We start from the raw sequence: 230,686 nt of genomic DNA, 5'->3' as shown, positions 1-230,686 counted from the left end.
AGACCTCGCCGGTCGCGTCGTTCAACCATCCTGACCGCGAGCGAAAGGCAGGTTCGATCGGCACGCCGATCGAGGGCGTCCGGATGAGGGCGGTCGATGGCGAGGGGAACCAGGTCGCGATCGGTGAGCCCGGCGAGATCCAGATCGCCGGCCACAACATCATGAAGGGTTACTGGAATCAGCCCGACGCCACAGCTGCGGCCATCGACGCGGACGGCTGGTTCGCCTCCGGCGACATCGGGACCGTGGACGAGGACGGCTATTTCTTCATCGTCGACCGCAAGAAGGACTTGATCATCCGTGGCGGATACAACGTGTACCCGCGAGAGATCGAGGAAGTGCTCTACGAGCATCCCGCGGTCGCCGAAGTCGCCGTCGTCGGCATCGCGCATGAATCCCTCGGTGAAGAGATCGGCGCCGCGGTCGCACTGAAGCCGGGAGCCGCCATCGAACCAGGCGAGCTCGTCGACTTCGTCAAGGAGCGCGTCGCCGCCTACAAATACCCGCGCCACGTCTGGTTCCTCCCGGAACTGCCGAAGGGCGCCACGGGCAAGATCCTGCGCCGGGAGATCAACGTGTCGGAGGTCGAGAGCAGCACGGGACGCGCGTAGTTCGGCGGACACGCTGCATGGCCACAATCCCATCGACGCGCTGACAGCGGACGAGACGACCGTGGCCCGTCAACTGATCGTGCGGCCCAACAACTCCGCCCGCCGCACACCCACCAGCGCGCGGATCGCGTCCACCACCGCGGCCACCTCCGGCCGACGGAACGCCTCGGTCCTCGCCACCAGCCAGTACGTCAACTGTGCTCCCACAGAGGGCAATACGCGCACGAGGTCATCGTGGCGGTCGGCCATGTAGCAGGGGAGGAGCCCGATACCCGCATGGGACCGGGTGGCCTCCACATGCACGAACACGTTTGTGGAGGTGACCGATTCGGCCATCTGGGGGGACCAGGGTGCGGGCGAGATCGAGGTCGTCCACCTGCAGCATGGCGTCGACGAAGTAGATCAGTGGATGCGCGGTCAGGTCGTCGGCGCTCTCGGGGACGGGGTTCTCCGACAGGTAGGTGCGAGACGCGTAGAGCCCGAGGCGGTAGTCCGCCAGGCGGATGGCTTCGGCCCGGTGCACGTGCGGCTCGCCGACCACCACCTCGATGTCGAGGCCGGTGCGATTCTGTGACGCGAGCCGGGTCGCGGTGACGATCTCGACGCTCACCCCCGGATGACGGCGCCGGACCGCGACGGCAGCGGGGGCGGCGAGGTAGGCGGAGAAGCCGTCGGTTGCCGACATCCGGACCACCCCGTTCAGCGATGGCGATCCGGCGACGTCGGTGGACAGCCGGCGTACGGCACCCTCGATCTGCTCGCCCGCGGCGAAGGCCTGCCTGCCGAGGTCGGTGAGCTCCCATCCTGCCGCGCCACGCGACAGCACTCGCGCGCCGACAGCCTTCTCCAGGGCGTCGATCCGCCGCGCGACGGTGGTGTGAACTCCTCATCCACGCTCTGGAAGGCCTGGACCTCGACTGGTCGAAAGCCGACTTCGACGTCGAGGCGGAAGAAAAAGCGCGTCGCCACCCTGGAGGACTGACTCCGTACACAACTGCAACCTGAGCGGGGTTCCGCGACAATAATTGTCGTCGCCCCTCGCTCACGCTGCAATTGTGTACGACCTGCCACGGGAAACCGCCAGGCGGTAACCGAGTTCGAGCGGACAGGGCAGTGCCTCGAGCTGCTGCAACTCAGCTTGATCCTGGTCGGGATCGCGACCTTTCTGATGGGATGCCTACCAACCTTCGGTCAGATCGGCTATCTCGCACCCGCGCTGCTGGTGGCGCTGCGCTTCCTTCAGGGTTTCGCGGTCGGCGGCGAATGGGGCGGGGCCGTCCTGCTCGTGGCCGAACACAGTCCGAACCGGTCGCGGGCGTTCTGGGCGTCGTGGCCGCAGGCGGGTGTCCCTGTCGGCAACCTGATCGCCACGATCGTGCTCGGAGTCACCAGCAACTGCGTCAACCCGGGATACGTCGCGACGGAACTCGTCGCCAAGCAGATCGCCGATCAGGCACGCATCCACGGGCTCGGTGAGGACGAGGTCGTCGAGAAGGTGATGCTCACCGAGAGTTCGATCAAGCGACTGGTCCGGCCCGAGTAGGTCGGTTCGCTGGTTGCGTGGCTGGCCTCCGACGACGCCGCGATGGTGACCGGGACGTCGTACCCGATGGACGGCGGGTGGAGCGCGCGGTGACGGTGTGAAGGTGGATTGCGACGAATGGGGTGGATCAGACCTACGGGCTCGCCATACTTTCGACCATGACCGAGTCGCGACATTCGCGCACCAACGCGGTGATCGTTCGCAGCATCTACGGGACCGCTGCGGTCGAGTGGTTCCTGATCTTCGCCATCGGAACCATCCTGGTGACGCGGCTCTATCTCCAGCTGACCGGGTATCCACAGGTCGGCGGCGGGACGCTCCACATCGCACACGCGCTGTGGGGCGGTGCGCTGATGATGCTCGCATTGGTCACCGGCTGGCTCTTCCTCGGCGCGACACCGCGCATCGTGGCGGTCGTCATGGGCGGCATCGGTTTCGGCTTGTTCCTCGACGAGGTCGGGAAGTTCGTGACCAAGGACAACGACTACTTCTATGGTCCGTCCGCCGAGATCATGTACGTCCTCGTCGTGCTGATCCTCCTGATCAGCCGGATCGTCCGGGACGTCAAGCGGCCTTCAGAAGCGGAGGCGCTGGCGAATGCGGCGGCGATCGTCGCCGACGGCGTCGCACACGGACTTCCGCATCGCAGGCGTGAGCAGGCCGAGAACTTCCTCGACCTCGCCGCCGATCGAGGTGCCGACCCGGACGTGATCGGTCACCTGCGAGCACTTCTCGACACCGGGGCCGACTCGCCCGACCGCCTGATGCGCCTGCGTCATCGGGCCACGGCGATGATCCCTGGATTCCTGCGGAGCCGGAGGTGGGTGACGTTCTTCGGGTGGATGCTCACGATCAGTTCGGTCGGCACGGTGATCGTCGGCGGTCTCAGCTTCTACTTCGACGGCACGCGGCGTGGCGATGTCGACATCTATCTCGAATTGAGCCGCAACGAGACCGCGACGTGGATCCTGCTGGTCAGCGGCGTGGTGACGCTGGTGCTGTCGCTTCCGGCGATGATCGCCCGCCGGCGGACCACACGCGTGTGGCCGCTGCGGTCGCTGCGCATCGCCGCGCTCGTCTTCACGCTCTCCAATGCGCTGGTCGACTTCGCGTTGGAGGGCTTCGGCGCATTGCTCAACCTCGCGATCGGGCTCTTCGCACTCGCGGTGATGACCTACCACCTCGGACTGGCAGTCCAGGCGGCCGATGCGGCAGGCGAGCATGATCAACTGAGAGTGTGATCACCGCAGAACGCACACTGGCCGCGACCCGCATCGCCGGGCTGGGCCGCCGCGAGGTGTCGTCGCCCGAAGCCCGTCCGGCCGCGGTCGCGATCATCATCGCGGAGCGGGCCGGCAAGCAGGGGATCTGGCTCATGAAGCGGCCCGCGACGATGCGCCGTCATGCCGCGCAGTATGCGCTGCCGGGCGGACGGCTCGACCCGGGCGAAGACCACGTGACGGCGGCACTGCGGGAGACGCAGGAGGAGATCGGGCTGGATCTCGGCGCGGACTCCGTGCTCGGCATGCTCGACGATTACCCGACCAGATCCGGCTTCGTGATCACGCCGGTCGTCTGTTGGGCCGATGGCGAGGCCGAACCGACACCGAGCCCGGACGAGGTGGCCCAATTGTTCTTCGTCACGCTCGATGAGCTGATGGTCGAGCCTCGATTCCTCACCATCCCCGAATCGGATCGCCCGGTGATCCAGCTGCCGATCGTCGGCGCCCTGGTCCATGCGCCGACGGCGGCAGTCATCTACCAGTTCGCCGAGGTCGTTCTCCGGGGGAGATCCACCCGTGTCGACGGCTTTGAGCAGCCGGTTTTCGCCTGGCGATGATTTTCTCGAACAATTTTCCACGATTCGGGAATGGAATCGGACCGCGGTCCGTTTGAAGGTGTGTTGGGTCGAGAAGGCCCACCCTGACAGACCGAACACGATCAACGTCCACCTGGAGGATTTGTCACCATGACCACAGCCGTAACCGCTCCCATCGCCGCCGGCACCTGGGCGATCGACGCTTCGCATTCCGCCGTCGCCTTCTCCGTGAAGCACCTCATGGTGAGCAAGGTCCGCGGAAACTTCGAGACCTTCTCCGGCACCATCACCATCGCCGAGGACGGCACGCCTGCCGTGCAGGCCGAGATCGACGTCACCTCGATCACCACCGGCAACGAGCAGCGCGACGGGCACATCAAGTCCGCCGACTTCTTCGACGCCGAGAAGTTCCCGAAGGCCACCTTCGTCTCCACTTCTGTTGCTCCCAAGGGTGACGACTACGTCCTCACCGGTGACTTCACCCTCCGCGGCGTCACCAAGACCGTCGAGCTCGAGCTCGAGTTCAACGGCGTGAGCCCGGGCATGGGCTACGGCCCGGTCGCTGGTTTCGAGGCCAAGACCGTCCTCAACCGCAAGGACTTCGGAATCGACATCGAGATGCCCCTCGAGGGCGGCGGCGTCGTCGTCGGTGACAAGGTCACCATCACCCTCGAGATCGAGGCAGGCCAGCCGGCCTGATCCAGGTCTCCTGACCTCGACGCCGGAGCCATCTCCGGCCGACTCCTGACGGGAGCCGATGCCGCGCCACACCTGAGCGCGGCGTCGGCTCCCGTTTCCGTGGTCGGCGCAAGTGCGGCGTTCGGTAGGCTTGCACTACGCCGCTGGGCAGGGAGGTGGCCGTATGGTGCGACCACGCGGCCCCTGGTCCGACACCGTCGGGTCGTGGGGCGGAGTCCACGCGCGCTCATTGCTGTGGGGTCGTATCAGCGCCCCGATCTCGCGGCACTGGGCCGACCTGACCGCCACCGAACGCGCGCGGATGGCGCGGTGGGCCACTGCGGCGGCGGCTCTGGCGATCAGCATCACGAACTGCGTCGTCGGCGTGGAGACCTTCCTCCTCGTGCAACTCGCGTTCAACGGCGGCCAGCTCAACTTCGACACCACGCTCGGCGCCCCCAACTTCCCCGCAGTCGTGATCGCCATCGTCATCGGGCTGATCATCAACGTGGCCCTCGGACTCTCGGTGTTCCGCCCGCAGCTGCGCTGGTTCGTCAGCGGGCGTCCCGCGGACCGGGCCAGGCGTCGTGCCGTGCAACGCATCCCCGGCTATCAGGTGATCACCACCCTGGTCGCGTGGTCCGCGGCCGTCCTGTCCTATGTGCTCACCGCCAACGAGCTCACCGAGAAGACCGTGGTGGGTGTCGCAGTGGCATTCATGCTGGCGGGCTTCTCGAGTTCCTGCATCACCTACGTGTTCGCCGAGCGGGCCGCCCGGCCGTTGTCCGTGGTCGCCTTGCAGGACGCGCCTGCACAGCACGTGATGCACGGCGTACAGACGAGGATGATCGCGGTCTGGGCGGTGAGCTCGGCGGTCCCGATGCTCGGCCTGCTCATCATCAACATCGGGCGGTGGACGGGGATGCTGCCGCCGGCCGTCGGCCCGGTCGACTGGGCCACGGTGGTACTCGCCATCGTCGGCCTGGCGTCGGGCGCCCGCGTGATGGTCCTCGTCGGCCGGGCCATCGCGGACCCGCTGGTCGATCTGCGGCGAGCTGTCGAACGCGTCGAGCGAGGCGACCTCTCGGCCCAGGTCGCGGTCTACGATTCCTCCGAACTCGGTGTCCTGCAACATGGTTTCAACGAGATGGTGGAGGGACTCGACGAGCGCGAACGCATGCGCGAACTGTTCGCCCGCCACGTCGGGGACACGGTTGCCGAACTCGCGCTCGAGCGTGGGGTCGGCATGCACGGTACCAACGCGCTCGTCGGTGTGCTGTTCGTCGACATCGTGGGGTCGACGTCGATTGCCGCCCAGCAGGACCCGCAGGCCACGGTGAAACTGCTGAACAGCTTCTTCACCATCGTCGCCGACGTGGTCGACAGTCATTCCGGGTTCGTCAACAAATTCGAGGGTGACGCCGCACTCGCGGTGTTCGGCGTGCCGGTCGTCATCGACGATCCGGCAGCCGAAGCGCTGGCGGCCGCGCGGGATCTGGCGGTGCGGCTCGAAGAGCTGCCGGTCCGGTGGGGGATCGGGGTCTCCTACGGGATGTCGTTCGCGGGCAATGTGGGTGCCGAACAGCGCTACGAGTACACCGTCATCGGAGATCCGGTCAACGAGTGCGCGCGGCTGTCGGAACTCGCGAAGACATCCGCCGTCCCGGTTCTGGCCGGTGATGCGGCCGTCGGCGCTGCGGGAGATGAGGCGCAGGAGTGGAGTTCGGTCGGCAGCCGGACATTGCGCGGTCGGCCGCGGCCGACGGAGGTGTTCGCCCCGGCGGCGCTGATCGTCGAGCCGCCGACCCCGTCCGTCGGTGGCGTGCTCTCGGGCCTGCTCCGGCCGGCACGGCGCGTGGGACTGACCGGGATGATGCGTCTGCCGTTCGGGTTTCTCGATCGTTGACGGCCATCGGCAACGTCAATAGCGTGGACCGCGTCATTCGCCGAGCAGGGGGTTGTGAGCATGAGTGGTTGGTCGACATCGGACATCCCGGATCAGTCCGGACGCACGGTGGTCATCACCGGCGCCAACAGCGGTCTTGGTGCGGAGACCGCGAAGGCGCTGGCCGCGGCGGGCGCCGAGGTGATCCTCGCGTGCCGTAACGCCCAGAAGGCCGATGTGGTGGCGCGGGAGATAGGGTCCGCGGCAACCGTGGCCCGACTCGACCTCGCCGATCTCGACTCGGTACGTGCCTTCGCCGACGGTCTCACCGGCGCAGACGTGCTGATCAACAATGCGGGAGTGATGGCGATCCCGCTCGGTCGCACGGCGCAGGGCTTCGAGATGCAGATGGGCACAAATCATCTCGGCCACTTCGCGTTGACCGCGCTGGTCCTGCCGAAGATCACCGGACGGGTCGTGACGCTGTCATCGGGGATGCATCAGATGGGGCGTATCGACCTCGGGGACCTCAACTGGGACAGGCGACGTTATCGCCGCTGGCGGGCGTACGGCGACTCCAAGATGGCCAACCTCATGTTCGGCAAGGAACTGGCCGTACGACTTGCCGCAGCAGGTTCCGCGACGACATCCCTGATCGCCCATCCCGGTTATGCCGCAACCGAACTGCAAGGCAAGTCGGGGACCGTCGAGGACGTGTTCATGAACGCGTCGAACAAGATCTTCGCGCAGTCGGCCGCTGCCGGGGCGCTGCCGTCGTTGTACGCCGCGACGTCCCCCGATGCCACGAACGGCACCTTCTACGGGCCCACCCAGATGTTCGGCAGTCGCGGAGCCCCCGGGATCTCCGGCTACAACAAGCGCGCCGACGACAAGGCCGTCCGCGGTGGTCTGTGGACGACCTCGGAGAAGCTGACAGACGTCGGTTTCCCGATCTGACGGCGGTGTGCCGGCGCCGGGCTACTGGACGTCGAACTCGATGGAGTTCGAGGCTCCGGAGATGGTGTCGGTGACGCTGATCGAGTAGGAGCCCGGAGCCCGGAGGAGGAACGTCTTCGCCGAGGTGCAGTCCTGAGTCTTGGTCAGCTGCGCGTTCTTCGGGACCTTCGGCCCCGACAGGCGCACCTCCATCCGGCACTGGTTGCCGTCGACCACCGGACCGGCGTCGATGGTCGAGTTCCACCGCACGCCGAGCTGTGCGTTCTTCGGGTACACGCCCGGTGAGATCGCCTGTGTCTTGGGTGCATACGCCCATACGTTGATGGACTTCACGCCATTGGTCGCATCGGGGCGGCCCAACTTGCCGAAGTGCTGCGGCTTCGAGCTCGACGACCCGAGAGCGGAGCTGCCGGCATCCAGGAGATCGGAACTGCCCGATCCCGAACTCCCCGCGCCCGCGCTGCCGAAGAGAGTGTCCAGTGGACCGGCCGTTGCCGGAGCGGCGGTGGCCATCGCGGCGGCGGCCAGAATGGCGACGGCGGCACATTGTCGGATCATGATTCTCTTTTCGGCTCTGGCCCCGGGGCGGTGACAACGCCCCCGATTCAACCACCCGACCAGGATGGGATGGCCATCGGGTTGGATCGATGTCTGGTCTGTCGGATCCCGCCGCTACCAGACGCCCGGCGGGCGGAACTGCACGCTGATCCGGGGACCGACGCCCGGCGATTTCGGCACCGCGTGTTCCCACGTCCGCTGACAGCTCCCACCCATCACCAGCAGATCTCCGGGCCCGACCACGAACCGCACCGACGATCCGCCGCCGCGGGGCCGCAACATCAGCGGACGCGGGGAGCCGAGGGAGACGATGGCCACCATCGTGTCCTCGGCGGACCCGCGGCCTATCCGGTCGCCGTGCCACGCGACGCTGTCGGAGCCGTCGCGATACAGACACAGTCCCGCGGTCGCGAACCCCTCGGGCAGTTCGTCGCGATAGTGCCGCGACAGCCGCTCACGTGCTTCGCGGAGCAGGGGATCGGGGAATGCCGCCGCCTCGAGGTAGGTCGCGACGAGACGCGGGACATCGACGACGCGGTCGTACATCCGTCGGCGTTCGGTGCGCCAGTCGGCCTTCTCACGTAGCGCGTCGAAGAGCAGGTCGGAGCCGGCGATCCAGCCCGGTCGGAGATCGACCCACGCGCCGTCGGTGAGCGTGCGGCGAGTGGTCGCGTCGAGATCTCCGATACTCGTCTGGTCGCACTGCTGATCGAAGAGCGAACGCTGGATGCCCGCGGTCATGCCCAATAGGCTACCGCACCATACGAACATGTGTTCGATGATGTGCATCGCAGCCGTGTGGTGGCGAGGGGTCCGACACAAATGTCCATTTCGTGGTGGCGAACCGCCGAATCTTTCGGTATCTAGTAACAAGTGGAAGTCACTAACACTTTTGGTGCCTTCCGTTTGTTCGGCTCGTGCGAAGGGAAGACCATGGCGTCGTTGTTGTTCCGAGTCGGGAGGTTCTCCTTCCGGCACAAGTGGTGGGTGATCGCGGTGTGGTTGCTCGCTGCCGTGACCGTCGCCGGTCTCGTCGGCGCGTTGAGCCCGAAGTTCGCGAAGGACTTCAGCCTGCCCGGTACCGATTCGGGAACCGCGACGTCGCAGGTGGAGAAGTACTTCCCCGATGTGATGAAACAGCAGTCGCAGGCATCGACCAGTGTGCTGGTGGCCGCCGACGACGGACTGTCGGCGCACTCGTCGCAGATCGATGCGCTGGTCGCCGATCTGCACAAGCTGCCCGAGCTGACCGACGGCAAGACCGTCGTCAACCCGACCACGGTGGCCGAGGCGCAACCGGCGCTCGCCTCATCCGTCCTCGGCGACGACGGCAAGGTCGGCCTGATCCAGGTCCGGCAGAACATCGAGATGATGGACCTCACGGTCGACCAGAAGGACCAACTCAAAGAGATCCTCGCCGATCACCGCGGTGGCGGGCTGCGCGTGGAGGCGACCGGCTCCCTGATGCAGGTGCAGGAAGCGGGCGGCACGGCAGAACTGATCGGTTTCGCGGTGGCCTTCGTGGTGATGATCGTCGCCTTCGGTGCGCTCGTCGCCGCATTCATCCCGCTCGTCACCGGAGTGGTCGGCGTGATGATCACCATCATGCTGCTCACGCTCGGGGCCAAGTTCATGAGCATCAATCAGACGGCCACCGGTATCGTCACCATGCTCGGCATCGCCGTCTCGATCGACTACGCCCTGTTCATCGTGTCGCGCTATCGCAGTGAACGAAAGCGCGGTGGAAGTGCCGCCGATGCCGCGGGCAGAGCAGTCGGCACGGCCGGGTCGGCGGTCGTGTTCGCCGGGCTCACCGTGATCATCGCGGTGGTGGCACTGATGGTCGTCGGTATCCCGCTGATCACCCAGATGGGTATGGGTGCGGCGGTCGCTGTCGCGGTGGCGGTCCTCGCCGCGCTGACCCTGATCCCGGCATTGCTCGGCGCCGTCGGACGGTTCGCATTCGCACCACGCATCCCGTGGATCAAACATGCCGAGCCGTCGGAGAACTCCGAGACCGTCGGCGTGAAGTTCGGCCGGACCGTCGTGAAGCGCCCGTTGCCGTTCATCATCGCGGGCCTGGCCGTCCTCGTGCTGGCCGCGATCCCGGCCACGAAACTCGAGTTGGGGATGTCGATGACCACCGACGACGAGGCGGCGGCACAATCGCTGCTGCAGCGCGGCTTCGGTGAGGGCATCAACGGTCCGCTGCTGGTGGTGGTGCACACCGAGAACGGTGACGTCACCGCGGCCGCCGCGCAGACCGTCGAGCACATCAAGACGCTCCCCGACGTCGCCAACACCAACACCCTGACCTGGATGGGCAACGGCGCGACGCAACCTCAGGTGGGCGCGAACACCGCACTCATCTCGGTGACGCCGACGAGTGCACCGTCGGATGCGGCCACCCACGACCTGATGGAACACATCCGCGACTACACGCCGGTCGTGGAGACCGCGGGTGCCCAACTCCACGTCGGTGGGCAGACGGCCATCATGTCCGATCTGTCGGCCAAGCTCGACAAGGCCCTGATCCCGTACCTCGTGGTGGTGGTCGGCCTGGCGTTCCTGATCATGATCGCGGTCTTCCGATCGATCTGGGTCCCGTTGATCGGCACCGTCGGCTTCATCTTCTCGGTGCTGGCGACGTTCGGCGTGACGGTGGCGATCTTCCAGGAAGGCAACTTCGGGCTCATCAGCCACACCCAGCCCATCCTGTCGTTCCTGCCGATCTTCCTGATCGGGGTGGTCTTCGGCCTTGCCATGGACTATCAGGTGTTCCTCGTGACGCGTATGCGTGAGGAGTACATCCACGGGATGTCGGCGAAGGACGCCATCATCGCGGGCTATCGGCATGGTGCGCGGGTGGTGACCTCCGCGGCCATCATCATGATCAGTGTGTTCGCCGCGTTCATGCTGTCCCCGGACACGACATCCAAAATGATCGGGTTCGCACTCGCGGTCGCGGTTGCCTTCGACGCCTTCATCATTCGGATGATGGTCGTGCCGGCGATCATCGCATTGCTCGGAGATCGCGCCTGGGGCCTCCCGAGATGGTTGGATCGACTCGTGGTGAACTTCGACATCGAGGGCGGTGCCGTCCGCGACCGTGGACTGACGGACTCCGACGCCGAGGCCACACCACGTGAGCCAGTGGGTTCGGCGAGCTGATTCGAGGAGGTCGGGAGCATGGCCACACCGACGACGGCCCCGGGCATCAGTCCGGGGCGTCGCATCGGGCTGCGGGAGAAGAACAAGATCCGCACCCGCAAGGCGATCCGCGAGGCGGCGATGGGGCTCTTTGCCGAGCACGGTTACACCCAGACCACCGTCGAACAGATCGCCCGTGAGGCCGAGGTCTCCCACACCACCTTCTTCCGGTATTTCGCATCGAAAGAACAAGTGGTCATCTCCGACGACCTCGAGGAGGCCAGGGCGGCGGCGACCGCGGCGATTCCCCCGGGTCTCGGGCATTTCGACCTCCTGCGCCGGCTGGTGACCGATCTGTTCCAGATCGGTTCCACCGACGATTGGGCCAGCAACACCGAACGGATGCGTCTGATCCAGGCCGAACCGGTCCTGCGCACCGCCTATCAGATCGAATCCGACCGGGCGATCTCCGAGGCGACGGACTTCTTCGCGGAGTACACCGGCAGGACCGTCGACGACTTCCGGCTGCGGGTGTTCATCGCCGCGGCCGGCGGGGTGATGTTCCACTTCGCCCAGTCCGACGACCTGGCCGACGATGAGCTCCTGCGAGGACTGCTGGAGGCCATCGACCTGCTGGAACAGGGCCTGCCTCTCTAGGGCGCGCACTCATCACATCTGCTTCGACAGCGGTGGCATGGGGTCGCCGCGTCACGAAAGGAGTTCTGCCATGGGACGTCTCGACAACAAGGTCGCTTTCATCACGGGGGTCGCCCGGGGCCAGGGGCGCGCCCATGCGGTTCGGCTGGCGGGCGAGGGCGCGCAGATCGTCGGTGTCGACATCGCGGGACCGCTGCCCGGCGTGCCGTACGACCCGGCGACCCAGGCGGACCTCGACGAGACCGGCCGGCTCGTCGAGGAACAGGGATCGAAAGCGCATCTCGTCCGCTGTGACGTGCGGGACCTCGACGAGTTGAAGGCCGCTGTCGACGACGGTGTCGCCGCGTTCGGTGGCCTCGACATCGCGGTGGCGAACGCGGGTATCTGCATCCCGGAGACATGGGACGAGGTGACCCCCACCAGCTTCCGCGACACCATGGACATCAACGTGATCGGCGCGTGGAACACGGTGACCGCAACCGCACCTCACCTGATCGAGCGAGGTGGCGGCTCGATCATCCTGACCAGCTCGTTTGCCGGAAAGAAGATGCAGCCCTTCATGGTCCACTACACCACGAGCAAACACGCGCTGGTGGGGATGACGAGGGCTTTCGCCGCCGAATTGGGGAACCACAACGTCCGGGTGAACAGCATCCATCCCGGAGCGGTCGCCACGCCGATGGGGTCGGGTCAGATGGTCGCCCGGATCGAGGAGACCAACGCGGCCAACCCGCGACTGGCCGGGATGGGTATGACCTTCCTGAACCAGTTCGTCGCCGAGGCCGACGAGATCGCCAATGTGGTCGCGTTCCTCGCCTCGGACGAGTCGAAGTTCATCACGGCCGAACACATCTCGATCGACGGTGGCGCGCAGTACTTCTGACGACGGGCCAAGCCTCAGCAGCGACGCCCGCGGCCGGTCGACATCCGGCCGCGGGTGATCGTGATGCCCTGATGCGTACCCGCTTTCAGCCAGGTGGGGAGCGTCGGTCCGGTGAGGACGACGTCGACGCGCGCGGGTCGGAAGGTCCCGGCGAGTGACGCCGTGGCGCGGAGGAAGTCGACCGGTCCGCCCGCCCGGCTGATCGGCTGCGCGAAGCCCAGCGCACCGGCGATGGGCAGTGTCACCGGTAGCGAGCGCGCGATGACGTGCACCGACCAGTCAGCTCCGTTGGCGACCATCTCCGATGTCACCGATCCGGTGAACGCGGCCATCACCTTGGGCAGCATCCAGTGGGAACGGCCGCCGTGGACAGAGGTCTCCGAATCCACCGCTATGAACGGGACATGCAGCCGCGGAAGAGGTCCGAGCCGCCGGCTCGGCGCCAGCAGCACCGGGCTGGCGAGGACTTCGCGATACGGTCCGACCGGCGAATCGAGATAGTCGATCATCATCCCCATCGTGACCGGGATGGTCGTTGCGTCGGAGATCGCCAGCGACCGGGCGTCGTCGGTGGCCCGGTGCCACCAGAGGGTGGCACGGACCGACGCAGGCCACGGCGCCGGTGGGCTCACCGGCCAGAGATCACGATCGGTGCGGGACTCGACGACACTCCACATTCTGATGCTCCTGGGATTCGCGTGCTCAGGCGTGATGACGGACGGGACTGATGGGTAGGCGTCTCGGGAGGCGCAGAGCGCCCGGTGCGCCGGACGGGACGGCCGGGTGGCTCGGCTCCACCGGTTCCACCGGCTGGTAGCCGCATCCCGGTTCGGGGCGGTGGTCCTGTTCACCGCGATTGGGCCACATGGCCAATGCCCGTTCGGCTGCGGCGGTGATGGTGAGCGACGGGTTGACGCCGAGGTTGGCCGAGACCGTCGAACCGTCCACGATGTGCAGCCCCGGGTGGCCGAACACCCGGTGATAGGCGTCGACGACACCGGTCTGCGAGTCCGCCCCGATGGCACAGCCACCGAGGAAGTGCGCTGTCATCGGGATGTTCAGGAGATCGACGACGGAGCCGCCGGCATCGCCGTCGATACGCCTGGCGACCGATCGGACGGCCCGATGTCCCTCGGGGATCCACCGCGGCGGCGGGTCCCCGGCGCCGGGCCGGCTGCGCAGACGCGGACCGAGTCGCCCCCGCCTGGCGAACAGTTCGATCGAGTTGTCGGCGGTCTGCATCACCAATGCGATGATCGTGCGCTCCGACCAATGCCGCACCGACAACGACCGGAGGGCGGCGGCCGGGTCGGCGAGCATCGCCCCGATCGCCTTGACCACGCGCGGGACACGTCCGCCACCATCCACGAGTACGGCCTGTAGGAGGCCGATCAGGTTGCTGCCCTTGCCGTATCGCACCGGCTCGATATGGGTGTGCGCATTCGGGTGGAACGAGGAGGTGATCGCCACGCCCTGGGTGTAGTCGATGGTGCGGTCGCGTGCCGTCGCGGCCAGCACGGCCTCCGAGTTGGTGCGGACGACCTGGCCGAGACGATCCGACAGGCAGGCGAGTTCTGCGGACTGTTTCATCGACAGGAGAAGTTTGTTCGTTCCGTAGGTACCGGCCGCGAAGACCACCTGGTCCGCGCTGTAGGTGCGTACCCGGCGACGGCGTCCGGTGCGATGGGCACTGACGGTGTAGCCGCCCTCGGCGCTGGGCCTGACGGCATGCACCGAGGTCATCGGGATGATCTGTGCGCCCGCTTGTTCGGCGAGATACAGATAGTTCTTCACCAGGGTGTTCTTCGCCCCGACGCGGCAGCCGGTCATACATGCTCCGCACTCGGTGCAGCCGGTGCGTGCCGGACCCGCACCACCGAAGAACGGGTCCTCGGTGGTGATCCCGGATTCCCCGAAGAACACGCCGACCGGCGTCGGGACGAAGGTCTCCTCGACGCCGAATTCCGCTGCGACCTCACGCATCACGTTGTCGGAGGGTGTGACGTGCGGGTATGTGGTGGCGCCGAGCATCCGTTCGGCCTGGTCGTAGAACGGTCCCAGTTCGTCCGCCCAGTCGGTGATGTCACCCCAATGCGGATCGTCGAAGAACGCCGCGGGTGGCCGGTAGAGCGTGTTCGCGTAGTTGAGCGAGCCGCCCCCGACACCCGCGCCGGCCATGACCAGGACGTCGCGGAGAAGGTGCATGCGTTGCACGCCATAACATCCGAGGAGCGGTGCCCAGAGGTAGTCGTGGAGCCGCCAACTCGTCGCGGGGAGTTCGTCGTCGGCAAACCGTCTGCCTGCCTCGAGGACGCCGACGCGGTAGCCCTTCTCGGACAGCCGGAGCGCGGCGACCGAGCCGCCGAAGCCGGAGCCGATCACGATGACGTCGAAATCGGTGGTGGATGCGTCTTCGGCGCGACGGCCGATCATCGAACGACGCCCACGGTGTCCGGGAAGCTCGGCGTGATGTCGGCGGCTGTTGCGCCGGTGCCGGTGCCGGTGATCAGGTGATCGGTCGGGTCGAACTGCGACATCATCTTTCGGTAGTCCTTGGTGAACGTCGGCCACATCACCGAGTTGCGTCCCGAGGAATCCATGTACCAGCTCGAACAGCCGCCGGAGTTCCACACAGTGCCTGCGAGTTCGCCGTCCATTCGGGCGGCGTAGCGTCGCTGGGCGTCTCCGGTCACCTCGACGACCGAACGGCCCTGCGTACGAAGGTGTTCGAGCACGGCGGAGATGTAGTAGGCCTGTGGTTCGAGCATGAGCACGATGGAACTGTGTCCCAGGTTCGTGTTCGGTCCGTACATCAGGTGGAGATTCGGGAAGCCGTGCACCGAGACGCCGCGATAGGCGCTCGGTGAACCAGCCCAGTCCTCGGCGAGTGTCCGGCCGTCGCGGCCCCGGAGGATCCTGGCGATCGGCGGCGTGGTGGGTGTGAAGCCGGTGGCGAAGATGACGGTGTCGACCGGGTGTTCGGTCCCGTCGGCATCGATCGCCGCCCCGTCGGCGAGTCGGGAGATCGCTCCGGTCAGTGTCACGTTGTCACGTTGCAACGCCGGAAACCACTTGTTGGTCAGCAGCATCCGTTTGCACCCGATGGTGTAGTCGGGGGTCAGTCGTCGTCGCAGGCCACGGTCGCGGACCTGGCGGCGCAGGTGCGCCTTCGCGAGTGCGGTGGCCACCGGGAGCAGCCGTGGCCGGCGGGCCATCATCACCACGTAGGCCTCCCGATAGAGATAGGTGAGCCGACGCACCAGGGTATGGCTGATCGGCAGAGTGCGGTAGGCGCCCCGTTCGACGGGGCCGATGGTCCGGTCCATCCGCGGGACGACCCACGCGGGCGTGCGCTGGAAGACGGTGAGGTGCGCGACCCGGTCGACGATCTCGGGAACCACCTGGACCGCGGAGGCTCCGGTGCCGACGATGGCGACGTGGCGGCCGGTGAGGTCGTGATCGTGACGCCACCGTGCTGTGTGGAACATCGTCCCGCCGAACCGATCCGACCCGGGCAGATCGGGGACACCCGGCTCGGAGAGCGCGCCGGAGGCGGCCACGAGGTGCCGCGCGCGGATCGTGCCGAGTCCGGTCTCCGCGATCCAGTGCGCGGTGTCGTCGTCCCAGGCCGCCGCCGTGAGCGGGCAGTTGTACCGGATGACGTCGGCATGGTCGCGGGCGACGGCCTCGAGGTAGCGGCGGATCTCGTGCTGCCGGCCGTAGGTGTGCGACCACTCCGGGTTGTCGGCGAAGGACAGCGAGTACAGGGAGGTCGGCACGTCGCAGGCCGCACCCGGATAGTCGTTGTCGCGCCAGACCCCGCCGGGACCGGCGGCGCGCTCGATGACCCTGATGGTGAGCCGCGGATGGTCTGTGCGGAGGCGATGGACGGCGGCGAGGCCGCCGAATCCGGTTCCGACGACCAGGACGTCGACGTCTTCGGTCGGTTCGGGGCGTTCGGGGCGTTCGGGGCGTTCAGTCATGGCGGTCGAGGAGTTCCTTCCACACTGGGAGCAGCCGGGTGACGAGGGCACGGTCGGCGTCGGCGGTTCGGAGAATTCGGGAAACTGCAAGTCCACGTGCGAGTTCCACGGTGAGCTCGAGTTCGGCGGGGGTGTATCGGTCGCCGAACAGGTCGGCGCACCCGGCCGCCAGTGCGTCGGTGACCCGCTGCTCGAGGGGGATCATCGCCTCGCGGAGCCCGTGGTCGGTGCGCGCGGCCACCCAGAGCTCCAGTGCCGCGTCGAACAGCGGACCACTGAACGCCTCGACGATGATCTCGATGTCCTCGTGACCGGTGCGGGGACGAGTCAGGAGCTCGACGAGCCGACGATCCACGAGGTGTGAGACCGCGGCGACGACGAGCGCCTCGCGGGTGGGGAAGTGGTGCAGCAGGGCGCCGCGGGACACCCCGGCGCGGCGGTTGACCTCCTGGGTCGTCGTCCCGGCGTATCCGAGCTCGACGAGAGCATCGACGGTTGCGTCGAGCACTTTCGCCTGGGTGGCGGCAGTGCGCTGGGCCTGGGTGCGCGTCGCCGGTGGGGGCTGCTCGGTCATGGTGGTGGAGCGTAGCGGGATTTCAAGAAACAGTCCAGACTGCTTTTTTGTCTTTCCGGGGCGTGCATCCTCGTGTGCCTGTCCGGTGGACCCCGAGTCGGATAGCCTCTGACCTGCGCAGGGTTGGCGCGGCGCCGGCTGCCGCGGGGACGAGGGGAGATCCGATGATCACAGCGGGCCGGATTCGTGTCGTCGCTGTGGTGGTGGCGGTGGTCGCCGGAATCGTGCCCTTGTCGGTGGGGGCACAGGCCACCGCGGCTCCCCGTTGTCCCGCGGTGTCGGTCACCACCGCGGCCGAGTCGCCGAGTCTCACGGGCTGGGCCGAGAACCTGACCTTCGACGACCGTGGCAACCTCTGGGTGTCGAGGGTGCTCGACAACACGGTCGAACGCTTCGATCCTGCCGGACATCGCACCGCGGCAGTGCATGTCGTCGCTCCCGGTGCCATTCGGACCGGACCCGACGGCCTGCTCTACATCGCCTCCGGTGACACCACACTCAACATGATTCCGGGATCACCGCGCCTGGGCACGATCGTCCGGCTGGATCCATCGCGGCCTCGTCCCGCCGCAGAGGTTTTTGCGACAGGCCTGGGTATGCCGAACGGAATGGACTTCGACGACGCCGGTTTTCTCTATGTCGCCGACGGCAACCTCGGTGTCCTGCGCATCGACCGTCGCGGAGTCATCGACACGTCATGGTCCCGTCGGGCGCCGAAGAATCTCGCGCTGTCGCCTACCGTGAACGGCACGAGCACCAACGGGATCGTCGTCCTCGGCGCCAACCTGTACGTGACATTGACGATGAGTCTCACGGGACGGATCCTGCGAGTGCCGATCGGCGATCCGGGCGCGGTGTCGGTCGCCGCCGACGTGACCCGGCCCGTCCCGGGGGTGCTCGACGATCTGGTCGCGCTCGACGATCGCACGTTGGCGGTCACGATGACCACGGGCCAGATCGCCACCGTCGATCTGCCGAACCGCAGCGTCTGCGTTGCCGGCGTCGGCCGGCCGGTCACCGCCATCGCGCAGCGGCCGGGACGCCCGGACCTGCTGGTCGTCGGTACCGAGTCCGGTGCGCTGCTGGCCGTCTCCGCACGACGCTGAGGCGACGTCGTCGCCGTTCGGCGAGAAAACTCGCCCGGCATGTTGAGTCAGGTGACTGAATGATGGTTGAATGGGTCGGACCCCGGGGGCCGGGGGGCTCCGGGGTCGCAGTCGGGGGACCGTGTCAGGGGGTGTCGGGCTTCCGGGGATGTGGGGGTCCTCGTCGGTTCGGCGCCCCCTGCGCGGTCGCCTGTCATTCGGGCGTGTGGGTCACCGGCGCCAGCCAGATGCCGACGAGCGCATCGATGAGCTGGTGGCCGACGTCCGACCACGACCCGGTCGCCTCGCCGGCGGCACGAGACCGCTCATGGTCGGCCAGGGTCAGCAGGATCATGTTGCGCGCCATGGTGTCTCGTGATTCGAGAACGGCGTCGGGAATCGCCGGCAGCGACGAGTACAGGCCGGTGAGAACGGCCATCAGTCCACTGGATGCGACCGCCTGATCGTAGAGCAGTGTCCCGAACTTCGGGTCGATGGTGATCTGCGCACAGAAGCGGGCGAAATAGGTGGGCGTCCCGAGTGAACCCAGGTAGTCGGTCTGCGGCGCGACGAGACAGCCGATCCAGTCGCGAATCTCGACGTCCGGTCCGAGTGCATCGACCATGATGTGCCGCAGCGGTTCGATCGCGGCGTTGTGATGTTCGAGGATGGCCCGGACCAGTTCGAGCCGACCGCCGAAGTGGTATCCGACGGCGTAGTTGTTGCCCTGGCCTGCGGCCTCGCTGATCTGGCGATTGGAGACCGTCGAAACACCCTGCTCGGCGAAGAGTCGCTCGGCAGTCGACATGATTCGGGTGCGCGTTGTGGTGACCCGCTCGCTGCGGACCCTGCCCATCGTCGTCGATCTCCTAGCTGTCGCCGACTCCGTTCGGGTCGGGCATACATCGAGTCTAGTGCCCGCCGACGGCACCGACGCCCGGCCGTCCCGGGTAGCGTGGGGCCATGCGATTCGGACTGTTCATTCCACAGGGTTGGCGTCTCGATCTCACCGGCATCGCGCCGGCCGACCACTGGTCGGTGATGTCGTCGCTGGCCGCGACCGCCGAAGGGACGGAATGGGATTCGATCTGGGTGTACGACCACTTCCACACGGTCCCGATGCCGACCGACGAGGCCACCCACGAGGCGTGGAGCCTGGTGTCGGCTTTCGCAGCCACCACCTCCCGCGTCGATATCGGGCAGATGTGCACGGCGATGAGCTATCGGAATCCCATGTACCTGGCGAAGGTGGCGGCCACCGCGGACCTCATCTCGGGCGGGCGGGTGCAGATGGGAATCGGCGCCGGGTGGTACGAGCAGGAGTGGCGTGCGTACGGCTATGGCTTCCCGTCCGCTGGTGAGCGACTCGCTCGGCTCGACGAGGGAGTGGCGATCATGAAGCAGGCCTGGGAGACCGGGCGTGCGAGTCTCGACGGCGTGCATTACCAGGTCGACGACGCGATCTGCGCACCCCGGCCGACGGCGGGCCGCCTCCCGTTGTGGATCGCGGGCGGTGGCGAGCGGAAGACCCTGAGGATCGCCGCCCAGTACGCCGACTACACGAACTTCGACGGGACAGTCGACGGATTCGCGCACAAATCGTCTGTGCTACAACAACACTGCGCCGACCTGGGGCGCGACTACGAATCCATCGTGCGTTCGGCGAATTACAACGTCGTGATCGCCGAGACGGATGCCGAGGTGGAGCGTCGGCTCGACGCCCTCGAGCAGCGGCTGGCGCGGTTCGTCCATCCCGAGGCTGCCGCGGCGACCATGGCTGCCTACCGCGGCATGCCGGCCGTCGGGACGCCGGAGCAGGTGGTCGAGAACTTGTCGGCGCTGGCCGACCTGGGGATGTCGTATGGGATCTTCTATTTTCCCGACATCGCGCACGATCGCAGCAGCTTCGACCTGTTCGTCGACGAGGTGATGCCTGCGCTGCGCTGACGGCACCCGCTAGAGCTGCCGAAGTCGTTGCGCGGCTTCGGCGATGACGTCCTCACGCTTGCAGAACGCGAATCGGACGAGGTGTCGCCAGGGGCCGACGTCGTCGACGAATGCGCTGACCGGTACGGCCGCGACCCCGATCCGCTCGGGCAACATGCGGCAGAACGAGACGCCGTCGTCGAAGCCGAGCGGTCGTGGATCGGCACATACGAAGTAGCCTGCCTCGCTTCGGTGGACGCCGAATCCGGTGTCGCGGAGTGCATTCGACAACAGATCTCGTGCCGAGGCCAGTCGTTGTGCTGAGTCGTGCACCCAGTCCATCTCGTCGTCGAGGGCGGAGGCCACGGCGGGCTGGAACGGTCCGGAACCCACATAGGACATGAACTGCTTGGCCGAGCGGGCCGCTGCGACGAGCTGGGCAGGACCGCTGACCCACCCGACTTTCCAGCCAGTGCAGTTGAAGGTCTTCGCGGCGCTCGAGATCCGCAGGGTTCGCTCACGCATGCCGGGGAAGGTGGCGAGTGGTCGATGGACGCGGTCGTCGAAGAGCAGGTGCTCGTAGACCTCGTCGGTCACCGCGACCACGTCGTGTTCGACGCACAGCCGTGCGATCTCGGCGAGATCGTCGTCGGAGAGGACCGTTCCGGTGGGGTTGTGTGGTGAGTTCACCAGGATGATCGCCGTGGCGGGGCCGAACGCGTCGGACAGCCTGGCCCGGTCCAGGCGGAAGCCGTCGCCGTCGGCGATCAGGGGAACGGTGCGGCGGATGCCGCCGGCCATCGCGACGGTGGCGGCATACGAGTCGTAGTACGGCTCCACCATCACCACCTCGCGGCCGGGCTCGACGAGTCCGACCACCGCTCCGGCGATCGCCTCGGTTGCGCCGACCGTGATCAGCACCTCTGAGTCGGGGTCGTAGTCCAGTCCGTAATGTCGCCGCTGGTGGCGGGCCACCGCATATCGGAGTTCGGGCACGCCGATCCCGGGCGGGTACTGGTTGTGGCCCTCGGCGATGGCGCGTTGCGCGCCCGCGAGCATCGACTGGGGCCCGTCGGTGTCGGGAAAGCCCTGACCGAGGTTGACCGCATCGTGTTCGACCGCGAGCGCGGACATCTCGGCGAAGATCGTCGTGCCGAAGGGGCGGAGGCGGGAAACGGTGCGCACGGATCAAGGCTGACACACCGAGGGTCGTGCGTGCAGACGGCATCGCCACGGCCGTCGCGGGCGGCGGTACGATCTGCGACTATGACCACCCCGCCCGTACCGCCGAACCCGGATTCACCACAGGGGCCGCAGGACGCGGATCCCCGGCAACCCCAGGGCAGTGGCGATGGCTCGGCTGGAGCGCAACAGCCACCGGGCGGCGAACAGTACCCAGGTGCGCAGCCGTATCCGGGGGAGCAGCCGTACTTCGGCGGGCAGCCGTACCCGGGTGTTCAGCCGTATCCCGGTGCGCAGCCGTACCCGGGTGCGCAGCCGTACCCGGGTGCGCAGGCTTATCCGGGTGGGCAGCCGTACCCGGGTGCGCAGGCTTATCCGGGTGGGCAGCCGTACCCGGGTGCGCAGGCGTACCCCGGGCAGCAGCCCTATCCCGGTGCGCAGCCGTATCCAGGGGCGCTTCCCGGCGGCCAGCCCTATCCCGGCCCGTATCCGTATGCGGCACCGCCGCCCAAGCGGTCGAGCAAGCGGTTGTGGTGGGTCGTCGGGATCGTGGCCGTGCTCCTGATGGCGATCATCGGGGTGGTCGGCTTCATCTCCCGCGATTCGGTGTCCGGCACCGACGACGTCGCGGTGGGTGACTGTGTCTCGGTCACCGGCAGTGGCCAGGGAACTGACGTGCATGCGCGCAAGATGGACTGCTCCTCGACGAGCAAGTTCACCTTCTACGTGGCGCAGAAGGTCACCGGCGCGACGTGCCCCAGCGAGGACTATTCCCGCCTCTACTGGATGCGCGACGGTGAGGAAACCGGCGAGCAGTTGTGCCTGGCGCCGAACCTGGTGCAGGGCAAGTGCTACCAGATCCCGCTCGGCGGGATGCCGAGTGCGTCGCTGTCGGACTACAAGGAACTCGCATGCGGGGCCACCAAGGCGGCAGGCACCGAGATCGTTCGTGTGGATCAGCGGAGCAACGGACAGCCGTCATGCTCCAGTGATCAACTGTCCGTCTACTTCGCGCTGCCCAAGCCGCTCGGCTACTGCCTCGCCGAACCGACCTGAGTCACCGGCCGGTCAGCCCGTCGATTCCTCGCCGATGGCGGGACCCAGCAGATCATCAGCGTCGGTGATCCGGTAGGCGTAACCCTGCTCGGCGAGAAACCGCTGCCGATGCGCCGCATAGTCGGCGTCGAGGGTGTCGCGGGAGACCACCGAGTAGAAGTGTGCCTGTCCGCCATCACGTTTCGGCCGCAAGAGGCGGCCGAGCCGCTGCGCCTCCTCCTGGCGGGAACCGAACGTGCCGGAGACCTGGACCGCGACGGACGCCTCCGGGAGATCGATCGAGAAGTTGGCGACCTTGGAGACCACCAAGGTCCGGATCTCACCCTTGCGGAACTGGTCGAACAGGACCTCACGTTCCTTGTTCTTGGTGGAACCCTGGACCACCGGCGCGTCGAGCTCGCGGCCCAGCTCCTCCAGCTGATCGATGTAGGCGCCGATGACCAGCGTCGGAGAATCCTTGTGCCGGGCCAGGATCGACTTCACCACATTAACCTTGGTGTGCGCGGTGGAGCAGAGTTTGTACTTCTCCTCGGCCTCGGCGACCGCGTACTGCATGCGCTCCTCGTCGGTGAGGGTCACCCGCACCTCGACACAGTCGGCGGGCGCGATCCAGCCCTGGGCTTCGATGTCCTTCCACGGTGCGTCATAGCGTTTCGGGCCGATGAGACTGAAGACGTCACCCTCGCGCCCGTCCTCACGGACGAGGGTCGCGGTCAGGCCGAGTCGGCGCCGTGACTGCAGGTCGGCCGTCATCCGGAACACCGGCGCGGGCAGCAGGTGCACCTCGTCGTAGATGATCAGGCCCCAGTCGCGAGAGTCGAAGAGGTCGAGATTCTTGTACTCTCCCTTCGACTTCCGGGTCATCACCTGATAGGTGGCAATGGTGACCGGCCGGACTTCCTTGCGTTCTCCGGAGTATTCGCCGATCTCTTCCTCGGTGAGTGAGGTGCGGGCCACGAGTTCTCGTTTCCACTGACGCCCGGCGACCGTGTTGGTCACCAGGATCAGCGTGGTGGCACCGGCTTTGGCCATGGCGGCCGCGCCGACCATCGTCTTGCCCGCGCCGCAGGGCAGCACCACGACACCCGATCCGCCCGCCCAGAACGAGTCGGCGGCCAGTTCCTGGTAGTCGCGCAGATGCCAGTCGTCCTGATCGAGTTCGATGTGGTGCGCCTCGCCGTCGACGTATCCGGCGAGATCCTCGGCCGGCCAGCCCACCTTCAGCAGGACCTGCTTGAGTCGGCCCCGCTCGGACGGGTGCACGACCACCGTGTCGTCGTCGAGGCGGGTGCCGAGCATCGGCGCGATCTTCTTGTTGCGCATGATCTCTTCGAGCACGGCGCGATCGAGGCTGACCAGGGTCAGACCGTGGGCCGGGTGTTTGACCAGCTGCAGGCGGCCGAACCGACCCATCGTGTCGACCACGTCCATCAGCAGCGGCTGGGGGACCGCGTAGCGGGAGTGGCTGACGAGTGCGTCGACCACCTGCTCGGCATCGTGGCCTGCGGCACGCGCGTTCCACAGGGCGAGCGGAGTCACCCGATAGGTGTGCACATGTTCGGGGGCACGTTCGAGCTCGGCGAACGGCGCGATCGCCGCACGGGCCGCCGCCGCGTCGGGGTGGTCGACCTCGAGCAGCAGGGTTTTGTCGGATTGCACGATCAGGGGTCCATCGGTCACCCCGTCCATTGTCCAGATCGGCGCAACTCTTGTCAGAATGCGGTCGTTCCGACGGCCCTCAGTTCTCGATGAGCTCGACGCTGGTGATCCGGTGCAGGGAAAAATGCTGCTCGTCGTCGGTGCCCGAGTCGACGGCGACGAGCTGTCCGGCCCCGAGGGTTCGTGGCGTCACCACATGCCTGCTCGCCGATCCGTGCGCGTCGACGTAGTCCACTCGCAGCCGCCGGTTCACCCGCAGCGCGAGCTGGATCAGAGCGGTCGCCGATTCACCGCCACCGCTCGCCCGGACCGGTGTCGCCGACGTCGCACGGTTTGCGGGACGGGCCGTCGCGGCCCGGTCCTGGGAACGCATCCGGGCGACGACGGTCCGCAACTGATCCGGCGACGGCACGGGCCGGCGCGGCTGGGGCTGCCGGCGTTGACGGGCGACGGTGACCCGGCTGCCGCGTTCACGCAGGTCGACGACGGTGCCGGTGGAATCCTCGCCGGCCGGGGCGAAACCGGCGGCGCGGAGACGGTCGATCACCTCTCGGACATCGGCCTGTGACACGGCGACAGTCGGGGCCAGCGCACGTAACGCCAGGTGATCGGCGGCGTCGCTGCGCAGCACCGCGGCCAGGGTGGTGGGGTCCTCGCAGCGCACGAAGGCCGATGCGACGCCCACCCGCAGCTGCCCGTGCTTGCGTGCGACGTCCTCGATCAGATAGGTCAACGACTGGGGTACCGGGGTGCGCGAATGCCCGGTGAACAGGGTCAACAGTTCACTGCTGCTGCGGCCCGCGTCGAGAGCGCGCCGCACGCTGGCCTCGGAGACGCGATAGACCGACGCCGCACCACCGGACTCGAGGTCGGCCACGAGTTCCACCTGTTCGGCCAGATCGGCGGTCATGGGTCCGGGGACCGTCAGCGTGAGGTCGGCCTGGGCGAGGAAGTGGTCGACGGGCTCCGGCAACGCCGCCCGCATCGCGGTGAGCACCGACGACTCGACGTCGTCGTGGTTACCGGTGATGGCCGCCCGACCCACCGCGGTCAGCGATCCATGGGCGACCACCCCCAGTTCGCGCGCCTCGCGCAGAGTCTCTCCGACAACGTGCCGTGAGTACCTGCGGATCTGGCGTGGATGCTGCCAGTGCACGGCCGCGGCGAGTGCGTCGGTGGTCACCGGCATGGCGCGTCCGGCCTTGCTCAACGTCGAGAGCATCTCGTGTCGCGCGATCGGCGCGTAGGCGTCGTGGAGCTCCCCCGACAACGCCGGGAGGGCGTTGCCATCGCGATCGGGTTCGCCGATCTGCCACGCACGCCGGGGCATCTCGAGCCAGGCGCCCAGCAACGCCCACCACTGCCGGTCGGGTGCCTGGTGCAGCCAGGTGTCGGCGGCCGTGGTGGGGGCGAAGGCGTGCTCGCCGGAATCGGATGCCGGCGGGGGCTCGGGGAACCCGGCATCGATCAGGCGTAGGTAGGCGAGCAGTTCGACGATGAATGCGAGCCGCTGCTGTTCGAGGCCGGTCACCTTGGCCAGGCGCCGCAGTTCACGAACTCCCAGCGCGCCCGATCGCAGTACCGCCGCAGGCGTCGCGCCGAGTGCCCGGATGACCGCGGTGGCGTGGCGGATGAGCTCCAGCGCCTCGCCGCCCGCGGCCGCCTCGACGGCGCTGGGGGAGAACCGGCGCTTGGCCGACTCGTCGTGCAGGGCGGGGGCCGCGAGATCGTCGGTGCGCAGTGGGGGCTCACCGCGCAGCAGCTGACCGATCATCGGGGGCAACTCGACCGTCTGGTCGTCGATGCGCGCGAGGAGACCGGCCGTGAGGAGCCGGGCGACCGGCGAGTCCGGATCGGCGTCCGGTGCGGCGTCGCGGCTACGGCCCAGTGCGGGCCCGCGGGACAGGGTTTCGAGTAGGTTGCGCTCGCGCTCATCGAGAGCGTCGACGGTGGCGCGCAGATCCTCGGGCTTCTGGCGTGCGAGTGGTCCGGTCAGATGGTGGCCTCGCCACGGCAGGGCGGCCGGGGCATGCGCTCCGGTCAGCAGGGCGTCGTCGGGCCCCCAGAGCAGGGCGCGCAGGCGCAACCGATCGATCCGATCGAGGATCTCGTGGTTGTCGGCCTGGCCGGCGAGTGCGGCGACGATCGATGCGACGGTGGTCGGTGCGGGAATCGTGCCGGTGGTCTCGAGCCCCAGCGCGATCGCCTGCTCGAGCACGGCCACCGCGAGCAGGTCGAGATCCTCGCCTGCCAACGCCGATGAGGCCGCCGACAATGCCCGTGAGGCCAGCACACCTGTGCCCGCAGGAGGTGGGGACGCGAGATCCGGGCGGGCGGTGAGCAGATCGATGATCTCGTCGTCGCTGCGCAACGCCAGGTCATCGGCCAGGCTGACGCCCTGGTCATCCGCACTCATTCGGTCGATTCTACTGAGCGGGCTCCCGACCGCGGTTTCGGCGGGACGGCCGTCGAGGCCACATGGCACAATGACCCCGTGGCTGAGAAGAAGAAGTACGTCGACAACGGCTGGCCGAAAGACGGAGAGGGCGACAGCGCGCACGCTGTGTCCGAGTTCGCGGCCGGCCTGTCCGGGGCCCTGTCACCCTTCGGTGACGTCGAGTTCCCACTGGCCCCCGACGACCTGCCCTACCTCCAGCCGAAGACCGTCGTCAACCGCTGACGAGGGTGGCCGCCGGGAGCGAAGCGAGCGGGGCGGGCCTGAGTCACATCGACTCGACCGGCGCGGCCCGGATGGTCGACGTCGGCGGCAAATCGCGCACCGACCGCCGTGCGGTGGCCGGTGGCACGTTTCGTACCACGACCGAGGTGATCGGCTTGCTCAGCGATGGCAAGCTCCCGAAGGGTGACGTCCTCGCGACCGCCCGGATCGCCGGGATCATGGCAGCCAAACGTACCGACGAACTGATCCCGCTGTGTCATCAGCTGGCCCTGTCGTCGGTCGAGGTCGAATTCGCGATCGCCGACGATCACATCGACGTCACGGCAACCGTCGGGACCAGCGGGCAGACCGGTGTCGAGATGGAAGCCCTGACCGCGGTCGCCGTCGCCGGCCTCACCTTGCACGACATGGTGAAGGCGGTCGACCGTCGCGCCAGCATGGACGGGGTGCGCCTGCTCGAGAAGACCGGAGGCAAATCGGGGTCGTGGCGACGTGAGTGAGTCACCGGGCGACGGCGGACGGCTCCGGGTGGCCAGAGTCGTGGTCGCCTCGACTCGCGCCAGCCGGGGCGACTACACCGACCGCACCGGGCCCATCATCACCGACTGGCTCACCGCCCGGGGGTTCGTCGTCGACGACCACTGCGTGGTGGCCGACGGCCTGCCGGTCGGGGACGCGATCCGCGCCGGCGTCGATACCGGCGCCGATCTGGTCATCACCACCGGCGGGACGGGCCTCTCACCGACCGATCGCACTCCCGAACAGACCCGCCCGCTGCTCGACGTCGAGATCCCCGGTCTCGCGGACGCGATCCGCTCAGCCGGCCTGCCGACGGTGCCGACCGCGGTACTGTCGCGCGGCACCGCGGGGGTGGCCGCCACGACACTGGTGATCAACCTGCCGGGCTCGACCGGTGGGGTGAGGGACGGGCTGTCCGTCCTCGCGGGGGTCCTCGACCACGCGCTCGATCAGATTCGCGGCGGCGACCACTGATGACGGAACGGGCCGTCGGCGTACAGGTGGTGCGGGCCTCTTTGTCCGACAACGAGATCGACCTGGCATCACACGAAGCGCTCGTCGTGGAGGCCGCGGGCGGTGGCGCCGGCGCGGTCGTGGGGTTCGTGGGTGCGGTGCGCAACCACGATGGCGGGCACGAGGTCACCCGCCTGGTCTATTCCGCCCATCCGACGGCGCCTGCGGTGCTGTCCGACGTCGTCGGCGATGTCGCCGGGGCAGCGGACGGGGTCCGTGCGGTGGCCGTGTCGCATCGGGTCGGAGAACTCGCGATCGGCGATGTCGCCTTCGTGGTGGCGGTCGCGGCCGATCATCGTCGAGCGGCGTTCGAGCTCTGTGCGCGCCTGGTCGACGAGGTGAAGGCGCGACTGCCGGTGTGGAAGCATCAGTTCTTCGGTGACGGTACTGACGAGTGGGTCGGCTCGGCATGACCTCGCAACGGGATGAGGACGACGCGTCGCAACCGCGTCGCCATGAGACGCCGACCGAGCGACTCGACCGCAACTGGGCGAGCCTGTTGCAGGAGCTGCGAGTGGTGCAGACCGGCGGTCAGATCCTCACCGGTCTGATGCTGACCGTCCCGTTTCAAGAGGGTTTCGAGGAGCTGAGCTCTCGTGAGCAGTACATCTTCGTCGTCAGCCTGGTTTTCGCGGTGCTGTCGACGGTCACCTTGATCTCGCCGGTGGCATTGCACCGACTGTTGTTCCGGCGTCACGCGATCGATCAGCTGGTGGACCGCGCACATCTGTTGACGCTGATCGGCATCGGATTGCTCGGAATCGCACTCATCGGCGTTCTCACGGTCATCTTCGACATCGTGTTCGGCGGCTGGGCCGCGATCACGGCCGGGTGTCTGGCCCTGGTGGTCTTTCTGTTCATGTGGGTGGCGATGCCGCTGCGTGAACGGCGACGACTGTCGCGACCCGACTGACCGGCCGGCCCATGAGAGTGGAAAAGGGCCCCGCACGGGTCTGAAACCGTCGTGCGGGGCCCTTCGACTGTGGGCCCGTGGTTGTCGGGCCGAGTCAGCTGCTCCTATCAGGGAGTGGGCAGCTGGTCCTTGTGCTCGTTGAACAGCTTGATCTGGTCAGGGGTGAGCTCGTAGCCGCTCTTCTTGGCCATATCCCACATGTTCTTGACCTCGGGCGAGATCTTGCCCTTCTCCTGCGCCTGGCTCAGCGCGGAGTCGAGCTGCTTCTGCACGTCACCGGTGCTCTTGGCCTCGGGTGCGGCCGACCAGTTGAACGGTGCCGGCAGCTTCGGGAGCTGCAGGCGCGGTGCCTCGCTCGGCGCGCTGCGCTGCGTGGCGCCCGAGAGTCCGGTGCCGCACACGGGCCATGCGCCCTTGCCCTGGCTGCCCAGCACGCGCTCGGCAACCACGATCTGCTGCTCCTTGGTGGCCTGATCGGCGCTCGGCGCGAACTGCGTGCCGCCGTGGCCTGCCCAGGTGCTCTGGTTGAACTGGAGTCCGCCCTGGTAACCGTTGCCGGTGTTGATGGCCCAGTTGCCGCCAGACTCGCACTGGGCGACCTGGTTCCATTCGGCGTCGGTTGCGGCGTTGGCCGAGCCGGTGCCACCCAGAAGGGCTGCACCGCCGCCGAGGACGGCCCCGGTGAGGGCGACCTTGGCGAAGGTCTTGGTGGGAGTGCCTGTCGTCGGTTTGCGATGGCGTCCGGACATGGTGGTGTTCCTCTCTCCACGCGCCTACGAAGTCAGCTGTCGGGTTCGGGCGAGAGGTGCCCGGTCTCGGCCTGACGTGAGTCACGCCGGGACTTAACCCCAAGGACGTCGTGATGACCGTCCGGTTCTCTGTCGGAGGGTGGGTCCCCCGTCCTCGCTCCTAGATGTCGTTCTGGTGCGTCCCGTGACGGAGCGAGGTTCGGCGCGGCCGACGGGACGTTATGCATTTGGTTACTTGCTCGTGACCCCCCGGGGGGCGTCGTTCAGTCACAGTACGACGTCTGCGAGCTCGAATCACGTTGTTGGCAAGCCTGTTTTCGGCGCCTGATTGGGTCTCCCGACCCAATTCGAGGGTCGTCCCTGCTCACGGGGCGATAGTCGACTTGTGTCCTTCTCGTTATCGACCCGTTATGTGAGGAAGCTCACAGGCGACTGTGGCGTCAGCCACCGGCAAATGGCGGCAGAACATCGACGATCGCACACGTCCCAAGGGTCACACTGCGATCGCAGAGCGCGACGGAGTCGCGAAGGTATGAACACCGCGCCAACACCCGCCGCAGATCCGGATTGTCGGCGGACAGGATCGACTCGAGGTCGGCGAGCGTCGTATCCGCGTCGACGTCGATGACGACCGTGTCACTGCCGGCCGCAGCACGCGCGGCAGCGAAGTACCGGACGGTCAACTCCATCGCCGATCAGCCCCCGATGGCCGACATCGGCCGCGTGGGCTGGTGGAACTCGGGGCCGTTCACGCCGTGCCCGGCCGCCTTGACCCAGGTGTTGCCGCGCCAGCGGTCGGCGATCGCCGCGTCGAGGCGATCGCCCTGTAGACCGCTGCGCAGAACGGCGCGGAGATCGGTCTCCGACTCCGCGAACAGGCAGTTGCGCAAAGCTCCGTCTGCGGTGAGCCGGGTGCGATCACAGTCTCCGCAGAACGGACGGGTGACCGATGCGATCACCCCGACGCGCGCGGGCGCACCGTCCACGTAGTGACCGTCGACCAGCCAGGTCGCGGCGGGAGCGCTGCCGCGTGGCCGGGGATCGGGCAGCAGGGTGTAGCCGGCGCGCAGCGCGGCGAGGATCTCGTCGGCGGTGACCATCGACGACCGGTCCCAGCGGTGCTCGGCGTCCAGCGGCATCTGCTCGATGATGCGCAGCTGGTAGCCGTGGTCGAGGCAGAACCCGAGGAGGTCGGGGAGGCGGTCGAGATCGTCGTGGCCGGCGAGGACCGCGTTCACCTTGATCGAGCGAACTCCGGCGGCCCGGGCGGCGGCGAGCCCGTCGACGACGTCGTCGAGGCGGTCGCGCCGGGTGATCGCGGCGAATCGCTCTCGGTCGACGGTGTCGAGTGAGACGTTGATCCGGTCGAGTCCGGCCGCCACCAGCGGCTCGATCCGGTGCCGGAGGCCGAGGCCGTTGGTGGTCATCGCGATCTCGGGTGGGTCGGGCAGGTCCGATACGGCGGCGATCAGGTCCTCGAGGTCGCGCCGGAGCAGCGGCTCCCCGCCGGTGAAACGGATGGTGCGGATGCCGAGGTCGCGCACCGCCACGGTCATCACCCGGATCAGCTCCGCGGTCGTGAGCACGTCGTCGGTGGGGAGCCAGTCGAGACCCTCGGCGGGCATGCAGTAGGTGCAGCGCAGATTGCAGCGATCGGTCACCGACACGCGCAGATCAGTGGCGATCCGGCCGAACCGATCCCGTAGCGGACCCGTTGTGGGGGTGTCCGCAGGCGGCACATCTTTCGGCGCGGTGGTGGGGAGGCCGAGCCCGACGACGGTCATGGGCCGGTACTCCGCACTTCCAATGAGCGAAATGTGCTGGCGTGGAACACGAGTGGTTCCACCCCGGCGTCGTACCGCAGTGCCTCGATGCGGAGGAGGACCAAGGTGTGGTCGCCGGCCGGGATCTCGTTGTGGAGCGAACAGGACAGACACGCGGCCGCGTCCGGGATGAACACAGCGCCGTCGTCGGTGCCGGAAGGGGTGATCCCGGAGAAGCGGGCATCGCTCGGGCCGGCGAGCTGTCGACACAGGTCGGACTGATCGCGCGCGAATACGCTGACGCCGATGGCCGGGGCCGCACGGAGTCGTGGCCACGTGGTCGACGTGTTCTGGACGCACAGCGAGACGAGTGGCGGATCGAGCGAGACCGTGGTGAACGCGCTCGCCGCCATCCCGACGAGTTCCGGCGCGCCGTCGGCGCCGTCGGCGCCGGCGACGCGGCACGCGACCGCGACGACGCCGGACGGGAAGCAACTGTAGGCGCGTTTGAGCACATCGACGTCGGCCGCGGGCGACAGTTCGGCGGTCGTGGTCGGGAACGCGGAGTCGAGGGTCACCGTGCGCGCCGCCCCGATCGGAGTGCGAAGACCAGCCCGATCACGAAACCCACCGGCGCGCACATGGTCAGCAGGTAGACGAACGTGGGTGCCGTGCCACCGTCGGTGACCAGCGGGGTCACGAACAGTGCGACGATCGCCGCGAGTCCGATCGCGAACACGACCACGGCCAGCTGCAGCAGTCGCGGGGACGATTGGCTCTTCATGTCTTCCACGGTAGAACACGTGACGGCTCGGTGACGCCGGTGATCGGCGCCGGAGGTGAGGTAATCCACGTGACCGGTCCGATTCGCGTTGGCTAGACTGAGTGCTCATTGGCGCCTCTGCTCATCTGATGTGGAGCCGGGTCCCGTTCACGGGATCAGCTGTGACTCAGGTCAGGGGCGCTTTTGTCATGGACTCCGACGTACAGGTGAGGGTGAGCACGGTGCCGACCGGCAAGGTGAAGTGGTACGACGCGGAAAAGGGTTTCGGCTTCCTCGCGCAGGACAGCGGTGAGGACGTCTACGTCCGATCGTCCGCATTGCCCGACGGCGTGGAGGGTCTGAAGCCCGGCCAGCGCGTCGAGTTCGGCATGGCCGCGGGACGTCGAGGACCGCAGGCGCTGACCGTCACCGTTCTCGAACCGGCGCCCAGCGTCGCGAAGAACACGCGCGAGGCGGCGCGCAAGGAGACCAAACGCCACACCCCCGACGAACTGCACGGCATGGTCGCCGACCTGATCACCCTGCTCGAGGGTGCCGTGCAGCCGGAGCTCCGAAAGGGTCGCTACCCGGATCGCAAGACGTCACAGCGTATCTCCGAGGTGGTCCGCGCGGTCACCCGCGAACTGGAGCGTTGACCTGACCGGGTGAACGTCAGCGCGGATCAGCGGCGGGCAGTCGTAGGTCCTGCGGGCTCGTGTCGGCCGCGAGGTAGCCGCGCGCGATCACGTTGTTGTTCTCGGCGTCGGCGATCGCCGACGGCACCTGCACCTCGACGTTGACCAGGATTCGGTCCGGCGTCGAGTGCAGCACCGTGGTGTAGGTGGAGTTCGACCGCATCGGGACCGACGTCCCGTCGAGTCCCTCGGGTGTGAGGTACTGGATCACCAGATTCCACGGCCATTCGGCGATGTCCTTGGACACCGACAGCATCACCGATTCCCCGACCGGTACCGGCACGCGCTGGGCCTGGGCATCGGCGATCCTCTTGGGCTCGCAGTTCTTGAGGAAGACGTCGCACATCCGGGTCGGCTCCACGCGTACGAGCCGATCGCCCACTGCGAGTTGCAGATACGGATGTTCCTCGGTCGAATCGCCGGACCACTGATCCTTCGTCAGGACGGCCACCGTCCCACCGACGATCACGACGAACGCGACCACCACGGCCGCGATGATCGCGAGCGCCTTTTTTTCTCCACTGTTCAGGTGCACGGTCTACGACTGTCCTCGATCGGGTTCGGCCGGCATCTTCCGGGTCGGGTCCGCGGCGTGGCCGCGACGGTGATCAGGGTGCCGACCACCTGGATGATGCGTGATGCGGGTCGGGGCGTCGGACGGGGGGTGGTGTCCGTGCGACGACGGGCGCGGGGGTGGCCCGGGGTTGCCGACTGCGCGCAACGCCACCGTCGGTGCGGCGTAATCGGGTCGTTGTCCGCCGATACCCGGCACCAGCGACGATCCGCGCGTGGTCATCACGGTCTGCAGCAGGCCGATACCCAGTAGCACCGCGACGACGGTGAAGCCGATCCACAGAGTCGGGGGCAGCAGGACACCGAGTGTGGCCCCGAAGACCCATCCGAGCTGGAGAACGGTCTCCGACCGCCCGAAGGCCGAGGCCCGCGACTCCTCGGGCAGGTCGTCCTGGATCGACGAGTCGAGACAGACCTTGCCGATCGCACTGGTGCCGGAGGCGACGAAAGCGGCCAGCGTGGCGATCACGATGTTGCCGAAGATCGCGGCCAGCGCGGCGACGACGAAACAGGCGGCGGTGGACCAGACCACGATCCGCGGTGGGTTCTTCAGCTCCAGTCGGGTGCCGAGCCCGTTGCCGATCATGTTTCCGACACCCGCGGCGGCGCCGACCGCACCGAGCAGGACGAGTTGCGTCCAGTCGGAATGCACATCCTGCTGTGCCTTGGCGTAGAAGGCGATGTAGAGGGTGAGGAACCCGGTCAGGATGCGGATGGTCGCGTTGCCCCACAGCCCCGCGACGACCTTGCGGCCCAGTGGCTGTCGCATCTTCGCTGCCAGCGCGGTGGCCGTCTCGCGGGCGCCACGGCGCCCGCCCGCGGCATCACCCGTGGGAGCGTGCGACATCGCCGGTTCCCCGTGGTAGGTCAGCGTGGTCGGGATCTCGCCCTCGGTCACCTCGACCCACGACGGGATGCGCATGCACAGCCAGGCGCCGACAGCGGCGATCACCGCGAGCCAGGCCATCGCGCCGGGGATGTGGATGGGCAGCACCTTGGCCAGCAGCATCTCGAACATCGCCGCGACGGCGCCGCCGATGATGGTGCCGCCGATCAGGCCGAAGGTGGTGAGACGGGAGTTGACCCTGGGCAGGTCGATCGTCGGCGGCACCACGCGTGGCGTCACCGCGGACTTGAGGACCCCGAACGATTTGGACAGCACCAGCAGACCCAGCGCGCAGGGATAGAGCACCCAGGGGTCGTACTGCAGTTGTTGCGTCGTCGTGTCCCAGGACGAGTTCGCCAGGATGAGCAACGCCAGGATCACCCTGAGCCCGAACGTGGTCGCCATCGCGATGCGGCGGCCGTGCTGGAGGCGATCGAGCATGGGGCCGATCAACGGTGCGATCAGTGCGAACGGGGCGATCGTCAGCGCCAGGTAGAGGCCGACATTCGTCTTCGACTCGCCAGTGGCGGCCGCGAAGAACAGCGTGTTGGCCAGTGCGACGGCCATCGCGGCGTCCACCGCGAAGTTGACGATCACCGGCAGCGTCAGGGCGGTCAGGCCGGAGCGATCGGCGCCGTCGGCGGTCGCGGCCTGGTAGATCTTGCCGATCCCACGCCCGGTCAACTCGCGGCTGCGCATCGCGGCGACGCGTGCGACGGTGATCTTCTTGGGTACTCCCGGACCAGACGTGCCGCCTGCCATCGCCCTGGTCCCGCCGATCCGGTCGGTCGGGGCGCCTGACGGGGTCTCATCGCGCCCGTCGAGGGGCGGCAGATGTGGATTGTGGGTGGGCGGTGGCAGATACGCGGTGTCGGCCGGGCCGCGGGACGAGGGGCGTCCGGCCGCCGGACGCCGGGCGGTGATCGGCTCGTCGGCGGGGTAGTTGGCGGTGCCGGGGTGCTGCCGACGACTACGACCATCGTGGCCTGCACCCGGTCCGACATCGTGACCCGCGCCGCGCGGGTCGGGGCCCGTCGGTTCGCTTCGCTCCCCCCGGGGGAAGCGGGGGCTGGGTCGGTTCACACCGACAATTGTTCCTCATCCCACCGACTCGGTGTCGGCACGGCCATCGCCCGCGCGTTTGACGGTCCACACAACGCCGACCGCGCGCAGTTGCTGTCGCCCGGGCAAGCGCATTCGCGGGCAGGCTCGACGCGGTGCGGCACAGGACCGGGCTCAGGACCGGGCTCAGGACCGGGGTGAAGGACTCCGGTGCGAGACGGCGGTGCGAGACGGCGGTGCGAAGCAAAGTGCGGGTCGGTGCCGCCGCGATCGCGCGATGTTGCACACTGGACACGTGACTCTTGCATTCGACGGTGACCGGCTGCTCGCCGCTGTCGACGTGGCGCGCGCAGCGTTGGTCGAAGACGGTCAGCACCCCGGGGCTCACCTGGAGAGCACCCCGGAGGGGGATTGGGCGGTCGCCCACTACTTCGAGGCCGACCTCGCCGGCTACCGAGGCTGGCAGTGGTGCGTCGTGCTGGCCGGGGCGCCGGGCACCGACGAGATCACTGTCAGTGAGCTCGTGTTGCTGCCGGGCCAGGGATCGCTGCTGGCCCCGAACTGGGTGCCGTGGAACGAGCGGGTCGTCGCCGGCGACCTGTCACCGGGCGACGTCCTGGCCGCCGATCCCGGCGATCCGCGGCTGGTACCCAATCAGATCGACAACGGCGACGAGTTCGCGCTGTCGTCCGACGACGACGATCCCGACGACATCGGACAGATCGCCGGTGAACTCGGCCTCGGTCGTCGGCGACTGCTGAGTCCCGACGGTCGTGACGATGCCGCGCAGCGCTGGCACGACGGGGAGTTCGGTCCGCGCAGCGAGATGGCGGCCGCCGCGGCCTACTCGTGTGCCAGTTGTGGCTTCTACCTCCCGCTCGCCGGTGCACTGCGGCCTGCGTTCGGCGTGTGCGCCAACGAGTACTCGGCCGACGGCCATGTGGTCGCCGCCGACTACGGGTGCGGTGCCCACTCCGACGTCCCCGCACCGTCCGGTGGTGGATCGCCGGCCTACGATGCCTACGACGACGGCGTCCTCGAGATCGTCAGCGCCGGCGCTGACGCGACGTCCTGACCGACGCCGTGCCCTCGGGCGTCGATGCCTCCGACCTCGACGACCCCTTCGGTCTCGACGAGCTCCGTACGGCCACGCTCGACGCGTGGCGTACCTCACCCACGAGATTCGCCGAAGACGCTGCGGCCGAACGGGATCTGGTCACCGTCGGCTATCGGGACCGTCTGTTCGTCGAATTGGCGGCCAACGCCGCGGACGCCGCATCCGTCTCCGGTTCCCCTGGGCGGCTCAGCGTCTGGCTCGACGGACGTGCGCTGCACGTGGCCAACACCGGTGCCCCGCTGACCGTCGACGGCGTGCGGTCGCTGTTGTCGCTGAGGGTGTCGGCCAAGCGAGCTGATCTGGGACCACCGAGCGTCGGCCGGTTCGGGGTCGGCTTCACCGCGACCGGCACCGTCGCTGATCGCATCGAGGTCCGGTCCACGTCCGGGTCGTTCGTCGTCGATCGCGACCGGACCGCACAGGCTGCCCGCGACGCCGGGGTGGCCGCTTCGGGGTCTGGTCACGCGCCCCTGCTCCGGCTGGCGTGGGCTCTCGACGCGACTCCGGCGCCCGACCACGACACCGAGATCGTCCTGCACCTGCGCGACGACGTCTCGGCCGACGCGCTGTTGGCGGCAGCCCGAGCGCAGGCCCCCGATCTGCTCCTGGAATTGGCAGGCCTGGACGAGATCGCGGTGTCCGGCTCGACGACGACGATCAACCGGGGGAAGCCCGCCGCGCACGAGCGGACCCGCAGATCGACGATCACCGGGACAGCGGCGACCGATCCTGTGGTGCGGACCTGGATCGAGGCCGAGCGCGGCGGCACCCGATGGTTGATCGAGGCGGGGGAGTCGGGACCGCGACTGCGCGACAAAGAGGTCCTCAGAGCGCCGACCCCGACCGACATCGAGTTGTCGTTGCCTGCGCGGTGCATCACCGACCTCCCGCTCACCCCCGATCGTCGACACCTGCATCCGAACGCCGACATAGGCACGGCGGCAACGGGTCACGCGGACCTGATGGCGGGTGTGCCCGCGGCGTGGCGGCCGCTGTTGATCCCCTTGCCTGCGCGGGCCCGCAACCGCGACGACGCGGCGCTGATCGAGGCCGTGCTCGGTGAACTCCGCGACAGCGCGTGGCTGCCGGCCGCGGAAGGGGCCGACCTGGTCCCATCCCGGGCAGTCGTCCTGCCAGACCTGAGTGCGGATCTCGCCGCCGTGCTCGCCCCGGTCCTCGGGGATCTGGCCCACCCCGATGTCTCCGAACGTCGCCATCTCGGCCGTCTGCGCACGGTCGGCGTCGGCGAGATCGGGCTCGCCGACATCGCGGAGAGGCTGGTCGGCGTCGAACGCGAACCGGCGTGGTGGCGTGACCTGTATGCGGCGCTGTCGCCGTTCGTGACCACCGGCATCGACGCTGACGAACTCGGTGCGCTGCCGATCCCGCGCGCCGACGGCCGGATGAACATCGGTGCGCGCGGGGTGTTCGTCGCCGACGGCATCGACATCCCGATGCGCTGGATCCCGACCGTCGCGGCGGCCGCGCGACATCCGCTGGTGGAACGGCTCGGCGCCGAGCCGATCTCGATTGATCACGTGCTCGCAGATCCGGCGTTGGCACAACTCGTCGACGAGGCCGACGACGACGAACTCGTCGAGGTGGCCGACGAGGTCTTCGCGCTGCTCGCCGCGGACCCCGCTGCGGCAGTGCCGGATCGGCTGTCGGGGCTGCCGGTGCCCGACCGGGACGGGGAGCTGCGTGCCGCCGACGAGCTCCTGCTGCCGGACAGTCCGCTGGCATCGGTGCTCGTCGACGATGCGCCGTTCGGTGTCGTGTCCGACGAACTGGTCCGTCGCGTCGGGCCCGACGTGTTGCGGCGGCTCGGCGTGGGCTGGGGCTTTCACGTCCTCGTCGACGATCTCCCGGTGGCGCCCGATCACGACCTGCCCGACGAGGAACACTGGTGGGACACCAACGACGATCCCCCGCAAAGTCTCTCGGCCGTACGCGATCTCGACCTCGTCGACGAGAACCGCTGGCACGACGCACTCACGCTTCTGGCCACCGACGACGCCGTCGCGCCACTGCTCGCCGATCGCGCCGGGTACACCGCCTGGTGGCTGCGCCACCACGCGCTGATCGACGGACATCCGCTGGGGTGGTACCGGGCACCGTCGGATCTCACGGTCGAGGGGGTGCGCGATCCGCTGGATCATCCGCACGCCGACATGTTCGCCGCGGCACTGGGCACCGGCGACGTCGAATCGGCCACCGACGCCGGCACCGTGCTCGCCAGTCTCGGTGATCCGAGGCGTCAGATCGCCGCGGGTGTGGCGGGCACGGTGTATGCATCGGTCGTGCGGGCATGCCGATCCGGTCTGTTCGAGGCGACAGAACTCCCAGTGCCGCAACGGGTTCGGACAGTCTCGGGGGAGACCGCAGAACAGGCCGCGGTGCTCGACCACCCGTGGCTGATCCAGACGATGGATCCCGACACGACGGTCGTGCTGGGCAGCCGCGTCACCGCCGACGACGCCGAGATCCTCGCCGACATCCTCGATCTGCCGACCGCGGGTGAGCTGGCGCGCGCCGTGGTGCGCGACGAAGGGGTGGCCGCCACCTGGACGTCCACCGACGCGGTGCTGTTCGCCGCGGAGTGGGGTCGCGACCTCGGCCACGGCGAGGTGCGACTCCACGAGGAACTCTGGATACGGCTACAGCGCAACGGCTCCGACTCGGATGTCGAGGTGACCTGGTGGGTGGACGATCGCGGGGTCACTCACCTCGCGCGTCGATTCCCCCGGTGAGGATGGAGGCCAGCTGCCGGTAGGCCTCCGCGTCGTCGAGGCCCGTGGTGACCGCCACGTCACGGCGCTGAATCCGGGTCATCATGGATGCCGCGAGATCGGCGGCGAAGGCGGCGTTCACGTCGCGGAATGCCCCGGTCGCCACCCCTGCGGTGATCAGCTCACCGACCCGGACGGTGGCGGCCTCGGTGTTGCGTTCGTAGAGTTCCCGGGTCGGTTCGTAGGCGTGCAGGTCGGTCATGAACGCACCCGAGGCGGGTGCGAGTGCGTCCCCGACCGCGATGAGGTACGTGATCACCTTCGCGCGCGCATCCGTCTGCTGGGCCACCCGTGCCTCGACCTGATCTGTCGCCGTCCGGAAGAAGTGCGTCACCGTCTTGACCACCAGTTGCTCTTTGCTGGCGGCGAGCGTGTACAGCGTCGACTTCGAGCATCGCAGTGCCGAGGCCAACTCGGCCACGCCGAGGTGGGCGAATCCCTCGGAGAGCAGGAGTCGGACCAGCGCGTCGAACAGGTCGCCGCGACGTCGGGTGGCGAAGCCGGTGTTGTCACTCACGCCCCCATAGTACTGTGGAAAGTACTTCAGTACTGTTTTCTTTCCCTCGGAGGTCCGACATGCCGGTTGATCGACTGCTGCCCACGGATGAGGCGCATGACCTCATCGCCCTGACCAGGGATTTTGCCGACAAAAGGTTCGTTCCGATTGTCGACGAGTACGAGAAGGCGGAGAAGTATCCCGACGGCTTGTTCGCCGAGATGGGCGAGGCGGGTCTGCTCGGTCTGCCGTATCCGGTCGAGTGGGAGGGCGGTGGTCAGCCCTACGAGGTGTACCTGCAGGTCCTCGAGGAGCTCGGGGCGCGGTGGGCGGCGGTGGCGGTCGCGGTCAGCGTGCACGGACTGGCGTGCCATCCGCTGTTCACCTTCGGTACCGAGGAGCAGAAACAGCGGTGGCTACCGGATCTGTTGAACGGGCGACTGATCGGTGCCTACAGCCTGTCCGAGCCTCAGGCCGGATCCGATGCGGCGGCACTGACCTGCAGGGCAGCTGCCGTCGACGGCGGATACCGGGTGAACGGAGCCAAGGCGTGGATCACCCACGGCGGTATCGCCGATGCCTACAACCTGTTCGTCCGCACGGGTGAGGGATCGAAGGGCATCAGCTGCCTCCTCGTTCCCCGTGACACCGACGGACTCACCTTCGGCAGGCCGGAGGAGAAGATGGGTCTGCATGCGGTGCCCACCACGTCGGCCACCTACGACGATGCCCTCGTCGCCGACGACCGTCTGCTCGGTGGTGAAGGGGCGGGGCTGACCATCGCTTTCTCGGCCCTCGACTCCGGGCGGCTGGGTATCGCCGCGGTGGCCACCGGACTCGCCCAGGCCGCCCTCGACGCCGCCGTCGACTATGCCCAGGAGCGAACGACCTTCGGCCGCAAGATCATCGATCATCAGGGCCTGGCATTCCTGCTCGCCGACATGGCCGCCGCAGTGGATTCGGCGAGGGCGACCTACCTCGACGCAGCGCGTCGGCGTGACGCCGGACGTCCGTACTCCCGGGCCGCCGCGACGGCGAAACTGGTTGCCACCGACGCCGCCATGAAGGTCACCACCGACGCGGTCCAGGTGCTCGGTGGCTACGGCTACACCCGCGACTTCCGCGTCGAGCGCTACATGCGCGAGGCCAAGATCACGCAGATCTTCGAGGGCACCAACCAGATCCAGCGACTCGTGATCGGACGGGCACTGGCCTCGCGATGATCCGCCAACTCAGATGGCGACATCGGGATCGTAGCGGAAGGCGCGCCGTTCACCGCGCCTGAAGGACCTCGAACCCAGCCGCGCGATGACCCACATCGGCCCCGGGATGCGCGGGCGCAGCTGACGATACGCGTCCTCGTCGAGCCCTTTGACGGCCCACGGTGCGACACGGAACAGGTCGCGAAGCCTGTTGTCCTCGCCGAACCTCTTCTCCAGCGTGGCCCAGTCGTCCTCCGAGAGATACTGCTGGATCAGGGCGAGTGCGTCGTTCTCCTCGTGCGCGAGATGGGTCGCGAGATGCTCCTGTGTGCGGCCGAGGACGTCGGTCAGGTTGTCGCGTGATCGTTCGTCGGCGCCCGCGGCCATCGCCGCGAAGCCGTCGTCGCATGCCGCGAGAAGCGGATCGATCTGGCCGTGCTCGGCCTCCATCGCATCGAGGACGGCCTTCTCGGCGCTCGTGCACCGGGACTCGAGCAGCGGCCAGAGCCAGGCGTCCTCGCCGGCGTGATGGTGATGCAGCGTCTCACGGAACAGCGACCACCGCTCCTGCAATGCGTGCCAGGTGGCGCGGTCGGGAACCGGCGTGTGCGGTGCGCAGCGGACGAACCCCGCCAGGTCCCGGCGGAACGCGTGGTGCATCACGTACATCATGAACGGATCGATCGGGCCGTCGGGAGCGGCTGCCTGGCCGGGCAGCCGGACCTGGGTGACGGTCGTCCCTGCGGTCCCTGCGGTGGTGTTCTGGGTGGTGGTCATCGGAGTCTCCTTGTCGGTGGGCTGTCTCGACAAGCATCCGACGGACCGCTTGGGCCCCACTTGGAGTGCACTTGTGCCCTCATCGACAAAGCTGTATCCGTTCTTCCCGGCGACCGGAGAACGGATACAGCTCTGGTATGACGGCCCGATCACACGGGCGTCATGTGTGCATCCCGCCGGGCGCGCGTCGGTTCCTCCGTCGAACCGGCCTCGAGATCCGGCTCGAGTCCGACCTGCGGCAGTATCCGGTCGAGCCACGCGGGCAGCCACCAGTTGACGCGCCCCAGCAGCGACATGGTCGCCGGAACCAGGACCATCCGAACCAGCGTGGCGTCGAGGAAGACGGCCACCGCCATTCCGAGACCCAGCATCTTCATCACGATGTCGGTCTCCGTCGCGAAGCTGAGGAACACCGCGACCATGATCGCCGCCGCGGTGGTGATGACCCGTCCCGTCTTGGCCAGCCCGCTGATCACGCTCGCCCGCGCGTCACCGGTGGCGAGCCAGTCCTCGCGGATGCGGGAGAGCAGGAACACCTCGTAGTCCATCGAGAGGCCGAACAGGATCGCGAAGACGAGGATGGGCACCCAACTCGACACCGCGACCGGGTTGTCGACACCGAGCAACGACAGGCCCCAACCCCACTGGAACACGGCAGTGATCACCCCATAGGCGGCGGCCACCGACAGCAGGTTCATCGCCGCAGCCTTCACCGGTACCACCACCGACCGGAACAACACGGTCAGCAGGATCACCGATGCGACCACGACGAAACCGATCACCAACCACAGCCTGCGCTGCAACATGTGCGAGATGTCGTCGTAATAGGGGGTCTCGCCGGTCAGGATCGCGCCGTCGGGCAGGCGGTCCCGGATACCCGAGAGCACGTCGCCGGTGGCCGCGGCCGCCGGATCGGCACCGATGGTGATCGGAGCGATCTCGATTGCGCCGTCAGGGGATTCGGTCACCGGGGCCACCGCGGTCACGCCCGGAACCCGGGCGATGTCACGCAGCGCTGACCTCAGCTGGTCGCGATCGGTCTCGGCCGACGGTGCGACGACCACGACCTCGGCATTTGTCCCGGGACCGAACTCGGCGGCCAGCAGGTCATGTGCGCGCCGCGTGGTCAGTTCCGTCGACTGGGCGCCGGAATCCGATGGCCAGGTGCGCATCGCGGCGGCCGGCGCCGCCAAGGTGACGAGCACGATCAGCGCCAGCAGGATCGCGACGACGGGCCGTTGTCCCACCCGACCGGCCCAGCGGGCGGTCAGTGGCATGCGGCGCGCCACGCCGTCGGCTGTTGCCGGGAGCGTGCGCCTGGCCTTGCGCGGCACGATCCGGCGACCCGCCAGCCGGCACAGGGCGGGCACCACCACGAGGGTCGCGGCCAGCATCGCCACCACGGCGATCGCGGTGGCGAAACCGAACGACGAATACGTGGGCAGCCCGGCGAGCCGGAGGCCCATCAACGAGACGAGCACCGTGGTCGCGGCGAACGTCGCGGACCGGCCCGCGGTGGCGACCGACCGCGCGGCGGCCTCGACCGGATCGTGGCCGCGCCGGAGGAACTCGACGTGCCTGCTCACCACCAGCAGGGCGTAGTCGATCCCGACGCCCAACCCGACCATGCTCGCGACCATGGGTGCGGTCGGGCTCACGTTCATCACCCCGGCGAGCAGCATGACCCCGGCCGACCCCGCGACCAGCCCGGCGATCGCGGTGACGATCGGCAGACCGGCGGCGACCACCGATCCGAAGGCGAACACCATGATGAGCAGAGCGAGGGTGATCCCGATGATCTCCGCATGGCCCTTGATCGGGGCGGCCGCGGTCTCGGGTACCGACCCGTTCATCTCGACCTGTAGGCCATCGCCGATGGTGGGGGCGACGGCCTTTTCGAGGCCGTCGGCGTTGCCCATGATCGACCGGTCGGTGACCGGGACGTCGTATCCGACGGTGACGACAGCGGTGTCCCGATCGGCGCTGTACCTTGCGTCGCTGACGGTGGCCACGTGGTCCGTCTCGCCGAGCCGGTCGCGCAGTCGGTCGATCTCCGACGCCGGAACGGTGCCGTCGCCGGAGTGGACGACGATGCGCGCGAACGCATTTCCGGCACCGGGCACGTGTTCGCGAAGTAGGTCGATCCCGACCTGGGATGGGGTGCCGGTGACGTCCCAGTCCTCCTGGGTGTCACCGCCCAACGTGGCCGACGCGGCCAGCAGGATGCCGAGCGCGGCGACAAAGCCGATCAGTGCTCGGATCGGATGGGCCGCATTGGCGTGTCCGATCCGGTACAGCAGGGTGGTCTTCATCGGAGTCCTTTCGATATGGGTCTGATCGTTAGGGTGGATTCCGTGACTTGTGGATCGCTTGGATGTGACTTGAGGCCGCGGCGAACGGAGGACGCGACAGGTTCCGACCGGTGTTCTTGAGCCCGAACGGGGTGGATCGCACGATCACCGACGCGGTGGTCGACCTACGCACCGAGGTCCTCACCGACATCGCGCTCGTCGCCACGGCGACGGGCAACACCCTGGTGCTCACGACGGTCGTGGTGGTCGTCGTCCTCGGCCTCGTCGGCATCCGTGCGTTTCCCGAGGCGATCCTGGTGGGGGCGGGTTCGTTTGCCGGCTACCTGCTGATGGTGGGTCTGAAGCATCTGTTCGCCCGACCCCGCCCACCGATCGCCGACCGACTGCTCGACATCGACACCTACTCGTTCCCGTCCGGCCACGCGATGATGAGCACGGTCGTGTTCGGGCTGCTGGCCGTCGCGGCATATCGCCTCAGTGCCTGGGTACGTGCACATCCGGCGGTGCTGCTGATCGCGCCGATCTGGGCGATCGCGATCGGATGCTCGCGTGTGTACCTCGGTGTGCACTGGACCACCGATGTGCTGGCGGGTTGGCTGATCGGTGCGGCGTGGGTCGCCGGTTGCGCCTGGCTGTGTGCCCGGTGGGCGGCGACGCCGCAGCGACAACGCACGGCCGGCCGCCCGGAACCCTGAGACAGGGATTCCTCCGCATTCACCGTTTCCGACCGACTACCGTCGCGGGTATGGATTTCGCCCTCTCTGCACGGTCGGCCGATCTGAGCGATCGGGTGCGCACGTTCATGGCCGACGAGATCGTCCCCTTCGAGGGGGAGGTGCACCGCGACATCGCGCGGCGGCGCGAATCCGGTGAGGACCGGTGGGCGCCGCCCCCGATCCTCGCCGAACTCAAGAGCAAGGCCCGCGCTGCCGGCCTGTGGAATCTGTTCCTGCCCAAGGAACATGCCGGTCGGTACGCCGCCGATTTCGGCACCGACGGCGGCGAAGGGCTGTCCAACGTCGACTACGCGCCGATCGCCGAGGCGATGGGTTCCTCGATGCTCGCCCCGCTGGTGTTCAACTGCAATGCCCCCGATACCGGCAACATGGAGGTGTTGCTGCGTTACGGCACCGAGCCGCAACGCGAACGGTGGCTGGAGCCCCTGCTCGCGGGTGAGATCCGCAGCGCCTTCTGCATGACCGAACCCGACGTCGCATCGTCGGATGCGACCAACATGGCCGCCACCGCGATCCCGGACGGCGACGACGTGATCATCAACGGCACCAAGTGGTTCTCCACCGGCGTCGGCAACCCCGACTGCAAGATCCTGATCTTCATGGGTGTCACCGACGCGACCGCCGATCGGCATGCGCGGCACACGATGGTGCTCGTGCCGATCGACGCCCCCGGCGTCACCGTCGACCGCATGCTCACCACCATGGGCTACTTCGACGAACCTCTCGGACACGGCGAGGTGTCGTTCGACGACGTGCGGGTGCCTGCGTCGAACATCCTGCTGGGACCGGGGCGGGCGTTCGAAATCGCCCAGGGCCGTCTGGGTCCCGGCCGCGTCCATCACTGCATGCGTGCCATCGGCCTCGCCGAACGCGCTCTCGAACTCGGCGTCCGTCGCTCGTTGGAGCGCACCGCATTCGGCCGGCCACTGGCCAAGCTGGGCGGCAACAGCGAACGTATCGCCGACGCGCGGATCGCCATCAACCGATCACGACTCCTGGTCTTGCACGCCGCCTGGCTGCTGGATCAGGGCTTGTCGCGTGAGGCGGTGTCCGCGGTGAGTGAGATCAAGGTCGAGGTCCCGAACATGGCGCTCGACGTGATCGACCTCGCGATCCAGCTGCACGGCGGCGCCGGCCTCACCGACGATTTCCCGCTTGCGGCATCCTGGGTGGGCGCCCGCGCCCTACGCCTGGCAGACGGACCGGACGAAGTCCATCGCGGTGTCGTCGCGCGGATCGAGCTGGGGAAGTATCGCGGATGAGTCGCGATAGATCGTGTCGGAGTCGGAGGGAGACATCATGAGCAGTCAGGTCGCGGGGGCCAAGGAGGTGCGCGACGAGGATGCGTTCGACGTCGAACGGGTGGCCGAGTGGTTGCGCGTGAATGCCGACGACGCAACAGGTCTCGACGGCACGCCGGAGGTCCGTCAGTTCTCGGGTGGCGCTTCCAACCTCACGTTCCAGCTGACCTATCCGGACCGGGAGGTCATTCTGCGCCGGGCGCCCAAGGGCACCAAGGCGCGGGGTGCACACGACATGGGCCGTGAGTTCCGGATCCAGTCCGAGCTCTCTGGCGTGTTGCCCTACGTCGCGCCGATGGTTGCGTTCTGCGACGACGACGCGGTGCTGGGCGCCGACTTCTACGTGATGGGCAAGATCGACGGTGTCATCCCCGGTAAGGAGTGGCCGTCCGACGTCCCGCTGTCGGAGGATCAAGCGCGTCGGCTGTGCTTCAACTTCATCGACGTCCTCGTCGAACTCCATTCGGTGGATGTCGAGGCCGCCGGGCTCACCGATCTCGGCAAGGGTCTCGGTTACGTCCGGCGCCAGGTCGACGGATGGTCGACCCGGTTCCGCAACGCGCGCACCGATGATGCGCCCGACTATGAATCGGTGATGGCGTGGCTCGACGAGAACCAGCCCGAGGACGTCGCGAACTGTGTCATCCACAACGACTACAAGCTCGACAACGTCGTGCTGGCGTCCGACGACGTCACGCGGGTGATCGGCATCCTCGACTGGGAGATGGCCACCCTCGGTGACCCGCTCATGGACGTCGCCGGGTCGCTGGCGTATTGGGTGCAGTCCGACGACGACGACCGGCGGCAGATGATGCGGCGGGTGCCGACCAACCTGCCGGGCATGATCACTCGCGCGGAGTTCGTCGAATACTATTGCCGACGTATGGGTTTCGCGATGACCCCGGAGCGGTGGCGGTGGTACGAGGTGTTCGGCTTCTTCCGGTCCGCAGTGATCGCCCAACAGATCTACTACCGCTACTACCACGGCCAGACCACCAACGAGGCGTTCGCGATGCTCGGCGCAGCCGTTCACCTCATCGACGAGGAGATCGCGCGGCTGATGGCGCGTTGATCACTGGCCGGTGGCCGGGACCCGCGCCAGGAACGTGCCGATCTCCCGGGCGACCGCCGCAGGCTGGTCCAGCATCGACAACACGTACGCATCGTGGATCTCGGCGTACCGGGCGTTGGGGATCAGATCCGCGAGTCGTCGCCCGTGTTCGGGCGGCATCACCCGATTCTCCGGCGACCACAACACCAGTGCGTCGCCGCCGAATTCGGCGAGCGCTTCGGTGTCGCGGATCAGTTCCGCGTCGTCGAACGCGGTCGCCGCGTATTTCTCCAGGTCTCGCCGGACGCCCGCGTTCGTCAGGCATGGATCGGTCCACCGGCGGACGACGTCGTCGGGGATCGGGCGCCGCACCATCCATCCGAACAGGAGTGGGGTGTTCCGCAACCACCGGATCCGGAGCTGCCGAGCGGCGAGGGTGATCCCACCGGGGAGTTTTGTCGCAAGTGTGGCCATCCGGCCGGGGAGCCCGGGCGGGAAGTTCTCGAATGCCTCGCACGGCAGCACGACCATCGCGTTCACCCGGTCGTCACGGCCGATCGCGGTGAGGAAGAGCCCGCCTCCCCAGTCGGCGTGAACAAGCGTCACGTCTTGGAGGTCGAGTGCGTCGAGGAAGTCGGCGACCAGGCCGACCATCCCGGGCAGTGCGAGGTCGGCATCCGGGTTCATCGCGACCCGGTGCCCGCCGAGCGGCAGGACCGGGCGGATGTACCGGAATCCCTTGGGGAGCAGCGGCAGCGTGGTGTCCCAGACGGACTCGTCCATGAGGAGACCGTGCAGCAGCACCACGGGCGGACCGTCCCCATCGTCGGTGTATTCGATCGTGCCTGCGGGTAACCGAACCTGCATCATGAAGAACTCCTTCTCGTTGCGTCCGACTGGAGTACTCTCTCTAGAGAGATCACTCTAGAGCAAATGATCTAGGATGTGAACCGTGCAGACCGATCAGCGCATCACCGTGGCGATGGCGGAACTCCTACGTCGGCAGGGCTACGCCGGGACCGGGATCAAACAGGTCATCGAGGCGGCCGGTGTGCCGAACGGCTCGCTGTACCACCACTTCCCGGGCGGTAAGAGCGAGATCGCCGGTGTGGCACTACGGACCATGGGCGATGCCTATGCCGAGTTGGTCGGCGGGCTCCTCGCCGACGGCGACGATCTGCCTGCCGCCATCGAGCGTGCCTTCGACGCCGCCGCGGACGACATCGAGAACACGGGCTGGGTCAACATGTGCCCGGTCGGGACGATCGCCGGCGAGGTCGCCGACGTCGAGCCTGCCCTGCGTGAGGTGGCAGCCGAGATCTTCGCCTCGTGGATCGACGGCGGTACGGAACTCGTCGTGGGCCGTGGGTACGCCACCGATGACGCCCGCAGGTTGGTCACGTCGCTCGTGGCCGCGCTCGAAGGGGCCTTCGTGATGGCTCGGACACTCCGGTCCACCGAACCGCTGCGTGGTGCCGGTCGCGCCATGGCTGCATTCGCCTCGTCGCTGCCGGTCGGTGCGCGGTCGTGAGAGAGCAGGCCGGCCGCGCCTTGACCTTCACGTTGGTGCAGACCCCAGCATTGTCGTCATGACCGACGACGCACTCCTCACCATCAGTGTCTTCGCGCGGGCCTGCGGCCTGACCGCGAGCGCGTTGCGCTTCTACGCCGACTCCGGGTTGCTCGAGCCCGCATTCGTCGACGACGCCACCGGTTACCGGTACTACACGCAGGATCAGCTGGACGGCGCGGTGCTGGTCCGGCGCCTGCGCGAGATGGGCATGCCGTTGTCGCGCCTGCGCCATGTCGTCGACAGTGGCGACGCACGATCGGCCGCCGAACTGATCGACGATCACCTGGCGGAACTCACGGCCAGAGTGCGCACTGCGACGGAGATCGCCGAAGTCGCCAAGGCGTCACTGTCGGCACCGGCTCGAGTCTCGACGGTGCATGTGGACCTCAGCGGTATCCGGCTCGCCGCGGCGCTCGAACAGGTACTGACGGCAACGATCGTCGATGCGGAGTTCCCGCTGCTCAACGGCGTGCACGTGGTGGTGGGGGCAGGCTCGATCACCCTGGTGGCGACCGATCGACTCCGGTTGACGACGCGGACGCTCGCGACCAGCGGCGGAACCGGCGACACCTGGTCGGCCACCATCGACGCCGACGAACTGCGGTCGACGTTGTCGTGGATTCGACGACAGCATCAGGTGTCGCTCAGCGATGGTGACGGGACTGTGGCGATCACCTCGGAGGCCGGAGCCCGACGGTGCCGGACGTTGGTCGTCGACTTCCCCGATCACGAGGAGATGCTGAGGTCGCTGCCGCAGGTTTCGACTCGCGCCGTGGTCTCCCGAGGCCGGTTGCTCGATGCCGTCGAGCAGTTCCGCTCGAGGTATCTAAGACTCGAGATCGGCTCGTCCGGAAACGATTTCGTGGTCTCCGGAGGCATGGACGAGCCGGCCGTGGCGGTCGCAGCGTCGGTCAGCGGCCCGGCCGTCGGTCTCGACTTCGATGTGGTCACCCTGCATCCCGCCCTCGGGGGTGCGATCGGTCCCGAGGTGATGCTCGAGTTCTCCGGGCCGGAGTACCCGATGATCGTGCGGTCCGCCGACAGCGGCGATCTGACCACCGTCGCGATGCCGGTACGGGTGAGCTGAACAGCGGTGCCCGTCGTCAGATCCGCGCGAGGTAGTCGTCGAGTCGATCCGCGACGACCAACGCGGGCAACGTGAATCGCAGTTGCGCGGCGATGTAGCTGTCCAGGGCGAACGCGGTTGATGATCGGCCGGTTCGCTTCGCTCCCGGGGCCGGTGCGAAATGCCAGTGCTTCAGGGCCCAGCCGTGTGCGAGCATCATCAGGTCGAACACCACCAGGTCGGCGTCGACCTCGTTCATCAGGCCGGCGTCCACGCCTGCGGCGATCGCATCGCGCATCGGCGCCGACGTCTCCACCTCGAGTTCCTTGATGCGCTCCCGGCCCGCGGCATCGAGGGTGCGGCTCTCCCGATACGTCAGGACGACCGCGTCGCGGTTCTCGTCGACGATGGTCGTGTACTGCCGGAAGCCGGCGACCAACCGGATCACCGGGTCGTCGCCTGCCGCATCCATCGCCGGCTGCAGCTGGTCGCGAAAGGTCTCGAGAATGTCGACGATGGACGCCAGAAGGATGTCTTCTTTGCTGCCGAAATACTTGTAGAAGAGGCCGACGCTGACCTGCGCCTCATCGGCGAGCGCCTGCATCGACATCTGGTGGAAGCCGGTGCGACCCATCACCGTGACGGCGGCGTCGAGGAGTTGTCGACGCCGCGACGACGCGCGAACCGCGCGCACCGCCTCGGCCACATCCACCGACGTCGTCGCTCCTGAACCCGTCACGGCTGCCATCCTCTCAGATGCCCAGATCCTTGGCGACGATCGTCTTCATGATCTCGGTGGTGCCCCCGTAGATCGTCTGGATGCGCGCGTCGACAAAGGCGCGCGACACCGGGTACTCGCGCATGTACCCGTAACCGCCGTGCAACTGCAGGCAGCGATCGGCGGTCCGGACCTGCAACTCGGTGGTCCACCACTTCAGTTTCGCGGCGCGGGGTGCGGACAGCGTGCCCTCGACGTGCTCGGCGATGCAGTCGTCGAGGAAGGTACGGGCGATGTCGAGTTCGGTCGCCAGCTCGGCCAGCACGAACTGGGTGTTCTGGAATGACGCGACCGGCGAGCCGAAGGCCGTGCGCTCCTTCACGTAGTCGAGCGTGCGGGCGAAGGTTCCCTCGGCGGCGGCGACCGCCCCGATCGCGAGCGAGAGTCGTTCTTGCGGAAGGTTGTGGACAAGCTGGTAGAAGCCACGTCCCTCCTCGCCGAGACGGTTCGCGACCGGTACGCGCATGTCGGAGAAGGAGAGTTCGCTGGTGTCCTGGGCGTGCAGGCCGAGCTTGTCGAGTTTGCGTCCGCGTTCGAAGCCCGGGGTGTCGGCTTCCACGACGAACAACGTCAGCCCCTTGTGCTTCTCCGGGCCCGTCCGGGCCGCGACGACGAACAGATCGCCGTTGCGTCCGTTGGAGATGAAGGTCTTGGACCCGTTGACCACATAGTGGTCGCCGTCGCGAACGGCGGTCGTCCGTATCCCGGTCAGGTCGCTGCCTGCCCCCGGCTCGGTCATCGCGATGCCGAGGACGGTCTCGCCGGACACCACGCCGGGCAGCCAGCGTGCCTTCTGGTCGTCGTCGGTCATCTCGATGAGGTAGGGCAGTACCACGTCGTTCTGTAGCGAGAACGCGATCGTCTCGGCCGCAGCGCCGGTGGAGGCGGTCTCCTCGATGACGATGGCGTGGTATCGGAAGTCGTCGACGCCGGGACCGCCGAACTCCTCGGGCACCGGGAACCCGAGCAAGCCGTTCTTACCTGCCTCGGTGAAAAGGCTTCGGTCCCACTGGCCCGTCTGCTCCCAGTTCTCGTGGACCGGGGTGATCTGTTCGGCGACGAACTTGGCGACGGTCTCGCGGAAATGCTTGTGCTCGATGTCGTGTGTCAGGGCGCTCATGGTGTTCCTCGTCGATGTGCTGGTAGGCGTGACCTGCGATGAGATCCGTTGGTCGCGTGTGGTTTCGATACCCATGGGTCCTCAACCGGCGGGCGAATCGGGGCGCCGTCCTGCTGGTCGAGTAGGCACCGAGCGCCGCCCTGCTGGTCGAGTAGGCACCGAGCGAATCGAGGCGCCGCCCCGCTGGTCGAGTAGGCACCGAGCGCCATCCCGCTGGTCGAGTAGGCACCGAGCGCCGCCCCGCTGGTCGAGTAGGCACCGAGCGCCGCCCCGCTGGTCGAGTAGGCACCGAGCGAAGCGAGGCGCCGTATCGAGACCACACCCACACCTCACCGCGACGGTGCCGTCTCGGGCACCGCGAACGCCCCGGCGGCCATCTCGATCGCGGCATTCTCGGTTGCCTTGTAGTGCAGCTTCTTCCCGGTCGCCGAGACCGGCAGTGCGTCGATGAACCGATATGCCCGCGGGCGCTTGAACTGCGACAGCATCGGGTGAGCTCGGCAGTACGCGTCCAGCGCTGCCACGCTCGGCGACGCACCGTCGGCCGGCAGGACGTATGCGACCACCAGCTGCCCCCAGCGGTCGTCCGGGACCCCGACGACCAGCGAGTCGGCGACGTCGGGGTGCCCGTTGAGGGCTTCCTCCACCTGGACCGGATGAACGTTCTCGCCGCCGGAGATCAGCATGTCGTCCTTGCGTCCGACGATGGTGACGAACTCACCGGCGTCCCAGGTGGCCAGATCGCCGATGTGCAGCCAGCTTCCGCGATACTTGGCTTTCTCCTGCTGCGGTGAATCATAGTAGGCGGCAGCACATTTCGGCGAACGGACAATGACCTCGCCCACCTCCTCGCCATCACGTGCAACCACCTCGTCGGGATCGGCGAGGTGACCGTCGTCGTGCACCTTGACCACGCGCACGTCGTCGTCGATGCAGGCGCGACCGGCGCTGCCGGCGCGCTCCGGCAGATCGGTCGGTCGCAGGAAGGTGTTCCAGAATCCCTCGGTGCTGCCGTAGCCGTTGAAGATCCGCGGCGTCAGGACTTCCTGGTAGTGCAGTGTCGCGTCGCGTTCCAGCGGCGCGCCCATGGTGACGATGCCGTTGAGGCTCGAGAGGTCTCGCGGGTTCGCCTGTTGGGCGTTGGCGAGCATGGCGAGGTTGGTCGGCGCGCCGATGAGGAAGGTGAGCCGATACTTCTCGACCCAGTCGAGGGTCCGATCGGCGTCGAACGTCCGCATCGGAATGAGTGAAGAGCCCAGGTAGAAGGTGGGATTGGGCCCCGCACAGTACAGTCCGCCACGATGAAACCACGGTGTCATGTTGAGTGTGCGATCTTCCGGCGACAGCGGGAAGGCCATGATGACGTCGTGCGCCGAGAAGATCTCGATCGCACTGTTCATCGGGACCGCCTTGGGCATTCCCGTGGTGCCCGAGGTGTAGAGGCGGGTGGTCTCGTCGAAGACGGTTCGGGTGATCGACGGCGGATTCGGCTCCACCTCGGTGAGCGTTGTGAATCGCAACGATGTCGGGGCGTCGATGAGGGCGCCGTCGCCGACACCGATCACGATGTCGGGAGTGTGGTCGGCGCGCTCGATCGCGGCGGCCACAGTCTCCGCGAGATCCGTCTCGTACACATAGACCTTCGGACGGCTGATGTCCAGGATCACCGCCGTCTCGCCGGCGGCGAGACGGAAGTTGACCGGTGAGCCCACCGCGCCCGTGGCCTGAGTCGCCAGATACAACTGCGCGAACTCGGGGCCGTTCAGCAATTGGTACGCCACCACGTCGTCGGCGTGCACGCCCGAGGCGGTCAACGCGGTGGCGACGCGATCCACCGCGTCCCCCAACTGAGCGTATGTCCACTCGGTGTCGGTGGCCGGGTCGATCATCGCGGTGACGTCGGCGTAGCGGTGGACGTTGCGGCGGAATCCGTTCAGATAGGTGAACTCATTCTCGAAGAAGTTCCGGTAGGCGTGCGCGTCGTAGACGTCGTCGGACTCGGTGGTGCTCATCTGCGGTCTCCAGTGATCTACGGGGACGGCCGGTCAGCCGGCCATGGTGAGTCCGCCGCTGACGCTGATCACCTGTCCGGTGATGAACGATGCTGCGGGAGAGGCGAAGAACAGGACAGGTGCGGCGACCTCGTCGGGCCGGGCCAGGCGACGGAACGGGATGGCCTTGGTCAAGGCCTCCTGCAACTTCTCCGACTGCGAGCGGAAGAGCGGGGTGTCGGTCGGGCCGGGGCAGACGGCGTTGACGGTGATCTGGTGGCGGGCCATCTCGCGCGCCAGTGATTTCGACAACGCGATCACACCACCCTTGGCGCCTGCGTAGATGCTCTCACCCGAGCTGCCGACCCGGCCGGCATCGGAGGCGAGATTGATCACGCGGCCGCCCTGCCAGCCGTCGGCCTTCGACGCCTCGACCATGCCGGGCAAGAAGGCGCTGGCCATGTGCACCGGGCCGAGATAATTGATCGCGACCACCTTCTCGGCGAACTCGGTTGTCGCATTGAGGAACTGATCGGTGCGATCCCACCCGGCGGCGTTGACCAGGATGTCGGGGACGCCGACCTCGGCGTCGACCGCGTCACGCAGTGCGTCGACCGTGGCACGGTCGGCCACGTCGACGCTCATCGGGACGATCTTCGGATTGCTGTCGGCGGTCTGCTTGGCCGCGTCGAGGTTGAGGTCGGCGGCCACCACGGTGGTGCCCTGCTCGGCGAAAGCGAGCGCGATGGCCCGGCCGATGCCGGAGCCGGCGCCCGTGATGACGGCGATGTTGTTGCTGCTCATGGGTTTCCCTTGTCGGTGAGGAACATCGGGGGTGATCGGTTTGCGGGTTTCAGATCGCGGCGAACTTGTTGAACTCCGGCATGCGCTTCTCGGCGAACGCCTGTGCGCCCTCGGCGCCCTCGTCGGTGTGGTGCGTGAACAGATCCAGTCCACTCATTGCCAGATTCGACAGACCGGCCTGATGATCGGTATCCGCATTGAAGCTCTGCTTGAGGAACCGGATCGCCGTTGGCGACTTCTCGGCGATCTCCGCCGCGATCTTCTTGGCCTCGTCGAGCAGGTCGGCGGCCGGGACGACCCAGTTGACCAGGCCCCAGCGCTCGGCGGTCTCCGCGTCGTATTGGCGGCACAGGTACCAGATCTCGCGTGCCCGCTTCTCGCCGACGACGCGGGCGAGGAACGCCGAGCCGAAGCCGGCATCGAAGGAGCCGACCTTGGGCCCCGACTGTCCGAAGCGGGCGGTGTCGGCGGCGATGGTGAGGTCGCAGAGCACGTGGAGGACATGGCCACCGCCGATGGCCAGACCGTTGACCGCGGCGATCACCGGCTTGGGGATGTCGCGAATCGTCTTGTGCAGGTTGCCGATCTCGAACATGCCGCTCTCGGACGGGCCGTAGTCGCCCGTCTCCGCGCGTTGCTTGACGTCGCCACCGGTGCAGAACGCCTTCTCGCCTGCGCCGGTGAGGATCACGGCCTGGACGTCCTTGTCGGCCCACGCGCGACGGAAGCCGTTCATCAACTCCTCGACGGTCTTCGCCCGGAAGGCGTTGTATCGCTGCGGACGGTTCATCGTGATGATCGCGGTGGGGCCCTCGACGGCGTACTCGATGTCTTCGTAATCCATGTCATCAGCTCCTTCTGCTCGGGCACGGTATGTGACCGCGCTTTCATAGTGAATGAACGTACATTCACTCGAAGGCGCGTGTCAAGGGTCACAGGGGTTGACGTGGGGCGACGTCTGAAGTGGGGCGACTCAGAACGGGGGTGAGCTGGTGATGAGGAATCGCGCGGGTCGGTCGGCGCGGTTGTGCCAGCGGTGGCGGACGGTCGCGGCGTAATACAGAACGTCGCCGGGGGAGAGCCGATAGGTGACTGCGCCGAGTTCGATCTCGAGCACGCCGTCGAGGACGTAGACGAACTCCTCGCCGGCATGTTCGGTCGCAGACGACGCCGAAGTGCCTGGGCCGGCGGTGATCTCGTTGGCCGCCATCACCGCGCTGCGACGTGCGCACCGGCGCATGGTGGCCCCGGGAGACGCCTCGAGCAGTGGTCCGTCGGAGGCGCGTACCAGGGAGACGTCGTCATCGGGAGGGCTCAGCAGTTCGTGGGCGGTTGTTCCGAGCGACCGGGCGATGGTGTGCAGATTGAGGATGCTGGGAACGGTGTGCCCGTTCTCGGCCTGCGACAGAAAGGACTGGGACAACCCGGTGCGCTGGGCGAGCGTCTGGAGCGTGAGCCCGGCGTTCTTGCGGGCGAATCGGATGGCGGCGCCGAGTGTGATGGCGAGCGCAGATGCGTCCTCGCTCTGATCCCCGACATCGGGCGCCGCCTCGTGCACGCGTCTCACGGTAATCCAGGAGAGCGGTGTCTGCGCAGGTTGCGGCGACCGAAGGGGCGTTTACACGGCGGTCACAATATGGGTATCACTGAAGAAATATTCGATCTGTTCAATATCGACTGCCCGCTCCTCAACGCCCAACGGAGAACACATGTCGGAACACACGGTCGATGTCAGACCCCCATGGGGACGCCTGGTCGCGTTCGCCATGCAGCACGTCCTCATCATGTACACGGGATGCATCACGGTGCCCTTGGTCTTCGGTGCCGCGGTCGGGCTCGACAGCTCGGACATCGCGTTCTTGATCAGCGCCGACCTGCTCGTGGCCGGCATCGTGACAGCGCTGCAGAGCTTCGGGTTGGGCCGCATCGTCGGCGTCAGACTCCCGATCGTGTGTGGCGCGACCTTCAGCGGGCTCACGCCGATGATCCTGATCGCCCAGAAGTACGGGCTGCAGGCCGTCTACGGCTCGATGCTCATCGGCGGCGTCGTGGGGCTGGCGCTCGCGATCCCGTTCTCGCGGGTGATCCGCTTCTTTCCCGCTCTGGTCACCGGCAGCGTGCTCACGGTCATCGGGCTGTCCCTGATCGGCGTGGCGGGTGGTCTCATCGTCGGGTCCGATTCTGCGGCACCGGATTACGCTTCCCCACGGAATCTGCTGGTGGCCGCGGTCGTCGTGGTGGTCGCGCTGGGGCTGTTGTGCCTCGGGAGAGGATTGTGGTCGCAGTTGGCCGTGCTCATCGCCCTCGTCGCGGGCACCGCTCTCGCCGCGAGTCTGGGGATGTTCGATCTCGGTGCGCTCGGTTCCGCCTCCTGGGTGGGATTCCCCACGCCCTTCCACTTCGGCGTCCCACACTTCCCGATCGCCGCGGTGGTGTCGATGAGCATCGTGATGACCGTGGTGTTCGCCGAATCCACGGCCAGCATGCTCGCCGTCTCGGAGATCACCGGCAAGAAGCTCAGCACCGGGGACCTCGCTCGGGGACTCGTCGGAGACGGGATCTCGGGTGTGCTCGGCGGCATCTTCGCCGGCTTCATCGACACCGTCTTCGGGCAGAACGTCGGCGCGGTGGCCAGCAGTCGCATGCACAGCCGGTTCGTCACCGGTGGCAGCGGGTTGATCCTCATCGTGCTGGCCTTGATCCCCAAGATGGGTGCCGCGGTCGCGGCGCTCCCCGGTCCGGTGGTCGGCGGGGTCGGGCTCGTGTTGTTCGGCACGGTCACGATGATCGGCATCCGGACGCTCACCCAGATCGACCTCAACGACCATGTCAACGTCGCCATCGCCGCCACGTCGATCGGGATCGGGTTGCTGCCCGAATATGTGCCGGACATGCTCCAACGGCTTCCGGATGCCATGCAGATCATCTTCGGCAGCGGTATCACCCTCACGGCGATCGTGGCTTTCACGCTCAACCTCGTGTTCCGCCACTCACCCTTGCGGCGACGTGTCGCCGCGGAGCCGGTGACAAACGAGACCACCGACATCGTGGTCGTCCCGGCAGAACAGCCGGCCACTGTGAAAGGCAGCGCATAGATGGACAAGCCCGAACCCGGCGATGCCTTCGTCGTCCCGACCGTCGACATCTCGGCCTATGTCGGTGCGGGATCGGCGACCGCCCGCCGCGACGTGGCGCGTGCGATCGACGATGCTTGCGCCACGGTCGGTTTCATCCAGATCGTCGGCCACGGCATCCCGGATACCGTGATCGAGGGCCTCACGTCGGCCGTCGACGACTTCTTCGGTCTGCGCCCCGACGACAAGAAGCGGTATCGCGTGCCCGGCGCCAACCGCGGCTACACGGCACCCAAGACGGAGTCGCTGAGTCTCAGTGCCGGCGTCGAATCCGCCTCGCGGATGAACGACTTCTTCGAAGCGTTCAACGTCGGTGTGGAGGCCAGATCGTTCGCCGGACTCGATCTCGACGAAGCGGACTACGGCATCAACCTGTGGCCTGACATCGACGGGTACCGGGCGCGGATCGAGGCGTACTTCCAGGCGGCGCAACGTGTGGCCCGCACGCTCACGAGGATCTTCGCCGACGCGCTCGGTGAAGAACCCGACTTCTTCGAGCGGCTCACCGATCACTCGATCGATGTGCTGCGGATGAACAACTACGCGCTGCCGCCGGGCACCGACGTCACGCTCGACGGCGACCTCACCGGCATGGGTGAACACACCGATTTCGGCATCGTCACCGTGCTGTGGGCCGATCGGGTCCGGGGGCTGCAGGTACTCGCACGCGACGGATCGTGGCATGACGTAGAACCCGCCGACGGCGCGTTACTGGTCAATCTGGGCGACCTGACGGCCCGCCTCACCAACGACCGCTGGATGTCCACACTGCACCGCGTGAAGCCACCGGTGGTCGACGGCACCATCGAGCGTCGTCGGTCCGTGGCGTTCTTCCACGACGGCAACGCCGACGCGGTCATCTCGACCTTGGCCAGTCACCTCGAGTACGACAACGGGCTCGCCTACGAGCCGATCACGGTGACCGATCACATCGCCGCGAAACTGGCCGGATCGCGCGGCGGGAAGCTCAATTCCGCCGCGGTCCGGGAGGCCACCCGAGTGTTACAGGCCGCCGAGAAATGATGACGCGCAACCCGACCGCGGTGCTCATCCACGGCGCCTGGGCCGGTCCGTGGGTCTGGGACCTGGTGACGCCGTATCTGGCCGATGCCGGCATCGACACCCGATGTCCGGAGCTTCCTGGGTCGGGCACCTGGGAGCCGACCGAGACCATCGCCCTACCGGATCTGGTGGAGCATGTCGTCGGGGACCTCGACGGTATCGAGGGACCTATGGTCGTGATCGGCCACAGCGGCGGTGGCGTGGTGGCGACCGCCGTCGCCGAACGGCTCTGCCGGACCGGCGATACCCGGCCGGCCGGTTTCGGTGTCGTCGCGGTAATGCTGCTGCCCGCCGGGATGGGTTTCGGCGAATTGTGTGACACCGCGGGACTGACTGCACCGGTGGGCATCTCGGCGTTCACCGAGCCGACCGCGGACGGTCGGGGAACCGTCGTCGATCCGGCAGCCGCGGCAGCGGTCTTCTTCCATGACGCTCCGCCCGCATTGTCGGTGCCTGCGGCCCGCCGTCTGGTGCCGCAGCTGGAGAGCGCACGGCTGATCGCGCCGGACTGGACGCCCGATGGTGCGGGCGCGCTGCCGAGGCTCTATGTCGAGGCCACCCGCGACCGTTCGGTGCCACTGGCCGCGCAGCGCGCGATGCAGCGACTGAGTCCGGGAGCGCGGATCGTGACACTGGAATCCGACCACGCCCCGCAGTTGTCACGGCCCGCCGAGTTGAGCCAGATCCTGGCGGAGTTCGTCCTCGACGTCCGGGATCGGGCCGAACCGTCGCGATCTCGGGTGCCTGCGGGCGCCGATCGGTGATGAGCCGCACGGACTCCCGAGGCGACTCAGTCCAGGCCCTGCTGGGCGGTGCGGTCGCCGCGGCGTACGGCGGCGCGCTGGACCAGGAAGATCGTCGTACCCAGGACGCCGACCGCCAGTCCGACGAGGCACACCGCCAGCGTGCGGTCGCCGCCCCAACCCGTCAGTCCCACCGCGATCGCCGCGACGAGCCAGGCGAGCATGCCGGCGATGATGACCGGCTCCGGGGCGCGCAAGACAGAAGGTAGTTCGGGGATGTCGGATGCGTCGGCCATGCCATCAGAGTAACTTTCGACTGTGCCCACCGATCCGTCGAGCGAGCCCAGCACGTCGTCGACCGAGTCCACGGAGACATCGTCGGCGCCCTCCACCCCTCCGGTCGAGTCCACCGATTCACCGGGCGAGGCCGGTTCACCCGGCAAGCGCGTGACGCCGCAACCGAAGGGCCCGTTGGACCGATACTTCAAGATCGGTCAGCGGGGGTCGACCGTCAGTCGTGAGATCCGCGGCGGCCTCGTCACCTTCTTCACGATGGCCTACATCGTGGTACTGAACCCGATCGTCATCGGCGGCATCCCGGGCGAGCCGAAGAATGCGGACGTTCTCGGCAACGTTCTGCCGCTGGCGCAGGTCGCGGCGGTCACCGCGCTCGTCGCGGGTGTCATGTCCATCATCTTCGGTCTGGTCGCCAACTACCCGTTCGCCATCGCCACCGGTCTCGGGATCAACAGCCTCCTGGCTGTGACGATCGCGCCGCAGGTGACGTGGCCGGAGGCGATGGGGCTCGTCGTGATCGACGGCATCATCATCGTCCTGCTGGCGGTGACCGGTTTCCGGACCGCAGTCTTCAACGCGGTCCCGGCCGAGCTGAAGGCGGCCATCGCGGCGGGCATCGGTGCGTTCATCGCGTTCATCGGCTTCGTCGATGCGGGCTTCGTCCGTCGCGTCCCCGATGCGGCGAACACGACCGTTCCGGTCCAACTCGGCAACGACGGTTCGATCAACACGATCCCCACCCTCGTCTTCTGCATCGGGGTGCTGCTGATGGGCGTGCTGGTGGTACGCAAGGTGCCCGGTGGACTGCTCATCGGCATCGTCATCACGACCGTCGTATCAATCATTCTCGAGTCGACTCTCGACCTCGGGTCGAGTGCTGACGACTCCAGGGGGTGGAGTCTGTCGATTCCTCAGATTCCCGACGGATTCGGCGGGATGCCCAATCTGAGTCTGGTCGGCGACGTCGATCTGTTCGGGGCTTTCACCCGGATCGGGGTGCTGGCGGCGTCGGTTCTCGTCTTCACCCTGGTGCTGTCGAACTTCTTTGATGCCATGGGCACGATGACCGGTCTCGGTAAGGAGGCCGGACTCAGCGATGCCAAGGGCAACCTGCCCGGGATCGGCCGCGCGCTGGTCGTGGAAGGTACCGGCGCGGTGGCCGGTGGCGTCGCGTCGTCGTCGTCGAACACCGTCTTCGTCGAGTCCGCATCGGGCATCGCCGAAGGTGCGCGGACGGGTCTCGCCAACGTCGTGACCGGCGTGTTGTTCCTGCTCGCGATGTTTTTGACGCCGCTGTATGAGGTGGTTCCGCTCGAGGCGGTCGCACCTGCGCTGGTGGTCGTCGGCGCGATGATGATCGGTCAGGTGAAGCTGATCGACTTCACCAAGTTCTCCCACGCCCTGCCTGCGTTCCTGACGATCGTGATCATGCCGTTCACCTATTCGATCGCCAACGGCATCGGGGTCGGGTTCATCAGCTGGGTGGTGATGGCGGCAGCAGCAGGCAAGGGTCGGTCGGTCCACCCGTTGCTCTGGATCATCGCCGCCGTGTTCGTAGCATATTTCGCCCGCGGACCGATCTACGACTTGGTGGGCTGACCACAGCGGGCCGGAACGATCGGCCTGTGTCCTCCAAAAGGACGAATCCTGCGATTGCAAATCACGCTATCGCATTGCGTGATCGTAGAAGTGAATTACGCTTAGCGGCGTGGACTCAGTGGTCTCAGATGTGGCTCGCTCGAACAGGGAATTCGCGAACATGACTATCTCGCACCTCGCAATGACGGATATGACCCTGCCGGACAGGGCGCTGTCCGGAGAGTTGTCGCTGGCGATCGTCCGACTCGCCAGACGGCTTCGAGGTCGCCGGGTCAGCAAGGTCGTGTCGTTGACGCAGTTGTCTGCGCTGTCGACGCTCCACCACGAAGGTCCCATGTCGCCGGGGGCGCTGGCCCTCGCCGAGCGGGTGCAGCCGCCGTCGATGACACGGGTGATCGCGTCGCTCTCTGACCTCGGGATGGTGCGACGCGAACCACATCCGACCGACGGCCGGCAGGCGATCGTCACCCTCGCCGAACGCGGCAACGAGGTGATCACCGCCGAACTCGACGCCCGCGAGGAGTGGTTGAGTGCGCGGCTGGCAGAGCTGACGCCCCACGAGCGAGGTCAGCTCGTGGCCATCGTCCCGATCATCGACAAGCTCATCAACGGTGACGACGACGCTCGCTGAACGATCGTCCCGTGACGTGAACGGCCGCTAGAAGAACGTCCCGGCGAAGGGTGCCCGATCGGTGCCGAAGGCGCGGTCGAGGGCCGCGAGGGTGTCCACGCTGTCGGTCCACACGCGCTCCGCCGCCGCGAATCTGCGTACGGGTGTACCGCCGAGGAAGATCGATCCGAGTACGGAGATGTCCATACGGACTGTCGGCGTCGCCGAACTCGGTGCGACGACCGCGTTGCCGTCACGGATGGACACATCGAAAATGCCTCCGCGGCCACGGAACTCGTCTGTCACCTCGAGCACGGCGTCAAGATCCGCCGCGTAGTGGCGGGAGCCGAGTGCCCGCGGGACATCGAGGATGCGGAGCCACATCGTGTCGCGGACGCCCGTCACCGACACCGCTCGATGGTTCGTGAGGGAGACGGCCAGCGGGTCGTCGACCGGGATCGAGGCGGTGACCGTCGGCATGAGATCGAGACCGACGAGTACCCGCCACAGATCGGTGTGTGCCTCATCCGTGACGGCGACCACCTCGGCGACGTCCCCACGGGTCGGTTGCGTCGACTGATTGATCCGGTACGCCGCGTAGCCGTCGGGGTGGAGCAGATAGTGCATGCCGCTGCTGTGGGCAGGGCGCTGCGATGGACGATCGGCCAGGATCGGGTCCCACCACGACTGCGGGCGGGCCAGGGCACCCGGGCGGGTCGCCGTCCAGCGCGCGTGGAGTTCAGGGATGTGGCGGGCCACCTCGTCACCGGTGGCGTAGTTGACCGGTGAATGAGCGCGGTCGGCCCGGTGGCGCATCTTGGCGGCACCGAGGTCAACGGTGACGTCCTGCGCGAAACAGGTCGGGCCGAATCCGAACCGCTCGTAGATGGTGGCCTCGCTCGCGGTGAGGATCGCGAACACCTGATCCTCGGCCTCCCACTGATCGAACAGTTCCGTGATCATCGTCCGCAGGATGCCGCGTCGGCGGTGGGTCGCCGCCACCGACACCCAGGAGAGCCCGGCTGCGGGGTGCGCTGCTCCGCCCGGCAACGTCATGGCCATGCGATAGAACATCGAGACGCCGACGAGCGGTCGGCCTGCGAGTCCGTCGGGATCGCGTACCAGGACCACGTCTGCGTCGTCGACCTTGCCCCGCATGTCCGCCTGCTCGGCCGACGACAGCGGGTTGGTCATCAGGAAGGCGCGCGCGTCGGTCGCGAAGATCTCGTCCCAGTCCGCATCGGTGGCACGGGCCACGGTGAGCGCGGATGAGGCGGCCTGCAGATTACTCACCTGTCAACCGTTTCACAGGCGGTCCGGACCGATGCGAGCAGCCCCGGCATCCCGCCGACAGCACCTCGATCGCGCCGACGGCAACCTGTCCGGACCGGTCCGGACAGGCGAGTGCCGCCTTGGCAGACTGTCGGGGTGGCCACCATCCGAGTCGACGTCATCGACATCGACGACCCCGCCGATCCGCGCGTCGACGACTTTCGCGATCTGAATTCCGTCGACCGACGACCCGACCTGCCCGCGTTGCCGGGTGGTCGCGTGGGCAAGGGCCTGGTGATCGCCGAGGGGGTGCTGGTCGCGCAGCGAATGATCGCCTCGCGGTTTTCGCCGCACGCGTTTCTCGGCGTGGACAAGCGGCTCGCCGAACTGGCCGACGACCTCACTGCGCGGTCGCTCGACGGTGTGCCCTTCTACCGCGCATCTGCGGAGGTGATGGCCGAGGTCGTCGGGTTTCACCTGAACCGAGGGGTTCTCGGGGCGGCCCGCAGGCCGCCGTCCCTGTCGGTCGCGGAGGCGATCGCGGGTTCGCGGACCATCGCGGTCCTCGAGGGTGTCAACGATCACGAGAACATCGGCAGCATCTTCCGCAACGCCGCGGGACTCGAGGTGGACGCCGTGCTGTTCGGCGCCGGATGCGCGGATCCGCTGTACCGTCGCTGCGTCCGGGTGTCGATGGGTCATGCGCTGCTCGTCCCGTTCGCACGTTTCGAGGATTGGCCGCGAGGACTGACCGCGCTGGGCGACAACGGGTTCCGGATGATCTCACTGACTCCCGGCGACGGTGCCATCCCGCTGTCGGATGCGGTCGACGCGGAGAAGGTCGCGTTTCTGGTCGGTGCGGAGGGCCCTGGATTGTCCGAGACGGCGATGCGCACCAGCGATGTCCGCGCCCGGATCCCGATGAGCCGCGGCACTGACTCGCTCAATGTCGCGACGGCCGCGGCGATCGCATTCTACGAACGTGCCCGATCAGGCACCATGGACGGATGATCTCGACAGATCGCGACAGCCGACGTCGGATCCGTCTGTCGGTGCCGGATGCCGACCGGGTCGTCGACGAGCCGACGCCGTGGGTTCTCGGTCTGCTGGTCTCGGCGATCTGCGCCCTTTTCGCCACATGCCTGCTCGTCGGTGTCTACGAACTCATCGGTGGCGTGCTCAGCTGGCTCGGGCTGGCGGCCGTCGTGGTGGTCACGGGCGGCCTCGGGTGGACCCTCTGGGATCTGCGTGAGCGACCTGTCTGGCGATGGATCGTGTGGGGCAGCATCATCGGCCTGCTGGCCGGATTCGGCTCGACGGTGGCACTCCTCGCGATGGGCCGATGACAGGTGGCACCCCGTCAGTTGCCGAAACCGAAGTAGCGGGCGATCCGTCCTCGTTGTCGGGTGGGACGGACCGGCTCATGTTCCGGTGCGGGATTCGGGGTGTCGTCCGAGGGGCGATGCTCGACCGGCACCTGGCTGCGGCTTCGGTAGTCCTGCCAATCCGATTCTCCCGGTACGTAATCGGCAGGGTGGATCGCGAAGGCGGTGACCGGGATTCGCGCCGGATCGTGATCACCTTCGATACGCGGGCGGGTGAACCGGAAACCCAGCCATTGCCGGTTCGCCTGCTCCGCGAGGTGCTGCGGGTGAAACGGCAATGCCAGCGGTTCCGGAGCCACGCCGGGCGCATAACGAAGGGGATGCTCGCCGGCCCAGAACTCCCGCTCGAACGGGTACGGGAGTCCACAATCCTCGAAGATGGTGACCGGATCCGCCCCGAATGATCTGCGGAGCTCGCCGTGCTCCCATCGTGCGAAGGTGCCGGTCGCCGTCTCGGGATCGGTGTAGAGCACCGTCGCTGCCGAGCTCGGCCGGATGGACGCGATCGTCCGGGTCAGCGTCGATGGCTGGGTGGTCGCGAACAGCGAACAGGTGATGACGGCCAGTCGCCCGTACCAGCCGGCGTACACGTGGGCGTCCTGCGCAGCGGCGGCGGTCGCGAGATCGGTGTCCGCGAACGGGACCAGTACCCGGTCGCCGTAGATCGCCTCGGCCAATTTCTGTGCTGCGACAACGTCATTGGTGGGGGAGGCGAGCTCTGCAACTGGGTTGTCGCTGTCGATGAACCAGAGGGTGACTGCGCGTGCCGACACGTCGAGAGACTAGCTGTTGCCGTTGCTGCGGACGCCGAGCAGAACGTCTTCCCATGCGGGGACCGCAGGCTTGCGCGACTTGCGTCGAGGCTTCGTCGACGGGGCAGAGGCCTGGTTGTCGGTGTGCTCGCCGGAGGCGGTGGTGGCCGCAGGCGCCACGTCGTCGTCGCGTTCGGAGGCGTCCGCGGGCCGAGAATCGGGCTCTGTCCAGGTCGCGTCGTCGCGACCGCCGAAATCGATGGCGACCGTGCCGTGTTCGTCGTGGCCCGGCTGCTGAGATCCACCGCGGGTGCGCTGTGCATCGATCAGACGGTCGGCATCGACGGTCACCTCGTCATGACCGTCGGCGTAGGTGCCCGCGACCGGGTCGACCTCGGCATGTGGCGTCAGATCCGGGGTGGCCACCGGCGTCAGTCGCCTGCGCGGCGGAATGGCCTCGGGATGGGTCAGCTCGTCGGCGAGGTCGTCGAGCGGATCGGCCGTGCCACCGTGGGCGCCGGGCTGAAAGCGCCAGTGGGCGTGATTGTCGGTACAGCCGACGTGCCAGCCGACCTGTACCACCCAGTGGCCGTCGTCGCCCTTCCAGGCGTCCCATTCCACGTCCTGTTGGTTGTGGCCCATCGCGGTCAGGGCCTCGGCGACGACCTCACCGAGGGTCGAGACGGACGGGCCGTCTTCGCGGATCGGGTGCGACATCGAGGCCAGCTCGGTGGCCCGGGCGCGCTCGAGGAGGACGGGATGGGCGAAACGCTCGATCTTGTCGACCGGAACCCCGGCCAGTGCCGCGACCTCCGGCACACTTGCACCGGCCCGGATGCGGGCCTGTATCTCTCGCGGCCTCAGTGAGCTTTCCATTTCGATCTCGATCTGCCCCAATCGTGAGATGTCACCGCGTGCGGCGGCGCGGAGGCGCTCGTCGGCCGCGATCCGGTACTTCTCACCCGACTCCGGGTCCTGGCAGATCACATGGGTGCCGTCGGCCTCGACGCCGATGACGCGTAGCTCACGCATCTGCTCCTCCTCCAGTGACCACGAGTGCGGGCATTGGGGTCAGGTTAGACCACCGGTGGGTCGCCGAGCCGTGGGACACGCGGCAAAACCGCAGATCAGCAAGGCTGTGGCGCATGCTGCCACAGGGGCAGGTGTGTCACAAGTGACCCATGCGCCACCCTACGCTCATGCCTTCCACAGAATCCCGCCAACGCCAGACCCCGCAGCCGCGACGGTTTCTGTCATCCGCGATGCCCAAACGGGGGCGCGGATGACGGGAACCGTCGCGGCTGCGGGGTGGGGTGTGGGTTGGGTGGGGTGGGGTGGGGTGTGGGGGTGGGTTAGAGGGCGCCGACTACGTGGTCGATGCACTGGGTGAGTCGGGTGATGTCGTCCGGGTCGATCGCCGGGAACATGCCGACGCGCAGCTGATTGCGGCCGAGCTTGCGGTACGGCTCGGTGTCGACGACACCGTTGGCCCGCAGCGTCTTGGCGACCGCGGCGGCATCGACGTCGTCGTTGAAGTCGATCGTGCCGACAACCTGGCTGCGCTGCGCCGGGTCGGCGACGAACGGCGTCGCAAACTCGCTGGCCTCGGCCCACTGGTACAGCCGCGAGCTGCTGTCGGCGGTGCGTGAGACACACCAGTCGAGGCCACCCTGGCCGAGCATCCACTGGATCTGGTTGTCGAGCAGCAGCAGTGACGCGACTGCCGGGGTGTTGTAGGTCTGGTCCTTGCTGCTGTTGTCGACGGCGGTCGGCAACGAGAGGAACTCCGGGCACCACCGGTCGGTCTCGGCGATCTGCTCGACCCGTTCGAGGGCCTTCGGGCTCATCAGGGCGATCCACAGACCACCGTCGGATGCGAAGCATTTCTGCGGCGCGAAGTAATAGACGTCGGCGTCGGCGACGTTCACCGACAGACCGCCTGCACCCGAGGTTGCGTCGATCGCCACCAGTGCGTCGTCCGAGCCGGCAGGCCGGGTGACCGGCACCGCGACACCCGTCGAGGTCTCGTTGTGCGCCCACCCGATGAGGTCGATGCCACCGAAGTCGTCGGAGGTCAGCGCGGCCGGGTCGGGAGCGGTTCCGGGGTCGGTGGAGATCACCGATGGCGAATCCAGGAACGGTGCCTTCTTCGCCACGGTGGCGAACTTCGACGAGAACTCGCCGTAGGTCAGGTGCAGCGAACGCTGCTTGATGAGACCGAACGCCGCGGCATCCCAGAAGGCGGTGGTGCCGCCGTTGGAGATGACCACCTGGTACCCCTCTGGCAGGGCGAACAGCTCGGCGAGACCGGCGCGGATGGAACCCACGACGTTCTTCACCGGCGCCTGGCGATGGCTGGTGCCGAACACCGACGCGCCGGTGTCCACGAGGGACTGCAGTTGTTCGGGGCGCACCTTGGACGGACCGCAACCGAAGCGGCCGTCCGACGGCAGGAGGTCGGCGGGGATCGTGATCGGTGCGGTGGCGGTGTCACTCATGTAGGCGATTCTAGGGTTGTGGCGCCGACCACCCCCGTCGCGGTCCCTCGTGGAGGCGTCGCACCCGCGACGGTTGTCTGCCGCGCGGACCGTTGACCGCGGCTGAACATGCGTTTAATGTACTGAACATGCGTTCAACGGACGCCGGCGACCGGACCACCCGGGCCCGTCTGCGCGACACCGCCATCGAGGTGTTCGCCCGTGACGGGTTCTCCGCGACGGTGCGGGCGATCGCCGAGTCTGCGCACGTGAGCCCCGCTCTGGTGATCCATCACTTCGGCAGCAAGGAGAAGCTCCGGGCGGAGTGTGATGAACACGTGTTGCGGCGGACCCGTGAGGTCAACGAGTCCAGCATCGAAAGACGTCCGGGTGCACCGGCTTTCGACGGGATTCTGGCCAAGATGGACTCGATGGACGAGGACGGTCCCCGCATCGTCTACCTCATCCGCAGTCTGCAGGCGGGTGGCGACATGGCGCGACAACTCCTCGACCATCTCGCCGACGACGCCGAGGAGACGTTCCGTGGCGGGGTGGCGGCCGGCACGATTCGTCCCTCACGCGACGAGAAGGCAAGGGCCCGATACATGGTCGCCCAGTCCATGGGCGCGTTACTGGTGGATGTGGTGATGCATCCGCCGGACGACTGGTCGGACGCAGGCGCAATCCTGCGGTCCTACGTCGATCGCGTGGTGGTCCCCGCCACCGAGATGGCCGTTCACGGCGTCATGGCGGACGACTCCCTGCTCGACGCAGTCCTGGCATACCGAGAGGAACATGATGACCCGACAACATGATCCGGTGATCGACGTGACCGGACTGCGCAAGCGATTCGGTTCCTTCCAGGCCCTCGACGGTCTCGACCTACAGGTGCGTGCCGGCGAGGTGGCCGGTTTCCTCGGTCCCAACGGCGCGGGTAAGTCGACGACGATCCGGGTCGTGCTGGGGATGTACCGGCACGACGGTGGCCGGGTGCGGGTGTTCGGTGCCGATCCACTCGCCGACGCGGTGTCGATCCATCGGCGCCTGGCCTACGTCCCGGGTGACGTGAGCCTGTGGCCGCAACTCTCGGGCGGTGAATGTATCGACCTGCTGCTGTCGCTCCGCGACCTGCGGAGCGAATCTGCCACGCGCAAGGCCGAACTCATCGATCGATTCGAGCTCGACCCCACCAAGAAGGCGTCGACCTATTCGAAGGGCAACCGGCAGAAGGTCGCGCTGATCGCGGCGTTGTGCGCCGACACCGAGTTGTTGATCCTCGACGAACCGACCTCCGGACTCGACCCACTGATGACGCGCGAGTTCGCGGACTGTGTCGCCGCACGAGCCCGGAACGGGTCGGCGGTACTCATGTCGAGTCACATTCTCGCCGAGGTCGAGGAGTTGTGCGAGACCGTCACGATCATCCGTGGGGGGAAGACTGTCCAGTCGGGCACCCTCGCCGAGCTGCGGCACCTTCGTCGATCGCGCGTGACGGCGACGGTCGCGGGTGACGTGTCGGGCCTGGCGACCCTAGCGGACGTGCACGATTTCGAGTCCGACGGCGACGGTGTGACGTTCACGGTCGCCGACGGTGGTCTGGCCGCGGTCACGACCGCCCTGGCCGGACTCGACGTCCGAACCCTGGCCGTCGAACCGCCGAGCCTCGAGGAGCTGTTCCTGCACGCGTACGGGGACAAGGAGCCGGCGTGATGGCGACGATCGCCCCGGCATCGACATCGATCGGTGGCGGGCGCGCCCTGCTCGCGAAATCCGGCCGGCTCATCCGGCTGATGTCGCGCCGCGAGCGGTGGATCATCGTGATCACTCTGGTCGTCTTCCTGCTGATCAACCTGTCCACCGCCGCCACCATCGCCGGCTCGTATCCGACACCGGACAAGCGAGCCGCCCTGCAGGTCGGTGCCGGGTCGAACTCGGCCTTCCGATTCCTGCTCGGCCCACTGGACCACATCGACTCCGCTGCCGCGGTGACCGTGTGGCGGGCGGGGCTGTTCATGATCGCCGCTCTCGCGGTGTGCGCCGTGATGATGGTGGTCCGACAGACGCGGAAGGAGGAGGAACTCGGGCGCGCGGAACTGCTGCGCGCGGGCGCGACCGGACCATTGGCCTCCGTGTGGGCGGCGACCGTGGTGGCGACGGTCTTCTGTGTGGTGGTCGCGCTGGGGATGTCGATCATGCTGTTCCCGCTCGGGGCGAGCGTCGGCGACGTGATCGCGGTGTTCGGGCAGTACGCGACGACCGCGATGGCGGCCGTCGGAGTGGCCCTGGTGTCCGCCCAGATCGCGAAGACGTCGCACATCGCCAACCTGACCGCGAGTTCGATCGTGCTTGCCGGCTACGTGCTGCGCGGCGTCGCCGACGTCGACCACACATGGTCGTGGTTGCGCTGGATTACGCCGGTCGGGTGGGCCGAACTCATCGATCCGTTCGGCGCGAACAACCCGTGGCCTGCCGTCGCATCGCTTGCCGTCGCGGCGCTCGGTGTGGGTCTCGCGGCCCGGTTCGCCCTCGGCCGCGACATGGACGCGGGTGTGATCCAGCCACGTCCCGGGCCGGCGTCATCGGCGAGGTTGTCGTCGGTCGGGGCCGTCGCGATGCGGCTGTCGGGCTCGTTGCTCGTGTCGTGGATATCGGCAATCACCTTGTACGCGTTGGTCATCGGATTTCTCCAGCCGTCGGTGGACGAGTTGGCGGGCGACAACGAACAGATGCGTCGGGTGCTGGAGCAGTCCGGTCTGCAGGGCAGTCTGAGCACGTTGTTCGGCTCGACGATGATGACGTTTCTCGCCGTGGCGGCGAGTGCATGGTCGGTCAACCTGGTGACCCGGATGCGATCAGAGGAGGTGTCGTCGCGCACCGAGGTCCTGCTCGTCACACCGACGGCGCGTTCGCGATACCTGGCCGTGTACGCGGCGACCGCAGCCGTCGGGGTGGTGGTGATCCTCATCGCTGCCGCACTCGGGATGACGGTGGGTGACGGCGTGGCCGGTGGGGGTTGGAGCGCGGTGGGCGACAACCTCGCGGCCGCCGGAGTCCAGATCCCGGCTGCGCTGCTCGTCACCGGTGTCGCCGTCGCCCTCTACGCGATTCGCCCGATGCTGGTCCCGATCGGCTGGCTGGTGGTGATCGCCGCCCTGTTCCTCGGCCCGCTGTCGGGGATGTTCAGCCTGCCGCAGTGGGCGCGCGACCTCTCTCCCTTCTCCCACGCGCCCGCGGTGCCGCTGGAGCCGATGCACTGGCTCCCGATCGTGGTGCTGCTCGTCATCGCAGCGCTGTTCGCCGTCGCCGCGCAACTGGCCTTCCACCGTCGCGACATCGGCTGACGCCGAAGGTGCGGCCAGAACGGCGCAGCAGAACGGCGCAGCAGAACGGCGCAGCAGGAGGGGCAGGGCAGGAGGGGCAGGGCAGGAGGAGAGGGCGTCAGAGGCCGGGCTTGACCAGTTCGCCCCATCCGGCGACGTCTTCGGGGCGGCGTGGCGCCGGTCCGGTGTAGATCGCGGCCGGTCGGACGAGTTTGCCCAGGCGCTTCTGCTCGAGGATGTGTGCACACCAGCCCGCGGTGCGGCCGCAGGTGAACATCGCAGGCATCATGTGGGTCGGCACCTCGGCGAAGTCGAGGATCACCGCGGCCCAGAACTCCACGTTGGTCTCGATGGCACGATCGGGGCGGCGTTCGCGCAATTCGGTCAGGGCGGCCTGTTCGAGGGCCGCCGCGATCTCGTAGCGGGGCACATCGAGCTCCTGTGCGGTGCGGCGCAGTACCCGCGCCCGGGGGTCCTCGGCCCGATAGACCCGGTGACCGAAGCCCATCAGCTTCTCCTTGCGGTCGAGTACGCCCCGCACCAGGCCGCGGGCGTCGCCGGTCCGCTCGACCTCTTCGATCATCGGCAGGACACGGGCCGGTGCCCCGCCGTGGAGCGGGCCCGACATCGCGCCGATCGCTCCCGACAGCGAGGCCGCGACGTCGGCGCCGGTGGACGCGATCACCCGGGCGGTGAACGTCGAGGCGTTGAGACCGTGTTCGGCGGCACTGACCCAGTAGGCATCGATGGCCCGGATGTGGCGGGGATCCGGATCGCCCTTCCAGCGGGTCATGAAGCGGGCGGTGACCGTGTCGCAGTCGTCGATGACGTGCTGGGGGACGGCCGGTTGATGGATGCCGCGAGCCGACTGGGCGACATAGGAGAGCGCCATGACCGACGCCCGCGCCAGATTGGCGCGCGCGGTGGCGTCGTCGATGTCGAGCAGTGGCTGGTATCCCCAGATCGGCGCGAGCATTGCCAGCGCGGCCTGGACGTCGACGCGGACATCGCCGGTGTGGATCGGCAGCGGGAACGGCTCGGCCGGGGGGAGGCCGTCGCCGAAGCGGCCGTCCACCAGGAGCGCCCATACATCGGCGAAGGTGACGTGGTTCTCGACCAGGTCTTCGATGTCGACCCCGCGATAGCGGAGATTGCCGCCGTCCTTGTCGGGTTCGGCGATGTCGGTGGTGAACGCGACCACGCCCTCCAGTCCGGGGACGAAATCGTCGGGAACACTGTTCGCCATGGTGACCACCTATCTGGAAAACACGTCATCGTGGGCGGCGCTGTCGGTGATGTCCGGCGTACCGGACCGAGCACCCACTTGGACTGTAGGGCAGCCGCGCGCCCTGGGGTGTACTGGGGAGTAACAGGCGTGTCCAGGGAGTAGCCTCACGCAGGTGCCGGATGAACCGATAGACCTGCCGAACATGCGTGTCGGCTACGGCGGTGGCATTCCGCCCAACATCGGCGAGGGTGACCGGGCGGCAGGTGCCGACGGGATCCGCGAGAACCTGGATCCGAGTTGGTTGCGAGGCGATCCACCGTGGGTGGACCTGTTCACCGTCTGGCTGCGTGAGGCGATCGAGGCCCGGATCCCCGAACCCAACGCCATGGTGCTCGGCACGGTCGACGCCGACGGTCATCCCGCGACCCGTACGGTGCTCTGCAAAGGTGCCGATGCGGCAGGCATCGTGTTCTTCACCGGCTACGACTCGGACAAGGGGCGTCACCTGGCCGCCAATCCGTATGCCTCGGTGACCTTCCCGTGGATCGCACTCGAGCGCCAGGTCAATGTCCGTGGCCGCATCGATCACGTCGGCATGGAGGAGACCCACGCCCACTGGTTCAACCGCCCGCGTGGCTCGCAACTCTCGGCGTACGCCTCCGAACAGTCCCGGCCGATCGGCAGCCGGACCGACCTCGAGGCCAAGGCCGCGGCGGTCGCCGAGGAGTTCGGTGGCTTCGACGACGGGGCCGAGATCCCCGTGCCGTCGGACTGGGGTGGCTTCCGCCTGGTCCCGACGGTCGTCGAGTTCTGGCAGGGACGTGCCAATCGGCTGCACAACCGCGTGCGACTGACGTTGCTCGACGACGGCTGGCGGGCGGAAAGACTCCAGCCCTGATGGCCAGACTCCTGGCCGACACCGCGCCGCTGCGCAACACCTACTTCCGACGTCTGTGGCTCGCGAACATCGTCACCGTCATCGGTGCACAGCTGACCGTGGTCGCGGTGCCCGCGCAGATCTATCAGATCACCGGTAGCTCTGCATATGTCGGGCTGACCGGCATCTTCGGACTCGTCCCGCTCGTCGTGTTCGGCCTGTGGGGCGGCGCGCTTGCGGACGTGTTCGATCGCCGCACCCTGCTGATCATCTCGACACTGGGGCTCATCGGGTGCAGCGCACTGTTCTGGGCGCAGGCCGCGGCAGGTGTCCGTAATGTCTGGATCATCTTGGCGCTCTTCGCCGTTCAGCAGGCATTCTTCGCCGTCAACCAGCCAACCCGCAGTGCGGTGCTTCCGCGGCTGCTGCCGGATCGCGAACTGCCCGCGGCGTTGTCGCTGAACATGACCGTCATGCAGGCGGGCGCCATCGCGGGTCCGCTCATCGGTGGTGCCTTGATCCCGTGGCTCGGGTATTCACTGCTCTACCTCGTCGACACCGTCTTCCTGGTGCCGACGCTCCTCGCGGTGATCCTGCTGCCATCGTTGCGGCCAGAGGGCGACGACCGACCCAAGACGCCGGGTCTGCGGTCGGTCATCGACGGTCTCAAATACCTGGCAGGCCACAAGATCCTGATGGCGTCGTTCCTGGTCGACCTCATCGCGATGATATTCGGGATGCCCCGTGCGCTCTTCCCTCAGATGGCGCACGAGAACTTCGGCGGGCCGTCCGGCGGCGGCATCGCCTTCGCACTCCTGTTCACCGCCATCTCGGCCGGTGCCGTCGTCGGCGGCATCTTCTCCGGGTGGGTCAGTCGCGTCGAACGGCAGGGCCTGGCGGTCATCGTGTGCGTCATCGTGTGGGGACTGGCGATGGCGGGTGTCGGCGTCGCGGTGGGGTTCGCCGGCGGCACGTCGTTGCCGATGCTGCCCGTGGCGCTGGTCTTCCTCATGATCGGTGGCGCAGCCGACATGGCATCGGCGGCCTTCCGCCAGTCGATCCTGCTGGCCGCGGCGACCGACGATGTCCGTGGTCGACTGCAGGGAGTGTTCACCGTGGTGGTCGCCGGTGGCCCGCGGATCGCCGACGTCGTGCACGGTGCCGCAGCTGCGTCAATCGGGGTCGCGGTGACCACCACAGCGGGCGGTCTGCTGGTCGTCGCGCTGACCATCGTTGCCGCTCTGGCGATTCCGGCGTTCGTGGCGTATCGGGTCGGCCAGCACGCCTGAGCCCGAAAAGCGCCCCAGAGTTGCACCATGTGCAGGTGCACCATCGACGACACGCCGGTGAACCCCTTGCTGGGCGGGCGCATTTATGGGGCGGATTCCGGGAATGCTCAGTTGGCATGCCCGACACGCACGGCGTCGGCGCATATGCGCTGATCGGCGAGGTCGGCGATTCGATGCCACTATGGGTGCCATGAGCGCGGTAGTCGACAACCCCGCGGGCACCTTTGCGGTCCCCATCATCGACATCACCCCGTACACCGGCAACGGAAGTGCGGCCGATCGTGCCGTCGTCGCCGACCAGATCGACCACGCCGCCAGTGCGGTGGGGTTCATCCAGATCGTCGGGCACCAGATCCCGTCTGTGGTGATCGACGAGTTCACGGCCGTGATGGACGACTTCTTCGCGTTGCCGCTGGAGCGGAAGAAGGCCTACCGCACCCCGCCGGAGATCAATCGTGGCTATGCGCCACCGAAGTCGGAGTCGCTGTCGCTGAGCCTGGGGGTCGAGCCGGCTGATCGGATGAACGACTTCTTCGAGGCGTTCAACGTCGGGGTGGAGGCGGCGACCTACCCGGATCTGGAACTGCCGGAGGATCAGTACGCCGGCAACACCTGGCCTGCCGTCGATCATTTCGAGGCTGCGGTGTCGGCGTACTTCGCCGAGGCCGCACGGGTGGCGCACACGCTGACCAGGATCTTCGCCGACGCGCTCGACCTGCCGCCGGACTTCTTCGACAGCTACACCGACCACTCACTCGACGTCCTGCGGATGAACAACTATGCCCTGCCGCCCGGCGAAGTGGAGCTCGACGGCGAGCTGACCGGGATGGGGGAGCACACGGACTACGGCATCGTCACGGTGCTGTGGGCCGATCAGGTCAAGGGCCTGCAGGTGCTCGATCGCGCCGGGGTCTGGCACGATGTCGAACCCGCCGACGGGGCACTGCTGATCAACCTCGGTGACCTGATGGCGCGCTGGACGAACGAGCGATGGATGTCCACCCTGCACCGCGTCAAGCCGCCCGTGGTGGACGGGACCGTCGAGCGCAGACGATCAGCCGCGTTCTTCCACGACGGCAACATCGATGCCACCATCTCCACGCTGCCGTCCTGCGTCGGCGCCGGGAGTCGCTACTCGCCGATCACGGTGGGTGAACACATCGGCGCCAAACTGGCCGGCTCACGTGCCGGACAATCGAATCCGTATGCCCGTCGGGAAGCGCAGCGGGTGCGGCAGGCGATGCGCCGGGGGTTGGGGCAGCAATAGGGCATCGGGTCGGGAGAGGGTGTCAGACCTCGCTGACGCGGCCCGGATAGGTGGCCCGCCGTGCGGCATGCACCGGGCAGTAGTGCATCGGATTGTCGCGTTCGGCTTCCGGTGGGAGATTCCGAGAAGGCGTTTCCACGAGGGGTGCGTCGGGGGCCACCCGCCCATCGACCCGATCCCATGCGTCGCGCGGACGTGGATGGCGCAGAAAGCGTTTCGGGAGCATGCGGTGCATCACGAGGTTGATCGTCCGACCGAGCAGCCGGAAGCGCCGCTCGTCACGCTCGGTCCACGGCAGCCCCATCATCTCGCGGATCGGCTCGTCGTAGAAACCGGTGGTGAGCCAGGTGAAGAAGCGCTGATTGGTCTCGGCCATGTAGCGGAACCACACCGACTCCGGGATGAACCGCAGGAAGGGTGGCGGCGGCAGTTGTCCGATGTCGAGAACCGTCCGTACAGCTGGATGATCGCGAAGAACATTGCGGCACATGTGGTCCCAGTATTCGAGGAAGTCCTCGTAGGTAGCGGGAACCGGTCGCATCGAGACGCCGTACATCGCATACCAGGCCTTGGACTCCTCGAAGAGCTGACGCTTCTGATCCTCGGTCAGCCACGGGCCGAAGCGTTCGCAGAGTCGCACATTGCCGTACCAGAACGTGGCGTGCGCCCAGTAGAAGACATCGGGGTCCAGCGCGTGGTAGCGCGTGCCGTCATCCATCTGGCCCTTGATGTCCCGGTGATAGTCGCGCACTTCGCGGCCGGTCGCGGTGCCGCCGTCGAAGACCACGCCGCTGATGGGGTAGAGCGAGCGCATCAGTCGCTGCCATCGTTCGCCGAAGAAATCGGAATGCTCCCAGACCGCCGCGCCCAGCTTCGGATGCATGTTCTGCATCGAGCCTGCCCACAGGCCCTGGAACATGCCGGTCCAGGTGCCCCAGATCTGCCACGTGAGCGAATCCGGTCCGAGGGGTGCGTAATCCTCGGGCCGCGGTGTCGGGTCACCGTGGGTTCCGTCGGTCGTGGCGTCCGCAGATTTCGTCAGCACCTCGGTCATGAGACGAAAGTCTAGGATCGTCTCAGCCGGGGTGTCAACGACGATGGAACCGGATCCGTTGTCCGGCGACCAGTTGGGCGGCCTGGTCGACTGCGCTCGGGGTGAGCACCGCGATGACCGGATAGCCACCCGTCACCGGGTGATCGGCGAGAAAGATCACCGGTCGTCCGCTCGGTGGGACCTGGACGCCACCGTGCGGCACGCCTTCGGAGGCGAGTTCGGGTGCATCGGCGCGATGGACGACGAGCGGGTCGTCGGAATCGGCCGGTCGGTCCAGTCGCACTCCGACGCGGTTGCTGTCCGGGCTGACCGCCCAGATCCCGTGCGCGAGGTTCCCGGCGTTCTCGACATGTTCGCGACGCGGACCGTCGGAGGTCTCGAGCGAGACCACTCCGGGCTCGCCGTTGTCGACCGGCGCGGCGGAGATCGCGGGCCACGGAGCGGTGGCGCGTCCCACCGGCAGTTCGACGTCGGCAGCGAGCGGTTCGGGCCCGAGCCCGGAGAGGGTGTCGGTGGAACGGGAACCCAGTACCGCAGGCACGTCGAAACCGCCGCGGACGGCGACATAGTTACGGCAGCCCCACGCGGGTGTGTCGATGGTGAGCTCGGCCCCGTCGGGTAGGGGTACCGCCGCGGCATTGCCGACCGGAGATCCGTCGACGCGGACCTCCGCACGCGCACCGGTCACGGCGATCACCAGGGTCCCGTGCGCGCGAATCCGCAACCCGCCCAAGGTGGTCTCGATGACCGCCGTGGATTCGGGATTGCCGACGAGTCGGTTCGCCAGCGTCAGCGATGATCGATCCGCGCCGCCCGAGCCCGGCACGCCGAGATGCGCATACCCGGATCGCCCCAGATCCTGCAGGGTCGACAACGGGCCCGGGTCCACCACGGTGACTGTTCTCACGGCCGGGGTCCTCGCGATCCATCGCCTGCGTCGACGAAGTGGACGAGTGATCCGGGTTCGAGAACTGCCGGCGGAGTGTTGTCTTCGTCCCACATCGACCGATCGGTGTGTCCGATCAGGTGCCACCCGCCGGGGCTGGCCCGCGGGTAGACGGCACTGTAGCCGGCCGCGATGGCGACGGCACCCGCCGGAACCCTGGTCCGAGACTCGCTGCGGCGGCCGATGTCGCGAAAGGGGTGAGGCGAGTTCTGTTGTGGGACAAGATAACCGAATCCGGGGGCAAATCCCATGAACTGGACCTGCCAGGTGGTGTCCCGATGGATCGCGGCGACCTCGTCGGTCCCGAGATCGAGCAGCCCGGCGACGTCGGCGAGATCCGGTCCGTCGTAGGTGACCGGGATACGGATCTCGGACGTGGTCGCGTCGTCGGTGTCGTCGCCGGTCGCGGCGGCACGCAGTGCGCGATGGATACCCAGCACGTCGACCCCGCGGCCGCGATCGGCCTGCACCAGCAACGTCTGCGCGGTGGGGATCAGCTCGGTGGCGTTGAGGTTTCCGGCCTGTACCGCACGCCGCAGTGCCGCCGACGCAGAGGCGACAGAGCGCAGCGGCGCTCTGTCGGTGGCGAAGTCGAGCAGCACCGCGTCGGGCCCGGCGGGTAACTCTCGCATGTGCACAACCTACCGTTGCGTCGACGGAAAGTGCCGGTGCAGTCGGCCGTCGATGGCAGGATTGTCGGCAACTCCGGAGGTGTCCTGATGCGTGAGATCGTGATCTGCGGCGAAGCCCTCGTCGACGTCGTCGCGGCCCGCGCGCCGGTCAGTGCCGGCCGACTGGCCGCGTTGCAGCCGGCGCTCGGTGGCGGACCGTTCAACGTGGCCGTGACGCTCGGCCGGCTGGGCAGTGCCGTCTCGTTGTGCACGGCGGTCTCCACCGACACCTACGGCGACGCGATCGTCGCGGCCCTGCAGGCCAGCGGTGTCGGAACCGGCCACCTGCAACGGCGTGACGAGCCGACCTCGCTGGCGCTCGCGACGATCGGTACCGACGGCGCTGCGCACTATTCGTTCTACGTCGAGGGCACGGCCGACCGTCTGGTCCGGGATCCCGGAGCCTTCCCGCAGACCGTCTCCGCGGTGTGCTTCGGAACACTGTCCCTGGTTCTGGAACCCGGTGCGTCGGTGTACGAGTCGCTCCTCCGTCGCTGCCACGACGAGGGACGGCTGGTGGTGATCGACCCCAACATCCGGCCGGCGGTGATCGCCGACCACGACGCCTACCGCCGTCGGTTCGCGTCCTGGATGGACGCGGTGGACATCGTCAAGCTCTCCGACGAGGATGCCGACTGGCTCTCTGCAGGCCCCTCGGGTACCGGGCCGTCCGACTGGCTCGCCGCCGGCGTCACTGCAGTCATCACGACCGCCGGACCGGCCGGGATCACCGTGACCACCGCTGCGGCGGCGGTCACATCGCCCGCCCCGAAGGTGCAGGTCAGCGACACGATCGGAGCGGGGGACAGTGTCGTCGGCGGGGTGCTGCGCCACCTGGAGAACCTCGGTGCGCTCTCCCCGCGCGCCGTGGCGGAACTGAGCGCCGAACAGTGGCTGGCGACCGCGGAGTACGCAGGTCAGGTGGCTGCCATCACCGTTTCGCGGCCGGGCGCGGACCCTCCGTGGGCGGGCGAGCTGCGAAGCGACTACGTTGATAACCAGCAGCATCCTTACCCGGATGTGCGTAGTACAAGACTCTCACCTGAGTAAAGGGGTTCGTGTGTCCGCTGAAACAGTCCCAGCTGACAAGGCGTCGGATGCGGCCCGCGCCGGAGGCGCAGCTGAAGAAACAGCGACGTTCACCTACCCCGGTGGTCAGCTGGAGCTTCCGATCCTGAAGGCCACCGAGGGTTCTGACTCGGTCGGGCTGGGCAAATTCCTCGCCGAGACCGGCCTGACCACCTTCGACGGCGGCTTCGTCAACACCGCATCCACCAAGTCGGCGATCACCTACATCGACGGCGAAGCGGGCATCCTGCGGTATCGCGGCATCCCGATCGACCAGCTGGCCGAGAAGTCGACCTTCATCGAGGTCAGCTACCTCCTCATCTACGGTGAACTCCCGACGCCCGCGCAGCTCGAGGACTTCACCGACAAGATCCGCAGGCACACCCTGCTGCACGAGGATCTGAAGCGCTTCTTCGACGGCTTCCCGCGCAACGCGCATCCGATGCCGGTGCTGTCGAGTGCGGTGAACGCACTCTCCGCCTACTACCAGGACTCGCTCGATCCCAAGGATCCCGAGCAGGTCGAGCTGTCCACGATCCGGCTCTTGGCGAAGCTGCCGACGATCGCCGCCTACGCGTACAAGAAGTCGGCCGGTCAGCCGTTCCTCTATCCGGACAACTCGCTGAGTCTCGTCGAGAACTTCCTGCGCATGACGTTCGGCTTCCCGGCCGAGCCCTACGAAGTCGACCCGAAGGTCGCCAAGGCCCTCGACATGCTGTTCATCCTGCATGCTGATCACGAGCAGAACTGTTCGACCTCGACGGTGCGTCTCGTGGGATCGTCGCAGGCCAACCTGTTCACGTCGATCTCCGGTGGCATCAACGCGCTGTGGGGCCCGCTGCACGGCGGTGCCAACCAGGCGGTGCTCGAGATGCTCGAGGACATCAAGCAGTCCGGCGGGGACACCCAGGCCTTCATGAACAAGGTGAAGAACAAAGAAGACGGTGTGAAGCTCATGGGCTTCGGGCACCGCGTCTACAAGAATTACGACCCGCGCGCCGCGATCGTCAAGCAGACCGCCGACGAGATCCTGGAATCGCTTGGCGTGCAAGACGATCTGCTCGACATCGCGAAGGGTCTCGAGGATGTCGCGTTGAACGACGACTACTTCATCGAGCGCAAGCTGTACCCGAATGTCGACTTCTACACGGGCGTCATCTACCGTGCAATGGGCTTTCCGACCCGGATGTTCACCGTGCTGTTCGCACTCGGCCGCCTGCCCGGATGGATCGCGCACTGGCGTGAGATGCATGCGGATCCGTCGGGCAAGATCGGCCGCCCGCGTCAGCTGTACACGGGCTACACCGAACGCGACTATGTGAACATGGGTCAGCGCTGACGCGCCGGAAGGCCTGAGATCGGCGCCACGTGCGCCGATCTGACCAGAAACCTGATCCGACGACTCAAAGGAGAGTCCCGTTGACCAGCACAGAGAAGCCCGTAGTCGAATTCCCGGAAGGCCCAGCTCCCGCCGAACTGCAGGTCAAGGACCTCATCGTCGGTGAAGGCGCCGAGGCGCAGAGTGGTGGCGTGGTCGATGTGCACTACGTCGGCGTCGAATACGACACCGGCGAAGAGTTCGACTCCTCCTGGGACCGCGGCCAATCGGCGAACTTTCCGCTCGACCGGCTCATCCCGGGATGGCAGGAGGGTATCCCCGGCATGAAGGTCGGGGGCCGTCGACAACTGACCGTGCCGCCGCAGCTCGCATACGGTCCCGCCGGGGCCGGCCATCGACTCTCGGGCAAGACGCTGGTGTTCGTCATCGATCTGCTGGGCGTGGGATAGCCGCTCCGGCAGACGAGCGAGCGGGCGGGTTGGTGCCGTCGGCACCGTCGGTGCTATGGCTCAGACGCGATCTGCGTCTGAGTGACCTTCCGCCGCTCATCGCCGCCCATGACGGCGGCGACCAGATCCTGACCTGTTTCGTCGTGGACCCGAGGCTTGAGAAGTCCTCGGGGCCACGACGTCTCAGTTTCCTGTACGACTCACTCCGCGAACTCGACGACAAGCTCTCCGGCCGCCTGCTGGTGGTGCGTGGCAGACCGGAGGAGGAGATCCCGCGGCTGGTGGCCGCGGTCGACGCCGCGTCCGTCCATGTGAGCGACGACTTCTCGCCGTTCGGGCGACGCCGCGATGCAGCCGTCGCGGAGGCGCTCGGGGAGGTTCCCCTCGAGGCCACCGGTTCGCCATATCTCGTGTCACCCGGTCGGGTCACCAAACCGGACGGTGATCCGTACAAGGTGTTCACCCCATTCTTCCGGCAATGGCGCCACCACGGTTGGCGGCATCCCGCATCGTCCACCGTGGGCGCTTCGGACCTGTTGGACCCCAGCGACATTCGTCGTTCCGGACGTATCCGGGTGCCGGCCGCCCCGACGAGACTCGAACTCCCCGCCGGCGAGGACGCTGCGCTGGCGCGCTGGTCGGAGTTCGTCGACGCCGACCTCGATGAGTACGAATCAGGCCGCGACCGACCCGATCTCGATGTCAGCAGCCGGATGTCTGTCTATCTGAAGTTCGGCAACATCCATCCGCGGACGATGGCCGCCGACCTGGGCCGGTCGAAGGGCGCTCAGGCCTACCTCCGGGAACTCGGTTTCCGGGACTTCTACGCCTCGGTGCTCTACCACTGGCCGGACAGCTTGTGGCACAACTGGAATCGTCAGTTCGACGACATCCGACTCGACACCGACCAGGACGCGTATCGGCGCTTCGACGCGTGGAAGCAGGGCCGGACCGGATTCCCGATTGTCGACGCCGGCATGCGTCAGCTCGCCCAGACCGGTTTCATGCACAACCGCGTCCGGATGATCGCGGCATCGTTCCTGGTCAAGGATCTACACCTGCCGTGGTGGTGGGGTGCGCAATGGTTCCTCGACCAGCTCGTCGACGGAGACATGGCCTCCAACCAGCATGGCTGGCAGTGGGCGGCGGGCACCGGAACCGATGCGGCGCCGTACTTTCGGGTGTTCAACCCGGAGACCCAGCAACATCGGTTCGATCCCGATGGCGAGTACGTCCGGCGGTGGGTACCGGAGGTCGACGACGACTACCCGGCACCCATCGTCGACCACAAGGCGGAGCGAGAAGAGGCCCTTCGGCGGTTTCGGCAGATCTGATGTCGATCGAGCGCCGGTCCGGCGCCGCACTAGGCTGACAACGTGATCTCGACCCCCGACCCGTTTGTCGCCGACATCTCCGACGATGCGGCCTGGGCCGGTCTTGCCTGGTCGTCGGACCGCCACGTCGAGCCCGTCCGGATCGGATTCACGACCGGGCCGCTCCCGACGGTGGACTGGGCGGTGCTCGGCGAGCGATGCGATGTGGTCTATGCCGATCCCGACGCCGAGGGCGTGCACCGAGCGGTGATTGGGGCCGGCGAACCCGAGGTCGCCGCCCGCCGACTCGCCGACCACGTCGCCGACAATCCGCAGGCCGCGACGACCTTGGCTGCGGTGCTACGGACCGGTACCCAGGTATCGGTCAGGCAGGCGCTCGACATCGAGTCGTGGGCGTACTCGACCTTGCTCGGCGGAGACGAGTTCGCGGCGTGGCTGACCCGGCGCGGTCCGCGTCCGCTGCCTCCGGCGCCCCGGGTTGCTCCGGTGACCGTCGACCGTGATGCCGGACGGCTGACGATCGGCCTGAACCGGCCGGAGCGTCGCAACGCCTTCGGTGCGGCCCTGCGGGATGCGCTCGTCGAGGCGCTCGACGTCGCGGTGCTCGACGACACGGTCACGGAGGTCCACTTGCGTGGCGCTGGTCCGGTCTTCTGCGCCGGCGGCGATCTCGACGAGTTCGGGACCACGCCGGATCCGGTGCTCGCCCACTTCGTTCGCACAGCCGGCGGGGCAGGCGTGCGCATTGCGGAGATCGCCGATCGGACGACGGCATTTCTGCACGGCGCATGTGTCGGTGCGGGAATCGAGCTGCCCGGCCTGGCCGGGCGGGTGGTGGTCGATCCAGGAGTTGCGATCCGCCTGCCCGAGGTGAGCATGGGTCTGATCCCGGGCGCCGGAGGTACCGTCGGCATCCCCCGACGGATCGGCCGCTGGCGGGCCTTTCACCTCGCGGTGACCGGCGTCGCCGTCGGCGCGGAGACCGCTCTGCGGTGGGGGCTCGCCGATGAGATCGCCGACGTCGTGCCCGTCGACGTCAGCGCGCGAGGGACAGGGCCTCGGACCACCTGACGCGGGTGCCGGTCCGCAGGATCGACCGCTGGTAGATCCGGGATGCGAACCAGGTGGCCGTGGCACAGGCGAGCACCATGAGTGCAAAAGTGACGACGATCTGGACCGTCGAGGTGTCGCCGGTGGCGATCCGGACCGGCATCAACGCGGCGCTGAACGGTGGTATCCAGGTGAGCACCTGGATCACGGTGGAGTCGAGGGCCTGAATGCCGAAGATCCCGGAGTACATCACCGCCATCGCCAGGATGGTCAGCGGCGCAGAGCTGGCGTTGAGTTCCTCCTGACGGGACACGAGCGCACCCGTCGCCGCGTAGAGCGTGGCGAAGAACAGGAATCCCAGGACGAACCAGGCGATCACGGCCGCGAACATCCCGATCGCTGCCCCCGGGATCGTCAGCAGTCCGGTCACCCGACCCGCGATCACTGCAGTGGCGCCGAGCAGCAGGACCTGTGCCATCGCGATGGCCCCGATGCCGATGATCTTGCCCCACAGCAGATGCAACGGCTTGATCGTCGCGAGCAGCAACTCGACGACTCGCGACGTCTTCTCCTCGACGACACCGACGGCGACCATCGAGCCACCCATCATGATGGCGGTGATCAGCAGGATGGTGCCGACGAGTGCGATCACGATGCGTTGCCCCTCGTCGGGCTTGTCGGGAGTGGTCTGTTCGACGGTGATCGTCGCGCGGGGGAGGGAAGCGGCGTCGACGCCCCGTGCGGCGAGCGAACTGGTCAGGCCGACCTGCTCCACCGACGACCGCAGGACACCGTCGAGGGTCGGACTGAGACCGCTCTCGGAGACCGCGACATACGAGTTCGGTGCGATACCGGGTACGAGAGCGGCGGTGAGGTCGCCGTCGGCGACCCGCGAGCGGGCCTCCGCCGCCGAGGCGACCGAGACCACGTCGACCGAAGTGCCGGTCGCCGAGCCGAACTCCTCGATGGTCTGGGTGAGTGCGGCGTTCTGGCCGACCACGCCGACGCGATCTGCGTCGTCACCGCCGCTGAGCGCCGACCAGACGACGGCGCCGACGATGATCACGACCATCAAGAGCCCGGTGCTGATCAGGAACGACCGGGTTTTCGCACGGGTGGCGATCTCCCGTTCGGCGACCAGCCAGATCGACTGCACGGCACCGGCTCCACCTGGTGACATGGGGGAGTTCATGCGGCGACCACCTCTCGGAACAGTTCGGTCAGTGACGGGGTCGTGGTCGCGAAACGGTGGACCGGGCCCACGCGCAGGGCCGCTGTGAGGATCGCCTGGTCGTCTGCGACAGCCGGGTCGAGTCGTAACGTCGTCAGATCGGCCTCGGTGTCGTAGTCGGCCTGCACGACGCCAGCGATGCCGTCGGCCCACCGGGTCCGGGTCGAGGGGCCGGCGATCTCCAGCATCACCCCGTCGCGTGCGCGGAGATCGTCGACCCGTCCCAGCGCACGCATCTGGCCGCGCGCCACGATGCCGACCCGATCGCACAGGCGCTGGACGAGATCGAGCTGATGGGAGGAGAAGATCACCGGGATACCCTCGGCCGCTTTCTCTTTGAGTACATCACTCATGACGTCGACCGCCACCGGGTCGAGTCCGGAGAACGGTTCGTCGAGCACCAGGACGCGGGGATCGTGGATGAGGGCCGCCGCGAGCTGCACGCGCTGCTGATTGCCCAGACTCAGATCGCCGACATCGTCGTTCACCCGTTGCTCGACCCCGAGCCGGTTGGTCCACCGTGAAACGCTCTCACGGGCTGCGGCGGACGACATCCCGTGAAGTCGGGCGAGGAACACGAGCTGTTCGCCGACCTTCATCTTGGGATAGAGTCCGCGCTCCTCGGGCATGTACCCGATGCGTCGACGCGTCTGCAGGTCGATCGGATGATCACCGAGGCGGACGCTGCCGGCATCCGCGGCGAGGACGCCGAGGATGATCCGCATCGTGGTGGACTTGCCCGCGCCGTTGCTCCCGACGAAGCCGAATATCTCCCCGGGTGAGACCTGAAAGGTCATGTCCTGCAGAGCGATCAATTCGCCATATCGCTTGTGCAGTCCGTCGATGATCAACGCCCCGTTCATCTGTGGCTCCGTTCTGTCTCACTGGTCACGAGGTCTTCGGGGTCGGGATCGTTCATCCACCACGCCGTGAGCATCGTCGGGAGCGCCACTGCGATCGCCACGAGGGTGATGAGCAGAATGCCGGTCCCGTACACCGATTGGCCGTTCACGCTGTCGTGTGTGCCAAGGACGATGAGGATCGCGTACGGGATGAACATGAGCGTGTAGAGGACGAAGAACCCGACGGACCTCGCCGAATTCCGTTGGGCGAGCTGGATCTCGTCGAGCGCGGGTACCGGGGTGCCGGCGATCGACCCGGTGACGATGCGCAGGGCATATTGCACGAGGAGCGAGCCGATCACCCCGACCACGAACGGGATCACGAACCACATCGCCGCGAACGACGTGACGGCGCCGACGAGGGCTACCACGAGGGCGGACACCTGGAGCAGGACCAGTTGCCGGGCGCCGCGACGAGTGCGCCACGAGTTCAGCGCGCCCGCATGTTTCTCGTTGAAACGGAGATGGCGCCCGGCCCGCCACTCGTCGTAGCGCCGCCACAGGGCGGGGGTCGCGTCCTCCGGGATGGCCGAATTGGGGTCCCTCATCGTGCTCCTCCGCGATCGGGTTGTGTGTGGTCGGCGACCCGTGGGTACAACTCGGCCGACATGGCCCCGAACTCGCGGCGGCTGAAGACGGCCTCGACCGGCAGGTCGAAGACCGCGCAGATGCGGAACGCGAGGTCGAGGCTGGGGTAGTTGTCGCCACGTTCGAGGGCGCCAACGGACTGGACGTTGACGCCCACCAGTTCGGCAAGGTGTGCTCGCGACATCTTTCGCTCGGCGCGTAGGACGCCGATGCGGTTGAAGATCGGGAGCTTCTCACCCCGTCGGACAGGACTCACCTATCCGATTGTTTGGAAAACACAACAAAATGTCAAGCGGTGCCACGAACGCCGAGCAACTCCGCGACGTTGCGCGCTGCCGCGCGGCCCGCCCGGTTGGCTCCGATCGTGGACGCCGACGGCCCATAGCCGAGGAGTTGGATCCGTGGTTCCGCTGCGACGGTGGTGGCCAACCGGCCGGTCATCGTGATCCCGCCGCCCGGCCCGCGCAGGTGTAGCGGGGCCAGATGGTCGAGCGCGCTGCGGAATCCGGTGTTCCAGAAGATGACGTCGACGTCCAGCGTGTCCTCGCCGCTCGTGGCGTCCACCTCGCAGTCCCAGCACACGCCGGTCTCCGTTATCCGGGTGAACATCGGGCGCCAGGTGAGGATGCCGTCATCCTGCGCGGCCCGGATCGCCGGTGTGAGGGCCAGCCCGGTCACCGAGACGACCGACGTCGGCGGCAGCCCGGCCCGGACACGTTCTTCGACGCGGGCGACCGCCCGTCGGCCCTTGTCCGGATCGAACGGCGTCGGGTCGAACGTCGGCTCGGTCCGGGAGCACCAGAACGTCTGCACCCCGGGCGCCCTGCGGGAGATCTCGATGAGCAACTGGATCGCCGAGATACCGGCCCCGACCACGAGTACCCGTTTGCCCGCGAACTCCTCGGGTCCGACGTAGTCATGCGTGTGCAGTTGGCGGCCGCGGAAGTCGCCGATCCCGGGGACGTGCGGGATGAACGGGCGTTCCCAGGTGCCCGTCGCGTTGATGATCGTCCGGGTCGTGATGGTCCTGCGGTCGCCCAGGGACACGACAAAGCCGCCGTCCCCTGACTCGGTGTAGAGGTGCTCGACCGCGCGGACATCGACGGGCCGATACACCCGAAGGCCGAACCTCTGCTCGTACTTGCCGAAATACTCCGGGACGGCGGTCGCGGCGGGAAACGTCTCGCAGTCACGTCCGAGTGCCTCGACGAGTCCGTATCCGGGCAGGTCGTGGACGCGATTGGCAGCCGCGAGTGTCAGCGTCGGCCAGCGGAACTGCCATGCACCGCCGGGACCCCGGGCGTGGTCGAGGAGCTGATAGCGATCGCCGAGGGAGAACCGCTGCAGGAAGTAGGCCGCCGACAACCCGGCCTGCCCGCCGCCGATCACCACTACGTCACAGTCGTCTCGGATGTCGCGGTCGTTGTCGGGAGTGCCCACACTGCGCAGTCTGTCACCTCGGTAGGCTTCGGCACATGATTCACTCGTCTGCAGAAGGTGCAGTGGTCAGCATCGAGCTCGACCGCCCCGACAAGCGCAACGCCCTCGACGAGGCCATGGTCTCTGAGCTCGCTCGGGCATTCGTCGATGCGGTGGACGGAGGTGCGCGGGCGATCGTGCTCACCGGGAGGGGGCCGGTCTTCTGCGCAGGCGCCGATCTCTCCGGTCCGGTGTACGACCCGGCGTTCCTGGACAAGCTCGTGACGACCCTGCAACAGATCGAGGCGACGCCCGTCCCGGTGATCGCCGCGCTGAACGGCTCGGCGCTCGGCGCGGGTCTGCAGCTCGCGATGGCTGCGGACCTACGCGTGATGGCTCCTGATGCGATGGCGGGCATTCCGGCCGCGAAGATCGGTGTGGCGGTGGATGAATGGACGATCAAGCGGTTGTCGTCGATCGTCGGGACCGGTCAGGCGGCCGGCATGCTCATCGGATGCGATCCGCTGTCCGCGGATCGTGCCCATGTACTGGGTTTCGCCAACCGCATCGGCGATCTGACCGACGCCCGACGCTGGGCCTCCGACATCGCCGACCTCGCGCCGCTCACCCTCCAGCACTACAAGCTCGTCCTCAACGGTGACGGTGCGCGCGACGAACCGCCGTTCGAGCGGGCGGCGGCGATGATGCGCGCCTGGGGCAGCGACGATCTCGCGGAAGGTCGTGCCGCGCGGGCGGAAAAGCGTACCCCGAACTTCAGCGGACGCTGAGGAAAATCCGGCAAAACGGGCTCCTTGCCAGGCCGGTGTGGGAGTTTTCGTACCCGAAACATTCCGGTCAAGTGATCGAAATCGCCCGTTTCTACCTTCACCGAAGATGTCCTCCGGTCCGGAGTGCGCACGAAACCTGGTGAGGGAGCGGTATGTCGAATGAGTCGGTCCACGACGGGGTCGGGGAGTTCGCCGACCACGTCGGTGATGTGGAGAAGGCCGAGGGGGGAATCATCGCCACCGGCCCGCAGGCTGCGGCCATGCGCGAGACGCTCGAGGATTACACCCTCCGATTCGCGCCACGCAGTTATCGCAAGTGGGGTCCGGGTGTGGTGGCCATCTCGGCACTGGGTGGCATCGCCTACCTGGCCGACTTCGCCATCGGCGCGAACGTCGGCATCGCCAACGGCACCGGAAACGCGTTGCTGGGCATCGGATTCTTTGCAATCGTGATCGTCCTGACCGGGTGTCCGCTGGCCTACTATGCGGCTCGCTACAACATCGACCTCGATCTGATCACGCGCGGAAGCGGATTCGGATACTACGGGTCGGTCCTGACGAACGTGATCTTCGCGTCGTTCACGTTCATCTTCTTCGCCCTTGAAGGGTCGATCATGGCGCAGGGCCTCGAACTGGGTCTGCACATACCGCTGTGGATCGGCTACCTCCTGTCGTCGGTGTTGATCATCCCGCTCGTGATCTACGGGATGAACACGCTTGCGAAGCTGCAGGTGTGGACGACCCCGCTGTGGCTGATCATGATGGTGTTGCCGTTCCTGTACCTCGTGATCAAGCATCCGGATGCCATCGGTGACTTCTTCGCCTTCAGCGGCGTCGACTCCGACGGCCAGCCCCTCGGCAAGGGGGTGAGCTTCGCCGGGACGATGCTCGCCGCCGGTGTCTGTCTCTCGCTGATCGCCCAGATCGCCGAGCAGATCGACTATCTCCGGTTCATGCCGCCCCGCACCCCGGAGAACTCGCGCAAGTGGTGGATCGCCACCATCACAGCCGGGCCGGGCTGGGTCTTCTTCGGCGCCATCAAGCAGATCGTCGGCCTGTTCCTCGCGGTCTACCTGATCGGCATCTCGGTCGACAACGCCGGCATCGCGAACCAGCCCGTGCATCAGTTCGTCGAGATCTACCAGGACTTCCTGCCGCACTGGCTCGCCCTGACGCTGGCGGTGATCCTGGTGGTCATCAGCCAGGTCAAGATCAACGTGACCAACGCGTACTCCGGGTCGCTGGCATGGACGAACAGCTTCACCCGCGTCACGAAGACCTATCCGGGACGACTCGTGTTCCTGTTCTTCAACGTCGCGATCGCCATCGTGCTGATGGAGGCAGACATGTTCAGCTTCCTCAACAACCTGCTGAACTTCTACGCCAACTGCGGTATCGCCTGGGTCGTCGCGGTGGCATCGGACATCGCGATCAACAAGTACCTGCTGAAGATCTCGCCGAAGCAGCCGGAGTTCCGGCGCGGCATGATCTACAACGTCAACCCGGTCGGCTTCGTGTCGCTGATCGTCTCGGCGGGTGCATCGATCCTGGTGTACTTCCACGTCTTCGGCGACGCCATCCAGCCGTACTCGCCGCTCGTCGCGTTGGTACTGGCCCTGATACTGCCGCCGATCATCGCGCTGTCCACCAAGGGCAAGTACTACCTGCGTCGTACCGATGACGGCATCGACATCCCGATGTACGACGAGCACGGCAACCCGACCGACGAGAAGCTGATGTGTTGCGTCACCGGGATCGAGTTCGAGCGCCCGGACATGATCGCTTCCGCGGTCCCGGGACCGAACGGGGAGAAGCAGTACATCAGTTCGCTGGCGTTGTCGTGCGACAAGACCGGTGAGCACGTGCTGCCGGCGCAGGCGTAACGCGTTCGCGGTCGACCGGGCCCGGGTGTTCGACCCGAGGCCCGGTCGACATCGGTCTGGGAGAATGACGAGATGCGAAGTCTCATACCCGTGCTGCTGGACCGTCTCGCCTGCGGTCCGGTGGCGCTGGCGCGGGTCGTCGCGACGAGTGGCCCGACGCCTCGCCGACTCGGTGCGGCGATGGCGGTGACCGCGGCCGGAGAGGTGATCGGTTCGCTGTCGGGGGGATGTGTCGACTCGGCCGTCGTGCAGTCGGCGCGTGACGTACTGGACACGGGTTATGCGGTCGGCGAGCACTTCGGTCCGGTGGACCTCGACGATGTCGCCATCGGCCTCACCTGCGGGGGCGAGATCGAGATCTTCGTCGAACGGATCGATGCGGGTCACGCGGCCGCCCTCACCGAACTCCTCGCCGCGATCACCACCGGGCGACCGGTCGCGCTGGCGACGACGCTGACCACACGGCCGGTGTGGCGGGTGAACCACGGTGACGCGATCGAACGCCGGAGCGAACTCGACGAGGACATCGCCGACCTGATCGACGCCGGACGCAGTGGGATCGTGGGCGTCGATGACACCGAGACGCCACTCGGTTGCGCTGCCGACCGACCGCGGACCTTCGTGCAGCCATTCGCACCGCCGCGTCGCCTGATCGCGGTCGGTGCCAACGAATTCGTCCGGGCTCTCACCTCGGCGGCGAAGAACGTCGGTTATCACGTCACGGTCGTCGACCCGCGGCCGGTGTTCACGACCGCGGCCCGCTTCCCCGATGCCGACGAAGTGATCGTGGCCTGGCCGGATCGATATCTGGACGGCGAGATCGTCTCGGGCCGAACAGATTCCGCCACTGTGGTCTGCGTGATGACGCACGATGCCAAGGTCGACGTACCGATCCTGACGACGGCGCTGCGGTCCGACCGCGTCGGTTTCGTGGGTGCCCTCGGCTCCCGGCGCACGCACACCGATCGCATCAGCCGCCTGGCCGAGGCCGGGCTCCCGCGAGACCAGATCGATCGGCTGCGGTCTCCGCTCGGACTCGACATCGGCGGCCACACTCCGTCAGAGGTGGCGATATCGATTCTGGCGCAACTGATCTCCGAGCGGAATGGTGGCAGCGGGCGTCCGCTGCGCGATGTCGACGGACCGATCCACCGCGGGTCGGAGAAATCCATCCGCTGATCGAGCGGCGGGAAACGCCATCCCCCCTGAGTAGGGGTCTGCACTCACTCCCGCGGGGGAGGCCTCGAAGTGCCTTGCACACCTACCTTTCCGAGACATGGAACTGTTTCGTACCCAGCGAATCCTGATGTGGACGGCAACCCTGATGGCAGCGCTCGTGGTGGTCGGGCTGTGCGCCATGGCCGTCGATGACCGGATGCTGCTGGGGGTCTCGGTCTGGGCCAAGCCGGTCAAATTCGGTGTGGCCTTTGCGCTCTACACCGCGACCCTCGCCTGGCTCCTCGACCATCCGCACCGCGGTCGCCGATGGACGCGGGTGCTCGCGCCCGTCTTCGCCGCGACCGCGGTGATCGACGTGGGATTCATCGTCGTGCAGGCGGCCCGGGGCACGTTCAGCCACTTCAACTCCCAAGCCGATCCGGTCAACTCGATCGGGCAGGTCGTGTTCACCACCGGCGTGCCGGGCCTGTTCTTCGCCAACCTGCTCATCGCGTGCATCCTGCTGTGGCAACGCATCGGCGACCCGGCCACCACCGTGGCCATCCGTGCCGGGCTCGTGATCTCGGTGGTCGGCATGGCTCTCGGTTATCTCGTCGGGTTCGCCGGCCCGCAGGTGGCACGCACTGCGTCCGGTGAGCTGGTGACGCTCTCGGCCAAGCACACCTTCGGCGCGCCGGACGGCACGCCGGGCATGCCGATCACCGGCTGGAGTCTGCAGGCCGGAGACCTGCGTATCCCGCATTTCCTCGGACTGCACGGGATGCAGATCCTCCTGTTGCTGACCTTCGTGCTGATGGTCTCCGCGCGGCGGGTGCCACGCATACGTGACCAACGCACGCGGACTCGCATCGTCGGCATCGCGGCAGGCGGCTACGCGAGTGCGGTGGCAATCACGTTGTGGCAGGCGTTGCACGGTCAGTCCCTCGTGCACCCGGACGCCGGGGTGCTGTGCGCCTGGGCGGTCGTGGCGGCCATCTGTGTGGCCGCGGCGGTGTTCTCGGTATGGGCGGGTCCGGCGGGCTCCGCCGAATCCAGCGGGGGTGGAGAAGAGTTCGTCGACGAGCCGACACTCCGGGCAGAGGGGGCTCGGTCCGCTCAGTCCTCGACGACGTAGGACATCAGCGCGGTCACCACCAGTTCGATGATCTTCGCGATCGCCACATCGTCAGAGGTGCTCAGATAGGTGAGGGTGATGGTGTTGGTGGCGGCGATGATCACCGGGCTGAGATCGGAGACCGGTTCCTTCCACCGCACCCCCGCGCGCTCGGCGGAGATCTCCAGGCCGACACCCGCCACCTCGTAGAGGCGGCCGTACATCTCCTTGCCGACCTCTTGCAGCTCCGCGTGATTGTGCGCGTAGATGCCGAGTGAGATGGTGGCCTGCATCCGGCCGGGATCGGCCTTGAGCAGGGTGTAGAAGCCCTCGAGGTGTGCCTGCGCGTTCTTGCGCATCGCCTCACGCCCGCGGCCTTCCGGGTCGGCGGCCATCGGCAGGATCGCTTCCAGCATCCGGCTGATGTCGGACGGCACAGCGGTCTCCATCACCGCGCAGAGCAATGCCGTGCGACTGTCGAACGCGTAGTGGAAACTGGCCAGCGGCATGTTCGCGTGCGCGCAGATGCGACGCGTGGTCGCACCTTCGACACCGTGATCGGCGATCACGCGATATGCGGCTTCGATGAGCGCCGTCCGACGCTCCCCGACAGACATTCGTGCCAACGAGGACTACCCCCAAGACCGCATGTGACCTGCACATGTATGGTGACGTGTTCGCCGAAGCCTATCAGTGCGAATCGGGCAACGAACGTGAGATGGGCGGGTCCGCCGAGCGAGACGGTTCGTCGAGACGGTCAACACGTCGGCATCCCGGCCCGTCCGGGAGTCGGACGGCACTATCCTGGGTCCCGTGACCTCGACTATCAGCCGGACCGGCGCAAATCTGGCACAGCGTGCGGCCTCAACCCTCTCGACGGTGGGGCTCACGACGGCCAACGCGGTCACGGGCGGACTCGCCAGGCGCGGACTACCCGCGGCGCGTGCCCTGGGCGCCGACGCGGAGGAGATCAGCCGGTACACCGCGGCGTCGCCACGGCAACGCGGTGGCGTGTTCAGCAATCTCGAACAGGCCGAGCTCTCGGTCGACGCCGACTTCCGGGTGATTCTCGACATGGCGCGCCGTCCCGGGCGGCCGCGACGGCCGATCCCCGTCCTGAGCCCCGATTTCGCTGATGAGGTGCGCGCCCTGGGGGCCACCTGGCTCGGGCACGCCTCGGTACTCGTCGAACTCGACGGACTACGCGTGCTGACCGATCCGGTGTTCAGTCGGCGTTGTTCACCCGCCAGTGCCATCGGCCCGGCCCGCATGCATCCCGCGCCGGCCCATGTCGCAGACCTGCCGCCGATCGACGTGGTCCTGATCAGCCATGACCACTACGACCACCTCGACATGCCCACCGTGGTGGACCTCGCCGCGCGGCAGCCGGACGTCCGCTTCGTCGCCCCGATCGGGGTCGGTGCCCACCTGATGTCCTGGGGGATCGCGGCTGACCGGATCGATCAGATCGACTGGTGGGACGAACACACCCTGTCCTTCGGTCGCGGCGACCTGACGTTCACCTGCACGCCCGCCCGACACTTCTCCGGGCGATCACTGACCCGCAACCTCACGCAGTGGGCGAGCTGGGTGGTCGCCGGCCCCACCCACAGTTTCTTCTTCTCTGGTGACACCGGGTTCTCCGAGCAGTTCGAGGAGGTCGGGATGCGGCTCGGCGGCGTCGACCTGACTCTGGTGGCCGTGGGTGCCTACGACCCCGTGTGGCCGGATGTCCATGTGAACCCCGAAGAGGCGGTCCGGGTGCATCGGATGGTGACCGGAGATCGTGTACGCGACGCGGTGATGATCCCGATCCACTGGGGGACGTTCAATCTCGCCCGCCATCCGTGGGGTGAACCCATCGCCCGGCTGCTACCGGCCGCGGCAGCCAACGCGACGACGGTGGTGGTTCCGCCGCCAGGCGGCGCGATCGACCTCCTGACACGATCGGGCACCGCACTCGACGACCCGGCGTGGTGGGAGGCGTCCGCGTGACGCAGGTGACCGCCGGTCATCCTGGTCTCACCGCAGCGGAGGTCGCGCAGCGGGTGGCCGACGGCCAGGTCAACGATCTGCCGGATCGGTCGGGTCGCTCCGTCGCCGACATCATCCGAGCCAACGTGTTCACCCGGATCAACGCGATCCTCGGGGTCCTGTTCGCGATCGTCGCCTCCACCGGCTCGCTGATCAACGGCCTGTTCGGGCTGCTCATCATCGCGAACAGCGGCATCGGCATCATCCAGGAGGTCCGTGCGAAACGGACGCTGGACAAGTTGGCGATCGTCGGTCAGACGACACCGATGGTGCGTCGGGACGGGCAGGTGGGCGCGCTGCCGCCGAACGAGATCGTCCTCGACGACATCATCGAGATCGGTGCAGGCGACCAGGTCGTCGTCGACGGGGAGCTGGTCGAGGCGATGGCCCTCGACGTGGATGAATCGCTGCTCACCGGCGAGGCGGACCCGGTCGACAAGGTGCCGGGGGACCAGATCCTGTCCGGGAGCTTCGTTGTCGCGGGCTCCGGCGCTTACCGCGCCACCAAGGTCGGTGCCGAGGCCTACGCCGCGCAGCTCGCGTCGGAGGCGTCCAAGTTCACCCTGGTCTCCTCGGAACTGCGGTCGGGGATCGACCAGATCCTCAAGGTGATCACCTGGCTGCTGATCCCGGCGGGCATCCTCACCATCGTCAACCAGGTGTTCATCAGCGACAACGGAATACGCGCCGCACTGCTGGGCATGGTCGCCGCCCTCGTGCCGATGGTGCCGGAAGGTCTCGTCCTGATGACCTCGATCGCGTTCGCGGTCGGCGTGGTGCGCCTCGGTCAGCGTCGATGTCTGGTCAACGAGCTGCCCGCGATCGAAGGTCTGGCCCGCGTGAACGTGGTGTGTGCCGACAAGACGGGGACTCTCACCGAGAACGGGATGCGGCTGTCGGAAGTGCGGCCGGTCGCCGGGCAGACGCCTGCCGATCTCGGACCCGTCCTGGCCTCGTTGGCCGCACACGACCCGCGCCCGAACGCCAGCATGCAGGCCTTGTCCGAGGCCTTCCCCGAGCCACCGTCGTGGTCGTTGGTCTCGGTTGAGCCGTTCACCTCGGCCAAGAAGTGGAGCGGGATGTCCTTCCGCGACGCAGGCGGTGAGGACATGGGCAACTGGCTGGTGGGTGCGCCCGATGTGCTCCTCGACCAGGAGAGTCCCACCGCCCATCTGGCGAACGAACTCGGTTCGACCGGACTGCGGATTCTGCTGCTCGCCCAGACCGATGTGCCGGTCGACACCCCTCCTGCGCCGGGTACCGACACACCGGGATCGGTCACCCCTGTCGCGCTCGTCGTGCTCGAGCAGCGGGTGCGGTCCGATGCACGGGAGACCCTCGACTACTTCGCCGGTCAGCACGTCGATGTCAAGGTGATCTCCGGCGACAATGCGCGTTCGGTCGGCGCCGTCGCGGCCTCACTCGGTCTGGGCTCGCCGGATACGTCGGTGGACGCACGCAGCCTGCCGACCGATCAGGACGAACTCGCCGAGATCGTCGAACGCGGCGTCACCTTCGGCCGGGTGCGGCCGGATCAGAAGCGGTCGATGGTCAAGGCGTTGCAGTCCTCGGGCGACACCGTCGCGATGACCGGCGACGGCGTCAACGACGTGCTGGCACTCAAGGACGCCGACATCGGGGTGGCAATGGGGTCGGGGAGTTCGGCGGCGCGTTCGGTCGCGCAGATCGTGTTGCTCGACAACAGGTTTGCCACTCTTCCCTATGTCGTCGGCGAGGGTCGCCGCGTGATCGGCAACATCGAACGGGTCTCCAACCTGTTCCTCACCAAGACCGTGTACGCGGTGCTGCTGGCGTTGTTCGTCGGCATCGGCGGACTGGTGGATCACCTGTTCGGTGCGGGTTCCCTCAGCTACCCGTTCCAGCCGATCCACGTGACCATCTCGGCGTGGTTCACGATCGGTATCCCGGCGTTCGTGCTGTCGCTGGCACCGAACAACGAACGGGCCCGGCCGGGTTTCGTCCGACGGGTGCTGTCCCAGGCGGTGCCGAACGGGATCATCGTCGGACTGGCCGCCTTCGTCACCTACGTCATCGTGAACCCGGGTGGGGCGGGTGTCGAGATCGGGAGCAAGGACTCGGTCGACCTCAGCCCTCTGCAGACGCAGGCGGCGACCGCGACGCTGATGACCCTGATCGCCGTCGCCCTGTATGTCCTCGCGGTGGTCGCGCGGCCGTACAACTGGTGGAAGGCGATCCTGATCGGGGTGTCGGTCGGCGCATACGTGGTGATCTTCTGGTGGCCGTGGACCCAGGACCTGTTCAAGCTGGACACGTCGAACACGCAGATGATGTCGGTCGCGGCGGTGTCGGCGGCGGTGGGTATAGCCGCCGTCGAGCTGGTGTCGCGGATGGTTCCGCGCATCGTGGCGGCGCGAGATTGACGCCGGGCCGATGCCGCGGATCCCGTCGCCGATGGGACTGCACCGGGACGTCCCGACTGACTAGACTCGGAGCATGGATCTCAAAGGACTGGTGGACAAGGCCAAGGCCGCGCTCAAGGGCAATCCGAGCCTGATCGAGAAGGGCGGCGACACGGTCAACAAGGTCACCGGTGGCAAATACTCCGGTCATGTCGACAAGGCGCAGGACGCGGTCAAGAAGGCGGTCGGGTCGGACACCCCGAAGCCGGAGAACCCGGCTCCCGCCCCGACCCCGGAACCGCCGAAACCCGAAGAGCCGAAGCAGAATCCGTCCCAGGCCTAGGGTTCGCCCCGGGTTTCGGCCCGAGCATGCCGCCGATACGACGACACGGTCGGATCGGCTGCGAACCAGAATCGCCACGGGACGTCGGCGGCACGTCGGACGCCGACCCGAGGTCCCACGCTGATCGCTGCCGAGACCACCGGTACCGATCGGTCGATGCTGACGGGCTTGCCGTCGTCGAGGTTGCTGTTGAGGTCATCCATCGTGATGCCGAGAGCGCGGGTGAGATTCCCCGGCCCACGCGCCAACGACACATCATTCTTGGCCGTCGGCCGCCGTCTGCGGGCCAGATCGAGCCCGTCGACGATCTCCCCGGCGCGGACCAGGACAGCCGATCCCTGTTCGGTTGGTCCGGTCACCACATTCGCACAGAAGTGCCCGTGGATCCGGTAGACGTAGAGCCGCCCAGGCGGGCCGTACATGATCTCCGACCTTGGTGTGCGGGTGTATGCGTGCGATGCCGGATCGTCGCGACCGCCGTATGCCTCCACCTCTGTGATGCGGGCGGCGACGCCGTGCCCCACCAGAACGGTGCCCAGCAGCGCTCGCGCGTTGTCGCTGACGCTAGGCTCACTGACCATGGCCAAGACTAGTGACTCCATCGATGTGGATCTGTCTGTCGAAGATACCTGGGCCGCGGCATCGGATCTGACGCGTTACCCGGAGTGGCTCGTGTTGCATGACGGCTGGCGGTCCGCGGTTCCGGCCGCCGACGAGCTCGGCGAAGGTGTGTCGCTGGCATCGGTGGTCAAGGTCAAGGGGACCCGCATCCGGTTCGACTGGACGATCGAGAAGTACCGTCCATTGGAGCAGGTGCGGTTGAAAGGCAACGGCAAGGGCGGCGTGAAGGCCAAGCTCGACCTGGGCATAGCGCCCACCGATTCGGGGTCGACAGTAACCTTCACTGTTGATCTCGGCGGTTTGCCACTGATCGGGCCGGCCGGCAAGGCAGCGGCCATGGCGGTATCCGGGGATCTGCGGAAGTCATTGACGACGTTCCGTGAGGTCTTCGGCTAGACGACAAACAGGGGGGACGGCGATGGGGCGTCACAGTTCGGGCGGTGGTCGCCCGGAGTCGGGAGACGGTCGGGATCGGCCGGAACCGGGAGCGGGGCACGATCGACAGGGGTCGGGCGCGGAGCGTGTGTCGCGCACGGGTCCGATCGACATGCCGGCGAGCGGTCCGATCGAGCGGCAATCGGCTCGGCGGGCCTCCGACGACGATTTCGGGTTCGATCACCGGCGTACGTCGACGGGCAGACGGGCAGGCTGGCTCTGGGGTGGTGCCGCCCTGATCGTCGTCGCCGCACTGGTCACCGGCTTCGTGCTGTGGCGGACAGGTGCCGTGGGCTGTGCTGATCGGGAAACCATCTCGGTCGCATCGGATCCCTCCATGACCAGTGCGTTGCGCACCGTCACCCAGGACGCATCCGAGGACTCCTGCTACGACTTCGACATCAACGGCGTGGCAGGCGCTCAGGTGCCCGGTCAGTTGACCAGCGGTGACAAGGCGCCCGACCTGTGGGTCGCCGACTCGCAGATCCAGGCCCGCCGGGTCACCACTCAGGTGCGCCGTGACCTGAACATGGTGTCACCGTCGATCGCGTCCTCGCCGACGGTGGTGGTGGGGAAGTCCGTCCCGCAGTTGAACAGCTGGGTCGACGTGATGAAGCTGCAGGATCTGCGGACCGGCAGCCCGATCGACACCAGCACCGGTGACGCGCCGATCGTGGGTGCCCTGGCGGAGGAAAATGCCGGGAACCTGTCGGAGAAGCAGCTGACGGCGGCGATGACGGTGCTCGCCGTGCAGCAGAACAATGCGCGCCTGGCCAACGACAACGAGGGCACCCGCCTGAACCTCGCGAACACGACCGAGGTCCCGGTGGTCACCACCGAGCAGCAGTACCTGTTGTTCACGCGAACCCATCCGGGTTCCGAGCTGAAGGCATCGGTGCCCGCCGACGGCACCGTGATGCTCGACTACCCGATGGTCAACACCGCGAGCGCGGCTCGCAAGGACACCGCCGCCAAGGCGGGCAAGGAGCTGGCCGACAGGCTCGCGTCGTCCGATGGCCAGAAGACGCTCAACGAGTCCGGGTATCGCAATCCCGATGGTGCGGCGTTGCCCGACGGCGCCGGAATCGGTCAGGTCAAGAACCTCGAGCTCAAGGATCCGTCGCAGGTCGACCGGGCGATCCGGCAGTGGCAGGTGCTCGGCGTGCCGATTCGTACGCTCGTCGTCGAGGACACCTCGGGTTCGATGGCTGCACCGGCAGGAGACCAGACCCGTGCCGATCTGCTCATCGATGCGTCGATGACCGGCCTCACCCTGTTCCCCAACAACGCCATGGTCGGTGGATGGGCGTTCGGCATCGACAAGGGTGGCCCTGATCAGGACTGGAAATGGATGTCGCCGATCCGGCGTCTCGACGCACCGGCCGTCGGTGGCGGAACGCACCGCCAGGAGCTGGGCCGGGCGGTCCGTCGTGGTCTCGCACCCTCTCAGCTCGGTGGCGGGACGGGCCTCTACGACACGACTCTCGCCGCATTCAAAGAGGTGCAGAACAGCTACGACCCGAACTACTCGAACTCGGTCATCATCATGACCGACGGGCAGAACGAGGATCCGAACAGCATCAGCCTCGACGAGTTGCTCTCTCAGCTGAAAGAACTCGAGGATCCGGCACGTCCGGTCCTGGTCCTCACGATCGGGATCTCCGAGGATGCCGATACCGAGGCGTTGAAGGAGATCGCCGACGCCACCCCGGGAGGCACCACATATGTGGCGCAGACACCCGAGGACATCAAGTCGGTGTTCGTCGATGCGATCCAGGCGCGCGTCGCCGCGGCCGGACGCTGATCGAATACGCCTGAAGCTGTCGTTTACCTGAGGATTACCTTGCGATCAGCTCCTCCGGCTGGTCGTTAGGTAGGCCTTATTGCAGAATCGACGTATGACCCGTACAGACACCCTGCCCCGTGCGGCCGGAGTTGCCGCAGCGTTGGCGACCGTCGGCCTCGTCACCGGTGCGTGCGGTTCCGACGACCCGTCGGACACCGCGGCGACGAGTTCGATGGCCTCAGGCGGGGCAGCCGGCACCGCGTCGGCGGCGAGTGGGACCTACCGGGACGGCGAGTATTCGGCCACCGGGCACTACGTGTCACCGGGCGGGCCGCAGCAGGTCGGTGTCACCGTCACCTTGTCGAATTCGGTGATCACGGCGTTGAGCCTGGACACGAGCCAGACCAAGGGCACCTCCAAGGAGTTCCAGGGGAAATTCGCGAGCGGCGTCGATGCACTGGTGGTCGGCAAGAACATCGACGACCTCGACGTCCACAAGGTCTCGGGATCTTCGTTGACGTCAACAGGATTCAACGATGCGATCGACCAGATCAAGACCGAAGCGCAGGCCTGACACGTCGGTGTCCGCTACTGTGCGACCACTCGCCCATGCATGGTGTTTCGACGCCCTCGGCACACGCTGGGAGATCTCCACACCCGTTCCACTCGCCGACGTCGTCGCGCGTCGGGTGACCGACGAACTCGATCGGATCGATCGGGCGTGGTCGCGGTTTCGTGACGATTCCACGGTCGCCGAGATCGGTCGGCGTGCCGGCCGCTATCCGATCGCCCCGGCCGATCAGCCACTGGTCGACTGGTATCGGCGGCTCTACGACCTGACCGGTGGAGCGGTGTCGCCGATGGTCGGCCAGGTTCTCGTCGATGCAGGCTACGACGCCGGCTACAGCCTCGCGCCGAAACCCGAGGTCGCACCCGCGCCCTGGTGGGAGGGCGTGCTCGCCGGTCACTCCGGCTCACTCGATGTCCGTCACCCGGTGCTCCTCGACGTCGGGGCGGCCGGGAAGGGGTTTGCCGTCGATCGAGTCGCCGGGATCGTCGGCGAGGCGGTCGACAGCTACGTGGTGGACGGCAGCGGCGACATGCGAATCCGATCATCCGACGGCCCGCTGAGGGTTGCACTCGAGCACCCGCTCGACGCCGAGAAGGCGATCGGGGTCGTCGAACTCGACGACGGAGCGATCTGTGCGTCGGCGGCCAACCGTCGGGCGTGGGCGGACTGGCATCACATCATCGATCCGCGCTCGGCGTCACCGGCCCGGGAGGTGCTGGCCAGCTGGGTGATCGCACCCGACACGATGACCGCCGATGGGCTGGCCACCGCACTGTTCTTCACGCCGGCGTCGATTCTGCGGTCCGCCTTCGACTTTCACGCCGCCGGTTTCCATCACGTGACCATTCGACGCAACGGGACCGTCGAGCACACCGACATCCCGGGGTTGGAGTTGTTCCTGTGACGCGCGTGATCCCGGCCTGGCTCACGGCTCATCGCGCCGTGCTCCTCGCCCTGGTGGCACTCGCCGTGGCGGCCTTCGTGGTGGCCGCGACCGATGGCGACTTCGCCTACCGCCCAGATGAACTGGCGTTGTCGCTGATCATCGCCGTGGTGGTCACCGGTCTCGCGACCTATGCGGGGGCCGCGGTGGTGCGGGTGCCGCCGGGGTCGGATTCCTGGTTGATCACGGCGGTGATCCTGTTCTTCATCCTGCCGGGCGTCACCGATTCGGGTTCCGCGATCACTGTCGCCGTCGGCGCCGCCGCTGCCGGACTGTCGAAGTACGTGCTCGCGTGGCGCAGACGGGTGGTGATCAACCCGGCGGTCGCGGGTGCCGTGGTCGTGTACGCGCTCGCCTACGCGGAGGTCGGCACCATCGGCTACCCGCTCTGGTGGATCGCCGCGAAACCGCTGGTGATCCCGATGGTCGTCATCGGCGCACTCCTGGTCACCGTTCTCCGCGAGTGGCGTCTGGTCCTGGTCTTCCTCGCGGTGACCCTGCTGACCGTCGGTGTTCTCGAGCTGACCGAGGGAGGTCAGTCGCTGGAGTTCTGGTATGCGTCCAGCCCGACGTTCTTTGTCGCGGCCGTGATGTTGCCGGAGCCGCTCACCTCACCGAGCACGCGCGGACATCGCATGACCTACGGGGCGTTGGTCGGCGTTCTGATGTATTGGCAGGTGTCGATCGCGGTCACCGACTCGCTGAGCCTCGAGTTCGTCCCGGAGATCGCGCTCCTCGTCGGGTCGTTTTACGCCTTCGGCGTCCGACTCGCGACCCGAAACCCCTCGGCGCGGCGACTTCCCCTCGCTTTCGCCGACCGGGCAGGGTTTCCCGCCGATCGTGCGCGTCCCATCGCGGCCGACACCTACGAACTCGACCTCGTGGCGCCGGCGCCGACGACGTTCCGTCCCGGACAATGGGCATTGCTCAGTGCGCCGGAGTGGTCGAGGCCGGTGTGGCGTGGGACGCGACGAGTGTTCTCCTACGCCGATGCATCGGGCGGTGACGAAGTCCGCTTCGCGTTCACCGCATCGGGGGCCCCGTCGCATTTCAAGTGCGGCCTCATCGGCGGCGATACCCGACGCCTCTATCTCGACTTGTCCGGCGGTGACTTCGTGCTGCCCCGGGCGGGGCGAGGTCGGCCGGTGGTCCTGCTCGCCTCGGGGATCGGCATCACGCCGTTCCGATCGATGTTGTGCTCGGCGATCATCGATGGTGCCGACTTGCGCCCCTTCACCGTGATCCACGTCGTCCGGGCGGCCGACCGGGAAGTCTTCGGCGATGTCCTGGACGCTGCCAGGGATGCCGGGGCATCTGTTCGGGTCGTCGAATCAACCGATCTCGCCGGCGGTTTCGACGACGACTCGCTCCGCCGACTGATCGATGACGTCGACGGTTCACCGCACTACTACGCATCCGGAAATCCGCGGTTCGTCCGTTCGACCGCTCAGTCGATCCGACGCATCGACTCCTCCGCGCGGTGGCAGTTCTGGCGTGTCCACACCGACGCGTTCCTCGGTTATTGACCCGGCCCCCATGACGCGGCGGAACCTCGCGCGCGATGGGCGACATTCTGCGCACGGTCGGCGGGTTGCGCGCACAGTCGAGGGGAACCGGGCCCGATCGGAGGGCTCTGCGTCACTCGTCGCGCGCCACCCGCCGCAGGACCGCCAGTACCTGCCCGATCATCGGTGACGGATCGCCGGCGAGCCGGGCGACGGCCAGGTCGACAGGCGCGACGTCGGGGACCAGCGGCAGATACCGCACCCCGGCGACACCGAGGGCGGCAGTGGGTTCGGGGACGATTGCCACGCCCAGTCCGGCGGCGACCAGAGTGACGAGTGTCGACGTCTCGGTGACCTCGTGCCGGATCGCAGGTACGAATCCGGCCGACGCACAGATCGTCGCGACTATCCCGTTCATGACCGATCGGCCGTGCCCGGCGTGCACGATGAACTCCGCGTCGCGCAGTGTGTCGACGTGGACCGTCGTATCCCGCCATCGGAGGTCGCCCTCGGGTACCGCGACGAAGAGACGGTCTCGCCGGACGGTCTCGACGACGATCTCCGTACCGCCCGCCGGTGGCCGCAGCAACGCCAGGTCGATCTCGCCGGACATCAGCGCCGACAGCTGTGCCGGCGCCAGCATCTCGCCACGCACGCTGACGTCCAGATCGGGGAGGTCCTCACGCAGGGCACGGACCAGCCGGGGGAGCAGCGAATAGGTGGCCGACCCGACGCAGCCGATCGCCAGGGTGCCCTGCCGGCCCTCGGCGACGCGTTGTGCCTGCAGCCCCGCGACATCGACGGCATCGAGGATGGCCTCGACCCGTTCCAGGTAGGCGGTGCCCGCCGGCGTGAGTTCCACGCGCCGTGTGGAGCGGACGAAGAGGGTCACACCGAGTTCGGCCTCGAGTTGGCGGATCTGCTGAGACAGCGGCGGCTGTGCGATGTGCAATCGCTCGGCGGCGCGGCCGAAGTGGAGTTCCTCGGCGACGGCCCGGAAGTACCGGAGATGTCGGAGTTCCATGATTGAAACCTTACGCATATCAAAGGGCCGAAAATGAATACTTCTCAATATCGAATGACGTTCCTATCGTGGACGTATGAGTACCGGATCCGATGTGGTCATCTGTTCCCCGCTGCGCACACCGGTCGGGCGAATGGGTGGCGCACTCGCCACCTTGACCGTGACCGACCTCGCCACCGGATTGCTACGGGAGCTGGTCTCTCGAACCGGACTCGGCGAAGGCGACATCGACGACGTGATCCTCGGTCAGGGCTATGCCAACGGCGAGGCACCCGCGATCGGCCGGATCGCCGCGCTCGACGCCGGGTTGGGCACGGGCGTCCCCGGGATGCAGGTCGACCGACGATGCGGCTCGGGGCTGCAGGCGATCCTCAACGGTGCCGCACAGGTTGCCACGGGTGGTGCGCGCCTGGTGGTGGCAGGCGGTGCCGAATCGATGTCGAATGTCGAGCACTACGCTCTGGGGCTGCGGACCGGAATCCGGCAGGGCGGCGTCGAACTGATGGACCGACTCGACCGCGGTCGCCTCACGGCAGGCGGTGACAGCCATCCCGTACCGGGCGGCATGATCGAGACCGCCGAGAACCTTCGTGCCCGGTACGGCATCAGCCGTGCGGAGCAGGACGAACTCGCCGTGCGCTCTCACCAGCGTGCGGTCGCGGCGCACGAGGCCGGCCGCTTCGCCGACGAACTCGTGTCGGTGACAGTGCCCGGCCGACGCGGGAAGCCGGACGTGGTGGTCGGGCGTGACGAGCATCCCCGCGCCGATGCCTCGGTGGAGTCGATGGCCGCGCTGCGGCCGATCCGGTTGAAGGTCGACCCGGAATCCACCGTGACCGCAGGCAACGCGTCCGGCCAGAACGATGGCGCCGCCATGTGCGTCGTCACGACTCGGGACGAGGCGGCTCGTCGAGGTCTCGACCCGATGCTCGCGCTGACGTCGTGGGCGGTCACCGGATGCGAACCCGAGGTCATGGGTATCGGGCCCGTGAACGCAACGGCCGCTGCGCTCGAGCGGGCAGGTCTCACTCTCGACGAGATCGACCTCATCGAACTCAACGAGGCATTCGCCGCCCAGGCTCTCGCGGTACTCGCCGAGTGGAAGATCGATGCGACCGATGACCGGTTGAACCCCAACGGTTCCGGGATCTCGCTCGGCCACCCGATCGGCGCCACCGGCGCCCGTATCCTGGCGACCGCCGCCCACGAGGCGCGCCGCCGCGATGCCCGTCACGTGTTGGAGACGATGTGCATCGGTGGCGGACAGGGCCTCGCAGCGATCTTCGAGGTCATCCGATGAGCGCCGTCGACGTCGAGGCAGTGGTGTCCGGTCGTGCCGACGGACCCGTTGTGGTGCTGTCGAATTCGCTCGGGTCAACCTATCGGATGTGGGACGCACAACTCGGGGCCCTGGAGGAACGATTCCGTGTTGTCCGCTACCACACGCGCGGGCATGGTGCATCGCCGATACCGCAGGGTCCGTACACGATCGACGATCTCGCCGACGATCTGATCGCGCTGCTCGACCGGCTCGACGTCGAGCGCGCCCATGTCGTCGGGCTCTCGCTCGGGGGTATGACGGCGATGCGTGTGGCGGTTCGCAACCCGGAGCGGGTGAACGCGCTCGGACTGCTGTGCACCGGCGCCCAGCTCACCCCGTCGTCGGCGTGGACCGACCGGGCGAGGACAGTCCGGGCACAGGGGAGTGCGGCGGTCGCGGAAGCCGTTGTGCAACGGTGGTTCACCCCCGAGTATCTGGCCGACAACCCGGACTCTCGCCGCTACCACGAGACAATGGTCGCCGAAACGTCTGCCGAGGGATATGCGGGGTGCTGCGAGGCGATCGCGGTGATGGACCAGCGCGCGGATCTCGCGTCGATCACCGCCCCGACCCTGGCGATCGCCGGCGCCGACGACCCCGCAACACCGCCGGCGAAGCTCGCCGAGATCGCCGACTCGGTCACGAGCGGCCGGCTCCTCGTCGTCCCGCATTCGGCGCACTTGGCCAACGCCGAGCAACCCGAGATCATCACGCCCGCATTGATCGAACACCTGGAGCAATCATGAGTATCGACAAACTGGCCGAAACGGCCGCCGACGCCGTCGCCGACATACCGGACGGGGCCAGTCTCGCCGTCGGCGGTTTCGGCCTCGCGGGTATCCCGTGGTTCCTCATCGACGCGCTGCTGGATCAGGGTGCCGCGCAGCTGACCATCGTCTCGAACAACTGCGGAGTCGACGGTGCCGGTCTCGGACTGTTGTTGGAGGCCCGGAAGATCGACAAGGTGATCGCCTCCTACATCGGTGAGAACAAGGAGTTCGGCAGGCAGTTCCTGGCCGGCGAGGTGACCGTCGAACTCACCCCGCAAGGAACGCTTGCCGAGCGGATGCGAGCCGGCGGCAGCGGGATCGGCGCGTTCTACACCCCGACCGGGGTGGGCACGCTGGTCGCCGACGGTGGACTGCCGTGGCGATACAACCCCGACGGCAGTGTCGCGCTCGCGTCGCAGCCGAAAGAGGTGCGATCGTTCAACGGACAGGACATGGTCCTCGAGGAAGCGATCGTCACCGACTACGCACTCATCCGCGCTGCCGTGGTGGACAAGGCAGGCAACTGCAAGTTCCACGCGGCGGCACGTAATTTCAACCCGCCGGCCGCGATGTCCGGACGGATCACCATCGTCGAGGCGGAGCGAGTCGTCGAGGTGGGCGAGCTGGGACCCGACGAGATCCACCTGCCGGGCATCTTCGTCAAACGGATCGTCGAACTGACACCGGAACAGGCTGCGCGCAAGGAGATCGAACAGCGCACCACCAGGCCGCGCCCCACCCAGATCGACGCCACCCCCGAACAGCCCGTTCATTCCTAGGAGGACACCATGACCTGGACCCGCACCGACATGGCGGCACGCGCGGCGCGCGAACTCCGGCAGGGCGACTACGTGAACCTCGGTATCGGCCTGCCGACGATGATCCCCGACCATCTCCCCGACGACTCGGGCATCACGCTGCATGCGGAGAACGGCATCCTGGGCGTCGGACCGTACCCGTACGACGACGAGGTCGATCCCGACCTCGTCAATGCCGGCAAGCAGACCGTGTCGGTCCTGCCGGGGGCGTCGTTCTTCGACTCGGCAACGAGTTTCGCGATGATCCGCGGTGGGCATGTCGATGTCGCGGTGCTGGGCGGTATGCAGGTGTCGAGCAACGGTGACCTCGCCAACTGGATGGTCCCCGGTGCGATGGTCAAGGGCATCGGCGGTGCCATGGACCTCGTGAACGGCGCCGGCCAGGTCATCGTGCTCATGGAGCACACCACCAAAAAGGGCGATCCCAAGCTGGTCGCCGACTGCTCGCTTCCGCTGACCGGACGATCCGTGGTCAGCCGCGTGATCACCGATCTCGGTGTGTTCGACGTCAACGGTGCGGGATTCGACGTCGTCGAACTCGCGCCGGACGTCGACTTTGCCACCGTCGAAGCGAAAACCGGTGCGCAGGTGGTGGACCGGACGTCGACGAACGAGCCCGCCCGGGTCTAGGCGGGGCGGTCTCGATACGGCGCCTCGCTGCGCTCGGTGCCTACTCGACCAGCGAACACCACCGCTGGTCGAGTAGCCGCGGTGACATCTCGCCGGTCGAGTGGCCGAGGGTGATACCTCGCTGGTCGAGTAGCGGCGGTGATACTTCGCCGGTCGAGTAACCGCGAACGAAGTGAGTGGCGTATCGAGACCACCGGTTCTGCACAGTGAGCCGTCCGCCTGCGGATGGATTTCGGCGGGCGTGCCGGTCATGCCGCATGGTCAGATCATGGCGGCCTACCTCTACATCCTCGAGTGCTCCGACGGCAGCTTCTACGTCGGGAGCACGAGAAACCTTGATCTGCGGATGGAGCAGCACCGCTCCGGACAAGGGGCGCGGTACACCAGCCGTCGCCTACCCGTGAAGCTGGTCTACCGCCAGGAGTGTGAATCCATCGGCGAGGCATATGCACTCGAGAAGCGGGTGCAGGGTTGGTCGAGGGCGAAGCGGCTCGCATTGATCACCGGGAATCTGCGCGATCTGCCGGAGCTCGCACGTAAGAAGCGGCGTTCGTGACGGCGTGGTCTCGATACGGCTCCTCGCTGCGCTCGGTGGCTACTCGACCAGCGAACACCACACCGCCGGTCGAGTAGCCACGGTGATATTTTTCGCCGGTCGAGTAGCCACGAACGAAGTGAGTGGCGTATCGAGACCACGTGGACCGGCCGGTTGAGCATCACCGCCGCATCGCCGCGAGCTCCGATCGTGACCGGATTCCGAGCTTGGCATAGATGCGTGTCAGGTGATACTGAACGGTCTTGGGGGAGATGAACAGTTCGGCCGCCACCTCGCGGTTCGACATGCCGCGGGAGACGAGCTCGGTGACGGCCTCCTCCTGCGGCGTCAGGTCGACGGCATCACGATCGGATCGGATGGCGTTGAGCCCGCCGGCCTTGAGTTCACGTTCGCACCGCTCGACATACGTGATCGCACCGAGTGACAGATACATCTCCCGCGCCGTCCCCATGACGACATCGGCAGCCCGGCGTTTCCCCGCGCGTCGCAGCGTCTGACCGTACGCGAAGTTGACCCGCGCGAGGTCGTAGCGTAGGGGCAGTCCGTCCAGGAGCTCCAGAGCCTCTTCGAAAGTTCTTCTGGCCTGGTGTATCTCACCTGTCGCCCCGAGTAGTCTGCCACGCGCGTACTTGAGTCTCGCCGAGGCCGAGCGGTGCCCGCGCTGTTCGACGAGTTGCTCGTACGGCCGTAACAGGTCATCGGCGGCGCCGAGTTGGCCGTCGATGACGAGCGCGTTGGCCAGCACGTCGACCCACGGCCACCATCCTGGTTCGCGGAGTCCTGGGACGTCGTCGGCCATCCGCATCAGCGGCTCCAGCGTCCGGCGCACCTTGCCGTAGTCGGCGGCGGCCTCTGCGATCTGACCGCGCGCCAACAGGTCCGGAATCCGCATGATCTCGTAGTCACCCACGGAGGTCGACGCCTCCTGGACGCTGCGTTCGGCCTCCTCCCATTCGCCGCGTAGCGAATGAATCTGCGCTGCGGTCCAATTCAGCAATGGCGTGGCCAGCGCGATGCCGCTGGTCCGGGCGAGCGCACGCCCCTGCTCCACGGTGTGCAGCGCCGGCTCCCAATCCCCGGTGAGACACTGTGTCCGAGCGAGCCAGCCCAGCGCCCACAACGAAATCCGCGCCGAACCGCCGAGGTTGGCCATCGACACCGCGGTCTCCAGATTGCTACGCGCCGCGCCGACGTCGTCGAGCCCCAGTTGCAACCACCCCCGGCCCATCGTCGCGCGCTGCGCCTGTGCCCCGAACCGAATCCGTTCGGTGAGGGCGGCATATTCGGCGGTCGCCTCGGTGGGTCGTCCGGACCAGGCGAGGCCGAGTCCGCGGATCACGGCCGCTTCCACGCCTGCCGGCGACTGGCTGCCCGCCATCGTGATGGCGCGATCGGCCCATTCCACCAGCTCCGTGCCCTGACATCGGACCAGGTTGTGCAGGACGTAGCGCTGTGCGATGAGGGCGGCGGTATCGGGGTCGCGGTCGAAATTGACGATGTCCCAGGCTCTGTCGAGACGTACCTGCGCTTCGGCAGAGCGGCCGCGCAAGATGGCGAGATACGCGAGCGCGGCATTTCGCAGCGGGGTCTCCCGGAGGCTCTCCACCTGGGGCACCAGCGCTCCGGCGCCCACGCAGTCACCGGCAGCGAGCAATGCGTCCAACGCCAGTGTCGAACGTGTCTCGCGGTCCAGCGGATCCGCTGTGAGGCGACCCGCCTGCGCAAAGAGCCCGGCCGCCTCCGCCCATGCGCCATCGGAGCCGCGGTCACGGGCGAGTGCGTCCAGGTCGTCGGCCAGAGCGGGGTCCGGGATCGCCGTCGCGGCGACGCGATGATGGAGTCTCCGGACCGGGTCGGCCACGACCGTCGCCGCCCGACGGTGGAGATCCCCGACGGCGCGGATACCCATGACCTCCAGAATCGCGGCCTGGATCAGCGGACCCGCGGTATGCGGCTGTGTCTGTGCGGGTGTCAGTGCCGTCGGCGCCACCACCAACCCGGTTCGTAGCGCCTCGTCGACCGCGGTGAGCGGGTCATCGATCTCGCTGAGAGTGACAGCGGTACCCAGCGAGTCCACGTCGCGGAGCACGGTGATCGCCTCGATGAGCGCACGGGTGGGTGGGGTGGTGTCCGCGAGCCGTCGACGAACCTCGGCCACGACGTGCGACGGAGCCGGCAGCTCGACATCGACCCGGGACCAGGTGGCCGTGGGCAGTTCGTCGAGGAGGGCGATGGCATCGCGGGGGTTGCCCTCGGTGTGCCTGGTCAGCCGGTCGACGACGATCGGGTGCAGCACTCGGCCGCGCGCCGTGGCCAGGGCCGCGACGCTGTCTCGATCGATGCCCCCGAGGCGGAGGGTGTCGGCCAGCAGCGCGTTGATCGCAGGCGTCGGATCGGCGGCGGCGAGAATGACGAGCACCGGTGCTTCGCGGCTCGGTTGCACCAGCGCTGCGATGTGACGGACGAGCTCATCATTCTGGTCGGCGTCGTCGACGAGGAGAATGGCAGGTCCGGTGGCCGACCGGATGACGCCCTCGACGTCCGAGCGTGCCAGCCGTCCGCCCGACATCACCAGCGTGTCGACGTCGATCTCCGCGGCGGCCTGGGCGAGTCGTCGCAGCACCGTGCTCTTGCCGATGCCGGCGTCGCCGATGAGCGCGATGAACTCCGGCCCGGTGGCCGCCCGGGCGCGGCCGAGGAGTTCGTCGATCTCGGAACCCCTTCCGAGACACTCCGCAGCGATGATCACCGTCCCATCGTATGTCCGGCGCGGAAGGTTCAGCCCAGATCTCCGCCCGCCACCGGGAGCACGGTCCCGGTGATGTAGGCGGCCTCGTCCGAGGCGAGGAAGCAGATCGCGGCTGCCTGTTCGTCGAGGGTTCCATAGCGTTTCACCAGCGACGACGAGATCGTCTGATCGATGTGCGCCTGGAACCACTCCTCCTCGGTGTGGTTCGCCGGTGCGGGGGTCCCGCGTGAGATGCGGCGTGGCGGCGCCTCGGTGCCGCCCGGGGCGGTGGCCACCACTCGGATACCGCTCTCGGCGTATTCCATTGCGAGCGAGGCGGTGATGGCATTGATGCCGCCCTTGGCCGCCGAATACGGGATGCGGTGGATGCCTCGCGTGGCCGCCGACGACACGTTCACGATGACCCCGTTTCCGGCGGTGACCATCGACGGCAGCACCGCGCGGCATGCATACAGCGTCGTCATCAGCGAACGGTCGATCTCCGCGCGGATCTGCTGGTCGGTGAACTCGGTGAACGGCTTGAAGTTGATGGCGCCGCCCACATTGTTGATCAGCACGTCGACGCGACCGTAGGTGGCCACAGCCGTCCGCATCACCGACTCTGCGCCGTCATACGTCTCGAGGTCCGCGATTGCGGCGATCGCACCGGCTCCCGCGGCATCGAGTTGTCCGGCCAACTCGGTGACGATGTCCGAGCGGTCCGCGAGCACCACCGTGCCCCCCTCGGCGCTGATCCGACGCGCGGCCTGAGCGCCGATGCCCTGCGCGGCACCGGTGACCACCACGACCTTTCCGGTGAACCGCCCCGGGGAGACGAAACGCGGCCGGTTCGAGGCCATCTCGTCGGCCATCGCGCGACGCATGGTCTCCTTGGAACGGTCGGCGTGGTCGGCGATCAGCGTGCGCGCCGACTCTCGGTCCCCCGACTCGAAGGCCGCCACGATGTCGACGTGGTCCTGGGCGCAGAGCGGGTGGCACCACGTGGCGTTGCGCAGCACCTCGCCCATCCGGCCCTTCACACCGAGTGCCTTGTAGGCCTCGAGGAGATGGGTGTTGCCGGTCAGGGTGAAGAGGTAGTCGTGAAAGTTCGCGTTGGTCTCGGTGTACTCTGCGGCATCCACGAATCGCTCACCCTCGACGAACGGCAACGTGGTCTCCGCGAGCAACCGGTAGCCGGCGAGTTGCCCACTCGTGAGGCGACCGAACGTCAGCTCGAGGGCGCCGAGTTCCAGGGCGGCGCGTGCCTCGAACAACGCGTCGGACTCGTGGATGGCCGGGTGTTCCTCGCCGATCTGGTAGCCCTCGGGGGTCACCATGGTCGCCTCCGGGTCGGGCTGGGTGGCCGGAGCCTCGGGGGCCCCCGTTGGTGGGATCTCGGCGGTGGGGACTGCGGGACCGTGCAGGGGAGCGATCACGTTGGGCGCGAACAGTTCCTGACCGGCGATGGCGCGAGCGGACACCGGCGCGACCGCGCCGTCGTCGGCGTCGAGGTCGGCGCTCGTTCCGCTGACCGTCCACAGTTGCTGTCCGGCGATCCGCAATCTGGTGTCGTCGTCGCCGCGGGTGCCGACAGGTTCTGACCACGGTTCGATGTTGCTCGGCGGCAGGGTGATCTGGCCTGCGATCGCGCGGGCATCGGCCGTCGGAACCACCGGTTCGTCGGTGGCCGTTGCCGATTCCGGTCCGGAGATCGTGGCGACGGATGCCTGGTCGGTCGGGTTAGACGTGGCGGACGGAACGGCCAGAGCGAACTTCTCGTAGTAGAACCCGGTCGGCTCGATGCCCGCCGCGCCGACGTGTTCCCGGACCGATTCCACCATCGGCGGCGGCCCGCACAGATACACGGCAACGTCGCCACCGTAGAGATGTCGCGGCTCGATCAGGCTCATCACGTAGCCCTTGTTGGCTGCAGCGCTGCCTGGATCGGAGACGCAGTGGTCCCAGGTGAATCCGGGTAGCTCACTTGCGAAGTACTCGATCTCGTCGAGCGCGACCAGATCGATGTCGGTCGACACGCCGTAGACCAGGTGGACTCGGCGGTCGCTGTCGTCGTCATGCAATTTGCGCAGCATCGAGAGGATGGGCGCGAGCCCGGTTCCGCCCGCCAGCAGCAGGACGGGCCGGATCGCCTCGCGGAGGAAGAACGATCCGTGTGGCCCGCGCAGAGTGATCGAGTCCCCACGCTGCGCACGGTCGGTGAGGTAGGTGGACATCGCGCCACCTGGCGTCAGTTTCACCAGGAAGACGAGTCGTTCCTCGTGGGGGCCGTTGGCGAACGAGTACGAGCGTGACAGCAATCCGCCGTCACCGTCATCGGTTCCGGGTACCGAGATGTTGACGTACTGGCCTGGCAGAAACGCCAGGTCGCCACGGTTCGGTATCTCGATGCCGACACGCATCGTGGATTCCGAGAGCCGGTCGAGTTCGACGACCGAGCCGGTGAACGTCGAGGCCTGTGTCTTGGCGATGTCGGAGGTGGCCGAGATGTCGAGCACCAGATCGGATCTCGGCTTCATCGAGCAGGGCAGAGCAAAACCTGCGGCGGATTCGTCGTCGGAGAGCGCATCCTCGATGTAGGTGCCACCGTCGTACTCGCCGGATTCGCAGAACGCCTTACAGGTGCCACACGCACCGTCGCGGCAGTCGAGGGGGATGTTGATCCGCTGGCGGTAGGACGCGTCGGCGACGGTCTGGTCCTCGCGGCACGTGATGAACCGCGTGACACCGTCTTCGAAGGCCAACGCGACCTGATGGGTCTTGGGTTCGGCTCCGGTGGCGGACGCCGTGTTCCGGTCTGTCGTGACAGTCATGTGCTGATGTCCCTAGAAGTGGTAGATGTCCACCACGTGGTGGATGTAGTCGTTCTTGAGCACGATGGTCTTGCGCCGGATCAGCGGGTGCTCGCCGGAGAAGTCGATCGTGTAGAAAGACGTACCGTAATAGGGGTCGACGGTGTTGTACCGGAAATACATGGTGTGCCAGTTGAACCGGACGTCGACGATGTCGCCGCGACGTTCGATGACCTCCACGTTGGTGATGTTGTGACTGGTCCGCGGTTCCGGTAGAGACGTCGCCGACGACCGTTCGGTGCGGATCCGGAAGACCCGATCCTCCAGACCACCCTTGTTGCCGTAGTAGATCAGGGAGATCTCGCGTTGCGGGTTCTCGGTCAATCGGTCACGATCGTCCCACGAGGGCATCCAGTAGACGACGTCGTCGGCATAGCAGTCGAGCCATTTCTCGAACTCACGGTCGTCGAGATACCGCGCCTCGCGGTACAGGAACTGCTCGATCATGTTCTGGGTGATCAGTTGCGCCGATGCGCTTGTGCCGGCGGTCACGGTGGACTCTGTGGTGGTCATGGGATCGTCCTGTCTGAGAAGGTTTTCGGGGACGGGGTCTCGATACGCCGCTCCTTCGTCGCGGCTACTCGACCGGCGGGATATGTTGCGGCTACTCGACCGGCGGAATATGTTGCGGCTACTCGACCGGCGGGATGCGTCGCGGGCGGGATGCGTGGCGGCTACTCGACCGGCGGGATATGTTGCGGCTACTCGACCGGCGGGATGCGTGGCGGGTGGAATCGTCGCGGCTAGTCGACCGGCGGTTGAGAGCCTGTTGCCTTGCGCATCGTCTCCAGCCAGTAGCCGTGTTGAACGGGGTACAGTCCTTCGTCCTCGTTCTTCACGCCTGCCGAGATGACCCCGGTCATCCCGAGAGATTCGGCCACCGGGTCGGGGCCGGTCAGCCAGTGCTCGGCACCGCGGCTCATGTCGTTCCACGGAGCGGCCTGCGCGCGAAAGGTGAGCTGGCAGGAGCGGAACTCCTCCAGGTCGTCGGGGGTCGCCATGCCGGAGGCGTTGAAGAAGTCCTCGTACTGACGGATGCGGTGGGCGCGGGCCGCGTCGCTCTCACCCTTGGGCGCGATGCAATAGATGGTCACCTCGGTCTTGTCCGGGGCGATCGGTCGGAAGTGCCGGATCTGCGTCGAGAACTGGTCCATCAGATAGACATTCGGGTAGAGGCACAGATTGCGTGAACCCTTGACCATGAACTCGCCCTTGGCGTCGCCGAACTTTTCCTTGAGTGTGTCCATCTGGTCCCAGAGCGGACGGTCTGCAGGGTTGGCCGCCCAGGTCCACAGGCAGAGGTGGCCGTTCGGGTACGACCAGTATCCGCCACCCGATTTGCCCCACCCGCCCGCATCGAGGGCCTTCGTGTCGTTCTTCGATTCGCCGGTGCCTCGTCGCGATGTGGTGGCGGCATAGTTCCAGTGGGTCGCGGTCACGTGGTAGCCGTCGGCGCCGTTCTCCGCCTGGACCTTCCAGTTGCCGTCGTAGGTGTAGGTCGACGCCCCGCGCACCACCTCGAGGCCGTCTGGCGACTGATCGACGAGCATGTCGATGATCGTCCGGGTGTCGCCGAGGTGCTCGTCGAGGGTCAGCACGTCGGGATTGAGGCTGCCGAAAAGGAAACCGCGGTAGCTGTCGAATCTCGCAACCTTGGTGAGGTTGTGGGAGCCGTTGACGTTGAAGGTGTCCGGATATCCGGCGTCGTCGGGATCCTTGACCTTGAGCAATGTTCCGTCGTTACGGAAGGTCCATCCGTGGAACGGGCAGGTGAGGGTCATCCGGTTGTCGGTCTTGCGTCGACAGATCATGGCGCCGCGGTGGGCGCACGCATTGATGAGGCAATGCAGCTCGCCATCCTTGTCCCGGGTGATCATGACCGGTTGCCGGCCGATGTAGGTCGTGAAATAGTCGCCCGGCTCCGGTACCTGGCTCTCGTGCGCCAGGTAGATCCAGTTGCCCTCGAAGATGTGTTTCATCTCCAGTTCGAAGATGTCCTCGTCGGTGAAGATGCGACGGTTCGCCCGGTAGATGCCGGCCTCGCGGTCGTCGATGACGGCATCTGCCAGGACCGAGTTCACATGGTGCAGGTTGTCGGTGGTCGACGCGGTCATGCTCTACCTCCAGGGACGGTGAATGTGGGCGGTCCCTGCACTGTGACACTGCGTGGCGTCGATCACACCAGGCCAATGGCTAGTCCTGACCAAGCATCATATTGATCGATGACATTTATCAATCAGGGGAAACTGTGTCCTTGTCTGGTATGTATCCCTGTCCTACCGTGGAATCCATACGTGGTGTCGATCACAGCAGGTCATCACGGTGAGACAGGACAGGACATCGTACGGACATGGAGTTACGGCACCTTCGCTACTTCGCGGCCGTCGCCGAGACCTGCCACTTCGGGCAGGCCGCGGCGCAGTTGCACGTCGCGCAGCCCGCGCTGTCGTATGCGATCCGACAACTGGAGAACGAGCTCGACGTCACGTTGTTCACTCGGACCACACGTCAGGTCGCGCTGACTCCCGCCGGCGAGTACCTCAAAGGGGAGTCCGAACGCATCCTGGCCGGTGTCGACGACGCCGTCGACGGCGTGCGACGGATCGCGGCGGGCCGCAGCGGACTGGTCCGGCTGGGTCTGACCGGCATCGCGGCCTTCTCACATCTGCCGAGGATCGCGCGGATGGTCAAGCGTGAGCTCCCCGACGTCGACCTCCAGATCCAGTCGGACATGCTCACCCCCGTCCAATGCGAGGGTCTGCGCACGATGGCGATCGATCTCGGTGTGCTCCGGCCGCCGGTGGTCGGGGAGGAGATCGACATGCGCACGATCGACATCGAGCCCATGGTGCTCGCTGTGTCCGTGGACCACCGCTTGGCGGTGGAGCCCGTGGTGTCGATGGACGACCTGCGCAACGAGATGTTCGTGATGTACGACAGTCGCGATTCGGCGGTCAACGACGCCGCGATCCGTAGCTGTCATCGAGCAGGTTTCGTTCCACGACGCGCACACGAGGCGCCGGGTACGGCGGTGCTGCTCGCACTGGTCGCCGCCGGGCTCGGAGTTGCGGTGCTGCCGGCATCGGTCCGGTCCCTGCCGCTCGACGGTCTGGTGATCCGCGATCTGGTCGACGGCGGCACCGTGGAGCTCGCACTCGCCTGGCGTGCCGGGCAGGACAACCCGGTCGTGCAGTCCGTCGCCGATGCCATCGCTGCCGCATTCGCCGGCGCATACCTGGGAGACCATCCATGAAAATCACTGCCATCGAAGCGATTCCGTTTGCGATTCCTTATTCCAAACCGCTGAGGTTCGCCTCCGGTGAGGTGCACACCGCAGAGCACGTCCTGGTCCGGGTGCACACCGATGACGGGATCGTGGGTGTGGCGGAGGCACCGCCGCGGCCGTTCACCTATGGGGAGACCCAGGACGGCATCATCGCGGTCATCGAGAAGGTCTTCGCGCCCCAAGTGATCGGTCTGACGCTCCTCGAGCGTGAGGTCGTGGTCTCTCGGCTGGCCCGCACGATCGGCAACCCGACCGCGAAATCGGCGTTGGACATGGCCATCTGGGACGCGCTCGGAAAGACGCTGGCACTCCCGGTGTCCGATCTGCTCGGCGGTTACACCGATCGCATGCGGGTCAGTCACATGTTGGGCTTCGCCGATCCGGCGACGATGGTCGCCGAGGCCGAGAAGATGCGTGACACCTACGGCATCAACACGTTCAAGGTGAAGGTCGGACGCCGGCCGATCACCCTGGACACCGCGGTCGTGCGCGCCCTGCGTGACCGGTTCGGCGACGAGATCGACCTCTACGTCGACGGCAACCGGGGATGGACCGCGTCGGAGTCCGCCCGCGCGATGAAGGAGATGTCCGACCTCGGACTTCTGTTCGCCGAGGAACTCTGCCCCGCAGACGACGTGATGAGCAGGCGATGGCTCGTCGGCCAGGTCGATGTGCCCTTCATCGCCGACGAGTCGGTGCCGACCGCCGCCGACGTCACCCGTGAGATCCTCGGTGGCTCGGCGACGGCGATCAGCATCAAGACCGCGCGCACCGGATTCACCGCATCGCGGCGCGTCCACCATCTCGCCGAGGGGCTGGGCCTGGAAGTGGTGATGGGCAATCAGATCGACGGCCAGGTCGGCACGTCGTGCACTCTGGCCTTCGGCGCCGCATTCGAATCGACATCGCGAAACGCCGGGGAGTTGTCGAACTTCCTGGACATGAGCGACGACCTCCTGGCCGAGCCGCTGCAGATCCGGGACGGATACCTACACCGATCGTCGGCCCCCGGAATCGGTGTCGAGATCGATCCCGACAAGCTGGCCCACTACCGACTCGATCGGAGCTGACGAGATGCTCTTCCACGTACGGATGGACGTCAACATCCCGCACGACCTGGACCCGGACACCAGAGCCGAGACCGTGGCGCGGGAGAAGGCGTATTCGCAGGATCTTCAGCGGTCCGGCAAGTGGCCGCACATCTGGCGGATCGTCGGGGAGTACTCCAATTTCTCCGTCTTCGATGTGGCCGACAACGACGAACTGCACAGCATCTTGTCGGGGCTTCCGTTGTTCGCCTACATGGACATCTCGGTGACCCCCTTGGCAACCCATCCCTCGGATATCGCTGCGGGCTGACCGGCCCTCACCCGAAGCGTCAGCCCACAGGCCAGCACAGAAGGAGTTCCACCCATGACCGACATCAGCTTTGAGGCCGAAACGTCCGCGAAGGCCGCCGACTCCGGAGCCAATGCCTCCGCCCGGTTCCGGGAGCGCATGGCGAGCGCCGGCACCCGCTCCGGTGTCGTCGACACCGAGCGCGTCAACTACCTCGCCACCAAGGTGGTCAAGGGGCTCAACGACATCATCATCTCCGATCGGGTCAGCTACGAGGAGTACAACGCCCTCAAGGCATGGCTGATCCGGGTCGGCGAGGACGGCGAATGGCCACTGTTCCTCGACGTGTGGCTCGAACACTCGGTGGAAGAGGTCGCCAACGAGCATCGTGAGGGCAGCAAGGGCACGATCGAGGGTCCGTACTACATCGACGGCTCACCCGAGCTGCCGTGGAACGGCACCATTCCGATGCGTGACGACGAACCTGGCACCCCGCTCGAGTTCGCCGGGCAGGTTCGCGCGGTGGACGGCACCCCGCTGTCGGGCGCCAAGGTCGAGCTCTGGCACGCCGACGATCTCGGCTTCTACTCGCAGTTCGCACCCGGATTGCCGGAATGGAATCTGCGCGGATCGTGGACTGCCAACGAGGACGGGCGTTTCGAGATCCACACGTTGCGACCGGCTCCGTACCAGATCCCGACCGACGGTGCGTGTGGCCAGCTCATCGAGGCGGCCGGTTGGCACGCCTGGCGTCCGGCCCACCTGCATTTCAAGGTGAGCGCTCCCGGTTACGAGCTGATCACCACACAGCTGTACTTCCCGGGTGACCCGCACAACGACGACGACATCGCCACGGCGGTCAAGCCGGAACTCATGCTCGACCCGCACTCCGCCCCGGACGGTGAAGGCGTTGTGGTCAACTACGATTTCGTGCTCGATCCAGAGGGCTGATCGAGGTCGCCCGCTGCTTACCCGCCGATCGCGTAGCCGCCGTGCCGGGTGTGGGCCCTTACCCGCCGTCCGAGTAGCCGCCGTGCCGAGTGTGGGCCTTTGCCCGCCGATCGAGTAGCCGCCGTGTCGGGTGTGGGCCTTTGCCCGCCGATCGAGTAGCCGAGGTGTCGGGTGTGGGCCTTTGCCCGCCGATCGAGTAGCCGCCGTGCCGAGTGTGGGCCCTTACCCGCCGTCCGAGTAGCCGCCGTGTCGGGTGTGGGCCTTTGCCCGCCGATCGAGTAGCCGAGGTGTCGGGTGTGGGCCTTTGCCCGCCGATCGAGTAGCCGCCGTGCCGAGTGTGGGCCTTTGCCCGCCGATCGAGTAGCCGCGAACGAAGTGAGCGGCGTATCGAGATCACCACCGCAACCATCGTGGACCTCGGTACGCCGCACTCACTCCGTCACCCGTCGCCGTCGCCAGTCGCTGAATCACCTCCCACAGCCAGCGGGATCACCTCCTGGGCAAGGAGTTCGAGCTGGAGCTCGTGATCGGCGAGCGGCCAGACGAGGATCTGGTCGACTCCGGCGTCGCGGTACTCCCGCAGCAGACCGGCGCATTGTTCGGACGAGCCGATGAGCACCCGGCCGGCGAGGTCGTCCTCGTCGCGGCCGAGGAGCCCGGCGAGTCGAGTCAGCCACTCGGACCGTTCGCGCTCGGAGTGGGTCACCTGGGTCCACATCGTTGCGACCACGCAGGTCGGGTCCCAGTCGGAGCTGTCGGAGCGGCTCGCGTGCAGTACTTCTCGGCCGTGAGCGAGCTGGTCCGGCGTCGTGTTGTAGGCGGACGCAAGCCAGCCGTCGCCGAGGCGGGCGACCCGGCGCAGGCCCGCGGGCGATCCCCAACTCGCGACCCACACCGGTGGTCTGCCTGAGCGTTTCGGCCTCGGAGCCAATGGCGTCGGGTCCGGGTAGAAGCGGCCATGAGGCGACGGGCCGTCGTCGCGTCCGAGTTGAGACCTCAGTACCCGGACCGCCTCCTCGAACCGCGGCCACCGCTCATCGAAGTCGACGCCGGCGAGTGCGTAGTCGGTCTCCGAGGAGCCCGCACCCACACCGAGGACGAATCGGCCGCCGGATAGGATATCCAGTGCCGCAGCTGCTTTGGCGAGCGCTGCGGGACCGCGAACCACCGGCAGCGCAACCGTTGTGGCGAGGTCGAGATCTCCGCTGGCGTCGATGACCGAAGTCAGCGAAACGATCCCGTCCAGCCATGGACGCCGGAAGGACAGATGATCGTTGGCGGCCAGGGTGGCGAAGCCCAGGCGCTGCGCGGTCCGTGCGTACGACGACAATCGGCCCGCATCCCAACCGCGACCGTCGAGGTCGATCAGCGGCAGGTGTGCGCCGTACTCCATCCTTGGAAAGTACTCTCGTCGAACCCCGTTGGTCGAGTGGGCAGGGTGGGGTGATCTCGATACGCCACTCACTTCGTTCGTGGCTACTCGATCAGCGGGTTGGCATTGTTCGCGGTTACTCGATCAGCGGGTTGGCGGGGTGGGGTGATCTCGATACGCCACTCACTTCGTTCGTGGCTACTCGATCAGCGGGTGGTCGGGGTGGGGTGATCTCGATCAGCGGGTTGGCTTTGTTCTGCTGATCGAGTAGCCGACGAGCGTAGCGAGGAGGCGTATCGAGATCACCGATCCGACGGCAGAATGTAGTGCAGTCCACGGAATGTCGCGCTACTGGCGAATACCGAGGCGTCGAGTTCCACCCCGCGGTGCGCTGCCATCCGCAACGCGAGTCGCAGGAGCATCTTGATGTCGCGCGGCGTGATGTCGGGGAAGCCGCCGACGAGATCGTCGAGAAGGTCCTCGGCCAGAATCACGTCGTTCCCGGCCGCGAGGATCTGCCAGACCTGTCGTGCATCCTTCGGTCCGGGCGGCCGATATTCGATGACGGCCGCGCAGCGCGCATGGATGGCCTCGTCGACTCCGTCGATCCGGTTGGTCGTCAGGAACAGGAGTCCGTCGAAATACTCGAGGGTGCGCAGGAACTCGGCGACGATGGCATTCTGGGCGAGGTCCAGTCCGCGCTCCATCACGAAGACGTCGGCCTCGTCGAGGAGCAGTACGGCATCCCACCGTTTCGCACGGTCGAAGATCACCTCGAGATTCTTGCGCACGAGTTCGGCCGTCACGCCCAGAGATCCGGAGTGGATCGAATACAGTGGGCGACCGGTGACCTCCGCGTACACCTCCGCGGTGAGGGTCTTGCCCACCCCGGGCCGCCCCATCGCCAAGATCACGTTGCCTGCGGACTTTCCATCGATGATGTCGCCGGTGAACACGGAGATGTCTGTGGTGAGGATGTTCAGCAACTCGCGCTGATCATCGGGGAGGACCAGCTTGTCCTGGAGATCGGCGTCGTAGATGTACTCGGACAGATCGCCGGTGTTCACATCGAGAAAGTCTTGCGCGCCCAGATCGAAGACGCGGACCGCGGTGATCACCGGTACCGAACCATAGTCGCCGCCGTCGAAAAGGACCGAGGCCGCGACCATCCGCAGCGCAGCGATCTCGCTGGGCGCCACATCGTGGACGACCTTGCGGTTGTCCCGCTTGTTGGGCGAACGGTAGTCGTCGGTTCGGATCGCGCGGCCGGTGAAGGTGAACTGCTGCCCGAATCCGTCATCGATGACCTGCTGATATCGGTCTCGGCGTGTCTGGTAGTCGGCCTTCAGCTCCGGCGTCTCCTTGTACGCACCCCCGGCGGCGAGAACGTCGCCGGGCGGTTTGCCGACGACCTCGGTCTCCTCGAAGTACAACACCCGCGGTTTGCGCGACGGCCGCTTCACGGTGGCGTTGTCGGCCTCCATGGTGAACTTGATCCGGGGTCCGTGCGTGCGGTCGCCGTGTTCCAGCGTGATGTCCATGACCAGGTACGGATGCAGATAGCCGTCGGATTCACGGACGTAGAGCCATCCGTCGATGAGGTCGTCACGCAGAAAGCTCCGGAAGATCTCGGCGGCAGCGTCGACGTGCGGAATGGCCGGGAACTCGCCGGCACGTGCCGATCGGATCGCGGACACCGCCCGTGCGAAGGAGCTGTCGGCGGTGGACTCGGCGGTGGCGACCAGATCCGTGAGCGCGGTATCGGTGAGGTCGCGATCAGCGATCCCGATCTCCGGCGATCGCCACGACTGTGCCTGTTTGCGTGCGGCCGCGAGGTCCTCCGATGAGGTGGCCGCGACCAGAGCGGTGGGTGCGACGAGCATGGTGGTCCTTTGTCGAGCGGCGCTGCCGATGGCGTTCTCACCAGGCTATCGACCGTATTTGACATGCGCCAATACCCAATATGGACCCACTGAGACATGGTGTTTATGAATGCGGCCACCGGTTCGCTGCGAATACGGTAGCGGTATGGAGTACCGGTTCGAGGTCGTCTCGTTGTTGGTGTCGCCGCGGCACGCCTACTTCGGCAGGCCCAAGGACGGCCCAGCCGACGATGTGGAGACCATTGCCCCGGATCGGGTGGACATCGTGGCGGACAAGGGGATACGCGGCGACCGCTTCTTCGGGATCCGGGCGCACACCGAGGCCTCGGTCACCTTCTTGGCGCTCGAAGCGTGGCAGGCGGCCGCGGGCGACGTCGATCCGGTCGTCGCGCGACGCAATATCGTGGTCGGCGGCCTCGAACTCGACCCGCTGCGCGGTCGTGAATTCGAGATCGACAGTGGCGACGGCGGGATCGTCTTCCGCGGCGGACGTCCCGCCCATCCGTGTTCGTGGATGGACTCGATGGCGGGTGAGGGTGTCCGCAAGGCGCTCATCGGTCGCGGCGGGCTGCGTGCCCAGCCGCTGTCGTCGGGCGTTCTCCGCGTCGGCAAGGCGGTGATCAGATGCGACGTCGAACTCGATGCGGCGCGGGCTGCCGATCAGGTCAAGCGGGCACAACCGTTGTGACCGGACGGCCTCGATCCGCGAGTGCCCGGAGAAAGAAGGCGACGTTGGCGGGCCGCTCGGCGAGGCGTCGGACGAAGTAGCCGTACCACTCCCGACCGTAGGGGATGTACACGCGCACGCGATGCCCGTCTCCGGCGAGCCGCAACTGTTCGTCGGTGCGGATGCCGTACAGCATCTGGTGCTCCCAGGAGTCCGGGGTCCGACCGAACTCCGCCACGAGTTCGTGCGCGGCACCGATCATCATCGGATCGTGGCTGGCCACCATCGGGTATCCGTTGCCTTTCATCAGGATCCGCAGGCAACGCAGGTACGCCTCGTCGACCTGGGCGCGATCGGTGAACGCCACGGTGGGCGGCTCCGCATATGCGCCCTTGCACAGTCGGATTCGTACGTCGGATTCGGCGAACTCACGACAATCGTCTTCGGTGCGGCGCAGGTATGCCTGCAGGACGGTACCGAGGGAGGGGAAATCGCGACGCACGGTCCGCAGAATGTCGAGCCGCTCGTCGACGGTGGCGTGGTCCTCGGCATCGATCGTCACGAGGACGCCGGCTGTCTCGGCCGCTGTGCAGATGATGTGGACATTCTCTTCGGCGATCTTGCGCCCGTGTCGCGGTAGCATCTGCCCGAGGGCAGAGAGCTTCACCGATACCTCCAGGGCCTTCGGGTCCGGCGATGGCATCCTCGACATCTCCTCGAGGAGCGAGAGATACGCGTCGACGGTCTGTGTGGCCTGCGCCTCGTCGGTGGTGTCCTCGCCGAGATGGTCGATGGTGACCGACAATCCGTTGCCCAGTGACCTGCGTATCGCCGCCGACACGTCGTCCTGTGTCTCTCCGGGGACGAAGCGCTCGACGACCCGCCTGGTCACCGTCAGCCGCTGCGACGTCGCCTTGATGCGATCGCTGGCAGCGGCCGCGGTGATGATCGGGCGTAGCGCGGTGTCGAAGAATCTGCTCATCGTGTGTTCCTCTGTGGTCTCGAGCAGATCAGGCCATGTGCGGATAGCCGGATGCAGTGGGCGGCACGAAGGTCTCCTTGATGGTTCTCGTGGAGGTCCAGCGCATCAGATTGGCCTTCGAACCCGCCTTGTCGTTGGTGCCCGATGCGCGCGCGCCACCGAAGGGTTGCTGGCCGACGACGGCGCCGGTGGGCTTGTCGTTGACGTAGAAATTGCCTGCTGCCTGTCGCAGCAGGTCGGACGCGGTGGCGACGGCGCCGAGGTCGGTGGCGATCACCGAGCCCGTCAGGGCATATCTCGCGGTCGAATCCACCAGCCCCAGAGTGTGTTCGAAATCGTCGTCCTCGTACACATGGACCGACAGCACAGGTCCGAAGTACTCGGTGGAGAACGCCTCGTCGTAGGGGTCGTCGGACAGCAGTACCGTCGGGCGCACGAAATAGCCCTCGCTGTCGTCGCACTCGCCTCCGACGGCGACCGTCATGTGGGGCACGGTCTTGGCGCGGTCGATCGCCGCGACATTCTTGTCGTAGGCGCGACGGTCGATCAGTGCGCCACCGAAATTTCCCAGATCGCGGACGTCTCCATAGGTCAGCTGATCTGCTTCGGCGAGGAAGTCGTCGCCCATGCGCGCCCACACCGACCGCGCGATGTATACGCGGGATGCGGCAGAACACTTCTGACCCTGATACTCGAATGCGCCGCGGATCAACGCAGTGCGCGTGACATCGGGATCGGCAGAAGCATGCGCGACGATGAAGTCCTTGCCGCCGGTCTCGCCGACGATTCGCGGATAGTTCCGGTACCGGTCGATGTTCGTGCCGACCTCTCGCCAGAGGTGCTGGAACGTCTTCGTCGAGCCGGTGAAATGGATACCCGCGAGATGTTCATCGGCGAGGACCACCTCCGACAGGGCGGCACCATCACCATGCACCAGGTTGATCACGCCGTCGGGAAGTCCTGCATCCCTGAGCAATTGCATCGTGAGGTGCGCTGCGTACGCCTGTGTCGGCGACGGCTTCCAGACGACCGTGTCGCCCATCAGCATCGGCGCGGTCGGCAGGTTGCCTGCGATCGCGGTGAAGTTGAACGGGGTGATCGCGTAGACGAATCCGTCCAACGGCCGATGATCGAGCCGATTCCAGACCCCCGGCGACGACACCGGTTGTTCGGCGAGGATCTCGCGGGCGAAGGTGACGTTGAATCGCCAGAAGTCGATGAGTTCGCACGGTGCGTCGATCTCGGCCTGCTGCACCGACTTCGACTGACCGAGCATGGTCGCGGCGGCAATCCGCTCCCGCCATGGGCCACTCAGCAGGTCGGCGGCACGCAGGAGGACGGCGGCACGGTCGTCGAAGGAGGTCGCCGCCCACGCCGGCGCAGCTGTCCGTGCCGCCGTGACGGCGGCCTCGGCGTCGTCGTGGGTCGCATTGCAGATGGTTCCCAACACCTCGCGGTGCGCGTGAGGCTGGACGACATCGATGCGCTGGCCGCTACCGTGCAGTTCGTACCCGCCGATGACGTGGGGGAGTTCCATCGGGCCCGCCGAGGACTGCCTGCGGAGTTCGTCGGTGATCCGGGTTCGCTCGGGAGTACCGGGTGCATAGGTGTGGACCGGCTCGTTCGACGGGCGCGGCGGCGTGGTGATGGCATCCATACCAGGAGTTCAGCACCTCGGACCACGAGACGATATGTCCGATCAGCAAACCAATCCTCGCCGTTTTTGTCGAAACGGACAAGGTCGTCATCGCATCTCGGCGCGCGACCGAATCCGGCCGAGGAGCGCCAAGGCGATCAGCGTCGCTGCCAGGAGTACCGACGTGCATGCCGCCGCGGAGAACACCTGACCGCGGTCGGACAGACCGAAGATCGTCACCGGGAGGGTCTTCCAGGTCGCGGGGTAGACCATCACGGTGGCGCCCAGTTCACCCATCGACAGGGCCACGGCCAGGCCTGCCGCTGCGCCCAGGGCCGGCAGCAGGAGCGGCAGGGTCACGCGGGTCAGGACCCGAAACGGTCCCGCCCCGAGCGATTCCGCGGCCTGTCGGTAGGCGGGATCGAGTCGCTCCAGGGCGGCCGAGACGGCGCTGAAGGCGAACGCCAGCACCAAGACCGTGTGCGCGACGATGACGATCCACTTCGTCCCGCCGAGCAGGAGGGGTTTCTCGTTGAAACTGATCAACAGGCCCAGGCCGATCGCGACCGACGGTACCGCGATCGGCAGGTGGAACACCGCGTCAACGATCCTGCCGACCGGCCCGCTCGCCTCGCGGGCGGCGATTGCCGCCCAGGTACCCAGGAGCAGTGCCAGCGTGCCGGCGATGAACGCCGTCTGGAGGCTCACCGACAGGCTGGCGACGTTGTCGCCGGAGAGGGCGTCGCCGAAGTGTGCGAGGCCGAGATCCGACGGCAACGGTCCCGTCCAGGAACCCGCGAACCCGGCCACCACGACGGTGGCGATGGGCGCGACGAACACCACCAGGGCCACCACGGCGAACAACGTCCAGGCAACCGCGCGGCCTCGTCGAGTCCAGAACAACATCAGCGGCCTCCTGGCCGGCTCGTCGTCATCCGTGCGAACACGAGCCGGTATCCGCCGTAGAGGGTCAGTGACAGGAGCACCTGCACGGTCGCGATGACTGCCGCTCCTGGGAGGTCGAAGGAGACGATTCCGCGCGTGTACACGAGCATCGGCAGCGTCACCACGTCTTTCGCGCCGGTGAACAGCACGATGCCGAACTCGTTGAGCGTCAACAGCAGTACCAGGCTGCCGCCTGCCATCAGCGAGGGCACCGCCTCGGGCAAGACCACGGTGCGCAGTACACGCCACGGCGACGCGCCCAGGCTGGCGGCCACGTCGAGCTGATCTCGTGACATCACCGTGAACGACGCGAGCAACGGGCGGACGACGAAGGGGGTGAAGAAGGTGATCTCCGCGGCGATGACCCCGGCAGGCGTCGCGAGGAAGTTCAGTGGCCGATGACCGGTGACCTCGAAGATGGCCGCATTCACCGCGCCCGCACTCCCGTACAGGAACGTGAACGCGAGTGTGATGAGAAATGACGGCAGGGCGAGCACGGTGTCGATCAGGCGTGCCACGAGGCCCGAGCCCGGGAAAGGGACGAAGGCCAGCACGATCGCGAGGAACGTGCCGAGGACGAGGCAACCGACGGTGGAGCACACGGCGATCTCTGCCGTCGTCGCGAGCGCGCGCAGGAAGATCTCACTGCCCAGCACGGCTCGCCAGGTGCTCTGACCGGTGCCGGCTGCGGATTCGGTCAGGACACGGATCAGAGGGTATACCGCGATCACGAGGACGATCAGCAGCGGCGCCGCGACCCAGGCCACCGGACGCCATCGGTCCGGAGTCGAATTCTGTTGCAGTTCAGCCTGTTCGATCGGTGGCGGCGTTCGCGCCAGCACATCACTCGTGCTCATCGTGTCGGCCCCGCAGCCTCCACCAGCACGCCGGTGGGGTTCGGAAACCGCACCCCGACACGCGATTCGATCGGATGCTCCACGCGTCCGGTCACATCGGCCTCGAGGAGCTGGTCGGGCAGTCCGTCGACGGCGAGCGTGAAACGGGTTGTCGCGCCACGCCACACCGACCCGGTCACCCGGGCGGCCAGTGACCCGGCCGCCCACAGGGTGGTCACCTCCATCTCGTGGGGACGGATACAGAGCCAAGCCCTGGTCCCGGGAGCCCATCGTCGCGTTGGCGCGGGCGCGCTCCCGGTGAACATCTTGTCGCCAACCGAGACCAGCGCCGTGGTACCCGACACCCGGCCGACAGTGCATCCGATCAGGTTCGCGCCGCCGAGGAAACCCGCGGTGAAGCTGCTGGGCGGGCGCGACCACAACTCATCGGCGGTACCGATGTCGACGAGTTGCGCGTCCCGCATCACCGCGACCCGGGACGCGAGCGCGAGCGCCTCGGACTGATCGTGCGTCACGTACAGCATCGTCGTGTCGGGCAACGCATCCCGCAGCCGTTGCAACTCGATCACCATGGACTGGCGCAGCGCCGCGTCGAGTGCGGCGAGCGGTTCGTCGAGGAGCAGCACATCGGGTCGGATCGCCAGCGCCCTGGCGATCGCCACGCGCTGCTGTTGTCCGCCGGAGAGCTCACGGGGCAGTCGTGACGCGTAGTCGGACATACTGACCATCGCGAGGGCATCCGAGACCCGTTCGGTGATCTGCGCTTTGGGGATACGGCGCGCCTTGAGGCCGAACGCGACATTGTCACGGACCCGCATGTGCGGGAACAGTGCGTACGACTGCACCACCACACCGATGCCGCGCTTGGCGGGCGGCAGGTCGGTCACGTCCCGGCCCGACAGACGGACCCGTCCGGCGCTCGGCCGCACGAATCCGGCCAGAGCCTTGAGCGCCGTCGACTTACCCGATCCGCTCGGCCCGAGCAGGGCGATGGTCTCTCCGCGCTCGACTCGGAGGGTGAAGTCGAGCAGGGCGTCGGTGGACTTCTTGCCGCGCCCGTAGGAGACGGTCACGCGGTCGAAGGCGATGCTCGGTTGCGCCGGAGCGGCAGTGCCGGAGACGCGCGCGGTCGGGGTCGTCAACGGGTTGGACATCTCAGCTCCCGGTGGATTTCTGGTATGCAGCGACGTCGGTATCGAGCGACGTGAGCACCGAGTTCCAGTCGGGGTGCCACACGGTGACACCCGTCATCACCTCGGACGGGGTCGGGGTGGTGCCGTCGGGAGCAGGCGGCGCGACGTCGGTGCGGACCGAGACACCGAGCGCTTGGGTGCCCACGGTCTGTTGGACGTCCTTCGAGAGCAGGAACTCGAGCAGTTGACGGGCGTTGTCGGCGTGCGGCGCGCCCTTGGTGACGCCCGCGAAATAGGGCAGGGACACGGTGGTCCGCGACCCGTCGGGCATCGCGGGGAAGAACAGGTTGAACTTCGACCCGTCGTCGCGGATCGATGCCAGGTTCATCTGCACATCGCCGTTGGCCACCATCAGTTCGCCATTGCTGACCTTGGGCTGGAGCTTGCCGGTCGAGCTCGACGGACCGACATTGTTGACCTGCAGTTTCGACAGGTAGTCGAGGGCGGCCTGATCGCCCATGAGGTGTTGCAGCAGAAGCAGAACCGCAGTGCCGTCACCGGCCTGGCCGGGTGTGGAGTACTGGATCTTGCCCTTGAATCGCGGTGCGAGGAGGTCGTCCCAGGTCTTCGGGGCCGGCGTGGCCGACGGATTCGCGATGAACGACAAGTAGTTGTCGACGATGGCGACAAACTTGCCGTCTGCATCCTTGTCGGCCTTGTCCACCGCCGTCGTGTCCACGCCGCTGTCGGCGAGCAGGCCCTGACCCGCCGCCTTCTGGATGAACGGCGGCAAGGTGACCAGTAGGTCTGCCTGCGGATTGGACTGCTCCTTCTGGACGCGCGACACCACCTCTCCCGAACCGGCTTCCACGATGTTGACCGAGATCCCGGTCTGCTGCCGGAAGGTGTCGAACTCGGTCTTGTACCAGCTTCCGAGCCCGTCGGCGGTGTACACGGTGATGCTCTTGTCGCCCGACTCGGAGGTTCCGGTACCGCCGCAGGCGGCGGTGACGGCCACAGTGGCCGTGGTCAGGGCGAGAACGGCGGTACGCAGGGTGCCGCGTCGAAAGGCGGAGAGGCGCATGCTGTTTCCTTCATTCGGGTGATGAGGTGGAGGTGATCGGGTGGCCGACGCGCCGTTGCGTACGGTCCCGGGTCTTGATCAATGGGTGAGCAGCTCGCCGAACTGGCGCACGGAGTCGACGATGTGGGTGGCGCCTGCGGCGTTCAGGCGCGTTTCGTCATGCGCGCCGGTGAGGGCGCCTGCCACGATCTCTGCGCCTGCTCGGATCCCGCTCGTGATGTCGTTGGCGGTGTCGCCGAGGACGGCGACCTGGCGGACGTCGTCGATCCGCAGATCGATCACCGCGGACAGGATCATGTCCGGGAAGGGGCGGCCCCGTAGGGTGGCCGACGGCGCAACTGTCAGGTCCGCGAGCCCTTCCCAGCCGAGCGCGGTCAGCAGCCGACGCTGTGTCTCGGCACTGAAACCGGTCGTCAGCGCGACCTTGATCCCGGCGGTCCGCAACGCGTCGATGGTGTCGGCGGCCCCGCCGATCTCGCGCACGCCGCCATCGGAAAGTGATGAGGCGTAGGCATTCTCGAATGCGGTGTTGGCGAGTTGGGCGCGCGCTTCGTCACCGTCGACCAGATGACGGAAGACGACGATCTTGGACTGGCCCATGGTGTCGACCACGTACTGGCGTGCCTGTGCGTGGTCTGGGCCGTCCGCGGGGAGCCCCGCGGCCTCGGCGGCGGCATCGAACGCGGCCAGCACGAGGCCGTCGTCGGCGACAGTGGTGCCTGCCATGTCGAGCGCGGCCAGACGGATCTTCAGATCGGACAAGGGGATACCTTTCGAGTGGGCTCAGAGATTCATCAGGTCGGCGGTCTGTTCGCCGATGGCGGGGCCGAGCGTCATCCCACGGCCGCCGGGACCGGTGACCACCCAGACGCCGGGAGACACCTGCTCCCGGAACGCGATCGCAGCCGGGTCCAGGCATTGCGAGTAGACGCCCGACCACCGGCGGACGATGCCGGGCAGAGACCGGCCGAGCAGGGATTCGACGACCTGTCGGAGATGTTCGTAAGGCTCCTCGGTGACATCGAATCCGAACACCGCATCGTCGTCGTACTCATGGGTGTCGCCGATCGTCAGCCCGCCGTCGAGTCGCTGCACGCAGAGCAACTGCATGCGGTGCTCGGCCGCGACCGTGGACTGGGACTGGCTCGCCGTCAGCCCCTCGAGCGCATCGCCGGCGAAACCCGGGTAGTACCGGAAGCTGTCGGAGTCGGCGATCGCGGTGGTCAGCTGCTCGCCGAGCGGAGCGGTCTGCATCATCTGCAGGCGGACGCGTCGGACCGGCGGTGCCGCGCCGAGCAACTCGCGGGTGAGACCACCGTGTATCGCGCCGGGACAGTGGATGACCGCGTCGCCATGGTGCGTCGTCCCATGGTCGTCGCGCACCGACACGCCGGACTCCGCCGATTCGACCGACCGGACCTCGCGTCCGGGCACGAAATCGTACCGACCGGTACCGGCGAGGTGGGTTCGGAGAGCGGGCAGTGCGATGCGGGACTCGACCGCGCCGTCACGAGAACAGTGCAGTCCGGCGCGGAAGTCACCACGCAGCGCGGGATTGATCTGTCGCACGGCCTCCGGATCGAGCAGCGTGAAACCGCGATCGGCGGCATCGGGCCGGGTGGACACGTCTTCGGCCACCGCGAGCTCGGCGGCGGTCCGGACCATCGTGAGTGACCCGCACGGTCGGAACCCGATGCCGGGTACCTCGGTCCCGATCTTCTCCCAGAGGTCGCGCGACCGTTGCGCCGCACCGAGTTCACCCGGTGCGCGACCGGAGATCCAGACGAGACCGAAGTTGCGGACCGTGGCGCCACGCGCCTCTCGTTCGCGCTCGATCTGCACCACCCGGTGCCCGCGAACGACGGCCGACCACGCGTGGGCGGTGCCCAGGATTCCCCCGCCGATGACGATGATCTTCATGCGGATCAGTCTGCAATCTTTGGTCTAGACCAAACAGGATCCGCTACGGAAACACTCGGTGAACTTTTGGTCTAGACCAAAGGCGCTATGCTCGACACATGTCGTCTTCGTCCGAGATCGCTGCCGAGGTGACCGCTGTGCTCCGATCCCTGCGTGGCATCTGGGATGAGCCGGCCGTCGACGAGCTCGACCACGCGATGCAGGCCGGATGGCATGCCCAGGCAGACGGCGCGCCCGATGGCCTCGTCCTCGCCGCGGTTCTCCACGATGTCGGCCGGAGCCCACTCGTGCCCGGGTCCGAGCCGCACGATCGGATCGCCCGTGAATGGCTGACCCCTCGGTTCGGGGCGCGGGTGGGCTGGCTGGCCGGGGCGCATGTCGCGGCGAAACGATTCCTCGCGGCCACCGAATCCGGCTATGCCGCCGGACTTTCCGAAACATCGGTGGATTCGCTGGCGCATCAGGGCGGAGCAGGCGGTGTCGATGGTTCGTGGACGGCGCACCCGTGGTGGCCCGATGCGATCCGGTTGCGTCGATACGACGACGCCGCAAAGGTTGTCGGGGCGCCGGGAATGGACATCGCCGAGGCCGCCATCCTGGCCGCGAGGATCGCGGGTCGGTCGGAGATCGAGCCGCGGCCGGGGGGAATGTCATGGTGACCGTCGAGCCCCGCAAGTACTACCGGGTGCGGACCGAACTCGATCGAATGGTCTCCGCTCTCGACGAGGGCGATGCCGTTCCGCCCGAACGTGCCCTCGCCGAGCAGTTCTCGGTCGCGCGAGAGACGGTGCGGCAGGCCCTGCAAGATCTGCTCGTGGAGGGGCGAATCGAGAGGCGAGGCCGTCGGACCGTCGTTTCGGCACCGAAATTGGTGCAGCCGTTGTCCTTACGCTCCTACACCGAGGGTGCCAAGGAGCACGGGCGCGTGCCCGGGCGCATCCTGGTGACCTTCGAGGAGATCGTGGGCGATCAGCCGATGTGCGATGCGTTGGGTATCGCACCGGGTTCACCGGTGATGCATCTGGAACGGGTATTGCTGGCGGACGGGGTCAAGCTGGGTCTGGAGAGCACGTATCTCGCCCAGGCCAGATTCGGCGATTTCGCGCAGACCTTCGACCCGCAGACGTCGCTGTACGCCGCAATACGAGCGAAGGGCGTCGAGTTCGCCAGCGCCGAGGAACGCATCGAGACCGCGCTGGCCTCGCCCCGGGAGGCCGATCTCCTGGAGACGACCACCCTCATGCCGATGATGCTGCTCCGCCGTCGTTCGCTCGACACCGACGGAATGCCCATCGAGGTGGTGCGGTCGCTCTATCGTGGCGACCGGGTCGCGTTCGCGGCTGTGCTGCACAGCTGACCGGATCCGTACGGAGTCGTCGGGAAGCTGTCCGATCACACAATGAACGGCGCAATAATTGGTCGTATGACCACCCCTACGGGCGTATCCCTCGGTCAATTGCTCCTCGCCCTCGACAACACCGTCGCGACGCTGGTGGGTGCCCCGAATGGCCTGGACCAGCGGCTGTCGTCGGCGGCGCTCCTCGACGTCGACGACATCCACCTCGGCCTCGGTCGCGCGGCCCGTGGTGCCGAACTGTTCCTGTTCGTCGGCGTCCCCGATGACGACGTGCTGACGTGGTTGTCGGGTCTCGGCGCACATCGGCCGGTGGCCATTCTCTGCAAGGCGCCGTCGGGACGAGTCGTCGAGCGTGCCGAGACGAACGGCGTCGCCGTCGTCGCGATCGATCCACACGCGCGCTGGGAGCGGATTTACCACCTGGTCATGCGCGTCCTGGAGGGAGCTCCCGGGCTCGGCTCGGGCATGGCGGGTGAATCGATGCGGTCCGGGGCGATCGGCGACCTCTTCGAACTTGCGTCCGAGGTCGCCCGGCGAACCGGCGGACTCGTCAGTATCGAGGACGAGCGGTCCCACGTCCTCGCCTACAGCAGTGCCGGGGACGAGGCAGACGAATTGCGCCGGCTCTCGATCCTCGGTCGGGAAGGGCCACCGGAGATGCTCGCCTGGCTGCGGCAGTGGGGCGTGATGGACGCGGTACGTATCGCGACCGACGTGGTCGTCGTCGACGAACGGGCCGATCTGGCACTGCGTCCGCGGCGCGCCATCGGTATTCGCCGGCCCGCGGCGGACGGGTCGGGGGAGTTCCTCGGTGTCCTGTGGCTCCAGCAAGGACGCACAGCGCTGTCCACGGACACCGACGAGGTGCTTGCGGGGGCGGCCGCCGTTGCCGCACGGATGATCTCGCGCCGCAAAGCCGCGGGAACCGCTCACGACGACGTGGTCCGCCGTCTGCTGGGTGCGCGGGGGGAGGTCGTCGACGCCGATTACCTCGGCACTCAGCTCGGCATCGCTGTCGACCTGCCGATGACGGTTGTCGGCTTCGGCGCGGCAAACGACGACGGCCCGGCTGCGGTGCTCGAGGCGTCCGGCGAGGTGTCGGCACTCACCTTGCACGCGAGTGCGTTCAGTCAACTGTCGGTGATGTCCACGATCGGATCTCGCGCGTACGTCATACTCCCGCAGGTGGATCCCGACGCGACCGTGGCCTGGGGGAAGTCGGTCATCATGGCCGCGGAACGCCAGTTCGGCGTCGCGTTGCGGGCGGTGATCGCCGGGCCGGATGAGGGGCTCGCGACGGTGCCCGGGTTGCGCGCACAGGTCGATCGCGTTCTCGACGCCGCCGAACGCGAAGGAGAATTGATCGCCGACGTGACGACGGTCGGCGAATCGCAGACCGGCGTACTCCTCGGCGAGATCGTCGCCCATCTCACCGCGAACCCGGAACTGATGGACACCCGGGTCGTCGAGCTCGCCGAGACGGACCGGCGCACCGGCAGCGAGTTCGTCACGTCGCTGCGCGTGTACCTCGACCGATTCGGCGATGTACGCTCGGCCGCATCGACTTTGCACATACATCCGAACACCCTCCGGTATCGGATTCGTCGGCTGCAGGAGATCACCGGAATGGACCTCGACGACCCGGCGACCCGACTCGTCGTCGCGCTGTCGCTCCGTGCCGGTGTGGCGTCGAAAGCAATGATGTGAGTCCCCGCGATCACGACGGCGTCCGCTCGACTCTGGGCGCGGAACGCGACTCGACCGTTTCGCTCATCGAGGCGCTGTCGTCACGGTTGCGGTCGGTCGTCGAGGCGACGGCCGACTCCAGCTCCGACGACGAACACGATCCCGAAGGCACGACACTCGCCGTCGAGCGCGGACAGATCGTCGCGCAACTCGACAGGTCGCGGGTGCGTCTCGATGAGATCGATGCGGCGTTCGGCCGCCTCGATCACGGTACATACGGCCGCTGCGAGAGTTGTGGTGAGTCGATCGGCCCGGAGCGTCTCGATGCGCTGCCTGCTGCGCGGCACTGTATCGCCTGTGCGACGCGCAATTCCGCTCGACGCTGGTGACCCCGGCGCGAAACGCATTGCTGTCGGCGGAAATCGGTTGCTCGACGACAGTGCCCGCCGGTGACGTCCGGCGGGCACTGCCACGACTCGACGAGCTCAGAGGATGGTGAGCATCTCGTGGTAGGTCGGTAGGGGCCAGAGATCGTCGGCGACGATGCTCTCCAGCTTGTCCGCGACGGTCCGGACATCGACCATCGCGGGGATCAGCGACTTCAGCGCGTACTCTGCCTCGCCCTCGACGGTGTCTGCGTGGAAGCCGCCGATGGCCTCCTCGAGCGTCAGCATCGCGGCGTAGAGATCCTTGGTGCTCTTGGTCACCGACATCAGGACCGGGTGGTCGGTCTCGATGCCGGCGGCCTTCAGACTGGCCGCGGTGCCTGCGAGTTCGCCCTGATACCGGTTGGCGGCGGGGAGGATCATCGTCTTCGCGATCTCCAGGGTCTCCTTTGCTTCCACCAGCAGAGCGAGTGAGTACTGCTCCAGCACCACCTCCTTGCGTGCCTTCAGCTCACGGTTGCTCAGGATTCCGTAGGCGCTCATGACCTCCTGGATGGCGGGCTCGTCGTACTGCGCCATCGCGTCGACGGTGGTCCGCAGGTTGAGCAGTCCCCGTGACGCCGCTTCCTCCTGCCACTCGTCGGAGTAGCCGTTGCCGTTGAACACCACTTTGCCGTGCTCGACGATGATGCCCTCGAGTACCTTCTGCACCGCCGCATCGAACTCCACGCCGTCGGCGAGTTCCTTCTCGAGGAAGTTCGCGACGTAGTCCAGGGACTCGGCGAGCATGGCGTTGATCGCGATCATCGGATCGGCGATCGATTGGTTGGAACCCGGAGCGCGGAACTCGAAACGGTTGCCGGTGAAGGCGAACGGGCTCGTCCGATTACGGTCGCCGGCGTCGGCCTTGAGCGGTGGCAGGGTGTCGACGCCGAGCTCCAGCACGCCGGACTCCTTGCTGGCCTTGGCGCCGCCCTTGGCGATCTGGTCGAAGACGTCCATCAGCTGCTCGCCGAGGAAGATCGAGATGATGGCAGGCGGCGCCTCGTTGGCACCGAGTCGGTGATCGTTGGATGCCGACGCGATGGACGCGCGGAGCAGTCCGCCGAACTTGTGCACGCCACGGATGATGGCCGCGCAGAACACCAGGAACTGCTCGTTCTCGTGGGGGGTGTCGCCCGGGTTGAGCAGGTTGCCCTGATTGTTGTTGCCGAGCGAGAAGTTGACGTGTTTTCCGGAGCCGTTGACCCCGGCGAAGGGCTTCTCGTGGAGCAGGCAGACCATGCCGTACCGCTCCGCGACGTTCTTCATCGTTGTCATCATGAGCTGCTGGTGGTCGTGGGCGAGGTTGGACTTCTCGAAGACCGGTGCGAGCTCGAACTGTCCGGGGGCGACCTCGTTGTGGCGCGTCTTCGCGGGGATGCCCTGTTTGAACAGCTCCCGGTCGAGCTCGATCATGAAGGCCAGCACGCGGTCGGGGATGGCCCCGAAGTAGTGATCGTCGAACTCTTGACCCTTGGATGGCTTGTCGCCGAACAGGGTTCGGCTCGCCGTCATGAGGTCGGGCCGGGCGAAGTAGAAGTGTCGGTCGATGAGGAAGTACTCCTGCTCGGCGCCCGCGTAGGACACGACGGTGTCGACGTCGGTGTGGCCGAACAACCTCAGCACTCGCATGGCCTGCTTGCTCATCGCCTGCTGGCTGCGCAGCAGCGGCGTCTTCTTGTCCAGTGCCTCGCCGGTCCACGAGATGAAGATCGTGGGGATGCAGAGTGTGTTGCCGTTGGGGTTCTCCATGATGTAGGCCGGGCTGGTCACATCCCAGCCGGTGTACCCGCGGGCCTCGAAGGTGCCGCGCAGACCCCCGTTGGGGAAGCTCGAGGCATCCGGTTCGCCCTGCAGCAGCGTCTTGCCCTGGAACTCTGCCAGCGACGCTCCCGACGAATCCGGTTCGAGGAACGAGTCGTGCTTCTCCGCGGTGAAGCCCGTGAGCGGATAGAAGACATGGGCGTAGTGCGACGCGCCCTTCTCGATCGCCCAGTCCTTCATGGCCGACGCGACGTAGTCGGCCAGGGTGGGATCGAGCGGCGCACCCTTGTCGATGGTCGCCGAGACGGCTTTGAAGACGTGCTTGGGCAGGCGGGCCTTCATCACAGACAGTGTGAAGACGTTGCGCCCGAAGGTGTCTGCCAAGGGTTCCGGGAAGCCATCGGTCTCCACCGAGTAGTTCGTCACTGCCTCGATGGCTTGACGGCGGGACATGCTGCCACTCATTGTCACTCCTGGGATCGTCACCTCGTCCTCGGCGACGGGAGTGCATCGAGGGCGTTTCGTGGTGTGCAAGCGATACGACGCTATGAGCAGGACGTACCCGGGTCGTTTCCCTTGTGTGACGTGCGTGAAAACAGGTTCGGGGCAGATGTGGCATCCGAGTCCTGGGGGGCGACGAGCGAAGGCCTACCCGGCGGCGGCCCGGGAGATGATGCGGCCCGAGCCGGTGACGGTCAGCGCCGCGACGACGATGCCCACGACCACACCGATCAGGGTGTCGATCACCCGGTCCACTGCGGCCGCCGGGGCCAGCCCCGCGCTCAACGCCGTCAGGAGCAGCGCCATCGGGGTCACCGCGACTGAGGCGATCGCGTAGTTCACCGGTGCCGAGACCTCCGCGACGATCTGGCAGACGACGATGGCCACCACGGCACCCCAGTAGCCGAGACCGAGGCCGAGCAGAGTGGCTGCGATGACCGCACCGACGACGTTGCCGAGCAGCCGTTGCCATCCGCGTTGGACGGTGACGTGATAGGCGACGCCCTGCATGGCCGACATCGAGCCCATGGCCGCCCACATCGGATGGGAGAGCCCCGCAGCCGAGGCGGCCACCGCGCTGACGACGATGGCGACGGCGATGCGGCAACTGTTGACCAGCAGTTCGTCGCGGGGGCGCCGACGAAGTGTCGTCCGGATCGACTCGTGACGGACCGTCGGGTGCTCGGTGTCGAGAGCAGTGGTGGCGGCCGGTCGGATCATCTGCCACGAGTTGCGCAGGAGCCACGGCGCGAGTGAGGCCACAGCGCCGCAGATTGCCCCAAGGGTGGTCGCGACCAGTGCGCGTGCGACGTCGTTCGCGTCCTGTGCGAATCCCATCGCGCCGGTGGCGGCGAACACGAAGATGACCGCTCCGGGCCCCGCGATGTGCAGCATGCCGACCAGCAGGGCGGCCAGACCCCCGAGGACGGCGACGGCCGCGATCTCGGCGACGAGTGGCGCACCGGACAGTCCGAGGGCGACACCGAGGCCGACCGACGCGACGATGCCGATGCCCAGCACGACGAGACGTCCCACTCGTACGCGATACGGGTCAGGTCGGCAGAATGCCGAGGTCAGAGCGCCGAGGGCGGCAAATCCCGCCACGTCGCGCTGGCCGGCGAGACCTCCGACGATCAGCACCGAGCCGACGGCGAACCCGACCCGGATCGGGACCGCGACACTCGCCCGGCTCAGGTCGAGGCGCAGCGATGACCGCCACATCTGGGGGTGAACGGCGTAGAGGAGAGCGCCGCGGCGGTCACGGACCTGGTCGATGCGGGTGGCGGTGCTCATGGCCTGATACTTTATCACTGTTTTAGTAGTGAAATAAAAATCCTTCACCGACGAAGTAACTGGTCCTACGATGAGGGGATGAACAGTCCGGGTGGGGGGCATGCACCGGATGCGCCCGATCTCGTCGACCGCATCCAGCGGGAGTGGGCACAGGCGTACCCGGCTCTCGACGTTCGTCCGGTCGGGGTGCTGGGCCGGATTCATCACATCGCCGCGGTCAGCAGCCACCGCCTCGATCGCCATCTCGAACCCCATGGGGTCACGCGGTCGGAATATGACGTGCTCGGAGCGCTCGCGCGTTCGGATCGGCCGCTGCGCGCCAGTGAGGTGGTGTCGACGACCATGCTGAGCGGTGCGTCGATCACCAAGATCACCGAGAGTCTCTCTCGCCGCGGACTGCTCGAACGCCGGAAATCGGAGCGCGACGGACGGGTCGTCTTGCTCGAGCTCACCGCACAGGGCCGTGCCCTCGTGGATGACGAGCTGCCGCGGCGGCTCGCCGACGACGAGCGGGCGCTCGCCGGCCTGACGCCTGCCGAACGGGAGTCCCTCGCGGCGCTGCTGCGCAAGATCTCGGCCGCGGTCGGCAGCTGACGTCGAGAGCGGGATCGCGTCCGCCGTGGTCGCGACGACGGGCATAGTGGGACCCATGGAGTTGCACGACGTCATGCGGACCACGTTCGCCGCACGCGAGTTCACCGACGATCCATTGCCCGACGATGTGTTGTGGCGCATCCTCGACGACGCGCGGTTCGCTCCCAGTGGCGGGAACCGGCAGGGCGCACACATCGTGGTGGTACGAGACGCCGAGACGAAGCGTCGGCTCAGCCGACTCGGGGAGGCGACCGTCCGCCGCTACATCGCCCAGATCGCCGCCGGCGAGAAGCCGTGGAACCCGTTGTATCCCACCAGCGTTCCGCAGAACGTGATCGACGGTACCGAGGTGCCGGACAGTTTTGTGGTGCCGATCCGGACGGCGCCGGTGGTCTTGGTGGTGACCGTCGACCTCGCTGTGGTGGCCGCGACCGACCAGGATCTCGATCGGGTCGGTCTGGTCAGCGGGGCATCGGTCTACCCGCTGGTGTGGAACATCCTGCTCGGCGCCCGGCAAGAGGGATTCGGCGGCACCATCACATCGATGGCCGTCCCGCAGGAGGCGGAGGCCCGGGAACTGTTGGGGCTGCCCGAGACCCACGCTCTCGCCGCCGTCGTCCCGATCGGCAGGCCGGTGCGTCAGTTGACCAAACTGCGGCGTCAGCCACTCGCCGAGTTCGTGACGCGGGAGCGTTTCGACGGGCCACCCCTGACACCGTGATCGGCGCACCGGCCGGTGCGCGGCCGTACCCGACCTGACATGTGGTCGGTCTGCTCGTCACGTCGGCATCAGCGGGGTCCGACATGCCCTGCCCCGCTCGAAGCCGTCGGTCCGGGCACGTCTGTCGGTCGCGGCGGGCGGATGGACGCGACCGCGGCCGCGATGCCGGCGAGCGCGAGTGCCGCGAAACCGAACGTCAGGAATCGTGCCGACGTGACGGTCTGATCGCCTGTGGCGCCGACCGTTGCGCCGACGCTGACCAGCAGGCCCGCTGTCGCGGAGCCGAAGGTGTTGGCCACCATCTGCACGGTGTTGACACCCGCTGATGCCCGGGCCGCCTCGGCGTCGTCGGGGGTGATCGTCATGGCGGCAGTGGCGATGTGTGGAAACGCCATCCCGATCCCGGTGCCCGCGACGAACAGTGCCACGAACCAGCCGACGATTGCCGCGGTGCCCGAAGCGGACTGCAGCACACCGTATGTCGCCAGCCCGACGGCCAGGAACGCCGGCCCGGCGACCCGGACCACCCGGGCGCGCCGCCCGTCTGCCCACGTGGTGCTTGCGATCTGGGCCGACGACCAGCCCCAGGACAGCGCAGCGCCCAGCATGCCTGCGAGGAGGGGTCCCATCCCGGCGATCTCCTGCCCGAACAGGGGGATGAACGCTTCCGAGGTCGAGCCGACGGACAACACTGCAATCGACACGTAGATCCACTTCAGCGGGTTGTGAGTGGTGTAGGTGAGGCGGGGGAGGAGGCCTGCGCGTCGTCGCCGGTCGACCACCACGAACCCGAGCGTGGCGGTCACGGCCACGCCGACGAGAACGATCACGGCCGACCTGCCGTCGACCACACTCGCCACCGAGACGGCGACCGTCGCGAGGACGACCAGCGCGAGGGATGAGATCGGCAGTGGTGTGGATGCAGTGTCGTCGCGGCGGCGGGCGGGCAAGGCGCGGAGTGCGAGCGCAGTGATGATCGCGGTCGCGACGACCAGAAGCCAGAACGACCCCCGCCAGAACCCGATCTGGGCGAAGAGGCCGCCGAGGACCGGTCCGATCAGGTTGCCGACGCCCCACATCGCTGACGTCAGGCCGACCGCGCGCACCCAGAGCCGCTCGGGAAGGGCCAGGCGGATGACGGCAAACGACAACCCGGTCAGCAGGCCACCGCCGATGCCCTGGATTGCTCTGCCGCCCAGCATGATCGGCATGGTGGGGGTGAGCGCACACACGAGTGACCCGACACCGAACAGGCCGAAGGCGATCAGGTAGGCACGGCGGGCTCCCCAGCGGGTGAGGGTGCGGGTGACCAGCATCGAGGAGAACACCGACGTGATCAGGAAGACCGTCATCACCCACGCGTACAGGCGCTCACCGCCGATGTCGGCCACGGCACTCGGCAGGGATGCCGCCGTGAGGTACGTGTTGATGGCGAACACCGCGATGCCGCCGGCGAAGACGGCGATCGCAGCACGGTACTCACGAGCGAAGAGCTCGCGCCAGCTGCCTACCTGCGTCGGCGTCGGGTCGCCAGCACCGCGACGTTGAGAAGGCCGCTCCGACATGGTCCGAGGATTGCCGGAACGGCGGACGTCGGTCAAGTCGGCGTCCGCAGGCGCCGATCAGATCAGGGTCGACCAGTAATCCCAGAACTCCACACCGATCGCCACGATCACGATGGCGTACCAGACGATGAGCAGCGGCCAGAGCCACGACCGGATGAACCTGGCCCACGGTGCATCGCCGAGGGACCGCCCGATGGCGAGGATCAGGATGATCGGCGTGATCACCCACACGACCATGCAGTAGGGGCACAGGGCGTGAATCCGGTAGAGGCTCTGGAAGATCAGGTAGTGGATGAACACGACGCCTGCCGCCGAGCCCAGCGCGAGCCCCGCCCAGAACCATCGCGGCAGGTCGATGCGGGCGACGGACTGCACCCCGATGACCACGACCACCGCGAATGCAGCGATGCCGATGTACGGATTGGGGAAGCCGAAGAAAGCCGCCTGATCGGTCACCATCACAGAACCGCAGGACAGCACCGGGTTCAGGCTGCAACTGGGGCGGTAGGACGGGTCCAGAAAGAGCTTGTACCGCTCGACCGACAACGTGAACGCAGCGAGCAGACCCAGAGCGCCGGCGACCAGCAGCACGATCGCCGCGATCGGGGAGAGACCCGTGCGGGTGCCCCGGACTGCCGGTTCGGCGGTTTCCTCGGTCTCGGCCGGTTGCGCCCCGTCGGTCATCGGGTCACCCCGCCAGTGCCTGCTCGACGCGTGCCTTCAGGTCCTCCGGGGTGGTGAGCTGGAGGTCCTGGCCGTTCAACCGCACCGTCGGGGTCGAGTTCACGCCGGTCTGGGTGACGTCCTGGGTCTGCTGGGTGACCCAGTCCTTGAACTGGCCGTCGCTGATGCAGGAGTTGACGTTGGACGCGCCGGCCTCCTTGGCGATGCTGTTGAGCTCGCTGTCGGGCAGTCCTGCGCCGCCCTCCTCGGGCTGACGCTGATAGAGCAGGTCATGGAACTTCTGCCACACCCCGAAGTCGCCGCCGCCCGCGGTGGACTCCGCGACACAGGCCGAGGCGTTCGCCGATCGCGTCGAATACTGGGTGCTCGAGGAGCGGTCGAGGATCGCGATCGGGTGGTAGTCCACGGCAACCTGCGGGTTCTCGCGGAGTTCGGCGACCGTTGCGCCGAACGATTCCTCGAATTGTCGACAGGCCGGACATTGGAAGTCCTCGATGACGGTGAGGACGGCCTTGGGCTGGGTGCCGGCAGGCGCCTTGGTGACCCGGAATGCGCCCGTGTCGGTGGCGACACTCACCTGTGAGCCGCTACCGGTGTCCGACTCGTTGGACAACACCGCCCACAAACCCACGGCCACGGCCACGGCGATCAGCACGACGACGGCGCCGACCCGGATGAGGATCGAGCGTCGTCGCTCCGCCTGACGCGGGTCGACGATCGGTTTGCGGGACGATTGACTCACAATTCCTCCGGGGGTCGGTACGCAACGCCGTTTTCGAAATCAGCCGCTATGACGCACATCGGAATCGTCGACGGCCATGAGGCGCGCCTCCCGTGATCCACTCGCACCCCGCGGCCAGGCGCGCGGGTGGCGAGATGTCGGAATCCGGGGTCGCTGCCACGCCGCCACTCTAACGGAGGTGGTCTGTGAAGACGGTAAGGAGTTGCCGGGCGGGCCGGGCGGCCCGTCGTCGGACCGAGACCCGGACAAACCGTGCCGATCCGCCGGGGACGTCGTGTCGTAGACTCCAAGGGTCCGATCGGCCCCGAGCGGCCGGCCAGACCGCGACCGGCACGAACGTCGAGGACGAACCCCCTAGCGGACGGCCGCCTCGACGCCGTCGGTCCCGCCTCAGTAGCTCAGGGGATAGAGCATTCCTCTCCTAAAGGAAGGGTCGCAGGTTCGAATCCTGCCTGGGGCACCGTCACATCCCTGCCGGCCTCCGGCCGGTGTGCGCCCACTGCAACGTTTGACGGGATTCACGCGGGCGCACTGTGACATCCCTGCCGGCCTCCGGCCGGTGTGCGCCTCCTGTGGTGTGGAGAGGGCTGCACGACCGCACCCGCATCCACACGAGACGCCGGCCGAAATCCCTGATCGCACATCGCCGAGTCACCGAGACCGACCGGCGAGCGGGATTCCTCGAGGCCGCCGCCGCACATTCTTGATCCCCCGGCGAAATCGATTGTTTTGCGGCGTCCAACGGGCGGCGGTGCCCTCTACCTGCGCAGTCTCTTTTCTGAGGTTCCATGATCGCAATCCGGGAACTTTCGGCAATCACTTTCTCGGATTGCCATGTGCTATGCGCGACATTGAGGCAAATTGTTGTTTTGGGCGAATTTTTCGCCGTTTCGATGACAACCAGGTCGATGACAAACGAGTTCGAGCGAGGCGAGGTCGAGGAAGGCAATGGCCACATCACACACACGTGCGAGGGTCGGTGCTCTCGCACTGGGTTTCATCGCTGCGTCCGCGACAGCACTGCTGCTGGCGCCGCATGCGGGTGCCGATCCCCAGAGTGACGCGCAGGCCGCAATCGCCGAACTCGAACAGCAGATCAGTGCGGGCGACGCGGATCGCGGCCAGGCGGACACCGGACTGGGCGCCGAGGACGGTGACCTGACGGCGGTCGGAGACGGCTTCGAACAGAAGTTCGCCAACGGCACGGTGTTCTGGTCGCCCGAACACGGTGCCCGAGTCCTCTACGGCGGCATCCTGGCCAAGTACACCGACGAGGGCGGCCCCACCGGCAGCCTGGGCTTCCCCAGTTCGAGCGAGGGCCCGGCGGATTACCGCCCGACGGGTCGCGGTGCGTCGTTCGCGGCCGCCGATCAACCGAAGATCTACTGGACACCGAGCGGTGGCGCCTGGGTGGTACGGGGACCGTTCACGGTGGCCACCGACAAGCTCGGCGCCACGTTGGGAGCGCCGACCGCCGACATGACGACGTCCGGTGACATCGTCTCCCAGGAGTTCGCCAACGGGACCCTGACGTACAGCAGGTCGACCGGGGCGTGGACGAGTGCACCCGACCCGAACTGGGCGCAACAGCTGTCCGGGTCGAGCATCCCCGGTATGGCCGATTCCCGTGGTGACGCGGCGGCCGACGACACGAACACGTCGGACTCCGACACCGACGGAACGTCGTGGTGGTGGCTGCTGATCCCGTTCCTGCTGATCCTGGTCGGGCTCTTCTTGATCTGGCTGTTCCGCAAGGCACGGGGACCGAAGACACCCGACGTTCGCGCGGATGAAGGGAGGGCGGCGACCGCTCCGCAGGCGACCGTCGACGAGTCGGATGCCGCCGAGGGGGCCGCCGGAGCTCCGACGACACATCGCGGTGCGGCGGCCGGTGTCGCCGCTGCGGCGGGTGGGGCCGTGGCAGCAGGTGCGGCAACCGGGGCGCGAGAAGCGGAGACGTCAGACGTCGGCGAGACCGATGTGCCGACTCCGGATTCGGGAGAGAGCACTGTCGTCGACGACGCAGCTGACGACGCCGATGTCGCCGAGTCGCCAGAGGCCGGTGAAGGCGACCGGGGGACCGCGGCCGCGGTGTCCGGCGATTCAGTGTCCGGCGATTCGGTGATCGATGGGTCGGTGCACGGGCACGGTGACGGCGTCGGCTACTACGTCGCCAACGGCCGGCGCGAACCTGTACCGGTGGGTGCACATCTCCCACTCGACGATCCGAAGCAGGCCCCCGACGGGTACCCGATCAAGGTGAGCGCGACCGACGGCGTCTATTACACGCCGACTCAGCCGTCCTATGCCGAGATCGAGCCCGAGGTCTGGTTCGCGTCGGAGTCCGCTGCCGAGTCCGCGAGCTTCTCGAAGTCGCTGCCGGACTGAGCACTGCGCCGTCAGGTCGGCACGCTACGGTGTGTCCGTGGCTGCTGCATCAGGTTCCAAGGTCGTTCTCGTCACCGGCGCCTCGAGTGGGATCGGGGCCGAGGTGGCCCGCATCTTCGTCGAGCGCGGACACACGGTGTACGGCACCAGCCGCCGACCGGAGGCCGTGGCAGACCCGGTTGCCGGAGTTCGGTACGTACGCCTCGACAACGCCGACTATCAGAGCGCGATCGACTGTGCCCACGAGATCGGCGCGATCGACGTGCTGATCAACAACGCGGGCGAGAGTCAGGCGGGTGCGCTCGAGGACACGTCCATGGCAGCGATCGAGGATCTGTTCGCCGCCAACGTGTTCGGGCCGGTGGCACTCACCAAGGCGGTGCTGCCGGGGATGCGGGAACGCGGCACCGGGACGGTGGTGATGGTCGGTTCCATGCTCTCCAGCTTCCCGGTTGCCTTCCGATCGAATTACGCCGCAACGAAATCCGCGCTCAAGGCCTTCGCATTGGCCACCCGACGGGAGGTCGCGCCCTACGGCATCCGGATGATCTCGGTGGAGCCCGGGACCATCGCCACCGGAATCGGGGATCGGCGCAGCATCCACATCGGCGACGACTCGCCCTACCGGGGTGAATACGAGACCCTCGCGGCCGCCACCCGCACGAACGAGGACGCCGGAATCAGTGCCACGGCGATGGCCACGGTCATCGTCGGGGCCGCCCTGGCTGAGCATCCCAAGCCGTTCTACGCCAAGGGAAACCACGCCGGGATCGTCTTCGCGCTCCGGCGGTTGTTGCCCCGCCAGGCGGTCCTGGACCTGTCTGCGCGCATACACGGCCTGCGCAAGGTCCGGATCTGACCGCCCCGTGCAGATCACATTGCGGGTCATCGGGATCGGTCCGGGCAATCCGCGCCAGATCACCCTCGAGGCGATCGATGCGCTCGGCGACGTCGACGCATTTCTCGTGCTGGACAAGGGGGGCGACAAGAAATCGCTGAGTGCGGTGCGCCGCGACATCCTCACGCGGTACGGCCGCCCCGGTCATCGGGTCATCGAGGTCGTCGACCCGCCCCGCAACCGCGATCCGGCGGACTACGACGCCGAGGTGCGTCGGTGGCATGCCGCCCGCGCCTCGATCTTCACCGACGTGCTCACCACCGAGGTGCCCGATGGTGGCGTGGCGGCCCTTCTGGTGTGGGGCGACCCCGCGCTGTATGACAGCACCCTTCGTATCGTCGACGACCTCGCCGAACATTCCGGATTGTCGATCGACGTCGAGGTCGTCCCCGGCGTGACCAGCGCCAGTGCTCTCACCGCAGCGCATCGCATCGCGGCGAACCGGATCGGTGAACCCGTCCACATCACGACGGGGCGCCGCCTCGGTGACACCCCGCATGGCGCCGACACCAACCAGATCGTGATGCTCGACGGCACCCTGGCGTTCCGGCAGATCGCGGACCCCGACGACCACATCTGGTGGGGTGCCTACGTGGGTACCGACGACCAGATCCTGATCAGCGGCCGGGTGGCCGACGTCGCCGAGCAGATCGTCGCCGCCCGGGCCGAGGCGCGTGAACGCATCGGCTGGATCATGGACATCTACCTGCTCCGCAAAGGCTGACTGACATCTGCCCGGCCGGTCACCAGATCTCGTCCAGCGCGGCGAGCAGATCGTCGCGGATCTCCTTGCGGCAGATGACGAAGTCGGGCATGTACGGGCGGGGCTGGTTGTAGACGATGGTCGACCCGTCGAGCCTGCTGCAGTGGAGATCGGCTGCCAGGGCGACACCGACCGGAGCGCAGTTGTCCCACTCGTACTGACCGCCGGCATGCACATAGGCGTCGACGTCGCCGCGCACCACCGCCATCGCCTTCGCGCCTGCCGATCCGATCCCGATCATGTTCAGCGACAGTCGCCGGGACACCCACGCGCTCTCGTAGGAGCCGCCGTACCGCGATGCCGCCATCCGCCCGGTGAGAGTGCCGCTCGGCGGTTTCACCGCATCGGATCGGAAGACCTCGCCGACGGCGGGTAGTGACACGGCCGCGGTCGTCACCGCGCCGGACTCGGTGAGCGCGACATGCACGGCCCAGTCGGCGGTGCCGGACGAGAACTCGCTGGTGCCGTCGAGCGGATCGATGATCCACACGCGATCGGCTGTGGCCCGGTCGCCGACGTCGGCACCCTCCTCGGACAGGATCGCATCATGTGGTCGGTGCCTGCCGAGGACGTTCGCGATCCATGCCTGCGCCATGGCGTCGCCGACGTCACCGAGATGGCGACCGCCGAGTAGTCCGCCGTGGCGGACACCCATGAGGATCTCGCCTGCACCTTCGGCGACGCGCGCCGCCAGTTCGGCATCGGAAAGGCGGGAGATCATCCCCCTACTAGAGCACACTGGACCCATGCCTGAGCTCCCTGAGGTGGCGGCGGTGGCTGCCTACGTGGACGGCCGAGCGGCCGGTTTCCCGATCCGCCGGGTCGACGTTGCGTCGCTGGCTGTTCTCAAGACCGCGGATCCGCCCTACACGGCGCTGGCCGGGCGCGTGGTCGAGTCGGTGGGTCGGATCGGAAAGTACCTGGTCATCCGAACCGTCCCGGGTCCGGACAGCACGAATGTCGCCGCGGAGCCGGAACCGGTGATCAATCTGGTGATCCACCTGTCGCGTGCCGGGTGGCTGCGCTGGAGCGAGCAACTCTCGCAGACCCCGCCACGCCCGGGCGGCAAGGGGCCGATCGCCGTGCGCGTGCACTGCGGCCTGCCGGGCGAGGGGTTCGACGTCACCGAAGCAGGCACGCAGAAGCGGTTGGCCGTATGGGTGGTGCGCGACGTCGGTGAGGTCGACCGGATCGCATCGCTCGGGCCGGACGTCCTCGCGATGTCCCGTGACGAGTTCGGCACCATCCTGGCGGGGACGTCTGGCCGGATCAAGAACGTCCTCACCGATCAGCGCACGATGGCCGGGATCGGCAACGCCTACTCCGACGAGATCCTGCACGACGCCCGGCTGTCGCCGTTCGCGTCGGCCAAGTCGCTGACCGACGCCCAGGTGGACTCTCTGTACACGACGATGCGGTCCGTACTCGCCGACGCCATCGGTCGCCTCGAGGGGCAAGAGGTCGCCCGGTTGAAGTCGGAGAAGCGAACCGGGCTGAAGGTGCATGCGCGGACGGGCCTGCCGTGCCCGGTGTGCGGCGACACGATCCGCGAGGTGTCGTTCTCGGACCGCTCGTTTCAGTACTGCCCGACGTGCCAGACCGGAGGCAAGGTGCTCGCCGACCGCCGGATGTCACGGTTGTTGAAATGACGGCGGCCCGATCATCGCCGCCGAGCAGGCCGCATCGGTGCGAACAGGGGTAGGGTCAGATCTGGGTCGGGACGGGACAGATCACGGATGCTCGTCGTGGCCTTTGTCGGCTTCGTGCCGGGGCTCGAGATGGGAGCCGTCGGTGAGTGAGGTTGATCGGTGCGAGTGTTGGTTGTCGACGACGATGTGCGCGCGGCGGAAACGGTGCGTCGGGTTCTGGCGAGCGAAGGTTGGAGCGTCGTGGTCGCCACCGACGGTGCGGAGGGTCTGTGGCGGGCCGCCGAGGAGCAGTTCGACGTCGTCGTGCTCGACATCATGTTGCCGAAGCTCAACGGATTTCGTGTCGTGCAGGAGATGCGCGAGCGGAAGATCTGGACGCCGGTGCTGATGCTCAGCGCCAAGGACGGGGAGTACGACCAGGCCGAAGCCTTGGATTACGGGGCCGACGACTACCTCGTCAAACCGTTCTCGGTGGTGGTCCTCAAAGCCCACCTCCGGGCCGTGATGCGCAGGGGCGGCCGGGAGCGGCCGGCGATCCTCACGGCCGGCAGTCTCACCATGGATCCGGCGGAACGCAAAGTGGCGCGAGGCGACACCACGGTCACGCTGACACCGCGCGAATACGCCCTGCTGGAATTCCTGATCCGGAACAAGGAGACGGTGGTCTCCAAAAGGCTCATCCTGGAATCGATCTGGGATGAGAACTACGAGGGCGACGAGAACATCGTCGAGGTCTACATCCGGTATCTGCGCAAGCGGATCGATGATCCGTTCGGGGTGCGATCGATAGAGACGGTTCGCGGTGCCGGCTACCGGCTCTGCGAGGTCTGAGGGTCGGGGGAGATCTCCTCGTCGGTCGGTTCCCCGGTGGTGAGCACAGGCGGCGTCGAATCGTGGCCGACCGGCACGGACACCGACAAGGGCAGCGTGATCGTCACAGCTGCTCCGCCCGTGTCGCTTTCGCCGACGCTCGCGGAGCCTCCGTGTGCGCGGGCGATCTCGCGGACGATGGCCAGACCCAGCCCGGCGCCGAACTGATTGCGGCGATCGACGTCGAGGCGTGCGAATCGCTGGAAGACGACGTCGCGATCGCGGACCGGTATGCCGGAACCGTCATCGGCGACCGTCACCACAGCGTCGTCGCCGTCGATCCGCATCGACACCGACACCGTGGACCGAGCGTGCCGGACCGCGTTGTCGATGACGTTCCGCAGTGCCCGCGTGATCTTGTCGCTGTCGCCGATCATCCTGATCGGCTTGACGTGCAGCCGGATTCGAGCTGAACCGAGCGACCGGACACGTCCGACCTCTGCGGCCACCACGTCGTCGAGGTCGATCTCGTCGAGGTTCAGGGTGAGCCCGTTCTCGTCGGCGCGGGCCAGCATGAGCAGATCGTCGACCATCACCTGCATCCGTTTCGCCTCCGGCAGCAGGATGGTGCGGACGGTCGGCAGGTCGACGGCGGAATCGGTGTCGTCGGCGAGGTCGAGAATCCCGACGATGGTCGTCAGCGGACTGCGTAACTCGTGGGAGGCGTCGGCCACGAAGCGGAGTTGAGCATCCCGCGCGTTCTCCAGCCGCGACAGCATGTCGTTCATCGTCGTCGCGAGGGTGCTGATCTCGTCATCGGCGGATGGTACCGGCACGCGTTGTCCGAGAGCAGTTGCGGTGATCTCGTTGACCCGCTTGGTTATCCGGGACACGGGTCGTAGTGAACGCCCGACCAGGAGGTACACCGCACCTGCGGCGACGACGACGAGAAGCGGGATCTCGGCCGCCAGGATGATGCCGGTCACCCACTCGCTGTGGCGCACACCCGTTGCGCGGTCGAGCGCCAGCACGGTGTAGTACGCGTTGTCGTGTTCGGCGCCGACTGCGGTGGCGCAGAATTCCCCGGCGAATCCGGAGATTCCGATGTTGTCGAAGTATCGGTAGGTGTGCGGCGCCTGGTCGACATCGATGATCGGACCGCTCGGCGCGCCGGGCGATGAGCGGACCACGCGCCCACTCGCGTCGATCACCTGAATGACGTCGACGCCGGCGCCCGGCGCGAGGTCGTCGGCGTCGACGCCCGGGATGCCGTTGCGCTCGATCGCCGCCGCGATCTGGTACGCCTGCCGACCGGTGGATCGGTACATGGCTTCGTTGTTGGCCCGGTGCAGCATGAACAACATGGCCATGCCGCCGACCGACAGGGCCAGGGTGACCACCACGGCGGCGATGATCGTCGACTGCACACGCACGCCACCGCGCCGTCGAATGACGTGCGGCAAGCCTTTTCGCGTGTTCGCCACGATCTGGTGCCCTTCGGTGTGCATCGGTGCCCTACGAGCGTATTCCCGCGCGGACCTCACGGCCAGCGTGCACTTTCAGCAAACCTTCAGGGCGGCCGACGCATGGTTGTCACATGGCGCGAGACCGGTCGACGGCGAGGCATCTCATGCAGGTGCTTCATGATCACGGCGTGCGTGTCGCGTACGGAGTCCACGGCGCCAACATCGAGGACATGTACGCGGCGGCGCAGGACGTCGGGATCTGCCCTGTGGTGGCCAAGCACGAATTCGCCGCAGGCGCGATGGCGGACGGGACGACGCGGATCACCGGCCGGCCCGGTGTGGTGATGACGACCTCGGGCGGCGGAGCGATGAACGTCGTGCCGGCATTGGCCGAGGCGTACGACAGCCGAGTGCCCGTGTTGGCCCTGATCGGCAGCGCGCCAACAGGTCTGGTCGGTCAAGGTGCATTCCAGGACATGTTGAACCCGCCGGACACCATCGATCTGGTCGCGTTGATGGCCGCGGTGAGCGGGTCGTGTGCCGAGGTCTCGTCACCGGAGACGATGGCTGCCGCGCTCGCGACCGCGTCTCACACCCTCGAGCGCGGACTGCCTGCTGTACTGATCATCCCGAAGGACGTACAGGCTGCGCCGATGCCTGGATCGGCGCCGACCCATCCGGACGTGCATCCGGAACCGGGCGTGTCCATCGACGACGGTCCTCTCGAGGCCCTGGCCGAGCGCATGGCAGCAACCGCGACGGCACCCGGACGCGTCTGTCTGTGGGCCGGTGAACAGGCGTCCTGGGAGCGCCTCGGCACACAGATAGGTGAACTGGCCGAGTGCATCGGAGCCGTCACGGTCGCATCACCGGGTGGGCGCGACGTGTTCGCCGCCGGCGGTGGTTTCGCGGGGGTGACCGGCGTGATGGGGCACCCGAGCGCGCACGTCGCCGTCCGTACAGCCGAGATGGTGGTCGCGATCGGGTGCCGGATGTCGGTCACCGATCGTGCCGGACTCGATGATGTACTCCGTTCGACCGACCTGACCTCCATCGGACGTCACGATGCGCGATTCGGGGACTGTACCCAGATCGCGACAGACGATCTCGAACACTCGATACGGATGCTGGGAAAGCTGGTCGGCGCGAAGATGTCGCGATCACCGGCGCCTCCGGACATCACCATCGACCATCTACCGGTGCCGCGCGTCCCATCGACCCGGCCGGGTGTGCGGGCGGTCATCGAGGCGATCGGTGAGCAGCTGCCGCCGGTATGCGCGGTGTTCGCCGACGCGGGCAACGCAGGCGCTGCAGCTCTGCATCACCTGCCGTTCTCGCCTGCGCAGCGGTTCACGGTCGCGCTGGGGATGGGCGGGATGGGGCATGCGATCGCGGCGGGTGTGGGTAATGCGGTGCGGTGCGCAGTGGTCGACGATCGGTCACGGTCGATCGTGATCGCCGGTGACGGTGCGTTTTTCATGCACGGTATGGAGATCCACACGGCCATCGAGCACGACGCCCCGCTCAGCTTGATCATCCTGAACAACGACGCACACGGGATGTGCGTCACCCGCGATCGTCTCTACTTCCCCGACACGACCACCGTCAATCGCTTCCGGCCGACCGCCATCGCAGCGGGTCTCGACACGATGTTCGCCGATCTCGTGGTGCGGCACGTGACGGACATCGACGACGTCGCGGAGTGCTGCGCCGAGCTCTTCGCCGCAGACGGCCCGAACTGCGTGGTGATCGACGTCGATCCCGAAGAGGTACCCCCGTTCGCCCCGTTTCTCTGAAAGGACCGCGCATGACCGTGACAACCCCCCTCGCCGACCTCGGCGACGACGCGACGACACTGCCCGGGATCACGCGCATCGAGAGTCATCCTCGGCAGGTGGCCACACCGGTGCTCGTGGACCGGCTCCGGTCGGTCTATCCCCATCAGCAGATCTACGGCGACTACTGCCCGGTGCAGGGGTACGTGGACGCACCACCGCGCGAGTTGTACAGCTGGCTGTCGGACACGCGGTCGCTGGAGGAGTGGACCTACAGTCTGCGCGGATTCGTCCTCACCGATGAACCGGGACTGTGGCTCGGGCACGACCGCCTCGGCGATCACACCGAGATCTACACCCGCACGATCGCCAATCCCCATGCGATGACGGTCGATTATCACTGTGCGTGGGACCAGGGCAAGCATCTCTGGATGATCTACCTGATGCGGGTGGTGGACGCGCAGGTGGTGCTGGACAAACCGGGTTCGGTGGTCCTGTGGCACAACTGCCATCACCCGTTCTACGACGAGAATCCCTATCCCGAGACGGCGCCACCGGAACGTCCGGTGTGGGTGGGGGACTTCTGGGACATGTTCTCCGCCGGTCACCAGCTCGAACTCGAGAACCTCACGGCCATCGCCGAGTACCGGCACCACAACGGCCTGCCCATCACTCCGGATTGGATGCGATCATGACACATGCTGCACCACAGGCGATGCTGGTCGACCTGGCCACCTATCTGCCGGAGAATCGAGTGCCCGCAGCCTATTTCGCGCAGTTCGCGGAGGATGACGAGCTCGTCGACAGTGTGATGTTCCGGGCGCCCGCATTCCGGCATCATGCGTCGGACGGGGAGACCTCGGCCGACATGATGTTGTCCGCGGCTCGGGTGCTCACCGAACGGCACGGCGACGACTTCTTCGACGACGTGGACGTGGTGCTCACCCACAGCCAGCTGCCCGAGGTACCGGTCCGCGGTTGCGGTGGAGAGGTGGCGCATCGGCTCGGATTGCGGCCGTCGACCGTTCTCGACGTACACAACGGCGGGTGCGCGGCGTTCATCCACATGATCGACCTCGCATCAGCTCTGCTGCGCGCCAACGGCGGTCGACGCGCGCTGCTCGGCCTCGCACAGAACAGCGCGGCGCAGGTGTTCACCCAGGAACAGGTACGCGGTAAGGCGCAGGCAGCCATCCCCGGGGACGGTTCGGCGGTTGCCGTTCTCACCCTCGACGGCGATCGCGGCAGCCCGGTCCTCGGCCTGACCTGCCGGTCGTACGGCCAGTACTCGGGCGACATGACCGGGGTGTCCGAGCCGCAGCGAAAGTACTGGGAGGCTGGTCCGGGACAGATTCACATCGGATTCACCGAGGCGAAGATCGCGAAGGTCCTCGCCCGCGGCAATCGGATGGTGCCCGAGGTCGCGATCGAGGTGGCCGACACCATCGGCATCGCTCCCGCCGATCTCGACTGGTTCGTCACCAATCAGCCGAACCGGATCTTCTTGCGCAATTGGCGTGAGGCCCTGGAGCTCCCGGAGGATCGGCACCCCGACACCTTCGACGAGTGCGGCAATCTGTTCGCGGTCGGGATCCCGGTCACGCTCGACACGGCGGTCACCGACGGTCGGATCCGGGAGGGTGAGGTGGTGATGACGGCGGCGTTCGCGCATGCAGGCGACTTCGCCGCCGCCGCCGCTCTCCGCTGGGGTGGCCGTCCATGAGCCCGCCGCTCGACCCGGCAGGCGAGCCCTGGCCGCTGGCCCGCCTCGACCTCAACGAATCCGCCTATGCGCCACTGCCCGCCGTGGCCGCGGTGCTGCGCGAGGTGATGGCCGAGGCCAACCGGTATCCGGATTTCCTGCCCGACCGGACTCGCGGCCAGATCGCCGACCACCTCGGTGTACCGCACCGGCAGGTGACCGTGGGCGCGGGCGCCACCGGAGTCGCGTTGTCCGCGTTTGCGGTCTGCATGCGCCGGGCCGCGGAAGCCGGTATCTGCGCGCCGTCGCTGGTGACGGCTGTCCCGACCTTCGACGGATACCCGATCCTCGCGGAGATGGTCGGCCTACGTGTCGACGGCGTCGCCCTGGCCGACGACGGCAGCGTCGATCTCGATGCGCTGCGGGCCGCGGTGACCGACGACACGATGGCAGTGGTGGTGTGCTCCCCACACAACCCCACGGGCTCGACCGTCGCGCCCCAGGCGCTCTACGAGTTCATCGATGCGATGCCGCCGCAGGTGCTCACCCTGGTCGATCAGGCCTATGTCGAGTTCTGCGACAACCCGCCCGACCTGCATCTGCTCGTCGACATCCGCGACGACGTGCTGGCGCTGCGGACCTTCTCCAAGGCCTACGGACTCGCCGCGCTGCGGGTCGGATTCGGCATCGGGGACATCGGCGTGGTGTCGGAGGTGCGCAGCCACGAGGTGCCGTTCGCGGTGGGGCCGGCCGCGGTGGCCGCGGTCCCGGTCGCACTCGCGGCGGAAGCCGAACTCGCGCAGCGTGTTCGATCGATGAAGAGGGAGCGCGAGCGATTGGCGGACATGCTGGCGGCCATCGGCTGCCCGACCCTGCCGAGTCAGGCGAATTTCCTGTTCCTGCCGGGCGCCGAGGGTGTTGCCATCGGCCGGCTCCTGCGGAGTTGCGGCGTGGCGACGAAGGAGTGCGGAAACCATGGGATGCGTATCACGGTCGGCGACCGCGCCGGCACCGACTACGTGGTCCAGGCGTTGCGGTTGACGGCGCTGACCGCCTGAGGCGATCACACCGTCGTCATGCGGTCGGGGCGGCGATCGGGACGCCTTCCCAGCGGGTAGGTTGGTGAGCCGTGAGCGCGACGACACGGCAGAAGATCTTGATCACGGGCGCGAGTTCCGGTCTGGGCGAAGGCATGGCACGACAATTCGCGGGCAAAGGCCGCGACCTGGCACTCTGTGCGCGCCGTCTCGACCGGCTCGATGCGCTGGCCGACGAGCTGCGACCGACCGCAGGCCGGGTTGCCACGGCTCGACTCGACGTCACCGACACAGATTCGGTCCCGGGGGTCTTCACCGCGCTCGCCGACGAGATCGGCGGACTCGACAGGGTCATCGTCAACGCGGGGTCGGGCAAGGGCGCGCCGATCGGAACGGGGATGGCGTCGGCGAACATCGAGACCGTGCAGACGAATCTGGTCGGCGCTCTGGCACAGGTCGAGGCCGCGATGGAGATCTTCCGGGCGCAGGATCACGGACATCTGGTGCTGGTCAGCTCGATGAGCGCGGTCCGCGGACTGCCCAGGGCGCAGGCGGCGTACTCGGCATCCAAAGCGGGCCTCGCCACGCTGGGGCAGGGGTTGCAGGCGGAGTTCGCGGGCTCCGCGATCACCATCTCGGTTCTCCTGCCGGGATATATCGAGACCGACATCAACCGCGGAGTCGAGACCGCCATGATGACGGGCACGGAGCAGGGGGTCAGGGCGATGGTGTCTGCCATCGAGAACGAATCCTCGTGGGCGCCGGTGCCGCGTTGGCCGTGGATACCGATCGCCGCGGCGCTGCGTCATCTCCCGTCGGCCATCACCCGCCGTATGGTCTAGACAGCGGGTCTGCGCCGCACGGGTCAGCCCGGTGCCGGTGTCGGTGAGCCTGCCGACGGGGGTGGCGCGCCGGCAGGCGACCAGACGACCGGCGACGACTTGTAGTCCAGCGCGGGATCTCCCGTCGTATCGGCCCAATAGATGACCTGACGGAGTCGCTGACCCGGGTCGGCCACCGCGACCAGACAGGTCGCATACGATTCGCCGCGCCGCATCTGGGGCGGCGGCGTGGTGACCGGGCATTTTGCCAGACCCGGGTCGGGGGACATCGTCAACGCGGGAGTCCTCCCGTCCGCGCTCGCACTCAGCCCCATCACACCCGGCGCCGCTCCCGCCCTGGTCGCGAGCGATGTCACCGTCACATAGACGTAGTAGGGGGCGCCGCCCCTGGTGGTGTTCTCGGGTACGCCCTCGGCCGGGGTGATCCCGGTGACCGTGTACATCGCCAGTGACCCCGTCTCCGCGAACGCATCGGCGGGCAGTACGGCATTCTCCCCGAAGGTGAGTCCGGTGCCCGGTGCGGAACGGGCGCTCTGTCCGGCCGGCACGATGACCGCAGCGCTGGTCGGAACCGAGGTCGGCGGCTCGACGTCGGCCGTCGTCGACGTCGCGCACGCCGCGGTCGTCAGCGCAGCCACCAGGCACACCGCAGGCAACACGCGGCGGGTCGCATACATCACCGTGGGTGAGAGTCTCACGTTGCGTAAGGTAACCGATGTGTCGGCAAAGCAGGGGCAGGTTGTGGCCAATGGCGCGTTTCAGTTGTTCGGTGAACGCCGTCGTGACGAGATCGGTGACCTTCTGACGGACATCTTCGGGCGCGACGATGTGACCGCGCTCGGCGCGGACTGGCGTGGCATCGTCTATTTCACGCTCGACGACGACTCGGAACTGGCATCGGACACCGTGGTCGGCTTCGACGCGTCCAGTGGCAGCAGCGGTCCGCTGACCTCGGTCGACGAGGTTCTCGATGCCGTGCGCACCGGCGACATCGCCGACGCGGTCGACGTCGCCAGTTTCGACGCCTGGCGTACGGCCACCGGGCGGCGGTCGATCGACATGGGCGACTGTGTGCCGCCTTCGGTATTCGAGTTCATGGGTGGCGATCCGGCGGAACGTTCCACGGAGCCACAGGATCTCATCACCTTCGTCGCGGTGGCCGCGGCGCTGGTGGGCCGCATGGAAGCTCTCGGTATGGAGCCCGGTGACGAGATCCCCGACGAAGTGTTCGACGAAACTCGCTGGCAGTAATCGTCACCGCGCGCGGCCGCGATGCTCGCGATACCATCGTACGAGCTCGTCGGTCGACGAATCCTCTTGTGGCGCAGGCGATTGTGCCTCCACAATGATCCCGAGCAGTTCTTTGGCCTGCGTCTTGCCGAGTTCGACGCCCCATTGATCGAACGGGTTGATACCCCAGATCATCCCCTCCACGAACACCTGGTGCTCGTACAGGGCGATCAGCTGCCCGATGACCGACGGGGTCAACCGGGGCGCGAGGATCGACGTGGATGGTCGGTTTCCGGGCATCACCTTGTGTGCCAACACATTCGGCGGGACACCCTCGTCGGCGATCTCGTCGGCGGTCTTGCCGAAGGCCAGCACCTTGGTCTGCGCGAAGTAGTTGCTCATCAGCAGATCGTGCATGGAGCCGGTTCCGTCGGCGGTCGGCAGATCGTCGGTGGGTTCGGCGAAACCGATGAAATCGGCGGGGATCATGCGGGTGCCCTGATGGAGCAGCTGATAGAAGGCGTGCTGCCCGTTGGTGCCCGGTTCACCCCAGAACACCTCGCCGGTGTCGGTGGTGACGTGATGGCCGTGTGCGGTGACGGATTTGCCGTTGGACTCCATGGTCAGCTGCTGCAAATACGCTGCGAAACGGGCCATGTCGTCGGAATAGGGGAGCACCACACGCGACTGGGCATCCCAGAAGTTGTTGTACCAGAGCCCGATCAGGCCCAGGATGACCGGCGCGTTCTGTTCGAGGGGCGCGGTGCGGAAGTGGTGGTCGACGACGTGGAACCCGGAGAGGAAGTCGGCGAATCGCTCTTTGCCGATCGCGGCCATCACCGACAGGCCGATCGCCGAGTCCACGGAGTAGCGGCCGCCCACCCAGTCCCAGAACCCGAACATGTTGACGGTGTCGATGCCGAACTTCGCGACCTCGTCGGCATTGGTGCTCACGGCGACGAAGTGTTTGGCGACCGCGTCGTCGCCTGCGCCGAGTTCCTTCAGGAGCCAGGTGCGCGCCGCCGCCGCGTTGGTCAGAGTCTCGAGTGTCGTGAACGTCTTGGAGGCGATGACGAACAGCGTGGTCTCCGCGTCGAGTTCGGCAAGGGTGCCGACCATGTCGGCCGGGTCGACATTGGACACGAAATGGCAGTGGATGCCTGCGTCGACATAGTGACGCAGCGCCCGATAGACCATCACCGGGCCGAGATCGGAGCCGCCGATACCGATGTTGACGACGTCGGTGATGGGTTTGCCGGTGTGCCCCTTCCACTCTCCGCTGCGCAGCTTGTCGGTGAACGCGCCCATGGCGGTGAGGACTTCGTGGACGTCGGCGACCACGTCTTGTCCGTCGACATGCAGCGAGGCGTCGGCCGGTAGACGCAGTGCCGTGTGCAGGACCGCGCGATCTTCCGAGGTGTTGATGTGTTCGCCTGCGAACATGTCGTCGCGACGATCCTCGAGCCCGACCTCGCGCGCGAGGCTCGCCAACAGTTCCAGGGTCTCGCGCAGCACGCGATGCTTCGAGTAGTCGATGTGCAGATCCCCGACGTCGACGGTCAATTCCCGCCCGCGATCGGGGTCGACCGCGAAGACCTCGCGCAGATGCATCGCGTACACGTGTGGCTGATGCGCGGCGAGTGCCTGCCAGGATTGGGTCGCGGTGATGTCGTCGTGGTCGCTCGTGTCGAAGTCACTGCCGGAGACGTCACTCATGACGTTCACCCTATGTCGTCGGCGCGGCCCGCGGGGCCTGACATCAGCGGTCGGCGTCCGGCGGCGGGACGGTTCCGCAGGCGAACCAGGCGCGAGCGCTCAGCGTGAACGGTCCGTCCGGTAGCTGCGGGCGGCAGAGGTCGCGTACCCGCTCCTGCTGGTCGGTTGGCAACGCTGCCAGGTGTGCACCGGCCGGTCCGACGCCGAAGGTGAACGGCTGCCAGAAGTCATCGAAGTCCGTGTAGTCGGCGTGAGCGATCAGTGCGCCGTCGACGACGTCGTGCAGACCGATCCGGCGTAGACGGGTGGCGATGTCGCCGCGGCCGACACCCACCCGCATACGCTCGCCGACGACGGCTGGGTCGAGCTCCCGGGCGCCTGCCCAGAAGGTCTCGAGCATCGTCATGCCGCCCTCGTCGAGGTCCCACATACACGCGGCGACCACCCCGCCCGGGCGCGTGACGCGTGACATCTCGCGCAGGCCCTGATCGGCGTCGGTCATGAAGCCGACGACCAGGCACGAGAACGCCGCGTCGAAGTCGTCGTCGGGCCATGGCAGTGCCTCGGCGGTGCCCTGACGGACGTCGGCATCGGGATATCGCTCGTGACAGGCGGTGACGAACTGGGCAGCCGGGTCGATCGCCGCGACGTTCTGCTCCCCCAGCAGCCGGGCGAGGACACCCGTCAGACCGCCCGGCCCGCAGCCGACGTCGAGGACCCGCTCAGCCTGGTCAACCCGCGCAGCGTCGACCAGGGCGGGCGCAAGTGTCCGCGTGTAGCGGCCCATGAAGCGGTCGTATCCGTCGGCGGGCGACGTGAACATGACGTCCACTCAACTCCGACGTGAGCGCACGGTCAATGGCGCCGGTCGTCGTGGTCTGAGGGGAATGCGGCAGTTGCGAGAAGAGCGCTGTGCGGCAGCAGTTTCGTGTGAGTCGCCCTCAGCGCCCGAGGGGGCCGCGCCCGAGACGCAGCAGCAGCATCGCCAGCGTGTGGCCTTCCTGCCCGAGTTCGGCGAAGCGGTCGAGGACCTTCACCTCACGACTGTGGACCAGGCGTGGCCCACCCGAGGCCATCCGGGCGGCCCCGATCTTCTTGGACACGGCCGACCGGCGTTTGACCGCGGCCAGGATCATCGCGTCCATGCGATCGATCTCGCCTCGCAGCACATCGATGTCGTCGGGCAACGTCGTGACGTCGGCGGACAGGTCGTAGGCAGCCACGTCGAAGCCGGTCGTGGTGCCCGCATCGTCGCCGACCTCGTCGTCGGGGGTGTTGGCGTCAGTCACCCGATCGATTTTGCCACGGGGTCCGATGGCCGTGAGACTGGAGCCCATGCTGAGCAGGGGGACAGTGTCGTCGGTTGCCATCGCGTTGATTCTCATACAGCTCGTCGTCCGCGGATGGCTGGCCGCAACCGGCAACTTCTACTGGGACGACCTGGTGCTGATCGGTCGCGCATCCACGCTCCCGATCCTCAGCTGGGACTATCTCGGACACAGCCACGACGGGCATTTCATGCCTGCCGCGTTCCTGCTGGCGGGCCTGTCCACGGTGATCGCTCCGGTGAACTGGCTGGTGCCGGCGATCAGCATGATCGTGTTGCAGGCCATCGCCTCGCTCTCGGTGTGGCGGATGATCCGGGTGATCGCCGGACCGCGAGCTGGGGTGGCGGCGCTCGCCGCGCTGACGTTCTACCTGTTCAGCCCGATGACCGTGCCGGCGTTCGCGTGGTGGGCGGCCGCACTCAACACCTTGCCGATGCAGGCCGCGATGGCCTGGATCGTCGCCGACGCGGTACTGCTGACCAGGTCGCGGGGCCGTCGACCTGACGCCCGGATGATCGTGATCCGGTCGTCGGTGGTGTTCGTCATCGCTCTGACGTTCTTCGAGAAGTCGCTTTTCATCCTTCCGGTGGCATTCGTCGCGGCCGTGCTCGCCGCCCGTTTCACCGGGCGTCCGGACGACGACGCCCCGCCGGAGATCGACAGCGAGGGCGATGCCGGTGCCGCTCGACCGGATAGTGCCCTGATCAGGGCATTCACCGGTGCGCGCGCACTGTGGGCGTCGCTGGGGGTCGTCTTCGTGGCGTGGGCGGTGGTGTTCTTCTCCGTCTCCGACGCCACCGCGGGGCAGCACTCGGCGACGCAGACAATGCGGCTGGTGTGGCGGTCGATCAATGACGCGGTCATCCCGTCACTGGTCGGCGGACCGTGGGAATGGGAGCGCTGGGTGCCGAGCCCGCCGATGGGATTCCCGCCGGTCTGGATGATCGTCCTGGGCTGGGTGGTCCTCGCGGCGCTGGTGTGGTGGGCCATCACACGACGTCGGGGCGCGGGTGCGGTCCTGCTCTGCACGGCCGTCTACGTCGTCGGCGCCCAGATCCCGGTGTTGTGGAACCGATCGAGCGCCAACACCGCACTCGAACTCGCCCAGACCATGCGGTATCTCCCCGACGCCGCGCTCGTGATCACCATCGCGATCGCTCTGATCGTCGCGTCGCCGGCAACCGCACCCGGCGAGGCCGCGCGCCACGGCGGCGCCACGGAGGCACGGCGACTGGCCCCGGTCATCGTGCCGCTGGCCGGTGCGCTCGCCGTGGTGTCGGCGGTGATCTCGTTGGTGTCCTTCTCGACGTCGTGGCGCGACGATCCGACCGGGGACTATCTCGCGAACGCGAAGCGCTCGCTCGCCGCGAACCGGGATCATCCGATGTTCGATCAGTCGCTTCCGCTGGAAGTGCTCCTGCCCGTTGCGTATCCGAACAATCAGATCAGTCACACCTTCGGGCGTGTGCGGGATCGTCCGGATTTCGCTGCGACCACCGACCGGCTGAACGTTCTCGACAACGCAGGCAACATGGTGCCCGGCGCCGTCACGCCCGCTCGCACCGTCCGGCCCGGCCGGGGGTCGTGCAGCCGACCCGAGGTGACCGGGCCGCGGCGGCTCGTCCTCGACGGTCCACTGCTGCAATGGCGTTGGACGGTCGCGGTCAGCTACTGCGCCGACATGGACGGCGACGTCGACATGGCGCTCGACGGCGGCCGCACCGTTCGGGTGCCGGTGCGCGCCGGATTGCACGTCGCCTATGTCCAGCTCGAGGGCAGGGGGCGGCATGTCGACGTGCGGCCGGTGACGCCAGGGCTCACGCTGCACACCGGGGAGGGGCGAGTCGGTGAGGTCGCCGAGGCCAGGCTCGTCGGCTGAGCCTGCTCTCAGACGCCGTTCTGCGGTCGGGGACGACCCCCAGGGGACACATGATCGCGTGGAGCGGGCGAGCCGGTCCGGTCGTGTCGCAGCCCCGGAGTAACCTGAATCCCGATGACAAGCTCCACCCGCGAAACGGCCCAGACCTCCCAGGACTCCGGCACCGGAACCGCGTCCGACGATCGCACCGCCCGTCTTCTCGACGGTCTCAACCCGCAGCAACGGGCGGCGGTCCTGCATGCCGGTGGGCCGTTGCTGATCGTGGCCGGCGCAGGTTCGGGCAAGACGGCGGTGCTGACGCGCAGGATCGCCTACCTGCTGGCCGAACGCGACACGACGCCCGGCCAGATCCTGGCGATCACCTTCACCAACAAGGCCGCCGCCGAGATGCGCGAGCGCGTGATAGATCTGGTGGGCCCGCGCGCCGCGTACATGTGGGTGTCGACGTTCCACGCCACCTGCGTACGGATCCTGCGCGCGCAGTCGGCACTGCTCGGCGCGCGTAACTCGAACTTCTCGATCTACGACGCGGATGATTCGAAACGGTTGCTGGGCATGATCATCCGTGACATGCAGCTCGATCCGAAGAAGTTCAGTCCGCGTGGCGTCTCGGTCAACATCTCGAATCTCAAGAACGAGCTCATCGATCCCGATGCGGCGTTGGCCGCGGCGTCCGACGCCGAGCCCTCGGTGCTGGTGGTGGCGCAGATCTATGCGGAGTATCAACGCCGCCTGCAGACCGCGAATGCCTTCGACTTCGACGATCTGATCGGCGAGACCGTGGCGCTCCTCCAGCGTCATCCGGAGGTCGCGGAGCACTACCGGCGCCGGTTCCGCCACGTGATGGTCGACGAGTACCAGGACACCAACCACGCTCAATACGTCTTCATCCGCGAGTTGGTCGGCGACGAGGACTCCGACTCGCCGGTGCCGCCGTCGGAATTGTGCGTGGTCGGCGACGCCGATCAGTCGATCTACGCGTTTCGCGGCGCGACGATCCGCAACATCGAGGAATTCGAACGCGACTTCCCGAACGCCGAGAGCATCCTGCTCGAGCAGAACTATCGCTCCACCCAGACGATCCTGTCGGCGGCGAACGCCGTGATCGCGCAGAACGCGAACCGCCGCGAGAAGCGATTGTGGACCGATTCGGGGGACGGTGAGCTGATCGTCGGTTACGTCGCCGACTCCGATCGCGACGAATCGTTGTTCATCGCAAAGGAGATCGAGGATCTCACCGACTATTCGATCGGCGGCTCGTCAAGCCATTCGTACTCCGATATCGCCGTGTTCTATCGCACCAACACGGGGTCCCGATCGCTCGAGGAGGTCTTCGTACGGCACGGTATCCCGTACAAAGTGGTCGGCGGGACCAAGTTCTACGAGCGCAAAGAGGTGCGCGACATCGTCGCCTACCTCCGGGTGGTCGCCAACCCCGACGACTCGGTCAGTCTGCGACGCATTCTCAACACCCCGCGCCGCGGTATCGGAGACCGGGCCGAGGCCTGCGTGGCGGTACATGCGGAGAATCGGGGAATCGGTTTCTACGAGGCGCTCGTCGAAGGTGCGGCAGGAGACGTGCCACTGCTGAACACCCGTGCGGTGAAGCAGATCGGTGGATTCGTGGATCTCATCGAAGGTCTGCGCAACGACTTTCTCGCGACCTTCGGCGCGGCGGGTGAGGCGAGCGAGGATGTCGCCGTCGTCGACGCCACGGAGGAAGGCGCCGACATCGGTGAGCTCGTCGACGCCATCGTCGAGCGGACCGGCTACCGGACCGAGCTCGAGGCCTCCCGCGACCCACAGGATGGCGCCCGCCTCGACAACATCAACGAATTAGTGGCAGTGGCAAGGGAATTCAGTGCCGATGCCGCCGGGCTGTCTGCCGACGACACGACCGATATCGACGACGATGGGATCGACGGACCTCCGGACAACGACGGCGAACCGGAGCCCGGATCGCTCGCGGCCTTCTTGGAGAAGGTCTCACTCGTCGCCGACGCCGACCAGGTGCCCGACGAGGGTGAGGGAGTGGTCACCATGATGACGCTCCACACCGCCAAGGGCCTCGAGTTCCCGGTCGTGTTCGTGACGGGTTGGGAAGACGGCCACTTCCCGCATCTGCGCGCGCTGGGGGACCCCGCCGAGCTCAGCGAGGAACGACGGCTCGCCTATGTCGGGATCACGCGTGCCAAGGAGCGTCTCTACCTCACCCGATCGGTGATGCGGTCGTCCTGGGGTCAGCCGGTGTCGAATCCGGAATCCCGCTTCCTGCAGGAGATCCCGCAGCATCTGCTGGATTGGCGACGGACCGAACCGCGCCGCGCGGCGAGCAGGCACCTGTCCTCGAGCGGCGGAGTGTTCGGTCGTGGTGACTCGGGCTTCGGGGGCGGCGGCTTCGGTGGCGATCGCGGAAGGTCGTCGTACTCATCGGACCCGACGCGGGGTCGGAACAAGCAGGTGCACTACGACGTCGGGGACCGCATCAGTCACCCGAAGTACGGCATGGGCAAGGCGGTGGCCAAAGAGGGCAGTGGTGCGACGGAACGCATCACCTTCGACTTCGGCGGGAAGGTCGGACGGGTCACGCTGCTGACCGCAGGAGGGCTTCCGGGCGACAAGCTCTAGGCCCGGCACCCGACGGCCGGTCCGTCGACTTCTCGCGGAGAACGACCGACCAGGTCGTCAGGGTGGATCAGCCGCTGAAGTTGGCGAGCTTCACGCCGTGCTCGGCGAGCCAGGGTGCGGGATCGATCTTGGTGTTCCCGTTCTTCCAGACCTCGAAGTGGCAGTGCGGGCCGGTCGAGAAACCCTCGCTGCCGACGAGTGCGATGACATCGCCCGCGGTGACGTGCTGGCCCTTCTGGACCAGTACACCCGACGATGCCATGTGGCCGTACATGGTGATCGTCCCGTCGGCGGCCTGGACCTGGACCCAGTTGCCGTAGCCCGATGCGGGACCGGCCTCGACGACGACACCGTCGGTGGCGGCGTGGATCGGGGTGCCGAGGGGTGCGGCGAGGTCGATCCCGCCGTGGAAGCTACCCCAGCGGTTCGCGTACGTGGATGTGAAGTCGTAGTTGCCGAGCGGGATGGGCGACTCGAACAGCGGACGACGGAGAAGGTTCTCGCGCTGCTCTTCGGCGGCGGCGCGCTGCTTGCCCACGGCCAATTGGTCGGTGAAGGTGTTCATGTCCTTCGCCGGGGTGGCGGTCGCGACGCCGGGCCCGAGGTCTGGTGCCTCGCCGGTCGTGTCGACGTTGGCGGCATTCGTCGGTGTGGTGGGCGTGCTGTCGGTGGAACCGACCTGTGCGACCGCGGCGACGGCGGCGCCGGCCGCCATGGCGATGAGCGCAGCGCGGCCGCCCTTGAGGGCGGCCGGGGGAGCGCTGATGCGGTGCTTGCCACCGCGGCGGACGAAGCCGCCCTGGGTGGTGCGTGTGCGGAAGGGCTTGTCATCGGAGATGTACAGCGGGCGCTCGTCGCTGCCGGCAACGCTCTCGAGCGAGAAGCTGTCCGGGCGGGCGCCGTCGACGTCGAACGGCTCGTCGTGCTGATAGGCGTCGAACTCGCTCTCCGGGATCAGGATGTCCTGGGTGATCTCGGAGCGGGTCGGATGGTAGGAGCGGTCCCACGTACCCGAGTCCCACGTCGTGTCGCCGTCGGTGAAGTCGTCGATCGGGATGATCGTGGTGACGTCCGTGGCGGAACGGTCTTCGGTGAAGCGGGCTGAGGACTGCCCGGTGGTCGTGACCGGTCGGTCCGGATTACCGCGTCCCGTCAAGTCGTCCACCTCATCTCTTTGCTAACGAGGACTATCGGATTGGCGACCGTAATCCTTTTGTGACCAACTGACAGCCGACGGTAACGAATTGATTGCGCCAAGTCCAACGGTGCGAGCCCAAAACCTGTGGATATGTGAGCCGCATCACTGTGCACTCGCCGTGATGTCGACCACTGTGAATTCGGAATCCACATGGGTGCACCCGTGTTCGGTCTCGCCCCCTCGCCAACCGGTTCATGAGATCACGTCCCGATCGGGCCGCGATCGGCAGGGTGGTGAGGTGGGCAAGGGTCGACCGAGCGAGTGATCTGTCGCACATGCGGCGGGTGCGCCGACAGGGGCCATACGCGGCAGGTTTAAAGTCCGATATGGCCCGCAATACACCCCTGCGGTGTTACATCCTTCTGCGGACAAACCTACGAGATGGTGAGCTGAATGGATCTCTTCGAATACCAGGCGAAGGAACTTTTCGCCAAGCACGAGGTGCCCACCTCGGCCGGCCGCGTTACCGACACGGTTGCCGGGGCACGGGAGATTGCTGAGGAAATCGGCAAACCGGTGATGGTCAAGGCCCAGGTGAAGGTCGGGGGCCGCGGCAAGGCGGGCGGTGTGAAGTACTCCGCCGACGTCGACGCCGCGGTGGCGAACGCCGAGTCGATCCTCGGCCTCGACATCAAGGGACATGTCGTCAAGAAACTGCTGGTCGCAGAGGCGAGCGACATCGCCGAGGAGTACTACATCTCCTTCCTGCTCGACCGCACCAACCGCACCTACCTGGCCATGTGCTCCGTGGAGGGTGGCGTCGAGATCGAGGTCACCGCCGAGGAGAATCCTGACGCTCTCGCCAAGATCCCCGTCGACGCCGTCAAGGGCGTCGACCTCGCATTCGCTCGCAGCATCGCCGAGGCAGGCAAGCTGCCCGCCGAGGTGCTCGACGCCGCGGCCGTGACCATCCAGAAGCTGTGGGAGGTCTTCATCAACGAAGATGCTCTCCTGGTGGAGGTCAATCCGCTGGTTCGCACCCCCGACGACCAGATCCTCGCGCTCGACGGCAAGGTCACCCTCGACGCCAACGCCGACTTCCGTCAGCCCGGGCACGAGGCGTTCGAGGACAAGGACGCCACCGATCCTCTGGAACTCAAGGCCAAGGAGAACGACCTCAACTACGTCAAGCTCGACGGTCAGGTCGGGATCATCGGCAACGGCGCGGGTCTGGTCATGTCGACCCTGGACGTCGTCGCGTACGCCGGTGAGGCGCACAAGGGTGTCAAGCCCGCCAACTTCCTCGACATCGGTGGCGGCGCATCGGCCGAGGTGATGGCCGCCGGCCTCGATGTGATCCTGGGTGACGAGCAGGTCAAGAGCGTTTTCGTCAACGTGTTCGGTGGCATCACCGCCTGCGACGCGGTGGCCAACGGCATCGTCGGTGCGCTGGACAAGCTGGGCTCCGACGCGAACAAGCCACTCGTCGTTCGCCTGGACGGCAACAAGGTCGAAGAAGGCCGCAAGATCCTGGCTGATGCGAATCACCCGCTGGTGACGCTCGCCGAAACGATGGACTCCGGCGCCGACAAGGCCGCCGAACTGGCGAGCAAGTGAGGAATTGAGCCATGTCGATCTTTCTGAACAAAGCGAACAAGGTCATCGTCCAGGGCATCACCGGCGGTGAAGGCACCAAGCACACCGCCCTGATGCTCAAGGCCGGCACCAACATCGTCGGCGGCGTCAACGCGCGCAAGGCCGGCACCACGGTGAGCCACGACGGCGGCGTCGAGCTGCCCGTGTTCGGCACGGTGGCCGAGGCGATGAAGGAGACCGGCGCCGACGTCTCGATCGCGTTCGTGCCGCCGAAGTTCGCCAAGGACGCCATCATCGAGGCCATCGACGCGGAGATCCCGCTGCTGGTGGTCATCACCGAGGGAATTCCGGTGCAGGACAGCGCCTATGCGTGGGCCTACAACGTGTCCAAGGGCAACAAGACCCGCATCATCGGGCCGAACTGTCCCGGCATCATCACCCCGGGCGAGTCGCTGGTCGGCATCACGCCTGCCAACATCGCGGGCACCGGACCGATCGGCCTCGTGTCGAAGTCGGGCACCCTGACCTACCAGATGATGTACGAGCTGCGTGACATCGGCTTCTCCACCGCGATCGGTATCGGTGGCGACCCCGTCATCGGCACCACGCACATCGACGCCATCGAGGCCTTCGAGAAGGACCCCGACACCAAGGTCATCGTGATGATCGGTGAGATCGGTGGCGATGCCGAGGAGCGCGCGGCCGATTACATCAAGGCGAACGTCTCCAAGCCGGTTGTCGGTTACGTCGCGGGATTCACTGCGCCGGAAGGCAAGACGATGGGCCATGCCGGTGCCATCGTGTCCGGCAGTTCGGGTACCGCGCAGGCCAAGAAGGAGGCGCTCGAGGCCGCAGGCGTGAAGGTCGGCAAGACGCCGAGCGAGACCGCCAAGCTGGCCCGGGAGCTCTACCAGAGCCTCTGAGAACCAGCACGACGTATCTGCAGCCGTTGTTCCCTTTTGTCGGGAACAACGGCTGCAGTTCGTTCGGGGGCTACGATTCGTTTGTGGGCCAGGACAATGAGGTACCGCGGGAGGTACTCGTCGCGGCGGCGATCGGTGCGGCGGCGCTTGCGGGTCGGGCGACGGTCGCGTCGGCCGCCGTCGTGGCATCGGGAATCCGTCTGGGCCTACGCCTGCCGGTGATCGGAGCACTCGGAAGGCGGGGAGTCGACCGGCTGGCGGCAGGCGGTGAGCAGGTACTCGAGGCGCTCCCGGATGTCATCGGCCGTGTGCGAACCCTTGTCGCGGTGATCGTCTCGAGCATCGTGGCCGAACTCGACCTGACCACGCTGGTGCGTGAGAACGTCGATCTGAACGAGGTCGCCGCCGGCCTCGACATCGAGGCGATTCTCGACCGCGTCGATCTCGACGCGGTGATCCGTGACCGGGTGAACCTCGACGCGGCGGTGGCGAATGTCGATCTGGATGCAGTGGCCGGTGGCATCGACATCGACGCGATCGCAGCGCGAATCGACGTCGACGCGATCCTGAACCGGGTCGACCTCATCGGCCTGGCCAACGAGATCATCGAGGGCGTTGACCTGCCCGACATCATCCGTGACGCGAGTACCTCCGTGACCTCCGACGTGATGACGGACGTGCGAAGCACAAGTGAGCGCGCCGACGACGCCGTGGCCGGGATCGTCGGCCGGATTCTGCGGCGCGCGCCGGAGGTCCCACCCGATGAGTGACACCTTGCATCCCCGGGCGCATCCCCCGGCCATCCACGACAGCAGCAAGAACGCCGGAATCGTCAGCCGCGGTGTCGCGGCATTTCTGGACCTTCTGGTGGTGCTCGCGATCCTGAGTGGTGCCTACCTCGGCTTCGCCATGGTGCGACTCCTGTTCAGCATCCGCGACTTCTCCTTCCCGCAGCCCAATGCGGTGTTCACGGCAACGGGTTTCATCGGGGTGTCGATCGCCTATCTCGCGTTGTGCTGGGCGGTCTCGGGACGCACGCTCGGATCGGTCGTGATGGGTCTGCGTGTGGTGAACCACAAGGGTGACCGCATGCGTCCGGTGGGTGCACTGCTGCGCGCGCTGATCTGCGTGTTCTTCGCCATCGGGCTGGCGTGGGTGGCGGTGGACCGGCGGCGCCGTTCGGTCGCCGATGTCGTGCTGCGGACGCGAGTGGTCTACTCGCGCTGAGCTGGTCCGATCTCCGATTCGGATTTCAATGCGGCCAAACCCTTTTCGAAGTCCTTCCCGATCAGCTTGTCGAACAGTCCCAAGGGGCCGGCGATCCGCGAGAACAATGAGTGCGGTCCGGTCATCGTCCAGGTGATCTCGGTCTGCGCGCCGCGGGGCGCCAGGGTGAAGACACTGTTGCTGGTCGACTTCATCGGCTTCTCGAAAGCGACGGCGACAGCGACACGGGTGGGCTCGGTGACGTCGGTGATCTCCATGGTGCCCTTGCCGGCCTTGCGGTTTCCCGCCCAGGAGTATCTCGCACCCACACCGCTGTCGGCCCCCGCATGCTCGCGAGTGAGGTCGGGGTCGAGGCCTTCCCACGGGGACCACCGCTTCCACTCGTGGAAGTCGACGATGAGCGGGTAGATCTTCTCCGGTTCGGCAGCGATCGTGGCGGTCCGCGTCACGGTGTAGTCGGACATGGTGAGCTCCTGTCGGTGAGTGTGTCTGCGATTATGACCGCCGCAGGCCCCACGGATCATCGGTCCGAGCCGTTTGTTCCCGAATGGTCGTCTGGCGGGCAGCCCACACTACGATGTGAGGGTGACCGATCGCGCGCACCCCGACGCCATCAGTCTGGTCGAATCGCTGTTCGATCAAGGCACATTCGAGGCATGGGACGATCCCGTCGGCTGGGAGCCGGCCGACCCGGGATATCGCTCCTCGCTCGCCCGGGCGCATGAGCGCACCGGGCTGGATGAATCGGTGGTCACCGGGTCCGGTCGCGTCAGCGATGTCCGAGTGGCCGTGGTGGTCAGTGAATTCGGCTTCCTCGGAGGGTCGATCGGTCGCAGCGCCGGAAGGCGGGTGGTCGCCGCGATCGAGCGGGCGACGCGGGAGCGGATTGCGGTGCTGGCCCTCCCGGCGTCGGGCGGAACCCGGATGCAGGAGGGAACCGCGGCATTCCTGCAGATGGTCGCGATCACCGGCGCGGTCAACGCGCACAAGGCGGCGGGGCTGCCCTACCTGGTGTATCTCCGACATCCGACGACCGGCGGGGTGTTCGCGTCGTGGGGATCGCTGGGACACGTGACATGGGCGGAGCCGTCGGCACTCGTCGGTTTCCTCGGTCCCCGTGTCTACCAAGGGCTGTACGGGGAACCGTTCCCCGAGAACGTACAGACGTCGGAGAATCTGCACCGACGAGGTCTGGTCGACGCCGTCGTGCCGGCCGAGCGTCTCGGCGGGCTCGTCGGGGAGACGCTCGCGATGCTGTCGTCGAGAGTGCGCGGGCCGGGCGGGACGGGGAAGGCTGCAGCCGGGCCGATCTCGGAGCGTTCGTGGGCGGGGACCGCGTGGGAGGCGGTGCTCGCGACCAGGGCGCGGGATCGGCCCGGGTTGAGTGAGTTCTTGGCGACGGACGGCACCGTGGTACTCCGCGGTGATGCACCGTTGTGGTTGGCACTCCACGGTTTCGGCGGCAATCCGGCCGTGGTGATCGGGCATGACCGGCGGAAACAGGCGGGCGGGGAGCTGATCGGGCCGGTCGACCTCCGAGTCGCGCGCCGCGGGATGGCCATGGCTTCCGACCTGGGATTGCCGGTGGTCACCGTCATCGACACCCCGGGCGCCGAGTTGTCGGTTGCTGCCGAAGAAGCCGGGCTGGCCGCCGAGATCGCCCGCTGCACAGCCGAACTCGTGTCGGTCCCGGTGCCGACCATCTCAGTTCTGCTCGGGCAGGGGGCCGGCGGGGCGGCACTGGCGCTGTTTCCGACGGACCGCCGGATCGCGGCGACGGACGCGTGGCTGTCGCCCCTGCCACCCGAGGGAGCCAGCCTCATCGTGCACCGTGACACCGACCACGCGGCGGAGTTGGCCGCCGACCAGGGCATCGCCGCAGGCGCCCTCTACGCCGACGACACCGTCGACCTCCTCGTCGATGTGACCGCACCCGACGGGATGACCCGGCTCCGATCGGTGATCGCCGCGGAACTGACCTCGGGGCCGACGCCGTCGGACGCTTGTCGGACCCGCGTCCCCGGAGGTGGCGGGTGACCCGGCGTGTCGTGGGGGTCGGAGCGGTCGTCTGGGATTCCGCCGACCGGCTGCTACTCGTGCAGCGCCGGTATCCGCCACAGGTCGGCCGCTGGAGCGTGCCCGGCGGGAAGGTCGAAGCGGGGGAGACGCTCCCCGCCGCGGCCGCGCGCGAGGTCGCGGAGGAGACGGGTCTCGTCGTCGATGTCGGAGCGGAGGCCTGGGTGGTCGACATCCCGGGCGACGACGACGTGGTGTACGAGGTCCACGACTTCGTGGCCGAATACCGTTCGGGCACGATCCGTGCGGGCGACGATGCGGCGGATGCCCGGTGGGTGGAGGCGCACGAATTGGCCGAATTGCCCCTGACCGACGGATTGGTCGATCACCTACGTCGGTATGGTCTGCTGCGCTGAGATTCCCGAGCGGTGCCATCACCGCCGGTCGGGGACCGGCATCGACATCGTCGCCGCACGCGGCCAAGCTGGAGAGTGGTCCCACGATGGCCGATCGTCATCATCCGACAACGAAGGAGATCGCATGACCGACCTGTTACCCCTGGACCCCGATGAGCTGCTCACCACCACACGTTCGGTGCGCAAGCGGCTCGACCTGGAGCGTCCGGTGCCGCTCGAGATCGTCAAGGAGGCGTTGGAGGTGGCGCTGCAGGCGCCCACGGGAAGCAACAGTCAGGGCTGGCACTGGATCGTGCTGACCGATCCGGTGATCAAACAGAAGGTGGCCGACCTCTATGCGAAGTCGTTCGCCGCGTACTCGGCGAACCAGCCGAGGGCCGACGACACCGCCCGCCGCGTCGCGTCGAGCGCGCAGTACCTGGCCGACACGATGGGTCAGGTGCCGGTGCTGGTGATCGGTGCGATCTACAGCGGAGGCGAACTCGCGTCGGGCAACCAGGCCGGCCTGTGGGGTTCGTTGCTGCCGGGCGCGTGGAGTCTGCAGCTCGCGCTGCGTGCTCGCGGATTGGGATCTGCCTGGACGACTCTGCACCTGACCTATGAACGTGAGGTCGCCGAGCTCCTGGGCATCCCGGACACCGTTCACCAGGGGGTGCTGCTGCCGGTCGCGTACTACACGGGTACGAGCTTCCAGCCGGCCGGCCGCAAACCCCTCGACGACATCCTGCACATCAACGGCTGGTGACGGCACTGGTGTGACCGACCCGGCGGTAGAGTGCGAACTCATCATGACCACGCCGCCCCCCTCGTCGTCCGAGCAGCCTGCGCGCACCCGTCGCGGGCAGGCGAAGGCGGCGCGGCGGGCCGAATTGCTCGAGGCCGCTGCGCGCCTGATGGCGGCGGGTGGCTTTGCCGGGGTGACCCTCGAGGACATCGGCGGAGCGGTGGGGGTCAGTGGCCCGGCGATGTACCGTCATTTCTCGTCGAAGACCGACCTGCTCGACCAGATGCTCGTCGACATCAGCCAGCGTCTGCACGACGGCGGCGCGGAGGTCGTCGCCCGTGGTGGCGATCCGGATCAGACGCTGCTCGAGCTCATCCGGTTCCACATCGATGTGCTCGTCACGAAGCCGGACCTGATCGCCGTTCAAGACCGCGACTTGTCGTCACTGACGCCTGCCGCGAACCACCAGGTGCGGTCGCTGCAGCGGCGGTACGTCGAGCAGTGGGTGGACGTGCTGCTCGCGCTTGATGAGGTAAGCGGTGACCGGTTGCTGTCACGCGAGGAGGCACGCGTCCGGGTGCATGCGACGTTCGGTTTGCTGAACTCGTCGCCGAGACTGCCGGCCTACCCGGAGCCGGGCCTGCGCGCCGTGCTCGGCGCGATGGCGTGGGCAGCGTTGCGGGCGGAGTGATCTCGTGGTCTCGATACGCCGGCTCGCTTCGCTCGCAGGCTACTCGACCAGCGGGTTGGGTTTGTCGGTTACTTGACCAGCGGGTTGGGTTTGTCGGTTGCTCGACCAGCGGTTGGGGCTCGCCGGTTACCCGACCGGCGGTTGGGGCTCGCCGGTTACCCGACCAGCGGTTGGGGTCCGCCGGTTACCCGACCGGCGGTTGGGGCTCGCCGGTTACCCGACCAGCGGTTGGGGTCCGCCGGTCGAGTAGTGGAGGAGCGTAGCGACGGAACGTATCGAGACCAGTCGCGCACGGTCAGATACCCAGCGCAGCGCGTTGCCTGGCGGCCTCCTCGCGGTAGCGCTCGACATTGGCCATCTTGATGCTCTCGTAGCCGCGGACCATGTCCGGCAGATCGGCGAGGGCGACCGCCGACGACAGCTGTTCGGTGCCGATGCGGCCGCTCGACAACCCGGCCACGAGGGCCTCGACCAGCTCGCGGTACTCGACGATCAGTGCGCGCTCGGTTCGGCGGATCTCGTTGCGTCCGAACGGGTCCAGTTTGGTGCCACGCAGACGTTTCATCTGTGCGAGGCGCGCGAGCGGCCGATCCGCCCAAGCTCCGAGTGACATCTTCTCGCGCATCCCGAGATGACGCAGGGTCGGCGGATGCAGCCGCACGGCCACCTTTGCATCGTCCCCGAATTGCTCGGCGATACGCGACGCGAATGCCGCGTCCTGCGTCAGCCTGGCCACCTCGTACTCGTCCTTGTAGGCCATGAGCTTGTAGAGGTTGCGGGCAACCGCGCCGGTCAGTTCGTCGCCGTGGCCTGCCCGGTGCACCCGGTCCACCAACTCGAGATACCCACGCGCATAACGCTCGTCGGCGTAAGCGATCAACTCGTCGTACCGGATCGCGATGGTGTGGGAGAGGTCGTCGTCGACGATGCCGAGCGCGGCGACCGCCGACTCGGCGTCAGCGCTGGGGATGATGTCCGGCGACGACGAACCGTGCAGTTCCGCGAGCGTATCCGTCACGGCGTCCGGGTCGTCGACTATTTGCCTACCGCGACGGAAGGCCTGTGTGTTGGCCTCGACGGCGACACCATTGAGTTCGATGGCCCGCTCGACGGACTCTGCCGAGATCGCAAGCGCCCCTGCCTGATATGCCGCACCGACCATGAGCATGTTGGCGTACTGCTCGTCGCCGAACAGCCCGGTCGAGAGCGCGCCCGGGTCGAGATAGACCGCACGTGCCACCTTGGCGTCGATCGCGGAGTGGACCTGGTGTGCGGCCGGGAAACCGACCGAGGTGTCGATGACCATCGCGCCCGTGGGGATCTCGGTCGTCGAGACCACCGCGACGGTCTTGTCCGGCGCCGCGACCTTCAGGTTTGCAGGGTCGGTACCGACCAGCGGATCGCACACCAGATAGAGGTCGCAGTCGTCGGAGGCGACCTTGGCGGCCTGCTCGACGGCTCCCGGCGACACCTTCACATCACTCACCACCGCACCGCCCTTCTGGGCGAGACCGGTCATGTCGACAGTGCGGGCGGCGTGCCCGTCCAACACTGCTGCGGTGGCCAGGACCTGCGACACGGTCACCACGCCCGTGCCGCCGATTCCGGTGACCCGGAGGGTGAATGTGTCACGGAGTTCCGGGACAGTCGGTGTCGGCAGCGCGGTGTCGGCGATGTCGTCGGCCCGCACACCGGCGCGTCGTGTTCCGGGCGTGACGGTCACGAAGGACGGGCAATCGCCCTTGAGGCAGGAGAAGTCGAGGTTGCACGAACTCTGGTCGATCCGGGTCTTGCGGCCGAACTCGGTCTGGACGGGATGAACGGACAGGCAGTTCGACTTCTCGCCACAGTCGCCGCAGCCCTCGCAGATACGCTCGTTGATCATCACGCGCTGATCGGGGGTCTCGGCGGTGCCGCGCTTGCGCTTGCGGCGATTCTCCGCTGCGCAATGCTGATCGTGGATCAGCACCGTCACGCCCCCGACCGCGGCCAGTTCGGTCTGAACGTCGAGCATCTCGTCTCGGTGCCGGATCTCGACACTCCCGGGGAGTGCGAGGGCTTTGGTGCGTTTGGGATCGTCGGAGGTCACGACGATTCGCGCGACGCCCTCGTCGATCAGCAACGACGTCAGACGGGGCAAGCCCATGGCACCCACGGGATCCTGGCCGCCGGTCATCGCGACCGTGCCGTTGTAGAGCAACTTGTAGGTGATGTTCTCACCCGCCGCGACCGCGGCGCGCAGAGCCAGCGATGCCGAGTGCATGAAGGTTCCGTCGCCGACGTTCTGGACGAAGTGGTCAGCGGTCACGAATGGTGCCATGCCGATCCACTGCGCGCCCTCGCCGCCCATCTGGGTCACGCCGGCGATGTCGCCGACCTGACGGGGATCCATCAGCAGAACCATGGCGTGACAACCGATCCCGGCTCCGACGAGGGTATCGTCGGACACCTTCGTCGAGCTGTTGTGCGGGCAGCCGGAGCAGAAGTAGGGGGTGCGAACGGCGAGTGGCAGTTCGATCCGCCCGCGTCGCTGCGACTTGCGGTCGAGCCAGTCCTGCGCCGCGTCGATGTGATGGTGGTGTGCGAGCCGGTTGGCGAGGCCACGGGAGACGGCGTCGACGTCGAGTTCCCCGAATCGCGAGAAGAGCGTCGAGCCGTCCTCGTTCGTCTTGCCGACGATCCGAGGAGCGTGAGGGTGGCGGAAGAGGATGTCACGCATCATGGTCTCGATGAAGTCGCGCTTCTCCTCGATCACGATGACCTCGTCGAGTTCGCCGGTGGCGGTGTCGAACATGAAGCGGTTCAGGATGTCCCGCTCGATCGGGTACACCATCCCGAGCTTCAGGATCCGGATACCGAGAGCACGCAGGTCGTCGTCGGTGATACCGATCAGACGCAGCGCTTCTCGGAGGTCGAGATAGGTCTTGCCTGCAGCGACGATGCCGATGCGGTCGTCGGAACTCGACACGGTGATCCGGTTGAGCCCGTTGAGGCGCGCGTATTCGAGGGCACGAGGGATGCGTGTGGTGAGCTGATTCTGTTCCAGCTCCATCAGATTCGCGCCGAGCAGACGCCCGCTCGGAACGTGTGGGCTCGCGCCGAGGTCTCCGTAGACCGGCGTGATCCGCGCGGGGTCGACCATGGCGGTGGAGGCGCCGTCGGCGACGTGCGCCGAGATCTTCATCGAGGTCCACAGGCCGCTGGCCCTGCTCATCACGGCGGCGTGTACGCCGAGATCGAGGATGTCCTGGGAATCGGCAGGGTAGAGGATCGGCATGTACAGATCCGCCAGCGCCATCTCCGACGCGCACGGAACCGTCGAACTCTTCGCGCCCGGGTCGTCGCCGACGAGGGCGACCGCGCCTCCGGCCGGGTGGGTGCCGATCAGGTTCGCGTGCCGCAACGCGTCGGTCGCACGGTCCAGGCCGGGGGCCTTGCCGTACCAGTAGCCGACCACGCCGTCGCGGGTGTGTCCCGCGGCGTCGGGGGCGAGATGGCCCACCTGCCCGGCCACCTGTGAACCCATCACCGACGTCGCCGCGATCTCCTCGTTCAGCCCGGGGCGGTGGACGATGTCGTAGGGCTCGAGGTAGTTGCGTCGGCGGGAAATCTCCAGGTCGTAGCCGGCCAGTGGCGAACCCTCGTAGCCGGAGATGAAGGAGGCCGTGCGCAGATTCTGCAACCGATCGATGCGCGCGCGGTCGCGGACCATTCGGACCAGCGCTTGGATACCGGTGAGGTAGATGGTGCCCGACTCGCGCGTGTAGCGGTCGTCGAGGGAGAACGTCGCGCCCCCCGGAATCGGGGTGTTGCGGGAACCGGCTTCGGTGTGCGCGCCTGCTCGGCGCGCGCGGTCGTCTGCGAGGGTCATGGGGTTACCTGGCCTTCTTCATATGTCGGTCCGCGAAGCCGGTGGGTGGTGGCGTCGCGGGCGTCGGTTATCCGGCCCATGGGTGGTGGGCCTGACACCACAGTACGAAATTTCGTGAGCCGCGTCACGTCGGCTGCGAGAATGTGATGAGTGCCGGAAAGGGCACGTGACAAGTCGCACCGGGCTGACGTACGATGCGGTTCAGTTAATCATCACTAACTGAAAGGTCGATGGTGACCAGCACGTTCAGCACGGAAGCCGCCAGCGGGTCCGGGGAAGAGCCGGTCGCGTCCCGGGTCGCCCACCTCCGCAACATCGGCCGACTCGGGGAGCTTCTCGCCGCTGCGCGGCGGGGAGGTGGCGAGAAGGCGCGCGACCGCCACATCTCTCGGGGCAAACTCCTGCCCCGCGATCGGGTGGACGGACTCCTCGACGTCGGTTCGCCGTTCCTCGAGGTCGCTCCCCTCGCGGCGACGGGTATGTACGACGACCGCGTGCCGTCTGCCGGTGTGGTCGCGGGTGTGGGCCGCGTCGCCGGACGCGAATGCATGATCGTCGCCAACGACGCGACCGTCTCCGGTGGCACCTACTACCCGATGACCGTGAAGAAGCATCTGCGCGCACAAGAGATCGCCGCGGCCAACCGGTTGCCCTGCATCTACCTCGTCGACTCGGGCGGTGCGATGCTCCTCCAGCAGGACGAGGTGTTCCCGGACCGTGACCATTTCGGCCGGATCTTCTACAACCAGGCGACGATGAGCGCTGCGGGCATCCCGCAGATCGCTGCGGTCCTCGGTTCGTCGACGGCCGGCGGCGCCTATGTGCCTGCGATGAGCGACGAGACGGTGATCGTTCGCAATCAGGGCACGATCTTCTTGGCCGGGCCGCCACTGGTGAAGGCGGCCACCGGCGAGGACGTGACCGCCGAGGAACTCGGCGGCGGCGCGATGCACTCATCGATTTCCGGGGTCACCGACCATCTCGTCGACAACGACGAGCAGGCCCTCGCGAAGGTGCGCGACATCGTCGCCACCCTGGGCCCGCGTGAGACGGCGCAGTGGGAGACGATCGCCCCGCGCGAACCGAAACGGCCGCAGACCGACATCTACGACGTGGTCCCGACCGATTCGCGGACCCCCTACGACGTCCGCGAGGTCATCGAGATCCTCAGTGATGCCGGGGAATACACCGAGTTCAAGGCGAACTACGGGACCACGCTGGTCACCGCGTTCGCCCACGTGCACGGTCACCCGGTCGGCTTCGTCGCCAACAACGGCGTGTTGTTCAGCGAATCCGCCCTCAAGGGAGCGCATTTCATCGAGCTCTGTGATCAGCGGCGGATACCGCTGATCTTCCTGCAGAACATCACCGGCTTCATGGTCGGACGCGCATACGAGGAAGGCGGCATCGCCAAGAACGGGGCGAAAATGGTCAACGCCGTCGCGTGCGCGCGCGTGCCCAAGCTGACCGTCATGGTCGGCGGCTCGTTCGGCGCAGGCAACTATTCGATGTGCGGCCGTGCGTATTCGCCGCGCTTCCTGTGGATGTGGCCCAACGCTCGCATCTCGGTGATGGGCGGACCACAGGCGGCCGACACGCTGGCCACGGTCCGTCGCAACCAGGTCGAACGATCCAGGGGTGACTGGGCCGCCGACGACGAGGAGGCGTTCAAGGCGCCGATCCGCGAGCAGTTCGAGCGGCAGGCCGACGCGTACTACTCGACTGCCCGGCTGTGGGACGACGGGATCATCGATCCTGCGCAGACCCGGACCACCCTCGGATTGGCGCTGGAAGCCTGCCGATATGCCCCACTCGACGACCCGCGCTACGGCGTCTTTCGGATGTGATCACGTGACCGACAACAACACTCCAGCAATCCGGCCGATCCGCAGCGTGCTGGTCGCCAATCGTGGCGAGATCGCCTGCCGCGTGATCGGCACCCTGCGCCGGATGGGTATCCGCAGTGTCGCCGTCTATTCGGATGCCGACGCCGACGCACGTCACGTCCGGGAGGCCGACGTCGCGGTTCGGATCGGGCCTGCCCCCGCGACCGAGAGTTACCTGAACATCGACGCGGTGGTGCGCGCGGCGCAGGATTCCGGCGCCGACGCCGTACACCCCGGTTACGGGTTCCTCTCGGAGAACCAGAAGTTCGCCGCGGCGCTGGCAGGCGCGGGCCTGGTCTTCGTCGGTCCGCCGGCGGACGCCATCGCGACGATGGGCGACAAGATCACCGCTCGCGCCGCGGTCACCGAGCGCGATGTCCCGGTGGTTCCGGGCTTGTCGCGGCCGGGTCTGTCCGACGACGACCTGATCGCCGCCGCTCCCGACGTCGGCTTCCCGGTGCTGATCAAGCCGAGCGCCGGTGGTGGCGGCAAGGGCATGCACCGTGTCGAGAACGCCGCGGACCTGCCCGCTGCGCTCGAACGTGCGCGCCGAGAGGCCGGCTCCGCCTTCGGTGACGACACCCTGTTCCTCGAGCACTTCGTGGACACGCCACGGCATATCGAGGTCCAGGTACTCGCCGACGAGCACGGCAACGTGATCCATCTCGGAGAACGTGAGTGCTCGCTGCAGCGCCGCCACCAGAAGGTGATCGAGGAGGCGCCGTCGGCCCTGCTCGACGAACAGACACGTGCCCGGATCGGCGCCGCGGCCTGCGACGCCGCACGCAGCGTCGGCTACACCGGCGCGGGCACTGTCGAGTTCATCGTCTCCGCCCATCGGCCAGACGCGTTCTTCTTCATGGAGATGAACACGCGGTTGCAGGTCGAGCATCCGGTCACCGAGCTCGTCACCGGCGTCGACCTGGTGGAACAGCAGATCCGGGTGGCCAGGGGTGAGGAGCTCACGCTCACCCAGGACGACATCGTGATGAGCGGGCACGCGATCGAGGCGCGAGTGTACGCAGAGGATCCGGCACACGGATTCCTGCCGACCGGCGGCACCATCGCAGGCCTCGTCCACCCGGACTCGTATCCGGGCAACGGGATTCGCGTGGACTCGGCGATGACCGACGGGCTGGTGGTCGGCAGCGACTACGATCCGATGCTGGCGAAGATCATCGCGCACGGCAGAGATCGGGAGGAGGCGCTCGAGCGGCTCGACCAAGCGCTCGCCCACACCCACGTACTCGGCGTGGTGACCAACATCGACTTCTGTCGCCATGTGCTCGCCCAGCAATCGGTCCGCGACGCGGAGCTCGACACCGAACTGCTCGACCGACTCGTCCGTGACTACTCCTCGCCGGAGCCCGTCCCGGAAGCTCTCGTCCTGGCCGGGGTCGCGCGAATCGGACCCCGCGACCGTGCGGACATCTGGCAGTCCGCCGTCGGCTGGCGGATCGGCGAACCCGCACCCGTCGTGACCCGTTTCGTGAGTGGCACTGAGCATTTCACCGTCGCCATCGAGGTGGAGTCGGCGTCAGCGGATTCGATCGTCGGTCAGGCGACCGTGACCCGCGACGACGATGACCGGCAGCCGTGGCGTGCGGCCATCGAATATCGGCGGATCGCGAACGGCGACAACGAGAGCCGGCGGCTGATCGTCGACGGGGTCAGTCAGTCGTGGTCGAATGCCGAGGTGGACGGGACGTGGTGGGTGGCGGGTCCACACGGCACCTGGCTGCTCGACCTCGCCCGAACGCTGCTCGACGAAGCTGCCGACGAGCATGCCGGCGAGATCCTCAGCCCGATGCCGGGAACGGTGGTCGCGGTCCGGGCCGAGGCGGGGGAGACCGTCGCGGCGGGCAACCCGATCGTCGTCGTCGAAGCGATGAAGATGGAACATACGCTCACCGCTCCGATCGACGGAGTGGTGGCGATCTCGGCGAAGGTCGGTGACAAGGTCGCGGCCGGCCAGACACTCGCACATGTGGAATCCGCCGTGGGCGATTCGATCGACAAGGAGAACTGATGGAACTCACTCAGGAGTACACCGACCTCATCCACAGCGTCCGCGACTTCGCCCGGTCCGTCGTGGCACCCGTCTCGGCGAAACACGATGAGGAGCACAGCTTTCCCTACGAGGTCGTCGCGCAGATGGGGCAGATGGGCCTGTTCGGGCTGCCGTTCGACGAGGAGTACGGCGGCATGGGCGGCGACTACTTCGCGCTCGCACTGGCCCTCGAGGAACTCGGGAAGGTCGATCAGTCCGTCGCCATCACACTCGAGGCGGGGGTGGGGCTCGGCGCGATGCCGATCTACCGGTTCGGTACGCAGGCGCAGAAGCAACAGTGGCTGCCCGACCTCACCTCTGGCCGCGCCCTCGCGGGATTCGGTCTCACCGAGCCGGGGGCCGGCTCCGACGCAGGCGCCACCGCGACCACCGCGAAGGACGACGGCGACTCGTGGATCATCAACGGCGGCAAGCAGTTCATCACCAATTCCGGAACCGACATCACGTCGTTGGTCACGGTGACCACCGTCACCGGGACGAAAGAGAACGGGCGCAAGGAGATCTCGACGATCATCGTCCCGTCCGACACCCCGGGCTTCACCGCCGAACCGGCGTACAACAAGGTCGGCTGGAATGCCTCGGACACGCATCCGCTGACCTTCATCGATGCGCGGGTCCCCACCGAGAACCTGCTGGGCGAACGTGGTCGCGGGTACGCGAACTTCCTCTCGATCCTCGATGAGGGCCGGATCGCCATCGCCGCACTGTCCACCGGCGTTGCGCAGGGCTGCGTGGACGAGAGCGTGAAGTACGCGAAGGAACGTCAGTCCTTCGGGAAACCGATCGGCGAGTACCAGTCGGTGTCGTTCGCGATCGCGCGGATGGAGGCCCGCGCGCACGTTGCCCGTACCACCTACTACGACGCGGCGGCGAAGATGCTGGCCGGTAAGCCGTTCAAGAAGGAGGCGTCGATCGCCAAGATGGTCGCGAGCGAGGCGGCGATGGACAATGCGCGGATGGCCACGCAGATCCACGGCGGCTACGGGTTCATGAACGAATACCCCGTGGCGCGGCATTACCGCGACTCCAAGATCCTGGAGATCGGCGAGGGCACCACCGAGGTACAGCTGATGCTGATCGCACGGGAACTGGGGTTCGCATGAGCCAGGACGGTGTCGACGGACCGGCACGCATCGTGCAACGCGGCCTGTGGTTCGACGAGTTCGCGGAGAGGACCGTGTACGAGCATCGGCCCGGCCGCACGGTGACAGAGGCCGACAACGTCCTGTTCACCACGCTCACGATGAACACCCAGGCCCTCCACCTCGACGCGGCCTGGTCGGCACAGCAGCCCGGGTTCGGTGGTCAGCGGCTGATCAATTCGATGTTCACGCTGTCGACCATCGTGGGCCTGTCGGTGTCGCAGCTGACGCAGGGGACGCTCGTTGCCAATCTCGGTTTCAGCGAGGTCGCCTTCCCGGCGCCGCTGTTCGCGGGTGACACCCTATATGCCGAGACCGAGTGCACTGGTAAGCGGGAATCGAAATCGCGCCCCGGTGAGGGCGTGGTGAACTTGACCCACATCGGACGCAATCAGCACGGCGAGGTCGTTGCGCGTGCCGCACGGGCCACGCTGGTGCGAAAGAAGCCAGTGGAGTAGTGATGAATTTCGACAGCCCGCAGTTGATCAACGCCTGGACACCCCCGGGACCGGCCATGCTCTTCTGCCCGGCGGATCGTCCCGAGCGATATCAGAAGGCGCTCGATCGGGCGGACGTGGTGATCCTCGACCTCGAGGACGCCGTCTCGCCGGAGAACCGCGTGGCTGCGCGAGAGGCGCTCGTCGCCAACCCGCTCGACCCCGGTCGCACGATCGTCCGGATCAACCCGGCTGGGACGGGTGACTACCGGCGCGACCTCGCCGCCATCGGCGACACCAATTATCGGGTCGTCATGCAGGCCAAGGCCGAGGATGTCGACTCCATCATCGACACCGCCCTGCAGACCGTCGCGCTCATCGAGACCCCGCTGGGTGCGACCCGTGCCCACGAGATCGCCGCAGCGGTGAACTGCATCGGACTGATGTGGGGCGCCGAGGATCTCGTCGCCGGCCTCGGCGGAAAGTCGAGCCGATTCGGACCGGATGAGGAGCGGCCGGGCTCGTACCGGGACGTGGCCCGGTGGGTTCGTTCGTCGACGAGGATCGCGGCTGCGGCGCATGGCAAGTTCGCGGTGGACTCGGTCCACCTCGACATCCCCGATGTGGCCGGACTGATCGCCGAGGTGCGCGACGCGGTCGCACTGGGTTACACCGCAACCGCGTGTATCCACCCATCGCAGGTGCCCTACATCCGCGACGGCTATCGGCCGTCGGAGGAGGAGGTCCGATGGGCGCAGCGCGTGGTGGAGGGATCCGCCGAATATCAGGGCGGGGTGTTCAGCATCGACGGGCAGATGATCGACGGTCCGGTGCTGCGGCAGGCGGAGGTGGTGCTGGCGAGAGTCGTCGCCACCCAGGCCGACGCCGAGCCCGAGGACACACCGACCACCGAGCACCAGTGAGAATCCGCCGCTGACGCGGCCCAGAAGAAATCGGAGTCCGATCATGACCGAACCGGCATATTCGCGGGGTGAGGACAGCCCGGATCTGCTGACCGAGACGATCGGCGCGACGCTGGCACGAACGGCGTCGACGTTCGGCGACAACGTCGCGCTCATCGATGCCGCCGCCGGGCGACAATGGACCTACACCGAGTTCCTCCACGACGTGCGTGCCCTGGCCGCGGGATTCGTCAGACTCGGCGTGAATCCCGGTGACCGGGTGGGCCTCTGGTCGCCCAACCGGTTCGAGTGGGTGCTGACCCAATACGCGACAGCCGAGATCGGCGCGGTCCTGGTCAACCTCAACCCTTCCTATCGGCAGAACGAGATCGAGTACGCGCTCGCCCAGTCGGGAGCGGGCGTCGTCATCGCCGCCGAGCGGTTCAAGGACTCCGGTTACGCGACGATGCTCGCGGCCGCCCGACCCAACTGTCCAGAACTCCGCGAGGTGATCCTGTTCGAGTCCGCGGAATGGGCGGCGCTGCTTGCCGAGCCCACTCCGGACGACGCGGCCCGGGTCGCGGAGATCGCCGGATCGCTGGCCCCGGACGACCCCATCAACATCCAGTACACCTCGGGCACCACCGGATTTCCCAAGGGCGCCACGCTGTCTCATCGCAACATCGGTAACAACGGCTACCTCGTGGGCGAGCTGCTCGACTACACCGAGGCCGATCGGATCTGCCTGCCGGTGCCGTTCTACCACTGCTTCGGCATGGTGATGGGCAATCTCGCGGCAACCAGTCACGGCGCCGCCATGGTCATCCCGGCACCCGCCTTCGACCCGGCGGCCACCCTGGCCGCGGTGTCGGAACATCGCTGTACGAGCCTTTACGGCGTGCCGACGATGTTCATCGCGGAGCTCGCTCTCCTCGACGATGCCGGCGTGACAGCGGGTTTCGACCTGTCGAGTCTGCGGACGGGGGTCATGGCAGGCTCGCCGTGCCCCGAACACGTGATGCGTCAGGTCGTCGAGCGGATGCACATGCGCGAGGTGTCCATCTGCTACGGCATGACCGAGACCTCGCCGGTGTCCACCCAGACCCGTGTCGACGATCCGCTCGAACTGCGGGTCGGCACGGTCGGTCGGGTCGGGCCGCACCTCGAGGTCAAGGTCATCGACCCGGGCTCGGGCGACACCTTGCTGCGTGGCGAGACCGGTGAACTCTGCACCAAGGGATACTCGGTGATGAAGGGCTACTGGAACGAACCGGAGAAGACCGCCGAAGCGCTCGACACCGAGGGATGGATGCACACCGGTGACCTCGCAGTGATGGACGAGAGCGGCTACGTGCGGATCACCGGTCGGATCAAGGACATGGTGATCCGCGGCGGCGAGAACATCTACCCCCGGGAGATCGAGGAATTCCTCTACACCCATCCGGACATCCTCGATGCGCAGGTCATCGGGGTCCCCGACGACAGGTACGGCGAGGAACTCATGGCCTGGGTGCGGTTGCGTGACGGCGTGGCCGATTTCACGAAGGATGACCTGCACGCCTTCGCGTCGGGCAAGATCGCTCGGCACAAGATCCCCCGATACGTGCACGTGGTCAAGGAATTCCCGATGACGGTGACGGGCAAGGTGCGTAAGGTGCAGATGCGCGCCGAGGCAGTCGACCTACTCGGACTGTGAGACGAGGCGAGCGAGGACACGTGAGCGATTCCCAGCAGAGCACTTCCCGGACGACATACATCGATTCGTTTGCCGAGACGGCAGCAGAGCGGTCCGGTCGTGACCTCCACGACTATGCAGCGCTGTGGCAATGGTCCGTGGACGAGCCCGCCCGGTTCTGGCGCGCATTATGGGACTTCTACGATCTCGATGACATCGCCGTCACGGCGGACGGGCAACCGCTCGCCGATGACGCCGACGTGTTGGTGAGTCGCGAGATGCCGGGCGCGCAATGGTTTCCGAGGGTTCGACTCAACTACGTGTCTGCGATCCTGCGGCACGCCGATCGGCCGGGCGCGGCGATCGTCGGCATCGACGAGGACGGCGGGCGGACCGAGGTCGCGTGGTCGGAACTGTCCGAACAGGTCGCCGGGTTCGCCCGGACCCTGACCGACCTCGGCGTCGGCGTCGGTGATGTGGTGGCCGCTTATCTACCCGACATTCCCGAGGCGGTGATCGCATTCCTCGGCACCGCCGCCGTCGGCGCGATCTGGTCGGGCTGCGGGCAGGACTACGCACCGGAGGGGGCCGCGGGCCGCCTCGCGCAGCTGCGCCCGAAGGTTCTCGTCACCGCTGTGGGTTACCACTACAACGGCAAGGCCGTCGACAAGACGGCCGACAGTGCCGCACTGGCCGATCTCCTGCCCGAGTTGGTCGCGCAGGTCGTCGTCGCACCGCCGGGTGGTGGTGGCCCACCCAGTGGTACTGCCGCACAGCCGGGTTCGGCGCAATGCCGCCGGATCGACTACGCAGAGGCGGTAGATCACCCGGGTGAACCATTCGAGCCGACATCGGTGCCGTTCGACCACCCACTATGGGTGCTGTTCAGTTCCGGCACGACCGGCAAGCCGAAGGGCATCGTCCACGGCCACGGCGGGGTGGTGGTCGAACATCTCAAAGCGGCGGGACTCCACGGGGATCTGGGGCCCGACGATGTCTTCTTCTGGCAGACCGCGCTCAGTTGGATGATGTGGAACTTTCAGGTCGCCGGATTGCTCTGCGGCAGCAGGATCGTCTGCTACAGCGGATCACCGCTGTACCCCGATGCGGACCGGCTCTGGCAGATCGTCGAATCCGAAGGGGTCACCTACTTCGGTACCAGTCCCGGGCAGCTGCAGGCCTCTCGCAAGGCGACGCTGCGTCCCGGCCGGGATCATGATCTCTCCGCCCTGCGAACCCTGGGCAGCACCGGATCCACTCTCGCCGCCGATCTGTTCACCTGGGTCGACGACAATGTGAAGCCGGGGTTGCCGATCTCGTCGATCAGTGGGGGGACCGACGTGGTCACCGCGTTCGCGGGTGGTTCGGTCGGTGTCCCGGTCGTCGCGGGTGAGCTCTCGGTTCGATATCTCGGAGTGGCGCTGGAGAGTTGGGCACCCGACCGCACATCGCTGATCGACGAGGTAGGGGAGATGGTCATCACCGCGCCCATGCCATCGATGCCCGTGTCCTTCTGGAACGACCCCGACGACGAGCGTTACCGCAGTGCGTATTTCACACATGAGTGGGCATCTCCGCCACCCCAGTCGGTCTGGCGGCACGGCGACTGGGTGACTGTGACCGATCGCGGATCGATGGTCATCCACGGCCGAAGTGATGCCACACTGAACCGGCATGGCATCCGGATGGGATCGGCCGACATCTACGAGGTGGTCGAGGGAATCGACGAGATCGCCGAGGCCTTCGTCCTCGGGGTCGACGGTCCGCGCGGCGCGTACTGGATGCCGTTGTTCATCACGCTCGTACCAGGCGCGAGCCTGGACGATCGGTTGCGATCGCGCATCGCGTCGGAGGTCCGCACCAGATTGTCGCCGCGCCACGTGCCGGACGAGGTGATCGAGGCGCCGGGAATCCCCCATACCCGGACAGGTAAGAAACTCGAGGTGCCGGTGACCGGAATCCTGGCGGGGCGAGCCGACGTCAACATCGACCCGAAATCCGTGGACGACTACGGCCTGATCGAGTGGTACGAGAACCAGGGGACTGCCCATCGCTGGTAGAAGGCGCAGGTCATCGGCACATCGCGCAGTGCGGCGAATCCCATGTCATACGGGCATCGAAAAACATGTACTAGCGTGGGGCCCGGCACATGCGCTCACCGCGGGGGCACAGACGACTGAGCAGGAGATGCGATGACCTACCAACCGGGATCCGGCCAGCAGGGTTACGGGCAGTACGGCGGCTACTCACAGTCCGGCCACCAGGAAGGTGCGGGCTACGGGCAGCCGGGGTACGACCAGCAGGGCCAAGGCCAGCAGGGACAGGCCCAGCAGGGTTACGGCCAGCAGCCGACCTATGGACAGCAATACCCGCAGAATTACGGCCAGCAGCAGTACCCGCAGAACTATGGCCAGCAGCAGTACCCACAGAATTACGGCCAGCAGCAGTACCCACAGAACTACGGCCAGCAGCAGTACCCACAGAACCCGCAGGGCTACGGCCAATACGGTTCCCCGGCGGCACCGAAACCGCAGGGCCAGGGACTGCCGGGCAACATCGGCCAGCTTCTCGCCATCGCAGTCGCGGCGGTTGCGGGCGTCGACGCCATCGTCAGCTTCTGGAACCTCGGCGCGTATCTGCCGTACATGGCATTCATCGCCCTGCTCGCGGTACTGACCTTGCATCCGAAGATCGACACGAAGATCTTCGTGCCCGTGATCGCCGCGGCTGCGGTCGGGACGGCGATCACGGACATCTTCGCGGTGATCCACACGGCATCGCGTGGGTCTGAGTTCATCGCCAATTCGGGCATCGACTACACCCAGCTGGTGCTGTCGCTGATCGTGGCCGCACTTGCCGTCTTCTGGCTGTCGGTCGTGTTGGACCTGGTCAAGGTGGCACCGGCACTCGGCGGGACCGCCGCGTCTGCCGACGCCGCTGCGCCGACCACTCAGGTCCCGGCCCAGGCCCAGTCGTCCGCCTATGGCGATGCCCAGACCAGTGCCTACGGTGCGGCGACCACGCAGCAGCCCACCTATGATCCGTCCGCGTACACCCATGTGCCGTCGTCGCAGACGTCCTCGCCGGGGTACAGCCCGACGGTCGGCGCGTCCGATGCCGGATCGTCGGCCGGCTACTCGCCGGAGCGGTCCGCCCAGGCAGGCGACAGCGGTTCGGACGCCACCACCAAGCTCAACAAGCCGGAGCAGTCGAGCGGCCACTGATAGTCCGGTAGTGCACCATGAGGGCGCCCCGTCGACGATGTCGGCGGGGCGCCGTCATGTGGTCGGTGACCTCGGGGTGCGACGCCTGCGACGCGTGTCGCTTTCTGGGGTTGTCGCGGCGCGTCTGCCGGATGTGACGGTTGGGTCGTGCCAGGCTCTTGGTGATGCCCTCGCCTACAGCTGACAACCTCGCGTCGCGTCTGCGTCAGATGCGGCAGCTGAGCCGTGCCCAACGGGCGATGCCCGACGGGTCTGCACGCGAGCTCGTCGTCGTCGCGTTCGCCGTCCCGGTCGTCACGATGCTGGTGTCGGCTGTGGTGGTCCTGACGGTGTTGCTGTCGGCCGGGAGCGGGCTCGACGGGCTGGCGACCGCGGTCGGTGCGATCTGGCTCGCCATCCACCAGGTCCCGCTGACGATGAGTGGCGTGACGATCGGAGTGCTCCCGCTGCTGCCGACGATCGCGGTGGCCGCCGGATCCGCGCGGATGGCGGCATCGGCGAGCGGCCCCGAGCGGCCCGCATCCGAGCTGGTGGCGGTCGTGTTCTCGGCGATGGGCGGTCCACTGCTGATGACCGCCCTGTCGCTCGCGGTCGTGATGGACGGATCGTCGGTCTTTCCGTTGCAGAGTCCCGCCGCGTTGACCGCGTTCGGCTACACCGCCGGCATCCATGCCGCAGCTGCCGCGCTCGGGATCGTCTGGCGGCGTCGGCGCGAGTGCTACGAGCGCTTCGGGATCACGCCCGCCGTGCGGCGCGGCGTGCGGCTGGGAGGGTTCACCGTGGCCGCGCTGCTCACCTGTGCGGCCGCACTCGTCGTGATCCGCTTGGTCATGCGGTGGGGGGTCGTCGGCGATCTGATCGGTGGAGGCAGTGATTTCGACGGCTACCTCGGACTCACCGCGCTGTCGGTGCTGTACCTGCCCAACGCGGTCATCGGGTCCGCGGCGGTGCTCGTTGGGTCAGACGTCCATGTCGGTGGCGCCACCGTCGATCTGCTCGACGTCCACGGCGGCCCGGTGCCGCCGCTACCGGTACTCGGCGTGCTGCCCGAGAGCGGCGCAGGCATGCTCGGGATCCTCGGTTTTGTGATCCCGGCATCGATCGCGCTGCTGGTGGCGTGGCGATGCCGCGACATCGATCCACTGGCGAATGTGCGGTCCGTGGCGGTGGCCGGTGCGGTCGCCGCATCGACGATGGTGGTTCTGTGCGCGATGGCCGGTGGCGTGCTCGGTGAGTTCGGTGATGCCGGTGTCACCCTGCCCACCGCAGGCGTTTTCACACTCGGCTGGATAGTCGTCGCCGGCATGGTGGTCGCGCTGGTCTACGGAACGCTTCCGTCGACTCGCGCGGCGCGCGAGGTGCTCGACGTCGAGGACGACTTCTTCGACGTGGACGATCCCGGTTACGAGGACGACTACCTCACCGCAGACGACGAGGGCGACTGGGAGTACGAGGACTGGGAGTACGAGGAGGAAGGTGCCGACGGCGCCTGGTCTGACGACCCGGACGACGAGCACCGGGATGACGGCGGCCGGGACGACGAGTGGGACGTCACCGGAGCAGCCGACGAGTTCGACGCGGCCGACGAACACGAGAGCGTGCCCACGTCGGACGAGGACGTCGAGTACTCGGGTGACCCGCGCTGACGGAGCAGGACCGCACCGCCCCGACGATCAGGGCATTCAGGCCGCCCACTAGGCTCCCAGATGTGAACGCAGTCCCCGCAGAGCCCTCCGTGCCTGCGGTTCGCGTACCCGTCGTGGTGATGGCATCGGGCACCGGTTCGCTGCTGGAATCATTGCTGGCGCGGGTGGATCAGGGCGCACCGTTCCGAATCGTGGCCCTCGTGGTGGACCGGAAATGCCGCGCTGCGGACATCGCCGTCGCCCACGACATCCCCCTGGTGGATCTCCGAGTTGCCGATCATCCCGACCGTGCCGCATGGGATGCCCGATTGACCGAGCGCGTCGCCGAACACGCTCCGGCGTGGGTGGTGACCGCGGGATTCATGAAAATCCTCGGGCCGACGTTCCTGTCCCGATTCGGCGGTCGCATCGTGAACTCCCATCCGGCGTTGCTGCCGTCTTTCCCTGGGGCACACGGGGTCGCCGACGCCCTCGCCCATGGCGTGAAAGTGACCGGTGCCACGGTGCATCTGGTGGATGCCGGGGTGGACACCGGGCCCATCCTCGCGCAGGAGCCCGTGCCGGTGCGAGCGGACGACACCGCGGAGACCCTGCATGAACGAATCAAATCGGTCGAGCGTGTGTTGCTCGCCGACGTGGTGACCGCACTCGTCACCAGAGGTGTAGTGATCGACGGACGAAAGGCCGACATCCCGTGAACGCACAGAGCCCCACCGGCAGCTCCCGACGCCCGATCCGCCGCGCGCTGGTCAGTGTCTACGACAAGACCGGACTCGCCGACCTCGCGTCGACACTGCACGGTGCAGGCGTCGAGATCGTGTCCACCGGTTCCACGGCGAAAACGATTGCCGACGCCGGGGTGCCGGTGGTCGAGGTGTCGACGCTGACCGGGTTCCCCGAATGTCTGGACGGACGGGTCAAGACCCTGCATCCGATGGTGCACGCCGGCATCCTCGCGGACAGCCGCAAGCAGAGTCACGTCGACCAGCTCGCCGATCTCGGTATCGCGGCATTCGACCTGGTCATCGTCAACCTGTATCCGTTCACCGAGACAGTCGCGTCGGGGGCGGGTCCCGACGAGTGCGTCGAGCAGATCGACATCGGCGGACCCTCGATGGTCCGAGGTGCTGCCAAGAATCACCCGACGGTCGCCGTCGTGGTGAACCCCGGCGATTATGGCGTGGTGCAGGACGCGGTGGCGGCAGGCGGTTTCAGTCTCGACGAGCGTAAGGCGCTGGCGGCCAAGGCATTCCGTCATACCGCCGATTACGACGTCGCAGTCGCATCGTGGATGTCCAGTGTGGTTGCCCCGTCGTCGGATTCCGAGATCTTCCCCGATTGGGTCGGCGCGACCTGGAACCGGTCGTCGTTGTTGCGCTACGGCGAGAACCCGCATCAGGCGGCAGCCCTCTACCTCAGCGAGGAAGGCGGTGGACTCGCGTCCGCGGAGCAGCTGCACGGCAAGGAGATGAGCTACAACAACTACACCGATGCCGATGCGGCGTGGCGAAGCGCGCATGACTTCGACGCCCCGGCGGTCGCGATCATCAAGCACGCCAATCCGTGTGGGATCGCCGTCGGTGACGACATCGCCGAAGCTCATCGCAAGGCACACGCGTGCGATCCCGTGAGCGCCTATGGCGGTGTGATCGCTGCCAATCGTGAGATCACCGTGGAGATGGCCGAACAGGTCGCCGAGATCTTCACTGAGGTCGTCATCGCGCCCGGTTTCGCCGACGGCGCGCTGTCGGTGCTGACCCGCAAGAAGAACATCCGGGTCCTGACCGCACCGGCGCCCCAGCGCGCGGGGGTGGAGACCAAGCCCATTTCGGGCGGCCTGCTCATGCAGCAACGCGACGTCCTCGACGCCGACGGTGACGACCCGATGAACTGGACCCTCGCCGCCGGTGCCCCGGCCGAGCCGGCGACGCTCGCCGATCTCGAATTCGCCTGGCGGGCCTGCCGGTCGGTGAAGTCGAATGCGATCCTGCTGGCCGATGGCGGCGCTTCGGTCGGCGTCGGCATGGGTCAAGTCAATCGGGTCGACTCCGCCCACCTCGCCATCAAGCGCGCCGGCGACCGGGCAACCGGAAGTGTGGCTGCCTCTGACGCCTTCTTCCCGTTCCCGGACGGACTGCAGGTCCTGATCGCCGGTGGGGTCCGCGCGGTGGTCCAGCCCGGCGGATCCATCCGCGACAACGAGGTGATCGAGGCGGCATCGGAGGCCGGTGTCACGTTGTACCTCACGGGCGCACGACATTTCGCACACTGATCCCGCGAATCCGTGAGCCCGGCCGAATTCGCGTTCCTGGTCCTCGCCGGATTCGGGGCCGGACTGATCGGTTACATCACCGGGCTGGCATCGGTGGTCAGCTACCCGGCCCTGCTCGCAGTGGGACTCAGCCCGATAGCGGCGAACGTCACGAACACGGTGTCATTGGTGGCCGTCGGCATCGGGAGCACATCCCAATCCGGCCGGGCCCTCCTCGACGGTGACCGACGTCGTCTGATCGGTGGCGCCGTCGCATCGCTCGTCGGCGGCACGATCGGCGCGGTGATCCTCTTGCTCACCCCGCCGGGAGCTTTCGAGGCCGTCGTGCCGTTTCTGGTGGCTCTCGCGGCGGTCGCGCTGTTGTGTCAGCCTGTTCTCCGGCGTTGGGCGACCAGCCACCAGGACCGACCATGGGTGTGGTTGGCAGCGCTGGTGATCATCTCCGTGTACGGAGGCTATTTCGGTGCCGGGGCCGGCATCATGGTGCTCGCCCTGATGCTGGTGTTGACCAGCGAGCCATTGTGGCGTGCGGCGCTGTCGAAGTCGTTGTTCCTGGGTATCGCGAACACCGTCGCGGCCGTCGGATTCATGATCTTCGGGCCGGTCGACTGGTGGGCGGCACTGGCGATGGCCATCGGCTGCCTGATCGGCGGCTGGTGCGGTCCGCCGGTGGTGAAGCGATTGCCGGCCGGGCCGTTGCGGATCGCGGTCGCCATCGGCGGCTTGGCCCTCGCCGTCTGGCTGGCCGTCCGCTGATCCTGCTGTTCAAGCTCTGTTCACGCGGGCCGACCCGGTTTGCGCGGATCGGGCCGGTTCACGCGAACTGTCGACGGCCCGCGTGACCAGTGCCGCCCCGCGTGACCAACACCGCCCCGCGTGACCAACACCAACCCGCGGTTGCGGTTACCTCAGGATCTGGCACAGCCGCCGCGGGTGAGTTTCCTCTCGCACCGGTGAAGATGGTGGGCCGGGCGGCCGGCACGATCACCTTCTGGAACAGCCTTGGCCCGCGTTTTTCTCATCGTGGGGGTAACCCTGTCCGCCGGGTCGCCCGCCGGTTAGAAAGTACGGGTGACCTCTTCCGCATCGCATGCTCAGCGCCTCGGGCACGAGGCGTCGGCGTGTGCCGAGCGCTGTGACGGGGGAGCAGGCACGGTCGGGCACATCCCGACCCGACAGATGACGGCCCACTCGATGAACTGGTCGGACGGATCGCACCACGGCTCACCGCCCGCGGCACCCGGACCCCGCCATGTTCGCATCGATCCACGAAGGAACCGTCATGACCATCTCCTCTCACCCCGTCTCCGCTCCTGAGTTCACCGCCGGTGGCGGCATCGTCTCTTCCGGTGTCGAACTCGACGTCGATGAGTTCGGCCCGAACTTCGGTGCCGAGATCCGTGGCATCGACGTCGCTGCGGCGTCGGATGATGAGGTGCGTGCCGTCCGACAGGCACTGATCGACTACAAGGTGATCGTCCTGCGCGACCAGCTGATCGACGATGCCGAGCACATCGAGTTCGGCCGTCGGCTGGGAGACCTCACGTTCGGGCATCCGGTGTGGAACAGCGGCGACGTTCCCGGTGAGGTCTACTCGCTCGACAGCGCCGACGACGGGTTCGCCGATGTCTGGCACACCGACGTCACGTTCATGCCGCGTCCGCCGATGGGTTCGATTCTTCGGCCGGTTGTGTTGCCGCGCAACGGCGGCGACACGAATTGGGCCGACACGGAGCTGGCGTACGAGTCGCTGTCGGAGCCGGTGCGCCGACTGGCCGATTCACTGACCGCGGTGCACGACGGTAACCGTGCGTTCGGCTATTACCTCAAGCAGCGTCGTGGCGGTCGCGGAAACACCTGGGACGGAGAAGAAGTCACCGAACTCGTGCCCGTCAGTCATCCCGTGGTACGGGTCCATCCGGAGACCGGTCGCAAGTCGTTGTTCGTCAATCCGGGCTTCACGTCGCATATCGACGGGGTCTCCGACGCGGAGAGTCGCGGCATACTGGACCTTCTCTACGCGCATATCACGAAGCCCGAGCACATCGTTCGGCATCGGTGGCGTCTGGGCGACGTCGTCCTCTGGGACAACCGCAACACCGTGCACTACGCGAACCGCGACTATGGCGACACCCGTCGCGTGATGCATCGGATCACGTTGCGGGGCGACGAGCCCTTCGGTCCCGCCTGACCCTTCGAGACGCTTCGCTCCCTCGGGGGGATGGAGACGCTCGGGATTCTGCTGATCGAGTAGCGGCCGAGGCCGTATCGAGTCACGGGCGCGTGGCCTCGATACGGGCTCCGCTGGCGCTCCGCCCTACTCGGCCGGCGGGTGGGGGTTCGGCTGGCGCTCCGCCCTACTCGGCCGGCGGGTGGGGTTCGGCTGGGGCTGCGCCCTGCTTGGTCGGCGGGTGGGGGTTCGGCTGGCGCTGCGCCTTACTCGGCTGGCGGGTGGGGGGGTCGGCCGGCGGTGGACGGCCGGCGCCGGTTTCTTATTCAACCAAAGGGTTGACAAGGGTGGCGGCCCGGCGCACACTCGTATTCAACCAAATGGTTGAGGAGGAGTCAGGTGGCCGACGAGCTGTCAAAGATGTTCGCCGCTCTCGCGGATCCGACCCGGCGCGACATGGTCGCGCGGCTGGCGATATCCGACGCGACGGTCAGTCAGCTCGCCGACCCGTACGACGTCAGCATCCAGGCGGTCTCCAAGCACCTGAAGGTGCTCGAGGAGGCCGGACTGGTGACCCGTACCCGGGAGGCGCAGACCCGCCCGGTCCATCTGGAGGCGGAGGTGTTCGACCTCATGACCAGATGGATCGAGCGTTATCGCAGGCAGGCCGAAGAGCGCTATCAGCGACTCGATGCCTTGCTCGCGGACATGAACGACGGCCCTGCGGCACAACGTCGCGAGGACGACAGACCACGACGGAGAGGAAAGGCATCATGAGCGCAGTGCAGACCCGTTATCCGGAGGCCGCGATCGAAGCGGACAAGGAGGTTCCGATCATCCGGATCACCCGCGATTTCCGCGGTACGCCAGCCCAGTTGATGAAGGCGCACACCGATCCCGAGCTGTTCATCCGCTGGGTCGGGCCGAACTCGATCAGCAGCCGGATCATCGACTGGGACGTCCGGGATGGGGGCAGCTGGCGATATGTATCCGAGCGCGACGGCGAGCAGTTCGGCTTCCGTGGATGTTTCCACTCGGTCTCCGACGACAAGGTCGTGCAGACGTTCACCTTCGAGGGGATGCCGGACCAGGTGGCCCTCGAGACGCTGTGGTTCGAAGATCTCGGCGACGGCACCACACGCCTGCATGCCCAGTCTCTGTGCGACAGCTTCGAGGCGCGCGACGGGTGGCTCGCATCGGGTATGGAGGTCGGCGTCAACGAGGGATACGACGCACTCGAGAACCTGCTCACGTCGGGCGAGGTGTGAGTCCGATGGCCGACTCCATCGTCGGGCTCTCGCCTGCCGAGCGCCATCGCGTCGTCGCCGACGACTTCGCCGCGCAGATCGCCGCCGTGTCGGACTGGGATGCGGCGAGCCCGGTCGACGGATGGGTCGCACGTGACGTCGTCGCGCACCTCGTCGAGTGGTTTCCCGGATTCCTCGCCGGTGGAGGAGTGGAGTTGCCCGCCGGCCCGCCCGTCGCCGACGATCCGTCCGCCGCGTGGAAGGCACATGCCGCGGCCGTTCAGGCGCTGCTCGACGGTCCGTCCGCCGACGACACCTTCACCCATCCGATGGCAGGTGAGCATCGGTTGGCCGACGCGATCGACCAGTTCTACACCGCCGACGTCTACATGCACACGTGGGATCTCGCGACCTCGGCGGGCCACGCGCCTGCGCTGGACCCCGCGTTCGCCGAGTACCTGCGCTCGGGGATGGTCGGGATCGAGGAGATGTTGCGGTCATCCGGGCAGTACGGGCCGGCGGTCCCGGTCGCCGACGACGCCGATCCGGTGGCGCGGCTCGTCGGATTCATCGGCCGCGATCCGCAGTGGTCCCCACCTTCGCCGAGCTGACCGCGTCCACCGCGGAGTACCGTGGACCAGGTGCCAGAGGAGAACTTCACCACACATACCTCCCAGACCACCGAAACCCGTCACCCGTCGCCCCGAACTCTCGGTGAGCTGCGTGCGAGTGGCCACATCCAGCGCAGTGTGCGCGACGAGATCCGCAACAACCTGCTGAGCGCGTTGCGCGAGGGTCGCGATCCCTGGCCCGGCATCGTCGGGTTCGAGGCGACCGTGATCCCACAACTCGAGCGGGCGCTGATCGCCGGACACGATGTGGTGATGCTGGGCGAACGCGGTCAGGGCAAGACCCGCATCCTGCGAACACTGGTCGGCCTGCTCGACGAATGGACCCCGGTGATCACCGGTTCCGAACTCGGCGAGCACCCCTTTGAGCCGATCACCCCGGGATCCATCCGCAAGGCGGCCAATCTGCTCGACGATCTGCCGATCGAATGGCGTCATCGCAGCCAGCGTTATGCCGAGAAGCTCGCCACCCCCGACACATCGGTCGCCGACCTGGTCGGCGACATCGATCCGATGAAGGTGGCCGAAGGACGCAGCCTTGGTGATCCGGAGACCATCCACTTCGGTCTGATCCCACGGTCCCACCGCGGCATCGTCGCCATCAACGAGCTCCCCGACCTGGCCGAGCGTATCCAGGTGTCGATGCTGAATGTCATGGAGGAGCGTGACATCCAGGTCCGTGGCTACACGCTGCGCCTGCCGCTCGACGTCCTTGTGATGGCCAGTGCGAACCCGGAGGACTACACCAACCGCGGCCGCATCATCACGCCGCTCAAGGACCGCTTCGGCGCCGAGATCCGGACGCACTATCCGCTGGAACTCGACGACGAGATCGCCGTGATCGAGCAGGAGGCCGACCTCACTGCGACCGTGCCGACCTTCATCACCGAGATCCTCGCGCGGTTCACCCGCTACGCCCGTGACCATCCGTCGATCGATCAACGCTCCGGTGTCTCCGCACGCTTCTCGATCGCGGGGGCGGAGACGGTGGCCGCTGCTGCACTCCACCGGGCGACGGTCACGGGGGAGGACGTGGCGGTGGCGCGGGTCGTCGATCTCGAATCGGTGATCGAGGTGCTGCGGGGCAAGATCGAGTTCGAATCCGGTGAGGAGGGGCGCGAACTCGAGATCCTCGAACATCTGATGCGTAAATCGGTTGCCGACACCGTGCGCGCGCACCTCGGCGGGATCGACATGGCCCCGCTGGTGGACGCATTGGAAAACGGTGAACCCGTCGTGACCGGTGATCGCGTCACCGCGACCGATCTGCTCGGATCGATCCCCGACCCGGAGACCACCTCCGCGGTCCTCGACGACATCGCCACCCGCCTCGACGCCGAGGCGGACGGCGAACGCGCCAGCGCGATCGAGCTGGCGCTGGAGGGCCTCTTCCTCGCCAGGCGTATCGGCAAAGAAGCCGACGAGACCGGGCAGACGATCTACGGCTGAGTTCGACCGCTGGAGAAACGGGAGCCGAACACCATGGTGCACAAGAGTTTCCACCGATCGCGGTATCAGCGTTATGTCGGTGGCCCGGATCCGCTGGCTCCGCCGGTCGACCTCCGGGAAGCGTTGCGGGACATCGGCGACGACGTCATGGCCGGCACCTCGCCGCAGCGTGCCCTGCGAGAGTTCCTCCGTCGCGGTACGCCGGACATGCGAGGGCTGGACAAGCTCCGCGAGCAAGCCGAACGCCGTCGTCAGGAGTTGCTGAAGCAGCGGAATCTCGACGGTACCTTCGCCGAGATCCGCGAGCTTCTCGACCGTGCGGTCCTCGAGGAGCGCAAGCAACTCGCGCGCGACCTCGACGACGACGCGCGGTTCAAGGAGATGCAGATCGGCAGTCTTCCCCCGTCGACCGCGCAGGCCGTTGAGGAACTGTCGGAATACGATTGGCGCAGCCCGCAGGCGCGGGAGGACTACGAGAAGATCAAGGATCTGCTCGGGCGCGAACTCCTCGACCAGCGTTTCGCGGGGATGAAGGAAGCCCTGGAAGGCGCGAATGAGCAGGACCGGCAACGTATCTCGGAGATGCTCTCCGATCTCAACGAGTTGCTCGATGCGCACAACCGCGGTGAGGACACCACCGAGCAGTTCGACGAGTTCATGGGCAAGCACGGGGACTTCTTTCCGGAGAATCCCCGTAACACATCCGAACTCATCGATTCGCTGGCGCAGCGTGCTGCCGCGGCTCAGCAGTTCTACAACTCGCTGACACCCGAACAACGCGCGGAACTGGATCAGCTGGCCCAGCAGGCTTTCGGATCGCCGGAGCTGATGAGCCAGCTGTCGCAGATGGATTCGGCACTGCGTGAGGCGAGGCCGGGTCTCGACTGGGACAACGCGCAGTCATTCTCGGGCGAGCAGCAGATGGGCCTGGGGCAGGGGGCCGCCGCCTTGCGTGACATTTCCGAGCTGGAGGCTCTCAGCGAGCAGCTGTCCCAGCAATACGCCGGTGCTCAGATGGACGACCTCGACCTCGATGCCCTGGCCCGCCAGCTCGGCGACGAGGCCGCGGTCGACGCGCAACGCCTCGCCGAACTGGAGAAGGCCTTGTCCGAGGAGGGATTCTTCGATCGCACCTCGGACGGACAATTGCGGCTGAGTCCGAAGGCCATGCGGCAGCTCGGAGAGTCGATCTTCCGCGACATCGCCGAGCAACTGTCGGGACGCGGAGACCGGCAGACCCGCCGAACCGGTGCCCTCGGGGAGCCGACGGGGGCCTCGCGCGAATGGGAGTTCGGCGACACCGACCCCTGGGACGTGACCCGTACGGTGTCGAACGCGGTGTTGCGCACCGTTTCAGAGAGTGACGAGCCGTCGCTGATGTCGGCGGAGATGGCCCGGGGCGGCGTGCGTATCGACGTCCGCGACGTGGAGGTCGCCGAGACCGAGGCCCGCACGCAGGCCGCCGTCGTGCTGCTGGTGGACACCTCGTTCTCGATGGAGATGGAGGGCCGGTGGACGCCCATGAAGCGCACCGCCATCGCGCTCAATCACCTGATCTCCACGCGCTTCCGCAGCGACGAACTGCATCTCATCGCATTCGGCAGGTATGCCAGGTCCATCGACATCGCCGAGCTGACCGGGCTGCAGCCGCGGATGGAGCAGGGGACCAACCTGCATCACGCCCTGCTGCTCGCCCAGCGTCACCTCCGCCGGTTCCCGAATGCGCAACCGGTGGTCCTCGTCGTCACCGACGGCGAACCGACGGCGCATCTCGATCCCAGCGGCGAACCGTTCTTCTTCTATCCGCCACACCCGCAGACGATTGCGGTCACCGTCCGCGAACTCGACCATGTGTCGCGGCTCGGGGCGCAGGTGACGTTCTTCCGGCTCGGCGAGGATCCCGGGTTGGCGCATTTCATGGATCAGATCGCCCGCCGGATCGGTGGCCGTGTGGTCGCGCCGGACGTCGACGGACTCGGAGCCGCTGTCGTCGGGGACTACCTGCGATCGCGGCGCGGCCATCGACGATGAATCGAGCTTCTCAGGGTGGCGGATCAGGGTTTCCTGGGTGCCTGGCCAGTAGGGTGATCCCGGTCTGGCAAACGGCGAAAATCAGGGTGGTCGCGCCCGTGGACGCCCACTAGGCTCGAACCCTGTGACAACCCCCGAGGATCTACCGGCCCCCGACGACCGCCGAGCTCGTCTGCGGGCCGCCGACACCGATCGTGAACTCGTGCACCAGATCCTGTCCGCCGCGATGGCCAGTGGCAGCCTCTCGCCTGCCGAGTACGAGGAACGCGCGGGGAAGGCCGTCTCGGCAAAGACGTTCGGTGAGCTCGACGAGCTCACCGACGATCTCCCGGTTGGGCAACTCGGGGTGCCGATGCCGTTCGTCGGTGAACCCTCCGTCAGTCGGGTCGTCCCGGGCTCGGGGCGCTCACCGGTGGCACATCGATTCGCGCTGATGTCGGCCGCGGAGATCAAGGGCACCGTCGTGGTGGCGGACTCCATCACGGCCACCGCGATCATGGGCTCCGTGGAGATCGACCTCAGGGAGGCCGAATTCACCGCTGCGGTCCTCACCATCCGCTGTACCGCGATCATGGGGGCCGTCGACATCACCGTGCCACCCGATGTCGCCGTCGAGGTCAACGGCTGGCCGATCATGGGCGGATTCGGTGGCCGTGCGTCGGGACCGGGCATGCCGGGTGCGCCGACGGTCCGTGTCGTCGGGTTCGCGTTGATGGGCGGCGTCGAGGTCAAGCGCAAGGACCGCAAACAGCGGACACCGTCCTAGCTCACGCGAGCAGAAAGGCGATCACCCCGATCACCGGAATGGACGCCAGCGTGGTGATCAACGCGGTGTCGCGGGCCATGATCTGCCCTCGTCGATACCGTGTCGCGTAGACGAGGACATTCTGGGCTGTCGGCAGAGCGGCGATCACCACCTGGGCGAACAACTGATGACCCGTTTCACCGAATCCCCACCGGGCCACGACGTAGACAAGCGCGGGCATCGCCACCACCTTGAGGACCGAGGCCAGCGCGATCGCCCGGCGGGGGCTCTGGCCCTTCTTGAAGACGGCGACGCCGGTCAACGACAGTCCGAACGCGAGCAGGGCGCCGGGCACCGACGCGTTGCCCAACATCTTCATCGGCTCCATGATCGCGGCGGGCGGCATCCAGCCGACCGCGGAGATCACCAGTCCGGCCACACCGCCGACGACGATCGGGTTGGTCAGGGGCGCGACCACGGCATCTCGGACAGTGGACGTACGTGGTGCCGTCCCGGTCGCCGGATCGGTGACCGTGAGGTCGAGGGTGATCAAGGCCATCGGCGAGTACACCAGGATCTGGAACAGCAGGAGAGGCGCGATGAACGACGCGTCGTCGAGGACGAAGATGGCGATCGGAAGGCCGAGGTTCACGCTGTTCACGTACGACGACGCGAGGCCGCCGATCGCGAGCTCGGGGATCTCGGCTCGAAGCCACAACCGTGCGACCACCACGTAGATCACGCCGATGGCGAGTGCGCTGCCACCGGCGATGACCAGCGTCGTCGAGAAGATGACGGACAGGTCCGACGTGATCAGCGAGTGGAACAGCAGGGCGGGTGTGCACACGAAGAAGACGAGCCGGGACAACACCTCGTGGGCGCTGTCGCCGAGCACACGGGTACGCCCCAACAGGTAGCCGATCCCCACCATGATGAAGATGACGGTGAAGCCCGAGACCACGCCTGACACCGGGCCGAGTGTATTCACCAGGCGGGACACGACGTTCGCAGGTGCCCCATCGGTGGTGGGTCGCCGCTGACCCGGATCTGATGACCCATCCGTTCGCATACGCTGGGCATCGTGGAAAGGACCATTCGATGACGAATCCGACCGACGGCCCCCAGAATCCACAGGACGATCACGAGGCCGGTGACCAGACCGAGCCGGTGACCGATCGGTCACCCGCAACCGACCGGGCCACACCGCCGGAGTCCCAGGCACCCCATCCCGAGGGCTGGCAATCGTACGGCGCCGGCCCGCAACACGGCGCCGGATCCCAGTCCGGCGCGGGATCCCAGTACGGGCCGGAGTCCGGATACGGAACGGGGTCCGGGCAAGGTGACACGACCGGATACGGGACGACCCCGCAGTACGGTTCGGCACAGCAGTACGGTTCGGCACAGCAATACGGCTCGGCACAGCAATACGGGGCATCGCCCCAGTACGGCTCGGGACCGCAGCATGGAACGACTCCGCAGTACGGCTCGGGACCGCAGTACGGGGCATCGCCCCAGTACGGCTCGGCACCCCAGTACGGCACGCCGCAGTACGGGGCACCACCGCAGTACGGGGCACCCTACGGCGCGGGCTACCCGGGGATCCGTCAGACCAACGGCAAGGCGATCGCGGCTCTGATCTGTGGTATCGGATCCTTCCTCGTCTGTCCTGGTGTGTTCGGTGTGGTTGCGGTGATCCTGGGCAACTCGGCCCGCGATGAGATCGAGGCCTCGGCGGGAACGCAGGACGGCGAGGGCATGGCCAAGGCCGGAGTCATCCTCGGCTGGATCTCCATCGCCTTGGTGGTGATCTTCCTGCTGATCGCGCTGATCGTGCTGATCATCGGAGCGTTCGCCACGTCGTCCTAGACCCGGCGGGAACGACGTTTTGGTGCTTGGGCCGCGGGCCGGTAGTCTGGGGAGGTTGTGTGCCGCGCCTGACCGGCTCGAAAGCTGTGACAGTCCGGGCGCACGGATCGACGGGACCTACCGGCAGTCATGCCGGACGGTCCCCACAGACTCGCACGTAGGAGAGGGCTCAACCATGGCTGTACCCAAGCGCCGGATGTCGCGGGCGAACACCCGCAGCCGTCGTTCGCAGTGGAAAGCGGACAACCCGGCATTGCAAGAGGTGAAGGTGAACGGAGTCGCACAGCGCATTCCGCGTCGTCTCGTGAAGGCGGCCAAGGCCGGCATCATCGACCTGGATCGCCGCTGAGCGCATCTCGCTGACTTCGACATCACGTCGAAGCCGCGAATACTTTCACAACGACCGCCCCGGCCCGCCGGGGCGGTCGTTGTTGTGCTCACCTGCTGCTGACACCATGATCGGGTGCTGCAAGACATCCTCAACGACATCGGGATCGTCGTGTTCGCCGCATCCGGTGCCCTGCTGGGTGTGCGCAAGGATTTCGATCTCTGGGGCATTCTGACCGTCGGAGCACTGACCGGCGTCGGTGGCGGCATCCTCCGCGACGTCCTGCTCGGGATCACACCACCGACCTCGATCCAGAACTGGCCGCCGATCGTCGTCGCCACCTCGGCAAGTCTCGTGGTCTTCTTCTTCCACCCGGCCTTCTCCGAGCTACGCCGCAGCGTCCTGCTGCTGGATGCGATCGGGATGGGCCTGTTCGCCACCAGCGGTGCATCCATCGCGATCGACCAGCACGCGAGCGCATTCGCCGCCACCCTCATCGGGCTGTTGACAGCGGTGGGCGGCGGCATCCTGCGCGATGTCCTCGCCAACGAGATCCCGTTGTTGCTGCAACCCGCCGATCTCTACGCGGTACCGGCCCTCCTCGGAGCCGGGGTCGTCGGCGTCGGCGCCACCTGTTCGTCGGCACCCACCTGGATATGGCTGGTGGTCGGCACCGTGGTCGCCACCGGCCTGCGGATCACGGGACTGGTGTTCGGCTTGCAGCTGCCGACCGCGCCGAGCGGTCTGTGGCGTCGACACTGACCGTCTCGAGTAATTGAGCCGCGCTGATCAGACCGATCGACGTGTGACGGTTCCGTCGCCGGCTGCCGGCCGTGCCGCCCCTACTCGAGGACGTTCAACGGTGGCTGGTCCTACTGGGCGATGTACTTGTTGACGGCCCGGTTGAGGAAGTTCGGGATGAACTTCGCGGCGTTGCCGAGGAACAGCGTCTGCGCCCCCACCGAGTAGCTGGTGCGGTGCAGGAGTTTGTCCTGCCGGGTCGGATGCACTGACTCCCAGACCTTCTCGGCGACCTGCTCGGGGGTGATCCGCACGCCGAGAGTCTTTGTCGACTTGGCGTCGTTGTCGGCGAGTGCGGTCTTCGCCCACAGCGGCCAGATGCCGACGACCCGGATGTCGTCGCGCTCCCATTCCAGTTCCAGGGCCTCGGTCAGGCCGCCGACGAAGAACTTGGTGGCGCTGTAGGTGGCGATACCGGGCTGGCCGTAGATCGCCGAGGCCGAGGCGATGTTGACCAGGTGCGCACCCGGTGTCGCCTTCAAGTACGGAAACGCCGCTTGAGCTCCCAGGGCCACGCCGAGGGCATCGATGTCGATCTGACGTCGCACGGCGTCGGGTGAGATCTCGTGCAGGGGCCCCTCGACGAGGATGCCCGCGTTGTTGTCGAGCACGTCGAGACGGCCGTCGGTGTGGGAGGTGAAGTCGGCGAGCGCCTCGGCCCACTGCTCGTGGTCGCGCACGTCGAGCTTTCCGACGATCCAGTCGGGGTGATTCGCCTGCACCTTCGACAGCGCATCGTCCGAGACGTCGTAGACACCGACCGTCCAGCCCTCCCGGTCGAAGCGCTCGGCGGTGGCCAATCCGATACCCGCCGCACCGCCGGAAATGAAGATCGATGACATGTGTGTTCTCCTGCCTTTGCCCAGTTGAGAAGGGATATCGACGCTAAGTTACCGGTCAGTATAGGCCGGAGCCTGTTTACTCCCTCACACCCCGATGCTATCTTGACAACACGCATTGTCATAACAGTGCTCATTGTCAAGAAAGAACAGTTGTTCACCGACGACCTGGAGGTCGAATCCGATGACTGCAGCGATGGAACGGACGCAGAGCGACGGCGGCACGCCGGATCAAGCTCGCCCGGACAACGTCGTGAGCATGCGTGACCAGGGGGCCAACGAGGTCTCCGAGCGCCTCCTGGCGTCGGCTGCGCGTCTCTCCCGGAACGCGATGACCGAGATCGACTGGTCGGAACCGATGGATCCGACGAAGTACGGCTGCAGTCCGGAGTGGTCGTCGCTGTACGGGACGGCCTACTGGGACGAGCTGACCGAGGAACAGCGCATCTCGGTGACCCGTCACGAGTTCGCGTCGATCATGAACATCGGCATCTGGTTCGAGATGATCTTGCAGGAGATGGTCATCCGCGATCAGTATCTCGGCGCCTATCACGACCCGGAGTTCCAGTTCGCACTCACCGAGGTCGCCGACGAGTGCCGGCATTCGATCATGTTCGCCAAGGCGTCGCAGAAGATGGTCGGCACGTCCTACCGCCCCACCAAGACCGTGGGACGTCTCGGCAAACTGTTCAAGCGCACCGCAAAGAACGAGATCGCCTACGCCGGGATTCTCGTCGCGGAGGAGGTGCTCGACGTCTTCCAGCGCGGCTGCATGCGTGATGATCGCGTGCTCGACTTCATTCGGACCATCAACGAGATCCACGTGCTCGAGGAGTCGCGCCACATGAAGTTCGCGCGTGAAGAGGTGCGCGAGTCGATGGAGGGTGTTGGCTTTGCGCGCCGCCAGTTCAGTGCGCTCTACGTCTCCCTGGCGGCGTACATGATCGTGACGAGCCTCGTGCAGAAGAAGGCGTTCGCCGATGCCGGGCTCGACGCGGAGCGTGCAGTCGCGGAGATGAACTCGAACTCACATTTCCAGTCGATGATCCGCAGCAGTTGCGCGCACCTGATGGAGTTCCTCGACGAGGTCGGACTGCTGACCCGTCCGGCGATGCACTACTACCGGAAAGCGAACATGCTCTGATGTTCGTCATCACCCAGTCCTGCTGCAGCGACGCAGCGTGCGTGTCTGTATGTCCGGTGAACTGTATCCACCCGACTCCCGAGGAACGCGGTTTCGGCAGTTCCGACATCCTGCACATCGATCCGGAGGCGTGCATCGACTGCGGCGCCTGTGCAGATGCCTGCCCGGTGGATGCGATCTACCCCGCCGACAAGCTCGGTACCCGCGACAAGGTGTTCATCGAAATCAACGCGGATTTCTACAAGAAGAACACCGACATCACCTCGGGGTGGAACCAGGTCGAATACCCGGAGATCCCGAAACTGCCTGCGGGACTGCGAGTTGCGCTGGTCGGGACCGGGCCGTCAGGGGGCTATGCGCTCCGGACGATCCTGGACCGGACCGAGGCCGACGTGACGGTCATCGACAAGTTGCCGACGCCGGGCGGGCTGGTTCGTGCCGGTGTGGCGCCTGATCATCCCGGCACCAAGGGAGTGCTGCGCGGGTTCGATCTGCTCTACCGCGATCCGCGCGTCACCATGGCGACCAATGTCGAGGTCGGTACCGAACCCGGGCAGGTGACCCCGGCCGAACTGGCGCAACATTTCGACGCCGTGTTCTATGCCGTCGGCGCGAGTGAGTCGCGTCGACTGGGCATCCCCGGCGAGGATCTGCCGGGTTCGACGTCGGCGACCGATCTCGTGGCCTGGTACAACGCGGTTCCCGGCAAGGAGGCGCCGCCGCTTCCCGTCGACGGCACCGGTCGCGCCGTGGTGGTCGGCACGGGCAATGTCGCGCTCGACGTCGCGCGCATCCTGGTCTCGCCGCCGGAACTCCTCGCCACCACCGACATCGCCGATCGTGCATTGCGGATCCTCGAGCAGCAGAACATCCACGAAGTCGTGGTGCTGGGGCGTCGTGATCAGGCGAGCGCTGCGTATACATCGGCGGAATATCGTGCGTTGTCGACCATTCCGGGAGTCGAGATCGTCGTCCACGACGATCCGTCGGCGGATGCCCCGGATCTGCGGGGGCCCGCCGACCGGAGCAAGCGTCGCATCGTCTTCCTCTTCCACACCTCGCCCGACGAGATCGTCGGGGATCAACGTGTGGAGGGCGTGACGGTGCAGACCGGCGGCACCCGACACACCGTTGCCGCCGATCTCATGGTGCGATCCATCGGCTACCGGTCGACTCCGATCGCCGGACTGCCCTTTGACCACGAGCGTGGCGTGTTCCCGAACACCGACGGCCGGATGCTCGACGACGACGGCACCGTGATCCCGGGCGCCTATGTCCTCGGATGGGCAAAGCGGGGTCCGAGCGGTGGCATCGGCACCAACAAGGTGTGCGCCGAGTCGACGGTCGAGGACTTCATCCGGGATGCCGCAGGCGGTCGACTCGAGCGAACGACCACGGAGTCCAAGGCGTTCGCCGCGCTGGTGCGCAAACGGGCGCGACATGTGATCGGATATCGCGGGATGCGGGCCATCGACGCGAGTGAGCGGCGTCGTGGCCTCCCGCAGGGCCGGCCCAGGGTCAAATACACCGACGTCGCCGAGATGGTCGGCGCCGCGGGCTGGCGTAAGCGCTAGCGCTGGATTGTGGATCTCGATACGCACGCTCGCTTCGCTCGTGGGCTACTCGATCGGCGGAGAGGCGCGGCTGGCGGGCTGGTCGGTCGGCGGAGAGGCGCCGCTGGTCGATCGGCGAACCGCCGCTGATCGAGTAGCCCGAACGGAGTGAGGGCGTATCGAGATCAAGGTCACCCCAGATCACTCACCTCCGGATGTCCGGTGAGGTCCTGACAATCGCCTTGTAACACCGAGGCAAGCAATGAGTCACGCGCGGTCGCGATAGTGGCATACATGTCCAGCACACCGCGGTTCCTGCAAGGCGTCTTCGCGTTCACCGGCACCGGACTCACCAAGCCGGGCCCGGTCGATCCGTCGCTGACCTTCGTGGTGCCGTCCGGGCTGACGGCACAGCCGCTCTACTTCCGGGGCGGTAACAGTTCCGACGAGCTGATCTATGTCACCCTGACACGCGACGGCAAGCCCATGCGGATCTTCCCGATGGGGGCGAAGGCATCGGTGAACGTGCCGTTACGGGTCGTCGAGGACGTCGACCCGGACTCGACGCTCGAATTGGTGCTGGCAGCGCCTGAAGGTGCGGCCGGCGAAGTCGTCATCGATTTCGGGATGGTCGTCTTCTGATGCCGAAACGCAAGCTCGTTGTCGTCGGCAACGGTATGGCCGGCGCGCGGACGGTCGAGGAGATCCTGGCCCGCGGGGGTGCGGATCTGTTCGACGTGACGATGATCGGCGACGAACCCTACGGCAACTACAACCGGATCATGTTGAGCCACGTCCTCTCCGGTGAGACGGCACTCGACGACGACGATCTGATGCTGAACCCGATGGCGTGGTACCGGGAGAACGACGTCACGCTCTACAGCGGCGACAGCGCCGACGCCATCGATCGTTTCGCCAAGACGGTGACCTGTGCCAGCGGCCGGTTGATCGCGTTCGACGTGCTGATCGTCGCGACCGGTTCGAACACCTTCTTTCCCAACATGGACGGACTGCGGGAACCGGACGGGCGACTCGCGCGCGGCGTGTTCGGTTTCCGGACCATCGAGGACACCAACGGAATGCTGCAGATGGCGACCGCCCGCGACGATGTGCGCGCGGTGGTCATCGGTGGTGGCCTGCTCGGGCTGGAGGCCGCGTACGGCCTGAAGACCCAGGGCGTGGAGGTCGACGTGGTCCATTCACCGGGTCACCTGATGAACCAGCAGCTCGACGAACGCGGCGGGAGGGTGCTGCGCAACAAGATCGAAGAACTCGGCGTCGGCGTGCACACGGGAAAGCGGACCACCGCGGTCCTGCGCAACGACGACGGGACGGTAGCAGGCGTGGGCTTCGCCGACGACCAATCGCTGCCGGGGGACATGATCGTGGTGACGGCCGGTATCCGTCCCAATGTCGATCTCGCCCGGCGGGCGGGGCTCGTCGTCGAAAGGGGTATCGTCGTCGACGACCAGATGCGTTGTGAGGACGAGGGTTTCATCTTCGCAGTCGGGGAGTGTGCCCAGCATCGCAGCGAGGTGTACGGACTGGTTGCGCCGCTCTGGGAACAGGCGGTGGTGCTCGCCGACGTCATCACGGGTGCGAATCCGGATGCGGAATACCATGGTTCGCGATTGACCACCAAGCTGAAGGTGGCCGGGGTCGATGTGGCGGCGATGGGCGTCAAGGGACCCGAACGTGACGATGACGAGTTCGTCCAGTTCTACGAACCACGCAGTGGTACCTACAAGAGTGTCGTGGTGCGCGACAACAAACTGATCGGCGCGATGCTGCTCGGCGACATCTCCAAGGCGAACTTCCTCACGCAGGCGTTCGACGAGAAGGTGCCGCTGCCGGATGAGCGCATCTCGATGCTGTTCGACATGGGTACACCCAGCACGGCGACGGGCGCTGCCGAACTCGCCGACGACGTTCAGGTCTGCAATTGCAACGGTGTCACCAAAGGCGACATCGTCGGGTGTGTGCGGGGCGGTTGCACCAGCGTGAGCGAGGTGTGCGCGACCACACGGGCCGGGAAGGGCTGCGGCTCCTGCAAACCCCTGGTCGCCGACATCGTCGAGTTCGCGGCGGGGGACGCGCTGACCGCCGACGTGTCGGCCGACTGGTATGTGCCCGCGATCCCGCTGACCAAGCCCGAACTCATCGACGCGATCCGTCGACAGGATCTCCGGTCGGTGTCCGACGTCTTCGTTGCGCTGGCACCGGGAGGTGAGGACGCCTCCGCCAAGATGCCGCTGGCCTCGCTGCTGCGCGTGGTCTGGGGTGCCGACTGGAAACGGGAGCCGGGTGCGCTCTTCGTCAACGACCGCGTGCATGCCAACATCCAGCGCGACGGCACCTTCTCGGTGGTGCCGCAGATGAAGGGCGGCGTGACGTCGCCGCAGCAGTTGCGTCGGATCGCCGATGTCGCGGAGAAGTACGACATCCCGATGATCAAGGCCACCGGCGGACAGCGGATCGATCTCCTCGGGGTGAAGAAGGAGGATCTGCCGAAGGTCTGGCAGGACCTGGACATGCCGTCGGGTTATGCCTACGGCAAGTCGTTCCGGACAGTCAAAACCTGTGTGGGAACCGACTATTGCCGCTTCGGTCTCGGCGACTCGACGCAGCTGGGAATCGACATCGAGACGCGATATCAGGGACTGGAGTCGCCGGCCAAGCTGAAGCTGGCGGTCACCGGCTGTCCCCGTAACTGTGCCGAGGCGTTGTGCAAGGACTTCGGGGTGGTCGCGGTGGGCGACGGTCGCTGGGAGATCTACGTCGGAGGCGCGGCCGGGGCGCACATCCGCAAGGGCGACCTGCTGGCCACGGCGGAATCGCCAGACGAAGTGATCCGCCTGTGCGGCATCTTCATCCAGTACTACCGCGAGCAGGGGAAGTGGCTGGAGCGGACCTACGCGTGGGTGCCGCGGGTGGGTATCGAGGAGCTCCGCGCGATCATCGTCGACGACCGTGACGGCCTCGTGGCCGGTCTCCAGGAGCGGATCGACGAAGCGGTGGCCGGTTACGTCGACCCGTGGCTCGATCGCGAGGAACCGAAGTCGCCCGCCCAGTTCACGCCCTCGTTGCCGTTGCTCCCCTTACCGAGGGTGCCGGTCCGGTGACCCGCGTCGACATGGGGGTGGTGGTCGGACCGACGGAGGATCTCCAGCCGGGTGAAGGGCGGGCGTATGCCGTCGGCGATCGGCAGATCGCGGTGTTCCGGATGACCGACGGGACACTTCGTGCCACCGATGCGGTGTGCCCGCACAACGGAGGTCCCCTTGCCGACGGACAGTTCGACCTGGGGCAGATCGTGTGTCCGTTGCACCAGTACGCCTTTCGATTCACGAACGGCGGGTGCGCTTCCGAGGGAATCGGGGCGGTGGCGGTTCACCGGGTGGAGGATCGCGACGGCCAGGTGGTGGTGTGGGTGTGAGGCGTTGTCCCAGATGACACCGGAGCGCGACGGGGAGGAGATATCTGGCTCGGCGATCTGCTCAGGTGTCATCTGAGACAAGTTCGCTCCGCTCGACCACCGGCTTGCGGTGCTCGCGTCGACGAATGAGGTCCATGATCGTGTCCTCGACGTCCGTCCATTCGTGGACCACCTGGTGGTATGTCAGTCTGATGACGATGTACCCGAGCTCGACGGCCTTTCTGTCGCGCTCGCGATCTTTCTCGAACTGCTCCTTGCTGCTGTGGGTTTCGTAGCCGTCGACCTCGATGATCAACGAGGTGCCGACAACGAGGTCGACGATGCCGACTCCGGGAATGGTGACCTGTGATCGAACTCCGATCCCACGGGAGCGGAGGCGTAATCGGGTCATCGATTCGGTACCCGACTGTGCCTGCTCATCGCATCGGTCGAGTAGCCGCCGGACGCGTACCGGGGCCGACCGGAACTGGACGTCGAGGTCGGAGAGGTCGAGTAGTTGCTGATTGAGGATCGAATCGCAGACCACCACGATGCCTTCGTCGTCGAGGCACTTGAGTGCATGACGGAGCGCGACCGTCAGCTCATCGATGCTGCACAGTTCTGATTCCGGTCTGCCGTACTGTTCGCAGAATGTCGTGTGGACACCACGATGAGCGCTCGCGCGGGCGCGCACATGGACGGTCTCCGATGAGCCGGGCACCCATACCTCGTGGAGTCGAAGTGCGGACAGACAGCTGAGAACGCCGCCCTCCGATACCGCCGTCACGACATCTCGGTTCGCCCAGGGCGTCGCGTACCAACCGCGTCGCACACAGCGCAGGTCGGCATTCCTGACAGCGGTGCGGAGTTCGGTACGGGTCATACCCGCGCAACGGAGTTGCTTCCATGAGGCGACGCCGAAGCCGGCCGCCAGCACACCAGCGCAATCGAATCGATCCATTCCGGCAGGGTCGCACCTCGACGACCTCGGTGGCCTGCGGTAACCCTCGCAATTGTCCTTCTGTGGACAACGAAGAGACTGTGCACAAGACGGTCGCCCGCTCGATCACCCGGGGACAGGACTGCCGCAGATCGCGTAGCCGTCGCCAGATTCAGTAGACGTCGCGGACGTAGCGCTTCTCCGCCGCGAGCGCCTTCACATATCCCTCGGCGCTGGTGGGTGCCAACTTTCCGTGCTGCGCGACCACGCCTTTCAGGGCGGAGTCGACGTCCTTGGCCATGCGTCCGGCGTCGCCACACACATAGATGTGCGCGCCGTCGTGTAGCCACCGGTACAGTTCGGCGCCGTGTTCACGCATCCGGTCCTGGACGTAGACCTTCGAGGCCTGGTCCCGCGAGAATGCCACGTCCAGTCTGGTGAGCAGGCCGTCGGCGAGCATCGAGGTCAGCTCGTCCCGGTAGTAGAAGTCCGTTGCCGCATATTGCTCGCCGAAGAACAGCCAGTTCGGACCCGTGTGACCGAGCGCCTGTCGTTCGTGGAGAAAGGCCCGGAAGGGTGCGATCCCGGTCCCCGGGCCGATCATGATCATCGGCGCGTCGGGGTCGGTCGGTGGCCGGAAGTGGTTGGTGGAGTTGACGAAGATCCCGATGTCCTCGCCTTGCGCCTGATCGGCGAGAAATGTCGAACAGACGCCGCCGCGGGGCGTGCCGTGGACGTTGTATCGGACCGCGGAGACCGTCAGGTGCACCTCGTCCGGGCTCGACAACGGACTCGACGAGATCGAATACGACCGAGGCGCCAACGGTTTCAGGATGTCGATCCAGTCGGAGGTCGACGCGCGCACCGGGTGCTCGGACAGCAGATCGACCGACTGGCGCCCCCAACTCCATTCCGCGAAGCGGGTCTTGTTCCCGGCGGCGGTCAGGTCGCGGAGGTCGTCGTCCCCGGTCCGTTCCGCGACAAACCGGACGAGATCGGTGTTCACCTTGGCGAACTCGAGGCGTTCCCGCAGCGCTCGGCGAAGTGTCATCTCACCGGCATCGGGGAGGTAGACCACGTCGTCGCCGTCGAGGCGGGTCGCCGACAACCATTCCTCGATGAGGGCCGGGTTGTTGCGCGGCCACACGCCCAGGGCATCGCCGGTGCGGTAGGTCAACGAGTTGGGCGGGAGGTGAAATGCGAAGTTGCGAACATCTTTCCGCGAACCTGAGCCGTTGAGCTTGATGTTGCGGGCCAGGGAGGTGACAAAGGGGTTCTTGCGGGAATACGTCGGCGTGTCCGTGGGTGCGGGGTTCGGGCGATCCGGGGTGGACACCAGGGTTTGGTTGCTGTCGGCGAGATCGTTGTTGCCGTCGGCGGGATTCGGGTTGCTGTCGGCGGTGGTGCTCAGCGCGCCGACAACCTGTTCGAGCCAACTGCCCGCGGTGTCCTCGAACTCGGGCTCGCAGTCGACACGATCGAGGATCCGGGCCCCGCCCAGCTCGCCGATGCGGGCGTCGAGTTTGCGTCCGTGGCCACAGAAGTCGTCGTAGCTGGAGTCGCCGAAGGCGAGCACCGCGTACCGGACGCCGGAGAGGTCGGGTGCGTCGTCGGTGTTCAGTGCGTCCCAGAACTCGCTCCCGTTGTCGGGTGGATCTCCGTCGCCGGTGGTCGACGTGACGAACAGGACTGTCTCGTTGTCTGGGAGCCGACCGGGGTCGCAGTCGTCCATCGAGACCGTGGTGACCGGGCGACCGGTGCCGGCGAGACGATCCGCGCACAGGGTGGCGAACTCTTCGGCGTTACCCATCTGCGATGCCCAGAGGACGGTCACCGCGCCCACCGAACCCACATCGTCAGCGCGGTCGACCGGTGCGGTGGCATACGTGGGAAGTGCGCGGCGGGAGTACATTCCGGCCAGCAGACCCGACACCCAGGTGCGGGTGTCGGGAGCCAGCGGCGCATCGGCCGGCACTACCGGGACCTCGCCGGCCGGCGGATCGGCGCGTAGGCCACCGATGATCCCTGCGAGGTAGAGCTTCTCTATGTGGGTGGGTTGCGGAGGCGCGATGTCGGGTACACCGAAGAGGTCGGCGAGGGTGTCGATCACAGGTTGCCCTTCCGATACCGGAGTGGATCTCCCTGGTGTGGGCGCGTTCTCGGAACTCGCGGCGGCGGCCACGCGTGTGAGGCTCACCGCGCACACCTTGAACTCGGGTTGCTGCGACATCGGGTCGACGGCGTCGGACGTGACCGCGTTGATCGCGAGATCGTCGCCGAACATGTCGTTCCAATGGAACGGCACAAAGCAGTTGCCGGGCCGTACACGATCGGAGATCGATGCCGGGAGAACGGCGTGCCCCCGGCGCGAGGCCACCTCGACCCGATCCTGCGAAGCGATGCCGAGGCGCTCGGCATCAGTGGGGTGGATCTCGACGAAGGGGCCCGGATTGAGTTTGTTCAGCTTCGCCACCCGCCCGGTCTTGGTCATCGTGTGCCATTGGTGCGGGAGTCGACCGGTGTTGAGCAGGAAGGGGTGATCGTCATCGGGCATCTCGACGGGATCGACGTGAGGTCGGGCAAAGAACTGGGCGCGACGGGACGGGGTGGCGAACGCCAGCGCCGGGACGGAGCCGTCGTCGGCGCGGTGCAGCGATTGGCTCACGCCGTCGTTGAGGTAGCGGATCGGGTTGCGGCCGTGGGGGTCCGGTGAGTCTACGAGGTCGTCGGGCGGGTACGGCCATTGCATGGGCGTGCGACGCAGTCCGTCGTAGCTCATGCCCCGCAGGTCGTATCCGGTGCGTGGATTGGCGAACTCGCGGATCTCGTCGAAGATCTCCTCGGCGCTCGCGTAGCCGAAGGCGTCGGCATAACCCATCTCGCAGGCGACCCGGGCGATGATCTGCCAGTCGGGGATGGCCTGTCCCGGAGGCTCGACGGCCGGCTCGAACAGCGTCACGTTGCGCTCCGAATTGACCATGGTGCCTGCGGATTCGGTCCACAGCGCGGCCGGGAGAGCGACATCTGCGTAGAGGTTGGTCTCGGTGTCGGCGAAGGCGTCCTGGGTGATCACCAGCTCCGCCCGCTCCAGGCCGGCGATGACCGTGGACCGGTTGGCCACCGATGCAACGGGATTGGTGCAGATGACCCAGCAGGCTCGGATCTCCCCGTCCGACATCCGGCGGAACATGTCGATGGTGCCGCCCCCGACGTCGGTGCGCAGGGTGCCGGGCTCGAGCCCCCACTTCGCCTCGACGAATGACCGGTCGTCGTCGGAGATCACCGCCCGCTGCCCGGGTAGCCCGGGTCCCATGTACCCCATCTCCCGACCGCCCATCGCGTTCGGCTGGCCGGTCAGCGAGAAGGGTCCGCTGCCGAGTCGGCAGATCGCACCGGTCGCGAGGTGAAGATTGATGAGCGCGTTGGTGTTCCAGGTGCCGTGCGTCGACTGGTTGAGACCCATCGTCCAGCAGCTCATCCAGTTGTCGGCTGTACCGATCATCCCGGCGGCGGCGTGCAGATCCTCGGCGGAGACGCCGGTGATCTCCCTGACCAGGTCAGGCGGGTACTGCGCGGCGAAGTCGGGCATCTGGTCGAAGCCGTCGGTGTACGACGCGATGAACTCGTCGTCGGTGTGGCCGCCGGTGATCAGCAGGTGCAGCAGGCCGTTCAGAAGCGCGAGGTCGGTGCCGGGCTTGACCTGTAGGAAGAGGTCGGCCTTGTCGGCGGTGGCGGTGCGGCGCGGATCGACCACGATGAGCTTGGCCCCGGCCTTGATGCGATCCATCATGCGCAGGTGCAGGATCGGATGGCAGTCGACGATGTTGGAGCCGATCACGAAGAAGACGTCGGCGTGGTCGAAGTCCTGGTAGGAACCCGGCGGGCCGTCGGCGCCGAGGGACTGCTTGTAGCCGGTGCCCGCGCTGGCCATGCACAGTCGCGAGTTCGACTCGATCTGGTTGGTCCCGATGAAACCCTTGGCGAGTTTGTTGGAGAGGTACTGCGCCTCCATCGACATCTGACCGGAGACATAGAGGGCCACCGCGTCGGGTCCGTGTCGGTCGATGATCGTTCGCAGCCGACGGGCTGTGTCGGTGATCACCTGGTCCAGGTCGCCGGGTTGTGCGGTGGTGCCGCGTTCGGTGCGGACCATGGGTGCGGTCAGCCGACCGCCGCCGGCGAGCATGTCGGCGGTGGTGGAGCCCTTGGTGCACAGGCGACCGAAGTTGGTCGGGTGATCCTTGCGGCCGGTGGTCTTGAGGATCTGGCCCGATTCTCCGACGGACAGGTCCATACCGCACCCCACGCCGCAGTAGGCGCACAGCGATTGGACGGTGCCGACGGATTTCACATGGTCCAGCGTCGGTCGGACGTGTTTCCTGATTCGAAGCGTCCAGTTACGCGTCCATCAACTTGACCTCACAGGCCTGGCCGATCTCTGTGCGCACCGTAGATCATCGGTGCGAGATCGAGATCTGCCCGCGACGTACCTGCGTCAACGGCCTCCACGACACACTTGTCGTCCTCAGACACATCTCAGCAGTTCACGATAAGACTGTAGGTATGCGCATCCTTGTGGTCGACGACGATCGGGCGGTTCGTGAGTCGCTTCGCCGCTCGTTGACCTTCAACGGGTACGGCGTGGACACCGCGGCCGACGGGCTGGAGGCCCTGGAGAAGATCGTCGCGGAACGCCCGGACGTCGTGATCCTCGACGTCATGATGCCCAGGCTCGACGGGCTCGAGGTCTGTCGGCGACTGCGGTCGGCGGGCGATGACCTGCCGATATTGGTGTTGACCGCCCGCGACTCGGTCTCCGAGCGCGTCTCCGGCCTCGACGCAGGCGCCGACGACTACCTGCCCAAGCCGTTCGCACTCGAGGAACTGCTGGCACGACTGCGTGCACTGCTACGGCGCGCGACCCCCGAAGACGACGTCGATTCCGAGGCGCTCGCCTTCGCCGACCTCACGCTCGACCCGGTGACCCGCGACGTCTCGCGCGGCGATCGGAGCATCAGCCTGACACGCACCGAATTCGCGCTGCTGGAGATGCTGATGGCGAACCCTCGCCGCGTGCTGTCGCGCAGCCGCATCTTGGAGGAGGTCTGGGGCTATGACTTCCCGACCTCGGGCAACGCCCTCGAGGTGTATGTCGGCTATCTCCGTCGCAAGACCGAGGCCGACGGTGAGGACCGGCTGATCCACACGGTGCGGGGTGTGGGCTACGTGCTGCGGGAGACGCCACCCTAGTGCTCGCCGAACACACCGACCCCGCGTCGTCCCCGGCGTCGCGCGGGTTCCTGCGGCGCAAACGCGACGATCTCGCGGAGATGCGTGCGCCGATGCCGCTCACCCGTGCCGTCTCGCTGAAGACCCGAGTGACGCTGTTGTCGGCCACCGTGGTGCTGGTGTCGGTCAGCCTGATGGCCGCGGCCGCCTACTTCGTCGTGTATCGGGCGATGTACAACGAGGTGGATTCGCAGCTCGAGAGTCGTGCCGACGGCATGACCGCTCTGGCGAGGACCGGTCTGCTCAACGAACGGCCGGAGTCGCTGGTGACCGGAACGGTGTTCTCCACCAACATCTCTCTTGCACTGGTACGTCCAGACGGTCGCAGTTACCTCATCGGTGAGGTGCCGTTCGAGGATGTCGAACGCAAGATCGCCCGGTCGACGTACGCGCCGGGCCAGGACAATCAGAGTCTTCGCACCATCCACAACCAGCGCGTGCTCGCACGCAAGCTCAGCGACGGAAACACACTTGTGTTGGCGCAGAGCCTGTTACACACGGACCGGGTGCTCAAGAGGCTGGCGTGGGTGTTGCTCGTGGTCGGCGGGGGTGGTGTGGCACTGGCGGCGCTGGCCGGTACGACGGTGGCGCGAGCAGGCCTGAGACCGGTGGCGCGGCTCACGCGCGCGGCGGAAAGAGTGGCCCGGACACAGGATCTCACTCCGATCCCGGTGAGTGGCAACGACGAATTGGCGCGACTCACGGAGAGCTTCAACACGATGCTGCGTGCGTTGGACGAGTCGCGCGACCGCCAGTCCCGGCTGGTCGCCGATGCGGGCCACGAGCTCCGGACACCCTTGACGTCGCTGCGCACCAATCTGGAACTGCTGATCGCGTCCAGCGAACCCGGCGCCCCGGCGGTCCCGGCGCAGGACATGATCGAACTGCGCTCGGACGTGATGGCACAGATCGAGGAGCTCTCGACCCTGGTGGGGGATCTGGTGGACCTCGCACGCGAAGAGGCGCCCGAGGTGGTGCACGAGGAGGTCGACCTCACCGAGGTCATCACTCGCAGTCTCGACCGCGTGCGACGTCGCCGGCTCGACGTCGATTTCCAGACGAATCTGACGCCCTGGTATGTCTTCGGCGAGGAGCACGGTCTGAACCGGGCAGTGCTCAACGTCCTCGACAACGCCGCGAAATGGAGTCCGCGTGGCCGGCCGGTGCAGGTACAGCTCAGGCAGGTCGATGCCCGGACCGCGGAGCTGGTCGTCGCCGACGCCGGGCCCGGCATCCCCGAAGAGGACAGGGACCTGGTGTTCGAGCGGTTCTACCGGTCAACCCAGTCGAGGTCGATGCCCGGTTCGGGATTGGGCCTGGCAATCGTGCGCCAGGTGGTCGCGAGGCACGGCGGCACTGTCCGGGCCGAACAGTCCGACGACGGGGGAGCGCTGATCCGCATGGCGTTGCCGGGGAGTCCGACGCCCCAGGAACCTTCCCCGCAGGTCGTTCGTCATTAGGGTGAACAGGCCTCGGCGGTGCGAACAGTCCCCGATTTCGCACCTCGCGGTGTGCACCTGATCCCCTAGGGTTGAAGATCGGATCGGTGCAGTGTGTCGGCACCGGCCGCGACAGTCGGGAGATCGCCGGATTCGGGCGACGTGGAGAGAACTGAGGACGACGAGATGACGAGTGGCGGTTCGCAGGGCGATCCGTACGGCACCGGGAGTGGAGCCGGCCAGAATCCGTACGGCTCACCGGGGCAGCAGCCGACGCCGGGGTACGGATCGAATCCGTACGCCCCTGGTCCGTCCCCGCAGGATGCGAACACCTACGGCCATCACGCCGCATCCACCCAGCCGTACTCCGACCCATATGGAGCGCCTGCGTCCGCGCCGTTCCCGGCTCAACCTCAGTACGCGGCGGGCCCCGGCGGGCCGATGCCTCCGGGAGGGCCGCCCTACGGAGGCGATCGCGCGCCCCGCAAGAAATCGGGGGCAGGCGGCAAGGCCGCGCTGATCGTGGGTGCGGTGGTGCTCGCGTTGGTTGCGGGCGGTGTCGGTGGTGCGATCGGTGCCAACGTCGCCGACGACTCGTCGTCGACGGCACACAACGGACCACTCGGCGGAGATCCGAACAGTGGTTCTCAGGGGCAGGTGGAGGCCCCGGCAGGATCCGTGCAGGAGGTCGCTGCCAATGTGCTCCCGTCGGTCGTCTCGATCATCGTGCGCTCCGGGAACGCGGAGGGCAGCGGGTCCGGTGTGGTGTTGTCCGACGACGGCGTGATCATGACCAACAACCACGTCGTGACCGAAGGTGGTGCCACACGGGCCGGCGACCTGCTGGTGATCTTCTCCGACGGATCACGCGCGCCCGCCCGGGTACTCGGTGCCGACTCGGTGTCCGACATCGCGGTGATCAAGGTCGACAAGACCGGACTCAAGCCGATCAACGTGGGGACGTCGAACAATCTCGCGGTCGGCCAGGACGTCATCGCCATCGGTGCGCCGTTGGGTCTCGAGGGGACGGTCACCACCGGCATCATCAGCGCGCTCAACCGCCCGGTGTCGACGTCCAAGGAAACCGGCGGGACCACGTCGGTGATCGATGCGATCCAGACCGACGCCGCCATCAACCCCGGCAACTCCGGTGGTGCCCTGGTCAACGCCAAGGGTGCGCTGATCGGCGTCAACACCGCGATCGCGACGTTGGGGTCGTCCGCCGAACAGCAGGGCGGCAGTATCGGGCTCGGTTTCGCGATACCCATCGATCAGGCGATCCGCGTGGCCAACGAGTTGCGCGACACCGGCAAGGCGACCCAGGCAGGCCTCGGCGTGTCGGTGCGGGCCAACACCGAACTCGAGCAGCCCGGTGCCTACATCTCCGACGTGACCCCGGGCGGACCCGCCGCCAAAGCCGGGATACCGACCGGCGCGGTGGTCACCAAGGTCGACGATCGCAACATCGCCAGCGGTGATGCACTGGTGGCGGCAATCCGGTCACACGCACCGGGCGACACGGTGACCATCACATATGTCGTCAACGGACAGACCCGGACCGCGCAGGTCACCCTGGAGACCCTGCAGACCGGCTAGACCCACGCACCATCTCCGCAGGGAACAGAAAGGCAGAGCATGAGCGACACAGGATCCACCGCCATCGACCCCGACGACGCGGTGGCCGCTGACGCGGCGGCACGCGAGTTCGTCGCGCGCCACAGCGACGATGACGTACGCATCTCTCCGAGCGGCGACGAGATCGGGCGGGCACTGGTCGTGGTCGTCGACGACAGGGCGGCACACGGGGAAGATCAGAGTCTTCTCGGCCCCCTCGTGGGTGAACTCCTCGGCGAGGCGGGCTTCCATGTCGATGCGACCGTCGCCGTGTCCGGCGTCGAGGTCGAGATCCGCAACGCGCTCAACACCGCCGTGATCGGCGGCGTGGACCTCGTGGTGTCGGTCGGTGGGGTCGGGGTGGGTGCGCGCGACGTGACACCCGAGGCGACCGAACAGGTCCTCGATCGGCGGCTGCGGGGCATCGAAGAGGCAGTCCGGAGTTCCGGACTCGCCGCAGGCGCCACCGACGGTGGACTCTCGCGGGGTCTTGCCGGGATCTCCGGGCAGACGCTCGTGGTGAACCTGGCGAACTCGCGGGCAGCAGTGCGTGACGGCATGGCCACGGTCGCCCCGCTGGCCCAGCACGTCATCGAGGCGATCAGCGAATTCTGACCCGCTCGACGACGCCGAGACCCCATGGAAAGCACTTCGGACGACTCCCCGGAATCGCGGATGACCAGCGATTCCGGGGAGGTTTCGCGTCCGCGTGACACCTGGCGGACCAAGGCAAAAATCGATGACGTCTTCGGCACCGACCTTCCTGAGGTAACATCCGATGAGTGTGATCAAGGTCACACGGGCGTTTCTCAGGACTGGTATGAAGCCAATCGCCCGCCGCATTACGAATAGTCCAGCTACCTGCTGACATGGCTGACGCAGCGTGTTTTCCTTCCGTTAACATTCGCTCATCTAGGAATAGTGAATGTGAAGTTCAAGATCGCGAGATGGGGTTTTGCGACGCGCGAGATCGCATCTGTTGCTGGTCTCGATCTCGCTCCGATAACGTTCGCATCGACGAATCTCGGTGCTCGCGACGAGCACCGACGGGGAGTCCTGCGATCTGTCGCGAATGACAACGCAGCAGTGACCAGGGGTGTGCGGAAGGCGACTTCCAGCCAACCGGAACCGGATCTGGGTTCGGTTGCGGGGCGGGGGTCCGCAGCCCAGAAGGGTCGACTCGCTCGGCACGTGGTTGTGTGGGGCGAGATAACAACCGAATCCTGTGAGAGGGAACGAATGAGCAAGTTCAGCAAGCTCGGGCTGCGCCGCGTTGTTGGTGCAGGCGCCGTCGCCGCGGTGGCGGTAGTTGGCCTGGCCGGCATGGGGGCGGGAAACGCTGCGGCAGTCGGCCTGCCGAATGGCTACAAGAATGCCGTGGGTGTCGATGGTGAGTCCCTGCAGACGTGGCGTACCGGTGAGTCGGCCCTGCCGGCTCCGTCCGTCGCGAACAACGGCGCGGGACGCGCAGCAGTCGTGTCCGGTACCTACCGGGCCAAGGCGAGCGCAGGCGTGGCCGGCAACATCGCGGTCAAGGTGCTCGTGGGCTGCCAGGTCGACATCACCGGCCTCGAGGGCGGTCTCTCCGGCAGCATCACGCAGGCGCTGAGCCCGTCGCTGTCCGGCTCGTTGACCCTCCCGTTGAACCCGGGCCAGGTCGTCGTGGCCGACGTCACCGACAAGGACATCAAGGACGGCGGCGTCGCGGCGATCCAGCTCGACAAGTTCGCGATCGACGTCCAGAACTGCGGCGGTTACGCATCCGCACGGACCATCGTCAAGACGGTCGGCGCCAAGGGCTACAACACCGACGACGGCACCGTCAACGGTGAAGGCTCCTACATCCAGTCCACCCTCTACGGCAAGCCCTTCAGCCTCAACTGACCGGGCGCAGACAACTCAGCAGTTCTGACTTATCTGCCCCGAGCAGATTGATATTCCACGAAGGGGAATCATGAAGAAGATCAACACTCGCGTGGCCGCTGGAGTCGGCCTCGCCGGTGCCGTGGTGGTGGGCCTGAGCAGCCTCGGTGCGGGTGGCGCCGCGGCAGGCCCGTTGCCCGGCGGCTACGTCAGCAAGACCCTCGTCGACGGCACCCCGGTGACCGTTCGTCTGTTCGACGAGTTCGTGAACGTCCAGAAGGCCGTCACCAACGTCGCGACCAGCCGCGAGGTGTGGATGTCCGGCAAGGTGAAGGTGACCGTCGGCGGCAAGGCCGAGGGTGGCTCGATCGCCGGTGGCTACCTCGTGGGTTGCCAGGTGAACTTCGGTGCGGGCGCCGATGGTGGCGCGGGCGTCGAGGTCGCGCCGCAGAGCGGTGGCGGAGCCACCGCAACTCCGTCGGCCAACGCAGGTGCCGGTTTCACTCTCGGACCCGGCCAGGCGAGCTACGTGCCGATCATCGACACCACCTCGGGCGACAGCACGGCGTACAAGGACTACACCGTCAACGACTACACCTTCAAGGGCAAGACGGGCGGCGTCGCCTACAGCCAGGAGCGGTTCAAGATGGACGGCTGCGCCGGCTACGCCTCGGCCAAGGCCAAGATCAAGGTCACCGTCAACACCGATTCGGTGAAGGGTGTCATCACCCTGTACGGCAAGCCCTTCAGCATTGGCTGATCTGAGTTGACGGGTCCGTACGGACCTCACAACTGAACAACCGCAGCAGGGCGGGATCGGATACATCCGATCCCGCCCTGCTGTCGTCGTAGGGGTGGTGGTCGGAGTGCCAGGAAGCCGATGACAAGGTGCGGCTAGAGTCGCGACGGCGGCGGTTCCCCGCCGGAGGTGAGGAGGGTCCTGGTGCCGACAACGGGTGACGTCGTGGGTGACGGCTATCAGGATTCCGTCGACGCACATCCCGCGGCGCTGAACGTCCTGTCCGCGATGCGTCGTTTTGCCCCGGTCATGCATGGTCAGCGGTGGAAGCTCGCCGTCTCGGTGCTGCTCTTCTTCATCGAGGTCGGTACGAGCGTGGTCACGGTCGCGGTCTTCGCGGACATCGTCGACAACGTCCTCGTCGCAGGCGACCTCTCGGCGCTGTGGTGGCCGTTGGGGATCTGGGCCGCGGTGTCGCTGGTCGGCGCGGCGGCCTCCTACGGCGGGACCGTGATCTCCGGTCTGGTCGCCGAACGAACACTCTTGCGGCTGCGCGACCGTCTCTACGCCCACACACAACAACTGGCCCCGCACACGCGTAGGCAGTTCGAGACCGGCGACCTGATCGCGCGGCACAGCGGCGACGTCGACGAGATCGAACACCTGGTGTCGTCGGGTGTGGTGGCCGGAACGCTGGCGATCGGCAGCGCGGTCATCTACGCCGCCGCGGCGTTTGTGACGCGATGGGACCTGGCGCTGCTCGCATTTGTCCTCGCACCCTTGCTGTGGGTGGTCTCCCGCTGGTTCGGCCGGGTCGTCAAGACCGCCGCGCGTCGTGAGCGCAAGGCCAACGGCCGCATCAGCTCTCGGATCCAGGAGGGCATCACCCACGCCATATCGATCCAGGCCGACAACCAGGGCGAGCGCGACCGCCGAAAGGTTCTGCGGGAGAGTCGGATCTGGCGTAACGCACGGGTGTCGGAACTCAAGGCCAACGCGGCCTTCTCGGAGACCGTCACCGTCGTGGAGATGCTCTGCATGATGGCGGTGCTCGCGGTGGGCGCGTGGCAGATCGCGCGCGGTGTCGCCAGTGTGGGAACCCTCATCGCCCTCACCGGCTACCTCGGCTACATGTATCCGCACATCCAGACCCTCGGTGGCCTCGTGGTCTCGGTGACCTCGGCAACGGCGAGCGCCGAACGCGTCGCCGAGGTGCTCGACGCGCCCATCGGCATCACCGACACGGCAGAGCCGGAACTCTCGGAGGCCGAAGCCCTGGCCGGCAGCGATGCAGATGCCGCCGACGTCCACCCCGAGGCGGACGTCGACGAGCGGTCGGCCGGCCCGGTGGCATCCGCGGTATTCGTGCACGTGGAGCGGGTCAGCTTCGCCTATCCCGATTCGGACCGGCTGGTCCTCGACGATGTCGACCTCACCATCGAGTCGGGGGACTTCGTCGCCCTCCTGGGTGCGAGCGGCTCGGGCAAGAGCACCCTGATGTATCTGATGCTGCGCTTCTATGACCCGGTGGCCGGCGCGATTCGATTCAACGACACCGATATCCGCTCGATGAGCCTGCGACAGTTGCGCGCCCACATGGCCGTCCTGCCCCAGCGCGTCGCGCTGTTCAACGCGTCGATCGCCGACAACATCCGATACGGGCGACCGGACGCGACCGACGAACAGGTTCTGGCGGCGGCGACCGCCGCCGACGCTGCCGGTTTCATCGGTGAGTTGCCGGACGGACTCGACACCCAGCTGCGCGACGGCGGTGCCAACCTGTCCGGAGGTCAGCAGCAACGGATCGGGCTCGCCCGCGCCTTTCTGCGCGACACCCCGCTGCTGATTCTCGACGAGCCGACGACAGGCCTCGACGACGCCACCACGCAACGCGTGATGGCACCGCTCGAGAGGTTGGCCCGGTCGCGTACGACAGTGCTCATCACTCATGACGACAAGGTGGCCGCGGTGGCCGACTACACGCTCACGGTTCGCGACGGGACGATCCGGCGCCGCTGATCGGAGACGAGTGACGGCCCAGTGACACGACGAAGGCCCCGTCGCAGACATGCGACGGGGCCTTCGGTCCGGTCTTGATCAGCTACCGAAGAAGAACGGCGGCATCGGACGGCGCGGCGGGCGCGGTGCCGGGCGCGGTCCGGGTCCCCGACGGGGCCCCGGGTGCGGTCCCCCGTGCGGATGCGGGGCGTGATGCGGCGGCATCGGATGACGGGGTCCTCGATGACCTCGTGGCATGGTGTTCCTCCCTTGACACTGCGGTCCGCCCTATGTCGGACCGTCTGTGTGGCGCCCCGGCCGTGAAGTGCGCCGAGGGCCACAAGGAGAGAAGGTAACAGTTCGGCAACGGCCGCTCAACGATCTGGGTTCGGTCCTCGGCTGCTCCGAATCAATGTGAAAGGTATTCTGTAGCAATGTATTTCGGCCATCAATCGCTCGTCGGTGGTCGGAATGCGCGTTCTGTGACGTACCTGTGAATGCGACTGTGAGTCCGCTGTGAATCTGCGCCTGTCGCTGAAGGCGCACGTCACGGACGGCGACGGCACGGGCCCGGCGGGGGAGGCGGGTCCGTGCCGTGCTGTCGTCAGGCCGGTGAGCCGGCGTGCGGTCAGCTCCCGAAGAAGGGGAACGGGAACGCGCGCCTGCGCGGACGGCGAGGGGCCGGGCGCTGCGGCTGGTGCGGCTCGGGACGACGGTTGTAGCGGCCCTGGGGGCCCGGGTTCTGCGGCATTTCTTCTGCAACCTCCGGTGTGTCGGTGTATCTCGGCTGCCCGGCGGACTGGCTCCGGACTCCAGTGACACTAAGGACGCAACCTTGTGGTTCCCTGGCCCGCGAGCTGGCAAAGCGCTGGGAGCCAACGCATGTGCACGTCCATGCCGACGACTCGGGCCGCGCTCCGATGGAAGCGCGGCCCGAGTCGTCGAGGTCAGCGGGAATGCCGTCCCGGGGCGTCTGGCGGTGGGTAGTCGCCGGGGAACTGCGTCTGCCCGGGGTAGCCACCCTGCTGGGGGTAGTTGCCGGGTGGGTATGCGCCGGGCGGCGGATAGGAACCCGGTGCGGGCTGCGGGGTCGGATAGGGCGGATTCCCGCCGGGCGGAGGAGGTGTGGGTGCCGGTTGCGTCGGCGGCATCGGTTCCGCGGGCGGCGGTGTGGACAGACGCTGGGTGGCACCGGCGTCGCTGCCGGGGAGTGCTCCGTGATCCTGGATGTGGTCCGGCAGCTCGGCCTCTGCGACGTCCTGCGCCTTCGATGTGCCATCGGGATCGAGGAGGTCGCGAATCTCGGCGAGCAGCGCCACTTCGGTGACCTCGGCTTTTTTGCTGTAGCCCCCGAGTGCGGCGAGCTTGTTGTACGGCACGACGATCAGGAAATAGACCACCGCGGCGATGATCAGGAAGTTGATGAGCGCGGTGACCAGGGCGCCGATGTCGACGAATGTCGACGGATTGTCGGTGATCTGGAAGCCCAGCCCCTTGGCCGGATTGCTGCCTCCCGGGATCGAATTGAGGAGCGGTTGGATGATGCTGTCGGTGAAGGCGGTGACGATCGCGGTGAAGGCCGCACCGATGATGACCGCAGTGGCCAGTTCGACGACGTTGCCCTTGAGTATGAACTCCTTGAATCCCTTGAGCACGGTGTGCGGTCCTCTCGTTTTTCGGTGTTCCGCTCTTGTTCAGGTATTCACGCTATCCAGGATCGTAAACGACCGTTGCACTGTTTTGCTGTATGTGCGCGTGAGTACCGAGCCGATCGATCAGTGCACGACGACGGTGATCGGAGCGTCGAGCGCGGCGGCCGCCACCCGGTGCGCGGCCCGTTCGTCCATCGCGAGCAACACCGGTCGGCCGGCGGTCGCGCCCCCCGACAGAACGCCGGCGGCAGACTTGTCCGAGGTGAGGGCCACCACCGCCGCCCGTGCGAGAACTGCTGCTTCGGGCTTTTCTGCCGACGCGGTCAGTACGTCCACCACGTCTCCGGTCCGCAGCAGCGTCGCCACCGACTCGTCCGACAGCCGTACCGGTACGAGCCGGGCATCGTCGTCACCGGTGAGCCGGCTGGGCAGACGGGGGGAGAGCAACCGGGAGTCGGTGACCATCTCGCCCGCCCCGATCGGGCCGACCGCGGTGCGTCCCACACCGTCGGCGGTCAGCCTCAGCGTGCCCGCCGGGATGAGTCCGCCGGGTACCTCGCGCACGGTGAGGTCGGTGGCGACGATCGATTCTCCGGGTATGAGGTCACGCGCGGCAACCACCACCGACCGCATCTCCGCACCGCGGTGCCCGAACAGCGTCAGCGTGACCGCGGCGACGACCAGGAGCACCGATGCGCCACGACGGATCATCACCGATCGTGCCCAACCAGGACGCAGCGCATGTCGGACACGGTCGACGAGGCGCGGCGACAAGCGATCGCGGGACATCGGGTGCATGGTCGGCGACGGTAGCGGCCGGACCGGCATCGACGACGACTCGAGACGCATCTGGGGACAACGTCGGGTGTGCACGCGGGTTGTGCACAAAACCCTGACCGATTGGCCCCGGGCCGAACCATCGGGGAGAATGACGCGAAGGTGAGCCGGGAAGTCTGGTCGGCCTCCGCCGGGTGCCGGTGGAGACGCTACGTGGGTGATCTCTGCAGATTTCCCTGTGACCAGGAGGTTTGATGTCCACTCCGGAACACGATTCGGGTCCACCCGGCATCGAGGAATCCCAATCCGGCGCTGTTGTCCCGGACCGCAGCGGGCCGGACGCCTCGGGCCGAGTCCGTTTTCGACGCTGGGTGTCACTCGACACCACCAGCGGGGCGCTGCTACTCGTCGCCGCGGTTATCGCGGTCGTCTGGGCGAACTCACCGTGGCAGGACGCCTACGAATCGTTGACGACCTTCGAGTTCGGGCCCGAAGCACTGCACCTGCACCTCTCGGTGGCCGAATGGGCCGCCGACGGCCTGCTCGCCATCTTCTTCTTCATCGTCGGCGTGGAACTCAAGCAGGAGTTCGTGGCCGGCAGTCTGCGTGATCTCCGACTGGCCGGTGTCCCGATCGTCGCTGCCATCGGCGGCATGGTGACCCCGGCACTGTTCTATGTGGTCGTGGTCGCCCTGTTCGACCCGGAAGCCTTACGCGGATGGGCGATTCCGACCGCCACCGACATCGCTTTCGCGCTGGCGGTGCTCGCGATCTTCGGCCGCGGGTTGCCCCTGGCGTTGAGGACGTTCTTGTTGACCCTGGCCGTCGTCGACGATCTGCTCGGCATCACGGTGATCGCGACGTTCTATACGGAGACGATCGACTTCGCCCTGTTCGGCGCCGCGATCGCGGTGATCGCCGTCTTCGGTGTCGTGGTGCGGTTGCGTCGTCCCCGGTGGCGAACGCCTGCCAGTCTGGTCCTGATCGCGCTGGCCGTGGTCGCCTGGGCGTTGATGCACGCCTCGGGCGTGCACGCGACGGTGGCCGGGGTCCTGCTCGGCTTCACCGTTCCCGCGTTGCTCGTGCACGGCGAATCGAGTTCTCGAACACACCAATTCGACGTCGCGGTGCGACCTGTGTCGTCGGCGGTGGCATTGCCGATCTTCGCATTCCTCTCGGCCGGGGTCGCGGTGATCGGTGGTGACAGCGCGATCGTTCAGCCCGTGTCGATCGGCATCTTCCTCGGCCTCGTCGTCGGCAAGGTGATCGGTGTGATGGGGGCGACCGCATTGATGACGCGATTCACGCCACTGCGACTGCCCGACTCGATCGGGGTACGCGACCTGCTGCCGGTCGGGATGCTGACCGGCGTCGGCTTCACCGTGGCGTTGCTGATCGCCGAACTGTCCTTCCACCAGGGCGCCGACGACCATGCGTCGGCGGCGAAGGTGGCGATCCTGTTCGGCAGTGTGGTGGCCGCGGCGCTCGGTGCGGTCCTGCTGCGCCTGGATGCACGCAGACTGCGCAGCCCGGACATGAATCGCGATGGCGTGCCAGACCGCGCTCTCGACGTGATCGACTGATCTGAGCCTGGCACTCGGAATGTTGGAGTGCCAAGTTCGGTTAGTATGAGCGGCGATCACTACTTTCCGGAGGTATCGGTGCCCACTTACTCGTATGCGTGCACGGAGTGCGACAACAAGTTCGACATAGTGCAGTCGTTCTCTGAGGACTCCCTGTCCGAATGCCCGCAATGCACAGGACGGCTGCGCAAGCTGTTCAACTCCGTCGGGATCGTGTTCAAGGGCAGCGGCTTCTACCGCACCGATTCCCGCTCGGGATCGAGCTCCAGCGAGACGTCCTCGTCGTCCTCGTCGTCAGACAGCTCGTCGAGCAGCTCGTCCTCGGATTCTTCGTCGAGCAGCAGCTCCTCGTCGAGCACCGGTTCGTCGTCGAGCGACAGCAAGGCCGCCACCCCCACGCCGGCCTGACGGTCGATTCACCCGAGCTCGCGGAAGCCGCCCCCGGGCGTCAGCACCCAGCCGACGCGCACGTCGTGCGGTGCGGCCGGCAGCGACTCCACCACCTCGTCGTCGAAGACGACGGCCACCACGTCTGCGGCGAGGCCGATCAGGGTCCGGTCGTAATAGCCTGCACCTCGGCCGAGTCGGGTCCCCGATTTGTCGACCGCGTACGCCGGGACGAAGACGACCGAGGCGGCCCGGACGGCATCGGTGCCGAGACGCTCGCCGGTGGGTTCCAGAAGGCCCCATCGGCCTCGCGTCAGCGAATCGGCACCGTCGTAGCGCACCCAGTCCAGTGTGGTCGGTTCTCCGCCGGGCACCGCCGGGACCAGAACCGTCACCCCGCGATCGATGAGGGCGTCGAGCAGTGCCGGGGATCCCGGCTCGGCACCGAAGGGGATGTAGGCGGCAACCGTCACGTCGTATTCGAGGCGAAACGGTGCCGAATAGATCCATTCGGCGAGGTCGGCGGCGGCCCGTTGACGCACCGGGAACGATCGGGAGATCCGGCGCTCCTCGAACTCGGTTCGTAGTCGCCTCTTCATCGTCCGCACCCGACCGCCTTCGGCTCATCGCGGCAGCTCCTCGAGCCCGCCGCGCCAGGATTCTGAGAACTCGTCAACAGGATTCTGGCAGGGATCGCCACTAGGGTGTTCCCATGACCCCCAGTGACGTGAGCCAGACTACCGACGCGTTCAC

209 protein-coding genes, 1 tRNA gene, 2 pseudogenes and 1 riboswitch (2 of these 213 only partly in view) are annotated in these 230,686 nt (G+C 67.0%); of the genes and pseudogenes, 132 read left to right on the top strand and 80 right to left on the bottom strand.

Annotation, left to right across the window (positions count from 1 at the left end):
- Positions 1 to 611: the end of a long-chain-fatty-acid--CoA ligase gene (locus IDF66_RS17930; RefSeq protein ID WP_190267976.1), read on the top strand. Its footprint begins 910 nt before the window's first position; only the last 611 of its 1,521 coding nucleotides appear in the window; its start codon lies beyond the left edge, outside the window; the stop codon is at positions 609 to 611.
- A 69-nt stretch (positions 612 to 680) separates the two neighbouring features.
- On the opposite strand, the pseudogene IDF66_RS17925 reads toward IDF66_RS17930, so the two are convergent.
- Positions 681 to 1,491: pseudogene (locus tag IDF66_RS17925) on the bottom strand (LysR family transcriptional regulator); the annotation flags it as partial.
- Between the two features lie 114 nt (positions 1,492 to 1,605).
- Here IDF66_RS17925 and IDF66_RS24075 point away from each other — a divergent pair.
- The 6 genes and pseudogenes from IDF66_RS24075 (at position 1,606) to IDF66_RS17890 (ending at position 7,493) form a co-directional block, all read left to right on the top strand.
- A pseudogene (locus tag IDF66_RS24075) lies at positions 1,606 to 2,247 on the top strand (SDR family oxidoreductase).
- Between the two features lie 98 nt (positions 2,248 to 2,345).
- Positions 2,346 to 3,395 (top strand): hypothetical protein, encoded by a 1,050-nt coding sequence (locus IDF66_RS17910; protein ID WP_190268072.1) that lies wholly within the window; start codon positions 2,346 to 2,348, stop codon positions 3,393 to 3,395.
- Entirely contained in the window at positions 3,392 to 3,994 is a 603-nt protein-coding gene (locus tag IDF66_RS17905) for an NUDIX hydrolase (protein ID WP_190267975.1), read from the top strand. Before IDF66_RS17910 ends, IDF66_RS17905 begins: the two co-directional genes overlap by 4 nt.
- Before the next feature lie 129 nt (positions 3,995 to 4,123).
- Positions 4,124 to 4,672 carry a YceI family protein gene (locus IDF66_RS17900; protein WP_164307188.1) on the top strand — a complete coding sequence of 183 codons (549 nt, stop codon included), beginning with the start codon at positions 4,124 to 4,126 and terminating at the stop codon, positions 4,670 to 4,672.
- A gap of 163 nt (positions 4,673 to 4,835) precedes the next feature.
- Positions 4,836 to 6,557, top strand: coding sequence for an adenylate/guanylate cyclase domain-containing protein (locus IDF66_RS17895; protein WP_190267974.1), 1,722 nt, complete (start codon positions 4,836 to 4,838; stop codon positions 6,555 to 6,557).
- A 60-nt stretch (positions 6,558 to 6,617) separates the two neighbouring features.
- Positions 6,618 to 7,493 carry an oxidoreductase gene (locus IDF66_RS17890; protein ID WP_164307186.1) on the top strand — a complete coding sequence of 292 codons (876 nt, stop codon included), beginning with the start codon at positions 6,618 to 6,620 and terminating at the stop codon, positions 7,491 to 7,493.
- A 21-nt stretch (positions 7,494 to 7,514) separates the two neighbouring features.
- On the opposite strand, the gene IDF66_RS17885 is transcribed toward IDF66_RS17890, so the two are convergent.
- Together IDF66_RS17885 and IDF66_RS17880 are read right to left on the bottom strand one after the other, a co-directional pair.
- A complete protein-coding gene (locus IDF66_RS17885) occupies positions 7,515 to 8,051 on the bottom strand; it encodes a hypothetical protein (protein ID WP_190267973.1) in 537 nt (178 codons plus the stop codon).
- Positions 8,052 to 8,165: 114 nt separating this feature from the next.
- Positions 8,166 to 8,792, bottom strand: coding sequence for an alpha-ketoglutarate-dependent dioxygenase AlkB (locus IDF66_RS17880; RefSeq protein ID WP_190267972.1), 627 nt, complete (start codon positions 8,790 to 8,792; stop codon positions 8,166 to 8,168).
- 192 nt (positions 8,793 to 8,984) lie between these two features.
- Between IDF66_RS17880 and IDF66_RS17875 the strand changes: the two genes are divergently transcribed.
- The 3 genes from IDF66_RS17875 to IDF66_RS17865 all read left to right on the top strand — a co-directional run bounded on the left by IDF66_RS17875 (position 8,985) and on the right by IDF66_RS17865 (position 12,741).
- Positions 8,985 to 11,222 carry an MMPL family transporter gene (locus IDF66_RS17875; RefSeq protein ID WP_164307183.1) on the top strand — a complete coding sequence of 746 codons (2,238 nt, stop codon included), beginning with the start codon at positions 8,985 to 8,987 and terminating at the stop codon, positions 11,220 to 11,222.
- An 18-nt stretch (positions 11,223 to 11,240) separates the two neighbouring features.
- Entirely contained in the window at positions 11,241 to 11,858 is a 618-nt protein-coding gene (locus IDF66_RS17870) for a TetR family transcriptional regulator (RefSeq protein WP_190267971.1), read from the top strand.
- 70 nt (positions 11,859 to 11,928) lie between these two features.
- Positions 11,929 to 12,741 (top strand): mycofactocin-coupled SDR family oxidoreductase, encoded by an 813-nt coding sequence (locus IDF66_RS17865; protein ID WP_190267970.1) that lies wholly within the window; start codon positions 11,929 to 11,931, stop codon positions 12,739 to 12,741.
- A 14-nt stretch (positions 12,742 to 12,755) separates the two neighbouring features.
- On the opposite strand, the gene IDF66_RS17860 is transcribed toward IDF66_RS17865, so the two are convergent.
- Genes IDF66_RS17860 through IDF66_RS17845 form a run of 4 tightly spaced genes read right to left on the bottom strand, consistent with a single transcriptional unit; the run spans position 12,756 to position 17,298 of the window.
- On the bottom strand, positions 12,756 to 13,418 hold the full coding sequence (locus tag IDF66_RS17860; RefSeq protein ID WP_190267969.1) for a hypothetical protein: 663 nt from the start codon (positions 13,416 to 13,418) through the stop codon (positions 12,756 to 12,758).
- Positions 13,419 to 13,443: 25 nt separating this feature from the next.
- Positions 13,444 to 15,174, bottom strand: coding sequence for a GMC family oxidoreductase N-terminal domain-containing protein (locus tag IDF66_RS17855; protein ID WP_190267968.1), 1,731 nt, complete (start codon positions 15,172 to 15,174; stop codon positions 13,444 to 13,446).
- Positions 15,171 to 16,724, bottom strand: coding sequence for a flavin-containing monooxygenase (locus IDF66_RS17850; RefSeq protein WP_190267967.1), 1,554 nt, complete (start codon positions 16,722 to 16,724; stop codon positions 15,171 to 15,173). The genes IDF66_RS17855 and IDF66_RS17850 overlap by 4 nt, the downstream gene beginning before the upstream one ends.
- Positions 16,717 to 17,298 carry a TetR/AcrR family transcriptional regulator gene (locus tag IDF66_RS17845; protein WP_190267966.1) on the bottom strand — a complete coding sequence of 194 codons (582 nt, stop codon included), beginning with the start codon at positions 17,296 to 17,298 and terminating at the stop codon, positions 16,717 to 16,719. The genes IDF66_RS17850 and IDF66_RS17845 overlap by 8 nt, the downstream gene beginning before the upstream one ends.
- A gap of 164 nt (positions 17,299 to 17,462) precedes the next feature.
- Here IDF66_RS17845 and IDF66_RS17840 point away from each other — a divergent pair, with 164 nt between their 5' ends.
- A complete protein-coding gene (locus tag IDF66_RS17840; RefSeq protein ID WP_190267965.1) occupies positions 17,463 to 18,404 on the top strand; it encodes an SMP-30/gluconolactonase/LRE family protein in 942 nt (313 codons plus the stop codon).
- A 193-nt stretch (positions 18,405 to 18,597) separates the two neighbouring features.
- Here IDF66_RS17840 and IDF66_RS17835 read toward each other — a convergent pair whose 3' ends face one another.
- Positions 18,598 to 19,239, bottom strand: coding sequence for a TetR/AcrR family transcriptional regulator (locus IDF66_RS17835; protein WP_164307176.1), 642 nt, complete (start codon positions 19,237 to 19,239; stop codon positions 18,598 to 18,600).
- 107 nt (positions 19,240 to 19,346) lie between these two features.
- Here IDF66_RS17835 and IDF66_RS17830 point away from each other — a divergent pair, with 107 nt between their 5' ends.
- Positions 19,347 to 20,330 (top strand): LLM class F420-dependent oxidoreductase, encoded by a 984-nt coding sequence (locus IDF66_RS17830; protein WP_190267964.1) that lies wholly within the window; start codon positions 19,347 to 19,349, stop codon positions 20,328 to 20,330.
- Between the two features lie 9 nt (positions 20,331 to 20,339).
- Here the strand turns inward: IDF66_RS17830 and IDF66_RS17825 are convergent, their stop codons facing one another.
- Positions 20,340 to 21,494 carry a pyridoxal phosphate-dependent aminotransferase gene (locus tag IDF66_RS17825; RefSeq protein ID WP_190267963.1) on the bottom strand — a complete coding sequence of 385 codons (1,155 nt, stop codon included), beginning with the start codon at positions 21,492 to 21,494 and terminating at the stop codon, positions 20,340 to 20,342.
- Between the two features lie 81 nt (positions 21,495 to 21,575).
- Here IDF66_RS17825 and IDF66_RS17820 point away from each other — a divergent pair, with 81 nt between their 5' ends.
- A complete protein-coding gene (locus IDF66_RS17820; RefSeq protein WP_190267962.1) occupies positions 21,576 to 22,547 on the top strand; it encodes an LppU/SCO3897 family protein in 972 nt (323 codons plus the stop codon).
- 12 nt (positions 22,548 to 22,559) lie between these two features.
- Here IDF66_RS17820 and IDF66_RS17815 read toward each other — a convergent pair whose 3' ends face one another.
- Both IDF66_RS17815 and IDF66_RS17810 read right to left on the bottom strand, forming a co-directional pair.
- On the bottom strand, positions 22,560 to 24,227 hold the full coding sequence (locus IDF66_RS17815; protein ID WP_321189335.1) for a DNA repair helicase XPB: 1,668 nt from the start codon (positions 24,225 to 24,227) through the stop codon (positions 22,560 to 22,562).
- A gap of 58 nt (positions 24,228 to 24,285) precedes the next feature.
- Positions 24,286 to 26,622, bottom strand: a complete 2,337-nt coding sequence (locus IDF66_RS17810; protein ID WP_190267961.1) for a helicase-associated domain-containing protein — start codon at positions 26,620 to 26,622, stop codon at positions 24,286 to 24,288.
- A 78-nt stretch (positions 26,623 to 26,700) separates the two neighbouring features.
- Between IDF66_RS17810 and IDF66_RS17805 the strand changes: the two genes are divergently transcribed.
- The 5 genes from IDF66_RS17805 to IDF66_RS17785 are packed head-to-tail and all read left to right on the top strand — an operon-like array spanning position 26,701 to position 28,831.
- Positions 26,701 to 26,886 (top strand): hypothetical protein, encoded by a 186-nt coding sequence (locus IDF66_RS17805; RefSeq protein ID WP_164307170.1) that lies wholly within the window; start codon positions 26,701 to 26,703, stop codon positions 26,884 to 26,886.
- Positions 26,887 to 26,891: 5 nt separating this feature from the next.
- Complete coding sequence (moaC, locus tag IDF66_RS17800) at positions 26,892 to 27,386, top strand: cyclic pyranopterin monophosphate synthase MoaC (protein WP_317628750.1); 495 nt, start codon at positions 26,892 to 26,894, stop codon at positions 27,384 to 27,386.
- Entirely contained in the window at positions 27,379 to 27,879 is a 501-nt protein-coding gene (locus IDF66_RS17795) for a MogA/MoaB family molybdenum cofactor biosynthesis protein (protein ID WP_164307169.1), read from the top strand. The genes moaC and IDF66_RS17795 overlap by 8 nt, the downstream gene beginning before the upstream one ends.
- Complete coding sequence (locus tag IDF66_RS17790; protein WP_190267960.1) at positions 27,879 to 28,331, top strand: molybdenum cofactor biosynthesis protein MoaE; 453 nt, start codon at positions 27,879 to 27,881, stop codon at positions 28,329 to 28,331. Before IDF66_RS17795 ends, IDF66_RS17790 begins: the two co-directional genes overlap by 1 nt.
- Positions 28,328 to 28,831 carry a DUF6328 family protein gene (locus tag IDF66_RS17785; RefSeq protein ID WP_190267959.1) on the top strand — a complete coding sequence of 168 codons (504 nt, stop codon included), beginning with the start codon at positions 28,328 to 28,330 and terminating at the stop codon, positions 28,829 to 28,831. Before IDF66_RS17790 ends, IDF66_RS17785 begins: the two co-directional genes overlap by 4 nt.
- A 107-nt stretch (positions 28,832 to 28,938) precedes the next feature.
- Here the strand turns inward: IDF66_RS17785 and IDF66_RS17780 are convergent, their stop codons facing one another.
- The 5 genes from IDF66_RS17780 to IDF66_RS17760 all read right to left on the bottom strand — a co-directional run bounded on the left by IDF66_RS17780 (position 28,939) and on the right by IDF66_RS17760 (position 32,127).
- The gene (locus IDF66_RS17780) at positions 28,939 to 29,580 is read right to left on the bottom strand and encodes a transglycosylase family protein (RefSeq protein WP_164307166.1); all 642 of its coding nucleotides are present in this window, start codon (positions 29,578 to 29,580) and stop codon (positions 28,939 to 28,941) included.
- Positions 29,581 to 29,585: 5 nt separating this feature from the next.
- A riboswitch (cyclic di-AMP (ydaO/yuaA leader) is annotated at positions 29,586 to 29,768 on the bottom strand.
- 252 nt (positions 29,769 to 30,020) lie between these two features.
- Positions 30,021 to 30,269 carry a MoaD/ThiS family protein gene (locus tag IDF66_RS17775; protein WP_164307165.1) on the bottom strand — a complete coding sequence of 83 codons (249 nt, stop codon included), beginning with the start codon at positions 30,267 to 30,269 and terminating at the stop codon, positions 30,021 to 30,023.
- 6 nt (positions 30,270 to 30,275) lie between these two features.
- Positions 30,276 to 31,364, bottom strand: a complete 1,089-nt coding sequence (moaA, locus tag IDF66_RS17770; protein ID WP_190267958.1) for a GTP 3',8-cyclase MoaA — start codon at positions 31,362 to 31,364, stop codon at positions 30,276 to 30,278.
- The gene (locus tag IDF66_RS17765; protein WP_190267957.1) at positions 31,361 to 31,921 is read right to left on the bottom strand and encodes a flavin reductase family protein; all 561 of its coding nucleotides are present in this window, start codon (positions 31,919 to 31,921) and stop codon (positions 31,361 to 31,363) included. The genes moaA and IDF66_RS17765 overlap by 4 nt, the downstream gene beginning before the upstream one ends.
- The gene (locus tag IDF66_RS17760; RefSeq protein ID WP_190267956.1) at positions 31,918 to 32,127 is read right to left on the bottom strand and encodes a hypothetical protein; all 210 of its coding nucleotides are present in this window, start codon (positions 32,125 to 32,127) and stop codon (positions 31,918 to 31,920) included. The genes IDF66_RS17765 and IDF66_RS17760 overlap by 4 nt, the downstream gene beginning before the upstream one ends.
- A gap of 221 nt (positions 32,128 to 32,348) precedes the next feature.
- Between IDF66_RS17760 and IDF66_RS24070 the strand changes: the two genes are divergently transcribed.
- Entirely contained in the window at positions 32,349 to 32,762 is a 414-nt protein-coding gene (locus IDF66_RS24070; protein ID WP_164307758.1) for a cold-shock protein, read from the top strand.
- Positions 32,763 to 32,778: 16 nt separating this feature from the next.
- On the opposite strand, the gene IDF66_RS17750 is transcribed toward IDF66_RS24070, so the two are convergent.
- Together IDF66_RS17750 and IDF66_RS17745 are read right to left on the bottom strand one after the other, a co-directional pair.
- Positions 32,779 to 33,336 carry a DUF2771 family protein gene (locus IDF66_RS17750; protein ID WP_164307161.1) on the bottom strand — a complete coding sequence of 186 codons (558 nt, stop codon included), beginning with the start codon at positions 33,334 to 33,336 and terminating at the stop codon, positions 32,779 to 32,781.
- Positions 33,337 to 33,339: 3 nt separating this feature from the next.
- A complete protein-coding gene (locus tag IDF66_RS17745) occupies positions 33,340 to 35,343 on the bottom strand; it encodes an MFS transporter (protein ID WP_387999819.1) in 2,004 nt (667 codons plus the stop codon).
- 256 nt (positions 35,344 to 35,599) lie between these two features.
- Between IDF66_RS17745 and IDF66_RS17740 the strand changes: the two genes are divergently transcribed.
- Both IDF66_RS17740 and IDF66_RS17735 read left to right on the top strand, forming a co-directional pair.
- Positions 35,600 to 36,397: a DUF3027 domain-containing protein gene (locus IDF66_RS17740; RefSeq protein WP_223309727.1), complete on the top strand. Its 798-nt coding sequence runs from the start codon at positions 35,600 to 35,602 to the stop codon at positions 36,395 to 36,397.
- An 8-nt stretch (positions 36,398 to 36,405) separates the two neighbouring features.
- A complete protein-coding gene (locus IDF66_RS17735) occupies positions 36,406 to 39,189 on the top strand; it encodes a sacsin N-terminal ATP-binding-like domain-containing protein (RefSeq protein ID WP_190267954.1) in 2,784 nt (927 codons plus the stop codon).
- Here the strand turns inward: IDF66_RS17735 and IDF66_RS17730 are convergent.
- Positions 39,158 to 39,745, bottom strand: a complete 588-nt coding sequence (locus tag IDF66_RS17730; RefSeq protein ID WP_190267953.1) for a TetR/AcrR family transcriptional regulator — start codon at positions 39,743 to 39,745, stop codon at positions 39,158 to 39,160. The genes IDF66_RS17735 and IDF66_RS17730 overlap by 32 nt on opposite strands.
- Before the next feature lie 59 nt (positions 39,746 to 39,804).
- Here IDF66_RS17730 and IDF66_RS17725 point away from each other — a divergent pair, with 59 nt between their 5' ends.
- Positions 39,805 to 40,947, top strand: coding sequence for an acyl-CoA dehydrogenase family protein (locus IDF66_RS17725; RefSeq protein ID WP_164307156.1), 1,143 nt, complete (start codon positions 39,805 to 39,807; stop codon positions 40,945 to 40,947).
- Between the two features lie 9 nt (positions 40,948 to 40,956).
- Here the strand turns inward: IDF66_RS17725 and IDF66_RS17720 are convergent, their stop codons facing one another.
- The gene (locus IDF66_RS17720) at positions 40,957 to 41,703 is read right to left on the bottom strand and encodes a hemerythrin domain-containing protein (RefSeq protein ID WP_190267952.1); all 747 of its coding nucleotides are present in this window, start codon (positions 41,701 to 41,703) and stop codon (positions 40,957 to 40,959) included.
- Positions 41,704 to 41,852: 149 nt separating this feature from the next.
- Positions 41,853 to 44,015 (bottom strand): MMPL family transporter, encoded by a 2,163-nt coding sequence (locus tag IDF66_RS17715; protein ID WP_190267951.1) that lies wholly within the window; start codon positions 44,013 to 44,015, stop codon positions 41,853 to 41,855.
- Between the two features lie 110 nt (positions 44,016 to 44,125).
- Between IDF66_RS17715 and IDF66_RS17710 the strand changes: the two genes are divergently transcribed.
- Genes IDF66_RS17710 through IDF66_RS17700 form a run of 3 tightly spaced genes read left to right on the top strand, consistent with a single transcriptional unit; the run spans position 44,126 to position 47,125 of the window.
- A complete protein-coding gene (locus IDF66_RS17710; RefSeq protein WP_190267950.1) occupies positions 44,126 to 44,710 on the top strand; it encodes a phosphatase PAP2 family protein in 585 nt (194 codons plus the stop codon).
- A 50-nt stretch (positions 44,711 to 44,760) separates the two neighbouring features.
- The gene (locus tag IDF66_RS17705) at positions 44,761 to 46,014 is read left to right on the top strand and encodes an acyl-CoA dehydrogenase family protein (protein WP_190267949.1); all 1,254 of its coding nucleotides are present in this window, start codon (positions 44,761 to 44,763) and stop codon (positions 46,012 to 46,014) included.
- A 37-nt stretch (positions 46,015 to 46,051) separates the two neighbouring features.
- A complete protein-coding gene (locus IDF66_RS17700; RefSeq protein WP_190267948.1) occupies positions 46,052 to 47,125 on the top strand; it encodes a phosphotransferase family protein in 1,074 nt (357 codons plus the stop codon).
- Here the strand turns inward: IDF66_RS17700 and IDF66_RS17695 are convergent, their stop codons facing one another.
- Positions 47,126 to 47,974 carry an alpha/beta fold hydrolase gene (locus IDF66_RS17695; RefSeq protein WP_190267947.1) on the bottom strand — a complete coding sequence of 283 codons (849 nt, stop codon included), beginning with the start codon at positions 47,972 to 47,974 and terminating at the stop codon, positions 47,126 to 47,128.
- Positions 47,975 to 48,056: 82 nt separating this feature from the next.
- Between IDF66_RS17695 and IDF66_RS17690 the strand changes: the two genes are divergently transcribed.
- Together IDF66_RS17690 and IDF66_RS17685 are read left to right on the top strand one after the other, a co-directional pair.
- On the top strand, positions 48,057 to 48,635 hold the full coding sequence (locus IDF66_RS17690; protein ID WP_317628749.1) for a TetR/AcrR family transcriptional regulator: 579 nt from the start codon (positions 48,057 to 48,059) through the stop codon (positions 48,633 to 48,635).
- A gap of 58 nt (positions 48,636 to 48,693) precedes the next feature.
- Entirely contained in the window at positions 48,694 to 49,764 is a 1,071-nt protein-coding gene (locus IDF66_RS17685) for a DNA polymerase III subunit beta family protein (RefSeq protein WP_190267946.1), read from the top strand.
- 16 nt (positions 49,765 to 49,780) lie between these two features.
- On the opposite strand, the gene IDF66_RS17680 is transcribed toward IDF66_RS17685, so the two are convergent.
- From IDF66_RS17680 to IDF66_RS24065, 6 genes are all read right to left on the bottom strand, one after another.
- Positions 49,781 to 50,491: a TetR/AcrR family transcriptional regulator gene (locus IDF66_RS17680; protein ID WP_190267945.1), complete on the bottom strand. Its 711-nt coding sequence runs from the start codon at positions 50,489 to 50,491 to the stop codon at positions 49,781 to 49,783.
- Positions 50,492 to 50,495: 4 nt separating this feature from the next.
- Positions 50,496 to 51,641, bottom strand: a complete 1,146-nt coding sequence (locus IDF66_RS17675) for an acyl-CoA dehydrogenase family protein (RefSeq protein WP_190267944.1) — start codon at positions 51,639 to 51,641, stop codon at positions 50,496 to 50,498.
- A gap of 329 nt (positions 51,642 to 51,970) precedes the next feature.
- Entirely contained in the window at positions 51,971 to 53,653 is a 1,683-nt protein-coding gene (locus IDF66_RS17670; RefSeq protein ID WP_190267943.1) for a class I adenylate-forming enzyme family protein, read from the bottom strand.
- Positions 53,654 to 53,686: 33 nt separating this feature from the next.
- Positions 53,687 to 54,436, bottom strand: a complete 750-nt coding sequence (locus IDF66_RS17665) for an SDR family NAD(P)-dependent oxidoreductase (protein WP_190267942.1) — start codon at positions 54,434 to 54,436, stop codon at positions 53,687 to 53,689.
- 49 nt (positions 54,437 to 54,485) lie between these two features.
- Entirely contained in the window at positions 54,486 to 55,280 is a 795-nt protein-coding gene (locus IDF66_RS17660) for an enoyl-CoA hydratase-related protein (protein ID WP_190267941.1), read from the bottom strand.
- Between the two features lie 129 nt (positions 55,281 to 55,409).
- A complete protein-coding gene (locus tag IDF66_RS24065; RefSeq protein ID WP_190267940.1) occupies positions 55,410 to 55,994 on the bottom strand; it encodes a helix-turn-helix domain-containing protein in 585 nt (194 codons plus the stop codon).
- A 151-nt stretch (positions 55,995 to 56,145) separates the two neighbouring features.
- Here IDF66_RS24065 and IDF66_RS17650 point away from each other — a divergent pair, with 151 nt between their 5' ends.
- From IDF66_RS17650 to IDF66_RS17640, 3 genes are read left to right on the top strand one after another with little or no spacing between them, the layout of a single operon-like run.
- On the top strand, positions 56,146 to 57,531 hold the full coding sequence (locus IDF66_RS17650; protein ID WP_190267939.1) for a uracil-xanthine permease family protein: 1,386 nt from the start codon (positions 56,146 to 56,148) through the stop codon (positions 57,529 to 57,531).
- Positions 57,532 to 58,593 carry an isopenicillin N synthase family dioxygenase gene (locus IDF66_RS17645; protein ID WP_190267938.1) on the top strand — a complete coding sequence of 354 codons (1,062 nt, stop codon included), beginning with the start codon at positions 57,532 to 57,534 and terminating at the stop codon, positions 58,591 to 58,593.
- Complete coding sequence (locus IDF66_RS17640; RefSeq protein WP_190267937.1) at positions 58,593 to 59,396, top strand: alpha/beta fold hydrolase; 804 nt, start codon at positions 58,593 to 58,595, stop codon at positions 59,394 to 59,396. Before IDF66_RS17645 ends, IDF66_RS17640 begins: the two co-directional genes overlap by 1 nt.
- Before the next feature lie 26 nt (positions 59,397 to 59,422).
- On the opposite strand, the gene IDF66_RS17635 is transcribed toward IDF66_RS17640, so the two are convergent.
- Complete coding sequence (locus IDF66_RS17635) at positions 59,423 to 59,671, bottom strand: DUF2530 domain-containing protein (protein WP_190267936.1); 249 nt, start codon at positions 59,669 to 59,671, stop codon at positions 59,423 to 59,425.
- A 151-nt stretch (positions 59,672 to 59,822) separates the two neighbouring features.
- On the opposite strand from IDF66_RS17635, the gene IDF66_RS17630 reads away from it, so the two are divergent.
- Both IDF66_RS17630 and IDF66_RS17625 read left to right on the top strand, forming a co-directional pair.
- Complete coding sequence (locus IDF66_RS17630) at positions 59,823 to 61,271, top strand: NCS2 family permease (RefSeq protein ID WP_317628758.1); 1,449 nt, start codon at positions 59,823 to 59,825, stop codon at positions 61,269 to 61,271.
- A 190-nt stretch (positions 61,272 to 61,461) separates the two neighbouring features.
- Positions 61,462 to 61,902: a MarR family transcriptional regulator gene (locus IDF66_RS17625; RefSeq protein WP_190267934.1), complete on the top strand. Its 441-nt coding sequence runs from the start codon at positions 61,462 to 61,464 to the stop codon at positions 61,900 to 61,902.
- 27 nt (positions 61,903 to 61,929) lie between these two features.
- Here IDF66_RS17625 and IDF66_RS17620 read toward each other — a convergent pair whose 3' ends face one another.
- Entirely contained in the window at positions 61,930 to 63,174 is a 1,245-nt protein-coding gene (locus tag IDF66_RS17620; RefSeq protein WP_190267933.1) for a GNAT family N-acetyltransferase, read from the bottom strand.
- A gap of 135 nt (positions 63,175 to 63,309) precedes the next feature.
- Here IDF66_RS17620 and IDF66_RS17615 point away from each other — a divergent pair, with 135 nt between their 5' ends.
- Together IDF66_RS17615 and IDF66_RS17610 are read left to right on the top strand one after the other, a co-directional pair.
- Complete coding sequence (locus IDF66_RS17615; RefSeq protein WP_190267932.1) at positions 63,310 to 64,164, top strand: TrmH family RNA methyltransferase; 855 nt, start codon at positions 63,310 to 63,312, stop codon at positions 64,162 to 64,164.
- On the top strand, positions 64,161 to 64,499 hold the full coding sequence (locus IDF66_RS17610) for a DUF2537 domain-containing protein (RefSeq protein ID WP_190267931.1): 339 nt from the start codon (positions 64,161 to 64,163) through the stop codon (positions 64,497 to 64,499). Before IDF66_RS17615 ends, IDF66_RS17610 begins: the two co-directional genes overlap by 4 nt.
- 14 nt (positions 64,500 to 64,513) lie before the next feature.
- On the opposite strand, the gene IDF66_RS17605 is transcribed toward IDF66_RS17610, so the two are convergent.
- From IDF66_RS17605 to serC, 3 genes are all read right to left on the bottom strand, one after another.
- The gene (locus IDF66_RS17605) at positions 64,514 to 65,311 is read right to left on the bottom strand and encodes a DUF6928 family protein (RefSeq protein WP_190267930.1); all 798 of its coding nucleotides are present in this window, start codon (positions 65,309 to 65,311) and stop codon (positions 64,514 to 64,516) included.
- 9 nt (positions 65,312 to 65,320) lie between these two features.
- The gene (sepH, locus tag IDF66_RS17600; RefSeq protein ID WP_190267929.1) at positions 65,321 to 66,322 is read right to left on the bottom strand and encodes a septation protein SepH; all 1,002 of its coding nucleotides are present in this window, start codon (positions 66,320 to 66,322) and stop codon (positions 65,321 to 65,323) included.
- Positions 66,323 to 66,642: 320 nt separating this feature from the next.
- Positions 66,643 to 67,788, bottom strand: coding sequence for a phosphoserine transaminase (gene serC / locus IDF66_RS17595; protein ID WP_164307132.1), 1,146 nt, complete (start codon positions 67,786 to 67,788; stop codon positions 66,643 to 66,645).
- A 128-nt stretch (positions 67,789 to 67,916) separates the two neighbouring features.
- Between serC and IDF66_RS17590 the strand changes: the two genes are divergently transcribed.
- The 3 genes from IDF66_RS17590 to IDF66_RS17580 are packed head-to-tail and all read left to right on the top strand — an operon-like array spanning position 67,917 to position 71,108.
- Entirely contained in the window at positions 67,917 to 68,582 is a 666-nt protein-coding gene (locus tag IDF66_RS17590) for a TetR/AcrR family transcriptional regulator (protein WP_190267928.1), read from the top strand.
- The gene (locus tag IDF66_RS17585; RefSeq protein ID WP_190267927.1) at positions 68,566 to 69,477 is read left to right on the top strand and encodes an ABC transporter ATP-binding protein; all 912 of its coding nucleotides are present in this window, start codon (positions 68,566 to 68,568) and stop codon (positions 69,475 to 69,477) included. The genes IDF66_RS17590 and IDF66_RS17585 overlap by 17 nt, the downstream gene beginning before the upstream one ends.
- Positions 69,477 to 71,108 (top strand): ABC transporter permease, encoded by a 1,632-nt coding sequence (locus IDF66_RS17580; RefSeq protein WP_223309726.1) that lies wholly within the window; start codon positions 69,477 to 69,479, stop codon positions 71,106 to 71,108. Before IDF66_RS17585 ends, IDF66_RS17580 begins: the two co-directional genes overlap by 1 nt.
- Positions 71,109 to 71,205: 97 nt before the next feature.
- On the opposite strand, the gene IDF66_RS17575 is transcribed toward IDF66_RS17580, so the two are convergent.
- Positions 71,206 to 72,333, bottom strand: a complete 1,128-nt coding sequence (locus tag IDF66_RS17575; RefSeq protein WP_164307129.1) for a citrate synthase 2 — start codon at positions 72,331 to 72,333, stop codon at positions 71,206 to 71,208.
- A gap of 184 nt (positions 72,334 to 72,517) precedes the next feature.
- On the opposite strand from IDF66_RS17575, the gene pdxH reads away from it, so the two are divergent.
- From pdxH to IDF66_RS17560, 3 genes are all read left to right on the top strand, one after another.
- Positions 72,518 to 73,213, top strand: coding sequence for a pyridoxamine 5'-phosphate oxidase (pdxH, locus tag IDF66_RS17570; protein WP_190268067.1), 696 nt, complete (start codon positions 72,518 to 72,520; stop codon positions 73,211 to 73,213).
- Positions 73,213 to 74,481 carry an MFS transporter gene (locus IDF66_RS17565; RefSeq protein ID WP_190267926.1) on the top strand — a complete coding sequence of 423 codons (1,269 nt, stop codon included), beginning with the start codon at positions 73,213 to 73,215 and terminating at the stop codon, positions 74,479 to 74,481. The genes pdxH and IDF66_RS17565 overlap by 1 nt, the downstream gene beginning before the upstream one ends.
- Before the next feature lie 181 nt (positions 74,482 to 74,662).
- A complete protein-coding gene (locus tag IDF66_RS17560) occupies positions 74,663 to 75,748 on the top strand; it encodes an isopenicillin N synthase family dioxygenase (protein WP_164307127.1) in 1,086 nt (361 codons plus the stop codon).
- A 22-nt stretch (positions 75,749 to 75,770) separates the two neighbouring features.
- Here IDF66_RS17560 and IDF66_RS17555 read toward each other — a convergent pair whose 3' ends face one another.
- Genes IDF66_RS17555 through IDF66_RS17545 form a run of 3 tightly spaced genes read right to left on the bottom strand, consistent with a single transcriptional unit; the run spans position 75,771 to position 78,380 of the window.
- The gene (locus tag IDF66_RS17555; protein WP_190267925.1) at positions 75,771 to 76,802 is read right to left on the bottom strand and encodes an oxygenase MpaB family protein; all 1,032 of its coding nucleotides are present in this window, start codon (positions 76,800 to 76,802) and stop codon (positions 75,771 to 75,773) included.
- A 34-nt stretch (positions 76,803 to 76,836) separates the two neighbouring features.
- Positions 76,837 to 77,709, bottom strand: a complete 873-nt coding sequence (locus tag IDF66_RS17550) for a 5-oxoprolinase subunit C family protein (protein ID WP_190267924.1) — start codon at positions 77,707 to 77,709, stop codon at positions 76,837 to 76,839.
- Entirely contained in the window at positions 77,706 to 78,380 is a 675-nt protein-coding gene (locus IDF66_RS17545) for a 5-oxoprolinase subunit B family protein (RefSeq protein WP_190267923.1), read from the bottom strand. Before IDF66_RS17545 ends, IDF66_RS17550 begins: the two co-directional genes overlap by 4 nt.
- Positions 78,381 to 78,467: 87 nt before the next feature.
- Between IDF66_RS17545 and IDF66_RS17540 the strand changes: the two genes are divergently transcribed.
- The 5 genes from IDF66_RS17540 (at position 78,468) to IDF66_RS17520 (ending at position 83,680) form a co-directional block, all read left to right on the top strand.
- Positions 78,468 to 79,469, top strand: coding sequence for a carbohydrate kinase family protein (locus IDF66_RS17540; protein ID WP_190267922.1), 1,002 nt, complete (start codon positions 78,468 to 78,470; stop codon positions 79,467 to 79,469).
- A gap of 10 nt (positions 79,470 to 79,479) precedes the next feature.
- On the top strand, positions 79,480 to 80,826 hold the full coding sequence (locus IDF66_RS17535; protein ID WP_164307122.1) for a citrate synthase: 1,347 nt from the start codon (positions 79,480 to 79,482) through the stop codon (positions 80,824 to 80,826).
- A gap of 80 nt (positions 80,827 to 80,906) precedes the next feature.
- The gene (locus IDF66_RS17530; RefSeq protein ID WP_161060126.1) at positions 80,907 to 81,275 is read left to right on the top strand and encodes an FKBP-type peptidyl-prolyl cis-trans isomerase; all 369 of its coding nucleotides are present in this window, start codon (positions 80,907 to 80,909) and stop codon (positions 81,273 to 81,275) included.
- A gap of 32 nt (positions 81,276 to 81,307) precedes the next feature.
- Positions 81,308 to 82,609 carry a cryptochrome/photolyase family protein gene (locus IDF66_RS17525; RefSeq protein ID WP_317628747.1) on the top strand — a complete coding sequence of 434 codons (1,302 nt, stop codon included), beginning with the start codon at positions 81,308 to 81,310 and terminating at the stop codon, positions 82,607 to 82,609.
- A 42-nt stretch (positions 82,610 to 82,651) separates the two neighbouring features.
- The gene (locus IDF66_RS17520) at positions 82,652 to 83,680 is read left to right on the top strand and encodes an enoyl-CoA hydratase/isomerase family protein (RefSeq protein ID WP_190267921.1); all 1,029 of its coding nucleotides are present in this window, start codon (positions 82,652 to 82,654) and stop codon (positions 83,678 to 83,680) included.
- Here the strand turns inward: IDF66_RS17520 and IDF66_RS17515 are convergent.
- The 5 genes from IDF66_RS17515 to IDF66_RS17495 are packed head-to-tail and all read right to left on the bottom strand — an operon-like array spanning position 83,646 to position 87,820.
- On the bottom strand, positions 83,646 to 84,851 hold the full coding sequence (locus tag IDF66_RS17515) for an ABC transporter permease (RefSeq protein ID WP_190267920.1): 1,206 nt from the start codon (positions 84,849 to 84,851) through the stop codon (positions 83,646 to 83,648). The genes IDF66_RS17520 and IDF66_RS17515 overlap by 35 nt on opposite strands.
- Positions 84,848 to 85,753 (bottom strand): ABC transporter ATP-binding protein, encoded by a 906-nt coding sequence (locus IDF66_RS17510; protein ID WP_190267919.1) that lies wholly within the window; start codon positions 85,751 to 85,753, stop codon positions 84,848 to 84,850. The genes IDF66_RS17515 and IDF66_RS17510 overlap by 4 nt, the downstream gene beginning before the upstream one ends.
- Entirely contained in the window at positions 85,750 to 86,340 is a 591-nt protein-coding gene (locus IDF66_RS17505) for a hypothetical protein (RefSeq protein ID WP_190267918.1), read from the bottom strand. Before IDF66_RS17505 ends, IDF66_RS17510 begins: the two co-directional genes overlap by 4 nt.
- Positions 86,337 to 86,636: a helix-turn-helix transcriptional regulator gene (locus tag IDF66_RS17500; protein ID WP_164307116.1), complete on the bottom strand. Its 300-nt coding sequence runs from the start codon at positions 86,634 to 86,636 to the stop codon at positions 86,337 to 86,339. Before IDF66_RS17500 ends, IDF66_RS17505 begins: the two co-directional genes overlap by 4 nt.
- A 32-nt stretch (positions 86,637 to 86,668) precedes the next feature.
- Positions 86,669 to 87,820, bottom strand: coding sequence for an FAD-dependent oxidoreductase (locus IDF66_RS17495; protein ID WP_317628746.1), 1,152 nt, complete (start codon positions 87,818 to 87,820; stop codon positions 86,669 to 86,671).
- A gap of 35 nt (positions 87,821 to 87,855) precedes the next feature.
- On the opposite strand from IDF66_RS17495, the gene IDF66_RS17490 reads away from it, so the two are divergent.
- The 4 genes from IDF66_RS17490 (at position 87,856) to IDF66_RS17475 (ending at position 92,763) form a co-directional block, all read left to right on the top strand.
- Positions 87,856 to 88,587, top strand: coding sequence for an enoyl-CoA hydratase (locus IDF66_RS17490; protein ID WP_190267917.1), 732 nt, complete (start codon positions 87,856 to 87,858; stop codon positions 88,585 to 88,587).
- A 152-nt stretch (positions 88,588 to 88,739) separates the two neighbouring features.
- Positions 88,740 to 90,470, top strand: coding sequence for a purine-cytosine permease family protein (locus IDF66_RS17485; RefSeq protein ID WP_190267916.1), 1,731 nt, complete (start codon positions 88,740 to 88,742; stop codon positions 90,468 to 90,470).
- Between the two features lie 72 nt (positions 90,471 to 90,542).
- Positions 90,543 to 91,649 carry an XdhC family protein gene (locus tag IDF66_RS17480; RefSeq protein ID WP_190267915.1) on the top strand — a complete coding sequence of 369 codons (1,107 nt, stop codon included), beginning with the start codon at positions 90,543 to 90,545 and terminating at the stop codon, positions 91,647 to 91,649.
- Between the two features lie 97 nt (positions 91,650 to 91,746).
- Positions 91,747 to 92,763 carry a hypothetical protein gene (locus IDF66_RS17475; RefSeq protein WP_190267914.1) on the top strand — a complete coding sequence of 339 codons (1,017 nt, stop codon included), beginning with the start codon at positions 91,747 to 91,749 and terminating at the stop codon, positions 92,761 to 92,763.
- Here the strand turns inward: IDF66_RS17475 and IDF66_RS17470 are convergent.
- The gene (locus tag IDF66_RS17470) at positions 92,745 to 93,368 is read right to left on the bottom strand and encodes a TetR/AcrR family transcriptional regulator (RefSeq protein WP_223309725.1); all 624 of its coding nucleotides are present in this window, start codon (positions 93,366 to 93,368) and stop codon (positions 92,745 to 92,747) included. The two genes, IDF66_RS17475 and IDF66_RS17470, sit on opposite strands and share 19 nt — an antisense overlap.
- Before the next feature lie 187 nt (positions 93,369 to 93,555).
- Here IDF66_RS17470 and IDF66_RS17465 point away from each other — a divergent pair, with 187 nt between their 5' ends.
- The 3 genes from IDF66_RS17465 to IDF66_RS17455 all read left to right on the top strand — a co-directional run bounded on the left by IDF66_RS17465 (position 93,556) and on the right by IDF66_RS17455 (position 97,500).
- Positions 93,556 to 94,737, top strand: a complete 1,182-nt coding sequence (locus tag IDF66_RS17465; RefSeq protein WP_190267913.1) for an MBL fold metallo-hydrolase — start codon at positions 93,556 to 93,558, stop codon at positions 94,735 to 94,737.
- Positions 94,734 to 97,178 (top strand): HAD-IC family P-type ATPase, encoded by a 2,445-nt coding sequence (locus tag IDF66_RS17460; protein ID WP_317628745.1) that lies wholly within the window; start codon positions 94,734 to 94,736, stop codon positions 97,176 to 97,178. Before IDF66_RS17465 ends, IDF66_RS17460 begins: the two co-directional genes overlap by 4 nt.
- A gap of 73 nt (positions 97,179 to 97,251) precedes the next feature.
- The gene (locus IDF66_RS17455) at positions 97,252 to 97,500 is read left to right on the top strand and encodes an antitoxin (protein ID WP_190267911.1); all 249 of its coding nucleotides are present in this window, start codon (positions 97,252 to 97,254) and stop codon (positions 97,498 to 97,500) included.
- On the opposite strand, the gene IDF66_RS17450 is transcribed toward IDF66_RS17455, so the two are convergent.
- Positions 97,497 to 98,102, bottom strand: coding sequence for a DNA-3-methyladenine glycosylase (locus IDF66_RS17450; RefSeq protein WP_190267910.1), 606 nt, complete (start codon positions 98,100 to 98,102; stop codon positions 97,497 to 97,499). The genes IDF66_RS17455 and IDF66_RS17450 overlap by 4 nt on opposite strands.
- On the opposite strand from IDF66_RS17450, the gene IDF66_RS17445 reads away from it, so the two are divergent.
- From IDF66_RS17445 to IDF66_RS17425, 5 genes are all read left to right on the top strand, one after another.
- Positions 98,080 to 98,517: a type II toxin-antitoxin system Rv0910 family toxin gene (locus IDF66_RS17445; protein WP_164307106.1), complete on the top strand. Its 438-nt coding sequence runs from the start codon at positions 98,080 to 98,082 to the stop codon at positions 98,515 to 98,517. The genes IDF66_RS17450 and IDF66_RS17445 overlap by 23 nt on opposite strands.
- A 22-nt stretch (positions 98,518 to 98,539) precedes the next feature.
- The gene (locus tag IDF66_RS17440) at positions 98,540 to 100,360 is read left to right on the top strand and encodes a substrate-binding domain-containing protein (protein ID WP_190267909.1); all 1,821 of its coding nucleotides are present in this window, start codon (positions 98,540 to 98,542) and stop codon (positions 100,358 to 100,360) included.
- A gap of 94 nt (positions 100,361 to 100,454) precedes the next feature.
- On the top strand, positions 100,455 to 100,916 hold the full coding sequence (locus tag IDF66_RS17435; protein ID WP_190267908.1) for an FMN-binding protein: 462 nt from the start codon (positions 100,455 to 100,457) through the stop codon (positions 100,914 to 100,916).
- Positions 100,917 to 100,923: 7 nt separating this feature from the next.
- Complete coding sequence (locus IDF66_RS17430; protein ID WP_317628744.1) at positions 100,924 to 101,817, top strand: FAD:protein FMN transferase; 894 nt, start codon at positions 100,924 to 100,926, stop codon at positions 101,815 to 101,817.
- Positions 101,814 to 103,382 carry an oxidoreductase gene (locus IDF66_RS17425; protein ID WP_190267906.1) on the top strand — a complete coding sequence of 523 codons (1,569 nt, stop codon included), beginning with the start codon at positions 101,814 to 101,816 and terminating at the stop codon, positions 103,380 to 103,382. Before IDF66_RS17430 ends, IDF66_RS17425 begins: the two co-directional genes overlap by 4 nt.
- A 112-nt stretch (positions 103,383 to 103,494) precedes the next feature.
- Here IDF66_RS17425 and IDF66_RS17420 read toward each other — a convergent pair whose 3' ends face one another.
- On the bottom strand, positions 103,495 to 104,385 hold the full coding sequence (locus tag IDF66_RS17420; RefSeq protein ID WP_164307101.1) for a LysR substrate-binding domain-containing protein: 891 nt from the start codon (positions 104,383 to 104,385) through the stop codon (positions 103,495 to 103,497).
- A gap of 76 nt (positions 104,386 to 104,461) precedes the next feature.
- Between IDF66_RS17420 and IDF66_RS17415 the strand changes: the two genes are divergently transcribed.
- From IDF66_RS17415 to IDF66_RS17395, 5 genes are all read left to right on the top strand, one after another.
- On the top strand, positions 104,462 to 105,685 hold the full coding sequence (locus IDF66_RS17415; RefSeq protein ID WP_190267905.1) for an acetyl-CoA C-acetyltransferase: 1,224 nt from the start codon (positions 104,462 to 104,464) through the stop codon (positions 105,683 to 105,685).
- A complete protein-coding gene (pcaD, locus tag IDF66_RS17410) occupies positions 105,682 to 106,452 on the top strand; it encodes a 3-oxoadipate enol-lactonase (protein ID WP_190267904.1) in 771 nt (256 codons plus the stop codon). The genes IDF66_RS17415 and pcaD overlap by 4 nt, the downstream gene beginning before the upstream one ends.
- On the top strand, positions 106,449 to 107,255 hold the full coding sequence (locus IDF66_RS17405) for a CoA transferase subunit A (RefSeq protein ID WP_190267903.1): 807 nt from the start codon (positions 106,449 to 106,451) through the stop codon (positions 107,253 to 107,255). Before pcaD ends, IDF66_RS17405 begins: the two co-directional genes overlap by 4 nt.
- Before the next feature lie 9 nt (positions 107,256 to 107,264).
- Positions 107,265 to 107,924 carry a 3-oxoacid CoA-transferase subunit B gene (locus IDF66_RS17400; protein WP_190267902.1) on the top strand — a complete coding sequence of 220 codons (660 nt, stop codon included), beginning with the start codon at positions 107,265 to 107,267 and terminating at the stop codon, positions 107,922 to 107,924.
- Positions 107,925 to 108,192: 268 nt separating this feature from the next.
- Positions 108,193 to 108,480, top strand: a complete 288-nt coding sequence (locus IDF66_RS17395) for a GIY-YIG nuclease family protein (RefSeq protein WP_190268063.1) — start codon at positions 108,193 to 108,195, stop codon at positions 108,478 to 108,480.
- A gap of 160 nt (positions 108,481 to 108,640) precedes the next feature.
- Here IDF66_RS17395 and IDF66_RS17390 read toward each other — a convergent pair whose 3' ends face one another.
- The 4 genes from IDF66_RS17390 to benA form a co-directional block, all read right to left on the bottom strand.
- Positions 108,641 to 111,229: a LuxR C-terminal-related transcriptional regulator gene (locus tag IDF66_RS17390; protein ID WP_190267901.1), complete on the bottom strand. Its 2,589-nt coding sequence runs from the start codon at positions 111,227 to 111,229 to the stop codon at positions 108,641 to 108,643.
- 29 nt (positions 111,230 to 111,258) lie between these two features.
- Positions 111,259 to 114,039: a benzoate 1,2-dioxygenase electron transfer component BenC gene (gene benC / locus IDF66_RS17385; RefSeq protein WP_190267900.1), complete on the bottom strand. Its 2,781-nt coding sequence runs from the start codon at positions 114,037 to 114,039 to the stop codon at positions 111,259 to 111,261.
- 12 nt (positions 114,040 to 114,051) lie between these two features.
- Positions 114,052 to 114,591 carry a benzoate 1,2-dioxygenase small subunit gene (benB, locus tag IDF66_RS17380; RefSeq protein ID WP_190267899.1) on the bottom strand — a complete coding sequence of 180 codons (540 nt, stop codon included), beginning with the start codon at positions 114,589 to 114,591 and terminating at the stop codon, positions 114,052 to 114,054.
- A gap of 230 nt (positions 114,592 to 114,821) precedes the next feature.
- Positions 114,822 to 116,192: a benzoate 1,2-dioxygenase large subunit gene (gene benA / locus IDF66_RS17375; protein ID WP_190267898.1), complete on the bottom strand. Its 1,371-nt coding sequence runs from the start codon at positions 116,190 to 116,192 to the stop codon at positions 114,822 to 114,824.
- Between the two features lie 236 nt (positions 116,193 to 116,428).
- Between benA and IDF66_RS17370 the strand changes: the two genes are divergently transcribed.
- From IDF66_RS17370 to catA, 4 genes are read left to right on the top strand one after another with little or no spacing between them, the layout of a single operon-like run.
- Positions 116,429 to 117,331, top strand: a complete 903-nt coding sequence (locus IDF66_RS17370) for a LysR family transcriptional regulator (protein WP_164307092.1) — start codon at positions 116,429 to 116,431, stop codon at positions 117,329 to 117,331.
- Positions 117,328 to 118,434, top strand: a complete 1,107-nt coding sequence (locus tag IDF66_RS17365) for a mandelate racemase/muconate lactonizing enzyme family protein (protein WP_190267897.1) — start codon at positions 117,328 to 117,330, stop codon at positions 118,432 to 118,434. Before IDF66_RS17370 ends, IDF66_RS17365 begins: the two co-directional genes overlap by 4 nt.
- Before the next feature lie 4 nt (positions 118,435 to 118,438).
- The gene (gene catC, locus IDF66_RS17360; RefSeq protein WP_164307090.1) at positions 118,439 to 118,723 is read left to right on the top strand and encodes a muconolactone Delta-isomerase; all 285 of its coding nucleotides are present in this window, start codon (positions 118,439 to 118,441) and stop codon (positions 118,721 to 118,723) included.
- Positions 118,724 to 118,777: 54 nt separating this feature from the next.
- Positions 118,778 to 119,653 (top strand): catechol 1,2-dioxygenase, encoded by an 876-nt coding sequence (gene catA / locus IDF66_RS17355; RefSeq protein WP_164307089.1) that lies wholly within the window; start codon positions 118,778 to 118,780, stop codon positions 119,651 to 119,653.
- A gap of 439 nt (positions 119,654 to 120,092) precedes the next feature.
- Here catA and IDF66_RS17350 read toward each other — a convergent pair whose 3' ends face one another.
- Entirely contained in the window at positions 120,093 to 121,046 is a 954-nt protein-coding gene (locus tag IDF66_RS17350) for an LLM class flavin-dependent oxidoreductase (RefSeq protein WP_190267896.1), read from the bottom strand.
- 281 nt (positions 121,047 to 121,327) lie between these two features.
- A complete protein-coding gene (locus tag IDF66_RS17345; RefSeq protein WP_190267895.1) occupies positions 121,328 to 122,908 on the bottom strand; it encodes an AAA family ATPase in 1,581 nt (526 codons plus the stop codon).
- A 145-nt stretch (positions 122,909 to 123,053) separates the two neighbouring features.
- On the opposite strand from IDF66_RS17345, the gene IDF66_RS17340 reads away from it, so the two are divergent.
- The gene (locus IDF66_RS17340) at positions 123,054 to 123,596 is read left to right on the top strand and encodes an MOSC domain-containing protein (protein WP_164307086.1); all 543 of its coding nucleotides are present in this window, start codon (positions 123,054 to 123,056) and stop codon (positions 123,594 to 123,596) included.
- Here IDF66_RS17340 and IDF66_RS17335 read toward each other — a convergent pair.
- The 8 genes from IDF66_RS17335 to IDF66_RS17300 form a co-directional block, all read right to left on the bottom strand.
- A complete protein-coding gene (locus IDF66_RS17335) occupies positions 123,574 to 124,557 on the bottom strand; it encodes a proline dehydrogenase family protein (RefSeq protein WP_190267894.1) in 984 nt (327 codons plus the stop codon). The two genes, IDF66_RS17340 and IDF66_RS17335, sit on opposite strands and share 23 nt — an antisense overlap.
- A 28-nt stretch (positions 124,558 to 124,585) precedes the next feature.
- Positions 124,586 to 126,214, bottom strand: coding sequence for an L-glutamate gamma-semialdehyde dehydrogenase (gene pruA, locus IDF66_RS17330; RefSeq protein WP_190267893.1), 1,629 nt, complete (start codon positions 126,212 to 126,214; stop codon positions 124,586 to 124,588).
- Positions 126,215 to 126,301: 87 nt separating this feature from the next.
- Entirely contained in the window at positions 126,302 to 127,099 is a 798-nt protein-coding gene (locus IDF66_RS17325) for an ABC transporter permease (RefSeq protein WP_190267892.1), read from the bottom strand.
- Positions 127,099 to 127,995: a 2-aminoethylphosphonate ABC transporter permease subunit gene (locus IDF66_RS17320; protein WP_190267891.1), complete on the bottom strand. Its 897-nt coding sequence runs from the start codon at positions 127,993 to 127,995 to the stop codon at positions 127,099 to 127,101. Before IDF66_RS17320 ends, IDF66_RS17325 begins: the two co-directional genes overlap by 1 nt.
- A complete protein-coding gene (locus tag IDF66_RS17315; protein WP_190267890.1) occupies positions 127,992 to 129,149 on the bottom strand; it encodes an ABC transporter ATP-binding protein in 1,158 nt (385 codons plus the stop codon). The genes IDF66_RS17320 and IDF66_RS17315 overlap by 4 nt, the downstream gene beginning before the upstream one ends.
- Before the next feature lies 1 nt (position 129,150).
- On the bottom strand, positions 129,151 to 130,212 hold the full coding sequence (locus IDF66_RS17310) for a 2-aminoethylphosphonate ABC transporter substrate-binding protein (RefSeq protein ID WP_190267889.1): 1,062 nt from the start codon (positions 130,210 to 130,212) through the stop codon (positions 129,151 to 129,153).
- 78 nt (positions 130,213 to 130,290) lie between these two features.
- Positions 130,291 to 130,974 (bottom strand): phosphonatase-like hydrolase, encoded by a 684-nt coding sequence (locus tag IDF66_RS17305; RefSeq protein WP_190267888.1) that lies wholly within the window; start codon positions 130,972 to 130,974, stop codon positions 130,291 to 130,293.
- Between the two features lie 21 nt (positions 130,975 to 130,995).
- Entirely contained in the window at positions 130,996 to 132,132 is a 1,137-nt protein-coding gene (locus IDF66_RS17300; RefSeq protein ID WP_190267887.1) for a TIGR03364 family FAD-dependent oxidoreductase, read from the bottom strand.
- A 98-nt stretch (positions 132,133 to 132,230) separates the two neighbouring features.
- Between IDF66_RS17300 and IDF66_RS17295 the strand changes: the two genes are divergently transcribed.
- The 4 genes from IDF66_RS17295 (at position 132,231) to IDF66_RS17280 (ending at position 135,564) form a co-directional block, all read left to right on the top strand.
- Positions 132,231 to 132,791, top strand: a complete 561-nt coding sequence (locus IDF66_RS17295; protein ID WP_190267886.1) for an HD family phosphohydrolase — start codon at positions 132,231 to 132,233, stop codon at positions 132,789 to 132,791.
- Entirely contained in the window at positions 132,785 to 133,489 is a 705-nt protein-coding gene (locus IDF66_RS17290) for a GntR family transcriptional regulator (RefSeq protein ID WP_223309724.1), read from the top strand. The genes IDF66_RS17295 and IDF66_RS17290 overlap by 7 nt, the downstream gene beginning before the upstream one ends.
- A 66-nt stretch (positions 133,490 to 133,555) precedes the next feature.
- Positions 133,556 to 135,196, top strand: a complete 1,641-nt coding sequence (locus IDF66_RS17285) for a PucR family transcriptional regulator (RefSeq protein ID WP_190267885.1) — start codon at positions 133,556 to 133,558, stop codon at positions 135,194 to 135,196.
- A complete protein-coding gene (locus IDF66_RS17280; RefSeq protein WP_190267884.1) occupies positions 135,193 to 135,564 on the top strand; it encodes a TraR/DksA family transcriptional regulator in 372 nt (123 codons plus the stop codon). The genes IDF66_RS17285 and IDF66_RS17280 overlap by 4 nt, the downstream gene beginning before the upstream one ends.
- 96 nt (positions 135,565 to 135,660) lie before the next feature.
- Here the strand turns inward: IDF66_RS17280 and IDF66_RS17275 are convergent, their stop codons facing one another.
- Both IDF66_RS17275 and IDF66_RS17270 read right to left on the bottom strand, forming a co-directional pair.
- On the bottom strand, positions 135,661 to 137,832 hold the full coding sequence (locus IDF66_RS17275) for a glutamine synthetase III family protein (RefSeq protein WP_190267883.1): 2,172 nt from the start codon (positions 137,830 to 137,832) through the stop codon (positions 135,661 to 135,663).
- A gap of 183 nt (positions 137,833 to 138,015) precedes the next feature.
- The gene (locus IDF66_RS17270; protein ID WP_190267882.1) at positions 138,016 to 139,161 is read right to left on the bottom strand and encodes an FUSC family protein; all 1,146 of its coding nucleotides are present in this window, start codon (positions 139,159 to 139,161) and stop codon (positions 138,016 to 138,018) included.
- 78 nt (positions 139,162 to 139,239) lie between these two features.
- Between IDF66_RS17270 and IDF66_RS17265 the strand changes: the two genes are divergently transcribed.
- Complete coding sequence (locus IDF66_RS17265; RefSeq protein ID WP_164306460.1) at positions 139,240 to 139,755, top strand: MarR family winged helix-turn-helix transcriptional regulator; 516 nt, start codon at positions 139,240 to 139,242, stop codon at positions 139,753 to 139,755.
- Between the two features lie 55 nt (positions 139,756 to 139,810).
- Positions 139,811 to 140,476 (top strand): nitroreductase family protein, encoded by a 666-nt coding sequence (locus IDF66_RS17260; RefSeq protein WP_190267881.1) that lies wholly within the window; start codon positions 139,811 to 139,813, stop codon positions 140,474 to 140,476.
- A 68-nt stretch (positions 140,477 to 140,544) separates the two neighbouring features.
- Here IDF66_RS17260 and IDF66_RS17255 read toward each other — a convergent pair whose 3' ends face one another.
- From IDF66_RS17255 to IDF66_RS17245, 3 genes are read right to left on the bottom strand one after another with little or no spacing between them, the layout of a single operon-like run.
- Positions 140,545 to 142,041 (bottom strand): MFS transporter, encoded by a 1,497-nt coding sequence (locus IDF66_RS17255; RefSeq protein ID WP_190267880.1) that lies wholly within the window; start codon positions 142,039 to 142,041, stop codon positions 140,545 to 140,547.
- A 57-nt stretch (positions 142,042 to 142,098) separates the two neighbouring features.
- A complete protein-coding gene (locus IDF66_RS17250; protein WP_164306457.1) occupies positions 142,099 to 142,725 on the bottom strand; it encodes a vitamin K epoxide reductase family protein in 627 nt (208 codons plus the stop codon).
- Between the two features lie 4 nt (positions 142,726 to 142,729).
- A complete protein-coding gene (locus tag IDF66_RS17245; RefSeq protein WP_164306456.1) occupies positions 142,730 to 143,467 on the bottom strand; it encodes a DsbA family protein in 738 nt (245 codons plus the stop codon).
- A gap of 387 nt (positions 143,468 to 143,854) precedes the next feature.
- Here IDF66_RS17245 and IDF66_RS17240 point away from each other — a divergent pair.
- The 4 genes from IDF66_RS17240 (at position 143,855) to cobF (ending at position 147,477) form a co-directional block, all read left to right on the top strand.
- A tRNA-Arg gene (locus IDF66_RS17240) sits at positions 143,855 to 143,927 on the top strand.
- A gap of 488 nt (positions 143,928 to 144,415) precedes the next feature.
- Complete coding sequence (locus tag IDF66_RS17235) at positions 144,416 to 145,855, top strand: sunset domain-containing protein (RefSeq protein ID WP_190267879.1); 1,440 nt, start codon at positions 144,416 to 144,418, stop codon at positions 145,853 to 145,855.
- 37 nt (positions 145,856 to 145,892) lie between these two features.
- Entirely contained in the window at positions 145,893 to 146,714 is an 822-nt protein-coding gene (locus IDF66_RS17230; protein WP_317628743.1) for an SDR family oxidoreductase, read from the top strand.
- Positions 146,715 to 146,721: 7 nt separating this feature from the next.
- Entirely contained in the window at positions 146,722 to 147,477 is a 756-nt protein-coding gene (cobF, locus tag IDF66_RS17225; RefSeq protein WP_190267877.1) for a precorrin-6A synthase (deacetylating), read from the top strand.
- Positions 147,478 to 147,496: 19 nt separating this feature from the next.
- On the opposite strand, the gene IDF66_RS17220 is transcribed toward cobF, so the two are convergent.
- A complete protein-coding gene (locus IDF66_RS17220; protein ID WP_164306452.1) occupies positions 147,497 to 148,237 on the bottom strand; it encodes a 3'(2'),5'-bisphosphate nucleotidase CysQ in 741 nt (246 codons plus the stop codon).
- A gap of 25 nt (positions 148,238 to 148,262) precedes the next feature.
- On the opposite strand from IDF66_RS17220, the gene IDF66_RS17215 reads away from it, so the two are divergent.
- Both IDF66_RS17215 and IDF66_RS17210 read left to right on the top strand, forming a co-directional pair.
- On the top strand, positions 148,263 to 149,165 hold the full coding sequence (locus IDF66_RS17215; RefSeq protein ID WP_190267876.1) for an Fpg/Nei family DNA glycosylase: 903 nt from the start codon (positions 148,263 to 148,265) through the stop codon (positions 149,163 to 149,165).
- A 159-nt stretch (positions 149,166 to 149,324) separates the two neighbouring features.
- Positions 149,325 to 149,996, top strand: a complete 672-nt coding sequence (locus IDF66_RS17210) for a response regulator transcription factor (RefSeq protein ID WP_164306450.1) — start codon at positions 149,325 to 149,327, stop codon at positions 149,994 to 149,996.
- On the opposite strand, the gene IDF66_RS17205 is transcribed toward IDF66_RS17210, so the two are convergent.
- Entirely contained in the window at positions 149,975 to 151,408 is a 1,434-nt protein-coding gene (locus tag IDF66_RS17205) for a sensor histidine kinase (protein ID WP_317628742.1), read from the bottom strand. The genes IDF66_RS17210 and IDF66_RS17205 overlap by 22 nt on opposite strands.
- 221 nt (positions 151,409 to 151,629) lie before the next feature.
- Here IDF66_RS17205 and IDF66_RS17200 point away from each other — a divergent pair, with 221 nt between their 5' ends.
- From IDF66_RS17200 to IDF66_RS17180, 5 genes are all read left to right on the top strand, one after another.
- Complete coding sequence (locus IDF66_RS17200) at positions 151,630 to 153,237, top strand: thiamine pyrophosphate-binding protein (protein ID WP_387999873.1); 1,608 nt, start codon at positions 151,630 to 151,632, stop codon at positions 153,235 to 153,237.
- Positions 153,238 to 153,248: 11 nt separating this feature from the next.
- A complete protein-coding gene (locus IDF66_RS17195; RefSeq protein WP_190267873.1) occupies positions 153,249 to 153,911 on the top strand; it encodes an SRPBCC family protein in 663 nt (220 codons plus the stop codon).
- Positions 153,908 to 154,939, top strand: a complete 1,032-nt coding sequence (locus IDF66_RS17190; RefSeq protein ID WP_190267872.1) for a 3-oxoacyl-ACP synthase III family protein — start codon at positions 153,908 to 153,910, stop codon at positions 154,937 to 154,939. The genes IDF66_RS17195 and IDF66_RS17190 overlap by 4 nt, the downstream gene beginning before the upstream one ends.
- Positions 154,936 to 155,976 (top strand): pyridoxal phosphate-dependent aminotransferase, encoded by a 1,041-nt coding sequence (locus tag IDF66_RS17185; protein ID WP_190267871.1) that lies wholly within the window; start codon positions 154,936 to 154,938, stop codon positions 155,974 to 155,976. The genes IDF66_RS17190 and IDF66_RS17185 overlap by 4 nt, the downstream gene beginning before the upstream one ends.
- A 71-nt stretch (positions 155,977 to 156,047) precedes the next feature.
- Positions 156,048 to 156,797 carry an SDR family oxidoreductase gene (locus tag IDF66_RS17180; protein WP_190267870.1) on the top strand — a complete coding sequence of 250 codons (750 nt, stop codon included), beginning with the start codon at positions 156,048 to 156,050 and terminating at the stop codon, positions 156,795 to 156,797.
- 23 nt (positions 156,798 to 156,820) lie between these two features.
- Here the strand turns inward: IDF66_RS17180 and IDF66_RS17175 are convergent, their stop codons facing one another.
- Positions 156,821 to 157,495, bottom strand: coding sequence for a hypothetical protein (locus tag IDF66_RS17175; RefSeq protein ID WP_317628741.1), 675 nt, complete (start codon positions 157,493 to 157,495; stop codon positions 156,821 to 156,823).
- 19 nt (positions 157,496 to 157,514) lie between these two features.
- On the opposite strand from IDF66_RS17175, the gene IDF66_RS17170 reads away from it, so the two are divergent.
- A complete protein-coding gene (locus tag IDF66_RS17170) occupies positions 157,515 to 158,048 on the top strand; it encodes a hypothetical protein (RefSeq protein ID WP_190268060.1) in 534 nt (177 codons plus the stop codon).
- Between the two features lie 3 nt (positions 158,049 to 158,051).
- On the opposite strand, the gene pgi is transcribed toward IDF66_RS17170, so the two are convergent.
- The 3 genes from pgi to IDF66_RS17155 form a co-directional block, all read right to left on the bottom strand.
- Positions 158,052 to 159,743 (bottom strand): glucose-6-phosphate isomerase, encoded by a 1,692-nt coding sequence (gene pgi, locus IDF66_RS17165; protein ID WP_190267869.1) that lies wholly within the window; start codon positions 159,741 to 159,743, stop codon positions 158,052 to 158,054.
- Between the two features lie 43 nt (positions 159,744 to 159,786).
- Positions 159,787 to 160,566, bottom strand: a complete 780-nt coding sequence (locus tag IDF66_RS17160; protein WP_190267868.1) for a class I SAM-dependent methyltransferase — start codon at positions 160,564 to 160,566, stop codon at positions 159,787 to 159,789.
- 118 nt (positions 160,567 to 160,684) lie between these two features.
- The gene (locus IDF66_RS17155; protein ID WP_190267867.1) at positions 160,685 to 161,032 is read right to left on the bottom strand and encodes a chorismate mutase; all 348 of its coding nucleotides are present in this window, start codon (positions 161,030 to 161,032) and stop codon (positions 160,685 to 160,687) included.
- Positions 161,033 to 161,078: 46 nt separating this feature from the next.
- Here IDF66_RS17155 and IDF66_RS17150 point away from each other — a divergent pair, with 46 nt between their 5' ends.
- Positions 161,079 to 162,950: a hypothetical protein gene (locus IDF66_RS17150; RefSeq protein ID WP_190267866.1), complete on the top strand. Its 1,872-nt coding sequence runs from the start codon at positions 161,079 to 161,081 to the stop codon at positions 162,948 to 162,950.
- A 114-nt stretch (positions 162,951 to 163,064) separates the two neighbouring features.
- Positions 163,065 to 165,578, top strand: coding sequence for a UvrD-helicase domain-containing protein (locus tag IDF66_RS17145; protein ID WP_190267865.1), 2,514 nt, complete (start codon positions 163,065 to 163,067; stop codon positions 165,576 to 165,578).
- Positions 165,579 to 165,645: 67 nt separating this feature from the next.
- On the opposite strand, the gene IDF66_RS17140 is transcribed toward IDF66_RS17145, so the two are convergent.
- The gene (locus tag IDF66_RS17140) at positions 165,646 to 166,743 is read right to left on the bottom strand and encodes a M23 family metallopeptidase (protein ID WP_190267864.1); all 1,098 of its coding nucleotides are present in this window, start codon (positions 166,741 to 166,743) and stop codon (positions 165,646 to 165,648) included.
- Positions 166,744 to 167,169: 426 nt separating this feature from the next.
- Between IDF66_RS17140 and sucC the strand changes: the two genes are divergently transcribed.
- From sucC to IDF66_RS17120, 4 genes are all read left to right on the top strand, one after another.
- On the top strand, positions 167,170 to 168,333 hold the full coding sequence (sucC, locus tag IDF66_RS17135) for an ADP-forming succinate--CoA ligase subunit beta (RefSeq protein ID WP_164306438.1): 1,164 nt from the start codon (positions 167,170 to 167,172) through the stop codon (positions 168,331 to 168,333).
- A gap of 11 nt (positions 168,334 to 168,344) precedes the next feature.
- On the top strand, positions 168,345 to 169,235 hold the full coding sequence (sucD, locus tag IDF66_RS17130; protein ID WP_164306437.1) for a succinate--CoA ligase subunit alpha: 891 nt from the start codon (positions 168,345 to 168,347) through the stop codon (positions 169,233 to 169,235).
- 83 nt (positions 169,236 to 169,318) lie between these two features.
- Positions 169,319 to 170,005, top strand: coding sequence for a hypothetical protein (locus IDF66_RS17125; RefSeq protein WP_317628740.1), 687 nt, complete (start codon positions 169,319 to 169,321; stop codon positions 170,003 to 170,005).
- Entirely contained in the window at positions 169,998 to 170,462 is a 465-nt protein-coding gene (locus IDF66_RS17120; RefSeq protein WP_190267863.1) for an RDD family protein, read from the top strand. The genes IDF66_RS17125 and IDF66_RS17120 overlap by 8 nt, the downstream gene beginning before the upstream one ends.
- On the opposite strand, the gene IDF66_RS17115 is transcribed toward IDF66_RS17120, so the two are convergent.
- Positions 170,450 to 170,926: an SRPBCC family protein gene (locus IDF66_RS17115; RefSeq protein WP_190267862.1), complete on the bottom strand. Its 477-nt coding sequence runs from the start codon at positions 170,924 to 170,926 to the stop codon at positions 170,450 to 170,452. The genes IDF66_RS17120 and IDF66_RS17115 overlap by 13 nt on opposite strands.
- Before the next feature lie 121 nt (positions 170,927 to 171,047).
- Between IDF66_RS17115 and IDF66_RS17110 the strand changes: the two genes are divergently transcribed.
- The 4 genes from IDF66_RS17110 to IDF66_RS17095 all read left to right on the top strand — a co-directional run bounded on the left by IDF66_RS17110 (position 171,048) and on the right by IDF66_RS17095 (position 174,309).
- Positions 171,048 to 172,499, top strand: coding sequence for a carboxyl transferase domain-containing protein (locus IDF66_RS17110; RefSeq protein ID WP_190267861.1), 1,452 nt, complete (start codon positions 171,048 to 171,050; stop codon positions 172,497 to 172,499).
- On the top strand, positions 172,496 to 172,894 hold the full coding sequence (locus IDF66_RS17105) for an NUDIX domain-containing protein (protein ID WP_317628739.1): 399 nt from the start codon (positions 172,496 to 172,498) through the stop codon (positions 172,892 to 172,894). The genes IDF66_RS17110 and IDF66_RS17105 overlap by 4 nt, the downstream gene beginning before the upstream one ends.
- Before the next feature lie 124 nt (positions 172,895 to 173,018).
- Entirely contained in the window at positions 173,019 to 173,639 is a 621-nt protein-coding gene (locus IDF66_RS17100; protein WP_164306431.1) for a nitroreductase family protein, read from the top strand.
- A 43-nt stretch (positions 173,640 to 173,682) separates the two neighbouring features.
- Positions 173,683 to 174,309, top strand: coding sequence for a TetR/AcrR family transcriptional regulator (locus tag IDF66_RS17095; RefSeq protein ID WP_190267860.1), 627 nt, complete (start codon positions 173,683 to 173,685; stop codon positions 174,307 to 174,309).
- A 295-nt stretch (positions 174,310 to 174,604) separates the two neighbouring features.
- On the opposite strand, the gene IDF66_RS17090 is transcribed toward IDF66_RS17095, so the two are convergent.
- Entirely contained in the window at positions 174,605 to 178,180 is a 3,576-nt protein-coding gene (locus IDF66_RS17090) for an indolepyruvate ferredoxin oxidoreductase family protein (protein ID WP_190267859.1), read from the bottom strand.
- Between the two features lie 230 nt (positions 178,181 to 178,410).
- Here IDF66_RS17090 and IDF66_RS17085 point away from each other — a divergent pair, with 230 nt between their 5' ends.
- From IDF66_RS17085 to IDF66_RS16995, 19 genes are all read left to right on the top strand, one after another.
- Positions 178,411 to 180,027, top strand: a complete 1,617-nt coding sequence (locus IDF66_RS17085) for a carboxyl transferase domain-containing protein (protein ID WP_190267858.1) — start codon at positions 178,411 to 178,413, stop codon at positions 180,025 to 180,027.
- Entirely contained in the window at positions 179,984 to 182,095 is a 2,112-nt protein-coding gene (locus IDF66_RS17080; protein ID WP_190267857.1) for an acetyl/propionyl/methylcrotonyl-CoA carboxylase subunit alpha, read from the top strand. Before IDF66_RS17085 ends, IDF66_RS17080 begins: the two co-directional genes overlap by 44 nt.
- Complete coding sequence (locus tag IDF66_RS17075) at positions 182,095 to 183,240, top strand: acyl-CoA dehydrogenase family protein (RefSeq protein WP_190267856.1); 1,146 nt, start codon at positions 182,095 to 182,097, stop codon at positions 183,238 to 183,240. Before IDF66_RS17080 ends, IDF66_RS17075 begins: the two co-directional genes overlap by 1 nt.
- Positions 183,237 to 183,737: a MaoC family dehydratase gene (locus IDF66_RS17070; RefSeq protein WP_190267855.1), complete on the top strand. Its 501-nt coding sequence runs from the start codon at positions 183,237 to 183,239 to the stop codon at positions 183,735 to 183,737. The genes IDF66_RS17075 and IDF66_RS17070 overlap by 4 nt, the downstream gene beginning before the upstream one ends.
- A 2-nt stretch (positions 183,738 to 183,739) precedes the next feature.
- Entirely contained in the window at positions 183,740 to 184,639 is a 900-nt protein-coding gene (locus IDF66_RS17065; RefSeq protein ID WP_190267854.1) for an HpcH/HpaI aldolase/citrate lyase family protein, read from the top strand.
- Between the two features lie 43 nt (positions 184,640 to 184,682).
- Positions 184,683 to 186,314, top strand: coding sequence for an AMP-binding protein (locus tag IDF66_RS17060; protein ID WP_190267853.1), 1,632 nt, complete (start codon positions 184,683 to 184,685; stop codon positions 186,312 to 186,314).
- 59 nt (positions 186,315 to 186,373) lie between these two features.
- The gene (locus tag IDF66_RS17055) at positions 186,374 to 188,353 is read left to right on the top strand and encodes an acetoacetate--CoA ligase (RefSeq protein WP_388000159.1); all 1,980 of its coding nucleotides are present in this window, start codon (positions 186,374 to 186,376) and stop codon (positions 188,351 to 188,353) included.
- 132 nt (positions 188,354 to 188,485) lie between these two features.
- Positions 188,486 to 189,517 (top strand): DUF5336 domain-containing protein, encoded by a 1,032-nt coding sequence (locus tag IDF66_RS17050; protein ID WP_164306421.1) that lies wholly within the window; start codon positions 188,486 to 188,488, stop codon positions 189,515 to 189,517.
- Positions 189,518 to 189,681: 164 nt separating this feature from the next.
- Positions 189,682 to 191,163, top strand: coding sequence for a cell division protein PerM (locus tag IDF66_RS17045; protein ID WP_190267851.1), 1,482 nt, complete (start codon positions 189,682 to 189,684; stop codon positions 191,161 to 191,163).
- 119 nt (positions 191,164 to 191,282) lie between these two features.
- Positions 191,283 to 191,861, top strand: a complete 579-nt coding sequence (gene purN, locus IDF66_RS17040; RefSeq protein WP_203589364.1) for a phosphoribosylglycinamide formyltransferase — start codon at positions 191,283 to 191,285, stop codon at positions 191,859 to 191,861.
- Positions 191,858 to 193,435 (top strand): bifunctional phosphoribosylaminoimidazolecarboxamide formyltransferase/IMP cyclohydrolase, encoded by a 1,578-nt coding sequence (gene purH / locus IDF66_RS17035; RefSeq protein WP_190267850.1) that lies wholly within the window; start codon positions 191,858 to 191,860, stop codon positions 193,433 to 193,435. Before purN ends, purH begins: the two co-directional genes overlap by 4 nt.
- A 12-nt stretch (positions 193,436 to 193,447) precedes the next feature.
- Positions 193,448 to 194,191, top strand: coding sequence for a sulfite exporter TauE/SafE family protein (locus IDF66_RS17030; RefSeq protein ID WP_190267849.1), 744 nt, complete (start codon positions 193,448 to 193,450; stop codon positions 194,189 to 194,191).
- Between the two features lie 526 nt (positions 194,192 to 194,717).
- On the top strand, positions 194,718 to 195,626 hold the full coding sequence (locus tag IDF66_RS17025) for a TauD/TfdA dioxygenase family protein (protein ID WP_190267848.1): 909 nt from the start codon (positions 194,718 to 194,720) through the stop codon (positions 195,624 to 195,626).
- Positions 195,627 to 196,004: 378 nt separating this feature from the next.
- Positions 196,005 to 196,382, top strand: coding sequence for an ArsR/SmtB family transcription factor (locus IDF66_RS17020; protein WP_190267847.1), 378 nt, complete (start codon positions 196,005 to 196,007; stop codon positions 196,380 to 196,382).
- The gene (locus IDF66_RS17015; RefSeq protein ID WP_190267846.1) at positions 196,379 to 196,873 is read left to right on the top strand and encodes an SRPBCC family protein; all 495 of its coding nucleotides are present in this window, start codon (positions 196,379 to 196,381) and stop codon (positions 196,871 to 196,873) included. The genes IDF66_RS17020 and IDF66_RS17015 overlap by 4 nt, the downstream gene beginning before the upstream one ends.
- Before the next feature lie 5 nt (positions 196,874 to 196,878).
- A complete protein-coding gene (locus IDF66_RS17010; RefSeq protein WP_190267845.1) occupies positions 196,879 to 197,463 on the top strand; it encodes a DinB family protein in 585 nt (194 codons plus the stop codon).
- A 21-nt stretch (positions 197,464 to 197,484) separates the two neighbouring features.
- Positions 197,485 to 198,930 (top strand): sigma 54-interacting transcriptional regulator, encoded by a 1,446-nt coding sequence (locus tag IDF66_RS17005; RefSeq protein WP_190267844.1) that lies wholly within the window; start codon positions 197,485 to 197,487, stop codon positions 198,928 to 198,930.
- A 33-nt stretch (positions 198,931 to 198,963) separates the two neighbouring features.
- Entirely contained in the window at positions 198,964 to 200,961 is a 1,998-nt protein-coding gene (locus IDF66_RS17000; protein WP_190267843.1) for a vWA domain-containing protein, read from the top strand.
- Between the two features lie 124 nt (positions 200,962 to 201,085).
- The gene (locus tag IDF66_RS16995) at positions 201,086 to 201,727 is read left to right on the top strand and encodes a DUF1707 SHOCT-like domain-containing protein (protein WP_190267842.1); all 642 of its coding nucleotides are present in this window, start codon (positions 201,086 to 201,088) and stop codon (positions 201,725 to 201,727) included.
- Position 201,728: 1 nt separating this feature from the next.
- Here the strand turns inward: IDF66_RS16995 and IDF66_RS16990 are convergent, their stop codons facing one another.
- Positions 201,729 to 202,676 carry an AEC family transporter gene (locus IDF66_RS16990; RefSeq protein ID WP_190267841.1) on the bottom strand — a complete coding sequence of 316 codons (948 nt, stop codon included), beginning with the start codon at positions 202,674 to 202,676 and terminating at the stop codon, positions 201,729 to 201,731.
- Positions 202,677 to 202,804: 128 nt separating this feature from the next.
- Here IDF66_RS16990 and IDF66_RS16985 point away from each other — a divergent pair, with 128 nt between their 5' ends.
- The 3 genes from IDF66_RS16985 (at position 202,805) to IDF66_RS16975 (ending at position 204,662) form a co-directional block, all read left to right on the top strand.
- A complete protein-coding gene (locus IDF66_RS16985; RefSeq protein WP_190267840.1) occupies positions 202,805 to 203,572 on the top strand; it encodes a DUF4190 domain-containing protein in 768 nt (255 codons plus the stop codon).
- A 175-nt stretch (positions 203,573 to 203,747) separates the two neighbouring features.
- Positions 203,748 to 203,921, top strand: a complete 174-nt coding sequence (gene rpmF / locus IDF66_RS16980) for a 50S ribosomal protein L32 (protein WP_124707982.1) — start codon at positions 203,748 to 203,750, stop codon at positions 203,919 to 203,921.
- Between the two features lie 114 nt (positions 203,922 to 204,035).
- Positions 204,036 to 204,662 carry a trimeric intracellular cation channel family protein gene (locus IDF66_RS16975; RefSeq protein WP_190267839.1) on the top strand — a complete coding sequence of 209 codons (627 nt, stop codon included), beginning with the start codon at positions 204,036 to 204,038 and terminating at the stop codon, positions 204,660 to 204,662.
- Between the two features lie 110 nt (positions 204,663 to 204,772).
- On the opposite strand, the gene IDF66_RS16970 is transcribed toward IDF66_RS16975, so the two are convergent.
- Positions 204,773 to 205,543, bottom strand: a complete 771-nt coding sequence (locus IDF66_RS16970; RefSeq protein WP_164306406.1) for an SDR family oxidoreductase — start codon at positions 205,541 to 205,543, stop codon at positions 204,773 to 204,775.
- A gap of 181 nt (positions 205,544 to 205,724) precedes the next feature.
- Between IDF66_RS16970 and IDF66_RS16965 the strand changes: the two genes are divergently transcribed.
- The 5 genes from IDF66_RS16965 (at position 205,725) to IDF66_RS16945 (ending at position 211,673) form a co-directional block, all read left to right on the top strand.
- Positions 205,725 to 206,684 carry an AurF N-oxygenase family protein gene (locus IDF66_RS16965; protein ID WP_190267838.1) on the top strand — a complete coding sequence of 320 codons (960 nt, stop codon included), beginning with the start codon at positions 205,725 to 205,727 and terminating at the stop codon, positions 206,682 to 206,684.
- Positions 206,684 to 208,258, top strand: coding sequence for an FAD-dependent oxidoreductase (locus IDF66_RS16960; protein ID WP_190267837.1), 1,575 nt, complete (start codon positions 206,684 to 206,686; stop codon positions 208,256 to 208,258). Before IDF66_RS16965 ends, IDF66_RS16960 begins: the two co-directional genes overlap by 1 nt.
- 273 nt (positions 208,259 to 208,531) lie before the next feature.
- Positions 208,532 to 208,879, top strand: coding sequence for a molybdopterin oxidoreductase (locus IDF66_RS16955; RefSeq protein ID WP_164306403.1), 348 nt, complete (start codon positions 208,532 to 208,534; stop codon positions 208,877 to 208,879).
- Complete coding sequence (nirB, locus tag IDF66_RS16950) at positions 208,879 to 211,359, top strand: nitrite reductase large subunit NirB (protein ID WP_190267836.1); 2,481 nt, start codon at positions 208,879 to 208,881, stop codon at positions 211,357 to 211,359. The genes IDF66_RS16955 and nirB overlap by 1 nt, the downstream gene beginning before the upstream one ends.
- Before the next feature lie 11 nt (positions 211,360 to 211,370).
- The gene (locus IDF66_RS16945) at positions 211,371 to 211,673 is read left to right on the top strand and encodes a Rieske (2Fe-2S) protein (protein ID WP_190268057.1); all 303 of its coding nucleotides are present in this window, start codon (positions 211,371 to 211,373) and stop codon (positions 211,671 to 211,673) included.
- A 61-nt stretch (positions 211,674 to 211,734) separates the two neighbouring features.
- Here IDF66_RS16945 and IDF66_RS16940 read toward each other — a convergent pair whose 3' ends face one another.
- Positions 211,735 to 212,613, bottom strand: a complete 879-nt coding sequence (locus IDF66_RS16940; RefSeq protein ID WP_190267835.1) for a DUF559 domain-containing protein — start codon at positions 212,611 to 212,613, stop codon at positions 211,735 to 211,737.
- Between the two features lie 151 nt (positions 212,614 to 212,764).
- Complete coding sequence (locus IDF66_RS16935) at positions 212,765 to 216,886, bottom strand: molybdopterin-dependent oxidoreductase (RefSeq protein WP_388000163.1); 4,122 nt, start codon at positions 216,884 to 216,886, stop codon at positions 212,765 to 212,767.
- A gap of 269 nt (positions 216,887 to 217,155) precedes the next feature.
- On the opposite strand from IDF66_RS16935, the gene IDF66_RS16930 reads away from it, so the two are divergent.
- The 7 genes from IDF66_RS16930 to IDF66_RS16900 all read left to right on the top strand — a co-directional run bounded on the left by IDF66_RS16930 (position 217,156) and on the right by IDF66_RS16900 (position 225,555).
- The gene (locus tag IDF66_RS16930) at positions 217,156 to 217,842 is read left to right on the top strand and encodes a response regulator transcription factor (protein ID WP_164306400.1); all 687 of its coding nucleotides are present in this window, start codon (positions 217,156 to 217,158) and stop codon (positions 217,840 to 217,842) included.
- 80 nt (positions 217,843 to 217,922) lie between these two features.
- A complete protein-coding gene (locus IDF66_RS16925) occupies positions 217,923 to 219,341 on the top strand; it encodes a HAMP domain-containing sensor histidine kinase (RefSeq protein ID WP_164306473.1) in 1,419 nt (472 codons plus the stop codon).
- A 165-nt stretch (positions 219,342 to 219,506) separates the two neighbouring features.
- Positions 219,507 to 220,916: a S1C family serine protease gene (locus tag IDF66_RS16920; protein ID WP_190268056.1), complete on the top strand. Its 1,410-nt coding sequence runs from the start codon at positions 219,507 to 219,509 to the stop codon at positions 220,914 to 220,916.
- A 39-nt stretch (positions 220,917 to 220,955) separates the two neighbouring features.
- Positions 220,956 to 221,549, top strand: a complete 594-nt coding sequence (locus tag IDF66_RS16915; protein WP_190267833.1) for a MogA/MoaB family molybdenum cofactor biosynthesis protein — start codon at positions 220,956 to 220,958, stop codon at positions 221,547 to 221,549.
- A 624-nt stretch (positions 221,550 to 222,173) separates the two neighbouring features.
- Entirely contained in the window at positions 222,174 to 222,818 is a 645-nt protein-coding gene (locus IDF66_RS16910) for an MspA family porin (RefSeq protein WP_164306397.1), read from the top strand.
- Positions 222,819 to 222,888: 70 nt separating this feature from the next.
- Positions 222,889 to 223,557 (top strand): MspA family porin, encoded by a 669-nt coding sequence (locus IDF66_RS16905; RefSeq protein WP_190267832.1) that lies wholly within the window; start codon positions 222,889 to 222,891, stop codon positions 223,555 to 223,557.
- A 183-nt stretch (positions 223,558 to 223,740) separates the two neighbouring features.
- Positions 223,741 to 225,555, top strand: a complete 1,815-nt coding sequence (locus IDF66_RS16900) for an ABC transporter ATP-binding protein (RefSeq protein ID WP_317628737.1) — start codon at positions 223,741 to 223,743, stop codon at positions 225,553 to 225,555.
- 926 nt (positions 225,556 to 226,481) lie between these two features.
- Here IDF66_RS16900 and mscL read toward each other — a convergent pair.
- Both mscL and IDF66_RS16890 read right to left on the bottom strand, forming a co-directional pair.
- Entirely contained in the window at positions 226,482 to 227,189 is a 708-nt protein-coding gene (mscL, locus tag IDF66_RS16895) for a large conductance mechanosensitive channel protein MscL (protein ID WP_190267831.1), read from the bottom strand.
- 120 nt (positions 227,190 to 227,309) lie between these two features.
- Positions 227,310 to 227,984 carry an SAF domain-containing protein gene (locus IDF66_RS16890; RefSeq protein ID WP_190268054.1) on the bottom strand — a complete coding sequence of 225 codons (675 nt, stop codon included), beginning with the start codon at positions 227,982 to 227,984 and terminating at the stop codon, positions 227,310 to 227,312.
- 233 nt (positions 227,985 to 228,217) lie between these two features.
- On the opposite strand from IDF66_RS16890, the gene nhaA reads away from it, so the two are divergent.
- Together nhaA and IDF66_RS16880 are read left to right on the top strand one after the other, a co-directional pair.
- Positions 228,218 to 229,546 (top strand): Na+/H+ antiporter NhaA, encoded by a 1,329-nt coding sequence (gene nhaA, locus IDF66_RS16885; RefSeq protein WP_190267830.1) that lies wholly within the window; start codon positions 228,218 to 228,220, stop codon positions 229,544 to 229,546.
- Positions 229,547 to 229,624: 78 nt separating this feature from the next.
- Entirely contained in the window at positions 229,625 to 229,954 is a 330-nt protein-coding gene (locus tag IDF66_RS16880; protein ID WP_190268053.1) for an FmdB family zinc ribbon protein, read from the top strand.
- Between the two features lie 8 nt (positions 229,955 to 229,962).
- On the opposite strand, the gene IDF66_RS16875 is transcribed toward IDF66_RS16880, so the two are convergent.
- Entirely contained in the window at positions 229,963 to 230,532 is a 570-nt protein-coding gene (locus IDF66_RS16875) for a 5-formyltetrahydrofolate cyclo-ligase (protein ID WP_223309721.1), read from the bottom strand.
- A gap of 113 nt (positions 230,533 to 230,645) precedes the next feature.
- On the opposite strand from IDF66_RS16875, the gene IDF66_RS16870 reads away from it, so the two are divergent.
- Positions 230,646 to 230,686, top strand: the start of a protein-coding gene (locus IDF66_RS16870) for a UTP--glucose-1-phosphate uridylyltransferase (RefSeq protein ID WP_164306391.1). Its footprint extends 916 nt past the window's final position; the window shows 41 of its 957 coding nt (coding positions 1-41); it begins with the start codon at positions 230,646 to 230,648; its stop codon lies off the right edge, out of view.

It is taken from the genome of Gordonia hankookensis (assembly GCF_014673215.1).
Taxonomy (GTDB): domain Bacteria; phylum Actinomycetota; class Actinomycetes; order Mycobacteriales; family Mycobacteriaceae; genus Gordonia; species Gordonia hankookensis.
The sequence above is the reverse complement of the archived record's forward strand: the minus strand, read 5'-3'. Positions and strand labels throughout refer to the sequence as shown.

Bases quoted from the DNA above. Each gene is read 5' to 3' on its own strand.
- IDF66_RS17900 (WP_164307188.1), top strand. From the start codon at position 4,124: ATGACCACAGCCGTAACCGCTCCCATCGCCGCCGGCACCTGGGCGATC.
- IDF66_RS17895 (WP_190267974.1), top strand. From the start codon at position 4,836: ATGGTGCGACCACGCGGCCCCTGGTCCGACACCGTCGGGTCGTGGGGC.
- IDF66_RS17890 (WP_164307186.1), top strand. From the start codon at position 6,618: ATGAGTGGTTGGTCGACATCGGACATCCCGGATCAGTCCGGACGCACG.
- IDF66_RS17885 (WP_190267973.1), bottom strand. From the start codon at position 8,051: ATGATCCGACAATGTGCCGCCGTCGCCATTCTGGCCGCCGCCGCGATG.
- IDF66_RS17880 (WP_190267972.1), bottom strand. From the start codon at position 8,792: ATGACCGCGGGCATCCAGCGTTCGCTCTTCGATCAGCAGTGCGACCAG.
- IDF66_RS17875 (WP_164307183.1), top strand. From the start codon at position 8,985: ATGGCGTCGTTGTTGTTCCGAGTCGGGAGGTTCTCCTTCCGGCACAAG.
- IDF66_RS17870 (WP_190267971.1), top strand. From the start codon at position 11,241: ATGGCCACACCGACGACGGCCCCGGGCATCAGTCCGGGGCGTCGCATC.
- IDF66_RS17865 (WP_190267970.1), top strand. From the start codon at position 11,929: ATGGGACGTCTCGACAACAAGGTCGCTTTCATCACGGGGGTCGCCCGG.
- IDF66_RS17860 (WP_190267969.1), bottom strand. From the start codon at position 13,418: ATGTGGAGTGTCGTCGAGTCCCGCACCGATCGTGATCTCTGGCCGGTG.
- IDF66_RS17855 (WP_190267968.1), bottom strand. From the start codon at position 15,174: ATGATCGGCCGTCGCGCCGAAGACGCATCCACCACCGATTTCGACGTC.
- IDF66_RS17850 (WP_190267967.1), bottom strand. From the start codon at position 16,724: ATGACTGAACGCCCCGAACGCCCCGAACGCCCCGAACCGACCGAAGAC.
- IDF66_RS17845 (WP_190267966.1), bottom strand. From the start codon at position 17,298: ATGACCGAGCAGCCCCCACCGGCGACGCGCACCCAGGCCCAGCGCACT.
- IDF66_RS17840 (WP_190267965.1), top strand. From the start codon at position 17,463: ATGATCACAGCGGGCCGGATTCGTGTCGTCGCTGTGGTGGTGGCGGTG.
- IDF66_RS17835 (WP_164307176.1), bottom strand. From the start codon at position 19,239: ATGGGCAGGGTCCGCAGCGAGCGGGTCACCACAACGCGCACCCGAATC.
- IDF66_RS17830 (WP_190267964.1), top strand. From the start codon at position 19,347: ATGCGATTCGGACTGTTCATTCCACAGGGTTGGCGTCTCGATCTCACC.
- IDF66_RS17820 (WP_190267962.1), top strand. From the start codon at position 21,576: ATGACCACCCCGCCCGTACCGCCGAACCCGGATTCACCACAGGGGCCG.
- IDF66_RS17810 (WP_190267961.1), bottom strand. From the start codon at position 26,622: ATGAGTGCGGATGACCAGGGCGTCAGCCTGGCCGATGACCTGGCGTTG.
- IDF66_RS17790 (WP_190267960.1), top strand. From the start codon at position 27,879: ATGACGGAACGGGCCGTCGGCGTACAGGTGGTGCGGGCCTCTTTGTCC.
- IDF66_RS17785 (WP_190267959.1), top strand. From the start codon at position 28,328: ATGACCTCGCAACGGGATGAGGACGACGCGTCGCAACCGCGTCGCCAT.
- IDF66_RS17780 (WP_164307166.1), bottom strand. From the start codon at position 29,580: ATGTCCGGACGCCATCGCAAACCGACGACAGGCACTCCCACCAAGACC.
- IDF66_RS17775 (WP_164307165.1), bottom strand. From the start codon at position 30,269: ATGGAGTTGACCGTCCGGTACTTCGCTGCCGCGCGTGCTGCGGCCGGC.
- moaA (WP_190267958.1), bottom strand. From the start codon at position 31,364: ATGACCGTCGTCGGGCTCGGCCTCCCCACCACCGCGCCGAAAGATGTG.
- IDF66_RS17760 (WP_190267956.1), bottom strand. From the start codon at position 32,127: ATGAAGAGCCAATCGTCCCCGCGACTGCTGCAGCTGGCCGTGGTCGTG.
- IDF66_RS17740 (WP_223309727.1), top strand. From the start codon at position 35,600: ATGTTGCACACTGGACACGTGACTCTTGCATTCGACGGTGACCGGCTG.
- IDF66_RS17725 (WP_164307156.1), top strand. From the start codon at position 39,805: ATGCCGGTTGATCGACTGCTGCCCACGGATGAGGCGCATGACCTCATC.
- IDF66_RS17720 (WP_190267952.1), bottom strand. From the start codon at position 41,703: ATGACCACCACCCAGAACACCACCGCAGGGACCGCAGGGACGACCGTC.
- IDF66_RS17715 (WP_190267951.1), bottom strand. From the start codon at position 44,015: ATGAAGACCACCCTGCTGTACCGGATCGGACACGCCAATGCGGCCCAT.
- IDF66_RS17705 (WP_190267949.1), top strand. From the start codon at position 44,761: ATGGATTTCGCCCTCTCTGCACGGTCGGCCGATCTGAGCGATCGGGTG.
- IDF66_RS17700 (WP_190267948.1), top strand. From the start codon at position 46,052: ATGAGCAGTCAGGTCGCGGGGGCCAAGGAGGTGCGCGACGAGGATGCG.
- IDF66_RS17695 (WP_190267947.1), bottom strand. From the start codon at position 47,974: ATGATGCAGGTTCGGTTACCCGCAGGCACGATCGAATACACCGACGAT.
- IDF66_RS17685 (WP_190267946.1), top strand. From the start codon at position 48,694: ATGACCGACGACGCACTCCTCACCATCAGTGTCTTCGCGCGGGCCTGC.
- IDF66_RS17680 (WP_190267945.1), bottom strand. From the start codon at position 50,491: ATGGCAGCCGTGACGGGTTCAGGAGCGACGACGTCGGTGGATGTGGCC.
- IDF66_RS17675 (WP_190267944.1), bottom strand. From the start codon at position 51,641: ATGAGCGCCCTGACACACGACATCGAGCACAAGCATTTCCGCGAGACC.
- IDF66_RS17670 (WP_190267943.1), bottom strand. From the start codon at position 53,653: ATGAGCACCACCGAGTCCGACGACGTCTACGACGCGCACGCCTACCGG.
- IDF66_RS17665 (WP_190267942.1), bottom strand. From the start codon at position 54,436: ATGAGCAGCAACAACATCGCCGTCATCACGGGCGCCGGCTCCGGCATC.
- IDF66_RS17660 (WP_190267941.1), bottom strand. From the start codon at position 55,280: ATGGATTACGAAGACATCGAGTACGCCGTCGAGGGCCCCACCGCGATC.
- IDF66_RS17650 (WP_190267939.1), top strand. From the start codon at position 56,146: ATGTCGGAACACACGGTCGATGTCAGACCCCCATGGGGACGCCTGGTC.
- IDF66_RS17645 (WP_190267938.1), top strand. From the start codon at position 57,532: ATGGACAAGCCCGAACCCGGCGATGCCTTCGTCGTCCCGACCGTCGAC.
- IDF66_RS17640 (WP_190267937.1), top strand. From the start codon at position 58,593: ATGACGCGCAACCCGACCGCGGTGCTCATCCACGGCGCCTGGGCCGGT.
- IDF66_RS17635 (WP_190267936.1), bottom strand. From the start codon at position 59,671: ATGGCCGACGCATCCGACATCCCCGAACTACCTTCTGTCTTGCGCGCC.
- IDF66_RS17625 (WP_190267934.1), top strand. From the start codon at position 61,462: ATGACCCTGCCGGACAGGGCGCTGTCCGGAGAGTTGTCGCTGGCGATC.
- IDF66_RS17610 (WP_190267931.1), top strand. From the start codon at position 64,161: ATGATCTCGACAGATCGCGACAGCCGACGTCGGATCCGTCTGTCGGTG.
- sepH (WP_190267929.1), bottom strand. From the start codon at position 66,322: ATGCGTGAGCTACGCGTCATCGGCGTCGAGGCCGACGGCACCCATGTG.
- serC (WP_164307132.1), bottom strand. From the start codon at position 67,788: ATGAGTGACACCGCCACCGCACCGATCACGATCCCCGCCGACCTCCTG.
- IDF66_RS17590 (WP_190267928.1), top strand. From the start codon at position 67,917: ATGCGTTCAACGGACGCCGGCGACCGGACCACCCGGGCCCGTCTGCGC.
- IDF66_RS17585 (WP_190267927.1), top strand. From the start codon at position 68,566: ATGACCCGACAACATGATCCGGTGATCGACGTGACCGGACTGCGCAAG.
- IDF66_RS17580 (WP_223309726.1), top strand. From the start codon at position 69,477: ATGGCGACGATCGCCCCGGCATCGACATCGATCGGTGGCGGGCGCGCC.
- IDF66_RS17575 (WP_164307129.1), bottom strand. From the start codon at position 72,333: ATGGCGAACAGTGTTCCCGACGATTTCGTCCCCGGACTGGAGGGCGTG.
- pdxH (WP_190268067.1), top strand. From the start codon at position 72,518: ATGCGTGTCGGCTACGGCGGTGGCATTCCGCCCAACATCGGCGAGGGT.
- IDF66_RS17565 (WP_190267926.1), top strand. From the start codon at position 73,213: ATGGCCAGACTCCTGGCCGACACCGCGCCGCTGCGCAACACCTACTTC.
- IDF66_RS17560 (WP_164307127.1), top strand. From the start codon at position 74,663: ATGGGTGCCATGAGCGCGGTAGTCGACAACCCCGCGGGCACCTTTGCG.
- IDF66_RS17555 (WP_190267925.1), bottom strand. From the start codon at position 76,802: ATGACCGAGGTGCTGACGAAATCTGCGGACGCCACGACCGACGGAACC.
- IDF66_RS17545 (WP_190267923.1), bottom strand. From the start codon at position 78,380: ATGCGAGAGTTACCCGCCGGGCCCGACGCGGTGCTGCTCGACTTCGCC.
- IDF66_RS17540 (WP_190267922.1), top strand. From the start codon at position 78,468: ATGCGTGAGATCGTGATCTGCGGCGAAGCCCTCGTCGACGTCGTCGCG.
- IDF66_RS17515 (WP_190267920.1), bottom strand. From the start codon at position 84,851: ATGAACTCCCCCATGTCACCAGGTGGAGCCGGTGCCGTGCAGTCGATC.
- IDF66_RS17510 (WP_190267919.1), bottom strand. From the start codon at position 85,753: ATGAACGGGGCGTTGATCATCGACGGACTGCACAAGCGATATGGCGAA.
- IDF66_RS17505 (WP_190267918.1), bottom strand. From the start codon at position 86,340: ATGAGGGACCCCAATTCGGCCATCCCGGAGGACGCGACCCCCGCCCTG.
- IDF66_RS17490 (WP_190267917.1), top strand. From the start codon at position 87,856: ATGATTCACTCGTCTGCAGAAGGTGCAGTGGTCAGCATCGAGCTCGAC.
- IDF66_RS17485 (WP_190267916.1), top strand. From the start codon at position 88,740: ATGTCGAATGAGTCGGTCCACGACGGGGTCGGGGAGTTCGCCGACCAC.
- IDF66_RS17480 (WP_190267915.1), top strand. From the start codon at position 90,543: ATGCGAAGTCTCATACCCGTGCTGCTGGACCGTCTCGCCTGCGGTCCG.
- IDF66_RS17475 (WP_190267914.1), top strand. From the start codon at position 91,747: ATGGAACTGTTTCGTACCCAGCGAATCCTGATGTGGACGGCAACCCTG.
- IDF66_RS17455 (WP_190267911.1), top strand. From the start codon at position 97,252: ATGGATCTCAAAGGACTGGTGGACAAGGCCAAGGCCGCGCTCAAGGGC.
- IDF66_RS17445 (WP_164307106.1), top strand. From the start codon at position 98,080: ATGGCCAAGACTAGTGACTCCATCGATGTGGATCTGTCTGTCGAAGAT.
- IDF66_RS17450 (WP_190267910.1), bottom strand. From the start codon at position 98,102: ATGGAGTCACTAGTCTTGGCCATGGTCAGTGAGCCTAGCGTCAGCGAC.
- IDF66_RS17440 (WP_190267909.1), top strand. From the start codon at position 98,540: ATGGGGCGTCACAGTTCGGGCGGTGGTCGCCCGGAGTCGGGAGACGGT.
- IDF66_RS17435 (WP_190267908.1), top strand. From the start codon at position 100,455: ATGACCCGTACAGACACCCTGCCCCGTGCGGCCGGAGTTGCCGCAGCG.
- IDF66_RS17420 (WP_164307101.1), bottom strand. From the start codon at position 104,385: ATGGAACTCCGACATCTCCGGTACTTCCGGGCCGTCGCCGAGGAACTC.
- IDF66_RS17415 (WP_190267905.1), top strand. From the start codon at position 104,462: ATGAGTACCGGATCCGATGTGGTCATCTGTTCCCCGCTGCGCACACCG.
- pcaD (WP_190267904.1), top strand. From the start codon at position 105,682: ATGAGCGCCGTCGACGTCGAGGCAGTGGTGTCCGGTCGTGCCGACGGA.
- IDF66_RS17405 (WP_190267903.1), top strand. From the start codon at position 106,449: ATGAGTATCGACAAACTGGCCGAAACGGCCGCCGACGCCGTCGCCGAC.
- IDF66_RS17400 (WP_190267902.1), top strand. From the start codon at position 107,265: ATGACCTGGACCCGCACCGACATGGCGGCACGCGCGGCGCGCGAACTC.
- IDF66_RS17395 (WP_190268063.1), top strand. From the start codon at position 108,193: ATGGCGGCCTACCTCTACATCCTCGAGTGCTCCGACGGCAGCTTCTAC.
- benC (WP_190267900.1), bottom strand. From the start codon at position 114,039: ATGACTGTCACGACAGACCGGAACACGGCGTCCGCCACCGGAGCCGAA.
- benB (WP_190267899.1), bottom strand. From the start codon at position 114,591: ATGACCACCACAGAGTCCACCGTGACCGCCGGCACAAGCGCATCGGCG.
- benA (WP_190267898.1), bottom strand. From the start codon at position 116,192: ATGACCGCGTCGACCACCGACAACCTGCACCATGTGAACTCGGTCCTG.
- IDF66_RS17370 (WP_164307092.1), top strand. From the start codon at position 116,429: ATGGAGTTACGGCACCTTCGCTACTTCGCGGCCGTCGCCGAGACCTGC.
- IDF66_RS17365 (WP_190267897.1), top strand. From the start codon at position 117,328: ATGAAAATCACTGCCATCGAAGCGATTCCGTTTGCGATTCCTTATTCC.
- catC (WP_164307090.1), top strand. From the start codon at position 118,439: ATGCTCTTCCACGTACGGATGGACGTCAACATCCCGCACGACCTGGAC.
- catA (WP_164307089.1), top strand. From the start codon at position 118,778: ATGACCGACATCAGCTTTGAGGCCGAAACGTCCGCGAAGGCCGCCGAC.
- IDF66_RS17350 (WP_190267896.1), bottom strand. From the start codon at position 121,046: ATGGAGTACGGCGCACACCTGCCGCTGATCGACCTCGACGGTCGCGGT.
- IDF66_RS17345 (WP_190267895.1), bottom strand. From the start codon at position 122,908: ATGCTCGTCGCACCCACCGCTCTGGTCGCGGCCACCTCATCGGAGGAC.
- IDF66_RS17340 (WP_164307086.1), top strand. From the start codon at position 123,054: ATGGAGTACCGGTTCGAGGTCGTCTCGTTGTTGGTGTCGCCGCGGCAC.
- IDF66_RS17335 (WP_190267894.1), bottom strand. From the start codon at position 124,557: ATGAGCAGATTCTTCGACACCGCGCTACGCCCGATCATCACCGCGGCC.
- pruA (WP_190267893.1), bottom strand. From the start codon at position 126,214: ATGGATGCCATCACCACGCCGCCGCGCCCGTCGAACGAGCCGGTCCAC.
- IDF66_RS17325 (WP_190267892.1), bottom strand. From the start codon at position 127,099: ATGTTGTTCTGGACTCGACGAGGCCGCGCGGTTGCCTGGACGTTGTTC.
- IDF66_RS17320 (WP_190267891.1), bottom strand. From the start codon at position 127,995: ATGAGCACGAGTGATGTGCTGGCGCGAACGCCGCCACCGATCGAACAG.
- IDF66_RS17315 (WP_190267890.1), bottom strand. From the start codon at position 129,149: ATGTCCAACCCGTTGACGACCCCGACCGCGCGCGTCTCCGGCACTGCC.
- IDF66_RS17310 (WP_190267889.1), bottom strand. From the start codon at position 130,212: ATGCGCCTCTCCGCCTTTCGACGCGGCACCCTGCGTACCGCCGTTCTC.
- IDF66_RS17300 (WP_190267887.1), bottom strand. From the start codon at position 132,132: ATGAAGATCATCGTCATCGGCGGGGGAATCCTGGGCACCGCCCACGCG.
- IDF66_RS17295 (WP_190267886.1), top strand. From the start codon at position 132,231: ATGTCGTCTTCGTCCGAGATCGCTGCCGAGGTGACCGCTGTGCTCCGA.
- IDF66_RS17290 (WP_223309724.1), top strand. From the start codon at position 132,785: ATGGTGACCGTCGAGCCCCGCAAGTACTACCGGGTGCGGACCGAACTC.
- IDF66_RS17285 (WP_190267885.1), top strand. From the start codon at position 133,556: ATGACCACCCCTACGGGCGTATCCCTCGGTCAATTGCTCCTCGCCCTC.
- IDF66_RS17275 (WP_190267883.1), bottom strand. From the start codon at position 137,832: ATGAGTGGCAGCATGTCCCGCCGTCAAGCCATCGAGGCAGTGACGAAC.
- IDF66_RS17270 (WP_190267882.1), bottom strand. From the start codon at position 139,161: ATGAGCACCGCCACCCGCATCGACCAGGTCCGTGACCGCCGCGGCGCT.
- IDF66_RS17265 (WP_164306460.1), top strand. From the start codon at position 139,240: ATGAACAGTCCGGGTGGGGGGCATGCACCGGATGCGCCCGATCTCGTC.
- IDF66_RS17260 (WP_190267881.1), top strand. From the start codon at position 139,811: ATGGAGTTGCACGACGTCATGCGGACCACGTTCGCCGCACGCGAGTTC.
- IDF66_RS17255 (WP_190267880.1), bottom strand. From the start codon at position 142,041: ATGTCGGAGCGGCCTTCTCAACGTCGCGGTGCTGGCGACCCGACGCCG.
- IDF66_RS17250 (WP_164306457.1), bottom strand. From the start codon at position 142,725: ATGACCGACGGGGCGCAACCGGCCGAGACCGAGGAAACCGCCGAACCG.
- IDF66_RS17235 (WP_190267879.1), top strand. From the start codon at position 144,416: ATGGCCACATCACACACACGTGCGAGGGTCGGTGCTCTCGCACTGGGT.
- IDF66_RS17220 (WP_164306452.1), bottom strand. From the start codon at position 148,237: ATGATCTCCCGCCTTTCCGATGCCGAACTGGCGGCGCGCGTCGCCGAA.
- IDF66_RS17215 (WP_190267876.1), top strand. From the start codon at position 148,263: ATGCCTGAGCTCCCTGAGGTGGCGGCGGTGGCTGCCTACGTGGACGGC.
- IDF66_RS17195 (WP_190267873.1), top strand. From the start codon at position 153,249: ATGACCGTGACAACCCCCCTCGCCGACCTCGGCGACGACGCGACGACA.
- IDF66_RS17190 (WP_190267872.1), top strand. From the start codon at position 153,908: ATGACACATGCTGCACCACAGGCGATGCTGGTCGACCTGGCCACCTAT.
- IDF66_RS17185 (WP_190267871.1), top strand. From the start codon at position 154,936: ATGAGCCCGCCGCTCGACCCGGCAGGCGAGCCCTGGCCGCTGGCCCGC.
- pgi (WP_190267869.1), bottom strand. From the start codon at position 159,743: ATGAGTGACGTCTCCGGCAGTGACTTCGACACGAGCGACCACGACGAC.
- IDF66_RS17160 (WP_190267868.1), bottom strand. From the start codon at position 160,566: ATGTTCACGTCGCCCGCCGACGGATACGACCGCTTCATGGGCCGCTAC.
- IDF66_RS17150 (WP_190267866.1), top strand. From the start codon at position 161,079: ATGCTGAGCAGGGGGACAGTGTCGTCGGTTGCCATCGCGTTGATTCTC.
- IDF66_RS17145 (WP_190267865.1), top strand. From the start codon at position 163,065: ATGACAAGCTCCACCCGCGAAACGGCCCAGACCTCCCAGGACTCCGGC.
- sucC (WP_164306438.1), top strand. From the start codon at position 167,170: ATGGATCTCTTCGAATACCAGGCGAAGGAACTTTTCGCCAAGCACGAG.
- sucD (WP_164306437.1), top strand. From the start codon at position 168,345: ATGTCGATCTTTCTGAACAAAGCGAACAAGGTCATCGTCCAGGGCATC.
- IDF66_RS17120 (WP_190267863.1), top strand. From the start codon at position 169,998: ATGAGTGACACCTTGCATCCCCGGGCGCATCCCCCGGCCATCCACGAC.
- IDF66_RS17115 (WP_190267862.1), bottom strand. From the start codon at position 170,926: ATGTCCGACTACACCGTGACGCGGACCGCCACGATCGCTGCCGAACCG.
- IDF66_RS17100 (WP_164306431.1), top strand. From the start codon at position 173,019: ATGACCGACCTGTTACCCCTGGACCCCGATGAGCTGCTCACCACCACA.
- IDF66_RS17095 (WP_190267860.1), top strand. From the start codon at position 173,683: ATGACCACGCCGCCCCCCTCGTCGTCCGAGCAGCCTGCGCGCACCCGT.
- IDF66_RS17090 (WP_190267859.1), bottom strand. From the start codon at position 178,180: ATGACCCTCGCAGACGACCGCGCGCGCCGAGCAGGCGCGCACACCGAA.
- IDF66_RS17085 (WP_190267858.1), top strand. From the start codon at position 178,411: ATGGTGACCAGCACGTTCAGCACGGAAGCCGCCAGCGGGTCCGGGGAA.
- IDF66_RS17080 (WP_190267857.1), top strand. From the start codon at position 179,984: ATGCCCCACTCGACGACCCGCGCTACGGCGTCTTTCGGATGTGATCAC.
- IDF66_RS17075 (WP_190267856.1), top strand. From the start codon at position 182,095: ATGGAACTCACTCAGGAGTACACCGACCTCATCCACAGCGTCCGCGAC.
- IDF66_RS17070 (WP_190267855.1), top strand. From the start codon at position 183,237: ATGAGCCAGGACGGTGTCGACGGACCGGCACGCATCGTGCAACGCGGC.
- IDF66_RS17065 (WP_190267854.1), top strand. From the start codon at position 183,740: ATGAATTTCGACAGCCCGCAGTTGATCAACGCCTGGACACCCCCGGGA.
- IDF66_RS17060 (WP_190267853.1), top strand. From the start codon at position 184,683: ATGACCGAACCGGCATATTCGCGGGGTGAGGACAGCCCGGATCTGCTG.
- IDF66_RS17050 (WP_164306421.1), top strand. From the start codon at position 188,486: ATGACCTACCAACCGGGATCCGGCCAGCAGGGTTACGGGCAGTACGGC.
- IDF66_RS17045 (WP_190267851.1), top strand. From the start codon at position 189,682: ATGCCCTCGCCTACAGCTGACAACCTCGCGTCGCGTCTGCGTCAGATG.
- purN (WP_203589364.1), top strand. From the start codon at position 191,283: ATGGCATCGGGCACCGGTTCGCTGCTGGAATCATTGCTGGCGCGGGTG.
- IDF66_RS17025 (WP_190267848.1), top strand. From the start codon at position 194,718: ATGACCATCTCCTCTCACCCCGTCTCCGCTCCTGAGTTCACCGCCGGT.
- IDF66_RS17015 (WP_190267846.1), top strand. From the start codon at position 196,379: ATGAGCGCAGTGCAGACCCGTTATCCGGAGGCCGCGATCGAAGCGGAC.
- IDF66_RS17010 (WP_190267845.1), top strand. From the start codon at position 196,879: ATGGCCGACTCCATCGTCGGGCTCTCGCCTGCCGAGCGCCATCGCGTC.
- IDF66_RS17000 (WP_190267843.1), top strand. From the start codon at position 198,964: ATGGTGCACAAGAGTTTCCACCGATCGCGGTATCAGCGTTATGTCGGT.
- IDF66_RS16985 (WP_190267840.1), top strand. From the start codon at position 202,805: ATGACGAATCCGACCGACGGCCCCCAGAATCCACAGGACGATCACGAG.
- rpmF (WP_124707982.1), top strand. From the start codon at position 203,748: ATGGCTGTACCCAAGCGCCGGATGTCGCGGGCGAACACCCGCAGCCGT.
- IDF66_RS16970 (WP_164306406.1), bottom strand. From the start codon at position 205,543: ATGTCATCGATCTTCATTTCCGGCGGTGCGGCGGGTATCGGATTGGCC.
- IDF66_RS16965 (WP_190267838.1), top strand. From the start codon at position 205,725: ATGACTGCAGCGATGGAACGGACGCAGAGCGACGGCGGCACGCCGGAT.
- IDF66_RS16960 (WP_190267837.1), top strand. From the start codon at position 206,684: ATGTTCGTCATCACCCAGTCCTGCTGCAGCGACGCAGCGTGCGTGTCT.
- IDF66_RS16955 (WP_164306403.1), top strand. From the start codon at position 208,532: ATGTCCAGCACACCGCGGTTCCTGCAAGGCGTCTTCGCGTTCACCGGC.
- nirB (WP_190267836.1), top strand. From the start codon at position 208,879: ATGCCGAAACGCAAGCTCGTTGTCGTCGGCAACGGTATGGCCGGCGCG.
- IDF66_RS16945 (WP_190268057.1), top strand. From the start codon at position 211,371: ATGGGGGTGGTGGTCGGACCGACGGAGGATCTCCAGCCGGGTGAAGGG.
- IDF66_RS16940 (WP_190267835.1), bottom strand. From the start codon at position 212,613: ATGGATCGATTCGATTGCGCTGGTGTGCTGGCGGCCGGCTTCGGCGTC.
- IDF66_RS16935 (WP_388000163.1), bottom strand. From the start codon at position 216,886: ATGGACCTGTCCGTCGGAGAATCGGGCCAGATCCTCAAGACCACCGGC.
- IDF66_RS16930 (WP_164306400.1), top strand. From the start codon at position 217,156: ATGCGCATCCTTGTGGTCGACGACGATCGGGCGGTTCGTGAGTCGCTT.
- IDF66_RS16925 (WP_164306473.1), top strand. From the start codon at position 217,923: ATGCGTGCGCCGATGCCGCTCACCCGTGCCGTCTCGCTGAAGACCCGA.
- IDF66_RS16920 (WP_190268056.1), top strand. From the start codon at position 219,507: ATGACGAGTGGCGGTTCGCAGGGCGATCCGTACGGCACCGGGAGTGGA.
- IDF66_RS16915 (WP_190267833.1), top strand. From the start codon at position 220,956: ATGAGCGACACAGGATCCACCGCCATCGACCCCGACGACGCGGTGGCC.
- IDF66_RS16910 (WP_164306397.1), top strand. From the start codon at position 222,174: ATGAGCAAGTTCAGCAAGCTCGGGCTGCGCCGCGTTGTTGGTGCAGGC.
- IDF66_RS16905 (WP_190267832.1), top strand. From the start codon at position 222,889: ATGAAGAAGATCAACACTCGCGTGGCCGCTGGAGTCGGCCTCGCCGGT.
- IDF66_RS16890 (WP_190268054.1), bottom strand. From the start codon at position 227,984: ATGCACCCGATGTCCCGCGATCGCTTGTCGCCGCGCCTCGTCGACCGT.
- nhaA (WP_190267830.1), top strand. From the start codon at position 228,218: ATGTCCACTCCGGAACACGATTCGGGTCCACCCGGCATCGAGGAATCC.
- IDF66_RS16875 (WP_223309721.1), bottom strand. From the start codon at position 230,532: ATGAAGAGGCGACTACGAACCGAGTTCGAGGAGCGCCGGATCTCCCGA.